Below are 189,905 nucleotides of genomic sequence, written 5' to 3' on the forward strand. Positions count from 1 at the left end.
GCAAGCTGTGTCACTTCATTCTCAAACTTGCCGATATAATTGAAATATATGCTGATGTGCTGGATTGCGTATCTCGCCCTTTTCTGGTCGCGCTCATGCACTTCAATCCGGCTGATAAACTCGTTGAGAATGGTGGGTGTAAGGTCGGTAAAGGCAGCATGGCGTTCCGTCAGCTTCAAAAACTTCTGCGCCCGTCCTCCCGCGTTCTCATAAGCGGATAGCTGCTCTTGGAGCGTGGCAAGCTCCGCTTTCAGCGCATAGTATTCTTCCGAATACTTCTGCGACATCTGCTCATAACGGTCTTGCGGGATCGTGCCGAGGGCGTTGTCCTCATAGAGCTTATTCAGCACCTTGTCAATCTGTTCAAGGCGCGTCGTGATTTGCGGAATACGCTTCTGCTGCTTCTTGGTCTGGTCGGTCTGCTGCATGGCAAGGTTCTTTTTCACTAAGGCTTCAAACTCCGCCCGGTTGCTGATAGAATAGTCCTCGATTTTCTTCAGCACTTCCGCGATGGTCTGCATGAGCAAGTCCGCGTCCATGATGTGCGGGGAATGGCATTTGGGGTTCTTGGCTTTCCCCTTGTGGTACTCGCTGCAATAGGCAACGTGCCGCTTGCCGCCGTTTCTGTAATCTATGCGGATGTGCATTTTTGCGCCGCAATCCTTACAGAAAAGCAAGCCCGACAAAGGGTGGATTTCCCCGTCCCCGTTGGGGCGTCTGACGGGCGCGTTTTCCAAAATCCGCTGTGCGGTTTCAAAGTCGGCGCGGTCAATAATCGGCTCATGCACATTTTCGGTTATCTGCCATTGGCTCCGGTCTACATAGTGGTTCCGCTTGTCCCGGAAATGCTTTGTAGTCTTGAAGTTGACTACATCGCCGCAATACTCCTGCCGCGTAAGGATATGGGTCAAGGTGGCTTTGTTCCACTTGTAGCGGTTATCCTCATTGAGCGCCTTGTTTTTACACGTTCCCCGTCCCCGGTCTTTCATGTAGAAAGTGGGGGTAGGGATTTGCTCGTTTTTCAGATATACGGCGATTTGGTTGCGGTTCTTCCCGCCGATAAACAAACGGAAAATAAGGCGCACAACCTCGGCGGCTTCCTCGTCGATTATCCAAAAATCCTTGTTGTCCGGGTCTTTGACATAGCCGTAGGGGGCTTCGGTGGCAATCGGCTTTCCGCTCATGCCTTTGGTCTTAATGCCCGTTTTCACTTTCTTGCTGATGTCCTTTGCGTACCACTCCGACATGATGTTGATAAAGGGCGCAAACTCCAATGTGTCGGGCTTCTCGCTGTCAATGCCGTTGTTGACCGCGATAAAACGCACGTTGTTCCGTCTGAATATCTCCATAGCGTTGCCGACTTGGAGATAGTCGCGCCCCCAGCGGGTAAGGTCTTTCATAATGCAAACGCCGATTTTCCCGTTTTCAACGTCCTCCATCATGCGGGAGTAGGCAGAACGGTCAAAAAATCTGCCGCTTTCATCGTCGTCGATGTAGTGCCGGATATTCGTCAGCCGCTGCCCTCTGGCGTAGTTCTCCAAAAAGATTTTCTGGTTCTGTATGCTGTTGCTCTCGCCGCCGTCCCTGTCCTCGTCCCCTACGGAAAGACGGGAGTAAAGGGCTGTGATTTTGTTGTAATCATTCATGTGCATATCCTCCTGTGCGTCCATGTAGAGTTCCTTTACACTTAAGATTATGCACTCCATCGGGCTGAGCCGTACTCCACGTTATGGCGGTATTTCTTGGCGTTCTTGCCTTTCAGGTACACCGCCAGCCGCAGGCCAGCGCCGCAGCAAAGCCCCACCAGCAAATCCAGCGGGTGCAGGCTGGGCCACCAGCTTGCCAGCGCCACCGGCAGGGTGGAGAAGAACGAGAGCATTTTGGCGGACGCATCCGCGCCGGTCGCCAGCCGCCAGGCTTCCCCCAGGTTGGTGGCAAACAGGCCCAGCAGGAAATAGGGCAGGTTCAGCAGCACCAGCTTTTTCACATTCAGCTGCTTCATCGTTCCAGCTCCTTCCGGCGGCTGCGGTCCACCACGGTATTTTTGAGCAACTCCTTGAACTGGGCCAGCTTCGCCAGCACGGAGGGGCGCTCGGTTTTCTCCGCCTTTTTGACCTTTTTGCCGGTGTACTCGGTAAAAGCAGCGGTCAGGGCGTCGGCGTCGCGGGCTTTGAAGAAGATCAGGTACTTGGGCGGCGATGCGCTGCGGTCCTTTTTCACCGCATAGTCCACGCCGTACTTGCGGGCGATGCGCTCAAAGTCCTTGATGGACGGGTCGTTGATCTCGATGTTGGAAACACCCTGGTTCTGCCCAATGAGCTGCTTCACCGTCTGTTTGCCCTTGGGGGTGACGGGGGAATCCCGGCTGCGCTGCTTTTCCAGCTTTTTCTCCCTGCGGTGGGCCATGTACTTGGATATGGCGGCCTTGAACAGCCGTCCGGTGAACTTGGTGCCGCTGACAATCAGCGTCAAAGTCCTGTTTTCCACTTCCTCCTGCATTTTTCTCGCCTCCCTTCGTCGGTTATGCAGAAAGCGGTCTTGGGTACTAAGGCGGGACCACCAGCCGCCGTAACAGGTGGCGGCCCGTCATACCGTCACCAGAATCAGCGACCGCAGTTCCGCAAAGTGCAGCTTGCCCTTGGGCGTCACCAGCGTGTAGGAGCCGGTGTGGCCGTTGCGGCAGAAGTCTTTCACGCAGAACAGCCCCTCGTTGCTGCCTTTGGCGTAGGGCAGCACACAGCCGGAGGGGGTGCGGTAGACGTACCGGCGTTCCAGCAGGAAACGGACGAACCGCCGCTCCGGCACCTCCAGCTCCTTGGCGGTGGTGCGCAGGTTGGTGCTGTGCCGCAGGTCGATGAACAGGTCGTAGTAGACGGCTTTGCCTTGCAGCTGGGCGTTGTCCGCTTGCAGCGCCGCGTTCTTTTCGCGCTCGGCCAGCAGGTCGGAACAGAGCTTCAGCAGCGCCTCCGGCGAGGTGGCGACCTCCCACAGCTTCTCCCTGGTGAGGTAGGCCCCATGCTGGCGGATGCTGGGCAGGACTTCATCGAACACCCAGCGTTCAAACCGCTCCGCCGAGGGCAGTTTGCTGTGGACGATGAGGCGGTAAACGTCGCCTTCGGGGATAAAGAGCATCTCTACCATCTGTACGGCGGGGGTTCCGTCTGCCTTTTTGCCAGTCTGGACCCCTATGGAACGTTTCGTTCCACAGCGGGTATGGTCGCGGACAGCCTTGCGGGGATTGGTATATCCCAACGCAGTTGCTACGTCCGTTCCGCAGAACAGGTACTTGCCGTCCTCCTCAATGACGCGGATGCTGCCAAACTCCGGGTTTTTGAAAATTTCCATCTGGTTCATATCGTGCCTCCTTGGGCGGTGCAGCAGAAAAGGCGGCCATTACCAGCCGCCTGCGTGCATATCGTGGTTGACCTGGGCCGTGTAGTGGTTGTTCATGGTGGTGGGCGCGTTGAACAGCACGGTCAGCAGGTACTGCTTCATGTTGCGGATTTCGGTGGTGTTGTTGTGCAGGCACTCCATGACGAACTCGATGTGGGAGCTGTCCAGCTTCAAGAACCGGGACCGCACCACCTCATGGGGGAAGTCCGCCCCGGCAATGCGGGTGGTCTTGCGTCTGGCACAGACCGTCTCCACGATCAGCTCCACGATCTCGTCCAAATCCTCCCGGTAGGTCGAAAACTCCCGGCACAGGTGGTCGTACTCGATGTTCTCCAACACCAAATCCCGATAATCCTGCATTTCCTCCACCGACATCGCATCCCGTCCTTTCCGTTCCGGCGGCCTGGCCGCCGCTTTCTCCCGGAAGGGAATGGAATCGGTACTTGGTACATCCGTTGTTTGTTTTTGGGTCTTTGATTTCTCTATATTTAATTCTGCGGGCTTTTCCGTATCCGGGTCAGCCAGATACGGGTTTTCCGTATCTGGTGAAGCCGTATCCGGCTGGGGCGTATCCGGCGCTTTGGGCTGGGGCTGCTCGTAGATAACATACTCGGTGTCGCTGATGCGGCCCTGCCGGTCCCGCAGCTGGTGGCGGACGATGTACCCGGCGCTTTCCAGCTCCCGCAGCGCCCCTCCGATGGCGTCCACGCCCTCCTTGCAAATTTTGGCGAGGCCGCGTGTGGTGTAGTTCCAGTCCTCCGGCAAGGACAGCATCATGGAAAGCAGTCCCTTGGATTTCAGCGACAGCGCCTTGTCGCGGAGGTGGTGGTTGGACATCACGGTATAATCACGGGTCCGTTCAATGCGAAAAACGGCCATTTCATCACTCCTCTCGGCATTCATGGCATGAAAAAAGCCGCTGTCAGTTATGACGCGGCTCAAACTTCATAGAAAACTCCGGGCATCCCGTCAAAGGGATGGTCGTTGATGTCCTCAAAGGCATCGGTAATCTCCTCTGGCGGATAGTCCTTCCAGTCCCGGCCCTTGACGATATGGTGGACCGTGCGGTAGCAGGTAGAAAACCGCTCGTATGCCGAACGGTATTTTGTAGTCACGCCGGACACCTCCACAAACCGTCCATCATCCAGGAGCCATAGTTCCCGGATACAGGCGGCATCCACCTGCGTGGAATGACTTTGGACCGTTTTTTGATAAATGCAGCATCCCCGCTGGGGAAACAGCTCCGGCCCGTAATAGTCCAGGGCACACGCATGGCTGCCGGAAGTCTGGTAGGCAAGGACGCTTTCCCCGCGATAGCGCACGCCCTGCGCCACAAGCTCCAGGTCCAGTCTGGAAAGCGCCCGTTTCCGTTCCTTTTTATCAGGGAACAGGTGCAGATACGCTGTGCGAATGGCATCACAGATTTCTTTTTCTCTGAACATCTCATTTCCTCCGTTTTTTCTTTACATACAGGACGTGGCCCTCAATCACATGGGCGCACTTTTTGATTTTGATCTCCCGGCGCTGATGGCTGAGTAAGGCGGCCTGATACCCGTCCTCGGTAAGAAACAGCCGGGTTTCATCGCCGGGGCTGCCGTAGGTGCAGGAGCGCAGGACGGAAAATTCGATCATCCAGCGGGTATTGTCCCGAAATCGCTCCACGGCAAGAATGTTGTGTCCTTTCAGCTCACGGGCTGAAATATCCCTCATAGGCGCTCCTTTCATCGCTCCTGGTCTCTCTGGCGCTTGCGCTGCCACGCTTCCAGCAGCTTGATAATGGTCTCCTGCATCCGGGCGGGGGTGTAGCTCCTGGGAAAATACTTGCGCAGGGTGTCGCTGGTGAAGGTGATCTTATCCAGGTCGCTTTTCTTTTCTTCCCCCATGATGACCCGCATCATGTCGAGGGTCAGGTGGCCCTCCTGGCTGTACTTTTTCAGCCGCTGGGCCTGGGAGAGCGACGGCGTAGCCTGTTCGCTGTCCATCGCGTCCAGAAGCTGCGTCTGTTCCTCTTTTTTGAGGAAAGACAGCTCATAGGCCGGGTTGAAGGCAATTTTCTTCTCATCCACCATGTCCAGCAGTTCAGGAATCAGCTCCGTCAGGCGGATAAATCTTTTGATTTGCGATTTACTATCAGGACTGTTCTCTGCGGCGGTCAACTTCGGCCCAACTTGGGCCGAAGTTAAATCCGTTCTCGCCCCCTGGTGCTTGATGGCCTCCAGCTTCATTTTGTAAGCAAAAGCCCGCTCGCTGGGGAACAGACTTTCCCGCTGCAAATTGCTGTCAACCATGATAATGGTGGCCTGATCGTCGTCCAGGTCGCGGACAATGACCGGCATGGTATCCTTGCCCGCCAGTTCGCTGGCCCGGTGACGCCGGTGCCCGGCAACCAACTCATAGCCGCCGTTCGGGTCCGGGCGGGCGATGGCGGGAACCAGCACGCCGTACTGCCGGATGCTGTCGGCGGTCTCCATCATGGCCTCATCGTCCTTGACCTTAAAGGGGTGGTCCTTGAACGGGTGCAGCTCGGACAGGGGGATTTCCAGAACTTTTTCCCGTTGGGCGTCAGCCCGGCTTTCTTCCGTAGAAAACAGGTCATCTACCGAGGCCAGCTCTACTTTTTTCGCGCTGCTTTTCAAGTTTCAACACCTCCTTCGTCAGATTGCGGTAGCCCTCGGCCACCTTGCCGCCGGGGTCGTGGGCGAAAATGCTCTTGCCCTCGGCGCTGGTCTCCTTGGCCCGGACCGAATGGGGAATCTCGGTGCCGAACACCTTGATTTTGCTGCCGTAGGTCTCCCGCAGCAGGGCGGCGATTTCTTTCGCAAAATTGGTTCGGCTGTCCACCATCGTCAGCAGGATGCCGTCGATCTGGAGCTTGGGGTTCAACTGCCGCTTGACCTTGTTGATGGTGGACAGCAACTGCTCCAGCCCCTTGGCGGGCAGGTACTCCGCCTGGACGGGGACTATAATCCTGCCAGCGGCGGCCAAAGCGTTGACCGTGAGCATCCCCAGGGAAGGCTGGCAGTCGATGAGGATATGGGAATACTGTCCCTTTACGGTGTCCAGATACTGCCGCAGAACGGTCTCGCGGCTCATGGCGTTCACCAGCGACACCTCCATGCCAGACAGCTGGATGTCGGCGGGCATGAGGTCCACGCCCTCCGGGTGGTGCAGGATGCCCTCGCCGGGGTGCAGCGGCTCGTCCATGAGGATGCGGCCCATCGCGTCGGACAGAGTAAAGGGCAGCTTGTCCGGCTGCGGGTTGCCCAGGCTGATGGTGAGGCTGGCCTGGGGATCGGCGTCCACCAGCAGCACCTTCTTCCCGGCCTGCGCCAGCCCGATCCCTAAGTTGGCACAAGTGGTCGTCTTGCCGACGCCGCCCTTCTGGTTGGCGACGGCGATGATTTGTGGGTTCATCGTATTTCACCTCGTTTCTGTTTGTCGTGTTTGGTTCTGGAAATAGAAAAAGCCGCCACTACTTTCTTGAAAAAGGAGTGACGGCTTTTTCTGATCCCGGAACATTAGTCCCCGGAAATGCAAAAAGCGCCCAGCAGGAACACTGAGCGCTTTCGCAATAAAATCATATTCATTTGTTCAGATTTGGTCAAACTATGCCAAACCGATTTTGCATAAAAATGCAGAGAGGCCAAAAGACAAAAATGACCTTCGGGGTGGGTCAAGGGGCAAAAAAGTTGTCCTATGATTTAACCCATTAGCCCTCATTTTTGGGGCGGTTGTCCTTTATTTAACCCATAAAAATTGGTTCAAAACGGGTCAGACTACTCCAAAATTCGTCAAACGAGACAGAACTTTTGAAATAGAAAAAGCCCGGAAAACCGCGGTTTTCCGAGCTTTTTTGATGCTTTTGGGGCGTTGATCAGCGCTTGCTGAACTGCGGAGCGCGACGGGCGGCTTTGAGGCCGTACTTCTTGCGCTCCTTCATACGAGGATCGCGGGTCAGGAAGCCAGCCTTCTTCAGAGCAGGACGCAGATTCTCGTCGTACTGCAGCAGGGCGCGGGAGAGGCCGTGACGGATGGCGCCGGCCTGGCCGGAAACGCCGCCGCCGTTCACGCGGACCACGATGTCGAACTTGCCTTCGACCTCGGCCACAGCCAGGGGCTGACGAACGATCAGCTTCAGGGTCTCCAGGCCAAAGTAATCGTCGATGTCACGATCGTTGATGGTGATCTTGCCGGTGCCGGTGTAGACGCGAACGCGGGCAACGGAATTCTTACGACGACCGGTGCCGTAGAAATAAGGTTTCGTCTCGTACATATTCTATTGCCTCCTATTAAAACTCGTAGACTTCGGGCTTCTGGGCCGCGTTCAGGTGCTCGGCGCCCTTGTAGCAGCGCAGGCGGGTCATGGCCTTGGCGCCCAGGGTGTTGGCGGGGATCATGCCCTTCACCGCAACGTACATGGCCTTGTCGCTGTTCTCAGCCATCAGGGTCTTGTACTGGGTCTCTTTCAGGCCGCCGATCCAGCCGGAATGGGTGCGGTAGTACTTCTTCTCCAGCTTCTTGCCGGTGAGGACCGCCTGGTCGCAGTTGATGATGATGACATGGTCGCCGCAGTCCACATTGGGGGTGAAGGTGACCTTGTTCTTGCCGCGCAGCAGCACGGCGGCTTTGGCGGCAACGCGGCCGAGGGGCTTGCCCGCGGCGTCGATCACATACCACTTGCGCTCGGTCTGGGCGGGTTTGGCGAGAGTAGTGCTCATTTGCTGTTCCTCCTGATTTTCTTTTCGTGCCAAAAGGCGCGTGAATGCGGTTTGGCGCACATCGGCGCAAGGTTGATTATAACCGAAAGCCAAAGCCGCGTCAAGCACTTTTTTCGATTATTTTGATTTAATCCCGGCTCGCTCGCTTATTCTCTCTCATACTCTCTTATTCTCTCGTTTGCTCACTTTCTATTTTTTCAAATTTTCGCGCAAAGTTTGTGCAGATTGCCCCGTATGTGGTATAATGACCGGGAAAAGCGCCTCTTTGCCCCTTGCGGCATGGAGCGCTCGTCTTTATAATACATTATATGGAAGGGGGCTGCCCCATGCAGCGTCTGGAAGGACTGATGCGCAAAGCCATTCAGGAATACGGCATGATCGCGCCCGGCGACCGGGTGTGCGTGGGCGTTTCCGGCGGCAAGGACAGCGTGGCCCTCACGGTGGGCCTTGCCCGCCTGCGGGAGTATCTGGGCATCCCCTTCGAGGTGGTGGCCGTGAGCCTGGACCCCCAGTTCGGGAACACTCCCACGGATTACTCGCCGCTGGAACAGCTGTTCGCGGAGTATAACGTGGAGTACCACATCCGCCGCAGCGAGATCGGTCATGTGGTGTTCGATCTGCGCCAGGAGAAGAACCCCTGCGCCCTCTGCGCCAAGATGCGCCGGGGCCTTTTGCACAACACCGCCAAGGAACTGGGCTGCAACCGGGTGGCCCTGGGCCATCACCTGGACGACGCGGTGGAGACCTTTTACATGAACCTCTGGGGCGAGGGGCGGCTGGGCTGCTTTTCGCCGGTGACCTGGCTGTCCCGCAAGGAGCTGTATCTCATCCGGCCCATGGTGCTGGCCACCGAGGCCGAGGTGCGCCGGGCGGTGCGGGAGCTGGACCTGCCTGTGGTGAAGAGCGCCTGTCCCGCGGACGGCGCCACCCGCCGCCAGGAGATGAAAGATTACGTGGCGGCCATGGCCAAAAAGGACCCGGCCTTCCGCCAGAAGATGCTGGGGGCCCTGCAGGATGCCGGCCTGGACGGCTGGGCTCCCCTGCCCGGCACCGAAGGCCGCAGAGCCCGCCGGTGAGCGCGGGCCATTCCGCCGCCTGATGGCGGCAAGCGAGGTGTTACCATTGGAGTTTGAAAAGCACTGCTGGGCCGAGGTGGACCTGGACGCCCTCGCCCATAACTTTAAGCTCATCGCGGCCCACGCCGCCCCCGCCAAGGTGTGCGCGGTGGTGAAGGCCGGGGCCTACGGCCACGCCGACGGCATGGTGTGCCAGACGCTGCAGGCCGCCGGGGCCGAATGGTTCGCGGTGAGCTGCCTTGCCGAGGCGCTGCACCTGCGCTCCGGCGGGGTGACGGGGCACATCCTCATCCTGGGCCACACCGACCCGGCCTATGCCGCCCAGCTCATCAGCAACGACCTGACCCAGGCGGTGTTCAGCGGGGCCTACGCCCAGGCGCTGAGCGAGAACGCCCGGGCCGCGGGCGGCCGGGTGAAGGCCCATCTGAAGGTGGACACCGGCATGGGCCGGCTGGGCTTTGACGCCCGCAGCGAAGAGCACATCGAGGCCTGCGTGTCCGCTTTGGCGGGCTGCTGCGGCCTGCCGGGCCTCCAGGTGACGGGCCTGTTCCAGCACTTCGCCGTGGCGGACAGCCACGCCCCCGAAGACATCGCCTACACCGCCGGCCAGCACGACCGGTTCGTGAAGGTGGCCGAGGCGCTGAAAGGCCGGGGCGTCGCCCTCGAGACCGTTCACTGCTGCAACTCTGCCGCCCTCACCGAGCACCCGGAATGGGGCATGGACCTGGTGCGGCCGGGCATCATCCTCTACGGCTGCGACCCCAGCGACGAGGTGCACTTTGAGGGTCTGCGCCCGGTGCTGCGCTTAAAGGCCCGGGTGAGCCAGGTCAAGACCATCGAGGCGGGCCAGTCGCTAAGTTACGGCCTGCTCTACACCGCACCCGGCCCCCGCCGGGTGGCTACCCTCTGCGTGGGCTACGCCGACGGCTACCCCCGCAGCCTGACCAATCAGGGGGTGTGCAGCATCCACGGCCAGAGCGCCCCGGTCATCGGCCGGGTGTGCATGGACCAGCTGATGGTGGACGTGACCGACCTGGACGGCGTGGACGCCGGCGACGAAGCCTGCATCTTCGGTGCGCCGGGCTGTGACACCATCGAAGATGTGGCCCGCAAGGCGGGCACCATCCCCTACGAGATCATGTGCGCGCTGGCGCTGCGGGTGCCCCGGGTCTACCTCAAGGGCGGCGAGGCCGTGGGGCTGGCGGACTATCTGAACCAGACTTCATTCTGACGCATCGGAGGGCAGGAAAATGAGCAAGCTGCTTGTGGTGGTGGACTACCAGAAAGACTTTGTGGACGGCGCGCTGGGCTACCCCGGCGCGGAGGCGCTGGAAGGCCCTCTGCACGACAAGGTGAAAGCGGCGCTGGCCGACGGCTGGAAGGTAATTTTCACCCGGGACACCCACGCCCCCGATTACCTCGACACCCGGGAGGGCCGTTTCCTGCCGGTGCCCCACTGCATCGAGGGCAGCGAGGGCTGGCACCTTTACGGCAGGCTGGCCGAATTTGAGACGGCGGGCAATGAAAGCATCGCCTTTGTGGACAAGCCCACCTTCGGCAGCATGGAGCTGCCCGAGGCGGCCCGCGCCCTCTGCGGCGGCGAGCCGGAGGAGATTGCCCTGTGCGGCGTAGTCACCAACATCTGCGTGGTGAGCAACGCGGTGGTGCTGCACTCCGCCTTTCTTTCCAGCACCATCACCGTGCTGAAAGACCTGTGCGGCACCGGCGACAACGCCATGGGCCAGAAGGCCCTGGACCTGCTGGCGGGCATGGGCTACAACGTGATTTAAAATAAGCGCCGGGGCTGCCCGGCTTCACACCTGTTTTTTGGAGGGGACCTGTTTGTCGAAAAAGAACATCCGCAATTTCTGCATCATCGCCCACATCGACCACGGCAAGAGCACCCTGGCCGACCGCATTCTGGAAAAGACCCACAGCGTGGATGAGCGCCAGATGGAGGACCAGCTGCTGGACAACATGGAGCTGGAGCGGGAGCGTGGCATCACCATCAAGGCCCGGGCGGTAACGCTGGACTACACCGCCCGCAGCGGCGAGCACTACGAGTTCAACCTCATCGACACCCCGGGCCACGTGGACTTCGGCTACGAGGTGAGCCGCAGCCTTGCCGCCTGCGAGGGCGCGGTGCTGGTGGTGGACTCCACCCAGGGCGTGGAGGCGCAGACGCTGGCCAACACCTATCTGGCGCTGGAGCACGACCTGGAACTGGTGCCCATCCTGAACAAAATTGACCTGCCCAGCTCCGAGCCGGACCGGGTGGCCAAAGAGGTGGAGGACGTGATCGGCCTGCCCTGCATGGACGCGCCCCGGGTGAGCGCCAAGATGGGCATCGGCATCGAGGACGTGCTGGAAAAGGTCATCACCGACATCCCCGCCCCCAAGGGGGACGAGACCGCGCCGCTCAAAGCCCTCATCTTCGACAGCGTCTACGACAGCTACAAGGGCGTCATCGTCTATATCCGGGTGTTCGAGGGCACGGTGAAGCCCGGCGACACGGTGCGGATGATGGCCACCGGCGCGGAGTTCACCCTGGTGGAGGTGGGCCGCATGGGCGCCACCAGCCTGATGCCCTGCGACCATCTGGAGGCGGGCGAAGTGGGCTACCTCACCGCCAGCATCAAGAACGTGCGGGAGACCCGCGTGGGCGACACCGTGACCCTGGTGTCGAACCCCACCCCCGAACCCCTGCCCGGCTACCGCAAAGTGACGCCGATGGTGTTCTGCGGCATCTACACCGTGGACGGCGCGAAGTATCCCGATTTGAAGGACGCGCTGGAAAAATTGCAGCTGAACGACGCGTCTTTGAGCTTTGAGCCGGAGACCAGCGCGGCGCTGGGCTTTGGCTTCCGCTGCGGTTTCCTGGGCCTTTTGCACCTGGACATCATCACCCAGCGGCTGGAGCGGGAGTTCGATCTGGACCTCATCACCACCGCCCCCAGCGTGGAATACCGCTTCACCCTCACCGACGGCACCGTTCTCACCATCGAGAACCCGTCGGACTACCCCGACCCGGGCCGCATCGCCAAGCAGGAAGAGCCCTATGTGGACGCTCACATCTACACCCCCACCGAGTATGTGGGCAGCCTGATGGACCTGTGCCAGGACCGGCGGGGCACCATGATCGACATGAAGTATCTGGACGCCGAGCGGGTGGACCTGCACTATGAGCTGCCCCTGGGCGAGATCGTCTACGACTTCTTCGACGCCATCAAGAGCCGCAGCCGGGGCTACGCCAGCTACGACTACGAGATGAAAGGCTTCAAGGAGAGCAAGCTGGTCAAGCTGGACATGCTGCTGAACGGCGACATGGTGGACGCACTGAGCATGGTGGTCCACGCGGACAAGGCCTACGCCAAGGGCCGCCGGCTGGCCGAGCGGCTGAAGGAAAACATTCCCCGCCAGATGTTTGAAATTCCCATCCAGGCGGCCATCGGCGGCAAGGTCATCGCCCGCGAGACGGTGAAGGCCATGCGCAAGGACGTGCTGGCCAAGTGCTACGGCGGCGACATCACCCGAAAGAAAAAGCTGCTGGAAAAGCAGAAGGAAGGCAAAAAGAAGATGCGCCAGCTGGGCAGCGTGGAACTGCCCAGCGAGGCCTTCACCGCCGTGCTCAAGCTGGACGAGAACTGACACACACAAAAAAGGGCCGCCCCTGTGGGGCGGCCCTTCTGTTTTAAAAATCAGTCGCGGCTGCGGGAGAAGATGCGCAGGATATAGAGGAACAGGTTGATGAAGTCCAGATACAGTTCCAGCGCCGAGAACACCGAGGCCTTTTTCGCCAGTTCCGGGTTGCCGGCGTAGGCAAAGTAGGCGGCCTTGATCTTCTGGGTGTCGTAGGCGGTGTAGCAGGCGAAGATGACGATGCCCACGCAGCACAGCAGGATGTTCACCCCGCCGAAGAAGATGCCGAACACGCTGACGATGAGCATGGCGATGAGGCCGAACATCAGGGGTTTGGCCCAGCCGGACAGGTCCTGCTTGGTAAGGTAGCCGTAGGCCGCCATGATGCCGAAGTAGAGGGCGGTGGCGCCGAAGGCCAGCACCAGATCGAACATCTGGTAGAGGTAGAAGTAGCAGCTGAACACCAGACCGTTGAGGGCGGCGTAGAGGAAGAACATGCCCCGGGCGGTGCCCACGCCGATCTTGTGGATGCGGGCGCTCATCACCATCACCACCGCGATCTCGGCGATGGCCAGGCCCCAGAACAGCAGGGAGTTGCGCAGCAGCAGGATGCCGATGCCGCTGGCATAGCCCGCCAGCGCCACCAGGAAGGTGACCGTCAGGCCGGCGAACATCCAGCCGAAGGTCTTGGCGGTGTATTCCGCCAGCGTCTCATAGCGGGCATTGGTGCTGAACACGCCGTCCGGCCCCTGGCTGGCGTAAAAGGTATTGTTTTCGGGCTCAAAGCCCTGTCCGTATGGTTCATTCATGGGGATTCTCCTCCTTTTGCCTTATTATACCGCAGAATATCGCCGGAATTGTAAACAAAATCAAAATAATTTATAATGGCCTGTGAAAGCTTTGTGTAAAGGAGGCGTGCGCCGTGGGTTTCGGGCTGTATCTGCACATCCCCTACTGCCTTGCCAAGTGCCGCTACTGCGATTTTTATTCCGCCGGGGCCAGCCGCGGGGTGCCCGACGAATATGTGGACGCTCTCATCGCCCGGATGGCGGCGACGTGCCCCGGGCGGCCCGAGACGCTGTACTTTGGCGGCGGCACCCCCAGCCTGCTCTCCCCCGCTCAAGTCTCCCGGCTGGTGAGGGCCGCCCACCCGCTGCCCGGCGCGGAGGTCACGCTGGAGGCAAACCCCGAAACGGTGGACGAAAAAAAGCTGGCGGGCTTTCGCGCCGCCGGGGCGAACCGGCTGAGCCTTGGGGTGCAGACGGCGGACGACGAGAGCCTCGCCCGGCTGGGCCGGCCCCACACCGCCGCCCAGAGCAAAGCGGCGCTGGCCGCGGCAAGGGCCGCGGGCTTTGAGAACATCACCGGCGACATCATGCTGGCCCTGCCCCATTATACGCGGGGGGAGTTCGACCGCACCCTGTCCCTGCTGGCGGAGGGAGGTGCCACCCACATCTCGGCCTATCTCTTGAAAATCGAGCCGGGCACGCCCTTCGGGAAAAATCCCCCGCCGGGCCTGCCAAGCGAGGACGAGGCGGCGGATTTTTACCTGTATGCCGTGGAGGAGCTGGCGAAAGCGGGCTACGCCCAGTACGAGATAAGCAACTTTGCCAAGCCCGGCTTTGAGGGGCGGCACAACCTCATCTACTGGGACTGCCGGGACTATCTGGGTCTTGGCCCCGCGGCGGCCAGCTGCATGGAGGGCAGGCGCTTCTCCTTTGGCCGCAGCACGGCGGACTTCCTGGCCGGGGCTGCCCCCGCGCCGGAGGGGGAATGCACCGGAGCGGACTACATCATACTGCGGCTGCGGCTTGCGGAAGGGCTGCGCCTCTCCCTTTTGAAGGAGCGGTACGGCCTTGCCTTTGACGAAGGCCGCCTTGCCTTCATCCGCCGGTGTGTGGCGGCGGGCTACGCCATGTTCGACGGCGACCGTCTGACCCTTACGCCCGAAGGCATGCTGGTGCAGAACAGCATCCTCACGGAACTTTTACCGTGAACATCAAAAGCGGCAGGCCCCGCTGGGGTCTGCCGCTTTGTCGTTTTATGTCGCTTTAGTCCTGCCACTTGTCGCAGAGGGCTTCCACCTGGCTGGCGAAGCGGGCCAGCTCCTTGTTGGTGTGGCCTTCCTTGGCCTTGATGATGTTCAGCAGGCGGTGGCCGGCGTCCAGCAGGCGGCGGAACACCGGGTTCTCCCGCTTCTTGCCGCCGCCCTCCTCCTTGGCGATGCGCTGGGTGTTGCCCACCACAAGGCAGCTGCCGGTGAGCAGGTCATACTCCGCGCCGTTGTAGGGCGCGGCGGCGGCCAGACCCAGCTCCGAGCGCAGGCGGCTGGCGAAGATGTCGCACACCTCGTCCTCGCCGTGGGTGACGAAGACGGTGCGGGGCTTCGACTCAAAATTCTTCACCCAGTTCATCAGGCCCTCGTTGTCCGCGTGGCCGGACACGCCCGCCAGCACCTGCACCTTGCAGCGCACCTCGATGGTCTCGCCGAAGAGTTTGACCTCCTTCGCGCCTTCCACCAGCGCACGACCCAGAGTGCCCGGCGACTGGTAGCCCACAAAGAGCACCGTGCTCTCCGGCCGCCAGAGGTTGTGTTTCAGATGGTGGCGGATGCGCCCGGCTTCGCACATGCCGCTGGCGGACAGGATGACCTTGGGCTCGGAGTCAAAGTTGATGGCCTTGGAGTCGTCGCTGCTCAAGGAGAGCTTGAGCCCCCGGAAGTTGATGGGGTTCACCCCCTGCATCACCAGGGTGCGGGCCTCCTCGTCGTAGCACTCGGCCCAGCTGGTCTTGAACACCTGGGTGGCCTCCACGGCCATGGGGCTGTCCACATACACCGTGAAGTTCTCGTGGCCCTTCACCAGATTCTGTTCTTTGATCTGCCGCAGAAAATAGAGCATCTCCTGGGTGCGGCCCACGGCGAAGCTGGGGATGACCAGATTGCCGCCCCGGTCAAAGGTGTCCTGCAGGACGGCGGCCAGGGCGGGCACATAGTCCGGCCGGGGGCCGTGGCTGCGGTCGCCGTAGGTGGACTCCATCACCACATAGTCCGCCTCTTTGATGGGCTGGGGGTCCCGCAGAAGGGGCTGGCGGGTGTTGCCGATGTCGCCGGAAAAGACGACCTTGCGGGTCTCGGCCCCTTCGGTGACCCACACTTCGATGGAGGCGGAGCCCAGAAGATGGCCCACGTCGGTGAAGCGGGCGCGGATGTTCGGCCCCACCTCCACCGTCTCGCCGTAGTCCACCTCATGGAACAGGGCCAGGGCGGTCTCGGCGTCCTGCATGGTGTAGAGGGGCTGATACTCCTCTCCGCCGGAGCGCTTGGCCTTGCGGTTGCGCCACTCGGCCTCGAACTCCTGGATGTGGGCGGAGTCGCGCAGCATGATGCCGCACAGCTCGGCGGTGGCCCCGGTGGTGAAGACCGGCCCTTTGTAGCCGTTCTTCACCATCAGGGGGATGCGCCCGGAGTGGTCGATGTGGGCGTGGGTCAGCAGCATGCAGTCCACCTGGCCGGGGGCCAGGGGCAGGGGCTGGTTCTCGTAGATGTCGCGGCCCTGCTCCATGCCGCAGTCCACCATCAGGTTGAAGCCGCCGGTCTGCAGCAGGTAACAGCTGCCGGTCACCTCGTGGGCGGCGCCCAGGAACGAAAGTTTCATACGCGTGCTCCCCCTTTCCCTTTGCGGGCGGTCATATTTGTCTTTATTATACCCCGCCCGCCCTGCGGGAGCAAGGCAGAAAAACGCACCGTCTCCCTTTTGGGGAAACGGTGCGCTTTGTTCAGTGAAAAATTACCGCTCCTTGGAATCGATCTCGGCGCGGATGGCGGCCAGGAAGGCGTCCACGGTCATGGTGCCGCCCTTCTCCTCCTTGCGGGCGCGGACGGCCACGGTGCCGTCCTCCATCTCCTTGTCGCCCACCACCAGCATGTAGGGGATCTTCTTCAGCTGGGCCTCGCGGATCTTGTAGCCCATCTTCTCGCTGCGCAAGTCGCTCTCCACACGGATGCCGGCGGCGTTCAGCTTCTTCTCCAGCTCCTTGGCGTACTCGTGCTGACGGTCGGTGATGGGGATGATCATCGCCTGCACCGGGGCCAGCCAGGTGGGGAACGCGCCGGCGAAGTGCTCGATGAGGATGCCGATGAAGCGCTCGATGCTGCCGAACACCACGCGGTGGATCATCACCGGGCGGTGCTTCTGGCCATCCTCGCCGGTGTACTCCAGCTCAAAGCGCTCGGGCAGCTGCATGTCCAGCTGGATGGTGCCGCACTGCCAGGTGCGGCCGATGGCGTCCACCAGATGGAAGTCCAGCTTGGGGCCGTAGAAGGCGCCGTCGCCCTCGTTCACGGTGTACTCGCGGCCCAGCTCCTCGATGGCGCTGCGCAGGCCGTCGGTGGCACGGGCCCAGTCCTCCTCGCTGCCCATGTGGTCTTCCGGCATGGTGGACAGCTCGATGTGATACTCAAAGCCGAACAGGCTGTAAACCTTGTCGATGAGCTGCACGACGCCCTTGATCTCGTCCTTGATCTGGTCGGGGGTCATGAAGATGTGGGCGTCGTCCTGGGTGAAGCAGCGCACACGCATCAGGCCGTGCAGCGCGCCGGACAGCTCGTGCCGGTGCACAAGGCCCAGCTCGCCCATGCGCAGGGGCAGGTCGCGGTAGCTGCGGGGCTGGGTCTGGTACACCAGCATGCCGCCGGGGCAGTTCATCGGCTTGATGGCAAAGTCGGTGTCGTCGATGACGGTGGTGTACATGTTGTTCTTGTAGTGATCCCAGTGGCCGCTGCGCTCCCACAGGCTGCGGTTGAGCATCATGGGGGTGCTGATCTCCTGGTAGCCGGCCTCACGATGGATCTGCCGCCAGAAGTCGATGAGGGTGTTCTTCAGCACCATGCCCTTGGGCAGGAAGAAGGGGAAGCCGGGGCCCTCTTCCAGCAGGGTGAACAGCTCCAGCTCTTTGCCCAGACGCCGATGGTCGCGCTTGGCGGCCTCTTCCATCAGCTTAAGGTACTCCTCCAGGCTGCTGGCCTTGGGGAAGGCGATGCCGTAGAGGCGGTCCAGGCTGTCGCGGGTGGCGTCGCCGCGCCAGTAGGCGGCGGCCACCTTGGTCAGCTTCACGGCCTTGATGGCGCCGGTGCTCATCAGGTGGGGGCCGGCGCACAGGTCGGTGAAGTCGCCCTGCTTGTAGACGGTGAGCTCCCAGCCCTTGGCGGCGTACTCTTCCAGCAGCTCCAGCTTGTAGGTCTGGCCGGCGAAGATCTCGCGGCCCTCCTCCACGGTGATGACCCGCTTTTCCAGGGGCAGGTCCTCTTTGACGATCTTCTTCATCTCGGCTTCGATGGCCTCAAAGTCGCCGGTGGTCAGGGGCCGGTCGGCCTTGATGTCGTAGTACCAGCCGTTCTCCAGCGCGGGGCCGATGCCGAAGTGGGCGCCGGGGAACAGATGCTGCACCGCCTGGGCCATCACATGGGCCGCGGTGTGCCAGAAGGCATGCTTGCCGCCCTCGTCCTCAAAGGTGAGGATCTCCAGGGTGCAGTCCTCGTTCAGAACGGTGCGCAGGTCGCACACCTCGCCGTTCACCTTGGCGGCGCAGGCGCTCTTGTAGAGGCCCATGCCGATGCTCTTGGCCACGTCGGCCGCGGACACGCCCGCCTCGAACTGGCGAACGTCCCCTTTCAGTTCCACATTGATCATGTTCTCAAAACCTCCTGTAAACGAAAAAACGCCCCACCCCGTTGCAAAACATACGGGATGAAGCATCGTGCTCCACGGTTCCACCCGAATTGCGCCAAAAGCGCCACTCGTTTGGGCTGTAACGGGCCCGGCCCGGCGGGGGTTCGCCCCCGCGCTCGGCGGTGGTAGGCATGGCAATGCGCGCAAAGCCGCTTGCAGCGCGCCCCGAAACCGGGCGGCGGCTCTCTCTGATGCGTGCCTTTGCCCGCCCGTGTCCGCTTCGACACTTTGCGGGATAAGACTGTGCCCTAATGATATACTTCTTTTGGCCTGCTGTCAATATTTCTTGACAATTTGTAAACTGTTCATTAAAATAATGTAGTAGTATATTTGATGATCTGCCGCTGGGCCCAAATCCATGCAGGGCCGGCGCTGTGCGATTTATATGACAGGGCCCCTCAAGGGTCTTTTTGGTATGCTCATTGTCAATTATAAATAAAGGCCTTGTTTTGCCCTTTTTGAAACAAACAGGCAAGCCCAGAACGGCGGTTATCTCAGATACCCATTTTATCTTGAGGAGTTGAAACAATTGCCACCTATTATCACTTTTGTGGTGGCGGTCGTTGCAGCTGTCGTTTCCGGGTTTGTCTGTTTTTTTGCGGGTTCTGCCTACCGCCGCAAGACCGCAGAGGCAAAGCTTGGCAGTGCTGAAGAGGAAGCCAAGCGCATCGTGAACGACGCCATCAAGGCCGCCGAACAGAAACGCAAGGAGACCGTGATCGAGGCCAAGGACGAAGCCCTTCGCATGAAGACCGAGGCCGACAAGGAGATCAAGGAGCGCCGCAGCGAGCTGTCCCGCCAGGAGCGCCGTCTGGACCAGAAGGAGGAAGCGCTGGACAAGCGCGTGGCCGCCCTGGAGCAGAAGGAAGAGGAACAGCGCCAGCGCTCGGAACTGGTGGAAGCCAAGCTGGACGAACTGGAACAGCTGAAACTCCGCCAGCTGGAAAAGCTGGAGACCATCGCCGGCCTGACCCAGGAGGATGCGAAGCAGCTGCTTTTGAACCGTCTGGACCAGGACCTGACCCACGAGAAGGCCATGCGCGTGGCCGCCTACGAGGCAAACCTCAAGGACCAGTGCGACGCCATGGCCCGGGAGCTCATCGGTCAGGCCATCGCCCGCTGCGCCGCCGACCATTCCAGCGAGGCCACCGTGAGCGTTGTGCCCCTGCCCAACGACGAAATGAAGGGCCGCATCATCGGCCGTGAGGGCCGCAACATCCGCGCCCTGGAGACCGCCACCGGCGTGGACCTCATCATCGACGACACCCCCGAGGCCATCACCCTGTCCAGCTTCGATCAGGCCCGCCGCGAGGTGGCCCGCATGACGCTGGAGCGCCTCATCACCGACGGCCGCATCCACCCCGCCCGCATCGAGGAGACGGTGGAGAAGTGCCGCCGCGAGCTGGAACTGAGCATGAAGCGGGAAGGCGAGCGCGCGGTGATGGAGGTGGGCCTGCACGGCATCCACCCCGACATCGTGAAGCTGCTGGGCCGGCTGAAGTTCCGCACCAGCTTTGGCCAGAACGTGCTGAACCACTCGCTGGAAGTGGCCTATCTCTCCGGCCTGCTGGCCGCCGAGATGGGCGTGAACGTGACCCAGGCCCGCCGCGCCGGCCTGCTGCACGACATCGGCAAGGCCCTGGACCACGAGATCGAGGGCAGCCACATCCAGATCGGCGTGGAGATCGCCCGCAAGTACAAAGAGAACCCGGCCATCATCCATGCCATTGAGGCCCACCACGGCGACGTGGAGCCCAAGACCCCGCTGGCCTTCATCGTGATGGCCGCCGACGCCATCAGCGCCGCCCGCCCGGGCGCCCGCCGCGAGAACCTGGAAAGCTACATCAAGCGGCTGGAAAACCTGGAAGAGCTGAGCTGCAGCTTCGAGGGCGTGGAGACCGCCTTCGCCGTGCAGGCGGGCCGCGAAGTCCGCATCATGGTGAAGCCCGACGCGGTGGACGACGACCATCTGGTGCTCCTGGCCCGGGCCATCACCAAGAAGATCGAGGAAGAACTGGACTATCCCGGTCAGATCAAGGTGAACGTCATCCGCGAGAGCCGCGCGGTGGAATACGCGAAATAAGCTTTAAAAAACAGGGTCCCTTCGGGGCCCTGTTTTTTTGCGCTTTTCACGGTGATTTTGTACAATAAATTTTTAACAGTTCGTCTTGTTTTCAGGCCGGAAATATAGTATTCTAAAAAAAAGGCGTTTTGTCCGGGCAGGGCAAGACGCCTTTGAGCATGGAGGATGCTTTATGGAACAGCGTATGCAGAAGGTCTATTCCCGCAGCGGCGCGGTGGCGCTGAAGGTGGCCCAGGGGCACTTTGCCACCAACCACAGCCACATCAACTACTACATCGACATCACCACCCTCAAGACCCGCCTGAGCGACGCGGAGGCGGTGGCCAGAGAGCTGGCCCAGAAGTACGTCACCAGCACCGTCATCGACACCATCGTCTGCCTGGACGGCACCCAGGTCATCGGCGCATGCCTTGCCCGGGAGCTGACCAAAAGCGGCCTCGCCTCCATCAACGCCCACCAGTCCATCTATGTCATCCGCCCGGAGTACAACTCCAACAGCCAGCTGCTCTTCCGCGACAACCTCCAGCCCATGCTGAACGGCAAGCACGTTCTCATCCTGATGGCCTCGGTGGCCACCGGCAAGACCATCAACAAGAGCGTGGAGTGCGTGCAGTACTACGGCGGCATCGTGCAGGGCGTGGCCGCGGTGTACAGCACCATGAAGTCCATCGACGGGCTGGACATCCAGTCCATCTTCTCCCCCGCCGACCTGCCCGGCTACGCCAGCTACGAGTTCAAGGACTGCCCCTACTGCAAGCAGGGCATCAAGCTGGACGCGCTGGTGAACAGCTTCGGCTATTCCAAACTGTGAAACCAATTTAAAAAAGCGGTGCACCCCCAAAGTGAGGGTGCACCGCTTTTTGTTTTTTCGGCTGATTTTTCTTTTGCTTCAATGCTCCAGATTCCGCAGGGCGGCCGGGGAGTTTGCAATGATCGCTCCAACCGTGGGGCAGTTTCTCCATTCAGCACAATCGCCGCAGGTGGCAACGTTTCTGCTGCGCGCGCATTTGCGTATTTCGCACAGGCTCTCGCAAAACACGGTTTTGACCCCGTCGGCACGGCATCCGGCACAGTTGATGTGCTCGGGCAGAATGGGCGCATTGTTCAACTCGCTCCACAATTTTGCCGTTTTCTCACGCAGGGCCTGGTCGTCGTTGATCGTCGCAATGTATGCGTCGCATTTTTCGCAGTCTAGCCCACAGCAGCCGATCATGCTGCTGACAGCGGTTCGCTCCACTGCCAAAGCCTCCCATCTTTCGTAAGACAGCGCGCCGGAAGCCAGAGCATCTGCGCATCCACCGCCCGTCGGGTCCTTTTTTGCTTTGTGCTCAGCCCTGGCAGCCCAGGTCGTCCCAGTCGCCGAAGTCCTCGGCACAGGCGATGCGGGTGGCGTCCAGCTTGCCGTCCTCGGTGAGGGGCTTTTCCGCCGCGCCCAGGTCCACCGGGTTGGGGTTGGGGCCCCGGTCCGGCTTTTGGGACGCGTGGTAAGGCTCTTCCTCTTCGGCGGGGGCGGCGTCGTCGCCCTCGGTCAGGGGCACTTCCACATACTCGCCCTCGATGTGGCCGTCGTTGTTGTAATCCCGCAGCAGCTTCACGGCAAAGGCCCCCGCGGCAAGCCCTAAGCCAATGGACAAAAAGCGGCGAATGAATCCCATGTTTTCCTCCCTCTGCATGCCCCCGCGCGGGGGCCGCCAAAAAGCGCTATGGTGTTAGTATACCACGGCCCGCCGTCCCTTTCAACCGAAACCGGGCGAAGAGAAGGGGCCGGCCTTTCGGGGCCGGCCCCTTCTCTTCGCGATGCGCCTTGCTCAGCGCAATTCCTCCAGCACCTGCACCAGCGCCTGCCGGTGCGCGGGGGCGGGGCAGCCGTCGCGGCACAGCACCTCCAGCATCTCCGCCTCGCTGCCGCCAAACCGCTTTTCGACCAGGTTGTTCAGCTCTACAAGCTGCATCTGGCGGCGGGTCACCAGCGGCGTCACCGTAAAGTCGGTCCCGCTGCGCTCCAGAACGCCCTTGCTGATCAGCCGCTTGAGCACCGTGTAGGTGGTGTTTTTCGCCCAGCCGAACCGCTGGCCGGCGATGCCGGCAATGCGGCTCGCCGTGGTGGGGGCTGTCTCCCACACGATCTCCATCAGGTTCCATTCTGCGTCGAACAGCTTTACTGTTTCCACTGTTGATCCGTCCTTTCCGCCCTGCCACAGGCTATTTTTTGGCAGAAGGGGGCAGTATCCCCTTGTTTACTTTACTATATCATACCCCCCGCCCTTTTTCAGCATAAAACTTCCCCGTCCGGCTTTTTTTGTAACTTTGCACTTAATGCGCCCTCTTTTTTGGAGCCTCTATGACAATAGTAGACGATTTATGTAGTACATATTTGCATATTTTTGTACATAATCCACAAAAATAAAGCGTCCCGCAGGCAAAATTGCCCGCGGGGCGAAAACACTTCATTTGCACGATCAGCGCCGAAAACTCAGCTGAAGGTGACGTAATCCTGTTCCAGGGGCTTCGCCGGCTCCACCTCCAGGGCGGTGAGCACCGGGCCCTTGCCGCCGAACAGCGGGTGGAACTGCACCCGCACCTTGGCGGTGAGTTTGATCCAGCTGCGCTGGGCCAGCTTTTTGGCCTCGTCGTATTTGCAGGGGAAGCCCACGAACTGGATGTCCTGCACGCAGCAGGTCATGGCGAAGCGCCCGGGCACGAACTGGCCCTGGCCCACCCGGGGGGTCTGGCAGACCTGGGCGGTGAAGCGCACGGTCTTGCCGTTGTACTTGTCCGGGTCCTCGGAGGCGTCCAGATACCAGATGCCGAAATCCTCGTCGCCGATGTCGATGACGTCGGCTTCGATGTCGAAGGGCAGTTCGTCGGGCAGGTCGTCGTACTCCACGCTGCCGTCGGAATACTCATAGGCGATGTCGCACCGGCGGCTGGCCTGACGCACCGCCTTGTGGATGTAGTCCCGGTCGTCGGAGGAGCTGACCGCCTCGGCCCGGTTGACCACCAGCAGCTCGCTGGCGGCGAATTTTTCCAGCATCAGCTGGCGCATGTTCTCAAAGTAGGTGCGGAAGGTGGTGCCGTCGGCGGTGCAGATGGTCTGGTAGACCAGCCAGTGAGGCGGAAGCGCCTCCATCAGCGCGGAGAGGGGCCACATGCCGTTGTACTCGATGAGCACGCGGCCGGCGCCGCTCTTCTTCGCCTTCTCTTCCAGAACGTCGGGGGTCAGGTCCGCCTGGGAGTCGATGGTGTCCACCGTGACGCCGCCGAAGGCGAACTCCTCGGGGCGGTACTCCACCTCGCCCTCCTCGCAGATCAGCAGCAGGGTCTTGTCGCCGCTGTCGAACTTGGGGTCGTTCATGGTCTCCTGGATGAAGGTGGTCTTGCCGCTTTCCAGCTGGCCCAGGAACAGATAGACCGGGATCTCAGTCGCTGCCATTTTGTTCTCTCCTTTACGCCAGATGGAAGATGAGCTCCAGCGCCGGCTCGTTGAGCTTTGCGCCGATGACGCACAGCCGGCCGGTCACGTCGGCAGCGCCGGTGCGCACGTCCGCCTCGCCGGGCACATAGTCGAAGTGGATCCACTCGCCCTCGCCGGGCAGGATGCCCTTGGCCCGCAGGATGGTGCCGTACTTGCCGGTGTCCAGGGCGGCCAGGGCGGCCTTCACCTCATCAGCGGTGAACTTGCGGGCGGTCTCCCGGCCAAAGCTGGAGAACACCTCGTCGGCGTGATGATGGTGATGGTCATGGCCGCAGGAGCAGTGCTCATCGTGGTCGTGGTGGTGCTCGTGGTCATGGTCATGGCCGCAGCCGCAATGTTCGTCGTGGTCATGGTCGTGATGATGCTCATGCTCGTGGTCGTGGCCGCACTCGCAATGCTCATCATGGTCATGGTCGTGGTCATGGCCGCACTCACAACGGTCATCATGGTCATGGTCGTGATGATGCTCGTGCTCGTGCTCATGGTCATGCTCGGCCAGGGTCTGGGCCAGCAGCTTCGCCACAAAGTCCTGCCCTTCCTCGATGGCTGCCAGGATCTGCGCGCCGGACAGCTGGGCCCAGTCGGTGGTGATGATGACCGCGTCGGGGTTGACGGTGCGCAGCAGCGCCACCGCGTCGGCCACCTTCTGCTCGCTGGCAGAGCCGGTGCGGCTGAGGATGACGGCGTTGGCGTGGGAGACCTGGTCGTTGTAGAACTCGCCGAAGTTCTTCATGTACATCTTGACCTTGTTCACGTCCGCCACGGTGGCAAAGCAGTTCAGCTTCACGTCCCGCTCGTCGGCCACAGCGGCCACGGCGCGGGTCACGTCGCTGAGCTTGCCCACGCCGGAGGGCTCGATGAGGATGCGGTCGGGGGCGAACTGGTCGATGACCTTTTTCAGCGCCTCGCGGAAGTCGCCCACCAGGCTGCAGCAGATGCAGCCGGAGTTCATCTCGGTGATCTCGATGCCGGCGTCCTTCAGAAAGCCGCCGTCGATGCCGATCTCGCCGAACTCGTTTTCAATGAGCACCAGCTTCTGGCCGGCGTAGGCCTCGCTGATGAGTTTTTTGATAAGGGTGGTCTTGCCGGCGCCCAGAAAGCCGGAAAAAATATCAATTTTGGTCATGGTGTTACCTCTCTTTTTATCCATCAGGGAAAAGGCCCGCGGCACCGTGAAAAAGGCGCTGCGGGCGCTTGCGCTCTACCTTTTATTATACCCGTTTTGTCAACACCCGCGCCGCAGGTGGGGCTTAACAAGCGGACTTCAACGTGCTACAATAGGAACAGTCATTTTGGCTCGAAGGGCGTTTGCCCATGCATTTTTTGAGAATCGAGGTTTTGCGTTTATGCTCTCCACCAATGAAAAGACCGCGCTGCTGCGCGCCGCCATGAAGGCCGCCGGCGCCAATGCCTGCCTCATCCCCTCCTCCGACCCCCACATCAGCGAGTATCTGCCCGCCCACTGGTCCGCCCGGCGCTACTTCTCCGGCTTCACCGGCAGCGTGGGCAATCTGGTGGTCACCGAGACCGCCAGTGCCCTGTGGGTGGACGGCCGCTACTTCGTGCAGGCCGCCCATCAGCTGGAGGGCAGCGAGATCGTGCTGCAGAAGATGGGCGTGGAAGGCGTGCCCACCCTGCCGGAGTACCTGACCGACGCGCTGGGCGAGGGCCAGGTGCTGGCGGTGGACGGCATGGTCACCGCCACCTCCACCATGAAGGAGCTGCAGGCGGCCCTGGCCAAGAAGGGCGCGTCCGTCAAGAGCGTGGACCTGGTGGAGGGCAACTGGCCCGACCGGCCCGCCGTGCCCGCCAGCGAGGCGTTCCTGCTGGACGAAGCATACGCCGGGCGCAGCACCGCCGACAAGCTGGCCGACCTGCGGGCGGAACTGGCAAAGCAGGAGGCGGGCGCCATGGTCGTCTGCCGGCTGGACAGCGTGGCCTGGCTTTTGAACCTGCGGGCCAACGACCTGGACAACACCCCCTTCGCCCTGGCCTACTGCTTCGTCACCCCGGATGACGCCATCCTCTTCATCAACACCGCACGCCTGCCTGCCGAGGCCGTGGAGGCGCTGGGCCGCCAGGGCGTGCGGGTCACCGACTACGACCATCTGCTGGGCGCGCTCACCGGCTACCACCACGACCAGACGGTGCTGGTGGACGAAGCGGGCACCAACTGGGCGGTGTACTCCGCCCTCAAGGGCAACCCCGTATTCACCCTGAAGGCGGGCGAGGACCCCATCCAGGCGCTGAAGGCCGTCAAGAACCCCGTGGAGATCGAGAACCTGAAGAAGGTCCACGTGAAGGACGGCGTGGCCATGGTGAAGTTCCAGATGTGGCTGGAAGAGAAGATGGCCGCGGGCGAGGCCGTGACCGAGGTGGACGTGGACGAAAAGCTGATGGCCCTGCGCGGCGAGCAGGCACTGAACATCGGCGTGAGCTTCGACACCATCGCCGCCTACGGCGCCAACGCCGCCATGATGCACTACCACGCCACCCCCGGCAACTGCGCCACTCTGGCCCCCAAGGGCTTTTTGCTGGTGGACTGCGGCGGCCAGTATCTGGACGGCACCACCGACATCACCCGCACCTACACCCTGGGCGAGCTGACCGACAACGAGCGCACCTACTACACCTACGTGCTCAAGAGCCACATCGACATGGCCAAGCTCCAGTTCCTGAACACCTGCACCGGCGGCAACCTGGATGTGATCGCCCGCGCCCCGGTGTGGGCCCACGGCATCGACTACCGCTGCGGCACCGGCCACGGCGTGGGCTTTGTGGGCGGCGTGCACGAAGGCCCCCAGAACCTGCGCATCACCAACCACACGGTGTTCAAGCCCGGCATGATCGTCACCGACGAGCCCGGCATCTACGAAGAGGGCGAGGTGGGCATCCGCATCGAGAACGAGCTGCTGTGCTGCGCGCGGGTGAAGAACCAGTACGGCCAGTTCCTGGGCTTTGAGCCCATCACCTACTGCCCCATCGACCTGACCCCCGTGCGGCCTGAGCTGCTGGACGCGGACGAGAAGGAATGGCTGAACGCCTTCCACCAGATGGTGCGGGAGAAGCTGACTCCGCACCTCTCCGCCGCCGAGGCGGCCTGGCTGGCAGAAAAGACCAAGCCGCTGGCGTAAGCAAAGAAAAAAGTGCTGTCCCTTCAAGGGGCAGCACTTTTTTTGTCTTTCTTCCGGGCCAGCCGCCAGAGGATGGCCAGCGCCGCCGCTGCCGCCAACAGCCAGCGCACCGCGCCGGAGGCGTTTGCGAAGCGGCGGGCCAGCAGCGCCCAGCCCTCCCCCGCCGCCGCGCCAAGATGCACCAGAGCGGCATTCCACACAAAACTGCCCGCCGTGGTGTAGAGCAGAAAGCGCACCAGATTCATCCGGGCCATGCCCGCCGGGATGGAGATGAGGCTGCGCAGAATGGGCACGCAGCGGCACAAGAGCACCGTTTTCGCGCCTTTTTTCTCGAACCAGGCGGCGGCACGGGCGGCGGCTTCGGCGTCAAAGCCCAGCCGTTTGCCCCAGGGCCCCGCCAGCAGCGCGCGCATCCGCTCGCCGCCCAGGGCCCGGCCCACGCCGTAGAGGGCCAGCGCCCCCGCCACCGCCCCCAGGGTGGCCCAGGCCACCACCCACCACACATCCAGCGCGGTGCGGGTGGTGAGAAAGCCGCCGAAGGTTAGGATGACCTCCGAGGGGATGGGCGGGAAGAGGTTTTCCACCGCGATGAGCAGGGCCATGCCCGGATAGCCGAAGTCCTCCATCACGTCCACAATAAACTGCTCCATGCCCGCCGCCCCCTTTGGGTACAGTCTATTCGGAGCGGACGGAAAAATATGAGCACAAAAAAGCGCCCGCCCCGGTCAAAGCCGAAGCAGGCGCTTTTTCCTTCGTTCATTCCCGGCTGGTCACTTCGGCCCGGCTCAGGACCACCAGCACCACCGCCAGCAGGCCGCAGGCCGCCAGCACCGACCACTGGCCCAAAGGCCCGGCCAGCACCGCGCTCACCGCCGCGCCGGCGATGAAGGCCACGATGACCTGATAATACCGCAGGCTGGAGCGCAAAATGCCCCGGTCGCGGGTCTGGAAGTACTGATAGAGCAGCTCGGTGCCGCTGCGCAGGTTGCCGGTGCACATGGTGGTGGCGTAGGCCTTGCCGTGCACCCGGCGGAAGCTCTCCACCTGCAAGGCGCAGACGAAGCTCACCGCCCAGTTCACCGCCATGTCCCACGCGCCGCCCAGGGGCGCGAAGGCCGCGGCGGCCAGCACGCCGATCTCCAGCGCCAGCACCCACTGCCGCCAGTGCAGCTTTGCCGCCGGGGCCGCCTTGCCCCTGCGGCGGATGGCCTCCGCCGCCAGCACGCCCAGGAAGAAGGCGAAGATGGGCGGCAGATACTTTGCCGCGGCGGCCCAGTCGCCCGCCGCCAGCTTCACGCCCAGCAGCACCATGTTGCCGGTCTCGGCGTTGGCGAACACCCCGCCCCGGCACAGGTAGGTGTAGGCGTCCAGATAGCCGCCCGCCAGCGCCAGCACAAGGCCCACCCGCAGCGCTTCGCTGGTCTGCACACGCTGTTCGTTCATTGACTTTCTCCCCTCTTTGTCCCCTTTTTTTCACCTCAAAAATGGCCCCCGGTCTCCCGGGGGCCACAGCTTGCTCAGCAGGGGGTTGGTTTACTTGGAAAGACGCTCGCGCAGGGCGGCCAGCTGGGCGCGCAGCTCAGCGGGAACGCGCTCGCCGATCTCGTCGTAGAGGGCCTCGACGCCGTCGCAGTCCTCCAGCCACAGGTCCTTGTCCACGCTCAGCAGACCCTTGACGGTGTCCAGAGTGACGTCCTCCAGGCCGGTGATGTCGATGTCCTCGGCCTTGGGCAGGTAGCCGATGGGGGTCTCCACGGCCTCCACTTCGCCCTTGCAGCGCTTCAGCATCCACATCAGCACGCGCATGTTGTCGCCGAAGCCGGGCCAGATGAAGTGGCCTTCGTCATCGGTGCGGAACCAGTTGACGTGGAAGATCTTGGGGGCCTTGTCGCCCAGCTTCTTGCCCATCTCGATCCAGTGGCCGAAGTAGTCGCCCATGTTGTAGCCGGTGAAGGGACGCATGGCCATGGGATCGCGGCGCACCACGCCCACGGCGCCGGCGGCGGCAGCGGTGGTCTCGGAGGCCATTGCGCTGCCCACATACACGCCGTGGTTCCAGTCAAAGCTCTGGAACACCAGCGGAGCGGTCTTGGCGCGGCGGCCGCCGAACACCATGGCGGTGACGGGCACGCCGTTGGGGTTGTTGAACTCCTTGCTCAGGCAGGGGCAGTTCACAGCGGGAGCGGTGAAGCGGCTGTTGGGATGGGCCAGCTTGTTGCCCTGGGCCACCCACTCCTTGCCGTTGACCTTCTTGCCGGTCCACTCCTCGGCGTTCTCGGGAGGATTCTTGTCCAGGCCTTCCCACCACACGGTGTTGTTGTCCAGGTTGTGGGCAACGTTGGTGAAGATGGTGTTCTTCATGGTGGTGTGCAGGGCGTTGGGGTTGGACTTCTCGTTGGTGCCGGGGGCCACGCCGAAGAAGCCGTTCTCGGGGTTGATGGCGTAGAGGCGGCCGTCCTCACCGATGTGCATCCAGGCGATGTCGTCGCCGACGGTCCAGACCTTGTAGCCCTGCTTGGCGTAAACTTCGGGCGGGATCAGCATGGCCAGGTTGGTCTTGCCGCAGGCGGAGGGGAAGGCGGCGGTGATGTACTCCACATGGCCGGTGGGGTCCTCGATGCCCAGGATGAGCATATGCTCGGCCATCCAGCCTTCCTTCAGGCCCTGATAGCTGGCGATGCGCAGCGCGAAGCACTTCTTGCCCAGCAGCACATTGCCGCCGTAGCCGGAGTTGATGGACCAGATGGTGTTCTCTTCGGGGAACTGCACGATGTAGCGGTTCTCCTCTTCCATCTTGGCCTTGGAGTGCAGGCCGCGGACGAAGTCGTTGGAATCGCCCAGCTGGTCCAGCGCCTGCTTGCCCATGCGGGTCATGATGTCCATGTTCATGACCACGTAGATGGAGTCGGTCAGCTCAATGCCCACCTTGCTGAAGGGGCTGCCGATGGGGCCCATGCAGTAGGGCAGGACGTACATGGTGCGGCCCTTCATGCAGCCGTCGTACATGGGGATCAGCTTGGCCTTCATCTCGCTGGTCTCCATCCAGTTGTTGATGGGGGCGGCGTCCTCACGCTTCTTGGTGCAGATGTAGGTGCGGCCCTCCACGCGGGCAACGTCGTTCACCGCGGTGTGATGCAGCACACAGCCGGGCAGCAGTTCCTCATTCAGGGACACCATTTCGCCGGTCCTGAAGCTCTCTTCACGCAGAGCGGTGAGCTGCTCCTCGCTGCCGTCGATCCACACGACCTTGTCGGGTTTCACCAGGGCGACCATTTCGTCCAGCCAGGTCAGAACGTGCTTGTTCGTTGTCATACGCTTTCACCAATCCTCTCTTGATGTTCGGGGGCAAACCCCGCGCCGGAGGCGGCGCTGAAAAAAGTTTGCCATTTGCACCCATTGTAGCCATTATACTTCCGCACCCCAAAAACGGCAATGGAATTTTTGTTAAAAATCCGAAAGTGCAAAAGTTTTCTGTTTCGCTTAAAACTTTGACTAATTTTTGACGATTCTCGTTCGTTTCACCGAATCAGCAGGGGTTTTTCGGTGTAGCAGCCGCCCATGGGGCCGGGGGCGCGGCGGCAGAGGGCGGCCAGGTCCGCAGCGGTGGCGTGGGCGGCGGCCGCCGCCCGGCAGGCCTCGTTTTCCCGGCCAAGGCGGGCAAGGGACGCCCCGGCGGGCTTTTTTGCCCCCTGCAAAAGGGCGAGGCCCCGCTCGTTCGCCGCCAGCACATGAACATAGGGCGGCAGGGCGGGCAGTTCGCCGGTGTAGCCCAGGGCCGCCGCCAGCACATAGCGGCGCAGCCGGGCGTGGGCGTAGCGCTTGGACTTCATCGAGTCGTAAAGGCCCGGCAGGTCTGCGGCGGCGCGCACGGCGTTCTCCAGCAGGTGTTCCAGCCCCTCGGCGGTGCCCCGGGTGCGGGCAATGGCGGCGGCGTCCATCCCCCGCAGGCGGGAGAGCAGGGCCACCCCCCAGGCTTTTTCGTCCAGGTCGGCCCCGGAGGCTTCGGCCTCTTTATAAAGGGCCAGGGCAGCGTCGGGCACATAGCCCTCCAGCGCCGCCGCGCCCCCTTTTCGCCAGAGGGTGCGCAGGCTGGAGGCGCTGGCAAAGCCCCCGGCGCCGGGTTCCGCCTCGCCGTGGGCCGCGCCCCTGCGGGGCAGGGCCCGCGGCGAAAGATGGCTGTTTTGGGCGGCGAGGGCCTTGCAGTACTCCACGCCCAGGTTGTTGTTGGGGCCCGCCAGCACCGCCCCCGCCCCGGGGCAGACTTCTTCGGCGGCGGCGGCCCGGGCGGCGGCGAAGGGCGCGCCCCCCGCGAGGCTGCGGGCCAGGGCGGCGGAGAACGCCTCCGAACGCAGGGCCCCGGCGGTGCGGATGAGGGGCGCCGTGTCCGGCGTCTCCGCCCCGAACACGAGAGTATCCAGCGCGGGCAGGGCGCTCAAAATCGCCACCCCGGCGGCGGCAAAGCCCTCGGCGGAGAGGCAGGCGTAGGGGTTCGGCAGGCACAGCACAAGATCGGCCCCGCAGCCGAGGGCCGCGGCGGCCCGCACCGAGGGCGGCAACAGCGCCGCGCCGCCCCGCTGGGTGACGTCGCCGCTCATGCAAACGGTCACTGTTTCGGCGCCCTGGCGGCGCGCTTCAGCGATCTGCCAGGCGTGGCCGGCGTGGAACGGGTCGTATTCTGCGATGATCCCGGCGTTTTTCACGGGTTTGGCCCCCTTTTTGCCTTGAAAAGCGATTTTCCCCATTATATAATAGTGGGTGGACAATGTAAATCCGGGCGGCAGCGGCCGCCAGAAACAGTTTTGGGAGGAAGTATCAATGAAAATCCTGGTTATCAACTGCGGTTCATCCTCGCTGAAATATCAGCTGATCGACATGACCGACGAGAGCGTGCTGTGCAAGGGCCTGTGCGAGCGCATCGGCATCGAGGGCAGCAAGATCACCCATCAGGCCCACGGCGGCAAGTGGAGCGAGGAAGTGCCCTTCCCCACCCACACCGAAGCCTTTATGAAGGTGGTTGAGATGATGACCACCGGCGAGGGCGCCGTTGTTGCCGACAAGAGCGAGATCGGGGCCATCGGCCACCGCATCGTGCAGGGCGCCGAGTTCTTCACCAAGAGCGAGATCGTCACCGACGCCATCATCGACAAGATCGAGGAGATCGCTCCCCTGGCCCCCGTGCACAACCTGGCCCACGTGCAGGGCCTGCGCAGCGCCAAGAAGGTGTTCGGCGCCGAGGTGCCCAACGTTGTGGTCTTTGACACCACCTTCCACCAGACCATGCCTCCCAAGGCTTATATGTACGGCGTGCCCTACGAGATGTACGAGAAGTACGCCATCCGCCGCTACGGCGCCCACGGCACCAGCCACCGCTATGTGAGCATGGCCGCCGCCAAGTTCCTGGGCAAGGACCCCGCCGAGCTGAAGATGGTCACCTGCCACCTGGGCAACGGCAGCAGCATCACCGCCGTGGACGGCGGCAAGTGCGTGGACACCAGCATGGGCCTGACCCCGCTGGCCGGCGTGCTGATGGGCACCCGCTGCGGCGACGTTGACCCCAGCGTGGTGACCTACATGGAGCAGAAGCTGGGCATCCACGGCCAGGAGATGGCCGACTACCTGAACAAGAAGTGCGGCCTGCTGGGCGTGTCCGGCGTGTCCAGCGACAAGCGCGACGTGGAGGCTGCCGCCGCCGCGGGCAACGAGCGGGCCAAGCTGGCCAGCGACATGCTGAACTACCAGATCAAGAAGTACGTGGGCGCCTACGCCGCCGTGATGGGCGGTCTGGACTGCGTCGTGTTCACCGGCGGCATCGGTGAGAACGACGGCTATGTGCGCGAGCAGGTGTGCAAGAACATGGAGTTTTTGGGCATCAAGCTGGACGAGGAGAAGAACAAGCTGCGCGGCCAGGACATCATCGACCTGTCCGCCGCCGACAGCCGCGTGAAGGTGTTGATGGTCTGCACCAACGAGGAGCTGATGATCGCCCGCGACACTCTGGCGCTGGTGACCGCGAAGTAAATCATCCCCTGTTTTTCAAGGGCCGCCCCGGTTTGGGGCGGCCCTTTTTTGCGTTTTTGCCCTGCCGGCGCACATTTTTCCATCCCGGCCCTTGACAAAGCGGCCCGGAGGTGCTATGGTTAGTCACACAAGCAATGAACCAACGAACAGCAGGCGGAGGTGAACTGCGTGCATGGAAGTTTGAACGACCAGTCGCTGATCTATCTGCAGATCGCGCAGATGCTGGAGGACGACATCCTCCGGGGCGTTTACCGGGAGGAGGAGCAGGTGCCCTCCACCAACGAGCTGGCCAGGGAATACAACATCAACCCGGCCACGGCGGCCAAGGGCATCAATCTGCTGGTGGCGGAGGGCGTGCTCTACAAACGGCGGGGCATCGGCATGTTCGTTGCTCCCGGCGCCACCGCCGCGGTGAAGGAAAAGCGCCGCAAGGCCCTGGGCGAGGAGTATGTGCTGCCCCTTCTGCGGGAGGCAAAGTCTCTGGGCCTTGGCAAGGAAGAACTTTTGGCGATGGTGAAAGAGGCCATCGAACATGAAGGAGGAGAGAAGGCATGACGAGCGGCATTTTGCAGGCGAAGGGCCTGTGCAAATCCTACAAGGACAAACAGGTGCTGAAAAATCTGGACATCACCATCGAGCCGGGCAAAATTTACGGGCTCATCGGGCGCAACGGCGCAGGCAAGACCACCCTTTTGGGCATCCTGACCGCCCAGAACACCCACGATTCCGGCGAAGTGACCTATAACGGCGAGCCGGTGTGGGAGAACCCCAAAGCCCTGGCGGACCTGTGCTTTTCCCGCGAACTGCAGGCCACCCTGTTCTACGGCCAGAACAATCTGAAAGTGCGTCACTACCTGCAGGCCGGGGCCACCTTCTATCCCCGTTGGGACGAGGAATACGCCCGGCGGCTGCTGAAAGAATTCGGTGTGGAGGAGAAAAAGCGGGTGAGCCAGCTCTCCAAGGGCCAGCTTTCCATGGTGACCATCCTCATCGCCCTGGCCAGCAACGCGCCCATCACCATTCTGGACGAGCCGGTGGCGGGCCTGGACGTGGTGGCCCGGGAGCGGTTTTATCAGCTGCTGCTGGAGGACTACGCCCGCACCGGCCGCACCTTCATCATCTCCACCCACATCATTGAGGAGGCCGCGTCGGTGTTCGAGCGGGTGCTCATTCTGGACGACGGGCGCATCATCGAGGACGAGGAGACGGAGGAGCTGGTGGACCAGTTCCGCTATGTGTCCGGCGCCGCCGAGGAGGTGGACCGGGTGTGCGAAGGGATGACGGTGGTGAGCGAGCGCGCCATGGGCCGCCGCAAGACCGCCGCCGTGCGGGACACCGCCGGCCGCCGGGCCGCCGATTTGGAAGGCACGGGCGACGTGGACGTTTCGCCCCTGAACCTGCAGAACGTGTTCGTGGCGCTGTGCGGCCACGAGCCGGTGGAATGAGGGAGGTGGCGGCATGACACGCTGTTTCCGGTTTCTTCTGCGCTTTTCCCTTATCAATCTGGCCGTCTTTGCCGCCGCGGCGGCGGTCATCGTGGGCGGGGCCTTCGTCACCGACGTGCCTTCGGGGAACACGAACCTCTTTTCCACCTATTTCGATGGTTTTCCCGCCCTGTCGCTGTTCATCCTGTTCATGATGGCCTTTTCCATGACGAGCACCCTCACCCTGGCCCTCAACTTCGGGGCCACCCGCAAGGCCCTGTTCGTGGCGCTGCAGGGGGTGCTGGCCATCTACGCCGTGGGCGGCTGGGCCATCTCGGCTCTCTTTTCCCTCGTGCCGGTGTGGTTCGGCTGGCCCCGGGAGGGGGCGGCCACGGTGCTGATGCTCAACACCAGCCCCGCCTTTCTGGCGGCCGCAGCCGCAGCCGCGGTGCTGGGGGTGCTCAGCGGCGTGATGATGATCCGCAGCCGCGTCATCGGGAGCATGGTCATCATTCTGGCCATGCTGCTCATGATGGCGGGCACCTTCTGGCTGGTCATCACCGGCGGCACCTTCTCCGGCGGGATGTGGGGCGACCTGCCCTGGCTGCTGCCCCTGGCGCTGGGGCTGGCCGCCGTGGCGGCGGATGTGTTTTTGTATCGCTATCTCAAGGGCTATGTGGTGAGGTGACAACGGCATGTTTAAAAACTTTTTGAAGATGAACGCCGGCGACTTCTCCTTTTACGCCGCGATCACCGGCGGGCTGTTTTTGCTGGGGGAGGTGGTCATCCTCTGCGTGATGGCCATCGCCAGGCCGGACACCAGTATCTTCCTGGCGGGCATCGTGCTGCCCATTGTGGCGGCTTTCTCCCTGTTCATCATGAGCTTCACCAACTCCACGGTGATGTTCGACACCGCCCTGCGCTTCGGGCGCACCCGGCGGCAGAGCCTGGGGCTGGTGGTCGCGCTGCTGGCCTTGGAAGGGGCCTTCGTCATGGGTCTGGCCGGCCTTTTGGCGCTGGCGGAGCGCTTTCTGCTGCCCGGCCTTTGGGCGAAGCTGGCGGGCTTTGAGGGCTGGAAGCTGGGGCTGAACATGCCGCTGCCCGAGGGCAGCGGGCCCGCCGGGCCCGCGCTGCTTCAGATCGAGGACTTCGTGCTGGCCTGGTGGTGGTACCCGCTGCTGCTGGCGGCGGCGCTGGCGCTGGGGCTTTCTTTCGGGGCGCTCATCCAGCGTTTTGGTCCCAAAGGCGCCTGGGTGATGTGGGCCATCTGGATGGGCCTGTGCTTCGGACCGCAGCTGCTGGGTCAAAACGCCTACCTCATCGGCCAATGGAGCATCGGCCTGATCGCGGGCGTGGCGGTGCTGGTGGCCGCGGGCCTTGTGTGGGCGGTGTGGTCGCTGCTCCACGCGGTGGTGCGCTGGTAAGGAGGCAAAAGCATGGTGCATGTGGTCTTTTCCACCTCGGAAAAAGGCAGCCTGCGGGTGGCGCTCTCCGGCCCGGGGGGCGCGGCGGCGGTGGCCGTCATCGGCGGCGCGGGCGGGCCGCTGGGCCGCCTTGCCGCAAAACGGGAGGCCGCCCGCCAAAGGCAGCGGGCCGCCGGGGCCCTGCCCATGGAGGGCAGGCCCGCCGACGTGGTCTGCCTGCCCCTGGCTTTGAGCGTGGGGGATATTTCCGAGGCCGAGCCGGGCGAAAAACGCAAGGCGGAGCTGGCGGGCCTTTGGGCCATGGACAGCGCCGAGAACGCGGAGGTGGCCGAAAAGATGCTGGCCGAAGCCCGCGGGGCGCTGGAAACCCTGCGCCAACGGGCCGCCTGCGGCGAAGTGGTGCGGGTGTGGCAGAGCCCCGGTGCGGACGCTGCCTGCGGCATCCGCTCTCTGGCGGCCTGGCTGCGGCCTCTGGGGTTTGACAAGCTGCGAGTGGAACGGGTGCGGCTGCCAGAGTTTGAGGCACGGCCGGATGGCACCGCGGTGCGGTACGACAGCTGGGGCGAAGTGGAGCCCTGGCACTGGGCCGCGCTGGCCGACCCCACTCCCCTGCCCGCCCCGGCGCTGAACGCCCTGGCCCAGGAGTGGGCGCTGCTGGCGGCGCAGAACGCCCCCCTGCGGGCGGTGGTGAACGGCCGCCTTGTGAGCGTTCCGGAGGATTTTTACGACTGCTTCGTGCTGGAGGTCCTGCGCGCCCAGCCGCAAGAGTTTCGGGAGGCCGAGGCCATCGGGCGGCTGCTGTGCACCCTGCGCCCCGGCGTGAGCGACGGCTTTGCCGCCAGACGCATCGAGGCGCTGGTGCAGAAAGGTCTTTTGGAAGAAATCGATGGCCCGCGCCCCGGCCGCCCGGTCTATGACCGGGTGCTGCGCAAGACCGGCCTTTGAAACACGCAAAAAAAGGAGCCCCCATGCAAAAGCATGGGGGCTCCCCTTCGTTTTCTTATTTCTTGTAAAGCACGTCGCGGATGCGCTCCAGCGCCTCCTGCAGCATGGCGCGGGGGCAGCCCGCGTTCAGGCGGATGTGGCCCTCTCCGCCGGGGCCGAACCAGCCGCCGGGCACGCAGATGACCGCCGCCTCCAGCACGATGCGCCGGAACAGCTCCTCGTCCGAAAGGCCCAGGCCCCGCAGGTCCAGCCAGCCCAGGAAGGTGCCTTCCGGCTTGGGCAGCTTTGCGCCGGGCATGTTCTTTTCCACAAATTCCGACGCAAAGGCCATGTTCTGCTCCAGATAGGCCAGCTCCTGCTCCATCCACTCCTCGCCCTCGCCGGTGTAGGCGGCGATGGTGCCCTCCAGGCCGAAGGTGTTTTTCACATCCAGCGACATGGCCACCTGCATGGCGTTGAACGCCTTGCGCAGCTCCTCGCTGGGGATGATGGAGTAGCTGGACTTGAGGCCCGCCACGTTGAAGGTCTTGCCGGGGGCGTTGAGCAGGATGCACTTCTGGCTGTACTTTTCGTCCAGCGCCAGGATGGGGATGTGCCGGTGGCCGGTGTAGACGATGTCGCTGTGGATCTCGTCGCTCACCAGCAGCACGTCGTTGGCGGCGCAGATGTCCGCCACGCGGCGCAGCTCCTCCTCCTTCCACACCCGGCCCACCGGGTTGTGGGGGCTGCACAGCACCATGATCTTGTTCTCAGGCTTCGCCGCAAGCCGGGCCAGGTCGTCGAAGTTCATCTCAAAGCCGTGCCCGGTCTCCACCAGCGCGTTGTTCACCACGACGCGGCCCGCCTGCTGCACGATGGTGGCAAAGGGGTCGTACACCGGCTGCTGGATGATGACGCCGTCGCCCGGCTGGCTGAAGGCGCGGATGGCGATGTTGATGCCCGCCACCACCGAGGGCAGCTGGGTCACCCACGCGGGGGACACATCCCAGTTGTGGCGGCGCTTCTGCCAGCCGCACACGGCGGCGTAGTAGCTCTCCATGGGGGCGCAGTAGCCAAAGATCTCCTTGGCGGCCCGCGCCTCGACCGCTTTCACGATGCAGGGCGGGCAGGCGAACTCGGTGTCCGCCAGCCACATGGGGATCATGGTCTCGGGGATCTCCCGGTGCAGATACATGCTCACCGCCTTGGCGTGCCATTTCATGTCGTTGGTGCTCTTGCGGTCCACTTTGCGGTCAAAATCGTATGTCATGGGTCTTTCCTCCTTCGTTCCCCCGCCGACGGCGGGGGCATGTCGGCACAGCCGCCGGCAGGCTTATTTCGCGGTGTAGTTTGCCTCCAGCTTGACATGGCGGTTGCGGGCGAAGGCCAGCACCACGGCCAGGGCCAGGATGCAGCAGTTGCCCAGGATCTGCACCGGCGCGGTGCTCACCAGCAGCAGCACGATGGAGATGACGGTGATGACCAGGGTCAGGCCGCAGACCACCTTCAGCACCGTGCCGCTCACATGGAACTTGGACTGGCTCCACAGCTCCGGCATGATCTTGGGCAGGCGCAGCGCCGCATAGGCGATGACGCCGCGGATCGCGGTGGTCAGGATCACGGTGCTGTTGGCCACGGTGGTCAGGTCCAGGCCCACCAGGATGGGCACCAGGCCGATGAGGTAGAAGGCCAGCAGGATCCAGTGGGGGGTGCCGAACTTCTTGTTGCAGGTGGCCAGGCCCTTGGGCAGCCAGCCGTCCTTGCAGGCGCGCAGGGCGGGATAGGTCATCATGCCGATGGAGAAGTTCAGGGTGGTCAGCAGCGCGAAGATGGCGCCGCCCACCACGAAGAAGGTGTGGACCGGGCCGGGCATGAACACAGCGGCGGACACGCTCAGGGGCTGGTTCGCCACCTCGCTCACCGGCAGCACGCCGGCGGCGATGGTGCTCATCACAGCATACAGCACCACGATGGCGCCGGTGGAAACGATGATGACGAAGGGGATGTCCTTGGTGGGGTTCTTGGCTTGGGAGCTGTAATTCACCACATAGGTCGCGCCGCCGCAGGCGAAGTTCAGATACACGGAGGCCAGCAGAAAGCCGGTGATCCCGCCGGTCATGAACTGGTCAGGAGCCATGTAGTCCGGCTGGATGTGGCCGATGCCGAACGCCACATAGGCGCCGATGGCCACCGCCAGCACCACGCACAGGATGTTCTGCAGGCGGGCCGCCTGCTTGATGCCGAACAGGTGCATGCCGAACAGGGCGGTGAGCACGATGAAGCTCAGCAGCTTCACGTTCACGCCGGGCACCAGGGCCAGGAAGTAGTCGGCGAAGGACAGGGTGTACATGGAGATGGCCAGCGACATGGCCAGGTTCACGAAGGTGTAGATGCCGGCCAGCTTCTGGCCCGCCAGCACGGCGATCTGGGAATACTGGCCGCCGGGGAAATTGGCGGTGCCGCCGATGTAGATCTGGGGAATGGCGGACACGATGGTCAGCACGCCCGCCAGCAGATAAGCCAGGTTCACCGACCGGCCGGTGAAGCCGATGGCGATGCCGGTCATGGTCATGATGCCCACGCCGATGATCTGGCCGATGGCCATGGAGAACAGGTCGGTGCGCGTGAGTTTTTTGTTCTGGGCGCCGGTTTCAGTTTGAGACATGGTTTGATTCCTCCTTGTTTCAGGTCGTTGCAGCGTTGAGATGCGATCGTTTTCCCGCCGCCCCGCCGGGCCCTGTGCCCTGCCCGGGGCGATTTTGGCCTGCACCTTCCTTTCAATTCGTTACATGCTAACGCAAATGTGTTTCAAAAAGCCGGCGCTCCCGCCGGCAGGGGCCCTTTTTGTTAGCTGCTAACCTATTTGCCCAAAAAGAAACCGCCGGGCCTTCCGGCGATGGAAAAAGGCAGGTTTGCCATGTTGGAAAACTTGTTAGCTGCTAACATAAATTATAAAGAGAAGGCCTCTGCTTTGTCAATTTGGCAAAACAGAGGTCTTTTGCAAGGCTGTTTGTGTATTTTCACAACAATCGCTCGCCGATGTCCTTGTTCAGCGACTCGAACAAATCGCGCATGCGGGCTTCGTAGCGCAGCACAAGGCTGACTTCTTCGTCGGAAAAGCCGTCCAGCCACTGGCTGATGTAGCCGTAGTTGCGCCGGTCGGCGGCCTGGTGACGGCGGCACAACTCCTTGCCCGCGTCGGTGAGCCGCACGATGGACTGGCGGCGGTCCTTGGGATTCGCGGTGCGCTGCACCAGCCCCTTTTTCTCAAGGCGGGCGGCCAGCTGCGACACCGCCCCGTGGGTCACGCCCAGGCGGGCGGCCAGCTCCGAAACGGTGGGTTCGCCGCCGGGGCCGACTGCGGTGAGAAAGTGCGCCTCCCGCATGTAGAGCATCATGCCGGGGGCATAAAGGTGCTTTTCGTTCAGATACCGCTCATAGGCCTCCATGCCGCGGCGCTTTTCCTCCATCAGGGTCCGGATCAGTTCCACGCGCTCCATTCCGTTTCCTCGCTTTTCTGGCAGTTCTGCGCTGATTTCACACCGCGCGGTTTTCTATCTTACGCTCTTTTTTCATCCTGCGCAAGTGCTTTGCGGCACGGACCTTTTCAGCAGCCTTTTAATTTGTAATACACCGCAAAGGCCGCGCGGCTCACCGGCTCGAACAGCCCTGTTTTCACCAGGGCTTTGCGCACCCGGTAGCCCAGCGCCCGGCGGTCCGCCTCGGTGTTGGCCACGTCCATGAAATAAATTTTCTCAGGCCGGAAGTTGTGGTCGGCCCAGATGCAGAGCAGATACTCCGAGATGAAGCCGCACATCCGCGGGTCCAGGATGCCCTGTTCTTCGCCCAGGCGCTCGAACTCCTCCAGCAGGGGGAACATCCAGGCGCTGTAAGCGCAGAAGACCTCCCGCTTTGCCACCAGCATGTTGCCGAAGCTGGCCCGGTGGCCGTAGACGAATTTTTCAAAGGAGGGCAGATACTCCGGGCAGCGGCGGGTGACGATGTCCTCCAAAAGCAGCAGGGGCTTGTCTTGCCCTTCCCGGGGCTTCGAATGATAGAGCGTGCCGTTGTAGGCCAGCTTGTAGACGGGTTTGGGCAAAACGATGTCGTACTTTTCCAGAAGGGCGTCCGCCTCGGCGGCGGTGAGGATCTGGCTCTTCACGTCGGGGGCGTACATGTCCTTCACGAAATAACGCCGGTAGTGCACAAGGCCCATCACCCGGGGCTCGGTCAGGTTCTTCCAGGCCCAATACTGGGCGGTGAGCTCGCAGTACTGAGGGTTTTTGACCGAGATGTTCTCCCCCTCGTCGTCCCGCTGAAAGCCCAGGTCCTTCTGGGCCAGCGCCGCGCCCACCTGCACCGGCAGATAGCCCTCCAGCGCGGGCGGGTCAAAGGGCTTGTGGGCCGCGATCAGGATCGCCGTTTCGCCCATGGTGTGTCCTCCTTTTTTGCCCGGCGTGCGGGCGGTGTGGTTTGCGCTTATTGTACCACAGCGCGCCGGGGCTTTGCAACGGCGGAGGGCCCGTCCCCCTTTGTTGCAAGGAGGCCCGTTTTTTGCTATACTCTATTCTGTATAAGTGTGGGCCGCGCGGCCAAACAAAACCAGCGGAGGAAAATGCGATGAAGGTGATGTGGGTCCTGGATTTTCTGCCCCCCGTCTTTTCCGGGCGGCTGGGCCTTGCCCCCCAGGCCAGCGGAAGCTGGGCGGTGAGCCTTCTGGCCGCTCTGCCCAAAGAGGGGCTGGGCCTGGTTCTGTGCAGCTTTTCGCCGGAGCTTTCCGCCCCCTGCCGGGAGCGCATCGACGGCGTTTCCTATCTCGGCCTGCCCGCCGGGGACCGCCCGGCGCTGGAAACGGCGCTGGCGGAGGAAGCGCCCGACCTCATCCAGCTGTTCGGCACCGAGAACGACCACGCGCCCTGGGTGCTGGAAGGCTTTGACCCCCAAAAGGTGCTGGTCTACATCCAGGGTCTGGCCGGGCCCTGCGGCGAGCACATGGCCGACGGCCTGCCGCCCCGCTTTCTGCGCCGTCAGCCGCTGAAAGAGGCGCTGGCAAGGCGCACCGGCGGGCTGACCGTTCTGGCCCAGAAGGAGCGCCTGCTGGCCCGGGGCGAACGGGAGCGGGCGGTGCTGGCAAAGGCGCGGCACATCCTGGGCCGCACCGACTGGGACAAGGCATACTGCGCCGCCGCAGCGCCCGAGGCGGAGTATCACCACCTGCCGGAGATCATGCGCCCGGTGTTCTATCCCGGCGGCTGGCAGCGGCAGAGCGCCCGGCCCCACCGGCTGTTCGTCAGCCAGGGCAACATCCCCCTCAAAGGCCTGCACCGGGCCATCGAAGCGCTGGCGGAACTCGCAAAGCAGTGGCCGGACGCCCAGCTCTATGTGGCGGGCTGGCCCCCGCCGGACAAAGGCCCCCTGCTGCGGCCGCTGGTGCACTGGCTGGCGGAATACCCCGGCTATCTGGACGAGCTTGCCCGCCGGCTGGGCGTTGCCGACCGCATCCACTACACCGGCGTTCTGAATGCCGAGGGCATGCGCCAGCAGTTTTTGCTGGCGGAGACCTATCTGCTGTGTTCCAGCATCGAGAACAGCCCCAACTCCCTGGGCGAGGCCATGCTCACCGGGGTGCCCTGCGCCGCCGCGGCGGTGGGGGGCGTGCCCAGCATGCTGAGCGAAAAAGAGGGCGAACTGTTCGACCCCGCCGCCCCCGGCGAAATGGCAAAGGCAATCGCCGCCCTCTGGGCCGACCCGGCCATGGCGGAGGAAAAGGCCGCCGCCGCCCGGGCGCGCGCCCTGGCCGTCCACGACCCGAAGGCCGTGGCCGCCGCCCTGCTGGACCTTTACCGCCGGCTTTGCCCCGGCGGCTGATTCAAAGAAAAGGAAGTGGACCCCATGGCCCCTTTGGTGACGGTCGTCATCACCACCTACAACCAGGAGCACTACATCCGCAAGGCCATCGACAGCGTTCTGGCCCAAAAGACGGATTTCGACTTTGAAGTTTACATCACCGAGGACTGCGGCACCGACGGCACCCGCGCCATCTTGCAGGAGTACGCCGCCAAGTATCCCGAACGTATCCGGCTGAACCTGCGCCAGAAAAACGTGGGCATCAGCCGCAACTGGTACGAGGGGCTTTGCGCCGCAAAAGGCGAGTTCGTCTGCACTTTGGAAGGGGACGACTGGTGGCGGGACGAGTCGAAGCTGCAAAAGCAGGCGGATTTTCTGCGCGCCCACCCCGATCATCTTGCAGTGAGCCACACCCTGCTGCTCACCGACGACGAGGGCAACACCTACGGCACCCTGCCCGACGACAAACGCATCCTCAACGCCGACGCCACCATGGCGCTTTTCCTGCGGGGGGTCACCTACTCCTGCACCGCCTGCATGGTGCGCAACATCTTCCGCACGCCCGACCCGGCCCGGGAGGCCTACGTCACTGCCAACCGCAGCATCGCGGATTTTGCGTTGTGCATGCTGTATCTGGACGGCGGGCGGGTGTTCGTGATGGACGAGGCCATGAGCGCCTACCGGGTGGGCGGGCCTGGCGCCGAGCACAAGAACTACAACACCCGGGCCAGCGCCGTGAAAAAATACGCCGACTTTCTGGACGTGGTGCTGGCGAGCCGCAGCTACTTCGGCAGCCGCTACCCCTTCACCCGGTGCCTTTTGGCGGGCACCTTCTTCCCCCTCATCGACCGCATCAAATACGGCGGCCTGGGCCCCTTCCTCAAAGAGATGGGCCGCCTGCCCGCCGGGGCAAAACTTGCCCTGCCCTTTTACTTCGTTGGCCGCTGCTTCGGCCTTGTGTGGGCCAAACTCTTTGGCAAAAAGGAGGCCCGCGCATGAGCGAACTGCTGCTGAGCGTCATCGTGCCGGTGTACAACGCCGCCGCCACGCTGGAAAAGTGCGCGGCCAGCGTCCTTGACCAGGCCCCCGAAGCCGCCGAGCTGATCTTGGTGGACGACGGCTCCGCCGACGACTCCCCCGCCCTGTGCGACCGGCTGGCGGCGCAGGATGGCCGCGTGCGGGTCATCCACCAGAAAAACGGCGGAGCGTCCGCCGCCCGCAATGCGGGCCTTGCCGCCGCCAAGGGGCGGTACGTGCAGTTCGTGGACGCGGACGACTGGGTGAACCCCGGCCTGTACGACGCGGCCCTGCCGCCTTTGGAAGAGGGCGCGGACGTCTGCTTTTTCGGGGTGGACACCCTCTTGGGCGAGGTGAACGAGACCCTGCCCGCCGGGCGGATGGAGTCGCTTTCCGACCTTGCCGGGAATTTTGCCTACTATCTGGTGGACACCGGCCTGTTCGCAGCGCTCTACAACAAAATTTTCCGCCGCACCGCTCTCGACGGCGTGCGCTTTGACGAGGCGCTGAAAGTCAACGAGGACCTGCTCTTCTGCCTTGCGGCGCTGGAACACTGCGGCCCGGCCTATTTTATCCCCGCGGCCTATTACGTCTGCGACAACCGGGCGGAGGGCAGCCTCTCCCGGCGGCTGCGCACCGACCTGCTGGACGCGGAGGAATACACCCGCCCGGCGGTGGAGGCCTTTCTGGCCCATTTCGGCGCGTCGGAGGAGGAGACCCGGCAGGTGCTTTTGAAGCGCCAGGGGGGCGTTGCCGCTGCCCAGTGCGCCATGCTGCTGGGGCGCAGGGGGGCGCTGCCCTTTGGGGAATGCCGCCGCCTGTTCGCCCGGCTGCTGGCCCCCGCCCACTGCCGCGACGCGGTGGCCGCCTGGGTGGCCGGCTGCTACACCGGCCCCGCCCGCCTTGTCTACGGGGCGTGCGTGCGGCTGCGCCTTGCCGGGGCGCTGGCCCTTGTGCGTTCTCTGCGTGCCGGCAGCTGAAACTTTTCTGAGGAGGCTTATTTTACATGCCCGCTGTCATCAGCTGCGTGATGCCCGTCTACAACGCCGAAAAATACCTTTCGGCGGCGGTGGAGAGCATCCTCAGCCAGAACTATCCTTATTTTGAACTGATTCTGGTGGACGACGGCTCCACCGATTCCTCCCCCGCCCTCTGCGGCGAATTTTCCCGCAAGGATGACCGGGTAAAGCTGCTCAGCCGCCCCAACGGCGGGGCCGCCGCCGCCCGCAATGCCGGCCTTGCCGCCGCCACCGGGCGCTACCTCACCTTTGTGGACGCGGACGACATCTTAAAACCCGGCGCTTTCGCCGCCATCGCCCGGGCCGCCGCCTCCTCCCCCGACCTCATCAGCTACGGCTTTGAGTGGCGGGAGGAGGAAAAGACCACCCCGGCGGTCTACCCCGCTTTCCAGTGCGGCCTGGATGGCTTCTGGGAGCATTTCGTGGGCTACTATCAGGCAAACCAGTTCTTCTCTTTGTGCAACAAGGCCTACAAGCTGGACACCGTGCGGCAGGCGGGCCTTTCCTTCAACACCGCCCTGCGCACCGGGGAGGACATCGCCTTCAACTTCGCTTTCTGGCCCCACATCGGCCGGATGGTGCATCTGGGGGAGAGCTTCTACGAATACTGGGTGCACCCTTCCACCCTGACCCACGCCGCCACGCTGGACAACCTGGTCACCAGCCAGCGGGTGCTGGACCAGATGGAGGCCTTCGTCACCGCCGCCGGCCACCCGGAACTGGCCGCGCCCCTCATCGAGAGCCAGCGCCCCCACGACGCGCTGAGTTTTTACACCCTGCTGTTGGACCGCACCAAGTCCTACCCCCTGGCAAAGCGGAAGGCGGCGCTGGCGGCCCTGTTCGAAAGCGACGTCTGGTACCCCGCCCTGCTGAAAGGGCTGGAAAGCATCCCCGGCCTTTACGGCAAGTATCTCCGTCTTGCCGCCCGCCGCAAAAGCCCCGCCCTCGCCTGCCTGCCCCTGCGGCTGCGGGGCGCAAAATAACCCGTTTCAGGAGGCGCATTTATGCCCACCATCAGCATCATCACCAGCGTCTACGACGCGAAGGACTATCTGCCCATCACCGTGAAGAGCATCCTGGCCCAGACCTTCACCGACTTTGAGCTCATTCTGGTGGAGGACGGCAGCCCCAACGGCTGCGGCGAACTCTGCGACGAACTGGCCAAGACCGACGGGCGCATCCGGGTGGTGCACAAGCCCAACGGCGGCCCCGCCAGCGCTGCCAACGCCGGGCTGGACGCGGCGACGGGCCGCTACATCAGCTATGTGGATTCCGACGACCTGCTGGAGCCGGACTTTCTGGAAACGCTTTACAACATGGTGCAGGAGAGCGGCTGCCCCCTGGCGGCCTGCGGCGCGGAGTGCATCGACGAAGAGGGCAACCGACTGGGCCGGGGCGTGACCGTGGCCGAGGACCTTCTGGGCGAGGGCGATGCCCTGGACCAGTTCTACGACGTTCTGCGGGACGGCGGCATGTACTGCATGGTCACCTGGAACAAACTCTACGACGCGCGGCTCTTTGAGGGCGTGCGCCACGACGAGACCATGTTCTTCGGCGACGACGCGAATATCATGGACAAGATCTACGACGGGCACCGCATCGTTGCCACCAACAAGCCGCTGTATCTCTACCGGGTGCGCACCGGCAACATGACCAGCGCCGCCTTCTCGGTGAAAAAGCTGGACGACCTGCGCCTTTACGGCTGCTGGGTGGACTTCTTCGCCAAGAAACCCGACCGGGCGGACCTCTACCGCCGTGCGGTGGCCCGCTACTGGCAGGTGTTCTATCTCTTTTACGTCCACGCCCGCAAGGCCGGGCCCCTCTCTCCCGAGTTGAAAGCGGGCTTTGCGAAGCATAAGAAAAAGCTGAACGGGCTGCTTTCCGCTATTCTGCACTGTCCCTATGTGCCCGCCGGGGAAAAACTGCGGGCGGTGCTGTTCGTGCTGAGCCCGGAGGGCTACTACCGTCTGGCGGCGGCCCGGGGCAGCCTGCACAAGGAGAAGGAGGCGGGCGCATGAGCGAAGAAAAACGTCCGGCCGTCAGCGTTATTGTGCCGGTGTACAAGGTGGAGGACTGCCTGCCCGCCTGCGCCGAGAGCCTGCTGGGCCAAACCTTCACCGATTTTGAACTGATCTTTGTGGACGACGGCAGCCCCGACGGCTGCGGTGCCCTGTGCGACAGCTACGCCGCGAGAGACAGCCGGGTGAAGGTCATCCACCAGAAAAACGGCGGCCTTTCCGCCGCCCGCAACTCCGGGCTGGACATTGCCCGGGGCGAGACCATCGCCTTTGTGGATTCCGACGACGTGGTGGCGGCGGACTATCTGGAAAAGCTGCACGCCGCCCTGGAAGAGACCGGGGCGGACATGGCCCTGTGCGCCGTGGAGGACGTGGACGAGGCGCTGGCTCCGCTGGACGAGCGGGTGCTCACCCTGCCCGCCGCCGCAGGGGCGTTCGGCGGCAAAGAGCTGCTGGCGGAGTTCTTCGGCCCCTCCTCCACCTACTACACCGTGGCCTGGAACAAGCTCTACCGCCGCGAATTGTGGCAAGACTTACGCTACCCCGCCGGGCGCATCCACGAGGACGACGCGGTGGCCCATCTGCTCTTCTGGCAGGCGGAGAAGGTGGTCTGCCTTGCCGACGTGCTCTATTTCTACCGCCTGCGCCAGGGCAGCATCTGCCGCACCGGGCTGCGCCCCTCCGCCTTCGACGGGGTGGACGCGGCGGCGGCCCGCTGCCGCTTTTTCGCCGCCCAGGGCCGCCCCGACCTGGCGGCGCTGGCCCTGCCGGGTGCCTGGCGGCGGTATCTGGCCCTCTGCGCCCAGTGCGAGAAGACGGCCCTCACTTGGCCCCTGGCCGCCCGCTGGCAGGAGGCCCAGGCCCAGATGTCCACCCTGCTGCCCCTTCTGAAAAACTGCCCCGGCCTTTCCCCTCGGGAGAAATTAAGCTGCCGCCGGTGGGCAAAACGGGCGCTGCCCCTGCCCCCCAAAGCGGACAAGCCCCGGGTGGCGCTGCTGCTGCCGCCCGGCCTGCCGGTGCCCGCCGTGAAGGGCGGCGCGGTGGAGACCCTGGCGGAGCATCTGGCCCGCCAGAACGCCCGGTTCAAAGAGATGGAGCTGGCGGTGCTCTGCCAGTGGGACGAAGAAGCCGCCGGCGAGTCCGCCCGCTTTGCGGACACCCTCTTTTACTACCAAACGCCCCCGGCGCAAGGCCTCGGCCACCGGCTGGCGGTGCGGCTTTCGGCCCTTTTGGGCAAGCCCATCCACTGGAACCGCTGGTACGCAGAGCCTCTTGACTTTTTGAAGCGGCTGGACGCCGACTGGTATCTGGGTGAGGGTGGCGACCTTACCGGCTGGCGGCAGGCCAGCCGCGCGCTGGGACGCGGGCGCTTTGCTGCCCACCTCCACGGCGAAACGCCGGGCAGCGCCGCCCTGGACGAGATTTACAGCCGCGCTCTCTGCATCAGCGAATTCGTGCGGAGGGCCTGGCTCGCGGACAGCGGCGAAGCGCCCGAAAGCGCCGCCCTTGTGCCCAACTGCGCCGACATCAGCCTTTTCTGCCCCGAGGGGAAAGAGGGCGAGGCCGCGGCCCTGCGGGAGAAGCTGGGCTTTGACAAAGAGGACTTCGTGGTGCTCTTCTGCGGGCGCACCAGCCCGGAAAAGGGCGTTCATCAGCTGCTGGCCGCCATGGCGAACATTCCCGATGAGCAGGTGAAGCTGCTTGTGGTGGGCAGCCCCTTCTTCGGGGCCAAAGACCGCTCGGACTACGCCGACGGATTGCGAAAGCAGGCCGAAACGCTGGGCGGGTGGGTGAAGTTCGCCGGCTTTGTGCCGAACCCCGAACTGCCTGCCTATTACCGCATGGCCAACGCCGCCTGCTTCCCCGCCCTCTGGCAGGAGCCGGCGGGCATCACCGCCATCGAGGCCATGGCCTGCGGCTGCCCGGTCATCGCCACCGCCTCCGGCGGCCTGCCGGAGTATCTCGAGGGCAGTGGGGCCGTCATCCTGCCCCAGAGCGAAGTGTGGGAGGACCAGCAGCTGCGCGGCGTGCCGGGCGTGCCGCCGCTGGAAAACACCATCGCCGAGGCCATCCTGGCCCTGAAAGCCGACCCCGCCCGCGCCGCCGCCATGGCAAAAGCCGGGCGCGAGGCCGCCGGGCGCTATTCGCCCGTGGCCTACTACCACACCCTGCTGGCGGCGCTGAAAAGCTGGAGCCGCTGAGAACGAACAAAGGAGCTTTTCGCCATGGAACCATTGGTCAGCATCATCGTGCCGGTGTATAACTGCGAAAAATTTCTGCCCGCCTGCATCGAAAGCATCGCAGGGCAGACCTGCGCCGACTTCGAGTGCATTTTGGTGAATGACGGTTCATCAGACGGCTCAGGAGCCGTCTGCGACGGGATAGCCCGTCGCGACCCGCGATTCCGGCCGATCCACAAGCCAAACGGCGGCGTGTGCAGTGCCCGCAACGCGGGTCTTGACGCGGCCCGGGGCAAATTCGTGCTCTTCTGCGACCAGGACGACCGCATCCACCCCGAGACGATCGCCACGGCGCTGTCGCACCACAAAAGTGCGCCGGAAGACCTCATCATGTGGCCCTACACCAGAGACCCCGCCGAATTCCGCCAGCCTCTGCCGCAGGGCGAGACCCTTTTCCGGCAGCAGGAGTTCGGCACTCTTTACTGCACCTTCATGCTTCCGCCGGTCTGGAACAAGCTGTTTGAGCGCGGGGTGCTGGAATCGCCTTCTCCCCTTCGCTTTGACACGTCCATCCGCAACGGGCACGAAGACCTGCCCTTTGTGTATGAATATCTCGCACGGCTTGCCCGCTTGCGGCCCGGATTCACTGTGCATTTCCTCCGCGCGCCCCTCTACTACTGGAGCGACGAAAACGACATGAGCGTTTCCAAAAAGGACGTGCATTACGAGCAATATTTTGAGGTGGAGCTGCCGCTGTTCATGCGTTTTGACCGCGACTGCAAAGCGCTTTATCACTGCCCGCCCCAGGACATGGCCGCATTTTATCAGCATGCCGTTCACACGCTGGCCTATGGGCTTTTGTTCGAGAAGGGCGCCAAAGGGCGCGCGCTCCTCGCCCGGCCCGAAGTGGCCCAGCTGCTGGACGGGCTGAAGGAGAGCCGGACTTTCAGTCCGTATTACCTGCCGTTCCGCTGGCGCAGCCCCGCTCTTGCCCGCTTTGTCATCCGGGCCGAACAGGAGGAGCGCCGCTCTTACTGGAGAGCCTACTGGCTCCTCTATTATCTTCTTGGCGGGAACTGGCGCAGATGATGTCTGCCGCCCGCCGGGCCAATGCAAAGGAGTGTTTTATGGTTCCTTTCGCAAGCATCATCGTGCCGGTGTACAACGCCGAAAAATACCTTCGCCGGTGTTTGGACAGCATCGCCGGCCAGACCTTTGCGGACTTTGAGTGCATCCTGGTGGACGATGGTTCCACCGACGGCTCACCTGCCATCTGCGACGAGTGGGCCGCAAAGGACAGACGGTTCCGAGTGATCCACCAAAAGAACGGCGGCGCCTCCGCCGCCCGCAACGCCGGGCTGGATGCCGCCCGCGCCCCCTGGCTCTTTTTTGTCGATTCCGATGACGCCATTGCCCTCTGCGCTTTGGAGCAGGTGCGGGACACACAGCTGAAAAATCCCCATGACCTGGTTTTTTTCGCCGCGGCGTTTGAACCCGGCGCGCTGCTGAAAGCCCCGGACCCGGAAGCCGTGCAGCGGTTTTCGGTGCAGGACATTGGGCTTTTCTGCGAGGTGGCACCCTTCCCCACGCCCTGGGGCAAGCTGCTGGACCGGGGACTCGTGGAGCGGGCGGGCCTTCGATTCGACACCTCTTTGCAGTGCTATGAGGACCGGCCTTTCATGAACGAGTACCTGCGCTGTTTTGCCGCGGAGGCGCCCGACGGCCGGCTGCTCTATATCACCCAACCGCTGTATTACTACGAGACAGGCAACGAATCCAGCCTGAGCAAGAGCACCAAAAATCAGCTGCGGCCCGCCCATTACCAGATGTTCGACCGTTTTTTGCAGGACTGCCTGCACGTCTACCACACGCCCCCCGAACAGCTGCGGCTGCCCGTGATGGAATATCTGAACACGGTCCTGTACGGTCTTTTCTGCACGCCCCGGGACCAGCGGCGTGACTGCGCGGCTCTTTTCTATCAAAGCCCGGAATATGCGCGGCTGATGGCCTTTTTTGAGGAGAACCGCCTGTTCGAGTGCCGCTATGTTCCCCTGCGGTTCCACTGGACCGGCCTCGCGGTGGCTCTGGACCAAAACCGCCTCACCCCCCGCCGGTGGTTCTACTGGAAGTTCCACTGGCTGTGCATGCACACGGCATATCTGCGCTGGAAGCCGCTTTTGAAATGAGAGCAAACGCCGCAAAGGGTTTTCTTGCTTGGCGCTTTATGGTATATTATAGAGTACACTTGTTTTTGCCTCGCTCGGTTTTGCCCATGCAAAGGAGATGATCCATCTGCCCGCGGTAAGCATCATAATCCCCGTTTATCGGGCGGAACGTTTTCTCTCCCGCTGCCTTCGCAGCGTGGCCGCGCAGAGCTTCACCGACTGGGAATGCCTTCTGATCGACGACGGAAGCCCCGATCAGAGCGCCAGCATCTGCCGGGAATTCGCGGCAAAGGACCCCCGGTTCTTGCTCTTCCAGCAGGAAAACGGGGGGCCGGGCGCCGCCCGCAACACAGGCCTGCGCCTGGCAAAGGGCGAGTTCGTCCTGTTTTTGGACAGCGACGACCTCTGGCCGCCGTATTTTCTGCAAACGGTGTTGCAGCTTCAAAAAGAGCAGCCTCACCGGCTGGTCCTGTGGGCATACACCGACGATAAGGCGGGTCTTGCGCCCTCCGCCGCCCCCGTCACACCGGAATTTTACGGGCGGGAGCAGATGGGGCGGCTCTTTCTGGACGGATTTCTCTATTATGTGTGGAACAAGCTGTTCCGGCTGGAGCTTATCCGCACGGCGAACCTTGCGTTTCAAACGGACCTTCGCTACGGCGAGGACCTCACCTTCTGCATGGAGTACATCCGGCACTGGTTCGCGGCGCCGGGCAGCGAGGGGGTCGCATTCTGCCGCGCCCCGCTGTACTACTACGAGACCGGCAATGAAGCCAGCATCACCTATCTCTACAAGCCCTGCTACTGCGAGGATGAAGTCTGGCTGACCGGCCGTCTGCTTGGCTGGTTCTCGGAGGATTTTCCCCTGCAAACTCCCGAACAAGCGCCCTTCTTCATCCACCTGCTGCGCACCATCGCAGGCGGGCTCTCGGTGGACCTGGCGCAGCCGGACGGTTACGCCCTGGCCCGCCGGCATCTGACCTGTCCCACTGTGCAAAATCTGCTGGCGCAGGCCGCCGGCATCAACGCCTACACCCCCTTTTGGCTGCCCATGCGCCGCGGCTGGGTCCGGCTCAGCGCTCTGCTGGGCCGCTGGCGGCTCAGCGGTTCCCGCTGGTATCATCGCGTTTACTGGGCAGGCTATCACCTGCACTCTCTGCGCACAGGCAAAAAGAGCCCTGTGATCTTATAAATTGCAAGCATCAGCTTCATCTTAAGGAGGTTTCCCTTTGGAGCAGAATCAACAGCAGTGGACCACCATCATCAAGCCCCGCACCGGCTGGTTCGACATCGACCTGAAAGAGCTGTGGCAGTATCGGGACCTGGTGGTCATGTTCGTCAAGCGCAGCTTTGCCACCCTTTATAAACAGACCATCCTGGGCCCCGCCTGGATCCTCATCAACCCCCTGCTCACCACCGTTATCTTCACGGTGGTGTTCGGTGGCATTGCGGGTCTGGCCGAGTCGGGCGTGCCCAGCTTCTTGTTCTACATGGCGGGCAACGCCATCTGGTCCTTCTTCGCCTCCTGCATCACCGGCACGGCCAACACCTTCGTGACCAACGCGGGGCTGTTCGGCAAGGTGTACTTCCCCCGGCTGACCATGCCCATCTCCCAGGTGGTCATCTCCCTCATCAACCTCATCATCCAGATGGTGATGTTCCTCGTCTTCTGGGTGTGGTTCTACTTCTTCGGGCAGGCCTACGGCGCCGTGCAGATGAACCTGTGGGTGCTGGCGCTGCCGGCGGTGCTGCTGATGGTGATGGTGATGGGCCTGGGCGTGGGCATCATCGTGTCCAGCCTGACCACCAAATACCGGGATCTGGCCATCGTGGTGAGCTTCGGCGTACAGCTGTGGATGTACGCCACGCCGGTGGTCTATTCCATGAGCGAGATCGCCGCGGGCAGCCCCCGGCTGCTGGTGCTGATGCGCCTGAACCCCATGACCGAGCCGGTGCAGGTGTTCCGCTACGCCCTTCTGGGCTGCGGCGAGATCAGCCCCGCCTGGCTTTTGTACAGCGCCGTGGTGGCCCTGGTGACCCTGGCCGCCGGCGTGGTGCTGTTCAGCCGGGTGGAAAAGACTTTTATGGACACGGTGTGACGCGGGAGGGAAGGAAAATGACGATGCAGACACAAAACCCCCGCGAGCCGGTGATCGAGATCACCGGGCTGAAAAAACAGTACCGCCTGGGCCAGATCGGCGGCGGCACCCTCACCGCCGACCTGCAGAGCTGGTGGGCACGGGTGCGGGGCAAAGAAGACCCCAACCTGCCCATCGGCACCGACACCCGTCTGTTCGGCCAGACCTTCATGGCGCTGAACGGCGTGGATCTGACGGTGTACAAGGGCGAGGCCCTGGGCATCATCGGCCGCAACGGTGCGGGCAAATCCACCCTTTTGAAGCTGCTCAGCCGCATCACCGCCCCCTCCGCGGGCGAGATGAAAATTAAAGGCCGGGTGGCCAGCATGCTGGAGGTGGGCACCGGCTTCAACGGCGAGATGACCGGCCGGGAGAACATCTATATGAACGGCTCCATCCTGGGCATGACCAAAGCCGAGGTGGACGCGAAGCTGGACCAGATCATCGAATTCTCCGAGTGCGGCGAGTTCATCGACACCCCGGTGAAGCGCTATTCCAGCGGCATGTTCGTGAAGCTGGCCTTCGCGGTGGCCGCCCATCTGGACTCGGAGATCATGGTGATGGACGAGGTGCTGGCGGTGGGCGACATGAAGTTCCAGCAGAAGTGCCTGGGCAAGATGAGCGACGTGGCCGGCCAGGAGGGCCGCACGGTGCTCTACGTCAGCCACAACATGAGCACCATCCGCCAGCTGTGCACCCGCTGTGTGGTGCTGGACAAGGGCCGGGTCATCTTTGACGGCAACGTGGAAGACGCCATCGCCGTCTACATGGAGACCACCGACGTGAACGTGGTCCACTATGAACTGGAGGACCTGGGCCGCATGACCTCCAGCGCGGGCAAGCGCCTGCGGGTTTTGAGCCTTGATTTTGTGGGCAAGGAGAGCAGCGTGTTCGCCGCCGGCGAGCCGCTGACCGTGCGCATCCGCTGGCGGGCGGGCCAGAAGTTCGACGCGGTGAACATGAAGCTGAACATCCACTACCGGGATTCCAGCCCCGTGGGCATCAGCCACCCCGTCACCCTGGGGGCCGCCGAACCGGGCCGGGTCTATGCCACCACCTTCACCTTCGACACCTCCATTTTGAGCGAAGGCCAGTACTTCTTCTATCTGGACGTGTTCGAGCGGGAGCTGGCGGGGGCCATCTGCCTGGACAAGCCCAACCAGGAATTCGCCTTTGAGATCACCAATACCGACCGCACCCTGCCCGAGTGGGCCGCCGGCTGGGGCCACATCCACTTCCCGCCGGTAAAGGTGCTGGAAACGGAGGAAACGGCCCAATGAAGCCAGACCTGTACATCTGCCACACGGCCTATCAGGTGCTGGTGGAAGCCTGCCGCGCCTTCGACGCCCCCTGCCCGCCCGCGCTGGTGCTGAGCGCCGCGCTGCCGGGGGCCGAAGCCCTGGCCAAACGCCTTCGCGCCACCGGCCTCTTCGCCGGGGTGCGGGTGTTCGACGAAGAGAAATGCGGCAACGCCTTTCAAAAAGGCTTTTGGCGCACCCTTTTGCTCCAGCGCGTCATCGGCCGGCGCAACGTGGAGAAATACTACGGCTTTTCCCTGGACGGCACGCAATACCGGGACATTTACATCCACAACGACTGGAGCGTGCTGGGGCGCTATCTCCAGGACAAGGGCATTCGCTACATTCTCTGCGAGGACACCTTTGCCAGCACCTGCGCGGACGGCGGTCACCAGCTCATCCAGCGGCAGCGGGCGCTGCCTCATTTTGCTCTGCGGCAAGCTTTTGGCTATGGCTACCTCTACTGGGGCGACTGGAAAAAGGTGAAGGCCATCGAGACCGAAAGCATCGAAAAGGCCACCGTGCCCTTTGCCAGAGAGCGCCTTTTGCAGCGCCGCCAAAAGGCAGCCTTTTCCGCCCTCACCAAAGAGCAGAAGGCCCTTTTGAGCTCTGTGTTCATCACCACGCCGCTGCCGGCGGACACTGCCGGGGCGGTGCTGTTTTTGACCCGGGATTTCGTCAGCGAAGGGCTGATGGACGAAGAGACCCAGCGGCGGATGTACAAAGCGGTGGCGGCAAAGCACTGTTCCGGCGGGCCGCTGTTCATCAAGGCCCACCCCCGGGACGCTTCGGACTATGCCGCCCTCTTCCCCGGCGCGGTGGTGCTGGACAGGACCATGCCCAGCGAGGTGCTCAATTTCGCCCTGCCCTTCCGCTTTGCGAAGGCGGTGACGGTGGAATCCACCGTCTTGAAGGCCTTTGAGGCCGCCGATGAAAAGGTCTCTCTCACGCTGGACGAGGCGCTGGCCGAAGCCCGCGCGTGAAGTTTTTTGCCCGCTTTATGAAAGAACGAAGGCCTTCGGTTCGTTTTGATACCGGGGCGGAAAAGAGGTTTTTCCATGAGAATTCTCGGCGTCATTCCCGCCCGCTACGCTTCCAGCCGTCTGCCGGGCAAGCCCCTGGCGGACATCCTGGGCAAGCCCATGGTGTGGTGGGTGTACCAGGCGGCGAAGCAAAGCCCCCTGCTGGACGATCTGGTGGTGGCCACCGATGACGAGCGCATCCTGGCGGTGTGCAAAGAGTACGGCATGAACGCGGTGATGACCCGCGCCGATCACGACACCCCCACCTCCCGCATCCAGGAGGTGAGCTGCCTCATCCAGGCGGACCTCTACCTCCAGATCATGGGAGACGAGCCCCTCATCGACCCGAAGGCCTTTGCGCTCATCCTGCCCAAAGAGCTGCCCGACGACCCATACTATGTGGCGGGGGTGACCAACCGCATGGAGCACCCGGCGGACGTGATCGACTTCTCCAACCAGAAGGTGGTGTGCAACGCCCGGCGGGAAATTTTGCTCATCAGCCGCAGCCCCATCCCCTACCCCAAGGGAACGGCGGATTTTGAATACGAAAAGATCACCGGCATCCAGCTGTTCAGCAAAAAGGCGCTGGATTTTTACGCCGCCACCCCGAAGAGCGCCCTGGAACAGGCCGAAGAAAACGACCTGATGCGCTTCATCGAGAACGGCCACACCGTGCACGCGGTGCTCTCGCCCTACAAGACCGTGTCGGTGGACACGCCGAAAGACGTGGGCATCGTGTGCGACGTGCTTCGCCAGCGGCAGAGCCGCTGACCCCGCCCCCGGCTTTTGCGGGCCGGGCGCAAATTTGACTTTGGCGCTTTGCGGCGCGCCCCGTCGCCCCATCCGGGGCAGAAAGGGAACTATCATTATGTCTACCATCCGTTTGCTCGACTGCACCCTGCGGGACGGGGGCTATGTGAATGACTGGAAATTCGGCTTTGAGAACATCCGCGACATCGTGTCGAGCCTTGTGAACGCCGGCACCGACATCGTGGAGGTGGGCTTTCTGCGCAATCTGGAGCCGGACATGGACCAGAGCCGCTGGAACACCGTGGCCGAACTGAAAAAGGTGCTGCCCGCCGACCGCAAGAACACCATGTTCTCCGGCATGGCGCTGCACAACTTCTACGACATCGACAAGCTGGAGCCCTGGGACGGCACCGGCATCGACATGATCCGGGTCACCTTCCACGACTATGACATCGAACAGGGCCTCGCCTTCTGCCGCAAGGCCCAGGACAAGGGCTACAAGATCAGCTGCAACCCCATCAACATCATGGGCTACTCCGACGCGGGCGTCCTGTGGCTGTGCGAACAGGTGAACAAGCTGCATCCCTTCGCCTTCTCCATCGTGGACACCTTCGGCAGCATGCAGATGCAGGACCTGGAGCGCATCGTGCGCCTGGTGGACAACAACCTGGCCAAGGATATCGCCCTGGGCCTGCACCTGCACGAGAATCTCGCCCAGAGCTTCAGCCTGGCCCAGCGTTTCCTGGACATGCATCTGGTGGGCCGGGACGTCACGGTGGACGCCAGCCTTCTGGGCATGGGCCGCACCCCCGGCAACCTGTGCATCGAGCTCATCGCCGACTACATGAACCGCAACTGCGGCAAGAACTACGACATCGACCGCATGCTGGACGCCATTCAGGAGCACATCCTGCCCATCAAGGAAAAGAGCCCCTGGGGCTACTCTCCGGCCTATTTTCTGTCGGCCAAGTACAACCTGCACCGCAACTACGCCGAGCATTTTCTGGGCAAGGGCGACCTTTCCAACCGGGACATCAACCATCTGCTCAGCCGCATCGCCCCGGAAAAAAAGACCGCCTTCGACGCGGCCTACGCCGACGAATTGTACGCCTCCTACAAGGACAACCGCATCGACGACACGGCGGACCGCGCCCGGCTGGCGGGGCTTCTGGCGGGCCGCAAGGTGCTGTGCCTTGCTCCCGGCGGCACCCTGGCCACCCACCGCGCCGAGGTGGAGGCCTTCATCGCCCGGGAGGCCCCGGTGGTCATCGCCGCGAACTTCGTGCCGGAGGACCTCAAGGCGGACTACGCCTTCTTCTCCAGCGGCAAGCGGTTCGACAAGTTCACCTCCCTGCCCTGCCCGGTGCTGTGCACCTCCAACCTGGAGGGCAAGACCGACTTCCGCCTGGACTACAACAGCCTTGCGGGCGCCTTCACCATGGGGGCCAACAGCCTCATCATGCTGCTGCGCCTTTTGGAGCAGCTGGGCGTGAAGGAAGTGGCGCTGGCGGGCGCGGACGGCTATGAGCCGGGCACCGAGAACTACTGCGACCCCCGCATGAAGAACCACACCCCCCGCGGCGCCGACTACAACCGAGCCATGACCGCGGCCATCGGCGGCTGCGGCTTGGCGGTGACCTTCGTCACCCCCAGCCACTACCAGAAAGGGTGAGCCGATGAACGACATTCGACTGCTGGTGCTGGACGTGGACGGCACCCTCACCGACGGCGGGCTGTATCTGGACTCCACCGGGAACGAGACCAAAAAGTTCTCCGTGCGGGACGGCGCAGGCCTTTCCCTGGCCCGGGCGGCGGGCATCCAGGTGATGATCCTCACCGGGCGGGAGAGCGTGCCGGTGCGCCGCCGGGCGGAGGAGCTGCACCTGGACTTCTGCGTGCAGAACTGCAAGGACAAGGCGGCGTATCTGGCCGGCTTTTTGAAGGAACAGGGCTTTGCCAAGGACCAGGTGGCCTATGTGGGCGACGACTGGAACGACCTGGCCGCCATGGACCTGGCGGGCTTTGTGGCCTGCCCCGCCGACGCGGATGAGCTTGTGCGCCGCCGGGCGGATTTTGTCAGCCCCCGCAAGGGGGGCGAAGGCGCGGTGCGGGACGCCGTGGTCTTTCTTCTGCGCCGCCAGGGCCGCTTTGAGGCGCTGGTGGAGCAGGTGTACGGCGCGCGGGTCTGACCGCGCCGCCCACAAAACTGCCGGGAGGCAACGGGATGCAGAATGTGCTGACATTTTTCAAAACACACAGGCGGGCGCTCACCGGCGCTCTGCTCTGCTTTTTCCTTTTCGCGGTGTTCGCCGCCGTCTGGCTGACCCACATCCGGGGCCAGGGCGACAAGAGCAGCAGCTGGGCCATCAACGACCAGTTCCACAGCTTCGCCACCATCGAAGAGAAGATGGAGCAGCGCTTTTCCTGCGACCGGGACCTGCTGGCGCTGAGCCTTGTGCTGGCCGCCGAGGACACGGAAACGCCTCCCGAAGGGGAGCTGGAGCTCATCCTCACCGACAGCGCCACCGGCGAGGAGCTGGCCCGCTCCACCGGCGACATGCGCTACATCTACAACGGCTGGGACGCTTACTACACCACCCTGGGGCTGGACCGCTTTGTGGAGAACCCCGGCGAGGCGGTGGAGTACACCCTGACCCTCATCCCCCACTACACCGGCGAGGGCCGGCTGTGCGTGGGCTATGAAGAGGGCGGCATGCCCGCGGGCGTTTCGCTGACGGTGGACGGCGAGGAAGTGGACGGCACCGTGGCCATGCTGGGCACCCAGGCCCGGGTGGGCGGCTTTCTGACCAAGTTCTACTGGGTCTTTGCGCTGGGCTGCATCGCCGCGGCGGGGCTGCTCTACTGGCTTTACTGCCGCCGCACGGTGCCGCTGCACCGCATGGTGTTCTGCGCGGTGCTGGTGCTGGGCTTTGCCTTCAACGTTCTGCTGCCCCCCTACGCCGCGCCGGACGAAAAATACCACATCAACCAGAGCTTCACTCTGGCCAGCACCCTCTATGACCCCCATCTCCCCGTGGCCAAAAGCCACATTCGGGACACCATCCGCCGCCCGTCGGACCAGGACGCCCTCATCCAGGTGGATGAGACCACCGTCTTCACCTGGCAGCACATCGCCAAGGTCATCGGGCGGCCCAACACCGACCCCACCTTCGCCACCCACACCTTTGACGAGTATCAGGTGGACAGCAGCTACACCCTCTACTGGATCAGCGGCTTCGGCGTGCTGATCGGCTACTGGCTGCACCTGGGCTTTGCCGCCACCCTCTATCTGGGGCGGCTGGCGAACCTGTTGTTCTTCGCGTTCCTGGCCGCCTGGGCGGTCAAGCGCACCCCGGTGGCAAAGCCCGCCTTTGCCGTGGCCGCCCTGCTGCCCATGACGCTGCATCTGGCGGCCTCTTACAGCCGGGATTCCAACCTTCTGGCCCTTTGCTTCTTCTTCTCCGCCCTGCTGCTGGACCTGGCCTTCGGCCCCCGGGAGCACATCGGCTGGAAACAGCTGGTGCTGCCGGTGGTGCTGGCGGTGCTCATCGTGCCCAGCAAGGTGGTGTATCTGCCGCTGGCCGGGCTCATCCTGCTCATCCCCGCAGTGCGGCTGGGCCGCTTTGCCCGCTGGATCAAGGGCGGCTTTCTGGCCCTGTGCGCCGTGGCGTTCCTTTTGAACAGCGGCGCGGCGGGGGCCCTCGTGGGCTTCACCCAGACCAGCGGCACCGCCGCTGCAGGCGCGGCCAGCCTGATGGCCCAGGAACAGGCGGCACAGGAGCCTGCGGCCCCTGAAAGCGACGTGCAGAACGCGGCGCAGGCCTCCTCCGGCGAAGCGGCCCAGAGCGCCCCGCAGACTTCCGGCGGGGCCGAAAGCGCTTCGCAGGCGGCTGACCCGGCGGAGGAAGGCGCGGCAGCGGAGCCCTCTGCCAGCAGTTCCGCCGCCCAACCGGCCTCGGAAACCGCCCCCGAAGCGGCGGGCGGCGCCGCCGGGCCTGCGGCCGCCAACAGCTTCTCCACCCAGGAGGACCTGACCTGCTTCACCCTGCCCTACATCCTCTCCCATCCGCTGGAGACCGCCGAGCTGTGCATCCGCTCGGTGATAGAGGAGGGCGACCATTACCTGAGCACCCTTGTGGGCGGCACCCTGGGCTACTTCGGGCTGGACAAGCCCCTGGACCTGGCCTGGGGCTGGATCATCCTGCTCTACGGCCTGCTGGCGCTGGCCTGGCTGTGCCCGGAGGAGGGCGGGGCGATGCCCCCGGCCGCCCGCTGGGGCACGCTGTTCATCGCCCTTTGCTGCTGCGGCCTGGCGGTGCTGGGCTGCATCTCCTGGACCCCCACCTACTACGAGACCATCTACGGGTTCCAGGGGCGCTATTTCCTGCCTGTGCTGCCGCTGCTTTTGCTGGTGCGGCCCAAGGCGCTGTGCCTTGCCGGCGACTGCCGGCGCGGCATCGTGCTGGCGGCGGCGCTGGTGGACATCGGCGTGCTGCTGAACGTTTTCCTGGCCGTGGTGGCCCGATAATATGGATTCGAGGACTTTTTTATGGTTGATTTCAAAGCCGTGCCGGTGATCATTCCCAGCCTGGAACCGGACGAGCGCCTTCCCCTTCTGCTGGGCCAGATGAAAGAGGCGGGCATCGAGAACATCGTGCTGGTGGACGACGGCAGCGGCCCGGAATACGCCCCCGTGTTCCGCCGGGCGGAGCAGGAATGGGGCTGCGTGGTGCTGCGCCACGCGGTGAACCTGGGCAAGGGGCGGGCCCTCAAGACCGCCTTCAACTTCTGCCTGAACACCTGGCCCCAGGCGCCCGGCGCCATCACCGCCGACTCCGACGGCCAGCACTCGCCGGCGGACATCCTGCGCTTCATGCAGGCCATGGCCGAGCACCCGGACAGCCTTCTGCTGGGCTGCCGCGACTTTGACGACGCGGGCGTGCCCTTCAAGAGCCGCTGGGGCAACAAGATCACCCGCTTCATGTTCCGGGCGCTGTGCGGCGTGTCGGTGAGCGACACCCAGACCGGCCTGCGGGGGGTGCCCACCGCCTTCATGAAGCGGCTGATGAACGTGCCGGGCGAGCGCTTTGAGTTCGAGAGCAACATGCTCATCGAGACCCGCGACCGCCTGCCCATTCTGGAACTGCCCATCAAGACCATCTACGATTCCAAGGAGAACCACACCTCCCACTTCCATCCCCTGCGGGACTCGGCGCGCATCTACGCCATCTTCGGCAAGTTTTTGTTCTCCAGCCTTTCCTCCAGCGTTCTGGACCTGGCGCTGTTCAGCCTGTTCCTTCTGCTGTCGGGCCTGTTCGTGGCCGAACCCAGCGGAACCGGCCGCATCCTGCTGGTGTTCGTCTGCACCGCCCTGGCGCGGCTGTTCTCCGCCAGCTACAACTACTACATGAACCACCGGGTGGTGTTCCACAGCCAGGCCGACCACAAGCGGGCGGCGGTGCGCTATGTGGTGCTGGCGGCGGCTCAGATGCTGGCCAGCGCGGGGCTGGTGAGCCTTGTCACCTCCCTGCTGTGCCCTCCGGGCGGCTGGGAGATCGCCATCAAGGCAGCGGTGGACATCGTGCTCTTCTTCATCAGCTTCCAGATCCAGCGGGAATTCGTCTACAAGAAAACGGCCTGACGGCCCAAAAGGAGGCGGGCGGCGGTGACCCTCTGCTTTTTCTCGGCCCAGTACCTGCCCACCGTGGGCGGGGTGGAGCGCTACACCTACAATCTGGCCCGCCGCGTGGTCAAGGCGGGGCACAAGGCCCTGGTGGTCACCAGCGCCCTGCCCGGCCTGCCGGACCACGAGACCGACGCCGAGGGCATCGAGATCATCCGGCTGCCGGTGTGGCCGCTGATGAACGGGCGCTTCCCGGTGCCGCGCCCCGGGCGGGAGTTCAAACGGCTGGCGGCGCTGCTCTGGGGCCGCAGGATCGATTTCTGCCTCATCAACACCCGGTTTTACGTCAGCAGCCTCTACGCCGCGCGGCAGGCGGCAAGGCGGCGCATCCCGGCCATCGTGGTGGACCACTCCACCGGCCATCTGCCCATGAACAGCGCCCTGCTGAACGCGGCGGGCGCGGCCTATGAGCATTTCGCCGCCGGCGTTCTCAAACATTACCGCATGCGGTTTTTCGGCGTGAGCCGGGCGGTCTGCCGCTGGCTGGAGCACTTCGGCATCAAAGCCGAGGGCCAGCTTTACAACGCGGTGGACCCCGCCGAGGTGCGCGCTTTGGCCCATGCCCCCGACGCCATCGACTGGCGGAGCGAACTGGGCCTTGCCCCTGACGCGCCGCTGGCGGCCTTTGTGGGGCGCATCATCCCGGAGAAGGGCGTGGCGGAACTCATCAAAGCCTTCACCGACGCCGCCGTGCCCGGCGCGGCGCTGGCGGTGGCGGGCGACGGACCGCTGCTGGCCGAGCTGAAGAAGGACTGCCCGCCGAACGTGCACCTGCTGGGGGCGGTGGCCTACCCCAAGGCGATGCAGCTGCTGGCCCAGAGCCGGGTCTACTGCCTGCCCACCTACTACGCCGAGGGCTTCCCCACCACCTTTTTGGAGGCGGCAGCCTGCGGCTGCCCCATCGTGACCACCCGCACCGGCGGCAGCGACGAGCTGCTGGCGGACGAAAGCTTCGGCATCCAGCTGGATTCGGCGGACCCCGGCCCCCTGGCCGAGGCGCTGACCAAGGCCCTCACCGATGAAGACTGGCGGCGCACCGCCGCCGAAAAGACCGCCGCGCGCCTGGAAGACCACTTCACCTGGAACGCGGTGTGCCAAAAACTGCTGGCGCTGGCCCAAAGCGCCCAAAACTGACAGAAAGCGAACGGGAAACTATGGCAAAATTATTGATCGTTATCCCCGCATACAACGAGGAAGCAAGCATCGTGCCGGTGGTGGAAGACCTGATCGAGCACTACCCCCAGTACGACTATGTGGTGGTGAACGACGGCAGCCGCGACCACACCGCGGCCCTTTGCCGCCAGCACGACTTCCGCATGATCGACCTGCCGGTGAACCTGGGTCTGGCCGGGGCCTTTCAGACGGGGCTTCGCTACGCCGCCGAGAACGGCTACGACTGCGCTTTGCAGTTCGACGCCGACGGCCAGCACCTGCCCCGGTACATCGGCCCCATGCTGGAACTGCTGGAAAGCGGGGCGGACATCGTCATCGGCAGCCGCTTTGTCACGGTGAAAAAGCCCAAGAGCCTGCGCATGGCGGGCAGCTACCTCATCAGCTGGGCCATCCGGCTGACCACCGGCAAGGCCATCTGCGACCCCACCAGCGGCATGCGGATGTTCAACCGCAAGATGCTGGAGGAGTTTGCCGCCAACCTGAACTACGCCCCCGAGCCGGACACCATCAGCTACCTCATCAAGAACGGCGCGGTGGTGAAGGAGCTGCAGGTGGAGATGGGCGAGCGCACCGCCGGCGCCAGCTATCTGAACTTTGCCCGCTCGGTGGAATACATGGTCAAGATGGGCCTTTCCATCCTGCTCATCCAGTGGTTCCGCAAGCGGGACACCCTCACCCCCTACACCGAAAGGAGCCTGTGACATGCTGGACTATCCCCTCTCCCTGCGGCTGCTGCTGGTGCTGGGCAGCCTGCTCACGCTGGTGTTCGTGCTGGGCCGCATCCGCCGGGCCAAAATTCAAATCGAAGACAGCATCTTCTGGTTCGTTTTTTCCGGCTTTCTGCTGCTTTTGAGCATCTTCCCGGAATTGGCCTACTGGGCCGCCAACACCCTTGGCATGCAGGCCCCCATCAACGTGGTGTATCTGGCCATCATCTTCTTGCTCATCCTCAAGGTGTTCTTCATGAGCCTGCGCATCAGCCAGATGGACTCCAAGATGAAAATTCTGGCCCAGAAGGTGGCGCTGAACGAGGAAAAGATCGAGCGCGCCCACCAGGACCGCTGAGGCCGATTTGTCAAATGTGCCGCACTGTGGTATAATAAAATGAAAACATCCTGCGGCGCTTTTGAACGCGCCGTGTTATAACAGAAACGGAGGGTACACAAAACCATGGCATATACCCCGAAACTGACCTACAAGGGCCGCCCGCTGGTGCGCTGCGGCAACGAAATTTACTACGGCAGCCTGGCCGACCCCTATGTGGTGTTCATGCAGGTGCTCACCACCAAGGAGGAGAACGGCATCACCGTGGCCGACAAGCTGCACGTGATGCTGATGAGCACCGACGCCACCAAGCCCCTGCCCGATCGGGTCGTCAGGCAGAGCTCCAAGACCGGCCTGTACACCGCGCTGGAAGTGGGCGGCATGTGGCTGGAACGGGCGCTGAAAGAGGCAGCGGCCGCCGCGAAAAAGTGAGTTTTGGCGCACAAAAGCCCCGGACTTTGGTTTTTTTCAAAGTCTGGGGCTTTTCTCTTTGTGTTTTACTGGGGCAGGCTGGGGTAGGCGCTGCGGTCGCCCGGCTGATAAGCCTGCATGTATTTGTCCAGATAGCTCAGCCGCGCCTGCATGAACAGCATCGTCTCCACCGGGGCGAGGGTGTCGTTTTCCGACCAGCCCTGATAGGCGTCGTTCACGCCCCAGAGGGCGAAATCCCGGGCCAGCGCGCCGCTTTGCACCAGCGTTTTGTACAGCCCGCTGTACACCGACTTGAGGTGGTCCAGGCTGAACACCGACTGGCGCAGTTCCTGCCAGCGCTGGGCCACCAGCGCCTGGGTGCGCTCCGGGTCGGCGGCGTAAAGGGCGTCCAGCTCCAGATCCGGCACGATGAAGGTGGTCAGGTCCAGGTCGCGGAAGGCGTCGTAGCAGTCGCCGAAGGTGTAGTTCATATCCCAGGGGATGCGGTAGATGAGCCCCTCGTCGTCCCGGTAGAGCAGATATATGTTCTGCAAAGCGTTGTCCACCGCGCAGGTGAACTGCTTGAACAGGGCGACGTCCACGGCGTTCTCCACGTCCAAAAGGGATTCCACCGTCTCCCAGGGCACCGGCTCCTCGGCCATGTACAGCGACTTGACATAGGGCTGCAGGATGTGCCACGCGCCGGGGCGCCACTCGTTGGGCCAGGAGATCTCGATGGCTCCGAAGTAGTCCATCATCTGCTCTTCTTCCATCCAGTCGAACTCGTGGGGCTTCATCATGTTGGACAGCCGCCATTTATAGAGCACGTCGTTGGCCCCAAGGTCCAGCGTTTTGCGGCCCAGCGGGCGGCACAGGCCGTACACGCCCATGTACTCGTCGTCCAAATACAGCTCCACGTACTGGATGACCGCCCCCGCCGGGTCGCTCTCGTTGTCCGCCGCCAGCTCGTTCCAGAGCAGATTGGCCGCCATGTCCCGGGTGCGGGTGCAGTCGGTGGAAAAGTTGACTAAGATCCAGCCGTCGTCCTCGCCCAGGCCCAGAAAGTCCAGCGGGTTGGACTGGCCCGCCTCGTCCAGCAGGTTCAGCCGGTAGGATTTTTTCTGGCTCAGCAGGCTGGCGTTGCCCCGCCAATGCCATTCCACCTTGCTGGAGAGCACCTGCTGGCGGAAGTTTCCCTCCGGCCAGAACACGGTCACGTCGCCGTAGTTGCGCTCGCGCATCTCGTAGTTCAGCTCCGCCGGCTCCGAATGGCTGGTGTGCACCGAGAGCACCGGCAGCCCCGAAAGGCAGACCCGCAGGCTGCACCAGCGCCTGCCGTCGCTCACATAGACCTGCCGCACCTCGCTGGAACTCATGTCGTCGGCCCAGTCCCCCTCCCACTCGTCGGCGGGCAGCCAGACCCGGCCCCAGCTGGAGGTGAGGGTGCCCCGCACCTCCCCGTTCAGGGGCTGGGGCAGGCAGTAGGCGTCCGTCTCGGCGTCGTAGGGCAGTTCGGCCCCGTTCCACAAAAGGGCGCAGTCGTCCCCCGTCTGCCGCGTCAGCGCGGTGATGGAGGCCACCCTGCCGCTGTCGGCCAACGGCGCGCCCAGCAGGCTGGAGGCCGCCTGACGCGCCCGGAAGAGAGCGATGCCCGCCAGCGCCAGCAGACAGACCGCCAGCACCAGCGCCCGCATCCTCCGTTTCAGGGGCGTGCCCGCGCCGCACCCGAGCCCTGTTTTGTTTGCGAAACCCATTCCATTCACACTCTTCGTCCCGTGATAAGGCCCCCGCCCGGGCCCATAAAACCGGGGAGGCCCGGCTTTGCGCCGGCGGCCTCCCCGCGTTTATTCTTTTCTCAATAGCGCACTTCGCCGTCGTGGGCCAGCAGGTTGACGCTCTCCACCCCGGGCAGCGCCGCGCAGGCGCTCACAAGGCGGCTGCCGTCGTCGGTGCGCAGTTCCAGGATGAGGTCCAGCCGGTCGGCGCTCACGCTGCGGCTCTTCACCCGCGCGCCCTTGGCGTAGCGGTTCAAAAGCTCGTTCAGCGCCGGGTCGATCTCGGTGTCGGTGCTGTTGACCACCAGCAGATAGGGCGGCTTTGCCGAGGGCACCAGGTCCAGCAGGAAGATGAGCGCCGTGACCGCCAGGCTCACCACCACGGCGATCTCGAACAGGCGCGCGCCGCAGATGATGCCCACGCCGATGCTCCAGAACAGATAGAGCAGGTCCATGGAGTCCTTCACCGCGTTGCGGAAACGCACGATGGACAACGCGCCCACCATGCCCAGGCTGATGACGATGCTGCTCTGCATGGCCAGCACGATGCCGGCGGTGACGATGGGCATCAGCGCCAGAGTCTTGTTGAAGTCCCGGTTATAGAAAGCGCTGCGGCTGGCCAGCCGGTAGATGGCGTAGATGTAAAGGGCGATCAGGCCGGTCACGCCCAGGGTGACCACGATGGTCACCGTGCCGATGTCGCTCTGGGCAAAGCCCTCCAGAACGCTCTTTTTGATAACGTCACTAAAACTCATATTCCCTGGTCCTTTCTGCCATGGGCCCGGGCAGGGCCAGCCGGCACAAGTAATATTTCGAGAACGCGGTCTGCCGCAGTTTTCCCAATTCCAGCGCCTGCGCCACATAGTCGGGCAGGAACTCGTCGAACTTCACTTCCAGCACATGCTGCCCCGCCGGCAGGATGGGCGTGAGGTGCACCTTCGGCTCCAGAAAGCTGCCCAGCTGCACGCAGGCGGAGATGTTGCGGTCGAAGGTGATGCGCACATTGCCCGAGCGCCCCACGAAGGCGGTGCGCTCGTATTCCACGATGACCTTGGGCGCCATGCCCGCCGTGCGCATGGCCACACTGAGCAGGTTGCGGGGCGCGGGGGTGCCCGGCCCGATGGGGGGCGCTGCGCCCGCCATGATGCGGCGGCACTCGTCGGCGCTCACAAGGCAGCTGGATTTGTGGGTCTTGCCGTGGAGCTTTTCCTTGATCTCCAGCTGGATGCGCTCGGCGCTGCCGTTGTAAAGCCGCAGGCGGAACTTGCGCCGGCCGTCCACGCCCGCCTCGTTCTCCCGCAGGCAGCTGTTTTGCAGATCGTCAAAATACAGGCTGCGGATGGCGTAGGCGCTGCCGGTCTGGTGCTTGTCCATGGGCAGCAGCACCTTCAGCCGCGCCCCCAGCACCGCAAGGTCGGCGTCGGTGACCAGGTATTTCCATTCATTTCGGTAATACATCGAACGCCTCCCGGTCGGCGGGGGTGTACTCCGCCATGTAATCGTCCAGAAATGCCAGACGCTGCTCCATGAATTCCAAAGTCTGCTCTGCGTCCAGCGTGCGGTAGTGAGACTCCCAGGGGTAGGTCTCCGCATTGCCCCACAGGGCCGTGTCCCGCCCCAGGGCCCCGCTGGCCGTCAGCTCCTCCTGCGCGGCCCCGAACAGGGCGGTCACGTTCTCCATGGTGAGCACCGTGCCGCGCAGTTCGCTCCAGCGCTGGGCGATGAGCTGCTGCGCCCGGCCGCTGTCGGCATAATAGAGGGTGTCCAGCTCCATGTCCGGCAGGAAGGTGGAGGTCATATCCAGAGAGTAGAATTCATCGTAATAATCGCCAAACGTATAATCCATATCCCAGGGGATGCGGTAGTAAAGGCCGTCGGCGCTGTTTTGCAAAAAGTACTGGTTATAAGAGAAATTGTCCGCCGCGCAGACGAACTGCCGGAACAGCGACACATCCAGCAGATTGTCCAGGTTGGTGGTGCTTTCCAGCTGCTGCCAGCTGGTCTGCGCGCCCGGCGTGTAGTAGAGGTCCACATAGTCCGCCATGGGCTGCCACACGCCCTCGGTGTAGGTCTTGGGCCAGACCACCTCCAGCCACACGCCCCAGGAGAGGCTCTCATTCTCTTCCAGGGACGCAAAGGTCTCGGCGGTGGGCATGGAGCGGTCCATGGGCATGGTGCGCCATTTATAGAGCAGGTCATTGGCCGAGAGCTGCAAACTGTCCCGGCTGATGGGGCGGGCGATGCCGTAGAGCCCCACGTATGTATCGTCCAGATACAGTTCCACGTACTCCACCTGGATGCCCGGCAGGTCGTGGTCGTTCTGCTGGGCCAGCTGCTGCCACAGCTGCCAGGCCACCTTGTCCCGGGCGCGGGTGGTGTCGGTGGCGAAGTTCAAAAGGAACCAGTCGGCGTCCTCCCCCAGGCCCAGCAGGTCCTTCGCGTCCGGCTGGCCTTTGGCGTCCAGCAGGTTCAGACGGTAAGACTTTTTGTTGGCCAGCAGGTTGGTGTTGCCCCGCCAGTGGTATTCGATGTTGCCCGTGACGGTCTGGCTGCGGGAGTTGCCCTCCGGCCAGAACAGGGTGTATTCGCCGTAGTTGAAGGCCAGGTCCAGGCTGGCCATGGTGCCGCTGACGTACTGAGGGTCCAGCTTGTAGGGCACGCTGCGCTGGGTGTGCACCACCAGGGCGGGCACGCCGGAGAGATACACCTCCAGCCGGCACCAGCGCTTGCCGTCGCTCACATACACTTCCAGCGTCCGGCCTTCGGCCATGGCGTCCTGACGGCCCTGGGCCCACTGGTCCGCGGGCAGGTAGACCCGGCCCCAGGTGGTGGAAAGGCTGCCGGTGGCGCTGCCGTCCAGCGGCTGAGGCAGGCAGTAGACGCCCCGGGCAGAATCGTAGGGCAGCACCTCGCCGTTCCAGTGGAGCACGCAGCCCTCGGCGGAAGTCTGGGGCAGGGCGGTGATGGAGGCCAGCTGTTCGGCGTCCGCCAGACGCGCGCCCAGCAGGGTGACCGCGTCCTGACGCATGCGCAGCAGGGCGATGCCCGCCAGGGCCGCCACGCAGAACACCAGAAGCAGCATCCGCAGCGTCCTTTTCAAGCCTTCCCGCCCCGCTTTCCGCCAAAAAAGGCATTTTTTCTGCAAGTCCGCCGATTATTCTAACATAAGCGGCGGCCGGTTGTAAAGCCGCGAAGCGCGCCAAATGGCGGAAAGAGCGGCACGAACTGGCAGGCGGTCAGGCCTCGGCCACCGCCACCAGATACTTGAAGATCTGGAGCTTGTTCTCTTCGTAGAGGCCCATCTCTTCGTAGAGGTTTTTATAATAGGTGAAGAGACTGGCCTTCACCGACAAGATCTTGAAGGTGTTGCGCAGGGTCACCTGGGTGGAGACGAGGCTCTGGGGGTTCTTCACATAGTAATACACCGGCTCGTCCAGGGCGTAAAAGCGGGCGGCGTAGCGGATGTATTCCAGGTTGAACAGCAGGTCCTCGCTCCAGCAAAGCTCCTCGCTGCACTGGATGCCCCGGCTCTGCACCATGTCCCGCCGGTAGAGCTTGTTCCACATCACGCCGTAGTAGAAGCTGGCGGGCTCCTTCATCAGGCCCCTGGCAAAGGCGTGCTTGTCGTAAAAGCCCTTTTCCAGAAAGCCGAACTGCTGGATGGTCTGGTAGCTCTCCCCCTCCTTGGCAAAGAGGGGCTTTGTCTCCTCCACCCGGTAGTAGGGGGCGATGACCAGATCGGTCTGGTTGGCCTCGGCGGCCTCCACCAGCAGGCGGGTGGCGTCGGGGGCGAGGTAGTCGTCGCTGTCCGCAAATTGCAGATACTTGCCCTTTGCCATCTCCATGGCCAGATTGCGGGTGGCGGACACGCCGCTGTTGGCCTTGTCGATGAGCAGGATGCGCTTGTCCACCCGGGCGTACATCTCGCAGACATGCAGGCTCACGTCCTTGGAGCCGTCGTTCACGATGATGATCTCCAGGTTCTGATAGCTCTGCCGCCGGATGCTCTCGATGCAGCGGGCGATGTGTTCGCCGGCGTTGTAGACCGGCACGATCACGCTTACCAGGGGCTGTTCCACAAAGACTCCTCCTTTTTCACGCTTTCTCCTCTGCCGCCGGCGGCATCAGGGCCGCGACCGCCAGCAGCAGCAACAACGGGGTGAAGTTGAAGGCATAGCGGGCCTTCGTCTCCCACAGGCTCAGGAACAGGATGAGGCCGGTGACGCTCACCCCCGCCAGCATCACCGGGCCGGCGGCGGGCCGGCGCACGGCGCGCACCGCGCATGCCAGCACCAGCAGCTGCATCATGTAGAGATAAGCCTGACAATAGTAGACCAGCGGCATATAGCCCGGCTGGCCCTCCAGGATGAAGGTGTGGGTCCAGTTGGCCCGCTGGGGGGTGGCCAGGAACTCCTCGGCGTTGTAAAGCCCGTCGCCCCAGGTGATGGCCGCCTTGCGGGTCATGAACTCCGCCAGTTCCAGCGGAGAGTAAGAGGCGTAGTTGGCCGCGATGCGCGCGTTCAAGAGTTCCTTGCGCTCAGCGATGGTGTCCACCGTCATGGCGGCCTCGTAGTCCGCCTGGGAATAGTTGCCGTCGTCGTGGCTGCCGTAGCAGAACCACAACTGGATGGGCAGGCCCAGGGCCTCTTCCTCGGTCCAGTCGATGAGCCATGCCCGCTGCCACAGGCGGTAGCCGCCCGCCAAAAGGCCCAGCGTCACCGTCATGGCGGCCAGGGCCGCCAGCGCACGCCGGGGCTTTGCCCGCAAAAAGAACTGGATGGCCAGCGCCACGGCGATCACCGCCACGCTGCCCTTGACGGCGTAGCCGAAGAACACCGCCGCCCCCGCCCCCGCGGCCAGCAAAAGGCGGCGGGCGCGGCGCTCTTCCCGCTGCCATGCCTCAAAGGCCAAAAGGGCCAGCAGGCCGAAGGGCATGGAGAGGGTGTCGGAATAAAAGCAGGGGCTGTACAGCCAGAAGGGGGCAAAGGCCGCGCAGAGCACAAAGACCAGCGCCACCGCGGCGTTGGTCTTGAGCACGCGCCGCGCCAGCAGGCAGAGCAGGGCCACCGAGAAAAGCAGCGCCAGCACGTTCAGCGCAATGCCCGGGGCCACCCCCATGAGGGTGGAGTCCGGCTCAAAGCCGACGAGGCCGGCCAGCCAGTACCAGCCGCCCAACACAAGGGCAAGGCCCAGGTTGTTGTTGCAGACGATGTAGTAGCCGCTCCACACCCCGAAGCGCCCGTCGTCCAACAGGTCCGAGAGGGTGCGCAGCACCACCTCCTGGTCCATGATGGGCACCTCGGCCAGCAGCCACGCCATCACCGCGAAGGCGGCGGCATAAAGGGCGAAAGCGGTGCAGAACAAAACGCGCCAGCGCTTTTGGGAGAGGCCGTTCAGCCGGGGCAGCACCCATTTGGAGAGGGCCCAGACCCCCGCCGCCAGCGCCGCGCCCACCGCCAGCGCCGCCGGGCCGTTGTGCTCCCAGCGGAAAACGCTGTTCAGGACGATCCAGCCCCAGAGAAGGGCAAACCCGCCCCAGAAGAGCTTTTCCAGCCTGTTTTGCACCTCGCGGCGCCCCCTTTCGGTTTTTGCGTATATTTGTAATATTATAGCACATCCGCCGCCAAAGAAAAAGCCGCCCGCCGGCGGCAAAAAAAGCCAGCCGCCGGAATTTCCGGCGGCTGGCCGTTCGGGATGCGGCGCATATCTGCGGCAGGGCTTTCGGCCCGGCGGCTATCACTGCACAACGCTCAGCTGCCAGGACTCCATCGTGAACGGATTCCAGTAGTCCAGCTGGATGTTCTGGTAATAGTTCACGCTGCTCAGCCCGTTTTCGTCAAATTCCAGATCGACCACCACCAGCGAGTCGGCGTTGCCGTTGTCCATCAGGTAATACTGCATGAAGGAGCCGCTGCCGTCTGCCGTGGGCTCGTTGCGGATCGCAGGGCCGTAGGCCTCTTCCACCTGTTCGGGGGTACTGCCGCAGGTAATGCCGCCGGGAAGCGCAAAGTCAATGCCCCCGGTCAGGTCCACGACAAGGCTCGTCACCACGCAGTCGCCCATGGGCAGGGGTGCGTCGGAGGCGTTCAGCGTCTCGTTGATGCAGACGCCCGCCACCGAACCGTTCTCCGCGTTCGCCTCGCTGTAGTAGGAGGGATACTCCAGCTGCCACGGCTCCACCGGAGCGGTCAACTCCTCGGCGCCGGCATTGCTGTAGGTCAGGCCCAGATCGTTGACGGTGGTCTCAAGCAGGGTATATACCCGGCCGTTGCACCGGAACTGCAGGCTGGCCAGATCGCTGCTCAGCTCCGCGGGCTGCGCCGGCGCAGAGGCGGCGCTGTCGGGGGCGGAAGCGGAGGAAGCAGGCGCGGACTGTTCCGGCTGGGAGGCGGAGGCCACGGCGGAATCGGAAGAAGGGGTCACAGAAGAAACAGGGGCGGAAGAAGCGGGCCCGGAGCAGGCGGTCAGCGCACAGCCCAGGGCGGCCGCGGTGAGAAGGGAAAGGATTCGTTTCATAAAATTGACCTCTTTTTAAATTTTGTAATGCGGTGGTTTTGTACCCCGGTCATTCTATCATCGTGGGATAGGTTTGTCAAACCTGCCCCTCCGCCGGCTTTTTGGGGGGCGGCAGGGCGGGTCCGCGGCCTTTGGCGGCAGGGGCAAGGCCTGTCTTCCTGCGCAAAAAGGGGCTGCCGCGCGGTTTTTCCGCGCGGCAGCCCTTTCGGTTGTTTGCGTTGGGTTCAGGAAACCTGCAAAAGGCTGTCGGTGCCGTCGTCGGTGAAGAGTTCCTCCCGGGGCACGAAGTAGATGAACTCGGTGCCGCTGTAAGTCAGAACGCCCCGCTGGCCGGGGAACAGCTGCCGCGCCAGGTGCTCGGGCACCGTGAGGGCGATCTCCTGCCCGCGGGCCACAAAGGTCACGGGCACCCGGTCCGCACCGGAAGCCGCCACCCGTTTCACCGTTGCCATCAGGCTCACTTCTCCTTTGGCAGGGCGGCGGAACCTGCGTCCCCACACCCCGATCAGACCAATTGCCGCAAGGGCCATCAAAAGGCCCGGAATGATCCACATCCACCGCATTGAACACCCCTCCTTGGGTCAAAAAGTTTGTATCTCGAAAACCGCTTGGTTTCGTGCGTTTGTATCTATAAGACGAACGGCCGCGCCGTTTTATTTCACAATTTTATGAAAGGCGCGAAAAAAAGATTCGGCGGGGCGCGCAAAGCCCTTGAAAAGGCCCGCGCGCCCCGCCGCTTCGTACGTTTTGGCAAAGGGTCAGTCGCTGAAAAGTTTTTGTTTATTATGCATATAAACGCTCATCACAAGCCCCACGCAGAGGTACATCATCAGCGCGCTGGTGCCGCCCGCCGAGAAGAAGGGCAGGGTGACGCCGATGACCGGCAGCAGCGACAGGTTCATGCCCAGGTTGATGATGATCTGCCACGCGATGGCCGCGAACACGCCGGTGCAGATGTAGGTGCCGATGTGGTCCTCGCTGCGCAGGCCGGTGGTGAGGGTGCGGATGGCGATGAAGAACAGCGCCCCCAGCACGATCACACAGCCCACAAAGCCGATGCACTCGGCCAGATAGCTGAACATGAAGTCGTCCTGGGCGTTGATGACCGAATAGTGGTCGTCGGAGAAAAAGCCCCGCCCGAAGATCTGCCCCGAGCCGATGGCCGTCATGCCGCCCAGCTGCTGGCGGGCGATGTCCGGGTACTGGTCGGGATAGAGCAGGGCCATGATGCGGTCCACCTGATAGCCCTTGAGCGCGTCGGGGAAAAAGCCGATGATGAGGGAAAGCCCCGTGACCCCCAGGGCAATGGCCGAGAGGATGTATTTCCAGGAGAGCCCCGCCGCGAAGAGCATCATGCAGCCGATGGTGCCGAAGACGATGGCGGTGCCGTCGTCGCCCTGGATGTGCACCACCGCCACGGTGGCCAGGATGTGGGCCAGCAGCTTTGCCAGCGTTTTTGGCTCGTTGATGTGCTCACGCACATTGTCCAGATGCATGGCGAAGGTGAGGATGAAGCTGATCTTTGCAAGCTCGGTGGGCTGCAGGCTCAGGGGGCCAAGGCGGATCCAGCTGTAGTTGTCGGTGCCTTCGGGGTGCCAGCCGAGGGTCAGCGGGCCGATGCTCAGATGGGTGAGGGTGAGCAGCACCAGCGTCCAGGTGCCCACCACGTGCACCGGCCAGATGCGGGCCAGGCTGCGGTAGTCGATGCAGGAGAGCACGATGGCGCACACAAGGCCCAACAGGCTGGCCACCCCCTGCACAAAGGCGTTGCGGTAGCTGCCCAGGCCGGTGATGGAGCCGTCGAACGCGTCCCGGGCGAAGCCCCCCGCCGCCTGCCCCAGGCTGATCAGAGTGATGACGCTGAGCACCGAGCAGAACACACAGGTGGCGATGTAGGCCCGGTCGGTGGCCTTGAAGTATTGCCGGATGACCTTGAACACCATCCGCACCCCCTTTCAAAAGTTGGTCATTGCTTTATTATATCCCACCGGGCTGCTTCTGGCAATGATTTTCCCCGCGCCGCTTTTTGCAGCGGGCGGGCAAATATGCTATAATGGCACCAGCGTGCACAGGGCGGCCTTTTCCGCCGCCCGGCCAAAGCGAAAAATGCGGGAGGATGGGCCGCCGATGCTGTTTTCGAGCCTTGTTTTTTTGTGGATCTTTCTGCCGGTGGTGCTGGTGGTCTATCGCCTTGTGCCCGGCTGGGGCAAAAACGCCCTGCTGCTGGCGGTCAGCCTTTTCTTTTACGCCTGGGGCGAGCCGGTGTACATCCTTTTGATGCTGGCCTCCATCACCCTGAACTATCTGGGCGGGCTGGCCCTCGCCCCCTTCTCCGGCCGGGGCCGTTCGCTGGTGCTGGCGGCGGTGGTGGCGGCGAACCTCGCGCTGCTGGGCTACTATAAATATTACGGCTTTGCCGCTGACACCCTGGCGGGGCTTTTGGGCCGGCAGGTGCTGCCCATGCGGGACATCGCCCTGCCCCTGGGCATCAGTTTTTACACCTTCCAGGCCATGAGCTATGTCATCGACCTCTACCGCCGGCGCATCGAGCCCCAGAAAAACTGGTTTCTGCTGGCGCTCTACATCAGCTTTTTCCCCCAGCTGGTGGCGGGGCCCATCGTGCGCTACACCGACGTCCAGGCCCAGCTGCGCAGCCGCACCGTGACGGCCCAGAGCTTTGCCTTCGGCGTCAAGCGCTTTTTATACGGCCTTGCCAAAAAGGTCATTCTGGCCAACTGCTTTGCCGCCAAGGCGGACGAGGTGTTCGCCCTGGATCCCGCCGGGGTGGGCACCGCCCTGGCATGGCTGGGGGCGCTCTATTACGGGCTGCAGATCTACTATGACTTTTCCGGCTATTCCGACATGGCCATCGGCCTCGGAGCCATGTTCGGCTTCACCTTCCCCGAAAACTTCGATTATCCCTATCTTTCGGCCAGCATCGGCGAATTCTGGCGGCGCTGGCACATGACCCTCTCCAGCTGGTTCAAGGAGTACCTCTACATCCCCCTGGGCGGCAACCGCAAGGGGCAGCTGCGCACTTTGTTCAACGTGTGCGTGGTGTTTCTGGCCACCGGCCTGTGGCACGGAGCCAGCTGGCAGTTCGTGGCCTGGGGCGCCTGGTACGCCTTTTTGCAGGTGCTGGAGCGCACGGTGCTGAAAAAGCCCCTGGCGAAAGCGCCGAAGCCGCTGGCACGGGTCTACACCCTGCTCTGTGTGCTGTTCGGCTGGGTCATCTTCCGCGCGCCGGGCCTGCGGGCGGGACTTTTGTGGCTGAAGGCCATGGTGGTACCCGCGGCGGGCTTTGCCGCCTGGCCGGTGAGCCGCTACATCGACGGGCGCACCCTGGTGCTGCTGGCGGCGGGGCTTTTGCTCTGCGGCCCGGCCCAGGCGCTGTGGCCCCGCTTCAAGGCCGCCCTCTATGACCGGCGGCCCGCCGGCTGGGCCCAGACCGCGGTGCTGCTGGCGCTGGGCTTTGCCTGCCTTGTGCTGCTGGTGAGCGGCACCTACAACCCCTTCATCTATTTCCGATTCTAAAAGGAGGCGAGGAAGATGCCCGATGCTGTGAAAGAGCGCAAAGGCGCCCGGCGGCTGCTGGTGGGCGGGTTCGCCGCCCTGCTGGCGGGGCCCTGCCTCCTGTGGCCGCTGGCCCGGACGGTGTGCGACACCACCAACTACGAAAACCGCACCCTGGCCGCCTTCCCCTCCCTGGCGGACGGGGTGGACGGCTGGCCCGCCGCCTTTGAGGAGTGGCTGGGAGACCACGCCCCCTTCCGCAACCAGTTTTTGACCCTCAAGTCCGGGGCGGACCGGCTGGTGGGCACGCTGGACTCCACCAACGTGCTGCAGGGCAAGGAGGGGTGGCTCTTTTTGAAGGACGTGTCCGACTCCAAGAGCCTCTCCGACTACCAGGGCCTCACCGCCTACACCGCCGAGGAGACGCAGGCCATGGCCGACTCCCTGACAGCGCTGAACGACGCACTTGCCGCCAAGGGCAGCCGCCTTCTGCTGCTGTTCGCCCCTGCGAAAGAGGGAGTTTACAGCCGCTACATGCCGGACAGCGTGCCGGTGGTGAGCCGGCCCACCCGGGTGGAGGCGCTGGCGAACACCTTGGCCGAAACGGGCGTGCCGGTGCTCTTCCCGCTGGAAGAGCTGGAGGACGCGTCGCTGGAGCGGCAGGTTTATTATAAGTATGATACGCATTGGAACGAGGCGGGGGCCTGGCTGGCCGCCCAGCTGACGCTGGAGGCGCTGGACAAGCCCTATGCCGCCGCCTGGCCGGAGATGGCCGCCGACCCGGAAAAGGCCCCTCTCACCGACCTTGCCAACATGTGCGGCAGCTGGGCGTGGTGCACCGACGACGTATACTGGGCGCTGGATGCCGTGCCCGCCGAGTGCACCCTGTGGGAGGCGGGGGGCGAGATCGCCCGCTACGCCGGCGAAGGCGAGGGCAGCCTGCTCCTTGCGCGGGACAGCTTCGGCGAGGCATTGGCTCCCTGGCTGGCCCAGGGCTTTGAAAGCACCACCGTGCTCCACGGCAACCAGATGCAGCCCGAGACGCTGCTGGAATGGCAGCCCGAGGTGCCGGACGTGGTGGTGCTGGAGGTGGCGGAGCGCTTTTCCGACAACCTGCCCGGACGGCTGGACGCGCTTCGGCAGTGGGCCGAGGCCGCGGACTGAGCCGCCGCGGTTGCACTTTTGCCCCCGCGGGGGTATAATAAGCCGCGGAATTTGACGAAACGACCCGAAAGGAGGAGGCGGCATGGCCGAATTCATCACCCACAGCCGCGCCGAGACGGTGGAGCTGGGCAGAAAGCTGGCCCGGCATCTGGCGCCGGGCGCCCTGGTGTGCTTCACCGGCAGCCTGGGGGCGGGCAAGACCGCCTTCACCGAGGGGCTGGCGGCGGGCCTGGGCTGCACCGACCCGGTGAGCAGCCCCACCTTTGCCATCGTGAACTACTACCGGGGGCCCCGGCCCCTGGCCCACTTTGACCTCTACCGCATCAGCAGCCGGGAGGACCTGGAGACCGCCGGCCTCTACGACTATCTGGACGAGGGCGCGGTGGTGGCCGCCGAGTGGAGCGAGAATTTTGCCGACCTGCTGGCGCTGGAGCATCCCGTGCGGGTGGACATCCGCCACGCCGGCGGCGACGAACGGATCATCACCATCGAGGGGGTGCAGCTGTGATCACCTTTGGACTGGACAGCGCCGGCCGCACCGCCGCCGTGGGCGTGATGCGGGACGAGGAGCTTTTGTACGAGGCCTTTCTCAGCGCGGGCCATACCCACAGCGAAGTGCTGATGGAGCTGGTGGACGGGGCGTTCAAAGCCACCGGCCTTTCCCCCGCCGACGTGGACCTGTGGGGCGTGTGCGCCGGGCCGGGCAGCTTCACCGGCCTGCGCATCGGCCTTGCCACGGTGAAGGGGCTGGCGCTGGTGCACAAAGCCCCCTGCGCCGCCGTTTCCACCCCCGAGGCGCTGGCTTTCAGCTGCCCCGCAGGGCAGGGCACCGTTCTGGCGGCGCTGGACGCCCGCCGGGGCGAAGTGTACTGGGCGGCCTTTGACCTGGAGAGCCATGCCCGCCTTGCGCCGGACGCGGCCTCGCCGGTGAAGGAGCTGGCACAATTTGTGGAAAATTGCAAAAAGCCGCTCTTTTTTGTTGGTGACGGGGCCGCTCTGTGCTATAATGAATACGGCCAAGCGCCGGGGGTCATTCCCTGCCCGCCCGCCCTGGGGCTTTGCCGGGGCGCGGGGGTGTGCCTTGCCGCCCGAGCGGTGGACGCCCGGGGCGGAGCCGTGCCCGCCGCCGCCCTTGCGCCCAGCTATCTGCGGCTGAGCCAGGCCGAGCGTGAACGCGCCGCGCGGGGCCAGGCCCTGCGCCCGTAAACAAAACGACCACCGACGGAGGATGTTTTCAAATGTCTAAACCCATCGCCCTCGCCGCCGACCACGGCGGCTTTGAACTGAAAGAGGCTGTGCGCGCCCATCTGGACGAGATCGGCGTGGCCTACAAGGATTTCGGCAGCTTCGATGGCGCTTCCTGCGACTATCCCGACATGGCCGAGCCCGCCTGCCGGGCCGTTGTGGCCGGTGAATGCGACAAGGCGCTGCTGTTCTGCGGCACCGGCGTGGGCATCTCCATCAGCGCCAACAAGATCCACGGCATCCGGGCCTGCTGCTGCTCCGACGCCTTCAGCGCCGAGTACACCCGCCGCCACAACGACGCCAACGCCCTGTGCATGGGCGGCCGCGTGGTGGGCCTTGGCCTTGCCATCTATCTTGTGGATCTTTTCCTGAACACCCCCTTCGAGGGCGGCCGTCATCAGCGCCGGGTGGACAAGATCACCGCCCTGGAAGAGCAGGGCTGACATCATTCCACAGGCAGAACGCGGGGGCAGCCCCGCGTTTTGACGATACACAAACATCAATCACATAAAGTAAGGAGCGGTCAGTATGAGCAAAGCACCCATGATTTTGGATCATCCCCTGGTCCAGCACAAGATCAGCCTTCTGCGGAACAAGAACACCGGTACGAAAGAATTCAAGGAGCTGGTAGGCGAGATCGCCACCCTGCTTTGCTACGAAGCCACCCGCGACCTGCCCACCAAGGAAGTGGAAGTGGAGACCCCCATGGGCGTGGCCAAGTGCAACGTGCTGGCGGGCCGCAAGCTGGCCCTGGTGCCCATCCTGCGCGCCGGCCTGGGCATGGTGGACGGCATGCTGACCCTGCTGCCCGCCGCCAAGGTGGGCCACATCGGCATGTACCGCAACGAGGAGACCCTGGAGCCCGTGGAATACTACTGCAAGCTGCCCAGCGACATCGCCGAGCGGGACGTGTTTGTGCTGGACCCCATGCTGGCCACCGGCGGCAGCGCCTGCGACGCCATCACCCAGATCAAGAAGCGGGGCGCCCGCAGCATCAAGTTCCTGGGCATCGTGGCTGTGCCCGAAGGCATCAACAAGCTGCGTGAGATGCACCCCGATGTGGACATCTATGTGGGCGCCCTGGACGAGGGCCTGAACGACATCGGCTACATCGTGCCCGGCCTGGGCGACGCGGGCGACCGCATCTTCGGCACCAAGTGATCTTTGCTCCCATCCATCCCGAAAGGAGGTGCTGACCCTTGCGGCACCTGTTCAAAAGCCTGTTCATGACTCTGGTGGTGACCGCCGGCGCCGTTCTGGCGATGCTGATCCTGCTGAACCACTCCTTTTTCGACGCCCGGGTCAACACCATCACCTTCTGGTGCATCGTGGCGCTGCTGGCCAGCATCTGGGGCGCTTTCGCCGGCGAGGTGCGGGAAACGGCGAAGGCCCAAAAGCCCGAAAAACCCTCTGGGGACGCTGTGGAAAAACTGGTGGACGCCGCCGCGCTGAACGAGGCCGGCGACGAGGCCCGGGCCCCCTTCGCGGAGGCCGCGCCCCCCGCGCCTGAGGAGGCGGCCCCCGCCGCCCCGGCAGGCGTGGCTGAAACAGCGGGACAGGCGCCTTCCCCCGCCCCGGCCCCCGAGGCCCAGGCCGAACCGGAACCCCCGGCCCCCGAAAAAGCCGCCCCGGCGAAAAAACGCGCGCCCGCGGCCCGCAAAAAGCCCGCGGCCAAAGCGCCGGAGGCCCGCAAAAAGCCCGCGGCCAAAGCACCGGAGGCCGAGGCCGATGCAAAGCCCGCCCGCCGCAAAAAGGCCGCCCCGAAAGACGGCGAGCCCGCGCCCCGCAGAAAGGCCCCCGCCAAAAAGGCGCAGGCCCCCGCGGAACAGCCCGCGGCGCAGGATGCGCCGGCAGCCGTGACCGCCCCCCAGGCGGCGCAGCCGCAGGCAGAGCCCGCGCCTCAGCCCGCGGCCCCGGCCCCTGCCCCGCAGGAATCGCCGGCAGCGCCCGCCGCCTCCCCCGCCCCGGCGCGGGGCCAGCGGCTCACCGCCGCCCAGCGGGCCGAGCAGCAGCAGAAGGCCCAGGAGGAAAAACTGCGCCAGCTGCAGCAGGCCGCCCGCCAAAAGCAGGCCGAGCGCGCCCGCCGGCTGGAAGCGGAGGACGTCCGCCAGCAGCAGAAGCTGGCCGAGCTTCAGGCAGCCGCCGCCAAAAAGCACGGCGGCTACACCCCCTCGGAACCCAAATGAAAAAACAGCGCCCGGCTGTGCGGCAATGCACAGCCGGGCGCTGTTTCGTTTTGTGCGGTCAGTGACGCACGGCGTTGTAGACGTGCTCCACCTCAGCGGGGTCGTCCCCGCAGATCTCCACAGGCTGAGAGAAGTCCAGATTCATGAGGCCCAGAATGCTCTTGGCGTCTGCCACAGCGCCCTTCAGGTCCTGCACGCTGATCTCCTGCCGGCACTGGGCCGCGGCGGTCACGATGTTGTGTACCTGCTTGAAGCAGGTGACCTTGACAGGTTTCGTCATCATTCGTCCCTCTTTCGTCCGAAATGCCGCCCGGCCCCTTGCGGCGCCCGCGGCCGCCGACGCGCCGCCTTTCCCCGCGGCGCCTTCGGCTGGGGTTATTATAGCACACAAAAAATCCATTTGTACATTTTTGGTTTTGATTTCTACCACGTGAACGAAACGCGCTTTTTATCAGGGGGGTTTTTTGTTGTATTTGCCGTGATTTTGTTTTGATGCCCCGCCGAATTGCAACAAAACTCCATTCATTTTTCACATTTCCCGCCCGGCGGCGGCTTTGGACCGTTCCCCGCGGTGTTTTTTGTTGCAAACAGGCGGGATTTCTGCTATATATATTGTGAGGCGTTTTGACCTCAAATCCAATGTTTTGAAAGGTTTGATGATTTTTGGATACCCCTGGCCCCAGTATTTACATCGCAATGGTCCTTCTGGTCGCCTGCTCGGCATTTTTCTCCGCCAGTGAGACGGCCATCTCCTCCTTCAACAAGATCCGCATGCGCAGCAAGGCGGAGGACGGCAACAAGCGGGCGAAAACAGCCCTGAAGGTGGCGGAGGATTTCGACAAGACCATCTCCACCATCCTGATCGGCAACAACATCGTGAACATGGCCAGCGCCTCGCTGGCCACCGTGGCGGCCACCGCCCTGTGGGGCCCCACCAGCGGCCCGGCCATCGCCACCTTCGGCATGACGCTGCTGGTGCTGATCTTCGGCGAGATCCTGCCCAAGAGCTTTGCCAAGGACAGCCCCGAAGCCTTTGCCTTGCAGGTGGCGGGGGTCATTGCGTTTCTTCGCACGCTGTTTTCGCCGGTGGTGTGGTTCTTCGTCAAGCTCAAGCAGCTGCTCACCGGACGGCGCTCCGCCGGGCTGGAACTGCAGCCAAGCGTGACCGAGGATGAGCTGAAGACCATCATCGACACAGTGGAGGAGGAGGGCGTGCTGGACAGCCAGGAGACCGAGATCATCCAGTCTGCCATCGAATTCGACGACATCACCGTGCAGGAGATCCTGGTGCCCCGGGTGGACATGGTGGCGGTGGACGTGAACGACCCCGTGGACGAGATCGTGAACACCGTGCTGGACAACTCCTTCACCCGCATCCCGGTGTATGAGGGGGACATCGACCACATCATCGGCATGCTGCACACCCGCGACCTGTTCGAGTGCCTGGCCCGCAGCAAGGCCATCGACGTGCGGGCCATGTGCCGCGAGCTGCCCTTCGTCTACCGCACCAAGCGCATCAACGACCTGCTGGCGGAGTTCCGCCGCCAAAAGCAGCACATGGCCATCGTCACCGACGACTACGGCGGAACGCTGGGTCTGGTGACGCTGGAGGACGTGCTGGAAGAGCTGGTGGGCGAAATTTTCGACGAGACCGACGAGGTGGAAGAGCTGCCGGTGCAGCAGCTGGAAGAGCACCTGTTCCGGGTGGCGGGCGAGGCCAACGTCTACGACGTGTTCGAGGAGCTGGGCGTTTCCACCCGCAACTTCGACAGCGATTTTTCCAGCACCGCAGGCTGGGCGCTGGAGTGCCTGGAGCACATCCCCGCCCCCGGCGAGAGCTTTGATTACGAGAACCTGCACGTCACCGTGGAGCAGGTGGAGGACAAACGCATCCTCTCGCTGCTCATCCGGCTGATGCCCAAGGAGGACGGGCAGGACTAAGCGAGGTGTTTTTGGTGAGCGAGTATCCCATCCCCCAGGGCTATGTGCCCTGCCTGGGCCTTTACGACACCCAGAAGGCCATTGGCATGATCAAGCAGGCCTTCGAGGTCAAGCTGTGCGCGGCGTTGCACCTCAAGCGGGTCACCGCCCCCCTGTTCGTGGACCCGGCCCTGGGCCTGAACGACGACCTGAACGGCGTGGAGCGCCCGGTGAGCTTTGACATCCCCGCCGCCGGCGTCAGCGCCCAGGTGGTGCACAGTCTGGCCAAGTGGAAGCGGCTGGCCCTGCATCAGTACGGCTTCCGCCCCGGCAACGGCCTGCTCACTGACATGAACGCCATCCGCCGGGACGAGGAACTGGATAACCTCCACTCGGTGTATGTGGACCAGTGGGACTGGGAGAAGGTCATCGACGCGGACCAGCGCACCCGGGAGTATCTGCACGCTACCGTGCAGAACATCGTCTACGCCATCAGCTCCACTTTGGACGAACTGAAATGGCAGTTTCCCCAGCTCACCGGCAGCCTGTGCCGGGAGGTGACCTTTGTCACCAGCCAGGAGCTGGAGGACCGCTGGCCGGACCTTACCCCCAAGGAGCGGGAAAACGCCTTTGCCAAGGAGCACCGCACCATCTTCATCGAGCAGATCGGCGGCAAACTGAAGAGCGGCAAGCCCCACGACGGCCGCGCCCCGGATTACGACGACTGGAGCCTGAACGGCGATCTTTTGTTCTGGCACGAGCCGCTGCAGTGCGCGGTGGAGATCAGCAGCATGGGCATCCGGGTGGACCCGGCGGCCCTGGACCGGCAGCTGACCCTGGCGGGCTGCGACGAGCGGCGGGGCCTTGCCTTTCACAAGATGCTGCTGGCGGGCGAATTGCCCCTGACCATCGGCGGCGGCATCGGCCAGAGCCGGCTGTGCATGCTGCTTTTGGAAAAAGTGCATGTGGGCGAGGTGCAGGTGAGCATCTGGGATGCCGCCACCCGCAAAGCCTGTGAAGATGCGGGCATCCCCCTTTTGTAAAAAACATACATAAGAAAAGCGTCCCCCGTGGGTCAAGGCCCATGGGGGACGCTTTTTGTCGTTCACAGCAGGCGGCGCAGCACACTGTTTGGCGCAAGGTCGCCCAGCCGCGCCCCCACCGCCGAAAGGAAGTGGGCGTCGGAGGAGGCGAACACCTCCAGCCCCGGCGGCAGCAGACCTCTCCGCTCATACTCGGCGGCCAGTTCCGGCCTGCGCAGTTCCACCGCCGAAAAGCCTGCTTCCGGCGGCAGCATGCCCAGCACGGCAAAAACGGAATAGCTCTCGGCGTCGGCATGGGCGGGCACCGGTTCGCCCCCAAGGGCCCGGCAGCGGGCAGCCGCTTCCTCCAGCGGCCAGCCGCAGGCGGCGGTGAGCAGCTTGTCCACCTTGTCCAGCACCCGGTCCTCCTCGTCCGTCACCCACTGCTCGCCCCAGATCACCGGGTCGCAGGGCAGCGCCGGCAGGGCGGCGTAAAGCTCACGCCCGTATTCCAGCGCCGCCTCCACCGTTTTGAAATAGCAAAGCAGATGCAGCTCCTCGGCGGTGGTGACCTCCAGCCCCGGCAGAAGGCGCAGGCCGTACTCCCGGCAGGCCTTTTCGGCGGCGGGCAGGTTGAGGGCGCTGTTGTGGTCGGTGATGGCGATGAGCTCGGCCCCCGCCAGCTTTGCCAGCCCCGCCACGGTGGCGGGGGTCATGTCCCGGTCGGCGCAGGGGGAAAGGCAGGTGTGCAGATGCAGGTCGTACCGCATGGCCTGTTCTCCCCCTTCCCGTTCAAAGTCCCATGGCTTTTGCCAGGGTCAGGCTTGCCTCGAATTCCGGCAGGCCGGTGGCCAGCACCTGCACCCCGTTCTCCTGTGCCCGCTGGCGGGCCACCTCGTCCAGCTGCGCGCCGTGGCACAGCACGATGCAGGCGCAGTCCGCCAGCGAGGCCACCGCCACCGCGTTCACGTTGCCCATCACGGTGAACCAGGCGTCCCCTTCCTTGGCCCGGCCCATGGCCCAGCTGAGCAGGTCGCCGGTGAAGATACCTTCGATCTCTCTCTCCTCGCCGGGCACCAGCGGCTCAAAACCGCACACCGCGGGCAGGTCTTTCGTGTTCATTCCCCCGCCCCTCCTTTTCTCTCTCTGGCTTTCAGCCGGGCTTCCAGCTGGCGGCAGCGCAGCAGCACGCAGTCGGTCACCTGGCCGGTGCCCCGCACCACGTCCTCCGCCAGCGCCTCGCAGCTGGGCGCGCCGCAGGCGCCGCAGTCCAACCCCGGCAGGGTCTTGAGGATGGTCTGCATCCGGTTGTAGCGCTCGAACCGCTCGCCCCGGGTGGCCCCCAGCTCCAGCACCGGGGCATAGGTGAGGTCGGTGTCCCACAGCATCTCGGTGGGGATGCCGCCCGCAAGGCGGTTCACCGTGCCCGCCACCGTGCGCTGCATCCGCTTGAGTTTGGTGCGGGCGATGTAGGGGTTTTCCAGCTGCAAAGAGCCGCCCAGGCACCCGCCGGGGCAAGCCCGCAGCTCCACAAAGTCGATCTGGTCGTATTTTTCGTCCTCCAGGTCTTCCAGCACCCGGATGATGCTCTCCATGCCGTCGGCCACCAGATGGTTCTCCACCCCGGAAAGGCCCAGCGCCTCGCCGCCGCTGGACGCCCAGGCAAGGCCCGCCGCGCCCGCTGTGGCCCGGTGGGGCGGGGTGCGGCTGCCGTCCAGCAGGGCCAGCAGCTTGGGGTAAATTTCCGTCACCGACACCGCCCCGTCCAGGGCGCTGCGGCTGCTGCCCACCGGGGCCCGGCGCATGGTGACCTTGGCCGGGCAGGGCACGATGGCGATGCAGCCTATCTTTTCTTCGGGCAGGCCGGTCTTTTCCGCCGCCTTTTTCTTGGCCATGCGGGCCGCCAGCTCCATGGGCGGCACCAGCGGCAGCATGTGGTCGATCAGTTCGGGAAAGCGCACCCGGATGAGCCGGGTCACCGCCGGGCAGGCGGAGCTGATGACCGGCCGCGCCGCGCCGCCGGTGGCCATGATGCGGCTGGTAGCGTCGCTGATGAGCTCGGAGGCCGCCGCCTCCTCGAACACGTCGTCAAATCCCGCGCGGCACAATGCGTCCAGCACCATGTCCTGGTTTTTCTGGTGGTTGTACTGCACATACAGGCTGGGCGGCACGATGGCCACCCGGTACTCGAAATGCCCCAGCAGCGCCAGCGGGTCGCTCACCGCCCGCTTGGCCCGGTGGGGGCAAAGCCGGATGCACTCGCCGCAGTCGATGCAGCGCTCCGCCTCGATCACCGCCTTGCCCTCCCGCACCCGGATGGCCTGGGTGGGGCAGCGCTTGATGCAGTTGGTGCAGCCGTTGCACAGACGCTTTTCCAGCGTGACCGAATGCACGAATTGGTCCATGGTCTCCTCCAAAAACGGCCCGCGCCGGGCCGCCCCTTCAGTCGATGTTCACCCGCATGGTGATGGTGGTGCCCACCCCCACGGTGGACTGGATTTCGAACTCGTCGGTGTAGCGCTTCATGTTGGGCAGGCCCATGCCCGCCCCGAAGCCCAGGCTGCGCACCTCGGCGCTGGCGGTGGAAAAGCCCTCCTGCATAGCCTGCTCCACGTCCGGGATGCCGGGCCCCTGGTCCGAGAGGACCATCTGCACGTCGTCGTCGCCGATGGCCACGTCGATGCGCCCGCCCCCCGCGTGGATGGCAAGGTTTATCTCCCCTTCATAGAGGGCGATGGAGATGCGCCGCACCGCCGCCGCGGGCACGCCCAGCTTTTTCAGGGTGGCCTTCAGGTCGGCGCTGGCCTCCCCCGCCCGGGCAAAGTCGTCGCCGGGCACGGTGTATTCCAGCCGGATGGGTTCGCTCATGCCATCTCTCCTCCCCGCAGGCCCTGTTCATAGAGCCTGCCGCAGGCCGCGAACATGGGCAGGTCGGTGGAGAGCACCGCCATGCCCCGCGCCGCCGCCATTTCCACGATCTGCTCCTGGGGCTGCTTGCCCCGCACGAACACGATGCACACCATGTCCATCATCTCGGCGGTGCGCACCACCTGGGGGTTGTTCAGCCCGGTGAGCAGCACCGCCTGGTCCTTCACATAGGCCAGCACGTCGCTCATCATGTCGCTGCCGCAGGCCGCGTGCACCTGAACGTCCAGATCCGCGCCGGGCGTGTGCAGCCGCGCATTCAGAATGTCTTTCACCTCTTTGATGGTCATTACAGACCCTCCCCTCTTTTCCCCTCGGGCGGCCCGGCCGGCCGCCTCCTTTTCTTTATTATAAAAGATGCCCCACCCCCTGGCAAGGGTCGGACCGTGACATTTTCAACAGTTTTTTGTCAACTCGCGCTGCAATTTTATACGACTTTCCGGTGTTTATTTGTTTAATTTATAACAGCCTTCTGGTATAATGGAAGCATATGGGCAGGGACCGCTGCCCCCGTGAAAGACCTTCAGGAGGGATACTATGAGGCACTTTTCCACCGTGCCGTTTTCCGGCACACCCGAGCAGGAAGGGCAGTTGAAAGCCTGGCTCGACGAGAACAAAGACACGCCGGGCGTGGTGATGCCCGCCTTGCAGAAGGCCCAGGAGATCTACGGCTATCTGCCCATCGAGGTGCAGCGCATGGTGGCTGAAGCGCTGGGCAAGCCCCTGGCCGAAATTTACGGCGTGGCCACCTTCTACTCCCAGTTCAGCCTGACGCCCAAGGGCAAATACCGCATCAGCGTGTGCCTGGGCACCGCCTGCTACGTGAAGGGCAGCGGCAAGCTGTACGAGAAATTGCAGGAGAAGCTGGGCATCGCCGGCGGCGAGTGCACGGCGGACGGCAAGTTCAGCCTGGACGCCTGCCGCTGCGTGGGCGCCTGCGGCCTGGCCCCCGTACTTATGGTGAACGACGACGTTTACGGCCGCCTGACGGTGGACGACCTGGACGGCATCCTGGCAAAATACCCCGACTGACGAGGCCAAAGGAGGGCGCGCGGTGCAGGAACTTTCGATGAACCTGTTGGACGTGGCCGAGAACTCGGTGGCCGCCGGCGCGAAGCTGGTGCGCATCGAACTCTCGGTGGACGAAGAAGCCCGCCGCCTGCGCCTTGCCATCATCGACGACGGCAAAGGCATGGACCCGGAGCTGGCGAAACGGGTCACCGACCCCTTCTGCACCAGCCGCACCAGCCGCAAGGTGGGGCTGGGGCTGCCTTTTCTGAAGATGGCGGCCGAGCTCACCGGCGGGCAGCTGACGCTGGAAAGCGAAGAGGGCAAGGGCACCGCGGTGACAGCGCTTTTCTGCACCGACCACATCGACATGCCGCCCCTGGGGGACGTGGCCGCCAGCGTGGCGGGCCTTGTGCAGTGCAGCCCGGACATTGATTTCGTGTTCACCCTCGCCGGCCCGGGCGGGCGCTTTTGCGCCGACACCCGCGAGATGCGGGACATCCTGGGCGGGGTGAGCCTGGCCGAGCCCGAAGTGGCCCTGTGGCTGCGGGAGTATCTGGCCGAGAACATCCGTGAGATTTTGAAAAAGGAGTAACGCTGTATGAAGAGTTTGCAGGAACTGGCGGCCATCCGGGACCGGATGCGTCAGACCGTGAATACCCGCGAGCCGGGCGAAAACCCCATCCGCGTGCAGGTGGGCATGGCCACCTGCGGCATCGCCATGGGCGCGCGCCCTGTGCTGAACGCCTTCACCGAAGAAGTGGCCCGCCGGGGGCTTTCCGGCATCATGGTCACCCAGACCGGCTGCATCGGCATCTGCAAGTATGAGCCGGTGGTGGAGGTCTTTGTGCCCGGGCAGGAGAAGGTGACCTACGTCCACATGACCCCCGAGAAGGCCGCCCGCGTGGTGGCGGAACATCTGGTGGGCGGGCATGTGGTCACCGAATACACCATCGGCCAGGCCGGCACGGAAGAATAAGGAGGCAGAGCCAATGTACAGAAGTCATGTCATGATCTGCGGCGGCACCGGCTGCACCTCGTCCGGCAGCGACAAGGTGGCCGCTGCCTTCGAGGCGGAGATCGTAACCGCCGGTCTGGAAAACGAGGTCAAGGTCATCCGCACCGGGTGCTTCGGCCTGTGCGCTTTGGGCCCCATCGTGGTCATCTACCCCGAGGGCACCTTTTACAGCATGGTCAAGCCCGAGGACGTGGCGGAGATCGTGAACGAGCACCTGCTCAAGGGCCGCCCTGTGCTCCGCCTGCTCTACAACGAGACGGTGGCGGAGGACAACTCCATCAAGAGCCTGGACGAGACCTCCTTCTACAAAAAGCAGAAGCGCATCGCCCTGCGCAACTGCGGCGTCATCAACCCCGAGAACATCGAGGAGTACATCGCCTTTGACGGCTACGCCGCCCTGGGCAAGGCCCTCACCGAGATGACCCCCGACGAGGTCATCCAGGTGGTGCTGGACTCCGGCCTGCGGGGCCGCGGCGGCGGCGGCTTCCCCACCGGGCGCAAGTGGCAGCTGGCCTGCGCCGACCGGGGCAAGGTGGAAAAATACGTCTGCTGCAACGCCGACGAGGGCGACCCGGGCGCGTTCATGGACCGCAGCGTTCTGGAGGGCGACCCCCACAGCGTCATCGAGGCTATGGCCATCGCCGGCTACGCCATCGGCGCGGACCAGGGCTATGTCTACGTGCGCGCCGAGTATCCCATCGCGGTGAACCGCCTGTCCACCGCCATCCAGCAGGCCCGGGAGTACGGCCTTCTGGGCAAAAACATCTTCGGCACCGACTTCTCCTTTGACATCGACATCAAGCTGGGCGCGGGCGCCTTCGTCTGCGGCGAGGAGACCGCCCTGATGACCAGCATCGAGGGCATGCGCGGCGAGCCGCGGCCCCGTCCCCCCTTCCCCGCCAAGAAGGGCCTGTTCGGCCGGCCCACCATTCTGAACAACGTGGAGACCTACGCCAACATCCCCCAGATCATCCTGAAGGGCGCCGACTGGTTCCGCAGCATGGGCACCGAGAAGAGCCCCGGCACCAAGGTGTTCGCCCTGGGCGGCAAAATCAAACACACCGGCCTGGTGGAAGTGCCCATGGGCACCACCCTGCGGGAGATCGTGGAAGAAATTGGCGGCGGCATCCCCGGCGGCAAGAAGTTCAAGGCCGCCCAGACCGGCGGCCCCTCCGGCGGCTGCATCCCCGCCAGCCTCATCGACACCCCCATCGACTACGACAACCTGATGGAGATCGGCAGCATGATGGGCTCCGGCGGCCTCATCGTCATGGACGAGGACACCTGCATGGTGGACATCGCCAAGTTCTTCCTGGAGTTCACGGTGGACGAGAGCTGCGGCAAGTGCACCCCCTGCCGCGTGGGCACCAAGCGCCTTTTGGAGCTGCTTGAAAAAATCACCAGCGGCAACGGCACCATGCGCGATCTGGAGCGCATCGAAGAGCTGGCCCAGTTCATCAAGGAGAACAGCCTGTGCGGCCTGGGCCAGACCGCCCCGAACCCGGTGCTCTCCACCCTGCAGTACTTCCGGGACGAGTACCTGGCCCACATCCAGGACAAGCGCTGCCCCGCCGGGGTGTGCAAAGCCCTGCTGACCTATAAGATCGACGAGACGAAGTGCCGCGGCTGCACCCTCTGCGCCCGGGCCTGCCCGGCGGGCGCCATCAACGGCAGCGTGCGCAACCCCCACAACATCGACACCCTCAAGTGTGTCAAGTGCGGGGCCTGCATGGAGACCTGCCGCTTCGGCGCCATCAGCAAGGGTTAAAGGAGGACGCGAACAATGGAAATGGTCAATCTGAAAATCAACAACGTGCCCTGCAAGGCACCGGCGGGCGCCACCATCCTGGAGGCCGCCCACGAGATCGGCATCACCATCCCCACCCTGTGCTACTTAAAGGAAATCCAGCGCGTGAACGGCGCCTGCCGCGTCTGCGTGGTGGAGGTGAAGGGGGCCAAGAACCTGCTGCCCGCCTGCGTCTACCCGGTGAGCGAGGGCATGGAGGTGTTCACGGGCACCCCCAAGGTGCAGGCCGCCCGCAAGACCAACCTGGAGCTCATCCTCTCCACCCACAACCAGGACTGCATGAGCTGCGTGCGCAGCGGCGACTGCGAGCTGCTGCGGCTGTGCAAGCAGTACGGCGTGGATAAGTCCAACTCCTTCGAGGGCGTTCTGCCCGAGCGCCAGGACGACTACAGCGCGCCTCACCTTTTGAAGGACAACTCCAAGTGCATCATCTGCCGCCGCTGCATCTCCACCTGCGCCGAGAACCAGGGCGTGGGCGTCATCAACGTGGTGGAGCGCGGCTTCAACACCCACATCGCCTGCGCCTTCGAGGGCAAGCTGGCGGACTCCACCTGCATCGGCTGCGGCCAGTGCATCAACGTCTGCCCCACCGGCGCGCTGGTGGAGCGGGACGACACCGACAAGGTGTGGGCCGCGCTGGGCGACCCCACCCGCCATGTCATCGTGCAGACCGCCCCCAGCGTGCGGGCGGCCCTGGGCGAGGAGTTCGGCCTGCCCATCGGCACCAATGTGCAGGGCAAGATGGTGGCCGCGCTGCGCCGCCTGGGCTTTGACGGCGTGTTTGACACCGACTTTGCCGCCGACATGACCATCATGGAGGAGGCCACCGAGTTCCTGCACCGGATGAAGGAGGGCGGCCCGCTGCCCCTCATCACCAGCTGCAGCCCGGGCTGGGTGCGCTACTGCGAGACCTTCCACCCGGACTTCATTCCCAACCTCTCCAGCTGCAAGAGCCCCCAGCAGATGTTCGGCGCGCTGAGCAAGACCTACTACGCCCAGAAAATGGGCATCGATCCCCGGGACATCTACTGCGTCAGCGTGATGCCCTGCACCGCCAAAAAGATGGAGATCAGCCGCCCGGACGAGTGCGCCGCCGGCGAAGGCATCCCCGACGTGGACGTGTCCATCACCACCCGCGAGCTGGCCCGGATGATCCACCGCAGCGGCCTGCGCTTCAACGACCTGCCCGACGAGGACTTCGACCCCGCCATGGGCGAAGCCTCCGGCGCGGGGCACATCTTCGGCGCCACCGGCGGCGTGATGGAGGCGGCGCTTCGCACCGCCGTGGAGACCCTCACCGGCAAGGAAGTGGAGCCGGTGGAATTCGAGGCCGTGCGCGGCACCCAGGGCATCAAGGAGGCCACCTATCAGGTGGAGGACCTGACCCTGCGGGTGTGCGTGGTCAGCGGCACCGCCAACGCCGGCAAGGTGCTGGACATGGTGCGCAAGGGCGAAAAGCAGTATGACTTCATCGAGGTCATGGCCTGCCCCGGCGGTTGCGTCAACGGCGGCGGCCAGCCCATCCAGCCCGCCCCCGTGCGCAACTTCACCGACATCAAGGCCCTGCGCGCCAAGGCTCTTTACGACCAGGACGAGCGCAGCACCGTGCGCAAGAGCCACGAGAACCTGCTGGTGAAGAAGGTGTATGTGGAGTTCCTGGGCCAGCCCGGCGGCAAGAAGGCCCACGAGCTGCTGCACACCCACTACCAGAAGCGGGAGAAGCTTTACTGATCGTAGTTTTCTGCAAGTTTATACAAAATATGGCGGCAGACCTCACGGCCTGCCGCCTGTTTTTCTTTTCGCCAGACAAGGAAAAAGCGCCGGGCGTTTGCCCGGCGCTTTGCTGTTCTGAATTTGCTCAGTTCAGGATGGTGACCTCGGTCTCGGGGTCGAACAGGTGCACCTTGTGGGGGTCGAAGGCAACGACCACTTCGTTGCCGTTCTTCGCCTTGGAGGTGGGGGCCACGCGGGCGGTGAGCTTGTTGCCCTTGTAGTCCAGATACAGGTAAATCTCGCTGCCCATCAGCTCGCTGACTTCCACGGTGGCGGTGAGCTTGCAGCCGCTGTGCTTGGCCACGAACTCCTCGTCGTCCTTGATGTCCTCGGGGCGCACACCGGCCTTCACGGCCTTGCCCACATAGGCGTCCAGCTTGCCGTCGGCGGTCTTCTCGGCGGGCAGAACGATCTTGTCGCCGCTCAGGTCGATCCAGTAGGTCTCGCCGTCCTTGTTCAGGGTGGCGTCCAGGAAGTTCATCTGGGGGCTGCCGATGAAGCCCGCAACGAACATGTTGCAGGGCAGATCGTACAGGTGCTGCGGGGTGTCGACCTGCTGGATGATGCCGTCCTTCATGACCACGATGCGGTCGCCCATGGTCATGGCCTCGGTCTGGTCATGGGTGACGTAGATGAAGGTGGTGGCCAGCTTCTGATGCAGCTTGATGATCTCGGTGCGCATGCTGGTGCGGAGCTTGGCGTCCAGGTTGGACAGAGGCTCGTCCAGCAGGAACACGGCCGGGTTGCGGACCATGGCGCGGCCCAGGGCCACACGCTGACGCTGACCACCGGACAGAGCCTTGGGCTTGCGGTCCAGCAGGTGCTCGATGTCCAGGACCTTGGCGGCCTCACGCACGCGCTTGTCGATCTCGTCCTTCGGGGTCTTGCGCAGCTCCAGACCAAAGGCCATGTTCTTGTACACGGTCATGTGGGGATACAGAGCGTAGTTCTGGAACACCATGGCGATATCGCGGTCCTTCGGGGGAACGTCGTTCACCAGGCGGTCGCCGATGTACAGCTCGCCCTTGCTGATCTCTTCCAGACCGGCGATCATGCGCAGGGTGGTGGACTTGCCGCAGCCGGAGGGGCCGACCAGGATGATGAACTCCTTGTCCGCGATCTCCAGGTTGAAGTCCTTGACGGCGGTCACGTCGCCGGGATAGATCTTGTAGATGTGCTGTAAGCTGATGCTTGCCATTGGCGCAAACTCCCTTTCTTTGATTATTCATTTGTTGATGTGGTTGACCCCACATTTTCCATCTATTATAATAATATCAGACTTTTTGGGGATTGAAATAGCATTTTATTGATGTGTGGTGTTGGAAATTGATTTTCGACTGCGAACGGGTGGCGCGGCTGGAGGAAGTGGCGGACGAGCAGTTCGGCCTGCCTTTGACCCTCGAGGGCGGGGGCCTTTGGGCGGGGGTGCTGTCCAGCGGGCGGTGCGCCCTGGACGGCGACGAGGCCCGGCTGGCCGGGGCGGGCAGCCTGCTGGTGGCGGCGGGGCCGGTGCGCCTTGTGCCTGCCGAGAGCTGCCATCTGCTGGCGGTGCGCCTGGGCGGGCTGGCCGCCGGCTTGTTCCTGGAAGGGCTGGAACAGCCCATGTTCGCCGCCGGGGCAAGCTGCCCGGGGGCGGCGGGGCTGGTGGCGGCGCTGGCCCAGGCCGGGCGGCCGCTGCAGAGCGAGCTGTGCTACCGGCTTTTGTGCGAGCTGGCCGGGGCGGACGCGGCGGGCGCGGCCCTGCCGCCGCTGGTGGCCGAAGCGGCGGCCCAGATCCGGGAGCACTACGCCGGGCTGTACGGCGTGGAGGAGCTGAGCGAGGCGCTGGGGGTGAGCAAGAGCCATCTGGTGCGCGCCTTCAAGGCGGCCATGGGGGTCACGCCCGGGCAGTACCTCACCGGGGTGCGGCTGGAGGCGGCCAAGCTGCTGCTGGCAAGGCGGGAATACCCCCTGGAGGTGGTGGCGAGCCTGTGCGGTTTTTCCGGCGCGAACTACCTGTGCCGGGTGTTCAAGAAGGCCACCGGCCAGACGCCCGCCGCCTTCCGGGCCGCCGCGGCGGCGGACGAGGCGCTGGGCCAGCCCCTGCCGCTGGAGAAGGAGCTGTATGTGTGAGAGCGAAGTGCAAAAAATAAAGCCTTTCGGGGCTTTCCTTTTGGGGCCGCAGCCGCTATGATTAGGATAGAGACGCCGCGCGGCCGCGGGCAGGGCCCCGGGCAGCGGCAGAAAAATTTGCAAAGAACGGAGTGCTTACCATGAACGTCGTCGTGACCAAGAGCTATGATGAGAGCTGCGCCTATGTGGCCGACATGATCTGCAAGCTGGTGAACGAAAAGCCCGACTGCAAGCTGGGCCTTGCCACCGGCGGCACCCCCGTGCCCATGTACAAAAAGCTCATCGAGGCCAACAAGGCCGGCAAGGTGGATTTCTCCAAGGTGCGCACGGTGAACCTGGACGAATACTGCGGCATCCCCGAGACCCATGACCAGAGCTACCGCTACTTCATGAACACCAACCTGTTCGACCACATCAACATCGACAAGGCCAACACCTACGTTGCCCAGGGCATGGGCGACCCCGAGGCCAACGCCGCCGCGCTGGAGGCCAAGGTGCGGGAGGGCGGCGTTGCCGACCTGCAGCTTCTGGGCATCGGCAACAACGGCCACATCGCCTTCAACGAGGCGGCGGACGTGCTGCACGCCACCGCCCACATCGAAAAGCTGACCGAGAGCACCATCCAGGCCAACTCCCGCTTCTTTGAGAAGAAGGAGGATGTGCCCACCACCGCCATCACCATGGGCATGGGCGACATCCTGGCCGCCAAGTGCGTGGTGCTCATCGCCACCGGCCTGGCCAAGACCGACGCCATCCGCGGCCTTGTGATGGACGACGCCATCACCACCCACAACCCCAGCACCATGCTGAAGATGCACGAAAACGTGTATGTGGTCATCGACCAGGAACTGGCCGACGCCGTGGGCTACAAGGGCTGATATCTCTTTTGACCCGTGCCGCCGCTGTGACAGAACAGCGGCGGCTTTTTTGCGCCCTGCCCTTCCCTTGACTTGCGGGCCCATCCTTCTTATAATGAAAGCACATGCGGGCCGCTTTTGCCCGCATGACAAACCGAGAGCAAAAACGAATGACACTTTCGCATAAAAGGGGCAGACATTTATTCAGAGAAGCCGGGTGAGAATCCCGCACGGTCCCGCCACCGTGATGCGCGCCGCACGGCGCGCTAAGTCGGATCGCTGAGTCTGCTCTGGTACACTTCACGATGGATGAATTGCACTGTTTTCTTTTTTGGCAAACGTCACCCTTTCGTGTGTGGAAGGGTGATTTGTTTTTTGCCGGAAAATCAGGAGGTAAATCCATGAAAAAGCTTCTCAGTCTCATCCTGGCGCTGGCCCTGGCCGCCAGCGCCGCGGGCTGCGCCGCCCAGCCGGCTTCCGGCTCCGCGTCCGTGTCCGCTTCCGCCCCGTCCTCTTCCGTTTCGGCCCCTGCCGCCGAAAAGCCCACCACTGACCCCAGCGGCGCCGATGTGACCATCCCCGACGAGATCGGCTCCGTGGTGGTGCTGGCCCCGTCCATTGCCGAGGCGCTGGTGGCCCTGGGCTGCGGCGACCTTATCGTGGGCTACGACGCCCAGAGCGTGGGCCTGGAGGGCCTGCCCGAGGGCGTGCCCACCTTCGACATGATGCAGCCGGACATGGAGCAGCTGGCGGCCCTGAAGCCGGACGTGCTGTTCGTTTCCAACATGACCCTGTATGACCAGACCAATCCCTATCAGCAGCTGATGGACATGGGCGTGTGCGTGCTGTGCGTGCCCACCGCCGACAGCATCGCCGCCATCCAGGAGGACATCGCCTTCATCGCCGCCGCCATGGGCAAGAGCGCCGAGGGCGACGCCCTGATCGTGGACATGCAGGCCGAGCTGGACCGCATCGCCGCCATCGGCGCCACCGTGACCGACAAGAAGAGCGTCTACTTTGAGATCAGCGCCGCCCCCAGCATGTACAGCTTCGGCAGCGGCGTGTTCCTGAACGAGATAATCGAGCTCATCGGCGCCGAGAACGTGCTGGCCGACCAGCAGGGCTGGCTGCCGGTGGAGGCCGAGACCATCGTGGCCGCCGACCCGGACGTCATCCTCACCAACGTGAACTACATCGAGGACCCCGTGGCCGAAATTCTGGGCCGCAGCGGCTGGGAAGGCATGAGCGCCGTGCAGAACGAGCAGGTGTTCTACATCGACAACATGGCCTCTTCCCTGTCCAACCAGAACATCGTGAAGGCGCTGGACCAGATGGCCAAGGCCGTCTATCCCGAGCTGTTCAGCGCGGAATAAGGCCATGAAAACAGCGGCAAAAATGGCCGTGCTCGCTGCTGCCGCCCTCGCCGCCCTCATTCTGGGCGTCGGGGTCGGCAGCGTCTTTATTCCCCCCGATGAAGTGTGCGCCATCCTGGCCCACTTTTTCTTCGGCACAGCCCTGCCGGAAAGCATCGACCCGGTCTACCCCAGCCTCGTGTTCAACATGCGGCTGCCCCGGGTGCTGATGGCCTTTCTCACCGGGGCGGGGCTGGCGGTGAGCGGCACGGTGATGCAGTCGGTGCTGCGCAATCCCCTGGCCTCCCCCTTCGGGCTGGGCGTTTCCGCCGGGGCGGGCCTGGGCGCGGCGCTGGTCATCGTGGCCGGGGTGTCCTCCGGCCTTCTGGGGGCCTTTCTGCTGCCCACGGTGAGCCTCTGCTTCGCGCTGGTCACCGTGGTGCTGGTGGTGGGCTTTGCCATCCGGCTGGACCGCAGCCTTTCCAACACCACCATCGTGCTCACCGGCATGGTGGTCTCGCTGTTTCTGAACGCCATCATGAACCTGCTTTCCACCCTGTCGCCCCTCTATGCCCAGCAGATCAGCCTGTGGACGCTGGGCAGCTTTTCCTCCAAGGAGTGGAGCCAGGTGGCGGTGCTGGCCCCGGTGACCCTGCTCTGCACCCTGTTCTTTCTGCGCTTTTCCCGCGAGATGGACGTGATGACCTTCGGGGAGGAGCAGGCCCAGGCCATGGGCGTTGCCCTGCGGCGGATGAAGTGGCTGCTGCTGGTGGCCATCGCGGTGCTCACCGGCACCGCCACCGCCTTTGTGGGCATCATCGGCTTTGTGGACCTCATCGCCCCCCATGTGGTGCGGCGGTTCTTCGGCGCGGCCCACCGGCGGGTCATCCCGGCGGCGGCCCTGTTCGGCGGGGCCTTCATGGTGCTGTGCGACCTGGCGGCCCGCACGCTGGTGCCCCCGCGGGAAATTCCCATCGGCTCCATCACGGCGCTCATCGGCGCACCCTTTTTCATCTATGTCTATTTTTCCGGGCGAAGGAGGCGGCAGTGACCATGCTCAAGGTGGAACATCTCACCTGCGGCTACGGCGGCGCGCCGGTGGTGAAGGACCTCTCCTTCGAAGTGCCCGCCGGGGGGCGGCTGTGCATCCTGGGGCCCAACGGCTGCGGCAAGACCACGCTGCTGCGGGCGCTGGCGGGCCTTCTGCCCCACGAGGGCAAGGTGACGGCGGAAGGCCGGGACCTTGCCGCCATGGACCGGCGGCAGCTGGCCCGGACCGTGGCCCTGCTGAGCCAGATCAGCAGCGTGTATTTTTCCTATACTGTCTATGAAACGGTGCTGATGGGGCGCTACGCCCACCAGACCGGCGGCGCTTTTTCCGGCCCGGGGCCGGAGGACAGAGCCATCGCCCTGGAGTGCATGGAGCGCACCGGCGTGGCCGACCTGCGCGACCGGCAGGTGACCGAGCTTTCGGGCGGGCAGCTGCAGCGGGTGTTCCTGGCCCGCACCTTTGCCCAGCAGCCCCGGGTCATCCTGCTGGACGAACCCACCAACCACCTGGACCTGAAATACCAGGTGGAGCTGGTGCAGGAGCTGAAGGCCTGGGCCGCCGGGGAGAGCCGGTGCGTTGTTGGAGTGCTCCACGACGTGAATCTGGCGCTGGACCTGGCGAACCTCTTCCTTTTGATGGAGGAGGGCCGGGCCCGGTATTTCGGCCCGGCGGCGGAATTTGACCCGGCAGCGCTGAACCGGGTGTATCAGATGGACGTGGGCGGCTACATGCGCCGCTCGCTGCAACGATGGGAGGAACTGGAATGAGCCTGTACCGAAGCCCTTACGAGGCTTATCCCTTTTTGTGCGACGCGGGCGAGGACCTGCGCTGCGATTTTGAACTGCTCACCGACGAGATGGCCAGCCGCACCGGCCTGCTGCGGGCCCAGGTGAAGGATGAGGCCCTGAAGGCGGAGCTTTTGTGGGTGTGCGAGCTCATCTACCACATGAACCCCACCCTGCGCACCCGCCTCACCGTCACCGAGGAGGAGTGCGCCCGCCTGCTGGAGCTGGCCTCCGGCTGGAAGGAGCGCTGCGCCGGGCGCTGCAAGCTGTTCGTGCTGACCCAGGGGTGCGAGGCCGCCTGCACGGCCCACCTTCTGCGGGTGCAGGGCAAGCAGCTGGTGCGCCTCATCTACCGCTGGGTGGAAAAGGGCCATGAGGTGCCCGACCGCCTGCTGGACCTGGCGAACCTGCTCTCGGGCTACTTCTTCTATCTGGCCCTCCACCTCAACGAGGCGGAAGGGGTGGAGGAAGCGCCCTACGTCAGCCGCAACTACCCCGCACGGTAACGCGCCATGGAACAGAGAGCCAAGACCCTGATGGTGCTGGGCACCGCCTCCGGCGTGGGCAAGAGCACGCTGGTCATCGGCCTTTGCCGGCTTTTGCGCCGGCGAGGGCTGCGGGCGGCCCCCTTCAAGGCCCAGAACATCTCCGACAACGCCCATCTTCTGCCCGACGGGCGGCGGATGGCCCGCAGTCAGGCCATCACGGCGGCGGCCTGCGGCCTTTCCCCCGAACCGGACATGAACCCGGTGCTGCTCATCCCCCGCCACGACGGCTGCGAGGCGGTGGTGGACGGCGCGGCCGCGCCCCGCTTTGACCGCAAGGCCTGCCGCGAAGCGGCCCGCCGGGCCTACGACCGGCTGGCGGCCCGCTTTGAAGTGGTGGTGGCCGAGGGCGCGGGCAGCCCGGTGGAGCTGAACCTGCGGGCCGGCGACATCGTGAACATGGACTTTGCCCTTTACGCCCGCTGCCCGGTGCTGCTGGCGGCGGACATCTGCCGGGGCGGGGCCTTCGCGGCGCTCTACGGCACGCTGGCCCTGCTGGCCCCGGAAGAGCGGGCGCTGGTGAAGGGGCTCATCGTCAACGACTTTTACGGCGACGCCGCCTCCTTCGGCGAGGGGCGGCGGATGCTGGAAGAAATTTGCGGCGTGCCGGTGCTGGGCGTTGTGCCCCATCTGGACCTGCGGCTGGAGGACGAGGACGCTCTGCCCGGCGCGGCGGCCCTCACCCGGGAAAAACTGGCCGTCCTTGTGCCCGAGGGCATGAGCGCCGAGGACTTTCAGGCCGCCCAGTTCGACCTGCTGGCCGACGCGCTGGAAAAAGCCCTGGACATGGACGCACTGATGAAAATTCTGGAAGGAGGGGCCGGATGAACAAGCTTTTGCCGGGGCTGCCCTTTGTTGCCTCCTACAGCGGCGGCAAGGACAGCGCCCTTGCCATCCACCGCGCTGTGCAAAGCGGCATGAAGCTGCAGGCCCTGCTCATCACCTACAACGTGGACCGGGGCCGCTCCTGGTTCCACGGCATCCCCGCCGAGGTGCTGGCGGAGGTGGAGCGGTCGGTGGGCGCGCCGGTGCGGCTCATCCGCACCACCGGCCCGGAGTACGCCGCAGCCTTTGAGGCAGCGCTGGCCAGAGAAAAAGCCCTGGGCGCCAGGGCCTGCGTTTTTGGCGACATCGACATCCAGGGCCACCTGGACTGGTGCAGCGAGCGCTGCCGGGCCGCGGGTCTGGAGGCCTGCTTCCCCCTCTGGCAGGAGGAGCGCCTGGGGCTGGTGAAGGAGTGCCTTGCCAGCGGTTTCAAGCCCATCGTCACGGTGGTAGACACCCGCCGCCTGCCCGCTGATTTTGCCGGGCAGCCCCTGACCGAGGAACTTCTGGACGAGATGGCGCGGCGGGGGGCGGACCCCTGCGGCGAGAACGGCGAATACCACACCTTTGTGCCCGAAGGGCCCATCTTCGCCCGGCCCGTCCCGGTGGCCGTGGGTCCCGCCCAGCTGGTGGACGGCTACGCGTTGGCCCCGCTGGCCGCCCGCTGAACAAGAGAAAAGCAGCGCCCCCTCAGCAGAGGGGGCGCTGCTTTTGTTTCAGACGTAGGCGCGGAAGTTGTATTCATAGGGCACCGGGCGGGGCTGGCCCAGGGCGGCAGTGACCTCGGTCCACAGCCGGGCCGGCAGGTCCTCGCCCTCGCGGATGTCCTCCAGCACGAAGGAGGCCGGGTCGGCGATGAGGGCGAAGGCCTCTTCGCTGCGGCCGGTGCGGTGCAGGGCGATGGCGTAGTGGATGGTCAGGTAGCTGTTGGCCCGCAGCTCTTCGGGCAGGCTCTCGTAAAGGCGCAGCATCGCGGGCCAGGCCTCGGCGGTGCTGAGCAGCTTGAAGGCGCTCTTTTGATAGGAGAGGTCCTCCCGGCGCAGGGCCGCGCCCTTTTCGATGCACGCCGCGCACCGGGCGGCGTTGTCCCGCCGGTATTCAAGGCAGGCCAGGGCGTGATAGGCCCAGGGATTTTCCGCCAGTTCCAGCGAGGCCAGCAGCTGCTTTTCCGCCGCGTCGTACTCCCCGTTCTGCACCAGGCGCACCCCCAGCTGATAATGGGCGTACCAGTTGCCCCGGTTGCAGCCCTCCACGGTGGCCTTCAGCTGACGCAGGCTCGCCTCGTCCGCCAAGAAGCAGTCCGGGCGCTGGTCAGGGGCGGGGCAGTGAAGCACGCCGCTCTCCAGAAAGGCGGCCCAGTCTTTGCCGCTCTGGTCCTCGCAGCAGAATTCCAGATGGGCGCTGGCTTCCCCCCGCCGGGCCAGCGCGCCGGCGGCGGAGCCGGGGCGCACCAGCCGGGCCTTGCGGCGGGCCATGGAGGCGGTGTCTTTCAAAAGCCGCTCCATTGCTTCGACGGCGCCCTCGGCGGCCAGCTGGTCTTCAATGGCTTCGTACCGGCGGCGGTGGGTATCCGCCAGCAGGGCGGGGTCCAGCTGCACCGGGCCGTACTGCTCCACCCACTCCCACTCACTGTGGGGCGGCATGGGCAGGCAGCCATACTGGGTCTTGGCGAGGCCCGCCTGTATCTCCACATACCGGCCCGCCTTTTGGGTCAGGAACTCCTGCCAGTGGTCGGAGGCGAGCTGGTTGCCCCAGCAGAACAGCTTTCGGCTCACCAGCCGCCCGGTGGACCGCTGCCGCAGCTACACCGGCAAGGGGGCGCAGAACCGATACCTCACCCAGGCCATCCGCTGCATGTACCGCAACCTGGGCCGGGCGATGACCCTGGACGAACTGGCGGAGGAGGTGGGGCTCTCCAAGAGCTATCTGCACCAGATCTTTGTGGCCCACACCGGGCGCGCGCCGCTGGAATTTTTCTCCCGCCTGAAGGTGGAAGAGGCCTGCAAGCTGCTGAAAGCCACCGACCACAGCATCGGCGAGATCGCTCAGCGGGTGGGCTTTGGCGACCCCTATTATTTTTCCCGCCTGTTCAAAAAGGCGGTGGGGGTGTCGCCCAAAAAGTATCGGGACCAGCCCCTGTGTTACAGCGAGCGGGCGGAGCGGCTGCTCCATCCCGCGGCTCAGGAACCAAAGCGAACATGAACAAGGAGCCGTATCGACTTACGGCTCCTTCTTTTTCTCCCGGGGCACGGCCCCGGCAAGGGCCTGCATCATTTTTTGAACGTTGTCCGCCTCCAGTTCTGCCTGTCCTCTGGCCACTTCCAGCAGCGGCATGCCGATCATCTGTTCCTTTTCCAGCCCTTCCAGCTGCTTCCCAGTGCTGGGATCCAACCCACCTTCCATTGTTTCACCTGCTTTCATGCACCTGCGCTGTTCTCTTGCGCTCGTTTTTATTCTTTCAACAGCCGATCATGTCTGCCACACTACTGTCTCTTGCGGGTCGGCTTTGATGCTGTTGCGTCGTAGCTTCCATTCAGCAGCATTTTGATTTTGTCATCCGGCACACTGCCATCCAGGGCGACCGTGATCCAACTGTCCTTATTCATGTGATATGCCGGGAAAAAGCCAGCCTCACACCGCAGCGAGCCTATCAAAAGCGCATCGCACTTAAAATTCGCCACATCCAACATACCTGGTTCTTGCAGCCCAAGCTTGCTTTTGGGTACATCCATAATAAGCGCAAACCACTTTTTGCTGTTGCTGTGACGAAACACTTCGTACTTGGGGTATTTCATCCAAGGGAAATCCGGCTCCGCATTGTAATTTTCGAGGATAAAGCGCTCCAATTCCGCACGGTTCACTGACGTCACTTCCAGTTCTCAGGTTATCCAGAGTATAACACGCATACAAAGGTGCCGCAAGCGATGATACGGTGTCATCCGAAAATGTCAAAAGCCGGCCTCACAACAAAGAAAAAGCGACCGACAATGTCGGTCGCTTTTGGTGGGAGCGGGTGGATTCGCGAGCCGCGCACTGAAAAACAGCCCACCGGGCTGTTTTTCTCCGGCCCCCGGGCCGGGACGTGCTGTTCTCATCTCACCCGCTCATGCCACAAGCAAAAACCCCCTGCCGGGGTGCGGCAAAAGAGGTCCCCGCGAAAATTTGCGCAGCAAAATTTCGTGGGGAAGTGAGGAGCAGCAGTGCAAGCGCGCGATGAATTTTTTGTAAAAAAAATTCGTCGCAAGCGATGCGACGCTTGCGACGAACTGGTGGGAGCGGGTGGATTCGAACCACCGAAGCAATTATGCAACAGATTTACAGTCTGCCCCCATTGGCCGCTCGGGAACACTCCCACATGTTTCCGCGCTCAATCGAGTGCTTATCTATTATAGCAAGAGGGCAAGAAAAATGCAAGCGTTTTTTTCATTTTTCCGCCACTTTTTTCTCGCGCGGCAAAGGCTGGGCGGTGCGTTCAAAAATTCGTCACACCTCAGGGGTCATTCTGTGGTATAATAACAAAATAAAGTATTATTTTTTGAACGCAAAAATGCGGCGGATGCCGCGGGGAAAAGGAGGCGTTTATCATGGCGGAGTTTTCGGATTACTCCCGCATCACCCCCGAACTGGAGGCGCTGGCGGCGGTGTGTCTTTCCAACAACCAGATCAACAAAGAGGACTATGTGCGCTACAATGTCAAGCGCGGCCTGCGCGACCTGGACGGCACCGGCGTGCTTGCCGGCCTGACCGAGATCAGCGAGATCATCAGCAGCAAGGTGGTGGACGGCAAAAAGGTGCCCTGCGAGGGCGAACTGTACTACCGCGGCTACCCGGTGGAAAAACTCACCGGCGGCTTCATCCAGGACAAGCGCTTCGGCTTTGAGGAGACGGCCTATCTTCTGATGTTCGGCCAGCTGCCCACCGCGGAGCAGCTGAAGTCCTTCAACGAACAGCTGGCCTTCTACCGCAGCCTGCCCACCAACTTTGTGCGGGATGTCATTCTCAAGGCCCCCAGCAGCGACATGATGAACACCCTGGCCCGCTGTGTGCTGACCATGGCCAGCTACGACGACAAGCCGGACGACATCAGCCTGCCCAACGTGGTGCGCCAGTGCATCGACCTTATTGCCATCTTCCCGCTCATCTCGGTGTACGCCTATCAGGCCTACAACCACTACAAGAACGGCAACAGCCTTTACATCCACACCCCGCGGCCGGACCTGTCCACCGCGGAGAACATCCTCACCCTGCTGCGGCCGGACGGCCAGTACACCACGCTGGAGGCCCACATTCTGGACCTGTGCCTTGTGCTGCACGCGGAGCACGGCGGCGGCAACAACTCCACCTTCACCACCCATGTGGTCACCAGCTCCGGCACCGACACTTACAGCTGCATGGCCGCCGCGCTGGCCAGCCTGAAGGGCCCCCGCCACGGCGGCGCCAACATCAAGGTGGTGCAGATGTTCGAGGACCTGAAGGCCAGCGTGAAGGACTGGACCGACGAGGACGAGATCCGCGCCTATCTGACCGGCTGCCTGGAGGGCCAGCGCTTCGACAAGAGCGGCCTCATCTACGGCATGGGCCACGCGGTCTACTCCATCAGCGACCCCCGCGCCACCCTGCTGCGGGGCTTTGTGGAGCAGCTCTCGGAAGAAAAGCACATGCACGAGGAATACGCCCTCTACTCCGCCGTGGAGCGCCTTGCGCCCCAGGTCATCAGCGAAAAGCGCAAAATCTACAAGGGCGTTTCCGCCAACGTAGACTTCTACAGCGGCTTCGTTTACCGCATGCTGGGCCTGCCCACCGAACTGTTCACCCCCATCTTCGCCATCGCCCGCGTGGCGGGCTGGAGCGCCCACCGCATGGAGGAGCTCATCAACATGGGCAAGATCATCCGCCCGGCCTACATGGCGGTGCAGCCCCATCGGGAGTATGTGCCCATGGCCGAGCGCGGCTGAGCTCTCTCCCCTGCCCTTTGACCAAAACGCAAAAAAGGACCCGCCTCGGAAGTTCCGGGGCGGGTCCTTTTATTCTGCTTTCAGCCCAGGCCTCAGGCGCGCACGATGACCTGCTTGGGGCAGACTTCCACGCACTGGCCGCAGCCGGTGCACTTGGAGTAGTCGATGCTGGCCAGGAAGTTGGTGACCTTGATGGCCTCGCTGGGGCAGGTCTTCTGGCACTTCATGCAGCCGATGCAGCCGGTCTGGCACTCCTTCATGACCACGGGGCCCTTCTCGGTGTTGTGGCACAGCACCAGGGGCTTTTCCTCCATGTCGGACGCCATCTCGATGACGCTCTTGGGGCAGGCGGCAGCGCAGGCGCCGCAGCCGGTGCACTTCTCGGGGTCCACATGGGCGATGCCGTCCACCACATGGATGGCGTCGAACTTGCAGGCCTTGACGCAGTCGCCCAGGCCAAGGCACCCGTAGGCACAGGCCTTGGGGCCGCCGTACAGAGCGGCGGCGGCGGCGCAGCTGGAAACGCCGTGGTAATCGAAGATCTGGGTGCAGACGCCGGGCTTGCCCTGGCAGCGCACGGTGGCGCGCACAGCGGCGGTGGCGCCGGCCTCCACGCCCATGACGGCGGCCACGTCGGCGGCAGCCTTGGCGCCGCCGGGCACGCACTTATTCACAGGCGCGCCGCCTTCCACAATGGCCTTGGCGTAGTCGGCGCAACCGGCGTAGCCGCAGGCGCCGCAGTTGGCGCCGGGCAGGCAGGAGGTCACTTCGCCGATGCGGGGGTCCTCCTCCACAGCCATGAACTTGGCGGCCAGCACCAGGATCACAGAGCCCAGAAGGCCGGCCACAGTAACGATGGCAATAGCAAGTGCAATGTTCATCTCAGCCGCCTCCTCACACAGTACCAAAGATGTTCTCGACGATGCCGCCGAAGCCGCCAAAGCTCAAAGCAGCCACCGAGGCGGCCACCAGGGTGATGGGCAGGCCTTCAAAGCACTTGGGGGGCTGAGCGTCCTCCAGGCGCTTGCGCACGCCGCTGAACATCACCATGGCCAGCATGAAGCCGACGCCCGCGCCCACGGCGCACACCATGCTCTCGGCAAAGTTGTAGCCGTTGTCGATGTTCAGCACGGTAACGCCCAGCACGGCGCAGTTGGTGGTGATCAGGGGCAGGTAAACGCCCAGGGCCTTGTGCAGGGGAGGCATGAATTTCTTCATGATGACCTCCACCAGCTGCACCAGCACCGCAATGACCAGGATAAAGACGATGGTCTGCAGGTAGCCCAGATCCCATTTGAGGGTGCCGTCGGCGTTCACCGGGGTCAGCAGGTAGGTCTGGATGGGCCAGGTCACCGCAGTGGCCAGCGCCATGACGAAGATAACGGCGCAGCTCATGCCGAAGGCGGAGTCCAGCTTTTTAGACACGCCCAGGAAGGGGCAGATGCCCAAAAACTGCACCAGAACGTAGTTGTTCACCAAAATCATGGTGAAGAAAATAGCAGCCAAAGCCATTATTCACAGCCCCCTTTCGCGCCACAGGCGCCCTTGGAGGGGCAGCCCTCGCAGCCCACGCTGCGCTTTCTCCGGTCGCCCAGCTTGGTCTCGATGAAGACCACCAGCGCCATCAGCAGACCGAAGGTGAAGAAGCCGCCGGCAGGGCTGGTCATGAAGGTGAAGCGGTCGATGCTCTCGGGGATGATCTGGATGCCGTACCAGGTGCCGGCGCCCAGCACCTCACGGATGGTGCTCATGAGCAGCAGAGCCAGGGTGAAGCCCAGGCCCATGCCCACGCCGTCCAGCGCGGAATCCACCACGCCGTTCTTGGAGGCGAACATCTCGGCACGGCCCAGGATGATGCAGTTCACCACGATCAGGGGCAGATACACGCCCAGGGCGGCGTCCAGGTCAGGGAAGTAAGCCTTGACCAGGTTCTGCACGATGGTCACGAAGGTGGCGATGACGGTGATGTAAGCCGGCAGGCGCACCTGGCCGGGGATCACCTTGCGCAAAGCAGAGATGGCGATGTTGGAGCAAACCAGCACAAAGGTGGCCGCAAAGCCCATGCCGAAGGCATTGGACACCGCCGTGGTCAGGGCCAGCGTGGGGCAGGTGCCCAGCACAAGGCGGAGCACCGGGTTTTCCTTCACGAGGCCGTCGGTAAGAATTTTCAGTTTACCCATGATTCAAACAGCCTCCTCTCTCAAGATGCGCTGGACGCGCTGGCAGCGGGCACGCTGGCGGCTTCGCTGGTGGTGGAAGCGCTGCTGGCGCTGCTGTCGGCGGGCACGCTGGCAGCTTCGCCGGTGGTGGCGGCGCTGCTTGCAGCGCTGTCGGCAGGCACGCTGGCGGCGTCACTGGCAGCGGTTTCGCCGGTGCCGGCGTTCGGGTTCAGCAGGGCGATGGCCTGCACGCACTTGCGCACGGCCTTCTTCACGCCCACGGTGGACTGGGTGGAACCGGCCACGGTGTCCACACCGTCCAGGCCGGCCTCATTGGCGATGCCGGTGTACTGGCTCAGGTAGTCCTCGCCGGCGGCCACGTCGCCGATGCCGGCGGTCTGGGTGGAAGCGTCCACCCACACGCCGGTGATGACGCCATTGGCGTCAAAGCCCACAGCGATGGTCATGGGGCTGGTGGCGTACTCCCAGCCCTTGTCCTCGGCGTACAGCACATAGCTGCCGTCGTCGCCCTGCCAGGCCTCGGTCAGGCCTTCGGGGGTGTCGATCTGGGTCATGGAGGTGGCGTTCGGCGCCAGCATGGCGCGCACTTCCTCGGGGCTGAGGGTCACGGGGCCCTCGTCCACCACGGCGGCCTGGCCTAGAGCCACTTCGTTGAAGCAGTTCATGGCGCTGGTCACAGCGGAGGCGGCGGCCTTGGAGGAAACGGTGGCGCCGGAGATGGCGTCGATGTTGGCGCCCACCTCGGGCGCCTCGCTCATGCCGATGAACTGCTGGGTGAAGTTGATACCGTCTTCACTGCCGTCCACCAGCTTCTGGCCGTAGCCGGAAGTCTCGGAGTTGGCCAGGAACTGGATGCCTACGATGGTGCCGTTCGCGTCGAAGCCCACGATCACGGGCACGTCGCCGCCGAAGCCCTTGCCGTAGGCCTGGATGGCCCAGCCGGCGCCGTTGGTGGCCTTCATCACGGCCTGGATGTTGCTGGTCTGGTAATCGGTGACCGCCTCAAAGCCGTCGGCCTCGGGCAGCACGGCGAAGTACGCCTCGTTGGCGGCGGCTTCTTCCTGCGCCTTGATGATGGGAGCCGTCACTTCGTTGACAGCGGCCAGAGCCGCGCTCGCCACCAGGCAGATGGCGCCCAGCACCACGATGGGTTTTACGATATTGTTCCAGGTGTTGCCTTTCATGCCTTTTCCGCCCCTTTCTTGTGTTTTTTATAGCCCAGGGGCACCTGCCGGGTCAGATCGTTGATGTAGGGCACGAACAGGTTCATGAGCAGAATGGCGTAGGACACGCCCTCGGCCATGTTGCCGAAAGCCCGGATGCCGAAGGTGATCAGGCCCAGGCCGATGCCAAACACGATCTTGCCCTTCAGGGTGAAGGGGCTGGTGACATAGTCGGTGGCCATGAAGACCGCGCCGAACAGCAGGCCGCCGGCCAGCACTTCGTGCAGCACCAGCATGCCGGCGTCGGCAGCGCCCAGCTCACCCACGTTGAGCAGGAAGCTGAACACAGCGTAGCTGCCCACATAGGCAACAGGGATGGTGGCGGTGATGGTGCGGGTGACGAGCAGCCAGGCCAGGCCGATCAGGATGGCCAGGGCGCAGGTCTCGCCCATGACGCCGCCGTGCACGCCCATGAACAAGTCCATCAGCGGGTACTTGCCCACGCCGCCTTCCACCTGCAGGGGGGTGGCGCTGGAAGCGCCGTCCACGCCCATGATCTGCAGGGTGCGGGCAGCCTTGGGCGGGTTCACAAAGGCGGTCATGCGGCTGGCAAAGCCGGTGAACAGCACGATGCGGGCCACCAGGGCGGGGTTGGCAAAGTTCATGCCGATGCCGCCAAACAGCTGCTTCATCAGCACGATGGCGATGAAGGCGCCCACGATGGCGATCCACAGGGGCATGGTGACCGGCATGTTCAGCGCCAGGATCATGCCGGTGACCACGGCGGAGAGATCTCCCACCGGGTTGGGCTTCTTCATCAGATGGCAATACAGATACTCGAACAGCACGCTGGCCGCCACGGTGACGCCCACCACCAGAAGGGTGCGGGCGCCGAAGATGATGGTGCTGGCCACCACGCAGGGAAGCAGGGCAATGATGACGTTCAGCATCAGCTTGCGGGTGCTGGAGTTATCCTGGATATGCGGGGAGGCAGTAACGTTCAGACGGTTTTCCATATTACTTGCTCGCCTCCTTCTTGGCAAAATCCTTGGCCAGGCTCATGGTCTGGGTGACAGGCCGCTTGGCGGGGCAGACATAGCTGCAGCTGCCGCACAGCATGCACAGGTCGATGCACAGCTTGTCCAGGGCGGCGGCATCCTTCTTGTTGAAGGCGCCGGCGATGAGCACAGGCTCCAGGCCCATGGGGCAGGCGTCGATGCAGCGGCCGCAGCGGATGCAGGGCTGGGGCGCGGGCAGGGTGGCCTTCGCCTCGCTGAACACCAGCAGGCCGTTGTTCTGCTTGAGCACCGGGGTGGCAAGATCGGCCACGGCAACGCCCATCATGGGGCCGCCCATGATCACCTTGCCAACGGTCACGCCCTCTTTCACGCCGCAGAAATCCAGCACCTCCTGCAGGGGGGTGCCCACGATGACTTCCACGTTCTTGGGCTCCTTGACCGCGTCGCCGTCCACAGTCATGCGGCGGGTGACCAGCGGCATGCCGGTGGCCAGATACTTGCCGATGGTGGACACGGTGGTGACGTTCAGCACGATCACGCCCGCGTCGGCGGGCAGGCCGCCCTGAGGCACCTCGCGGCCGGTGACGGACTCGATGAGCACCTTCTCAGCGCCCTGGGGATAACGGCTGGGCAGAGGCTTGACCTCCACGCCGGCCACGCCCTTGGCCAGGCTGCACATCAGGTCGATGCACTCGGGCTTGTTGCGCTCGATGCCGATGAAGCACTTCTTGATGTCCAGATACTTCATCACGGCCTCGATGCCGCTCATCACGGTCTCGCTGTTCTCCAAAAACTCCCGGGCGTCGGCGGTCAGGTACGGCTCGCACTCGGCGCCGTTGATGACCAGGGTGTCCACCGGGGTCTTGGGGCTCAGCTTCACCGCGGTGGGGAAGCCGGCGCCGCCCAGGCCCACAAGGCCGCAGGCCTGCACCGCAGCGAGCAGGCTTTCCTTGTCGGTCACGACGGGCGGTTTCACCGCCGGGTCAACGGTCTGCTCGCCGTCCGGCTGGATGGTCACCGCCGGGCAGAAGCTGCCGTTGGACAGACGAACGTTGTCCACCCCGGTCACAGTGCCGGAAACGCCGGAGTAGATGTTTGCGCTGACGAAGCCGCCGGCCTGGCCGACCAGGGTGCCCACCTGAACGGTGTCCCCCTTCTTCACCACCGGCGTGCAGGGCGCGCCGATGTGCTGCTGCATGGGAAGGACCACCTTGGTGGGAACGGGCATTTTGACCGTTTCCATCCCGGCAGTTCCCTTCTCATGCGGGACGCGGGCGCCCAGCGCCGCGCGCTTTAGCTTTTTCAACATAAGTTGAACGATCCCCCATTTCTGTTGGTCTCGGGCACCGCGCCGCCCGGCTGGCGGATGCAAAATGCCCATTATTTTTATTTTAGCATTTTTCTCTATCAAGTCAACCGTTCCTTGTATGATTTCACAGCGCGTCCCGCCCCATTTTCTGCCTTTGGGCAGGCCGCAAAAACTGTTTGCACAAACCGCCGTGAATGTGGTATACTATGTAACAAGAGAATTGCGCTCAAGCGGCGGGCGGCCATCGCCCGCTTTCGATAAAAAGGAGGTCGCGTTTCATGAAACTGCTTGGCAAACTGGTGATGCTTTTGCTGGCCGCCGGGGCCGTGATCTTCGGCCTGGCCCTGCTGCGGGAGACCCGGCCCGATTACATCCCGGTGTACGACACCGACGAGGACGAACTGTTCTGATCCCGGCATTCAGCGCAAAGGGACCTGCCGCTTTCGCGGCAGGTCCCTTTTTGTTCTGTTTCGGCGGCCGGTCGGCTCACGCTTTTTCCTCCGCCTCCAGGCGGCAGCTGCCCTTGTAGGGCTTCTTCGCCGTGACGGTCAGCGCGCCGTTCGCCTCTTCGGCGCAGGTGTACTGCTCCGGCCTCAGCACCACCTTTTCGGCCACGCCGTCCAGGTTGCCGTCGGTGTAGAGGGTGACTTTCAGCCCGCCCTCCGCCGTGCGCTCGGCCTCAAGGCCGGGGCGGTGGAGCTGCAGTTCCAGGGTGCCGGTGGTCTTGAGCAGCCGCCCGCCCTCGTCAAAGGCCCAGGCCACCACCGTGACGAACACGGGGATGTGGGGCTTTTTCATCTTCGCGCCGGTGAGGTTCAGCACCAGCGTGGCTTCGTGGGACCCGCCCACCACCGCGGGCACCACCGCTTTGAGCCCCTCGGGGCAGATGGCGGTGGGAACATAGTGCCAGCGCAGGCCCTCGCCGCCGTTCACGGTGAGGTGGATGTCCACCGCCGCGCCCTTGGTGTTCACCATATCGTCGAAGGGCCGGTAGAAGCTGACCGAAACGGAAGGGGTGTCCTCCCCTTCCAGGCCGGGGGTCTCCTCCGGGAGGTCCGGGTCCTCAAAGTCCTCCCGTCGCTTTGCGAAGGGGGTGTTCTCCAGCGCGGTGGACAGCCCGTTCAGCACCGCGCCGCCGCCAAGGCCCAGCGCCGCCGCGCCGGCGGTGGTGGCCGCCACCCGCTTGGCGGCGTCGGCGCCTTCCCGCACCGGGATGCCGGTGGAAACAGCGTCGGAGCCCACCGGCACCGCCGAGAACGCCAGCCGCAGGGGCGTGTCCTCCAGCCCTTTTACCGTGTGGGTCTCACCCGCCAGCTCCCAGACGGCGGTCATGCGGTTGCCGCTGCCCGCGCCGGGCCAGACCATCTGGCAGTCCAGCCGGGTATCGCCGGCCCAGACGTTGACCGTGTAGACCGGGATATCGCCCCGGTAGGAAGCGCGGAGCACCGCTTCCTGGGGGCTGGCAAGCTGGCTATCCGGGTCTTCCAGCGCCTGCCACACCGCGTCGATGTATTCCTGCGCCGCTTTCCGGGTCTCAAACTGCCATTCCCCGTCCGCCCGCTCCACCTGGGGCAGCGGCAGGGTGGCCACAGCCTCAATGGTGCAGTGCAGTTCCATCTCCGCGCTGCCGGTAAGATCCGGCCATATCTCCGTGGGGTCCTCCCCCGCTTCGATGCGGGCGTTCCTGTTCAGCGCCAGGTCGGTAAAGGTCACCCGCAGAGAGCCCTTGGAAGCGGGCACCGGTCGGGCCACGGTGACTTTTTTTCCGTCGGTCCCCAGGACCAAAAACTCCTCATGCACCGCGTCCTGCTGGCCTTCTCTGCCTTCGTACACCCGTTCCTGATCCAACAGGTCCGTGCGGGCCACGATCCCCCATGAGGAGTACTGCATAGTAGAGCGGGGCACCTGGAAGGTCATATCGCAGGTAAAGGAATAGGTTTCCCCTTTCGTCAGGGTCACAAAGCCGTCCTCCCCCACGTCCGGCCCGCTCAGGACCGTTTGCACATGGCCCGCGGCGCTGTTTCCCTGGGGGCCGAAGCGTATCTGCTCCAGATATTCCCACTGGGTCTCCTCCGCGAACGCCGGCGAAGCGCACAAAAGGCACAGCGAAGCCGCCCCGGCCAGAGCCAGCGCCCGCCGGATGAGTTTCTTTTTCATCAGCCCTGCGCCTCCCCGCCGTTGGTGGCAGCCTTCTTCGCTTTCGCCGCCTTCAGCCAGGGCAGCAGGAGGCAGAACACCCCCAGCGCCGCCAGCAGGATGGGCAGGCCCCAGGCCAGCAGCGGCCAGACGAACGCCGCCTCAAGGTTTTTGGTGCAGGAGACGGGCACCGCCGCCGCCATGCCCACCGCAAAGCCGGCGAAGATGCGGTCGATGAAGCCGCGGTTCACCGTGCGCAGGGCCTTTTTGGCCAGCAGCAGGTTGAGCAGGGTGATGAGCAGGCCCCGCTGGCGGGCGATCTGGCCGCCGATGCTCAAAAACAGCGCCACGCAGACCATGCTGTTCACGGCGCTGCCGTCGCCGGTGAGGAAGGGATAGGCCGCCAGCGCCGCCGCGCCGCCCAAAAGGCCCGCCGCCAGCATGCGGGGGGAGCGGTCCTTCCAGAGCAGTTTGAGGTTGGAATACTGAGGGATGCGGCCAAACAGCTGGGCCTTGGTCTGGGCCTTCAGCTCGTCCTTCACGTTGTCGCGGCGGCGGCCGTCCCACTTGCGGCGCATCAGCAGCCCGCGGAACAGGCTGTTGAAGCAGATCAGCAGGATGGCCTTGCCGATGGCGCCGCCCAGCGCGCTGCCCTCCATGCCGGCCAGCGCGCCGGTGAGAAAGTTCAGCGGCCACAGAATGGCCCACTGGATGCCCGCCGCCCGCAGCCAGCTGAGCGCCAGCCACAGCACCGCCATGACGGCCGTGGGCGCAAGGCTGGACTTGAGAGTCTCCACAAACGTTTTCCAAAACCCCGGTTTTTTCTTCGGCTGCGGCAGGGCTGCCGCATTCAAGGTCTCTTCCATGTTCCTTCCCCTTTTCCCTTTTTTCCGCAAAAAAATTCGGCTTTCGCCTGCATTTTATCCCATTATAATACAGGCTTTTCCCTTTGGAAAGCCCTCACCGGCAAAAAAAGCCGCCGTCCTTTAAGGGACGGCGGCGCATGCTCATTCTTCCTGTTGGGGCGCGGCGGGCACGGGCCGCACCAGCGCGGTCTTGACCTGATGGGAGCGGAACTCCGCCTCCCGTATCTCCAGCCCCGCCGTGTTCACCTCGGCGGCGGCGCCGTCCGGCGGGATGGAGCCCAGGGCGCTGAGCACCAGCCCGTTGAAGGTGTCGAACTCATCGCAGGGCAGCGGCATGTCCAGCGCGGCGGCCACCTCAGTGAGGGGCGCGTCGCCCCGCACCCGCCAGATGCCGGGGCTCACCTGCTGCACCGGGGCGGCCTCCTCGCCGCCGTCGCCGTCCAGCTCGCCCACCAGCTGTTCCAGCAGGTCGTTCATGGTCACGATGCCCTCAAAGCCGCCGTATTCGTCCAGCACCACGGCCATGGGCTCGCCGGTGCGCTTCATGTTGCGGAACAGCACGTCCGCCCGCACGCACTCCGGCACGAAATACGCCGGGCGCACCGCCTTTTCCATCACGGCGGCGCGGCTTTTGTCCTCCAGGCAGAGGTAGTCCCGCACGTCCAGCACGCCCATCACATTGTCGGCGCTGCCCTCGCACACGGGATAGCGGGAGTGGCGGCCGGCGCGGATGGTGCGCTCCCATTCCGCCTGCCCGTCCTCCGTCCAGAGCAGCTGCACCTCGGTGCGGTGGGTGGCGATCTCGCCGGCGGTGCGGTCGTCGAACTCGAACACGTTCTGGATGAACTCCTTTTCGGCGCGGTCGATGACGCCCTTTTCGCTGCCCTCGTCCACCATCATGCGGATCTCCTCCTCGCTGACGGTCTCCTCGTGGGCATTGGGGTCCACCCCCAGCAGGCGCAGCACGCCGTTGGTGGAGGCGGTGAGCAGCCAGACGATGGGCGCGAAGGCTTGGGCGATGGTGCACAGCAGGGCGGACATGCCCAGGGCCAGGGGCTCGGCCTTGCGCATGGCCAGCCGCTTGGGCACCAGCTCGCCAAAGACCAGCGTGAAGTAGGAGAGCACCAGCGTGATGAGCACCACGGCCACTGCGTCCAGCGTGGCGGCGGGCACCGGCACGCCCAGGCTCAAGAGCCAGGCGACCAGCCCGTCGGAGAAGTTTTCGGCCGCGAAGGCGCTGCCCAGAAAGCCGGACAGGGTGATGGCCACCTGGATGGTGGCCAAAAAACGGGCGGGCTGGCTGGTGAGGCGGGCAAGGCGGGCGGCCCGCTTGTCGCCGGAGGCGGCCAGGCGCGCCAGGCGGGTGTCATTCATGGAGATGACGGCGATCTCGGCGCAGGCGAACACGGCGTTGAGGCCGATGAGGGCCGCCTGAAGCAAGAGCATGAGAGCAAGGGAATTTTCCAAAGCAACGTTCCTCCTTGAGAACTGAAAGCACTGTTTTTAAACGCAAACGGACACAGCCCGGCGCCTACTCTCGCAGGCACAGGCTATGTCCGATAAAGCTTTGTATGTGCGGCAAAGGAGGATTTTCTCCTTCGGTACTGTCGCCGTCGTCCATGGTTTTGTGCGTCACGCTTTCCTTTCGTATGATTTGTGAATCAGCATAGCATATCCGCCCGCCTCTGTCAAGAAGCGGGCGGAACACGAAGCAGAAAGCCGCCGCAGGTGGTGCGCCGCTTGCGCTTTGCCGCCCCCCCCCCGGCGGCGGGGGCCCCCGCGGAAATTTGCGAAGCAAAGTTCCGTGGGGAAACGAGGAGCAGCAGAGTAAGCGCGCGATGAGCTTTTTGTGAAACAAAAAAGCTCGCCGCAAGCGATACGCCGCCCCACATGGCCGCCCACAGGGCGGCCGGGGCCCCCGCGAAAGTTTGCGCAAGCAAAGTTTCGTGGGGAGAAGGAGCCGCAGCGGAATGAGCGCGCGGTGACTTTTGCAAAAAAAGTCGCCGCAAGCGATATACAGCTTGCGGCGACGTGGAGCCGGCAGACGGATTCGAACCCCCGACCTGCTGATTACAAATCAGCTGCACTACCAGCTGTGCTATGCCGGCCCAAAACGGCGCTTTGAAAGCGCCGTAAGCACATTATAACAAAACTTGCCCTGTGGGGCAAGGGCTTTTTGGCCCGCCCCGCTCAGGCTTCGGCGGCGGCCAGCTGCCGCTGCAGGCGGCTGAAATCCTCCAGGGTCAGCTGCTCCGGCCGGGCCGTGGCGGGCAGGCCCGCCGCCTCCAGCGCCGACATCACCGCGGCCTTGGGGATGCCCAGCGCGCCGCTGACCGAGTTGGCCGCCGTTTTGCGCCGCTGGCTGAAAGCCGCCCGGATGAGCCGGAAAAAGCCCGCCTCGTCCGCCGTTTCCACCGCGGGGCTCTGGCGCACTTCCAGCTGGATCACCGCGCTGGTGACCTTGGGCGGCGGATAGAAGCTGCCCGCCTGCACGCTGAACAGAAGGCGCGGCTTTGCGTAGTAGGCCACCGCGTAGCTGATGGCCCCCGCCTCCCGGCTGCCCGGGGCGGCGGTGATGCGCTGGGCCGCCTCCTTCTGCACCATCACCGTGATGTGGCGGATGGGCAGCTTTTCCTCCAGCAGGCGCATCAGGATGGGGCTGGTGATGTAGTAGGGCAGGTTGGCGCACACCGCCACCGGCATGCCGGGGAATTTCTCTTGGATGAGGGCCGCAATGTCTACTTTCAGTATATCCTGAAGCACAATTTCCACATTGTCAAATTCCGCCAGCGTTTCCTCCAGCAGAGGGGGCAGGCGCTTGTCCACCTCCACCGCCACCACCTTTTTGGCCCGCAGGGCCAGCTCTTTGGTGAGCACGCCGATGCCGGGGCCGATCTCCAGCACGCCCCAGTTTTCGTCGATGCCGGCGGCCTCCACGATCTTGGGGCAGACGCCGGGATTGACGATGAAGTTCTGGCCAAAGCCCTTGGAGAGGGCAAAGTCATGCCGCGCGCACAGGTCGCGGATGGTGGAAAGGTCGGTGAGGTTGGGCATAAAAAGCCTGCCTTTCTGAAAAAATCAGGGCAGCGCCCCGCGGGCGGGTCGCTGCCCTGTAAAATGCTTACTCTTCGCCGGTGGAGGCGGAGGAAGAAGTGTCCTCAGCGGCGCTGTCCGCCGAGGAGGCAGAGGCGCTGTCCGACGCGGCGGAGGAAGAGCTCTCGCCGCTGTCGGTGGAGGAGCCGGTGAGCAGCTTGGCCGCAGCCAGCGCGCGGCTCACCTGGGGGTCGCTCTCCAGCGGCGCGCCGCTCTCGGTGTTGCTGGAGGGGGCCACCTCGATGTCCACGGCAAGGCCGGTGCCGTCAAAGCTCTCGCCGTTGGCGGTGATCATCTTGGCCACCGTGATGACCACGGCGCTGCCGTCGCTCATGCGGTGGGGCTCCGCCTGGATGGTGCCCTTGCCGTAGGTCTTCTGGCCCACCAGCTGGGCGCCGGAGAACTGGCGCAGGCTCTCGGCAAACAGCTCGGCGCTGCTGGCCGTTTCGCCGTCCACCAGCACCACCATGGGCAGGTCCACGCTGGAGTCGTCGCTCTCGCCCAGCAGGGTGCGCTCGCCGGTCTTGTATTCGGCCCAGACGATGTCGCCGCCGGGCACCAGCAGGTCGATGCAGTCCACAGCGGAACTGAGCAGGCCGCCGGCGTTGCCGCGCACGTCGAACACCAGCGCGACGGCGCCCTGGCCGGTGAGGTCGTTCACCGCCTTGCTGAACTGGGTGATGGTGGTGGAATCGAACTGGGTGATCTTGATGTAGCCGATGGAGTCCTCCATCATCTGGTACTCCACGCTGGGAATGACGTACTTGCTGCGGATGACGGTGTACTCCGAGGTCTCGGAGTCGGGCGACATGTAGCTCAGGGCCACCTGGGTGCCGCTCTCGCCCTGCAGACGGGTGAGCACATTCTCGCGGGTGAGGTTCTTCACGTCCGCGCCGTCGATGGCGGTGATGAAGCCGCCCACCTGCAGGCCCAGCTCTTCGGCGGGGCTGCCGGCGTAGACCTGGGTGATGCGGGCATAGCCGGAGGTGTCCTTCACCACGTCCACGCCCACGCCCACGATGTTGCCGCTCTGCACTTCCAGCAGTTCGGTGTACTGTTTGGCGGTGTAGTAGGTAGCGTTGCGGTCACCGGTGCCCAGGACATAGCCGTAGCTGATCATGTCGAAGAGGGTGGAATCCTGGATGTCGCCATAGTAATTGGCGCGCACGTATTTGTCCAGCTCGGCCAGCTTGGAGTACATGCTCTCCTTCTCCTGCACCGAGGGGATGGTCTGATCGAAGATCTGCCGCGCCAGGATCATGGTCACCGAGAAGGTGACGGTCATGGCGATGATGGCGATGGTAAGCGCCAGGCTGACGCTGATTTTTTTGTTCATGGGCTCTCCTTCCGGGTCAGAAGCCGTAGGCCAGCTGGAAGATCACGGTGCTGAGCACGGAAACGGTCATCAGCGCCGCGATCACCAGGCAGACGATGCGCACGAAGGGCTTGTGATTCATTGGGTCTGTTACCTCCATCCCGGTCCCGTCACGGGGGGCTGATGTAGTTGCGGGGGTTCTGGCGCACGCCGTTGACGCGCACCTCAAAGTGCAGATGGTTGCCGCTGGAGTTGCCGGTGGAACCCACATAGCCGATCACCTGGCCCTGGGTCACCGTCTGCCCCACGCTGACGATGGCGGCGGACTGCATATGGGCATAGAGGGTGGAGATGCCGTCGCCGTTGTCGATCATCACCACGTTGCCGTAGCTCCAGTGGCCGGTGGTTGCCGCCACGGTGCCGTTGTGGGCGGCATAGATGGGGGTGCCGCCGGCGATGGCGATGTCCAGCCCCTTGTGGCCGCTGCTGAACACGCCGTTGACCCACTGGTCGGCGCCGAACTCGGTGGTCACCCGGCCTGCGCCGGGCAGGGGCCAGATGAAGCCTTCGGCACACACGCCGCTGCCGGAAGAGGCGTTCTGCTGCACCCACTGCTCGTAGGCGGCCTCGGCCGCGTCTGCGATCTTCTGCTTTTCTTCCACCACCTGCTCCTGTGCCTTGGCGTCGGCGTCCAGCTTGCTGATGGTGGCGTCCTGCGCCTGGATGTTGGCGCTGAGCTGGTCGGATTTATCCTCCAGGGCGGCCTTGGCGCTCTCCAGTTCCGCCATGGCCTGCTCCAGCTCCTGCTTTTCGGCTTCCAGCTCGGCTTTCTGCTGGTTCATCTCCTCCAGCACCTCGGTGTCCTTTTCGCTCACCTGCTGCAGGGTGGTGGAGAAGGTGAGCAGGTCGTAGAGGCTCTGGGCGCTGGTGATCATGGCCACCGCGCCGGAATCGTGCATGACCTGCATGGCCTGCATGCGGTCCTTGAAATCGCCCCAGCGCTCGTCGATCTGGGCCTGCTTTTCGGCGATGACCTGCTCCTGGTTGGAGATCTCCAGTTCCTTCTGCTGGATCTGCTCGATGGACTGGCTGATCTGGTCCAGAATGATGCTCTGCTGGTTTTTCAGGCTCTGCTTCTGGGCCTGGGCCTTGTCCTTGCTGCTTTCGATCTGCTCGTACTTTTCTTTCTCTTCGGCCAGTTCCTTCTCGGCCTGCTCCCAGTCGCTCTTGTAATCCGCGGAGACGGGTGCAAGCAGAGCGGGAGCCAGCAGCGCCGCCGCCAGCATCCCGCAGGCGGTGCGGCACAGCACGGGTTTGATTCGCTTCACGGCGGTCCCTCCCTGTGTTGTCAGATGGTCAGACTTTCAGATATTTGCGGATGGAGCTGGCGGTGCCGATGCTGCCGATGAGCACGCCGAAGAGGACGAAGCCTCCCAGCACCAGATACCATACATCGGCCAGCGGCAGCAGCGTGCCGGCCAGCAGGGTGCCCCAGAAGCCGGGCAGCTTGACGGCGTAGATCAGCAGCAGCTGATAGCCGCCCAGCACCACCACGGTGGCGATGGCGCCGGCGATGAGGCCCACGGTGACGCCCTCCACAAAGAAGGGCAGGCGGATGAAGCCGTTGGTGGCGCCCACGTACTTCATGATGTTGATCTCTTTGCGGCGGGCGAACACGGTGAGGCGGATGGTGTTGCTGATGACCACCACGCTCACGAAGCCCAGCACCGCCACCAGGATGACGCACACCAGACTGACGCCCTTGTGCACGCTGGTGAACATCTGGCTCAGCTGCATGGGCGCGCCCACCGAGGAAACGCCCTCGATGGCTTCCAGCTGGGGCTGGATCTCGGGCAGGTCGCTCACGTCGTCCAGCACCACGCGGTAGTTGGCGAGGAAGGGGTTCTCGCTTCCCTCGAACACGTCGAAGAGGTAGGCGTTGTCGCCCATGCTCTCCTTCATGCGCTCCAGGGCCTCGTCCTTGGAGACGTAGGTCACTTCCCGCAGGCCGCTGATGCTGCGCAGGGCGGAATCCACCGCGGCGAGGCCCTCTTCGGTGAGGTCCTCGTCCAGATAGACCACCGTCTCGTTCTGGCTGCCCAGATAATCCATCAGGCTGCCCACGTTGAGGGTGAACAGACCGGCCACGCCGGTGATGAGCAGGCAGACGGTGAGCACGCCGATGCTGGCGACGCTCATCAGCCGGTTTTTCACCATGCTGTGCAGGCCCTGGCGGGCCAGATACTTGAAACTTGACCAGTTCACAGCAGCACCTCCCCCACCGGCGCTTCGGCGGTGTCGCCCACCACGCTGCCGTGGTCGATGCGGATGACCCGCTTGCTGAAGCGGCGGGCCAGCTCATGTTCATGGGTGACCACCACCACGGTGATGCCCACCGAGTTGATGGCGCTGAGCAGGCCCATCATCTCCACGCTCAGCTCGGGGTCGATGTTGCCGGTGGGCTCGTCGGCGATGATGAGCTGGGGGCTGTGCACCAGGGCGCGGGCCAGGGCCACGCGCTGCTGCTCGCCGCCGGAGAGTTCGTCCGGGTATTTGTCCATCTTGCCGGAAAGGCCCACCAGATTGAACACGTAGGGCACCCGGGTCACGATCTTCTTTTCGGGGATGTTGGTCACCCGCATGGCAAAGGCCACGTTCTCGTAGGCGGTCATGGAGGGGATGAGGCGGAAATCCTGGAACACCACGCCCATGTTGCGGCGCAGGTAGGGCACTTCCCGCTCTTTCAGGCGGGAGAGGTCCTTGCCGTCCACCAGGACGTGGCCGCTGGTGGCCTTTTCCTCCCGGAGGATGAGCTTCAGGAAGGTGGACTTGCCCGCGCCGGAGTGCCCCAGCACGAACACGAATTCGCCCTTGTGGATGTGCAGGCTGACATTCTTCAGGGCGGTGTTCCCGCCGGGATACACCTTGGTCACATTGTCAAAAACGATCATCAGGATACCTCTGCTGTGTGGGTTGGCGCTAAGCGCGAAACAGCCGGTCACGGTGTGCGACCGGCCGCCTGCTGGCGCTTGGGCTGTTATGTAAACGAAGAACGGGCAGGCATCATTGCACGCCGCGTGCAAAAAAGCGCGCGGCGTGCCGAACGGCCCGCTCAGTACTTGGCCGGGTTTGCGCTCAGGTACTTCTTGACCATCAGCGCCACCTTGAAGACGATGGCGTCGTCGAACTCGCGCAGGTCAAGGCCGGTGAGCTTCTTGATCTTTTCCAGACGGTAGACCAGGGTGTTGCGGTGCACGAACAGGCCGCGGCTGGTCTCGGAGACGTTGAGGTTGTTCTCGAAGAAGCGCTGGATGGTGAACAGGGTCTCGGCGTCCAGGCTTTCGATGCTGCCCTGCTTGAACACTTCCCGCAGGAACATCTCGCACAGGGTGGTGGGCAGCTGGTAGATCAGGCGGGCGATGCCCAGGTGATCGTAGCTGATGATAGACTGCTCGGTGTCGAACACCTTGCCCACTTCCATGGCCACCTGAGCCTCCTTGAAGCTGGTGGCCAGGTCCTTCACGTTGCCGATGGGGGTGCCGATGCCCACCACCGCCTTGATGTAGTGCTCGCCGGAGAGGGTGTCCACGATGGAGGCGGCCAGCTTTTCGATGTCCCGCTGGTCGATGCCGCGGCGGATCTCCTTCACCAGAACGGTGTCGGTCTCGCTGATGTTGAAGACGAAGTCCTTCTGCTTGTCCGGGAACAGGCCGCTGACCACGTCGTAGGCGGAGATGTCGGTGCCGGAGGTGACGCGGATGAGCAGCACCACGCGGGACACGTCGGTGGCGAAGTGCAGCTCGCGGGCCTTGGCGTAGATGTCGCCGGGCAGGATGTTGTCCAGCACCACGTTCTTGATGAAGTTGGCCTTGTCGAACTTCTCGTCGTGGTACTGCTTGATGCTCTGCAGGCTGATGGCCATCAGGCTGGCGAACTGGCCGGCGGTCTCGTCGGTGCCCTCCACATACACAGCGTAATCGTTGTGCTTGTTGGAGCTGAACTGATGGTAGGTGCAGCCGCCGCACTGGAAGCTGTCGCCGGTGAGGCGCTCGGCGGCAAAGCCGTCTCTCACCTCGCCGATCATGTTCAGATCCGAGCAGGAGATGACGGTGCCGGTCTCGTCCACGACGCCCACCGTACGGCCAATGGCGTCCTTCATCTGGTACACGACGCCCTGAAATACTCTGTTCGCCATAGAAATGCTCCCCTTTTTTGTATTCGATGATAAGCCTTGCGGCTGCGTTTGTGATTTTGAACAATTACAAACAACGTCTGTGTATATATTACACAATGAAATTTACTTTTGCAACATATTTCGGGCAAAAAAAATGCCATTTATTGTGTAATTTTGAGTTTTGGGTAAAAAAGGGGAAAAATAACGCCTTTTTTATCCTATTCCATAATTGTGACGGTTGTTTGAAAAAAGTTTGAAAAGCGGCCTTCCATGCGGCTTTTCAGCCCTCGCCGCCCGCCTGGATCAGGGCTTTTTCCTCCGGCGTGATGAGCCGCCAGGCCCCCGGCGCGAGGCCCTCGTCCAGCGCAAGGCCGCCGATGGCGGTGCGGTGCAGCCCGTTCACCCCGGCGTCCAGCACGCCGAACATCCGCTTGATCTGGTGGTAGACCCCCTGGCGCAGCACCACGGTGGCGGCGAAGGGGTCGGCTTCGTCCGGGATGAGCTGCGCCGGCTGCATGGTCTGGCCGTCTGCCAGGGTGACGCCGGCGGCGAAGGCCTTCACCATCGCCGGGGTGACGGGGGCGTCCAGCACCACCCGGTAGGTCTTGGGCACGTGGCGCTTCGGGGCCAGGATGTCGTGGGCGAAGGCCCCGTCGTCGGTGAGCAGCACGAAGCCGGTGCTGGTCTTGTCCAGCCGGCCGGCGGGAAAGAGCTGCCGCCGGGGGTAGGCTCCGCCCAAAAGGTCCACCACCGTTTTGTCCCGGCCGTCGGCGCTGGCGCTGACCACCCCGGCGGGCTTGTTCAGCATGATATATACATATTCCTCACACGCCAGAGGTTTGCCGTCGGCGCAGACGGAATCGCCCTCCCTGAGGGCGCAGTCGGCTTTTTTGCACACCTGCCCGTTCACCGTGACCCGGCCTTTTGCGATGAGGCCCCGGGCGGCGGAGCGGGTGAGCTGGGCGGCGTCCGCCACGAATTTATCCAGCCGCACGTTACACGCCCTCCACAAGGCGGCCCTTGTTGCCCTTGCCCTGGAAGGAGTCCACCTCCATGGCCAGCATCACCACCGCCGGCATGCCCCGCATGGCCCGCTCATGCTCGGGGCCGTCCATCCAGTCGCCGGAATACTTTTCACAGATGGCCCGCATGCCCGCCTGACGCTCGGCCTCGTCGGTGACCAGGCGCACATTGCCCTCGGCCACGCAGCTGGCGTAGACATAGGTGAACTTGCTGGGCTGGTTCTCGGCGTAGAGCACGCAGGAGAAGCAGGCCCGGGGCCGGGCGGTGAGGTTTTCCAGCTTCTGGCCCGCCCGGGCGCAGTGGAAATAAATGGTGCGGCCCACCAGCGCGGCGCACATGGGCACCGCGTAGGGGCTGCCGTCCTCGTTCACCGTGCAGAGAAAACCGTATTCGCAGTCCCGCAGAACGGTGAGAGCGTCCTCCTCGCTGAGTTTTCGGTCCATTCGGCGCAGGTCGCGCATGGAAAAAGTCCCCTTTCCGGCAAGATATTGTGTGTGACTGATTATAGCACATTTCTCCCCCGTTTTGTCTTTCCCCGCGGATTTTTGCGCCGGAACGCAAAAAAGCCGCCGGGAAATCTGCCCCGGCGGCCCGTTTTTTGTTTGGCCTCACATCTGTTTTTCCAGCTTGCAACGGTAGTAGACGGCGCTGAACTCCACAAAGAGGTAGGCCGCCACCAGCAGCAGCACCGCCGCCAGCTCCACCTCCATCAGCGCGAAGGTGAGCATCAGCGCGCCGTAGACGAAGGTCATCCGGTCAAAGGCCTTGCCCTTGGCCCGGTCGGCAATGGCCCGGTTGCGCTCGTCGGCGCGCTCCACTTCCAGCCTTCTTTGCAGCGCCGGGTCCCCCTTGACGGCCCGGGCCGCCAGCAGCTCCCCCGCGCCCTGGCCGAAGAGGCCGCAGCCCACCCCGATGCAGAGGTAGGGCAGCGCGCGCACCGCGCCCAGGTCCGCCCCGCCGCGCAGCAGCCACAGCCCCGCCGCCGCGGCCAGCAGACCCAGAAGAACGAACAGGACGTTCCAGGTGTTCTTTTTCATTTTGTCTCCTCCTCATAGATAAAAATGTCCTCGATGGTGAGGGAAAAATACCGCGCGATCTTGAAGGCCAGCTGGATGGAGGGGTTGTAGCGCCCGTTTTCCAGCGAGCCGATGGTCTGGCGGGACACCTCCAGCGCGTCCGCCAGTTCCTCCTGGCGCAGGCCCCGCGCCTTGCGCAGTTCTTCCAGTCGGTTTTTCATGGCCGTCTCCCTTCTGATGGAAAGTTCGCTTTCCATGATTTGAGTATAGCACATCCGCCGAAAATGTCAAGCATGCTTTCCATTTTCCCGCAAAAAATTGCCGCCGGAGCATTCCGGCGGCGAGACTGTGTGAGGGAGCCGAACGGCATCAAGGGCGCAGGATGCGCAGGAGGGCGGCGAAGATGCGGCGCGGGGCGGCCGCAAAAACGCCCGGCAAGCCCCTCGGGGCGCGCCGGGCAAAAATTCACTTGATGGCGGCAAAGACCGCCGCCTGTTCGACCCAATCCATCAATTCGTCGTCTATCTCCTCCTCGCGGGAGAGGACGAAGTGGTGGGTCCAGCGGTTCGGGTAGGGCTCAGTGACCACCGCCGCCCGCGGAGTATCCAGCGGCCGGTCCAGCCCCAGGGTGAGGACGATATAATGCGCGGGAAGTTCAGCCTTGCGCTTTGCCCGCAAAAAGGAGACGCAGGCGAACAGATGGCGGTTGTAAAAAGAGATCTGGCTTTTGCTCACCTTCAGCCGCACGTTCTCGATTTCCGAGAAGATGCGCGCCTCCAGCGCTTCATAGAGAGCCAGTTCCTCCGGCTTGCCGTCGAAGAAAAGCAGTGCGTCGCCGTTCATTTCCGCGGCCTCCTTTTGGGGCGTTTCTCCCCCGTTTTCTTCATTATAGCATAAAACGCCGGTGAAAGAGCGGGGCAGCGGGGCGAGACGGACACGGAAGACCGGCGCAGCGGGCCGGCTCACCGGAGCGGCCACCACCGGGCGGCCACGAAAAAACGGCGCGCCCCTTTTTTGCGGGGCACGCCGTTTTTTGTTGTTCAGTCTGCTTTGCTCACACGCTCAGCTCGGCGGTCTGGCCGGCGGCCTCGGGGTTCGCCGCCAGCACCGGGCCCAGCACGTTTTTCAAAAACTCGTCCACCTGATGGGCGCTGCGGCCGGTGAAGGCCTCGGGGCGCAGCTCGGCTTCAATTTCCTCACGGGAGAGGCCGAAGGCGGGGTCCGCCTCGATGCGCTGGATCATGTCGTTGGCAAGGCCCTCCTGCTTGACCTGGGCCGCCGCGGCGATGGCGTGCTGGCGCAGGCGCTCGTGGAGCTCCTGGCGGTCGCCGCCCTTTTTCACCGCCTTCATCATGATGTTCTCGCTGGCCATAAAAGGCAGCTCGGCCATCACCCGGGCGCGGATGACCTTGGGGTAGACCACCAGCCCGTCGCAGACGTTGAGCAGGATGTTCAGGATGGAGTCGGTGGCAAGGAAGGCCTCGGCCACGGCGATGCGCTTGTTGGCGGAGTCGTCCAGGGTGCGCTCGAACCACTGGGTGCCGGCGGTGAAGGCGGGGTTGAGCACGTCCACCATCAGGTAGCGGGCCAGGGCGCACACCCGTTCGCAGCGCATGGGGTTGCGCTTGTAGGGCATGGCGGAGGAGCCGATTTGATTCTTCTCGAAGGGCTCTTCCATCTCCTTGAAGTTGGCCAGCAGGCGGATGTCGGTGGCCAGCTTCATGGCGCTCTGGCCGATGCCCGCCAGGGCGTTCAGCACCATGGCGTCCACCTTGCGGCTGTAGGTCTGGCCGCTCACCGGCACCACCTTGTCAAAGCCCATGGCGGCGGTGATGTCCGCTTCCATGGCCTTGATCTTTTCCTCGTCGCCCTCGAACAGCTCCATGAAGCTGGCCTGGGTGCCGGTGGTGCCCTTCGCGCCACGCAGGGCCAGAGTGGCGATGCGGTGGTCAATTTCCTCCAGGTCCATGTAGAGCTCGTTGGCCCAGAGGGTGGCCCGCTTGCCCACCGTGGTGAGCTGGGCGGGCTGGCCGTGGGTGTAGGCAAGGCAGGGCATGGCCTTGTATTCGTCGGCGAATTTGGCCAGCAGGGCAAGCACGCCCAGCAGCTTTTTGCGCACCAGCTGCAGCGCCTCGCGCATGACGATGACGTCGGTGTTGTCGCCCACATAGCAGCTGGTGGCGCCCAGGTGGATGATGCCCTTGGCGTCCGGGCACTGCAGGCCGTAGGCGTAGACGTGGCTCATCACGTCGTGGCGGCACTCCTTCTCCCGGCGGATGGCGTCCTCATAGTTGATGTCGTCGGCGTGGGCCTTCAGCTGGGCAATTTGCTCGTCGGTGATGGCAAGGCCCTGCCGCTGTTCGGCTTCGGCCAGGGCGATCCAGAGTTTGCGCCAGGTGCGGAACTTGTTGTCGTCGGAGAAGATGTACTGCATCTCCTTGCTGGCGTAGCGGGTCTGGAAGGGGGAAATGTATCTGTCGTGTTCTGCCATAGTGCTCTTCGTTCCCTTTCTTTTGAAAAGGCCGCCCCATCAAAGGCCGGGGCGGCCCCTTTGCTTGGTTACAGCCGGAAGTAGTCCACGCCGCCCTCGAAGAGAGGCTGGTACTTGTCGCCCGGCACGTTCTTGTAAAGGTCGTTGCCGCTGCGCTCGGTGTGGCCCATCTTGCCCAGCACCCGGCCGTCGGGGCTGGTGATGCCCTCGATGGCCCAGACGCTGCCGTTTGGGTTGGCGGAAAGGTCCATGCTGGGCTTGCCGGCAAGGTCCACATACTGGGTGGCGATCTGGCCGTTCTTCAACAGCTGGGCCAGCACCGCGTCGCTGGCCACAAAGCGGCCCTCGCCGTGGCTGATGGCCACGGTGTGCACCTGGCCGGGCTGGCAGCGGCTGAGCCAGGGGCTGAGATCGGAGGCCACACGGGTGTTCACCAGCATGCTCTGGTGGCGGCCGATGGTGTTGAAGGTGAGGGTGGGGCAGCCTTCGTCCATGGGGCGAATTTCGCCAAAGGGCACAAGGCCCAGCTTGATGAGGGCCTGGAAGCCGTTGCAGATGCCCAGCATCAGGCCGTCCCGCTGCTTCAGCAGGCGGTGCACCGCCTCGGTGACGGCGGGGGCCCGGAAGAAGGCGGTGATGAACTTGGCGCTGCCGTCCGGCTCGTCGCCGCCGGAGAAGCCGCCGGGCAGCATGACGATCTGGCTTTCGTCAATGGCCTTCACCAGGGCCTCGCAGCTCTCGGCCACGGCGGCGGGGGTGAGGTTGTTGATGACCAGCACCTGGGGTTCGGCCCCGGCCCGGCGGAAGGCGCGGGCGGTGTCGTACTCGCAGTTGGTGCCGGGGAACACGGGGATGATGACCTTGGGCTTGGCAACGCCGATGGCCGGGGCCTTGCGGGCGGGGGCGGTGAAGGTGACAGCCTCCACCTCTTCGCCCTTGCCCCGGTAGGGGAACACCGGCTCCAGCTTGCCCTGCCAGGCCTCCTCCAGCGCGTCAAGGCCGATGACCTCGCCGCCCAGGGTGAAGGTGTAGGCTTCGGTGACGGCGCCCAGCTCAACAGAGCCGCCCACCGGCTCGTCCCCGGTCAGCTCCAGGATGAAGCTGCCGTAGGCGGGCTTGAACAGTTCGGCGGGGTCCACGCCGCCGGCCAGCTTGAAGCCCAGCCGGTTGCCCAGGCACATCTTGAACAGGCCCTCGGCGGCGCAGCCGTAGCCGGGGGTCCAGGCGGAGCGCACCTTGCCGGCGGCGATGAGGCTCTCCACCTGCTCGAACACCGCCTTCAGGCTGTGGTGCTCGGGGCGCAGGTCGTCGTATTTCGGGCGCAGCCACACCACGCGGCTGCCCGCGGCCTTGAACTCGGGGCTGATGACATTGCCGGTGGTGCCGATGGCGGTGGCAAAGCTCACCAGCGTGGGGGGCACGTCCAGCTTTTCGAAGCTGCCGGACATGCTGTCCTTGCCGCCGATGGCGGCGATGCCCAGGTCCACCTGAGCTTTCAGCGCGCCCAGCAGGGCGGTGAAGGGCTTGCCCCAGCGCTCGGGGTCGGTGCCCAGGCGCTCGAAGTACTCCTGGAAGGTCAGATAGGCTTTCTTGTGGTCAAAGCCGCTGGCCACCAGCTTGGCAACGCTCTCGATGACTGCCAGATACGCGCCGCTGTACTGCTTTTTCTCCATCAGCCAGGGGTTGTAGCCCCAGGCCATGCCGCTGCAGGTGGTGGTCTCGCCGTTCACCGGCAGTTTCGCCGCCATGGCCTGGGCCGGGGTGAGCTGGCGGCGGCCGCCGAAGGGCATCAGCACGGTGGCCGCGCCGATGGTGGAGTCAAACCGCTCGGAAAGGCCCTTCTGGCTGCAGACGTTCAGGTCGGTGACGAGGTTTTCCATCTTTTCGGCCCAGGTGTCGCCCTGCCAGTCCCGCTCGTAGGGCAGGCAGTCGTAGACCAGGACGTTGGCGTGCTTTTCGGCGCCGTTGGAGGCAAGGAACTTGCGGCTGACGTCCACGATGGTCTTGCCGCGCCAGGTCATGGTGAGGCGGGGCTCCTCGGTGACGGTGGCCACCACGGTGGCGTCCAGGTTCTCCTCGTGGGCCAGGGCCACAAAGGCCTCCACGTCCTCGGGGGCCAGCACCATGGCCATGCGCTCCTGGCTCTCGCTGATGGCCAGCTCGGTGCCGTCCAGGCCGTCGTACTTCTTGGGCACGGCGTCCAGGTCGATGGCAAGGCCGTCGGCCAGCTCGCCGATGGCAACGCTCACGCCGCCCGCGCCGAAATCGTTGCAGCGCTTGATGAGGCGGGTGGCCTCGGGCCGGCGCAGCAGGCGCTGCAGCTTGCGCTCGATGGGGGCGTTGCCCTTCTGCACCTCGGCGCCGCAGGTCTCCAGGCTCTTGACGCCGTGGGCCTTGGAGGAGCCGGTGGCGCCGCCGAAGCCGTCGCGGCCGGTGGCGCCGCCCAGCAGCACCACGATGTCGCCGGGGGCGGGCTCTTCACGCCGGACGTTGGCGGCGGGGGCCGCGCCCACCACCGCGCCGATCTCCATGCGCTTGGCCACATAGCCGGGGTGATACAGCTCGGTCACCTGGCCGGTGGCAAGGCCGATCTGGTTGCCGTAGCTGGAATAGCCCGCCGCGGCGGTGGTGACCAGCTTGCGCTGGGGCAGCTTGCCGGGCAGGGTGTCCGCCACGGGCACCAGCGGGTCGCCCGCGCCGGTGACGCGCATGGCCTGATAGACGTAGCTGCGGCCGGACAGGGGGTCGCGGATGGCGCCGCCGATGCAGGTGGCCGCGCCGCCGAAGGGCTCGATCTCGGTGGGGTGGTTGTGGGTCTCGTTCTTGAAGAGATACAGCCAGTCCTGCTCTTCGCCGTCCACGTCGCACTTGATCTTGACGGTGCAGGCGTTGATCTCATCGCTTTCGTCCAGGTCCTTCAGCTTGCCGATGGCCTTGAGGTACTTGCCGCCGATGGTGGCAAGGTCCATCAGGCACATGTCCTTCTTGCGGCCGGCATACACCGCCTTGCGCATGGCAAGGTAGGAGTCGAAGGCCTTCTTCACCTGCACGTCCTCGATGCGCACCTCCTCCAGGATGGTGCCGAAGGTGGTGTGACGGCAGTGGTCGCTCCAGTAGGTGTCGATCATCTTGATCTCGGTGATGGTGGGCTCCCGGTGCTCATAGCGGAAGTACTGCTGGCAGAAGGCGATGTCCGCCTCGTCCATGGCAAGGCCCCGCTGGGCGATGAAGTCCTTGAGGCCCTGCTCGTCCAGCTCCAGAAAGCCCTTCAGCACCTCCACGTCGGCGGGCACGGGGTAGTCCACCTGCAGGGTGTCCACCGTTTCCAGGGACGCTTCCCGGGCCTCCACCGGGTTGATGACATACTTTTTGATGCGCTCCATGTCTTCGGCGGGGATATGGCCGGTGAGCAGATAGACCCGGGCGGTGCGCACCTGGGGCCGCTCGCCCTGGCTGATGAGCTGGATGCACTCGCTGGCGGAGGAGGCGCGCTGGTCGAACTGGCCGGGCAGATACTCCACCGCGAAGGTGGCGTCCGCCGCGGGCAGCGAATCATAGACCGCGTCCACCGGGGGTTCGCTGAACACGGTGGGCACGCAGGAGTCGAACAATTCCCGGCTGATGCCCTCCACGTCGTAGCGGTTCAAAAGCCGCAGGCCGGTGACGCTCTCGATGCCCAGCAGGCTGCGCACCTCATTCAGCAGGCTTTGGGCCTCGTGGTCAAAGCCCGCTTTCTTTTCCACATAAACTCGATATACCATGGGGTACCTCCCTTGAAACTGTGGGGTTCACCGCAGGGCCTCCAGCGCCCGGTGACCGATGTCGCTGCGGCGGTGCAGCCCTTCGAAGGAAATGTTGTCGGCGGCGGCGTAGGCCTTTGCCAGCGCCGCTTTGAGGTCCGGGGCGGTGGCGGTGACGCCCAGCACCCGCCCGCCGGAGGTGACCAGTTTGCCGTCTTTGAGGGCGGTGCCGGCGTGGTAGACCACCGCTTCGCCGCCGGGCAGCTGACCGTTTTCAAGGCCGGAGATCTCCTTGCCTTTTTCATAGTGCTCGGGGTAGCCGCCGCTGGCCAGAATGACGCAGGCGGCGCTTTCGGAAGAGAATTCCACCGGGGTCTCCGCCAGCCTGCCCTCGGTGCAGGCCAGCATGACGCGCAGCAGGTCGCTCTTCAAAAGGGGCAGCACCACCTGAGTCTCGGGGTCGCCGAAGCGGCAGTTGTACTCGATGACCTTGGGGCCCGACGGGGTGAGCATCAGCCCGAAGTAGAGGCAGCCCTTGAAGGGGCAGCCCTCGGCGGCCATGGCCGCCATGGTGGGGGCAAAGATGGTCTTTTCGCACTGGGCCGCCGCCTCGGCGGTGTAGCAGGGGTTCGGGGCCACGGTGCCCATGCCGCCGGTGTTCAGGCCCTTGTCGCCGTCCAGCGCACGCTTGTGGTCCATGCTGGACACCATGGGCTTGAGGGTCTTGCCGTCGGCAAAGGCCAGCACGCTGACCTCGGGGCCGGTGAGGAATTCCTCCACCACCACCCGGCTGCCGGAAGCGCCGAACACCTTTTCCTCCATCATCTCGTGGAGGGCTTCCTTGGCGGCCTCTTCGCTCTCGCAGATGAGCACGCCCTTGCCCAGAGCCAGGCCGTCCGCCTTGATGACCACCGGGTACTTGCCCTTGGCGCGGATGTAGTCCAGGGCCTTTGCCGGCTCGTCGAACACCTCGTACTCGGCGGTGGGGATGCCGTATTTCTTCATCAGGTTCTTGCTGAACACCTTGCTGGCCTCGATGCGGGCCGCGGCGGCGCTGGGGCCGAAGGCGGGGATGCCCGCTTCGGCCAGCCTGTCCACCAGCCCCAGGGCCAGCGGGTCGTCGGGGGCGACCACAACGTAGTCCACCTTTTCCTTTTTCGCCAGCTCCACCTGGCCGTCGATGTCGGTGGCGGCCACCGGCACGCAGCGCGCGTCGGCGGCGATGCCGCCGTTGCCCGGCGCGCAGAGGATCTCAGAGCACAGGTCGCTCTCTTTCAGTTTTTTCACAATGGCGTGTTCCCGGCCGCCGCCGCCCACTACCAGAAGTTTCATGGGTAGGTCTCCCCCTTTCGTTTGTTCCCGAACGCACAGACGCCCGGCGCGGCAAAAACCGTCGCGTCGGGTGGTCGTTTGCAGGCAGCACCGCATCAATTCCAGGTGGTGGAGCGCGCCAGAAAATTTTTTGTGAGATGAACCAAAAAGCGCAGGCAATCCTTGGTGGATTGACGAGCATTTTTGGAAAATATCACGGAAAATTTTGGCGCGATACGCCGCCTGAGGCGCCTCGCCGTGAATTGTGCGGTGTTGCCTTTAGTGATGGAACAGCCGCAGGCCGCAGAAGGCCATGGCGATGCCGTATTTGTTGCAGGTGTCGATGACCTGTGCATCGCGGATGGAGCCGCCGGGCTCCACGATGGCCACAACGCCGCTGCGGCGGGCCCGCTCGATGTTGTCGCCGAAGGGGAAGAAGGCGTCGCTGCCCAGGCACACGCCGCTCACCTTGGCCAGCCATTCCTTCTTCTCGGCGGCGGTGAGGGGCTCGGGGCGGGTGGTGAAGGTCTCGGCCCACACGTCCTCGCCGATCACGTCCTCATACTCATCGGAGATGTAAACGTCGATGGCGTTGTCCCGGTTGGGGCGGGAGACGTCCTCCCGGAAGGGCAGGGCCAGCACCTTGGGGTGGTGGCGCAGCTGCCAGATGTCCGCCTTGTTGCCGGCAAGGCGGGTGCAGTGGATGCGGCTCTGCTGGCCCGCGCCCACGCCGATGACCTGCCCGCCCTGGGCGTAGCAGACGGAGTTGGACTGGGTGTACTTGAGGGTGATGAGGCAGAGCACCAGGTCCCGCTTCTGTTCGGCGGTGAGGTTCTTGTTCTCGGTGACGAGGTTTTCCAGCATGTCCTCGCCGATGCGCAGGTCGTTGCGGCCCTGCTCGAAGGTGATGCCGAACACCTGCTTGTGCTCGATGGCGGCGGGCACATAGGAAGCGTCGATCTGCACGATGTTGTAATTGCCCTTGCGCTTGGACTTCAAAATCTCCAGGGCGGCGGGGGTGTAGCCGGGGGCGATGATGCCGTCGGACACCTCGTGCTGGATGACCTTGGCGGTGGACTCGTCGCACTCGTCGGAGAGGGCGATCCAGTCGCCGAAGCTGCTCATGCGGTCAGCGCCGCGGGCCCGGGCGTAGGCGCAGGCCAGGGGGCTGAGCTCCAGCCCTTCGCAGAAGTACATCTTTTTGAGGGTGTCGTCCAGGGGCAGGCCCAGGGCCGCGCCCGCCGGGGAGACGTGCTTGAAGGAGGCGGCGGCAGGCAGGCCGGTGGCCTGCTTCAGGGCCTTGACCAGCTGCCAGGAGTTGAGGGCATCCATGAAGTTGATGTAGCCGGGCTTGCCGTTGAGCACAGTCACCGGCAGCTCGCCCTCTTCCATATAGATGCGGGCGGGTTTCTGGTTGGGGTTGCAGCCGTATTTCAGTTCCAGTTCCTTCATCTTTCGTTTTCCCCCTTATTCTTCACAAACTGCGTCGTACTTGTTGATGATAACATCCTCGGTCTCGCCGGTGGCAAGGTCGATGGCCCGCACGAACAGGCTGACCTTGTTGTCCTCGTTCAAAGACTCCCACATCTTTGCCGCCAGCTCCTCCGCCTCTTCCGGCAGGGCCACCCGCTCCGGCTCGCCCTCAAAGCTGGGGATGGGGCTGCCGTCGCACTTGTAGGTGTGCAGGAAGTGGCCTTCGCCGGCCACCGGCTGGGGATACTCGAAGAAGTACCGCCGGCAGCTCTCGCCGTTGCCGTCGGCGCTCTTGAGGATGGACAGCTTGTAGCTGCATCCGCCTTCGGCCAGCTCCACCACGCCGCTGATGCGGGGGGTCCAATTGGGGCCGTCCGGCTCGAAGGTGCGGGTGCGCAGGGCGGCCTCGAAGCTGTCGCCTTTGGCCATGAAGTCGTACACCGTGTCGGTCTGGTCGCCGTTGGTCACGATGTGGGTGTTTTCGCCCACCGTGCGCACCGGGTTATAGATGATGAGGCTGGGGTCCTCCAGCTTTGCCGGGTCCGCCGCCAGGGTGCGGATGCCGCCGATGGCCTCCACCGGGTCGAACACCCGGTTGCGGCTGTTGGCGCTGCGGCCCATGATGAAGTAGGCGATGAGCGCCTTTTTGCCGCTGGGGGCAAGGCCCAGCACGATGCCCCGGCCGGGGTAGGCGTTGGTCTTCAGCTGTTCATAAAGGTCAAGCAGTTCCATTTCCTCATTCTCCCTTTTCGTCGCGCGCCGCAGCGGGCGCGGGTTCAGCCTTTGTCGTACTCGGCGCACACCTTGGCCAGCGCCGCGGGCAGCAGCTGCCATTCGGCCTGCTCCATCACCCGCCGCTGCAAAGTCTCGGGGGTGTCGCCCTCGGCCACCTCCACCGCCTTCTGGGCGATGATGCGCCCGCCGTCGCACACTTCGTTGACGAAGTGGACGGTGGCGCCGGTGACCTTGACCCCTTTGGTCAGGGCCGCCTCGTGCACCTTGAGGCCGTACATCCCCTCGCCGCAGAAGCTGGGGATGAGGCTGGGGTGCACGTTCAAAATGCGCTCGGGGTAGGCGGCGATGACGCTCTCGCCCAGAATGGAGAGGAAGCCCGCCAGCACCACCACGTCGATGCCGTTTTCCTTCAAAACGCCCAGCAGGGCCTTATCGAATTCCTCGGCGGCGGCGTAGTCCTTGCGGCGGACCACCACGCCGGGCACGCCGGCGTTCTTGGCCCGCTCGAGAGCGTAAACGCCGGGCTTGGATGCCACCACAAGGCTGATCTTGCCGTGGGGGTTTTCGCCCCGGGCCTCGCTGTCCAGCAAAGCCTGGAGGTTGGTGCCTCCGCCGGATACCAGCACCGCTACCTTCAGCATAACTCCACCCCGTCGCCGGCGACGATCTCGCCCAGGACCCAGGCGTCCTCGCCGTTCTTTTTCAGAATTTCAACGGCGCGGTCAGCGTCCTCTTTGGCCACCACCAAAATCATGCCAACGCCCATGTTGAAGGTGTTGAACATGTCCCGCTCGGGGATGTTCCCGGCGGTCTGGATGTGTTTGAAGAGGGCGGGAGTGCGCACGTTTTCTTTGGCGATGCGGGCGGCGCACCCTTTTTTGAGGCAGCGGGGGATGTTCTCATAGAAGCCGCCGCCGGTGATGTGGCTCACGCCCTTGACGGTGACTTCCTCCATCACCGCCAGCACGGGCTTGACGTAAATCTTGGTGGGGGCCAGCAGGGCCTCGCCCAGGGTGCAGCCCAGGTCGGCGTGGTGCTCTTTCAGCACCTCGGGGTGGTGTTCCAGGTCAAAGACCCGGCGCACCAGCGAAAAGCCGTTGGAGTGGACGCCGGAGGAGGGCAGGGCGATGATGACGTCGCCCTCCTGCATGGTGCTGTTGTCCAAAAGTTTTGCCTTGTCCACAGCGCCCACGGTGAAGCCCGCCAGGTCGTACTCGTCCTCGGGATAGAAGCCGGGCATCTCGGCGGTTTCGCCGCCCACCAGAGCGCAGCCGGCCTGCACGCAGCCCTCGGCAACGCCGGCCACCAGCTGGGCGATTTTTTCCGGCACGTTCTTGCCGCAGGCGATGTAGTCCAGGAAGATGAGGGGCTTCGCGCCGGCGCAGATGACGTCGTTGACGCACATGGCCACGCAGTCGATGCCCACGGTGTCGTGCTTGTCCATCAGAAAGGCGATTTTCAGCTTGGTGCCCACGCCGTCGGTGCCGGAGACCAGCACGGGGTGGGGCATGTCGGTGCAGTCCAGTTCAAACAGGCCGCCGAAGCCGCCCAGGCCGCCGATGCAGCCGGAGGTCATGGTGCGGGCGACGTGCTGTTTCATCAGTTCCACCGCCTTGTAGCCGGCGGTGATGTCCACCCCGGCGGCGGCGTAGCTGGCAGAATAACTCTTTTCCATGGCGCGCTCCTTTGCGTTCATTCAGTGGCTTCGGGGATCTTGCTCTCGAATTTGCTCTTTTCGGTCACGGCGGGGGTCTCGGCGGGGTACTTGCCGGTGAAGCAGCCGGTGCACAGCCCCAGGCCGCAGCCCTCGGCGATGTTCTTCACGCCCTCCACGCTGAGGAAGCCCAGGCTGTCCACGCCCAGGATGTCCCGCATCTCCTCCAGGGTGTGGTTGGCGGCGATGAGGTTCTCGCGGCTGTCCACATCCACACCGAAATAGCAGGGATAGAGGAACTCCGGCGCGCTGGAGAGGAAGTGCACCTGGGTGGCGCCGGCCTCCCGCAGCAGCTGCACGATCTGGCGGCTGGTGGTGCCCCGGACGATGGAGTCGTCCACCAGCACCACCCGCTTGCCCCGCACCGTGTCGGCGATGGGGTTCAGCTTGATGCGCACGGTGTTCTCACGCAGCTTCTGGTCGGGCTGGATGAAGGTGCGGCCGATGTATTTGTTCTTCAAAAAGCCGATGCCGTAGGGGATGCCGCTCTGCTGGGAGTAGCCCAGAGCCGCGTCCAGGCCGGAGTCGGGCACGCCGATGACCACATCCGCCTGGATGGGGTGCTCCAGCGCCAGCATGGCGCCGGCGCGGCGGCGGGCACGGTGGACGGAGGCGCCGTCCACCACCGAGTCGGGCCGGGCGATGTAGACGAACTCAAAGACGCACAGGCTGGAAGGCTTTCCGCAGTGGGTGCGGATGGAGCGCATGCCGTTCTCGTCAAAGACGATGATCTCGCCGGGCTCCACGTCCCGCACGAACTCGCCGCCGGCGGCGGCGATGGCGCAGCTCTCGCTGGCGATGACGTCGCTGCCGTGCAGCTTGCCGATGCACAGGGGCCTGAAGCCGTGGGGGTCACGGGCGGCGATGAGCTTGCGGGGGCTCATGATGACAAGGCTGTAAGCGCCTTTCAGCATGGGCATGGTCTTTTCCACCGCTTCCTCGATGCTGCCGCTGGAAAGGCGCTGGCGGGTGATGGTGTAGGCGATGACCTCGGTGTCGCTGGTGGAGTGGAAGATGCCGCCCTCCAGCTCGATGGCCTGCCGCAGCTCATAGGAGTTGGTCAGGTTGCCGTTGTGGGCCAGGGCCATGGGGCCCTTCACGTGGCGGATGACGAAGGGCTGGGCGTTGGCCCGCAGGGGGGTGCCGGTGGTGGCATAGCGGCAGTGGCCGATGCACATCTGGCCCCGGGGCATGCTCTCCAGCACGTCCTTGGTGAACACCTCGTTCACAAGGCCCAGGTCACGGCGCTTGTAAATAACGCCGCCGTCGTTCACCGCCATGCCGCAGCTTTCCTGGCCGCGGTGCTGCAAGGCGTACAGGCCGTAGTAAGTGGCGGCCACCACATCCTGGCTCTCGTCCCGGCGGTAGATGCCGAACACGCCGCACTCCTCGTGCAGTTTTGCGTCAAATCGTTCCATAGTTTCCCTTTCTGTGCTTGTGGTTGCGATGGCCGGCCCCGCCGGCCGCGGACGGCTCAGCCCAGCAGGCGGGCCATGACCTCCTGGTAGGCCTCTTCCTCACCGCCCAGGTCGCGGCGGAACAGGTCCTTGTCCAGGTGAGCGCCGGTGGTGGCGTCCCAGAAGCGGCAGGTGTCGGGGCTGATCTCGTCGGCCAGCACGATGGTGCCGTCCGCAAGGCGGCCGAACTCCAGCTTGAAGTCGATGAGGCGGATGCCAAAGCCCAGCAGGTACTCGCTGAGGATGCTGTTCACCTTGAAGGCGTACTCGCTGATCTGGTCGATCTCGGCCTGGGTGGCAAGGCCCAGGGCCAGGGCATGATAGTGGTTGATGAGGGGGTCGTGCAGGTCGTCGTTCTTATAGCTGAACTCCAGGGTGGGGCACTTCAGAACGGTGCCCTCGGGCACGCCCAGGCGCTTGGTGAAGCTGCCGGCGGCCACGTTGCGCACGATGACCTCCAGAGGCACGATCTCGACCTTCTTCACCAGGGTCTCGCGGTCGCTCAGCTCCTCCACAAAGTGGGTGGGCACGCCCTTGCCCTCCAGCATCTTCATCAGGTTGTTGGACAGGCGGTTGTTCACAACGCCCTTGCCCCGGATGGTGCCCTTCTTGGCGCCGTCGCCGGCGGTGGCGTCGTCCTTGTAGTCCACAATGACCAGGTTCGCGTCGTCGGTGGCGAACACTTTCTTGGCTTTGCCCTCGTACAGCTGCTCCATCTTTTTCATCGTTATACTCTCCTTTTTATTGTAAAAGTCTGTGGTGCGTTTTTATCACAGCTCGGCAAGCTGGGCCTGCAGGGCTTCTTCCTTTTTGGCGATCTGGGCGGCCATGGCCTCGCGGTCGGCGGCCAGAAGGGAGGCCAGGCGCTCGTCGGTGACGGCCAGGATCTGGGCGGCCAGCACGGCGGCGTTCTTCGCGCCGTTCAGCGCCACGGTGGCCACGGGGATGCCGCTGGGCATCTGCACGGTGGCCAGCAGGGCGTCCAGCCCGTCCACAGCGCCGCCCTTCATGGGGATGCCCACCACCGGCAGGGTGGTGTTTGCGGCGACGGCCCCCGCCAGATGCGCGGCCATGCCCGCCGCGCAGAGGATGACGCCGAAGCCCTTGTCCCGGGCGGATTTGGAGAACTCCGCGGCCTCGGCGGGGGTGCGGTGGGCGCTGAGGATGTGGGCCTCGAAGGGGATGCCCAGCCGTTTGAGCTCGGCGCAGGCGCCTTTCACCACCGGCCAGTCACTGTCGCTGCCCATCAAAACGGCCACTTTTTTTGTCTGTGTCACCTTTGTTCGACCTCCCTGTAATCAAAAAAGAAAAGGCGTGGTGCACACTTACACCACGGCCTTTGTTTCACTTCGATAAAGGGGTGCTCTTCCCCCGCTGTTTGCGCGCGCGGCACTTCGCCCCGCCATGGGAACCGGGCCGCCCAAACACACAACGCCCCATGCCGCGCACCTCCTGCAAAAAAATCTTGCCCACCGCCGCATCGGGTGCGGCGCGCGGGCGTGCTTTCTACCCTTTCAGTTTAAAGGGTGCGGCGGCAAAATGCAACCTGTTTCGCACCGTGCAAAACATTTTCAGAACATTTGCTCCGGGCGCATTGTTTTCCCCGCGCTTTTTTGGCACGATTACCAATCAAATCGCTTGGTAGTCATACTTTCCCGGCGGTGATGGCGGCGTATTTCGCGCCGGTGACGGCCAGCAGATCGGCGGGCGCAAGCTCCACCTGGGCCCCGATGCGCCCGGCGCTGACCATGATGGTCTCCTTGTCCTCGGCGCTCTCGTCCACCGTGGTGACGAAGGCCTTTTTCATGCCCACGGGGCTGCATCCCCCCCGCACATAGCCGGTGGTCTTGAGCAGGTCCGCCACGTGGAGCATGGCCACGCTCTTCTCCCCCACCGCCCGGGCGGCGGCCTTCAGGTCCAGTTCTTCCGCCACCGGGATGACGAACACATAAAAGGCCCGGCTGGCCCCCTGGGTCACCAGCGTTTTGAACACCCGCGCCGGGTCCTGCCCCAGCTTTGCCGCCACGGCCACCCCGTCGATGGCCCCGTCGGAATGGTCGTACTCGTGGAATGTATAGTTCACCTTCGCCTTGTCCAGCATGCGCATGGCGTTGGTCTTGGGCTGCGCCATTGTTTCTTTCCCCTTTTTGCCGCCGCGGCCATCGGGCCGGGCGTTTTTTCTTTTATTGTAGCACGCCGCGCAAGGGGGAACGCTTTCCCTTGACAAAGCGTTTGCCGCGTGCTATGCTTTGCACAAATCTTTTTGAACGCGCGAGGTGCGCCATGACCACTCTGTTCACCGCCAGCATGTATTATTACGGCTTTTACTTCATGATGGGTAAAGGCTCTGTTTGCTGCGGTCAGGCGGGAGTGTAAAGGGCGCGGGAAAGCGCGTTTCGGCACACAAAACCACCGGGAAGTCTGCGGCAGCAGGCTTCCCGGTTTTTTATTCTGAAACGAGGGGGAAAACCGACATGATCATCATTCTGAAACAGCACGCCGACCAGCAGGCCGTGAAGGACCTTTGCAGAGAGCTGGAGGGCCGCGGCCTTTCCATCCACGAGAGCCAGGGCGCGGAGACCCACATCCTGGGCCTTGTGGGCGACACGAAATCCATCGCCGAGAGCTGGCTGCGGGCCAGCCCGGTGGTGGAGGACGTGCGCCGGGTGAGCGAGCCCTACAAGAAGGCCAACCGCAAGTTTCACCCGGAGGACACGGTGGTGGACGTGAGCGGCGTGAAGGTGGGCGGCGGCAGCTTCGCCGTCATCGCCGGGCCCTGCAGCGTGGAAAGCGAAAGCCAGATCGAGACGGTGGCCGCCGCGGTGCAAACCGCCGGGGCGAAGCTTCTGCGGGGCGGCGCTTTCAAGCCCCGCACCTCCCCCTACTCCTTCCAGGGCATGCGGGCGGAGGGGCTGGAGCTTCTGCGCCACGCCCGGGCAAAGACCGGCATGCCCATCGTGACCGAGATCATGAACACCGAGCACCTGCCCCTCTTCGCCGACGTGGACCTCATCCAGGTGGGGGCGCGGAACATGCAGAACTTCGAGCTGCTCAAGGCGGTGGGCCAGAGCGGGCGGCCGGTGCTTTTGAAGCGGGGCCTCTCCGCCACGCTGGAGGAGCTGGTGATGAGCGCCGAGTACATCATGGCCGAGGGCAACGACCAGGTCATTTTGTGCGAGCGGGGCATCCGCACCTTCGAGCCCAGCATGCGCAACACGCTGGACATCAGCGCCGTGCCCATGCTGAAAAAGATGACCCACCTGCCGGTGGTCATCGACCCCAGCCACGCGGCGGGCATCGCCTGGATGGTGGAGCCCCTGGCCGCGGCGGCGGTGGCCGCCGGGGCGGACGGCCTGATGGTGGAGGTGCACAACGACCCGGCCCGGGCGCTGTGCGACGGGGCCCAGAGCCTGACCCCGGCCCAGTTCTCCGCCCTGATGGACAAGCTGCGCCCGCTGGTGAGCCTGATGGGCAAGACGCTGGACTGAACCGCCTTGCAACACCGGCACGGATACGTTAAAATAATAAAGTAAAGCGTTTTTTCCGCCCGCCGGGCGGAACAGATACGGGGAGGGTTTTCAAAATGGATCTGCATCTCAACAGCATCTGCGTACAGGGCGGCTACACGCCGGGCAACGGCGAGCCCCGCCAGGTGCCCATCATTCAGAGCACCACCTTCAAATACGCCACCAGCGAGGACATGGGCAAACTGTTCGACCTGGAGGCCAGCGGCTATTTTTACAGCCGGCTGCAGAATCCCACCTGCGACACGGTGGCCGCCAAGATCTGCCAGCTGGAGGGCGGCACCGCCGCCATGCTCACCAGCTCCGGCCAGGCGGCCAGCTTCTACTCGGTGTTCAACATCGCCGGCTGCGGCGACCATGTGGTGAGCAGCAGCACCATCTACGGCGGCACCTACAACCTCTTCGCCGTGACCATGAAGCGGATGGGCATCGAGTTCACCTTCGTGGACCCGGACTGCTCCGAAGAAGAGCTGAACGCCGCTTTCCGCCCCAACACCAAGGCGGTGTTCGGCGAGACCATCGCCAACCCCGCCCTGACTGTGCTGGACATTGAAAAGTTCGCCAAGGCGGCCCACGCCCACGGCGTGCCCCTCATCATCGACAACACCTTCGCCACCCCGGTGAACTGCCGGCCCTTCGAGTGGGGCGCGGACATCGTGACCCACTCCACCACCAAGTACATGGACGGCCACGGCTCCGCCGTGGGCGGCGCCATCGTGGACAGCGGCCGCTTCGACTGGACCAAGCACCCCGACAAGTTCCCCGGCCTTTGCACCCCCGACGATAGCTATCACGGCGTGGTGTACACCGAGCGCTTCGGCCTGGAAGGCGCCTACATCACCAAGGCCACCGCGCAGCTGATGCGTGACTTCGGCAGCGTGCAGAGCCCCCAGAACGCCTACCTGCTGAACCTGGGCCTGGAGAGCCTGCACGTGCGCATGAAGCGCCACTGCGAGAACGCCCAGGCGGTGGCGGAGTTCCTCCACGACCACCCGAAGGTATCCTGGGTGAGCTACTCCGGCCTGCCCGACGACAAGCACTACGCCCTGGCCCAGAAGTATCTGCCGAACGGCGGCTGCGGCGTGGTGAGCTTTGGCGTAAAGGGCGGGCGCAAGGCCGCCGAGACCTTTATGAAGCACCTGAAGCTGGCGGCCATCGAGACCCATGTGGCCGACGCCCGCACCTGCTGCCTGCATCCCGCCAGCGCCACCCACCGCCAGATGAACGACGAGGAGCTGGCCGCCGCCGGCGTGAGCCCGGACCTCGTGCGCTTCAGCTGCGGCCTGGAGGACAGCCGCGACCTCATCGCCGACATCGCCCAGGCGCTGGAGCAGGTTTGACCATTTCCATTTGAAAGGAGAGCGGCAGAGTGCCCCTCATCATCCCCAAAGCATTGCCCGCCTACGGGGTGCTGGGCAGCGAGAACGTGTTCGTGATGCACAAGCGCCGGGCCCGCACCCAGCACATCCGCCCGCTGCGCATCGTGGCGCTGAACCTGATGCCCACCAAAATAGCCACCGAGACCCAGCTGGCGCGCCTGCTGGCCAACAGCCCGCTGCAGGTGCAGCTGACCCTGCTGCACACCGCCAGCCACGCCGCCAGCCATGTGCCCGGCGAACACATGGAGGCCTTTTACAAGACCTTCGATGAGATACGCGGCGAGCGGTTCGACGGCATGATCATCACCGGCGCGCCGGTGGAGCAGATGCCCTTTGAGGAAGTGGACTACTGGCCGGAACTGTGCCAGATCATGGACTTCACCCGCACCAACGTCTACTCCACTCTCCACGTCTGCTGGGGGGCCCAGGCGGCGCTCTACCACCACTTCGGCATCGGCAAGCGCCCCCTGCCCGAAAAGATGTTCGGTATCTTCCCCCACCGGGTCACCCGGCCCTCGAACCCCTTGGTGCGGGGCTTCGACGATGAGTTCTGGGCGCCCCACTCCCGCCACACCGGCATCGACGAGGAGCAGGTGAAGGCCTGCAAGGACCTGCGGGTGCTGGCGGAGAGCGACGAGGCGGGCATCTACCTGATGAGCACCGACAGCGGACGGCAAATTTTCGTCACCGGCCACCCGGAGTACGAGCGGCTGACGCTGGACGCGGAGTACCGCCGGGACGTGGCCAAGGGCCTGCCCATCGCCCCGCCCAGGCACTACTACCCCGGCGACGACCCCTCCAAAGAGCCGGTCTACCGCTGGCGGGCCCACGCCTTTTTGCTCTACACCAACTGGCTGAACTATTATGTGTGCCAGAACACCCCCTACGACCTGGGCGAACTGGACACCTTTTGACCTGACGCGCGCGCCGGGGGCCCTCACCGGCCTGCCCGGCGCGCTTTTTTCAAAGGAAGGAGTGGTCTCATGCGCATCCTCGTGGTGGAGGACACCAGGGACATGAACCGTCTCATCGTCAAGGCTCTGACCAAGGCGGGTTACAGCGTGGACGGCTGCTTTGACGGCGAGGAAGCCCTGGACTATCTGGCCGGGGCGGAATACGACGGCATCGTGCTGGACGTGATGATGCCCAAAATGGACGGCCACCAGCTGCTGGCAAAGCTGCGGGCCCAGGGCAGCGACATCCCGGTGCTGTTCCTCACCGCCCGTGACTCGGTGGCCGACCGGGTGGAGGGGCTGGACCTGGGGGCGGACGATTACCTCGTCAAGCCCTTCGCCTTTGAGGAACTGCTGGCCCGCATCCGGGCCATGACCCGCAAGCACGCGGGCAGCCGCACCGACACTTTGACGGTGGGCGACCTGGTGCTGGACACCCGGGGCCGCACCGCTGCCCGGGCGGGGCGGGACATTCCCCTGCTGCCCAAAGAGTACGCCATTCTGGAGCATCTTGTGCGCCACGCGGGCACGGTGCTCAGCCGGGAGCAGCTGGAGGACCGCATCTGGAACTACGAAAAGGCGGGCAGCTCCAACAACATCGACGGCTACATGAGCCGCCTGCGCAAGAAGATCGACGCGGACGTGCCCGAAAGCCAGCGCCTTCTGCACACGGTGCGGGGCTCCGGCTGGGTGCTGCGCGCGCCGAAGGAAGGAGGCACGCCGTGAAACTTCGCTCCATCAAGACCCGCATCACCCTGCTCATCACCCTGCTGGTGGTGGCGCTCTTTGCGCTGATGCTGCTCTTTGCCTTCAGCGTGAGCAGCTCGGTGGTGCAGCGCACCGCCCGCCAGCAGCTGGCGGACACGGTGCGGGCCAACGCCGCGCTGGTGACCTTCACCGACGGGCAGTTTGCCGCCGGCGAGGGCTTTTCCTTCTCCCGAAGCGGCGTTTCCTGCCTTGTGTACAGCAAGGCCGAGGCGCTGCTGGCAGGGCAGCTGCCGGTGGGCTTTTCCGAGACGGCGGCCTTTGAGAACGGCACTTTGCGCACGGTGGAGACCGCCGGCGGGGACTGGTATCTTTTGGACCTGTGGGTGGCCGACGGCTGGGACAACGGCGTGTGGTTGCGGGGACTGATGGAGGTGCCGGACGCATCCTCCGCCGCCCGCAACCTGCTGCTGGCCGCGGCGGTGGCCCTGCCCCTCTTCGTGCTGGCGGGGGCGCTGGGCAGCTACTTCATCCTGCGCCGCTCGCTGCGGGGGCTGGACACGGTGAACGCCGCGGCGGCCTCCATCGGCGAGGGCAAGGACCTCTCGCTGCGCATCGGGCATGTGCCCGGCGGCGAGGAACTGACAAAACTGGCGGAAAACTTCGACGGCCTGCTGGAGCGGCTGCAGCGCAGCTTTGAGGCGGAGCGCCGCTTCACCGCCGACGCCTCCCACGAACTGCGCACGCCGGTGGCGGTCATCAAGAGCGCCTGCGAGTACGGCAGAGCCTACGACGAGACCGAGGAAGAGCGGCTGGAAACCCTGGACACCATCCAGCGCCAGGCGGACAGGATGGCCGGGCTCATCGGCCAGCTGCTGGCCCTCACCCGGCTGGACCAGGGCACCGAGCCCCTGCGGCCCGTGCCCCTGGACCTGGGGCATCTGGCCCGGCGCGCGGTGGAAGAGCAGAACTACGACCCTTCGCGGCTGCGCCTTGCGCTGGCGGAGGGGGTCACCGTGCAGGGGGACGAGGCGCTGCTGGGGCGACTGGTGGCGAACCTTGCGGACAACGCCTTCAAGTACGGCCTGCCCGGCGGCACGGTGACGGTGGAGGTGCGCGCCGAGGGCGGCGAAGCCCTGCTCACCGTGGCCGACGAAGGCCCCGGCATCCCCGCCGCCCAGCAGGAGAAGATCTGGCAGCGGTTTTATCAGGTGGACGCCGCCCGCAGCGACGAGCAGGAGGGCGTGGGCCTGGGCCTCTCGCTGGTGCAGCGCATCGCACAGCTCCACGGCGGGCGCATGACGCTGGAAAGCGCCGAGGGCGCGCCCAGCGCTTTCACCCTGCATCTGCCCCTGGCACAATGAGTTTTCGCCTCCCCGGCGCCGGGGAGGCGTTTTTATTTTGAAGCTGCGGAAACTGCCCCTTGTAACCGCCGCGCCGGGGTGATACACTGGAAAGGCTGCGCGCGGGGCGCTTGCGGTTTTTGCCCCGTCGCAAAACGGTATGATTTGACAGTGAGGGGTAACAATGAAACAGTTTTTTGCCAGCCTGCGGTCTGAATTCGCGGGCTACAACGCCGCCCGCCTGGGCGGCGACGTGATGGCGGGGCTCACGGTGTGCGCCGTGGCGCTGCCGCTGGCGCTGGCCTTCGGCGTGTCCAGCGGGGCCTCCGCCGCCGCGGGCCTTGTGACCGCCATCGTGGCGGGCGTGGTCATCGCCCTGCTGGGGGGCGCGTCCTATCAGGTGTCCGGCCCCACCGGGGCCATGAGCGCCGTGCTGGTGGGCATCGTGGCCCGCTCTACGGCCTGCAGGGCGTGTTCCTGGCCTGCTTTGCCGCCGGTGCGCTGCTGCTGGCCGCCGGCCTGCTGCGCCTGGGCAAGCTCATCAGCTTCATCCCCATGCCGGTCATCATGGGCTTCACCTCCGGCATCGCCCTGGTCATCGCCCTGGGCCAGGTGGACAACTTCTTCGGCACCGTGTCCGAAGGGTCCACCAATCTGGAAAAGCTGGCCTCCTACGCCCGGCTGGGCTTTCATCCCCAGTGGCAGCCGGTGCGCATCGGCGCGCTGGTGGTGGCGGTGATGGTGCTGTGGCCCAAGAAGTGGGGCGCGCGGGTGCCCGGCTCGCTGGTGGGCATCGTGCTGGCCACGGTGGTGGCCTCCGCCGCCGGCTTTGACCAGCTGGCGCTGGTGGGCGACATCCCCCGCACCCTGCTGCTGGACGAGCGGCTGGACCTGACCGGGCTGGACCTCTCCATGCTGAGCGGCCTTGCCTCCCCCCATCGTGACCATCGCCGCCCTGGCCATGATCGAGAGCCTGCTGTGCGGCGCATCCGCCAGCCGGATGAAGGGCGAAGCCTTCAACGCCGACCAGGAGCTTATCGCCCAGGGCGTGGGCAACATGGTGCTGCCCCTTTTGGGCGGCGTGCCCGCCACCGCCGCCATCGCCCGCACCAGCGTGGCGGTGAAGAGCGGCCAGCAGACCCGGCTGACCAGCGTGTTCCACGCGGTGTTCCTGCTGGCCTCCATGTTCCTGCTGGGCGGGGTGATGGCCCGGCTGCCCCTGGCGGCGCTGGCCGGTGTGCTGATGGTCACCGCCTGGAGGATGAACGACTGGGAGGGCATCCGCTACCTGCTGGGCCACCGCTTCAAGTCCGGCATCAGCCAGTTCTTCATCACCATGGTCGCCACCGTGGCGGCGGACCTGACGGTGGCCATTCTGGTGGGCATCGTCTACTCGGCTCTTCTCTACATCGTCAAGGCCAGCCACATCAACGTGAGCTTTTCCGACATCGACGCCTCCCGCCTGCCCGGCGCGCCCGGCGGCGCGCTGCCCAAGGCAGGGGTGGTCTATGTGACCGGCTCGCTGTTCTTCGGCGCGGTGGACGAGTTCAGCCGCCTGATGGCGGAAATACCGGACTGCCGCGAGGTCATCTTTTCGCTGCGGGGCATGCCCAGCCTGGCCGTGTCCGGCGCGCAGGCGCTGCTGGAGCTGCGCGCCCGGCTGAAAGAGCAGGGCCGGGGCGTGGCCTTCTGCGGCGTGGCCCCGGAGGTGCGCCTCTACTTCGACCGGGCGGGCATCACCGCCCTGGCGGGAGAAAGCGCCTTTTTCTGGAGCGCGGACCAGGCCATCTTCGCCCTGCTGGAAAAGGAGCGTGCGACGGTCTGAACACATCAAAAAAGGGCGGCTTCGGGGCCGTCCTTTTTCTTTGAAAATTTTTTGAGAACGCTTCGCAAATTTCATGTTCGTTTCATGTTGGGGGCCTATACTGGCATCAGAACAAAACAGGAAGGAGAATCCCCTGATGAAAAAATTGATCGCCGCGGCTCTTGCCGCCCTGACCGTCGCCCTCTTCACTGCCTGCGCCAATGCGGGCCAGCTGGCCTACATCGGAGACGAGGCCGCCCGCGCCGCCGCCCTCACCGGGGCGGGGCTCTCCACCGAAGCGGTGACCTTCCTGGGCACCGAACTGGCCAGCCGGGACGGCGTGGAGTACTATCTGGTGTCCTTCACCTCCGGCGACAGCCGCTACGAGAGCCAGGTGGACGCGCTTTCCGGCGTGGTCATCCAGTCCGAGAGCATGCCCCTGACCCAGAGCGCCTCCGCCCCCGCCGAGGCCTCCATCACCGCCGAGGACGCCAAGGCCAAGGCCCTGGCCCACGCGGGCCTTGCCGAGACCGACGTGACCTTCATCAAGGCGGAGCTGGACCGGGATGATGGCCGCCTCGTCTACGACGTGGAGTTCTACACCGCCGATTACAAGGAATACGACTACGAGATCGACGCGGCCACCGGCGAAGTGGTGGGCTTTGACTACGATGTGGAGCACTACGCGCCGCCCGCCGCCTCCGTTCAGACCCCCTCCGCCACCAAGGCTCCCGCCGCTCAGGCCCCCGCCTCCTCCGGCACCATCAGCGCCGAGGATGCCAAGGCCAAAGCCCTGGCCCACGCGGGCCTTTCCTCCGGCAGCGTGACCTTCGTGAAGGCCGAGCTGGACCGGGACGACGGCCGTCTCGTCTACGACGTGGAGTTCTACACCGCCGACTACAAGGAATACGACTATGAGATCGACGCGGCCACCGGCGAGGTGGTGAGCTATGACTACGACGCCGAGTTCTACGCTCCCCCCGCCTCCTCCGGCACCATCAGCGCCGAGGACGCGAAGGCCCTGGCCCTGGCTCAGGTGCCCGGCGCCTCCGCCTCCGACATCCGTGAATTCGAGACCGACCGTGACGACGGCCGCGTGGAGTACGAGGGCAAGATCGTCTACGGCGGCATGGAGTACGAGTTCGAGATCGACGGCTACAGCGGCGCCATCCGCAGCTGGGAGGCCGAACCCCTCCACGACTGAAGCCCGCTGACCCGGAAGTTCCCCCCACAGCAAAGCGCGCCGCCCCTTTGAAGGACGGCGCGCTTTTTTGCGCGATGGCCCGTCAGCGCCTGTGAAACAAGCGCACCGGCAGACAGAAAGCGGCCCCCGGCAAAATGCCAGGGGCCGCTTTTATGGCTTTTGTGAAGGCTCAGCGCTTGGGATTCACGATGCTGCGCCATTCCAGGTCGCCCCGCTCCAGGCCGTGGATGAGCACCTCGGCGGTGGCGATGTTGGTGGCCAGCGGGATGTTGCGCACGTCGCACAGGCGCAGCAGGTTCATCTCGTTGGGCTCGTGGGGCTTGGCGCTGATGGGGTCCCGGAAGAAGAGCAGCAGGTCGATCTCGTTGCAGGCGATGCGCGCCGCGATCTGCTGGTCGCCGCCCTGAACGCCCGCCAAAAAACACTGGATGGGCAGGCCGGTGGCCTCGCTGACCACCTTGCCGGTGGTGCCGGTGGCCACCAGCGTGTGCTGGCTGAGGATGCCGCAGTATGCGATGCAGAACTGGACCATCAGTTCTTTTTTGGTGTCGTGCGCGATCAACGCGATGTTCATAGTATTTCCTACCCCCTGCTCTGTTTCCCAACGTTTTATATACGATGTTCGTAGTACGGATATAACTGAAAAAGCGCCTGCGGCGGCCTCAGCCCCACACGGCAAGCGGCACCCGCTGGCCCTGAAGGCGGCGGGCAAGGTTGTCCACCGCCCGGAACGCGAGGCAATCGGCAGGCAGCGCCTGCCCTTTGGCGGCGCACAGCTGCAATTGGCTGCTCTCGGGCACCACGGCGATCAGCTGGGCGGCCACCGTGTCGATGCACTCGTCCAGGTCCCGCACCGCGCCGCCGAAGCTGGCGGGCCCCACCCGGTTCAGCACCAGGCGCACCTGTTTGGCCCCCGCGGCAAAGGCTTCCTCCGCGGCGATGTGGCCGTCCCGCAAGGTAACGGGGTCCGGCGTGAGCACCAGCAGCACTGTTTCGCTCACGGCCAGCGCCGCCTTGAAGGGCGCGCCCAGGCCGGCGGCGGTGTCCACCAGCACCCAATCGAAAACGGGCGAAAGCTTGTCCAGCAGTTTTTTGAGCGCTGCCGGCTGCACGGTGCCGCTCCACTCATAGGGCGCTGAGATGACCGAAAGGCCCGGATAAACGGGGCTGGCCACCACGGCTTTGGCGCCTTCGCACCGGCCGCTGAGCACATCGGCAATGTCGTAGACGGTCTTGCCGTAAACGCCGGCGATGATGTCCACGCTGCGCAGGCCGGAATCCAGCTCGATGAGCAGCACCTTGCCCCCCGCGGCGGCCAGGCGCGCGCCCAGCATCACCGAAAGGGTGCTTTTGCCGGTGCCTCCCTTGCCGGAAGCCACCATAACGATCTTTGCGCTCAAGCTCACGCCTCCCTGCCGGATGTTTTCTGCCAGCGGCAAATCGCCCCGGCTGACGGGAACAGCACGCTCGTATTATCATAGTAGCACAAACTATACCCGAGCGCAAGGCATGTTTTGTGAAGAAGGGACAAAAATATCTGGAAAACGGCGTGTTTTCGCCATTTTCAGGGCAGCAGCTGCCCCGCCTCGGCGCTTTGCAGGTCGCCGGTCTTTTCGATGAAGTAGGCGTTGAAAATGTCCCGCACCACCGGCAGCAGGTTGGAGCCGCCGCCGCCGTACTCCATGATGGCGCCGATGGCGATCTGGGGGTCCTCCACCGGGCCGTAGGCGATGACCGCGCTGTTCAGATAGGTCAGGCCCTTTTCCTTGTCGTAGTACTCGGCGCGCTGGGGGCTGCCGGTCTTGACGGCGATGGTCATGGGGTAGTCCCGCAGGGCGCTGCTGTTCTTGGCGGCCCGGATCATGCCCTCTTCCACCGCGTCAAAGGCGCCGATGTTGTCCTCCACCTGGGCCACCACCTCCGGCTCAAAGCTCTCCACCACCTCGCCGGTGTTGGAGTCGCGGTAGCTGGAGATGAAGTGGGTGCGGTAGCGGGTGCCGCCGTTGGCCAGGGTGGCGGCGTAGGTGGCCAGCTGCACCGGGGTCACGGCGGTGTTGCCCTGGCCGATGGCCGCCATCAGCTCAAGGCCCAGGGTGAAGTTGTCGTCGTCCGGGTCGGTGGTGCGGCCGGTGTACTCCGACAGCTCCACCCCCGTCTCGGTGGCAAGGCCCAGCGTGCGGGCCATCTCGTTGAAGTTCTCGGCCCCTTCCCGGCGGCCCAGGTCGTAGAAGTAGGTGTTGCAGCTGTAGCCCAGGGCGTCGTAGAGGTTCAGGCTGGCGCCGCCCACATGGCCGATGCCCTCGCACCGGGGTCCGCCGCTGGTGACGTAGTAGTTATAGCTGGACTGAGCGCCGCCGCAGCGGATGGGCGTTTCGGTGGGGGTGATGAGGCCGGAGAGCAGGCCCTCCAGCGCCACCGCCGGCTTGAAGGTGGAACCCGGCGAATACAGGCCCCGCAGCGCCCGGTCCACCAGGGGGGTGTTGGGGTCGCTGGCATACTGCGCGGCGTTGGTGCTGCGCAGGTTGAGGTCGTAGCTGGGGTAGTTGACGCAGGCCAGGATGCCCCCGGTCTTGACGTCGATGACCACCACCGCCCCGGCGCTGGCCTCCTTGCCCTTGTACTGCTCGGCGGTGGCCTGCAGGTTGAGGATCTGGTTTTCCAGCGCCTCATAGACCTTTTTCTGCAAATCGGCGTTGATGGTGGTCACCATGGTCAGGCCCGGCTGGGGGTCCTGGATGACCTCGGTGGAGATGATGACGCCGTCCTTGTCGCGGGTGACCTGCTTGAGGCCGTCCTCGCCCCGCAGCTTGTCCTCGCCCACCTGCTCCAGGCCCGCCTGACCGATGGTGTCGTTCATGGCGTAGCCCTTCTCTTTCAGGGGGTAGCTGACGTTGCCGTCCTCGTCGGTGACCTTCCAGTCCTCGGCGTAGATGGGGCCCACATAGCCCAGCAGATGGGGGGCCAGGGTGCCGTCGGCATAGACGCGGTAGCTGGTCTCGGTGATGTCCGCGCCCTCGCTGGTGAGGCCCCGCTCCTTCACGGTGGCCACGGTGCGGCTGCTCACGTCCTCGGCGAGGGTGAAGTTGTTGTTGTCGCTGAATTCCTCCAGCTCCATCTGGTAGCGGATGCCCCCCAGGATGCGCTGCCACTCGGGGGAATAGTCCTCCAGCTCATAGCGCTCCACCACGGCGGCCATCACCTGATCGGCGGTGGCGTAGGGCTGCTTGACCAGATTCTCCTTCAGTGCATCCAGCCGGCTCTGGGCGCGGGAGTCGTCCTCGGCGGCGGTGAACTCATAGTGGCCGTTTTCCGGCGCGCTGATGGGCATGGTGTCGTTCCACTCGTCGCCGCCGGCCTGCAATATCTCCACCAGCTCCACCAGCGTCTCGTTCAGATCGCCGGTAAGCATCAGCTTGTTGATGACCAGATTGTAGCCCGAGACGTTGGAGGCCATGGCCCGGCCGTACTCGTCCACGATCTCGCCGCGGGCGGCGGGGATGCTGAACAGGTAGTTGCTCACCTGCTGGGCCTTTTCCAGCAGCTCCTCCCCCTGCACCAGCTGGAACTGCACCAGACGCAGGATGAAGATGCCCATCACCACGGCGGTGGCGATGATCAGCGCGCCGAGGCGGCGGGCAAGGCTTTTTCGGTCCATGGGCAGTTACCTCCTTTGCGGCGGGGAATAGGATGAGCGGCGGGTCAGTCGGGCAGAGCGAAGCGCCGGTTCACCCGGCGGGCGGCCCAGAGGCTGACGGGCGAAAGGGCGGCGGTGAACACCGCGATGGGCAGCACCACCTCGAAATAGCGGGCCGCGGCCCCGGCATAGCCGGGCATGGCGTAGAAGAACAGAAAGTCCACGCCGGTGACCAGCACGGCGCACACGCCGCTCACCAGCACGAAGTTCATGGAGTTGAGCCGCAGATAGAGGCTCACCAGAATGGCGGCGCCGAAGCAGACGCAGAGCATGCCCAGGCCCAGCAGGCCGCCGGGGCGGCCGGCGGTGAAGTCCCACAGAAGGCCGCCCACCGCGCCGAAGAAGGCGCCGGGATACTCGCCCTCGCACACCGCCACCGCAAGGCACAGCGGCAGGATGAACACCGGGCGTATCTCGCCCAGCACCAGGAAGCCGGGGGTGGTCTGGAGGGTGGCGGCCACCAGAAGCAGCACAAAGTAGCTGGCCCATTTGCCGGCCAGCATCAGATTGCGCTTGCTGCGTGAGGTCATGGCGCGTCCTCCTTACTCCTCGGAAGAATCAGAAGAATCATCGGTGACGATGAACACATGGGTCAGCTTGTTGATGTCCGCCCCCGGCTCCACCACCGCGATGGTGGAGGTGCCGCTCTCCTCGGGCACCAGCTCCAGGATGGTGCCCACCCGGATGTTGGCGGGGAACTCGCCCCCGAGGCCGGTGGTGATGATCTCGTCGCCCACCATGGCCAGGGTGTCGCGGGGGAGGTTTTCCAGCACGCACATGCCGTCGGCGGCGTAGTCCGCCGAGCCGTTCAGGTTGCCGCTGTCGCGGGTGCGGCTCACAAGGCAGGCCACATAGGACCCGGGCTGCAGGATGGTCATCACCTTGCTGCTGGAAAGATCCGCCTCCAGCACGCGGCCCACAAGATAGCCCTTGTCGCTGACCACCACGTCGCCCTTTTCCACCCCGTTCAGGGTGCCCTGGTCGATGGTGAAGCCGCCGAAGCGGTCCAGCGGGTCGCGGCTGATGACAAAGGCCGAGGCGTACTGGAACTCGGGGTTCTCCTCCCGGATGTTGAGCAGGTCGCGGAAAGCCTTGTTCTCCGCCGCCAGCTGGTCATAGTCCACCAGCTGGTCCCGCAGCTCCTGGTTCTCCTGCTGCAGGGCCTCGTTCTCGGCGATGATCTGGTCGATGCGCACGTATTTGTCCAGCAGGCCGTCCACCCCGCCGCCCAGCAGCTGAGCCGCCTTCTGGAAGGGGGTGAGCAGCGCGCCCATGATCTCCTGGGGGGCGTTGGTCAGCCGGCCGTTGGCGCCGGCCCAGGCCATCATGCCCGCCAGCACCACCGCCACGGCCAGCAGGATCTTGAATTTTTTGGTGTAGAAAAAGTCGCGCATGGGCAAAACTCCTCGCGTTGCGGTGTGAGGGCCGGGGCCCTCAATTCAAAAGGCGGGCGGCGAAAAAACGCCGCCCGCGCACAGGCTTTCTGCGCTGCGCCGCCTTGTTTTGCGGCGCTTAGAAATGGCTGGAGTCGTCGTCCAGCACGTCGCTGAGGATGTCCAGATGGTCCAGCACCGCGCCGGCGCCCACGGCCACGCAGTCCAGGGGGTTCTCGGCCACATGCACGTCGATGCCGGTCTCCCGGTTGATCAGCTGGTCCAGCCCGCGCAGCAGCGCGCCGCCGCCGGTGAGCATGATGCCGTGGTCGATGATGTCCGCCGACAGCTCCGGCGGGGTGCGCTCCAGGGTCTCCTTGATGGCGTCGGTGATCTTCTGCAGGCTCTCTTCCAGGGCCTCGCGCACCTCTTCGGAGTGCACGGTGATGTTCTTGGGCAGGCCGTCCACCAGGTTGCGGCCCTTGATGTCCATGCTGGTCTCCTGGTCCAGCTCGAAGGCGGAGCCGATCTCGATCTTGATCTGCTCGGCGGTGCGCTCACCGATGAGCAGGTTGTACTTGCGCTTGATGTAGGCGATGATGCTCTGGTCGAACTCGTCGCCGCCCACGCGCACGCTGCGGGCCGCCACGATGCCGCCCAGGCTGATGACGGCCACCTCGCTGGTGCCGCCGCCGATGTCCACCACCATGCTGCCGGAGGGCTCGCTGATGGGCAGGCCCGCGCCGATGGCCGCGGCCATGGGCTCCTCGATGACCCGCACCTGACGGGCGCCGGCCTTCAGGCTGGCCTCCTTCACGGCGCGGCGCTCCACCTCGGTGACGCCGGAGGGGATGCAGATGACCACGCGGGGGCGGAAGAACATGCTGTTGCCGCACACCTTCTTGATGAAGCGGCTGAGCATGTTGGCGGTGATGTCGAAGTCGGCGATGACGCCGTCCTTCAAAGGACGGACCGCCACGATGCTGCCGGGGGTGCGGCCGATGACCGCCTTGGCCTCGTGGCCAACGCTGCGCACCTCGTCGTTTTTGGTATCCACGGCCACCACGCTGGGCTCGCGCATGATGATGCCCTTGCCACGCAGGTAGACAAGGGTATTGGCGGTGCCGAGGTCGATGCCGATGTCTTTGCTGAACATGTTGAATTACTCTCCTTTACACACACTCTATGAACGTATATGATGCGATCACGCAGATTTTTACTTCTATATTATAACCGCAAGCCCTGTGTTTCTCAAGCGGCCGGGCGAAGTTTCGCATTTTGTTCAAAATTTTTGCAAAAGGCGGGCCAGACGGGAGACAGGAAGCCCCATAATGTTGTAGTAACAGCCCTCGATCTCCTCGCAGAAGAGGGCCGCGGCCCCCTGGATGCCGTAGCCGCCGGCTTTGTCGTAGGGCTCGTCGGTGGAGATGTAGGCCTCGATCTGCTCGTCGGAAAGCGGGAAAAAGCGCACCCGGGTGGTGGCGGTGAAGGTGTGGCTCTCGCCTTCGTGCCACACGCACACGCCGGTGTGGACGTAGTGGTCCGACCCGGAGAGGGCTTTGAGCATGCGGCGGGCGTCCTCTTTATCCCTGGGCTTGCCGAACACCTTGCCGCCGCAGTCCACCACGGTATCGCAGCCGATGACGGTGTCTTCGGGGTATTCCCGGGCCACCACCATGCACTTGCCGAAGGCGAGGTTCTCGGCGGTCTGGCGGGGGTCGGCGGCGGTGAGGGTGCTCTCATCAAAATCGCTGCCCACCACCTTGAAGTCGGTGGCGATGAGGCTCAAAAGCTCTTTGCGGCGGGGGCTGGTGGAAGCAAGGATCAATGACATAACGAAACGCTCCTTCGGTTTATTTCAGATGCGGGTGCGGGTGTAGGCGAAAATGGCCAGGCTGATGGTGATGATCTGAGCCACGCTGATGCCCATGGTGAAGTTGAGGTCCAGCTTGATGACGGACAGGTCCAGCACCGGGTGGAAGCCGATGCTCTGGGAGAAGGCCAGCCAGGAGAGGCCGGGCGTTCCGGCGGCGAGGCTGGCGATCATGGCCCCCAGCAGGATGCCGGAGAGGATGAAAAAGCAGAGCAGCAATGTGCGTTTCACGGGCGTATCTTCCTTTCTTTTGTCACAGGCGGCCGGTGGAGCCGAAGCCCCCCTCGCCCCGCTGGGTCTCGTCCAGTTTTTCGGCGAAGGTGAAGGCGCAGCGGGCCACGGGCATCACCATCAGCTGGGCCACCCGCTCGCCGGGCTCCAGGGTGCAGGGTTCATCCGAGAGATTCACCAGCCCCACCTGGATGGCGCCGCGATAGTCCGAGTCGATGACCCCCACCCCGTTGGAGAGGGTCAGCCCACGCTTGACGGCAAGGCCGCTGCGGGCGCACACCAGCGCCACATACTCCGGCCCCGGCAGCTGGATGGCCACCCCGGTGGGCACCAGCGCCCGGCCCATGGGGGGCACGGTGAGGGGCGCGTCCAGCACGGCGAAGAGGTCCGCCGCCGCCGCGCCCGCCGTGGCGTATTCCGGGGCCTTGGCCCCCGGCAGGGTGAGGGTGTATTTCACGTTCATCTCGTTTCATCCTTTCCGGCCCCGGGGGCGCTGGGGGTCTTGAAGTAGAGCCCGCGGGTGAATTCCTCCGGCCAGCTCTCCCCTTTTTCCAGCGCCGCCAGCACCCGGGCGGCCTCGGCGGGCGTTTCCAGGGTGAACCAGGCAAGCGCTCCGTCCGCCGGGAGTTTTTTCAGCTTGTCCCCCATGTAAAGGGGCACGGGGTTGTAGATCTGCCGCACTCCCCCGCCGCAGCGCACCGGGAATTGCCGGCGCTTGCGGTCGGTGAGCAGGCCCTGCTTGTCGCAGTGGGCGCAGTCGGTGACGTTTTGCAGCGGGCAGGCCCGGGTGATCATCAGCGGCAGGTGGCCGTACACGATGGCCCAGGTGGGCACGCCGGGTTCGATGGCCTCCATCTCGGCAAAGGGCGTCTCGGGGGAGACGGTGAGGGCGGCAAGGCCCAGGTCCTTCCAGCACAGGGCGGACAGGGGGTTTGCCACATTCAGGCCGAAGCCGCCATAGAGTTTCCAGCCCTTCGCCAGGGGCAGATGGCCGATGTTGTGGACCATCACCCCGGCAAAGCCCGCGTCCTTCGCCTCGGCCAGGGCCTTGGCGGCGGCGGCCTCCATGCCGCCGAACATCACACGGGGGGCTTCCAGCACGGTTTTGGCCCGCAAGGCTTCCGGCACCTCCCGCCAGCGCAAAAGGGGCAGGATGATGCCCGCAAGGTCCCCGGGCAGGGGCGCGGGCAGCTGCTCCGGCCCTTCAAAGCGGGCCCAGAGCTGCCTTGCGCCCAGGGCGTGCCGCCGCGCCGCGGGCAGGCGGGCGGGGGCGCAGTTCCAGGCTTTGGGCGCGCTGCGCAGGGCCAGAAGCTGCTCCAGCACGGCGCGGCGGGCATCGTTCCAGGCCGAGGCGGGCAGATAGCCCGGCTCGCCCTCAAAGTCCACGCTCTCGGAATAAAAAGGGGTGCCGCCGGTCTTGGCCAGCGCCTTTTCGATGGCGGGGCGCTGGCTGGCCCGGGCGGGCTCCATGGCCCCGGCCAGGGCCGCTTCGGCCCGGCGGCCCGCGCCGTCGGCGGCGGCCAGAGTGCAGCCATTTTCGGCCACGGTGACCGTGAAGGCCACCGGCACCCGCTGGGCCTCCCGGCGGTAGAGCTCCCGGATGGCGGGCATGGCCGCCTTGCTGGCGGCGGTGTCCTCGGGGGTGCGCACGCCGAACATGGCGCCGCTGATTTTTCCCTCGATGTAGCCGTTGGTGAAGCCGGAGCGGGAGAACACATCCTGCAGCTGCTGCTTATCAAAGGCTTCTCCCGCAAGGCTCTTGCGGCAGGCGTTGACGGCGGCGGCCACATACTCCGGCCCCCGCAGCCGGCCTTCAATTTTGACGCTGGCCACCCCGGCCTCGGCCAGGGCGGGCAGGCTGCCCACGGCGCACAGGTCTTTCAGGGACAGATGGGCCGCCCCGGAGCCGTCCGCCGCGAAGGGCAGCCGGCAGGGCCCGGCGCACTCGCCCCGGTTGCCGCTGCGCCCGCCCAGAAAGGCGCTCATGTAGCACTGGCCGGACACCGACATGCACAGCGCCCCGTGGACGAACACCTCGATCTCGATGGGGCTTTCCTTGGTGATGGCGGCAATTTCGGCAAGGCTCAGCTCCCGGGCCAGGATGGCCCGCTCGAAGCCCATTTCCGCCAGCTGCCGCACCCCGGACAGGGTGTGGACGGTGAGCTGGGTGGAGCCGTGGAGGGCAAGGCCGGGGGCCATCTGCCGCGCCAGGGCGGCGGTGGCCAGGTCCTGCACGATGAGGGCGTCCACCCCGGCCTCGGCGGCCATGCGGATGGTGTCGGCCAGAAGGCCCAGTTCGCCGGAAAAGGCGGTGGTATTCACCGCCGCGTGGACGCGCACGTCCCGCGCGTGGCAAAAGGCCACCGCCTCTTTCAGCTGCTGTGCGTCAAAATTGCCGGCGGTGCGCCGGGCGCTGAACTGCTTGAGGCCCAGATACACCGCGTTTGCCCCGGCAAAGACGGCGGCCCGCAGGGCTTCGCCGTCCCCCGCCGGGGCCAGCACCTCCACCGAACGGCGAAGGCCGTATTTCTTTGCCAGGCGCGCCGCCTGGACGGGGTCCGGCTGCCCGGTCATGCGCGGCTCTCCCGCAGGCGCTGCACTTCCTTCTGCAGGCGCTCCACCTCGCGGCGGGCCTGCTCGGCGGCCAGTTTGGCCTTGGCGGCGTCCTCCAGATAGTCCTTGATCTGGCTGCGCATGTTGTCGGCGCTGGAGGCGTTCTTCTGCAGTTCGTCCAGATAGCCCAGGGCCACCACCACCGCGCTGGCGGCAACGCTGGCCGAAGGGCTCTGGTTCATCAGTTCGTTCATATCCTTGTCCAGCCGCTCAGCCAGAGACTGCACATATTCCTCAGGATCGGTGGTGGAGATCACATAATTGGACCCGCACACCGTCAGTTTCACTTTGTTCGCAGGCATGGTCTTCCCTCGCAATCGAATCTTCTTGTATTCAAAGCCGGGGCGCGCCCGGTTCTCTTTTATACGCTATTATAATATATTTCACCGGCGCAGGAAAGCCCATTTTTTGAAATTCCGCCCTCTTTTGGCTCCGCAAGGGCGGATTTCGGTTCCCGGGAACGGATTTTTTCTTGAAACAGCCGGCAAAACTTGGTACAATAGAAAAGCATATGGACCGCTTTTCTCAAGGCCTGCGCCGCCCTTTCCCGGCGGCCGCGCCTTTTTGTCCAATACAAAACAAGGGGAGATACATTTGGCAAAGTATACGAAACGGGAATTTGACAAACTTCTCAAGGACATGCTGGCCAGCGAATACGGCACCACGCTGGACGTGGCCAGCAACCAGCAGATCTATCGTGTGCTGGCGCTCATCGCCCGGCGCATGATGAGCGACGGCCACAAGAAGTTCATCAGCCGGGCCTACGGCACCGGCGCAAAGCAGGTGTACTACCTGTGCATGGAGTTTTTGATGGGCCGCAGCCTGAAGAACAGCCTGTTCAGCCTGGGGCTGGCGGATGTGGCCGAGGCCGTTCTGGCGGACGCCGACATCAAGCTGGAGAGCATCTACGACGAAGAGCCCGACGCGGGCCTCGGCAACGGCGGCCTGGGCCGTCTGGCCGCCTGCTATCTGGACGGCATGGCCACCACCGGCATCGCCGGCACCGGCTACTCCATCCTGTACGAGTACGGCATCTTCAAGCAGAAGATCGTGGACGGCTGGCAGCAGGAAAAGGCCGACAACTGGCTGCCCGGCGGCCAGGTGTGGCTGAAGAGCCACCCCGACCAGAGCATCGAGGTCAAGTTTGACGGCGAGATCGAGGAGAGCTGGCAGGGCAGCTTCCACCACGTCATCCACAAGAACTACAACAGCGTCATCGCCGTGCCCAGCGACATGTACGTTCAGGGCTACGACGGGCCGGGCGTTGCCAAGCTGCGCCTGTGGCAGGCCAAAGCGCCGGACTTCGACATGAAGAGCTTCAACGCCGGCGAGTACGGCAACGCCATCCGCCAGAACGCCTCGGCGGAGCTCATCAGCAAGATCCTCTACCCCAACGACAACCACATGGAGGGCAAGATCCTGCGCCTGCGCCAGCAGTACTTTTTGTCCGCCGCCTCCATCGGCGACATCTGCCAGAACCATCTGGCCCAGTTCGGCAGCCTGGACACCCTGCCTGAGAAGGCGGCCATCCAGCTGAACGACACCCATCCCACCCTGGCCATCCCCGAGCTGATGCGCATTCTGCTGGACGAGTGCGGCTACGGCTGGGACAAAGCCTTCGACATCTGCCGGCGCACCTTCGCCTACACCAACCACACCGTGATGAGCGAGGCGCTGGAGAAGTGGAACATCGACATCTTCCGCACCACCCTGCCCCGCATCTACACCATCGTGCAGGAGCTGGACCGCCGCTGCCGGGCCGACTTTGAAAAGGCCTTCCCCGGCGACCAGGGCAAGATCGACTACATGGCCATCCTGGGCGACGGTCAGGTGCGCATGGCCAACATCTGCTGCTATGTGTGCCACTCCATCAACGGCGTGTCCAAGCTGCACAGCGAGATCATCAAGGACAGCGTTTTCCACGACTACTACCTCTACAAGCCCCAGGCCTTCAAGAACGTCACCAACGGCATCGCCTACCGCCGCTGGCTGCTGGCGGGCAACCCGGCGCTGACCAAGCTGCTGAGCGACGTGATCGGCCCCGGCTTCAAGCACGACGCCTCCCAGCTGAGCCGTCTGGCCGCCTTCAAGAACGACAAGAAGGTGCTGGACGCGCTGGACGCCGTGAAGAAGGCCAACAAGGCGGAATTTGCCGCCCACCTGAAAAAGACCACCGGCCAGGTCATCGACCCGAACTCCATCTTCGACTGCCAGGTCAAGCGGATGCACGAGTACAAGCGCCAGCACCTGAACGCGCTGAACATCGCCGCCCAGTACCTGTATCTGAAGGCCAACCCGGGCGCCGACGTGCCCCCCAAGACCTACATCTTCGGCGCCAAGGCGGCCCCCGGCTACTACATGGCCAAGCAGATGATCCGCCTGATCTGCAAGCTGGGCGAATACATCGACGCCGATCCCGCCGTGCGGGACATCCTGAAGGTGGTCTACCTGGAGGACTACAACGTCACCACCAGCGAGCGTCTGATGCCCGCCAGCGAGGTGAGCGAGCAGATCAGCCTTGCGGGCACCGAGGCTTCCGGCACCGGCAACATGAAGTTCATGCTGAACGGCGCCATCACTCTGGGCACCCTGGACGGCGCCAACGTGGAGATCGCCGACGCCGCCGGCATGGACAACGAGGTCATCTTCGGCATGCGCACCGAGGAAGTGAACGCCCTCAAGGCCATGGGCTACCATCCCAGCATGTTCGCCAACCGGGACGAGGTCACCCTGGAAGTGCTGAACTTCCTGGAGAAGGGCTGGAACGGCGAGGACTTCCACGAGATCGTGAACAACCTGCGCAATGTGGACCCCTACATGGTGCTGGCGGACTTTGCCGATTACCGCCGCGCTCACACGGACCTTGCGAAGCTCTACGCCGACCGCACCCGCTGGAACCAGATGAGCCTTGCCAACATCGCGGGCAGCGGCGTGTTCAGCGCCGACCGGTCGGTCACCGATTACGCCAACAACATCTGGGGCGCCAGCCCGGTGAAATGAACCCCGTGCCCCCGGCCCAAAGCGCCCGGGGGCATTTTTTGAAGCGCGGCCTGGACCTGCCGCCAATTTCTCTTGCCAGAGGAGCGATCTTGCTTGGACCATCTGTTCAACAGCCTTGACAGCGCCTACAAGACCCCCCGCGGGGCGGTGAGGACGGGCGAGCCCCTGCGCCTGGCGCTGACCATCCCCGAGCACTACGGCTTTGTGGAGCCGCGGCTGGTGCTCACCAAGGACGGCGGCGACCCCGTGGAATACCGCATGGATTTCAAGGGCTGCGTGGAAGGGGTGAACCACTTCCGCCTGAGCCTGACGCTGGACGAGGTGGGGCTTTACTTCTACTACTTCGACCTCTATTCCGACTTTCGCAAGCTCTACCGGGGCGAGCTGGGCGAGGCAGTGCTCAGCTGGACGGCGGGCGCCTGCTGGCAGCTCACCGTCTACGAGGCGGACTTTGCCACCCCGAAGGCCCTGCGGGGCGGGGTGATGTACCAGATCTTCCCCGACCGCTTTTTCGAGGGCAGGCCCCACCCGGTGATGCCCTTTGCCGACCGGGTCTACCGGGCCAACAAGCAGGGCGAGCCCTACTTCTGGCCCAACGAACAGGGCGGCCAGCTGAACCTGGACTACTTCGGCGGCGACTTTGAGGGCATCCGCAAAAAGCTCGGCTATCTGCAGGAGCTGGGGGTCACCTGGATCTACCTGAACCCCATCTTCGAGGCCCACGCCAACCACCGCTACAACACCGCCGACTATCTGAACGCCGACCCCCTGCTGGGCACCAACGAGGAGTTCACCCTGCTCTGCCGGGAGGCGAAGGAAAAGGGCATCCGCATCATTCTGGACGGCGTGTTCAGCCACACCGGGTCGGACAGCCTCTACTTCAACCGGGAGGGCCGCTACGGCCAGGGCGGGGCCTACCACGACCCGAACAGCCCCTACCGCAGCTGGTACGACTTCGACCAAAAATACCCCTGCGGCTACCGCAGCTGGTGGGGCTTCGAGACCCTGCCCGAGGTGCGGGAGGACGACCCCGCCTACCAGCAGTTCATCTGCGGCAAGGGCGGCGTCATCGACACCTGGCTCTCCCGGGGTGCCAACGGCTTTCGGCTGGACGTGGCGGATGAACTGCCCGACGATTTCATCGAGAGCATCCGCAAGGCGGTGAAGGCCCACGGGCCGGACTGCTATCTGCTGGGCGAGGTGTGGGAGGACGCCACCACCAAAGAGGCCTACGGCGTGCGCCGCACCTACCTGCTGGGCAAAGGGCTGGACGGAGTGATGAACTATCCCTTCCGCACCGCCATCCTGAATTTCCTGCGTGGCGGCAGCGCCCTGTGCGCCGCCGAGCAGCTCACCGCCATCTGCGAGCACTACCCTGCCCCGGCGCTACACGCGCTGATGAACCATGTGGGCACCCATGACACCGAGCGCATCCTCACCGCGCTGGAGGACGAACCCGCCGAGGGACGGGACCGCTACTGGCAGAGCGGGCGGCGGCTGCCCAAACCCAAGTACGACCACGGCATCCGGCTGGTGCGGCTGGCCTACGCCATGCTGTTCACCCTGCCGGGGGTGCCCTGCATCTACTACGGCGACGAGGTGGGCATGCAGGGCTATCGGGACCCCTTCAACCGGGCCTACTACGACTGGGACTCCACCGAGAACCGCATCAAGCCCCTTTTGCGCCAGCTGGCGAAGCTGCGCAAAGAGTGCGACGCCTTCTGGGAGGGCGATTTCCGGGTGACGCGGGCGGACGGCGGCCTTTTGCAGTACCGCCGCACCGGCCCCACCGAGACCGCCGAGATCGCGATCAACCGCACCCCCCGGCTGCTGGCCACCCGGGCCCTTGGCAAGGTGACCGAGGTGGACCCCTTCAGCTTCACCGTGGTGGTGGAGGACACGGCCAAACTGGCCGCTGCCGAAGCCGCCCTGTGAACCGCATCTCAAAAGAATAAAAGGCGGCCCGCCGGAAATGCATCCGGCGGGCCGCCTTGTTTGTTTTTTATTCCTGCCGCTGATACAGCAGATAGCGCACGGTGTAGTAGGTCTTTCGGTTGAGCTGAAGCTCCTGCCCTTCGCTCACCAGCACATAGCCGTGCTGTTCCAGCAGCGGCTGCCATTGAGCCAGGTTCGTCTGATAGTCATCCTCATAGTTGCCGCAGATGATGAACTCGGTGTCGAAGGCGGGGTCGCCGTAAAACTCCTGCTGGATCTCCTCCACCGGCAGGTTGAAGCTGCCGATGTAGGGGCTGGCCTGCAGCAGGTCCGCCGCCATGCCGAAGCCCCGGTCCAGCACGCCCCACATCTCATAGCTGGGGTCCGGCTCGCTGCGCATCACCTGGGCGAACTGATACTGCACCGTATCCGCCCGCTTTTGGCCGAAGGCCTGATGGTTGGGGGTGTGCCACCATGCGAAGCCCACGCCGGCGGCCAGCGCCGCCGCGGCCAGGACCGCCCACAGCCAGCTGCTGAACCGCCCGGTGCCCGCCAACTTGTCCACCACGGCCCGCACCGCCGCCAGCACCGGCACAAAGCCGAAGGGCACGAACAGCACCAGCGCCAGGGCGTAGTAGATGGGGACGTTGTGGGGCGTGCCGTAGATGGCCGCCGTCACCGCCAGAAAACTCAGCGGCACAAGCAGGCGCTGCAGCCAGAAGGCCGCGTCCCGCTTTTCGCCCCGGGCTCCGGGGCCGAAGGTGAACCAGAGCAGCCCCAGCACCACGAACACGCCGAACACCCAGTTGAGGCGCAGGTCAGAGCGGATGTTGCGCCACATGCTGGCCAGCATCTGAGGCAGGGCGGCGTCGGCCGAGTCGGAATAGAGGAAGAGATTGCAGTAAAAATAGTTGTACCACATCTCGTCCAGCGCGCCGTTCACCCAAAAGTAGAAAAGCCAGGGCAGGCTCATGGCCGCAAGACCCAGCACGCCGCCCAGCACCACCCGGCCGAGGCCTTTCCAGTCCCGGCGGGCAAGGCCCCAGGGCAGCAGCACCAGGGCCACCGCCCCGAAGGGGGCGCAGAGGTTATACTTGATCCAGAACACCGCGCCGCACAAAAGGCCCAGGGCGAGGCCCAGCCGCAGGGTGAGCGGGCGGCGCAGGCGCAGCGTTTCCAGCCCCAGCACCACCCCGCCCAGCAGCAGGGGAAGGCAGAGCTCCTCGGCGCTGTCGCCCTTTTGGAAGGCGACGGTGGAATAGCTCACCGCCAGCACCAGCGCCGGTGCCAGCGCGGCCGCCCGGCCCGCGCCGCACAGAAGGAACAGCCGCCGGGCGAAGTACAAAAACAGCGCCGCCGCGGCGATCTCGATGAGCCAGACGCCCAAAAAGCCGTCCGCCTGGACCCAGTTGGCGATGCAGTGCAGGAAAAACAGCAGCGGGCCCTTCTGGTCCACCGCGTCCACATAGAGCACCCGCCCCTGGGCCATGGCCTTGCCCATCAAAAAGAAGCACTGCGCGTCCGACCAGTTGTTCACGGCATAGAAGGGAGAACTGCGGCTGACCACGGCCAGCACGCCCGCGGCGGGCAGCAGCAGCCAGAGTGCAGAAAACCGGCGCAGCGCGCCGGTCTCCCCTTCCGCCTTGCCGGCGGGATTCATTCCTCACCTCTGCCCCGGCGTGCCAGCACCTTCACGCTGCTGGCGTACTCCGAGGGGGTCATGCCGGTGACCTTTTTGAAGTGGCGGGAGAAATAGTGGATGGAATTGTAGCCCAAAAGGGCGGCGATCTCGGTGAAGTTGTGGCTGCCCTGGCGGATCATCTCCTTGGCCTTCTGGATCTTCAGGTTGCCAAAGTACTCCATGGCGCCGCCGCCGGTCTTTTCCCGGAAGACCTTCTGCAGATAGCTGCGGCCCACCAGATTGTCGCGGCAGATGTCGCTCAGGGTCAGCCGGCGCTGGATGTTGGCCTCCAGATACTGCTGCACCCGGGCCAAAAATTCGTTCTGGCTGCGCTCGCGGATGAGGCTGGTGGGGCGGCTGGCAGGGGTCTCGTCCCCCCGGCGCACAAGGCACAGCAGCATGTACTCCAGCGAAACGCCGATGATCTGCTCGCAGCCGAAGGGCGCGGCCTCCCGCCGGATGAGGTGGGGGGTGAGGGGGTCGTCCAGCGGGGTGGAGAAGGCCGCGCCGGCCATCTCCACGATGCGGGCCAGCAGCACCCGCTCGTTGTCGCTCACGTTCACCACCCGGTGACGGAAAAAGTCCATGGCGGGGCCGTTGCACTCGAAGGAGATGATGACGATGTTGGGCGCGCCGTCGCCGGTGGCCCGCACGTTGTGGAACTCGCCCGGCTCATGGAAGATCATCTGCCCCTTTTTCAGCAGCTTCTCCTCCTCGCCGGCGGTGACGTACACCTCGCCCTTGTCGGCGTAGACCAGTTCCCAGAAATCGTGGCTCTCACCCACAAAGGCGTAGTCCGGCCCGTACTCAAAATAGTGCACCGAATAGATGCGGTCGATGGCCAGCGGACGCTCCAGTTCAAGCGGCGTGTATCCCATGCCCTGCCTCCTTTTTCCCTGCGGGGGCGAAAATTGCAGATTCTGCCATTAGTATACCGCATTCCGGCCGATTGTGCAAACTTTTTCTGAAAAAATATACCTTTCTGCGGGGACTGTTCAACCGGCTCAAGCCGTGTTATACTGGGAATCAGCAACATATTTGTGAGGAGATTTTATGCTGCAAACACTGCAAACCCGGTTCTACACCGACTGGAATTTCTACCGGCGGGTGCTGGCCATCACCCTGCCCATCGCCATCCAGAACGTCATCAACCTGGGCGTGAACATGATGGACATCATCATGCTGGGCCAGCTGGGCGACACGGCCATCGCCGCCGCCAATCTGGGGGGCCAGCTGTTCATCATCCTCAACGTTACCGGCTTCGGGCTGGCCAGCGGCGCGGCGGTGCTCATCGCCCAGTACTGGGGCAAGCGGGACATGCTGCGCATCCGACAGATCTTCGCCCTCAGCCTGCGCTTCGCCCTGGGCGCGTCGGCGCTGTTCACCGTGCTGGGGCGGCTGTTCCCGGTGCAGATCATGCACATCTTCGCCACCGACGCGGACGTCATCCGGGAGGGCGCGGCCTATCTGGAATGGCTGTCGGTGAGCTTTGTTTTTTACAGCTTCTCCAACTGCTACATCATGTGCCTGCGGGCGGTGGAGCAGGTGAAGGTGAGCATCGCCGTCTATTCCAGCAGCTTCTTCGTGAACGTGTTCTTCAACTACTGCTTCATCTTCGGCAAGCTGGGCGCGCCGGAGCTGGGGGTGCGGGGCGCGGCGCTGGGCACCATCATGGCCCGCCTGTTCGAGTGCGCGGCGGTGCTGGTGTATATGTACCGCATCGAGCGCACGGTGTGCTTCACCCCCAAATGGCTGCTGCGCTTTCGCAGCGGGCTGTTCAGCGACTATGTGCGCAACAGCGTGCCGGTGGTGAGCAACGAGCTTTTGTGGGCGCTGGGCGTGGCGGTGACCAACCTGACCATCGGCCACATGGGCCCCAGCTTCACCAGCGCGGTGAGCATCGTGAACGTGGTGAACAATCTGGTGAGCGTGTTCATCTTCGGCATGGCCAACGCCACCGCCGTGGTGGTGGGCAAGACCATCGGCGAGGGCCGCCTTGCGGACGCGCGCCGGGCCGCCAACAGCACGGTGGTGGTGAGCGTTGTGCTCAGCCTTGCGGGCACGGCCCTGCTGCTGGCGGGCCAGCGGCCCATCATGAGCCTTTACAACGTGAGCCAGCAGGCCCACGACACCGCCCTCATCCTGATGACTATTCTGGCGGCCATCCAGCCCTTCCAGGCGGTGGGCACCGTGATGGTGGTGGGCGTGCTGCGGGGCGGCGGCGACGTGCGCACCAACCTCATTCTGGACAGCGGCCTGCTCTGGGTGCTGGCCATCCCGCTGGGCCTTTTGGGCGGCTTTGTGTTCCACTGGTCCGCGCCGGTGGTGTTCTTCTGTTTGCGGTGCGACAACATCGTCAAGAGCATCCTGGGCTTCATCCGCCTTTGCAGCGGGCGCTGGGTGCGGGTGGTCACCCGCGCCGACGCGGTGCAGGAGGCTTGAGATTTCATCGGTAAAATTCCGGCATCCCCCGGATGAGATAAGGAGTGTTGAAGATGGAAAAGCAGAAAGTCGCATGGATCGGCACCGGCGTGATGGGCGCGTCCCAGGCCGGGCATCTGGTAAAGGCCGGCTGGGAAGTGAAGGCCTACGGCCACCACTATGAGAAAGTGGCCGCCAAGGCGCCCGAGTTCGGCTTCATCCCCTGCCGCACCATCGCCGAGGCGGTGGCGGACGCGGACTTCGTGTTCGTGATGGTGGGCTATCCCGCCGACGTGGAGGAGGTGTTCTGCTGCGAGGGCGGCATCCTCGACTCCGCCCGCCCCGGCACCGTGGCGGTGGACATGACCACCTCCAGCCCCACCCTGGCCCAGAAGCTCTACGCCCTGGGCAAGGAGAAGGGCATCGCCGTGCTGGACGCGCCGGTCTCCGGCGGCGACAAGGGCGCGCGGGAGGCCACCCTGTCCATCATGGTGGGCGGCGACGAGGACGCCTTTGAGAAGGCCCTGCCCTTCTTCAACGCCATGGGCAAGAGCGTGCTGCTGATGGGCCCCGCGGGCTTCGGCCAGCACACCAAGGCCGCCAACCAGATCGCCGTGGCGGGCGCCACCGCCGCCTACACCGAGGCCATCCATTACGCCGAGAAGGCCGGCCTTGACCCCCAGAAGATGCTGGCGGCCATCGGCGGCGGCGCGGCGGGCAGCTGGCAGATCGCCAACATGGCTCCCCGCGCTTTGGCGGGCGACTTCGCCCCCGGCTTCTTTGTGAAGCACTTCATCAAGGACATGAAGATCATCTGCGAAGAGGCCGCCGCCCGGGGCGAGAGCCTGCCCATGGTGGAGAGCGTGCTCAAGGTGTATGAGGAGTTCGCCGCCGCCGGCGGTGCGGACGAGGGCACCCAGGCGCTCATCGATTTTTACAGAAAGAACAAATAAGCAAATCAATTACTCTTTGTATTCTTTGCATGATAAAAAGGACCGGCGGGGTCTTCCCCGCCGGTCCTTTTGTTTTGTCCGCGCTCAAGCGCCCGCGTGTTCCGCGCGGCGGTAGAGATAATAGCGCATGTTGAGCAGCTTGCCGTTGTCCAGATAGGGGCCCTCCCCGTCGGCCACCTGCACATAGCCGTTCTCCAGAAGGAAGGGCTCGTCCTGGGCCTTGTATTCCTTCCAGTTTTCCGCCTCGCAGCGGGTCACCACGAACTCCACCTCCCGGTCGGTCACGTAGCGGTCCAGCTCCGAGCGCATCTCCTCCAGCGGAACGTTGAATTTCCCGATGTACTTTTGAGTCGGGGTCACATCGCAGACGGTGTAGAACCCGCCGTCCAGCATGTGGCGCACGGTCATGGAGCGGTCGTCGCTGGCCTGCACGATGCGGCTGAACTGATACTGCACCGTGTCCTCCCGGCGGGTGCCCAGCATCGGGCGGCTGGGAGTGCGCCACCAGCCGGCGGCCACCCCCGCGGCCAGGGCGAGGCACAGGCCCGCCGCCAAAACCCCTTTCGGCAGGCGGAAGGTCACTTTTCCGCACAGCCACACCGGCAGCACAAAGGCCAGCGGCAGAAAGACCATGAAGATCTGGAAGTAATACAGCCAGCCCCCCGCGCCGTAAGTGGTGAGGGCCAGACCGAAGAACAGCCCGGCCAGCGCCGCGGCCGCCCGCAGGGCCCGCTCCCGGACCAGGGGCAGAAGGCAGCCCAGGCCCGCCAGCAGCAGCGCCCCCTGGAGCCGGTTGTGCTCCATGGCGTACCAGAGCGACTGGGCCACCTTTTTCAGGACGGCGGCGGGGCCGCCCGCCCCCGAGGCATAGAGGAACAGATTGTTGTAAAAATAGGCGGTGAACCAGTCGTCCAGCGCGCCGTTCACGCCGAAATAGACCACCCACGGCAGGGTGGCCGCCGCCGCGCCCAACAGCACGGCGCCGCACTCGGCCAGCGCCTCCCGCCAGCCCTTCCAGCGCAGGGCCATGACCAGCATGGCCGCGCCCCAGGCGAGGAAAAAGCCCAGCATGGAATATTTGATCCAGAGCACGCATCCGCCCAGCACGCCGGCGGCAAAGGCCCAGCGAAGGCCCAGCGGACGGCGCTCCATGCACGCCTTCACCAGCCCGTAGAGGCAGACCGCCAGCAGCGGCATGCACCACTCCTCGGCGCTGTCGCCCGCCACATAGCTCACCGAGGTGTAGGCCGCCGCGCCCAGAAAGGGCAGCGCCCCCAGGCAGGCCCAGCGGGGGCCGAACAGGCGCAGCAGTTTGTAACTCGCCGCCAGGAACACCGCGGCCGCGCCCACCTGCATCAGCCACACGCCCAGAAAGCCGTCCCGCTGCACAAGGCTGGCCGCGGCGTGCAGCCCCAGAAGCAGCGGGCCCTTCTGCTCATACACATCCCGGTAGAGCACCTGACCCGCGGCCATGCTTTTGCCCACGGTGAAAAAGCACTGGGAGTCCACCCAGCCGTTCAGCGGATAGAGCGGCGAGCTTTGGGTGACCACACACATCAGTAGCACCGCGGTGAGCAGGATGAAGAGCGCCGGCAGCAGCCGGGTCCTGTTTTTTTGAAGGGTGTCTGTGTTCACGATCCCCGCCTCCTCGCCAAACAGTATACCATATTTCGCCACTTTGGGGCACAAAAAAATCCCCCGCCCGCAGGCGGGGGAAAAGTTCGCTTTTGTTGCAGCCGGGGCTTATTTCACTTCCGGCAGGCTGGCGGCCGCGGAGCTCTGGCCCACGCGGCGGGTCATCTCGTCGGGAGCCTCGGGGCGGAAGGCCACGTCGGGGTACTCCTCGTCCATCACCCGGGCCGCCTCGGCCAGGATGATGTCGCCGCCCTTGCCGCTCATCACGCGGCCCATCATCTGCACATGATGGATGTCGTAGAACTGGGCGTAGAGGCCCATGGTGTGGCCCAGATACACGCCGATGCTGCGGTAGACCGCGGCGGCGCGCTCGTCGTCGGCGGCCATCAGCTCCTGCACCACCTTCAGGCGCTTTGCGGGAGGCTCGGTCTCGTCCAGCTCGATGCCGGCGCGGGGGGCCAGCTTGTTCACGCCGTCCTGGCTGAAGTACTTCACGCCGCAGCCGATGTCGCCGCTCCACTCGTCCTCCATGGCGCCGGGCTGGCCGTCCACGGGGGCGAAGGCCAGCTCGTTCAGCCAGCCGCAGATGTTGCCCTCGCCGTCCACATAGCCCACGGCCTCGCTGGTGCCCATGGCGATGCCCATGATGCCGTTCTCGCCCAGGCCCATGGCGCCCGCCAGCGCGGACACGTCGCCGTCGTTGGCCACCACCACGGGGATCTCGTAGCCCAGCATGCGGGAGAGGTCCTCGGCCACGCGGGTGTAGATGTTCTTGACCTTCTTTTCAAAGTCGGACTTGTTCACCTTCAGGAACAGGCTGGCCACCATGCACTTGTTGTCGATGTAGACGCCGGCGGAGGAAACGCCGATGCCGTCCACCTTGCGGCCCTTTTCCATGATCTTGGCGGCGGCGGTGGCGCAGGCGGCCAGGATGCCCAGGTAGTGGTAGTCGGGGTTGGGGTTGACCTTGGGGTACCAGACCACCTCTTCGCTGTAGATGGTCTCGCCGTCGATGACGGCGCTCACCTTGCGGTCGGAGCCGCCGGCGTCAAAGCCGATGCGGGCGCCGTTGGTGTGCCGGCCCACGCTCTCCGACTTCTGGAAGGCGGTGGGGCGGCTCTCGTAGGGCAGGCTGATGACCTGGAATTCCCGCTCGTAGACGTTCTCCATGAAGTCCTTGTCGAAGGCGCGGGTGCCGGTGGCAGTGTAGGCCTTCTGGATCTGGCGGGCCAGGGCGTCGTCGCCGCAGATGTACACCTTGAAGCCGCCCCAGCTCCACAAAAGGAACTTGACCATGCGGTCCACATAGTAGGCGTCGGCCTCGGCCATCTCGGGGGTGCCGCAGACCTTGCACTCCCAGGTGCCGATCTGCCCGCCGCTGCGCTCCACCGCGATGCACAGGGGCTTGGTGGCGGCCAGCTGGTGATACTTGAAAAAGAGGCCCAGAGGAACAAAGCCCTGATCCAGCTCGGGCAGGTTCTTCACCGGGATCTCAACGTTCAGAAACTTCATTTGCGCGTCCTTCCTTTCAGCGTTTGGGCCCCTTTGGGGCGGGGCGGTGCTCTTTGGCTTCATTGTAGCACGCGCTTTGCGCCTTTGTCTTGTGTGGGTCGGTCTTTGAGTTTGCACTATCAGCCCCATTTTCACACCCTGTTGTCGTTTTGACCAAACCATTTGTACAAAACGCACAAAGGCGCGGGGCGGTAGAACGCCGCCCCGCGCCGGGGTCTTTGGGATGAAATTTTCACAGCACCTTGGAAAGGAATTCCTGCAGGCGGGGGTTCTTGGGGTTCGAGAAGAACTCGGCGGGGGGTTCGTCCTCCTGCACCTTGCCCTCGTTGATGAACACCACCCGGTTGGCCACCTCGCGGGCAAAGCCCATCTCGTGGGTGACCACCACCATGGTCATGCCGCTGGCCGCCAGCTCCTTCATCAGCTGCAGCACCTCGCCCACCATCTCGGGGTCAAGGGCGCTGGTGGGCTCGTCGAACAGCAGCACCTCCGGGTTCATGGCCAGCGCCCGCACGATGGCGATGCGCTGCTTCTGGCCGCCGGAAAGGGTGTTGGGATAGGCGTTCGCCTTGTCGGCCAGACCGATGCGCTCCAGCAGCTGCATGGCCTGCTCGTCGGCCTCGGCCTGGGTCTTGAGCTTTTGCAGCACCGGGGCCAGGGTGATGTTCTGCTTCACCGTCAGGTGAGGGAACAGGTTGAAATGCTGGAACACCATGCCCATGCGCCGGCGCAGGGCGTTGATGTCGGTCCCCCGGCCGTTCACCAGCTGGCCGTCGAACCAGATCTCGCCCCCGTCGGGCACTTCCAGCTGGTTGAGGCAGCGCAGGAAGGTGGACTTGCCACAGCCGGAGGGCCCCACCAGCACCATTTTATCGCCTTTGTTGATGGTGATGTTCAGCTCGTCCAGCACGGTGACCTTGCCGAATTTTTTGCAAAGACCTTTAACTTCTATCACTCTGCGCCAGCCTCCTTTCCACAGTTCTGCCCAGCTTCTCCAGCAGCATGACAACGACCAGATAGATGGCCGCCACCGCCAGCAGCGGCGGGAACGCGTCCCAGGTCTGGCTTCGGATCTGGTCGCCGCCGCGGGTCAGGTCGCCCAGGGCGATGTAGCCCGCCACGGCGGTCTCCTTGACCAGGGCGATGAACTCGTTGATGAGGGTGGGCAGGATGTTCTTCACCGCCTGAGGCATGATGACGCGCAGCATCACCTGGCCGTAGGAAAGGCCCAGGCTGCGGCCGGCCTCCATCTGCCCCGGGTCGACGCTCATGATGCCGCTGCGGAAAATTTCCGCCACGTAAGCGCCGGAGTTGATGCCGAAGGCGATGATGGCCACCATCAGCTTCTGGTCCGATTTCGCCGAGGCGAACACCACGAACCACATGATGAGCAGCTGCACCACCACAGGGGTGCCGCGGATGACCGTGAGGTAGACCTTGCAGACAAGGTTCACCAGCCCCAGACCGATGCCGGGCTTGCCGGCCTTGTCGTGGGTGACCCGCACCACCGCAACCATCGCGCCCAGGGCGATGCCGATGACCAGCGCGCCGATGGTGATGAGGATGGTGTTCTGCAGGCCGTCGGTGAGATACTTCCAGCGGTCCTCTGCAATGAAATTCAGATAAATGTGTTTCTGCCAGAACTCGCTGGCCGTGATGGACTGCAACAGGCCCATAGGCCACCTTCCTCTCTGCACAGGAACAGGGGCCAGGAAAGCCGGCCCCTGTTCTGCCGCACACTTGTGCGATTAATTATACACTAAAACCTCTCTGATTGCCAGCCCTTATTTCAGCACCAGAACGGACTGGATGCCGGTGCAGTAGCTGTCGGTGAAGTCCACGTTCAGCAGGCGCTCCTCGGTGACGGTCATGCCGGCGGCGCCGAAGTCAGCCTTGCCGCTGTTGATGGCGGGGATGATGGAGGCAAACTCCATGTCCTCAATCTTCAGCTCGTAGCCCAGGTAGTCGCAGATGGCCTTGGCGAACTCGGCGTCGATGCCCACGATCTCATCGCCCTCGTAGTACTCGTAGGGGGGGAAGTAGGCGTTGGTGGCCATGGTCAGGGTGCCGTTGGGATACTCGGTGCCTTCGGGGGTCACATAGCCCTCGGCGCCCTCCACGCCGTTGATGTACTTGTCCAGGATGGCGTCCAGGGTGCCGTTCTCCTTGATGGCGGCAATGGCCTCGTTGAACTTCTCGGTCATCTCGCTGCCCTTGTTCAGCGCGATGGCGTAGTCCTCCACGGCGAAGTCCTCGTCCAGCATGGTGATGTCGGGGTTCTGCTCCACGAACACCTTGCCGGGCTCGTTGTCGATGATGACCGCGTCCACCTTGCCCTGCTTCAGAGCCAGGACCGCGTCGTTGAACTTGTTGAACTGCTCAACGGTGGCGCCCTCGATGTCCTGGGCGTAGGTGTCGCCGGTGGTGCCCAGCTGCACGCCGATGGTCTTGCCGGTCAGGTCATCCACGCTGAAGATGTACTGCTTGCTCTCGGTGGAAGCCGAGGCGGAAGCGGCGGAAGAGCCGGAGGCGGCGGAAGCGGCGGTGCTGCCGGAAGCGGGCTCGCTGGCGGGGGTGGAGCCGCAGGCGGCGAGGCCCAGGGCCATCACGCCGGCCAGAGCCACGGAGATCAGTTTTTTCATATGGATACACTCCTCTTTGTTCCCCCGCAGCGGGGGCGTTGTTTTTTGGGTAGTCCCCGTCCTGTGCTGGGGGAAACCTTGGGTTTAGTATACCGCATATTTATGCTTTGTCAATGAATTTTTATGAATTCCTCGGCTTTTTGTCGCTTTGAACAAAATCATACTTTTCGAGGCAAGTTCTCTCGTTCGCATTGCCCTATATCCTGTTTATCAGGGCTGCGCCGGGGCGCAAAATCTTGCCGGCGGCGCTGCGGGCCGCGCATATCGGTGAATATCTATGCATAAAAATGCATATTCAAACATTCCCGGACCGGGCGTCGGGGCCGCGCCTTGACTTTTGCGTTTTCGGATGCTATAGTTGTGCGCGTTAGAGGATACTAATTCTTATATATAAAAGAGGAGGTGCCGCAGCAATGACGCTGGACAAGCTGCCGCTGGGCAAAGCCGCCACCATCGAGGCGGTGGGAGGCGAAGGTGCGCTGCGCCGTCATTTTTTGAACATGGGCCTGACGCCGGGCACCCGGGTGACCCTGCGCAAGACCGCCCCCATGGGGGACCCCATCGAACTGGAACTGCGGGGCTATGAACTGACCCTGCGGCTGGAGGACGCAAAGAACATCGAGATCGGCGAGCCGGGCGAGCCGGGCCAGGCGCCCGCCGCCCCCAGGGCGGCCATCCCGCCCATCCCCCACCCGGGCCACGGCGAGAAAAAGCGCACGGCCCTGGCGGAGGACACGCCCCTGGTGTTCGCGCTGGCGGGCAACCAGAACTGCGGCAAGACCACCCTGTTCAACCAGCTCACCGGCTCCAACCAGCATGTGGGCAACTTCCCCGGCGTGACGGTGGACCGCAAGGACGGCCAGATCCGCAAGCATCCCCAGGCCACGGTGGTGGACCTGCCGGGCATCTATTCCCTCTCGCCCTACACCAGCGAGGAGATCGTGACCCGGGATTTTCTGGTGAACAACAAGCCGGACGGCATCATCAACATTGTGGACGCCACCAACATCGAGCGCAACCTCTACCTGACCCTGCAGCTCATCGAGCTGGGCATCCCCATGGTGCTGGCGCTGAACATGATGGACGAGATGCGGGCCAACGGCAACACGGTGCATGTGAACCACCTGGAGCAGGCCCTGGGCATCCCGGTCATCCCCATCTCGGCGGCCAAGAACGAGGGCATCGACGAGCTCATCGAGCACGCCATGCAGGTGGCGCTGAACCGGGAAAAGCCCCAGCGGCTGGACTTCTGCTCCGGCGCGGTGCATCGGTGCATCCACGCCATCTGCCACCTCATCGAGGACCATGCCCAGCGGGCGGGGGTGCCGGTGCGGTTTGCCGCCACCAAGCTGGTGGAGGGCGACGCGCCCATGCTGGAGAAGATGGACCTCTCGGACAACGAGAAGGACATGATGGAGCACGCCATCACCGAGATGGAGGGCGAAGTGGGCACCGACCGTGAGGCGGCGCTGGCGGACATGCGCTACGGCTTCATCGGGCAGGTGTGCGCCGAGTCGGTGGTGCGCCGGGGCGAGAGCCGTGAGCACGCCCGCAGCGTGAAGATCGACAGCATCCTCACCCACCGGGTGCTGGCCATCCCCATCTTCCTGGCCATCATGGGGGTGGTGTTCTGGCTCACCTTCGGCCTCATCGGCCAGGGCCTGAGCGACCTTTTGAGCCTGGGGCTGGACCAGCTCACCGCCCTGGCGGACAAGGGCCTCACCGCCTACGGCATCAACCCGGTGGTGCACAGCCTCGTCATCGACGGCATCTTTGCCGGCGTGGGCAGCGTGCTCACCTTCCTGCCCATCATCGTGACCCTGTTCTTCTTCCTGTCCATCCTGGAGGACTCGGGCTACATGGCCCGGGTGGCCTTTGTGATGGATAAGCTTTTGCGCAAGATCGGTCTTTCCGGCCGCAGCTTTGTGCCCATGCTCATCGGCTTCGGGTGCAGCGTGCCCGCCATCATGGCCACCCGCACCCTCTCCAGCGAGCGGGACCGGCGGATGACCATTCTGCTGACCCCCTTCATGAGCTGCTCGGCCAAGCTGCCCATCTACGCCATGTTCACCGCCGCCTTCTTCACCGACCACAAGGCGCTGGTGATGATCGGCCTGTATGTGATGGGCATGGTCATCGGCGTGCTCTACGGCCTCATCCTGAAGGCAGTGGCCTTCAAAGGCGAGCCGGTGCCCTTTGTGATGGAGCTGCCCAACTACCGCCTGCCCAGCGCGGGCAGCGTTCTGCGCCTGATGTGGGAAAAGGCCAAGGACTTCTTGGTGCGGGCCTTCACCGTCATCTTTGTGGCCAGCCTGCTCATCTGGTTCTTGCAGACCTTCGACAGCCGGCTCAACGTGGTCACCGATTCCGCGGGCAGCCTGCTGGCGGCCCTGGGCGGCCTGCTGGCTCCCCTCTTCGCCCCCCTGGGCTTCGGGGACTGGCGGGTGTCCACCGCGCTCATCACCGGCTTTTCCGCCAAGGAGGCGGTGGTCAGCACCCTGGCGGTGCTCACCGGCTCCAGCCTGACCACCCTGCCCCAGGCGCTGGGGGGCATGTTCACCCCCCTCACCGCCTTCGTATTCCTCACCTTCACCCTGCTCTACACCCCCTGCGTGGCAGCCATCGCCGCCGTCAAGCGGGAGATGGGCAGCGCAAAGGCCGCGGCGGGCGTGGCGCTGACCCAGTGCGCCATCGCCTGGGGCGTGGCCTTCGTGGTGCGGTGCATCGGCCTGGCTTTGGGCCTGGGCTGAATTCTTTCAAAGGAGACTTGCTTTATGGGTCTTGGAGACATCCTCATCCTTGCCGCGGTGGCGGCCGCCCTCATCGGGGCGCTGGCCTTCATCCTCAAAAACGGCGGCTTCGCGGGAGGCTGCGGCGGCGACTGCGCCCACTGCGCCTCCCGGTGCAGCCACGCCGACGACGAGAAAAAATAAACCGGCGTTTGCCCGCCGGGGACGGAAATGCCCGTCCCCGGCTTTTTTTCGCCGCGTTTTTGTCCACAATTCAAGGACATTTGTGTTTTTCGTGCGTCCACCATGGAAAACCGTCCGCTTTTTTGTGAATCTTTGCGCTGGCGCGTCCTTTGGTTTTGTACTATACTAAAGTTACCGCAGCCTCCCCCTTCCGGGAGGCGCGGCAAGTTTTTATTGGAGGGAAACGAAATGGCAAGAGTGTACAATTTCAGCGCAGGCCCGTCCATGATGTTTGAGCAGGTGCTCAAGACCGCCCAGTCAGAGCTGATGGAATACGGCTCCAGCGGGCAGTCCGTGATGGAGATGAGTCATCGCAGCAGTACCTTCGACGCCATTATCAAGGACACTGAGGCCCGGCTGCGCCGGGTGCTGTCCATCCCGGACAATTACAAAGTGGGCTTCATCCAGGGCGGCGCCTCCACCCAGTTCGACATGGTGCCCCTGAACCTGATGACCACCGGCCAGGCGGACTATCTGGTCACCGGCAACTTTTCGAACCGCGCGGCCAAGGAGGCGGCCAAGTTCGGCAAGGTGAACATCGTCGCCAACACCAAGGACATCAACTACACCGCCATCCCCGATGTGGACGCCATCGAATACACCCCCGGGGCCAGCTACGTGCACATCTGCGAGAACAACACCATCTTCGGCACCCGGTTCACAAAGCTGCCCCAGGTGGAGGGCGTGCCCCTGGTGGCGGACATGAGCAGCTGCATCCTCAGCCGCCCCACCGACGTGTCGAAATACGGCCTCATCTACTTCGGCGTGCAGAAGAACGTGGCCCCCGCGGGCATGGCCATCGCCATCGTGCGGGAGGACCTTTTGGGCAAGGCGGCGGAGAACGTGCCCAGCATGCTGAACTACCAGACCCTCATCGAGGCGGACAGCATGTACAACACGCCTCCCTGCTGGTGCATCTACATGACCGGCCTCACCCTCAAGTACATCGAGGAGGAGATCGGCGGGCTTGAGGAGATGGAAAAGCGCAACAACGCCAAGGCGAAGGTGCTCTACGACTATCTCGACAGCCAGGAATTCTTCAAGAACCCGGTGAACAAGCCGGACCGCAGCATCATGAACGTCACCTTCACCAGCCCCGACGCGGACACCGACAAGCTCTTCTGCGCCAAGGCCGCCGAGGCGGGCTTTGTGAACCTGAAGGGCCACCGGCTGGTGGGCGGCATGCGCGCCTCCATCTACAACGCCATGCCCGCCGAGGGCGTGGCCAAACTGGTGCAGTTCATGGAGGACTTTGTGAAACAGTACGGCTGAAAAAGGAGAATGGCTTTTATGTATACCATCAAAACACTGAACAACATCGCCCCCGCGGGGCTGGCGAAGCTGGGCCCGGCCCAGTTCAAGGTGGATAACGAGGCCGACGCGCCCCAGGGCATTCTGGTGCGCAGCGCCAAGATGCACGAGATGGAGCTGCCCGAGAGCCTGCTGGCCATTGGCCGCGCGGGCGCGGGGGTGAACAACATCCCGGTGGAAAAATGCAGCGAGGCGGGCGTGGTGGTGTTCAACACCCCCGGCGCAAACGCCGGCGGCGTTGCCGAGCTGACCATCGGCGGCCTGGTGCTGGCCAGCCGCAACCTGCTGCCCGCCATGGAGTGGGCCCAGGGCCTTGCCGGCGAGGGCGACGCGGTGCCCGCCCTGGTGGAGAAGGGCAAGAGCCAGTTCGTGGGCCCGGAGCTTGCGGGCAAAAAGCTGGGCGTGGTGGGCCTTGGCGCCATCGGCGTGAAGGTGGCCAACGCGGCGGTGCATCTGGGCATGGAGGTCTTTGGCTACGACCCCTACATCTCGGTGCAGGCGGCCTGGAACCTGAGCCGCGGCGTGCGCCACAGCGTGAGCCTGACCGAGCTGGTGGCCCAGTGCGACTACATCACCCTGCATCTGCCCGCCAACGCCCAGACCAAGGGCTTCATGAACGCCGGGGTGTTCCGCGCCTGCAAGCCGGGGCTGCGCCTGCTGAACTTTGCCCGGGGCGAGCTGGTGAACAACGCCGACCTGCTGGCGGCGCTGGCCGAGGGCCAGCTGGCCGCCTACGTCACCGACTTCCCCGCCGCCGAGCTGCTGGGGGTGCCGGGCGTGACCTGCATCCCCCATCTGGGCGCCTCCACCCCCGAGAGCGAGGAGAACTGCGCCGTGATGGCTGCAAGCCAGCTGGCGGACTACCTGCTGAACGGCAACATCGTGAACAGCGTGAACATGCCGGAAGTGGTGCAGGCAAGGGCCGCGGGCAAGCGGGTGTGCGTCATCCACAAGAACGAGCCCGGCCTCATCAGCGCCATCACCGCCGTCATCACCCAGAGCAAGCTGAACATCGAGAACATGGTGAACAAGAGCAAAAAAGAAATGGCCTACACCATGCTGGACGTGACCGGCGGCATGGACGCCGCCCTGGCCGACCAGCTGGCCGCCATCCCCTCGGTCATCCGGGTGCGGGTGCTGTGAGATAGCTTCTTCTTTTCTCCCCATAGCGCAAGCAAAAGCGCCCCCGGACCGTTGGGCCCGGGGGCGCTGCATTTTGTTTATTCCAGGCCCAGGAACGCCATCATGGCGGGCAGGGCCGCCTCGGCGGCGGCGCGGCCCCGGTGATAGAGGGCGTCCAGTTTTTCCACGCTGCGCTCGGCGCGGCTCACCGTCACCGGGCCGTCCGGCCGGATGACAAAGATCTCCCCCGCCTCTTCCAGCCGGTCGATCTCGTCCATCCGCTGGTTGTAGCGCTCGGGGCCGGTGAGGCAGGCCTCCAGAAGCTCCGGGTGCGCGCCGTAGCGCCGGCGGTAGAGCCGCCGCACCACCCGGTGCTGGCCGCCCTTGCGAAAGCCCGCCTGCCGCGTGAGCACCAGCACCGTTTTGCCGCAGGGCACCGGCAGCTCGGCGGGCAGGGGTACCGGGTCGGCCACGCCGCCGTCCAGGCAGACATCCCGTCCCACCTTGACCATCCGGCCCATCAGGGGCAGGCTGGCGGAGGCGCGCACCGCGTCCATGAAGTCGATGCCGGGCTGGTTCTTCTCAAAAAACACCGGGCCGCCGGTGCGGCAGTCGGTGGCCATCGCCCACAGCTTCTGGGGCGAGGAATAGAGGGTGTCGAAGTCCAGGGGATTGAGGGTCTCGCTCACCTCGCCCAGCAGGAAATCGAAGTTGAAATAGCTGAAATCCTTGATGAGGTGGCTCGCGCCCATGTACCGCGGGTCGTTCACATAGTCCAGGTTCACCGCCCGGCTGCGCCCCGGCTGGTGAGACACATAGTTCACGCCGTTGAGCGCCCCGGCGGAAACGCCCGCCACCTGGGGAAAATACAGGTCGTTCTCCATGAACACGTCCAGCACGCCCGAGGTGAACAGGCCCCGCATGGCGCCCCCTTCCAGAATGAGGGTGGTGTTTTCTTCCATCTTCCGCACGCTCCTTTTGCCGTTTTCTGTCACTGCTCCTATTATACTCCCCCATCGCCGCCCCGTCACAAAACAATTTGTAAAGTTTTTTGGACGAAAAAAGGGCCGCGCTGAAAAGCGCGGCCCGGAAGGGGCGGGTCAGGCCGGGATGTCGGTGCCGAAGCGGAAGAACACGGTGGTGTCCGCCGCGACGCTTTCGTCGTTCAGCAGGTCCATGGCGTAATACTCGCTCTCGTCGATCTCCTCGCTGTAGGTGGAGCGGTCATAGCTCACCTTGTCGGTGGCGCAGTAGACCAGGCCGTCGTAAGCCTTGGGCACCTCGAAGGTGATGGTCTGATCGCAGAAGCGGAACACCTCCACACCGTCCGGAGACTCCCAGTGCCAGCGCACGTCCTTGCTGTAATACAGATCGTAGGAGACGCCGTCCACCTCCACGGTGGTGGTGTAATCGTAGGTCGTGTCGTCGGTGGTGCTGCGGGTGGGCAGCGCGCGGCCGGTGTACAGGTCATAGAACCCGCTGTGGTAGCTCAGGTTTTCGTCCAGGCCGCCCTGCTCGTTGTATTCAAAGCCGGAGCAGGTGACCGATACATACAGAATGACCTTTTTGTAGCCCTCCTTTTCGCTGTCGGCCACCACCGCATGGGCCGTGCCCTTGGCGGAAACCGGGCGCTGGATGGTGCTGTCCTCCATGTCGTAGGCGATCGCGTGCACCTCGAAGTTCGAGGGCTCGTCCAGCACAGGGATGCCGTTGGCGTCAAAATAGCTCTCCCCCGTCGGGGCGGGCACGCTTACGGGCGCGCTTTCCGGCTGGGAAGCGGACGCCGGCTGAGACGCGCTTTCCGGCTGGGACACGCTGGCCGGCTGAGACACGGACTGGGACGCGGACGCGGGCTCGCCGCAGCCCGCGAGGGAAAGGGCCATCGCCGCGGCGAGGGCCAGTGCCATAGCTTGTTTCATCTTTAAAAATCCTCCTCACTTTGCGCCGGGGCGAGGCGTCCCGGTGGATTCTACCATCATCGTTATACCATCGGACGTCGAAAAATGCAAGGTGCAAAAGAAAAAGGCCGCGCGTTCTGCGCGGCCCGGCGAAAGCGGCTGCCCGTTCAGCGGTAATAGCGGCCGATGGCCTTGTCCAGGTCCAGCACCGCCTGCTGGGCGCCCCGGCCCACCTTCTTCGCCATCTTCTTCACCTTGCGGCTGTTCTTGGCGGCGGCCATGCCCGCCGCGGTCATGGCGGCGGTGGCGGCCAGCCCGCCGGCCACCATCATGGTGGTGCGGGTGGTGTGCTTGTTCATCCCTTGTGCCCCTCCTTTTTTGTCTGCGCGGCCCGGCGTTTTTTCCGGGTCCCGGTGATAGTATTCCCAGCAAAATGTTCCCCCATACGTCTTTTTTTGACCCCCCGTTTGTGCTAAAATAAGGTTCAATGATTCTAATAGAACGGCGCGTCAGAACCGCGCCGGGAGGAGTGACCTTTTTGCATCTTCAAGCGCCGAAAACTGTTTTGTGCATCCACGATCTGTCCGGCCTGGGCCGCTGCAGCCTGTCGGTGATCGTTCCCGTGCTGGCCGCCATGGGCTGCCAGCCGGTGGCGCTGCCCACGGCGATCTTTTCCACCCACACCGGCGGGCTGGGCCAGCCGGCGGTGCAGCTGTGCCAGGGGTACGGCGAGGCCGCCCTGGAGCACTACCGCTCGCTGGGCGTGTCCTTCGACTGCATCTACACCGGGTACTTAGCCAGCGAAGAGGACCAGCATCTGGCCGCCAAAGCCTTCTATCTGTGGCCCCAGGCCCTGAAGGTGGTGGACCCGGTGATGGCCGACCACGGCCGCTTTTACGCCGGCATGGAGGACAAGCTCGCCGGCATGCAGGCGCTGTGCCGCTCGGCGGACCTGATCCTGCCCAACCTCACCGAGGCCAGCCTGCTGCTGGGCTGGCCCATGCCCGAGGGCGAACTGAGCGACGAGGCCGCCCTGGAACTGGCGGGCAGCCTCTCGGCCCTGTGCCCCCAGGCGGTGGTGACCGGCATCCCCATGGGGCGGCACCTCTCCTGCGCGGGGGCCGGGCGCTCCAGCTTTGTGGTGCGCCGGCTGAAACTGGACCGCAGCTACCCCGGCACCGGCGATTTGTTCGCCGCGGTGCTCACCGGGGCGCTGCTGCGGGGCAACGCCCTCTCCGCCGCCACCGACGCCGCCGCCGGCTTTGTGGCCGATTCCATCGCCGCCACCGACCCAGAGGCCCCCACCGCCCTGGGCGTGTGGTTCGAGCCGCTGCTGGGCCGGCTGGCCCCCCGGGAGGTCTGAGCCATGCCCACCGTGAACATCGTGCTGGTGGAGCCCCAGATCCCCGAGAACACCGGAAACATCGCCCGCACCTGCGCGGTGACGGGCGCGCGGCTGCATCTGGTGAAACCGCTGGGTTTTTCGGTGGACGACCGGCATTTGAAGCGCGCCGGGCTTGACTACTGGCACCTGCTTGATATAACATATTATGAGGGGCTTCAGGACTTTTTTGCCCGCAACGACGGCCCCTTTTACTATTTCACCAGCAAGGGTCCCCAGCGGCACACCGACGTGGCCTACCCCGACGGCGCCTATCTGGTCTTCGGCCGGGAGGACGCCGGGCTTCCGGAAGAACTGCTGCACCAAAACCAGCCTTTCTGTGTGCGCCTGCCCATGCGGCGGGGCGTGCGCTGCCTGAATCTGTCCAATTCGGTGGCGGTGGGCGTCTACGAGGTGCTTCGCCAGTGGGATTTCGACGACCTCGAATCCCGGGGCCAGCTGCGTGACTATCAATGGGAGTGAGAGAGTACCTATGCGAAAGATCGCCATTCTGACCGATTCCGCCTGCGACATCCCCCCCGAACTGGAAAAGCAGTACGACATCGACATCCTGCCCTTTGTCATCACACTGGACGGCGTGAGCTATGTGGAGCGCCGGGACTTCGGCTTTGACGAATTTTATCAGATGCTGCGCGCCGCCCAGGGCGTACCCAGCACCGCGCAGGTCACCGCCATCCAGTTCTGCGAGCAGTACTGCAAATACGTGGACGAGGGCTACACCGACGTGGTGCATGTGACCATCAACTCCACCGGCAGCGGCACCTATGACGCGGCGGTGCTGGCGCAGAACATGCTGCGGGAAGAGCGCCCCGACCACAAACTGAACATCCACCTGATCGACAGCCACACCTATTCCTACGTGTACGGCGCGCCGGTGGTGCAGGCGGCCCGCCGCCTGCGCAACGGGGCCGAGGTGGGCTATGTGTGCGCCGAACTGGAGGCCGCCTTTGCCCGGCAGGAGATCGTGCTCTCCGCCTTCAGCCTCAAGCAGATGAAGAAGAGCGGCCGCATCAGCGCGGCGGCGGCCTTTGCCGGCGAGCTGCTGGGCCTGCGGCCCATCATCAGCCTCATCGACGGGGTGACCAAGGTGGAGGACAAGGTGCGCGGCGACGCGGCCGTGCCCGCCGCCATGATCAAGCAGGTGCGCAAGCGGATGGACTATCCCGACGGGGACGTTCACTACATGCTGGGCTGCACCGACATCCCCAACGTGAAGGAGCTGGAGAAGCTCTGCCGCAAGGAGTTCGGCCGCGGGCCGGACGCGGTGTTCAAGCTGGGCGCCGCCGTGGCCAGCAATACCGGCCCGGATGCCATGGCCATCGTTTACCAGGGCGTGCCCCGGCGCTGAGCCGCTCTGTTTTGACTGTTCCTTTCCGCCCGCGTGGGCCGTCTGTCACCATCCTCTGACGTGCGGTCCCCCGCGGGCGGTTTTTTTATCGTTGACCGATGGAGGTCTTTTTATGAATCTTGAACATATCCTTTGGCTCTTCCTCTGCTTCTCGGTGCTGGGCTGGGTGCTGGAGACCACCCTGGCCGCCATCCGCACCCGCCGCTATGTGGACCGCAGTGTGCTGTTCGGCCCCTGGTGCATCATCTACGGCGTGGCCGGCGTGCTCATCGCCGTGGGCCTGCGGGAACTGCGCTCCGACCTGCTGTTTTTGTTCCTGGGCAGCGCCGTGCTGGCCACCGTGGTGGAATGGCTGGCGGGCCACCTGCTGGAAAACGTGAGCCACACCCGCTGGTGGGACTACTCGAACCGCCGCTGGAACCTGGACGGCTACATCTGCCTGAGCGCCTCGGCTCTGTGGGGCCTCTTGGGCGTGGTGATGGTGAAGTGGGGCAACCCGCTGCTCACCTGGCTCTATGACCTCATCCCCGCCCCCGCGCGGCAGATCGTGCTGTGGGTCCTGGTAGGCGTTGTGGCGGTGGACGGCCTTGCCAGCGTGCTGACGCTGGCGGGCGTGGTGCACAAGCTGCCCGCGCTGGAAAACACCAGCCGCACCCTGAACGCCGTGAGCGCCCGGATGGGCGGCTGGATCCTCAGCCGCACCGAGCGGCGCATCCAAAAAGCCTACCCCCAGGCAAGCTTCGTGCACAAAAAGCGGGAAAAGGCCACCGTGTTCGCCGCCGGGTGCAGTTTTTCCAAGCTGTTTTTGCTGTTCTTCATCGGCGCCTTTCTGGGCGACATCGTGGAGACCATCTTCTGCCGCGTCACCGCCGGCGTGTGGATGAGCCGCAGCAGCGTGGTGTGGGGGCCCTTTAGCCTGGTCTGGGGCCTGGCGCTGGCCCTGGCCACCCTGCTGCTCTACCGCTACAAGGACAAGCCCGCCAGCTTCCTCTTCGTGGCGGGCACCGTGCTGGGCGGCGCTTACGAATACCTGTGCAGCGTGTTCACCGAGCTTGTCTTCGGCACCGTGTTCTGGGATTACAGCAAGATCCCCTTCAACCTGGGCGGGCGCATCAACCTGCTCTACTGCTTCTTCTGGGGCTTTGCCGCCGTGGCCTGGTTCCGGCTGGTCTACCCCCACTTCTCCCGCTGGATCGAGGCCATCCCCATCACCCCCGGCCGCATCATCACCGCGGTGCTGGTGGTGTTCATGGCCGCCAACATCGGCGTGAGCGCCCTGGCCATGGGCCGTTACAGCCAGCGGGCTCAAGGGCTGCCCGCCACCGCCTCCTGGCAGGTGTGGATGGACGAGCACTACCCCGACGAGACCATGAAGCGCATCTACCCCAACGCAAAGCGCACCGACTGAGCGCAAGACGCAAAAAGAGCCCCGCGGCGGTTGCCGCGGGGCTCTTTTCTTTGTGCTTATTCGGCCGCGCTGTCCGACGCAGGCTCGGAGGCGGCGTCCCCCTCCGCAGCGGCGCTGTCGGAAGAGGAGGTGCTGTCGGTGGGCAGGCTGCCCGCGCCCTCGGCGATGGCGCTGGTGGGATCGAAGTAATCCTCATAGTCCATGTCGGTCTCGGGGGCGGTGGCGGCGGCGCTGGAGCTGGGCTCCATCTCGCTGACCTCAAGGGCGGTCAGGTAATAGGTGCGGTCCACCTTTTCAAACACATAGTCCATATACTTGGTGGGCTCGGTGGGGGCGGAGAGGCTGAAGTCGCCGTTCAGGCCGGGGGCGGGCACATAGCCCACCGTGACGTACAGCTTGCCGCTCTTCTTTTTCAGCTTTTCCACCTTGGGGGTGTACATGCCCACCTGGCCGGTGACGGGTATGAGGTAGCACTGCTTCTCCTCGTCGTACTCGAAGGTCATGTCGCCGCCCACGTTGTTGAAGGTCTCGTGGGTGAGCTCATAGTCCGGCCCGAAGAGGGCGGCCGCCGCGGCGTCCACCTCCACGGCGGGCAGCAGCAGGCTGTCGGTGTTGGGGTCGCGCTCGTAGGCGTCCAGCCCGGTGGCGCTGTTCTGCGCGGCGGACACGGCGGCCCAGATGGAGGCCTCCTTGAACAGGGCCGGGTCGGCCTGGTCCAGGCTCTCAAAGGGCAGCGGGTCCAGCATGACCAGCGCCTGCAGCCGATCCTCGTATTCCAGTTTTTCGTCGGTGTTGTCAAACAGCACCGCCACGCCGTTCACCGCCGTGGCGATGACAGTGAAGCCGCCGATGAGCACCAGCACGCAGATGGCGAGGCCCAGCCACTGGCGGGCGCGCCGGCGCTTGTGACGCTCGTGTTCCTGTTGGGAAATGGTGTTTGCCATGGGTTTTCTGTCCCCTCCTTGCATGGGATGCGGTCAGCGGATCTGGCCGCTGCCCAGAATGATGTATTTGTAGCTGGTGAGCTGCTCAAGGCCCATGGGGCCCCGGGCGTGCAGCTTCTGGGTGGAGATGCCCATCTCGCACCCCAGGCCGAACTCGCCGCCGTCGGTGAAGCGGGTGGAGGCGTTCACATAGACCGCCGCGCTGTCCACCCGTTGGGTGAAGGCCGCGGCCGCCGCCTCGTCGGCGGTGACGATGGCCTCGCTATGGCCGGTGGAGTGGCGGGCGATGTGGGCCGTGGCGGCCTCCAGGCTGTCCACCACCGCCACCGCCAGGATGTAATCGAGGAATTCGGTGTCGAAGTCCTCCGGGCCCGCCGGGGTGCCGGGGATGAGGGCTGCTGCGGCTTCGTCCAGCCGCAGCTGCACCGGCGCAAGGCCTTTTTCCTCTCTCTGCGTCAGCAGTCGGTCATACAGGCGGGGCAGAAAGGCCGGGGCCGCGTCCCTGTGCACCAGGCAAACCTCGGCGGCGTTGCACACCGAGGGGCGGCTGGTCTTGGCGTTTTCCACGATGTCCAGCGCCATGTCCAAATCGGCGGCCTTGTCCACATAGATGTGGCAGATGCCGGTGCCGGTCTGGATGACGGGCACGGCGGCGTTCTCCACGCAGGCGCGGATGAGCCCCGCGCCGCCTCGGGGGATAAGCAGGTCCACAAGGCCGGTGGCCCGCATCAGCTCGGTGGCGGAAGCGCGGCTGGTGTCCTGCACCAGGGCCACCAAGTCGGCGGGCAAGTGCGCGTCCGTGAGGCCCAGTTTCAGGGCGTTCACGATGGCGTTGTTGGAGCGGAAGGCCTCCTTGCCGCCCCGCAGCACGCAGGCGCTGCCGCTGGCAAGGGCCAGGGCCGCCGCGTCGCTGGTGACGTTGGGGCGGCTCTCGTAGATGATGGCGATGAGGCCCATGGGCACGCTCACCTGCCGGATGACCAGCCCGTTGGGGCGGGTCACCTCGCTCAAAACGCGGCCCAGCGGGTCGGGCAGGGCGGCCACGGCTTCCACGCCGGCGGCCATGGCCTCCACTCTGGCCTCGTCCAGCCGCAGGCGGTCCAGCATCACCGGGGCCACGGTGGCCTTGGCGGCCTCCAGGTCCTCGGCGTTGGCCGCAAGGATGGCGGCGCACTCGCTGCGCAGGCGGGCGGCCATGGCCCGCAGGGCGGCGCGGCGCTCCTCGCCGCCGGTCAGGGCCAGCGCGCCCATGCTGGCGCGGGCCGCCAGAAGAAGTTCACGGGTGGTCATCGGGCGGCCTCCTTTCGGGCCAGAAAGCGGGTGCCCGCTTCGCCCCCCTCAAAGACGGTGTAGAGCACCGCGGGGTCGCGGCCGTTGGCGATGACCATGTCCGCCCCCGCTTCGGTGACGATCTTGCCCGCCCGCAGTTTCGTGGCCATGCCGCCGGTGCCAAGGCTGCTGCCCGCGCCCCCCGCCAACGCCTCCACCTCCGGGGTGATGGCCTGCACGCGGCGCAGCAGCTGCGCCTCGGGGTGGGCGTGGGGGTCGGCGGTGTAGAGGCCGTCGATGTCGCTCAAAATCACCAGCAGCTCCGCCTCCAGGCTGCGGCACAGCCGGGCGGCCAGGGTGTCGTTGTCGCCCACGGCGATCTCGGCGGTGCTGACGGTGTCGTTCTCGTTCACGATGGGCAGCGCCCCCAGCTCCAGCAGGCGGGCCAGGGTGTTGTGCAGGTTTTCGCTGCGCTCCGGGTCCGCCAGGTCCTCGCTGGTGATGAGGATCTGGGCCACGGTGTGGCTGTATTCGGAAAACAGCTTGTCGTAGGTGTACATCAGTTCGCACTGGCCCACGGCGGCGGCAGCCTGTTTGGTGGGCATGTCCGCCGGGCGGCCGGGCAGGCCCAGCTTGCCCACGCCCATGCCGATGGCGCCGGAGGACACCAGAATGATCTGATGCCCGGCGTTCTTCAAATCGCTCAGCACCTTGCACAGCCCCTCGATGCGGCGGATGTTCAGCTGCCCGGTGGCATGAGCCAGCGTGGAGGTGCCCACTTTGACCACAGCTTTCAAGCCCGGTCCCCCCTCTTTACAGTCGGATACAGATTAAAGTATAGCATAAACCGGCCCGCAACACAAACGCCGAACGATGGACTTTTTGTGAAATAATGGTATAATTTTGCCAGACAATACTCCGGGCCGGCCCGTTTGGCCCGCAGAAAAACGAGGTTATAACGATGTACCGATTCACCAACGATTACAGCGAAGGGGCTCACCCTTCCATTCTTGAAGCGATGACCGCCACCAATCTGGAGGGCAACTTCGGCTACGGCTGCGACCCCCACTGCGAGCACGCCGCCGCCCTCATCCGCCAGAAGATCGGCCGCCCGGACGCGGACGTGCACTTCTTTGTGGGCGGCACCCAGACCAACGCCACCTGCATCTGCGCCTTCCTGCGGCCCCACGAGGCGGCCATCGCGGCCCATTCCGGCCACATCTGCGTCCACGAGACCGGCGCGGTGGAGGCCACCGGCCACAAGTGCATCGCCATGCCCGCCGCCCCCGGCGGCAAGCTGACCCCGGAGCTGGTGCGGCAGGCGGTGGCGGCCCACCCGGACGAGCACATGGTGAAGCCCCGTCTTGTGTATGTGAGCAACACCACCGAGGTGGGCGGCGTGTACACCACCGCCGAGCTGGAAGCCCTGCGGGCGGTGTGCGACGAGCTGGGCCTGCTGCTCTATCTGGACGGTGCGCGCCTTGCCAGCGCCCTGGCCTGCGGCGGGGCCTCCTTTGAGGACCTGGGCCGGCTGTGCGACGCCTTCTACATCGGCGGCACCAAGAACGGCGCCATCTTCGGCGAGGCGGTGTGCATCATGAACCCGGCCCTGAAGCCCGACTTCCGCTACATCCTCAAGCAGCACGGCGGCATGCTGGCCAAGGGCTGGCTGCTGGGCGTGCAGTTCGAGCAGCTGATGCGCAGCGGCCTTTATGAGGAGCTGGGCGAGCACTCCACCCGGATGGCCCAGCAGCTGGCCGAAGGCCTGAAGGGCCTGGGCGTGGAGTTCCTGTTCGAGAGCCCCTCCAACCAGATCTTCCCCATCCTGCCCGACGAAGTGCTGGCAAAGCTGGAGGGGGCCTTCCACTGGGAAGTGAACGCCACGCTGGAGGGCGGCCGCAGCTGCATCCGCCTTGTGTGCAGCTGGGCCACCCAGCAGGCGGCGGTCACCGCCTTCCTGCTGGCGGTGGAGCAGGCGCTGAAAGACTGCCCGGCCTGCCTGTAAGATCACAAGCCCTTTGGGGATAAGGAGGAAGTTTTCCATGACGCAAGCACAACAGCGCTCGGCCGCAAAACGTTTTGCAGCTGACTGGGCTGACAAAGGCTACGAAAAAGGCCACAGTCAACCTTTTTGGCTTTCTCTGCTTCGTGATGTTTACGGTGTGGAGCACCCTGAACAATTCATCTTTTTTGAGGATCAGATCGTACTGGACCACACCAGTTTTATCGATGGATTTATCCCCACCACCCATGTGCTTATCGACCATTGTTTCATTTTCCAAGGGCAATTCTGTCACTTCTGTTCCATTCACCGGGACAGGGAAGTTGAAGATAATCTTCCTAATCCAGTTGCCATCCGGCTGCTTTTCCGGGAATAACTCAATC

The 189,905-nt window shown here is 64.3% G+C and carries 181 protein-coding genes, 2 tRNA genes, 3 pseudogenes and 1 riboswitch; of the genes and pseudogenes, 83 read left to right on the top strand and 103 right to left on the bottom strand.

Features of this window, described 5'->3' with window-relative positions; all coding sequences use genetic code 11:
- The 11 genes and pseudogenes from ACMI1Q_RS05310 to rplM all read right to left on the bottom strand — a co-directional run.
- Positions 1 to 1,670: recombinase family protein (locus ACMI1Q_RS05310; protein WP_419503041.1), on the bottom strand; the 1,670-nt coding region annotated here is incomplete at its 3' end.
- 32 nt (positions 1,671 to 1,702) lie between these two features.
- Positions 1,703 to 2,002 (bottom strand): annotated as a pseudogene (locus tag ACMI1Q_RS05315) (type IV secretory system conjugative DNA transfer family protein); the annotation flags it as partial.
- Positions 1,999 to 2,499, bottom strand: a complete 501-nt coding sequence (locus ACMI1Q_RS05320; protein ID WP_419503042.1) for a PcfB family protein — start codon at positions 2,497 to 2,499, stop codon at positions 1,999 to 2,001. The pseudogene ACMI1Q_RS05315 and the gene ACMI1Q_RS05320, both read right to left, overlap by 4 nt.
- A gap of 87 nt (positions 2,500 to 2,586) precedes the next feature.
- Entirely contained in the window at positions 2,587 to 3,354 is a 768-nt protein-coding gene (locus ACMI1Q_RS05325) for a BRO family protein (RefSeq protein WP_419503043.1), read from the bottom strand.
- 39 nt (positions 3,355 to 3,393) lie between these two features.
- Complete coding sequence (locus ACMI1Q_RS05330; protein WP_419503044.1) at positions 3,394 to 4,272, bottom strand: DUF6017 domain-containing protein; 879 nt, start codon at positions 4,270 to 4,272, stop codon at positions 3,394 to 3,396.
- Positions 4,273 to 4,331: 59 nt separating this feature from the next.
- Positions 4,332 to 4,835 carry a hypothetical protein gene (locus ACMI1Q_RS05335; RefSeq protein ID WP_419503045.1) on the bottom strand — a complete coding sequence of 168 codons (504 nt, stop codon included), beginning with the start codon at positions 4,833 to 4,835 and terminating at the stop codon, positions 4,332 to 4,334.
- Position 4,836: 1 nt separating this feature from the next.
- Positions 4,837 to 5,103 carry a DUF5720 family protein gene (locus tag ACMI1Q_RS05340; RefSeq protein ID WP_419503154.1) on the bottom strand — a complete coding sequence of 89 codons (267 nt, stop codon included), beginning with the start codon at positions 5,101 to 5,103 and terminating at the stop codon, positions 4,837 to 4,839.
- 11 nt (positions 5,104 to 5,114) lie between these two features.
- Positions 5,115 to 6,029, bottom strand: coding sequence for a ParB/RepB/Spo0J family partition protein (locus ACMI1Q_RS05345; RefSeq protein ID WP_419503046.1), 915 nt, complete (start codon positions 6,027 to 6,029; stop codon positions 5,115 to 5,117).
- Positions 5,986 to 6,807: a ParA family protein gene (locus tag ACMI1Q_RS05350; RefSeq protein WP_419503047.1), complete on the bottom strand. Its 822-nt coding sequence runs from the start codon at positions 6,805 to 6,807 to the stop codon at positions 5,986 to 5,988. The genes ACMI1Q_RS05345 and ACMI1Q_RS05350 overlap by 44 nt, the downstream gene beginning before the upstream one ends.
- 460 nt (positions 6,808 to 7,267) lie before the next feature.
- Entirely contained in the window at positions 7,268 to 7,666 is a 399-nt protein-coding gene (gene rpsI / locus ACMI1Q_RS05355) for a 30S ribosomal protein S9 (protein ID WP_177521982.1), read from the bottom strand.
- A 16-nt stretch (positions 7,667 to 7,682) separates the two neighbouring features.
- Positions 7,683 to 8,111: a 50S ribosomal protein L13 gene (gene rplM, locus ACMI1Q_RS05360; RefSeq protein WP_177521983.1), complete on the bottom strand. Its 429-nt coding sequence runs from the start codon at positions 8,109 to 8,111 to the stop codon at positions 7,683 to 7,685.
- A gap of 326 nt (positions 8,112 to 8,437) precedes the next feature.
- Between rplM and ACMI1Q_RS05365 the strand changes: the two genes are divergently transcribed.
- Genes ACMI1Q_RS05365 through lepA form a run of 4 tightly spaced genes read left to right on the top strand, consistent with a single transcriptional unit; the run spans position 8,438 to position 12,835 of the window.
- Positions 8,438 to 9,187 (top strand): tRNA 2-thiocytidine biosynthesis TtcA family protein, encoded by a 750-nt coding sequence (locus tag ACMI1Q_RS05365; RefSeq protein WP_330059024.1) that lies wholly within the window; start codon positions 8,438 to 8,440, stop codon positions 9,185 to 9,187.
- A gap of 46 nt (positions 9,188 to 9,233) precedes the next feature.
- Positions 9,234 to 10,418 (top strand): alanine racemase, encoded by a 1,185-nt coding sequence (gene alr, locus ACMI1Q_RS05370; RefSeq protein ID WP_419503048.1) that lies wholly within the window; start codon positions 9,234 to 9,236, stop codon positions 10,416 to 10,418.
- Between the two features lie 19 nt (positions 10,419 to 10,437).
- On the top strand, positions 10,438 to 10,977 hold the full coding sequence (locus ACMI1Q_RS05375; protein WP_417026047.1) for a cysteine hydrolase family protein: 540 nt from the start codon (positions 10,438 to 10,440) through the stop codon (positions 10,975 to 10,977).
- 52 nt (positions 10,978 to 11,029) lie between these two features.
- Entirely contained in the window at positions 11,030 to 12,835 is a 1,806-nt protein-coding gene (gene lepA / locus ACMI1Q_RS05380; protein WP_394981351.1) for a translation elongation factor 4, read from the top strand.
- Between the two features lie 50 nt (positions 12,836 to 12,885).
- On the opposite strand, the gene ACMI1Q_RS05385 is transcribed toward lepA, so the two are convergent.
- Positions 12,886 to 13,635: a Bax inhibitor-1/YccA family protein gene (locus tag ACMI1Q_RS05385; RefSeq protein ID WP_330059028.1), complete on the bottom strand. Its 750-nt coding sequence runs from the start codon at positions 13,633 to 13,635 to the stop codon at positions 12,886 to 12,888.
- 113 nt (positions 13,636 to 13,748) lie between these two features.
- Between ACMI1Q_RS05385 and hemW the strand changes: the two genes are divergently transcribed.
- The gene (gene hemW, locus ACMI1Q_RS05390; protein ID WP_419503049.1) at positions 13,749 to 14,822 is read left to right on the top strand and encodes a radical SAM family heme chaperone HemW; all 1,074 of its coding nucleotides are present in this window, start codon (positions 13,749 to 13,751) and stop codon (positions 14,820 to 14,822) included.
- Between the two features lie 55 nt (positions 14,823 to 14,877).
- On the opposite strand, the gene ACMI1Q_RS05395 is transcribed toward hemW, so the two are convergent.
- Positions 14,878 to 16,482, bottom strand: a complete 1,605-nt coding sequence (locus tag ACMI1Q_RS05395; protein ID WP_419503050.1) for an MBL fold metallo-hydrolase RNA specificity domain-containing protein — start codon at positions 16,480 to 16,482, stop codon at positions 14,878 to 14,880.
- 132 nt (positions 16,483 to 16,614) lie between these two features.
- Positions 16,615 to 18,516, bottom strand: a complete 1,902-nt coding sequence (gene thrS / locus ACMI1Q_RS05400; protein ID WP_419503051.1) for a threonine--tRNA ligase — start codon at positions 18,514 to 18,516, stop codon at positions 16,615 to 16,617.
- 568 nt (positions 18,517 to 19,084) lie between these two features.
- Between thrS and rny the strand changes: the two genes are divergently transcribed.
- Together rny and ACMI1Q_RS05410 are read left to right on the top strand one after the other, a co-directional pair.
- Entirely contained in the window at positions 19,085 to 20,638 is a 1,554-nt protein-coding gene (rny, locus tag ACMI1Q_RS05405) for a ribonuclease Y (RefSeq protein WP_177522207.1), read from the top strand.
- 172 nt (positions 20,639 to 20,810) lie between these two features.
- On the top strand, positions 20,811 to 21,449 hold the full coding sequence (locus ACMI1Q_RS05410; protein WP_177522208.1) for an orotate phosphoribosyltransferase: 639 nt from the start codon (positions 20,811 to 20,813) through the stop codon (positions 21,447 to 21,449).
- A gap of 78 nt (positions 21,450 to 21,527) precedes the next feature.
- Here ACMI1Q_RS05410 and ACMI1Q_RS05415 read toward each other — a convergent pair whose 3' ends face one another.
- The 5 genes from ACMI1Q_RS05415 to ACMI1Q_RS05435 form a co-directional block, all read right to left on the bottom strand.
- Positions 21,528 to 21,875, bottom strand: coding sequence for a DUF3795 domain-containing protein (locus ACMI1Q_RS05415; protein ID WP_419503052.1), 348 nt, complete (start codon positions 21,873 to 21,875; stop codon positions 21,528 to 21,530).
- A gap of 91 nt (positions 21,876 to 21,966) precedes the next feature.
- Positions 21,967 to 22,293 carry a hypothetical protein gene (locus tag ACMI1Q_RS05420; RefSeq protein ID WP_419503053.1) on the bottom strand — a complete coding sequence of 109 codons (327 nt, stop codon included), beginning with the start codon at positions 22,291 to 22,293 and terminating at the stop codon, positions 21,967 to 21,969.
- Between the two features lie 153 nt (positions 22,294 to 22,446).
- Positions 22,447 to 22,809: a BlaI/MecI/CopY family transcriptional regulator gene (locus ACMI1Q_RS05425; protein ID WP_177522210.1), complete on the bottom strand. Its 363-nt coding sequence runs from the start codon at positions 22,807 to 22,809 to the stop codon at positions 22,447 to 22,449.
- Between the two features lie 302 nt (positions 22,810 to 23,111).
- Complete coding sequence (locus tag ACMI1Q_RS05430; protein ID WP_177522211.1) at positions 23,112 to 24,071, bottom strand: outer membrane insertion C- signal; 960 nt, start codon at positions 24,069 to 24,071, stop codon at positions 23,112 to 23,114.
- 13 nt (positions 24,072 to 24,084) lie between these two features.
- On the bottom strand, positions 24,085 to 25,239 hold the full coding sequence (locus ACMI1Q_RS05435) for a CobW family GTP-binding protein (protein WP_419503054.1): 1,155 nt from the start codon (positions 25,237 to 25,239) through the stop codon (positions 24,085 to 24,087).
- A 220-nt stretch (positions 25,240 to 25,459) separates the two neighbouring features.
- Here ACMI1Q_RS05435 and ACMI1Q_RS05440 point away from each other — a divergent pair, with 220 nt between their 5' ends.
- Positions 25,460 to 27,247: an aminopeptidase P family N-terminal domain-containing protein gene (locus ACMI1Q_RS05440; RefSeq protein WP_419503055.1), complete on the top strand. Its 1,788-nt coding sequence runs from the start codon at positions 25,460 to 25,462 to the stop codon at positions 27,245 to 27,247.
- 23 nt (positions 27,248 to 27,270) lie between these two features.
- On the opposite strand, the gene ACMI1Q_RS05445 is transcribed toward ACMI1Q_RS05440, so the two are convergent.
- The 4 genes from ACMI1Q_RS05445 to ACMI1Q_RS05460 all read right to left on the bottom strand — a co-directional run bounded on the left by ACMI1Q_RS05445 (position 27,271) and on the right by ACMI1Q_RS05460 (position 31,947).
- Positions 27,271 to 27,897 (bottom strand): DedA family protein, encoded by a 627-nt coding sequence (locus tag ACMI1Q_RS05445; protein WP_419503056.1) that lies wholly within the window; start codon positions 27,895 to 27,897, stop codon positions 27,271 to 27,273.
- A 106-nt stretch (positions 27,898 to 28,003) separates the two neighbouring features.
- Positions 28,004 to 28,690, bottom strand: coding sequence for a YoaK family protein (locus ACMI1Q_RS05450; RefSeq protein WP_177522215.1), 687 nt, complete (start codon positions 28,688 to 28,690; stop codon positions 28,004 to 28,006).
- 90 nt (positions 28,691 to 28,780) lie between these two features.
- Positions 28,781 to 30,559, bottom strand: a complete 1,779-nt coding sequence (locus ACMI1Q_RS05455) for a phosphoenolpyruvate carboxykinase (GTP) (protein ID WP_419503057.1) — start codon at positions 30,557 to 30,559, stop codon at positions 28,781 to 28,783.
- A 206-nt stretch (positions 30,560 to 30,765) separates the two neighbouring features.
- A complete protein-coding gene (locus ACMI1Q_RS05460) occupies positions 30,766 to 31,947 on the bottom strand; it encodes a nucleotidyltransferase family protein (protein WP_419503058.1) in 1,182 nt (393 codons plus the stop codon).
- A gap of 115 nt (positions 31,948 to 32,062) precedes the next feature.
- Here ACMI1Q_RS05460 and ACMI1Q_RS05465 point away from each other — a divergent pair, with 115 nt between their 5' ends.
- The 6 genes from ACMI1Q_RS05465 (at position 32,063) to ACMI1Q_RS05490 (ending at position 37,058) form a co-directional block, all read left to right on the top strand.
- Positions 32,063 to 33,265: an acetate/propionate family kinase gene (locus tag ACMI1Q_RS05465; RefSeq protein ID WP_419503059.1), complete on the top strand. Its 1,203-nt coding sequence runs from the start codon at positions 32,063 to 32,065 to the stop codon at positions 33,263 to 33,265.
- A gap of 168 nt (positions 33,266 to 33,433) precedes the next feature.
- Positions 33,434 to 33,820, top strand: coding sequence for a GntR family transcriptional regulator (locus ACMI1Q_RS05470; RefSeq protein ID WP_177522219.1), 387 nt, complete (start codon positions 33,434 to 33,436; stop codon positions 33,818 to 33,820).
- Positions 33,817 to 34,710 carry an ABC transporter ATP-binding protein gene (locus tag ACMI1Q_RS05475; protein WP_419067756.1) on the top strand — a complete coding sequence of 298 codons (894 nt, stop codon included), beginning with the start codon at positions 33,817 to 33,819 and terminating at the stop codon, positions 34,708 to 34,710. Before ACMI1Q_RS05470 ends, ACMI1Q_RS05475 begins: the two co-directional genes overlap by 4 nt.
- Before the next feature lie 13 nt (positions 34,711 to 34,723).
- Positions 34,724 to 35,377 (top strand): hypothetical protein, encoded by a 654-nt coding sequence (locus ACMI1Q_RS05480; protein WP_394981360.1) that lies wholly within the window; start codon positions 34,724 to 34,726, stop codon positions 35,375 to 35,377.
- Positions 35,378 to 35,384: 7 nt separating this feature from the next.
- Entirely contained in the window at positions 35,385 to 36,113 is a 729-nt protein-coding gene (locus ACMI1Q_RS05485; RefSeq protein WP_419503060.1) for a hypothetical protein, read from the top strand.
- Positions 36,114 to 36,125: 12 nt separating this feature from the next.
- The gene (locus tag ACMI1Q_RS05490; protein ID WP_419503061.1) at positions 36,126 to 37,058 is read left to right on the top strand and encodes a DUF3658 domain-containing protein; all 933 of its coding nucleotides are present in this window, start codon (positions 36,126 to 36,128) and stop codon (positions 37,056 to 37,058) included.
- Between the two features lie 55 nt (positions 37,059 to 37,113).
- On the opposite strand, the gene ACMI1Q_RS05495 is transcribed toward ACMI1Q_RS05490, so the two are convergent.
- The 4 genes from ACMI1Q_RS05495 to ACMI1Q_RS05510 all read right to left on the bottom strand — a co-directional run bounded on the left by ACMI1Q_RS05495 (position 37,114) and on the right by ACMI1Q_RS05510 (position 41,469).
- Entirely contained in the window at positions 37,114 to 38,307 is a 1,194-nt protein-coding gene (locus ACMI1Q_RS05495; protein ID WP_419503062.1) for a MalY/PatB family protein, read from the bottom strand.
- Between the two features lie 63 nt (positions 38,308 to 38,370).
- On the bottom strand, positions 38,371 to 39,702 hold the full coding sequence (locus ACMI1Q_RS05500) for an APC family permease (RefSeq protein WP_419503063.1): 1,332 nt from the start codon (positions 39,700 to 39,702) through the stop codon (positions 38,371 to 38,373).
- 355 nt (positions 39,703 to 40,057) lie between these two features.
- A complete protein-coding gene (locus ACMI1Q_RS05505) occupies positions 40,058 to 40,537 on the bottom strand; it encodes a MarR family winged helix-turn-helix transcriptional regulator (protein ID WP_419503064.1) in 480 nt (159 codons plus the stop codon).
- A 107-nt stretch (positions 40,538 to 40,644) separates the two neighbouring features.
- Positions 40,645 to 41,469, bottom strand: coding sequence for a DUF4422 domain-containing protein (locus ACMI1Q_RS05510; RefSeq protein WP_419503065.1), 825 nt, complete (start codon positions 41,467 to 41,469; stop codon positions 40,645 to 40,647).
- A 188-nt stretch (positions 41,470 to 41,657) separates the two neighbouring features.
- Here ACMI1Q_RS05510 and ACMI1Q_RS05515 point away from each other — a divergent pair, with 188 nt between their 5' ends.
- The 21 genes from ACMI1Q_RS05515 (at position 41,658) to ACMI1Q_RS05615 (ending at position 64,823) form a co-directional block, all read left to right on the top strand.
- On the top strand, positions 41,658 to 42,905 hold the full coding sequence (locus tag ACMI1Q_RS05515) for a glycosyltransferase family 4 protein (protein WP_419503066.1): 1,248 nt from the start codon (positions 41,658 to 41,660) through the stop codon (positions 42,903 to 42,905).
- 24 nt (positions 42,906 to 42,929) lie between these two features.
- Complete coding sequence (locus ACMI1Q_RS05520; RefSeq protein WP_419503067.1) at positions 42,930 to 43,883, top strand: glycosyltransferase family 2 protein; 954 nt, start codon at positions 42,930 to 42,932, stop codon at positions 43,881 to 43,883.
- Positions 43,880 to 44,881 carry a glycosyltransferase family 2 protein gene (locus ACMI1Q_RS05525; protein WP_419503068.1) on the top strand — a complete coding sequence of 334 codons (1,002 nt, stop codon included), beginning with the start codon at positions 43,880 to 43,882 and terminating at the stop codon, positions 44,879 to 44,881. Before ACMI1Q_RS05520 ends, ACMI1Q_RS05525 begins: the two co-directional genes overlap by 4 nt.
- Positions 44,882 to 44,907: 26 nt before the next feature.
- On the top strand, positions 44,908 to 45,903 hold the full coding sequence (locus ACMI1Q_RS05530; protein ID WP_419503069.1) for a glycosyltransferase family 2 protein: 996 nt from the start codon (positions 44,908 to 44,910) through the stop codon (positions 45,901 to 45,903).
- Between the two features lie 21 nt (positions 45,904 to 45,924).
- On the top strand, positions 45,925 to 46,938 hold the full coding sequence (locus ACMI1Q_RS05535; protein ID WP_419503070.1) for a glycosyltransferase family 2 protein: 1,014 nt from the start codon (positions 45,925 to 45,927) through the stop codon (positions 46,936 to 46,938).
- On the top strand, positions 46,935 to 49,139 hold the full coding sequence (locus ACMI1Q_RS05540) for a glycosyltransferase (RefSeq protein ID WP_419503071.1): 2,205 nt from the start codon (positions 46,935 to 46,937) through the stop codon (positions 49,137 to 49,139). Before ACMI1Q_RS05535 ends, ACMI1Q_RS05540 begins: the two co-directional genes overlap by 4 nt.
- Positions 49,140 to 49,163: 24 nt before the next feature.
- Positions 49,164 to 50,207, top strand: coding sequence for a glycosyltransferase family 2 protein (locus tag ACMI1Q_RS05545; RefSeq protein WP_394979996.1), 1,044 nt, complete (start codon positions 49,164 to 49,166; stop codon positions 50,205 to 50,207).
- Positions 50,208 to 50,245: 38 nt separating this feature from the next.
- The gene (locus tag ACMI1Q_RS05550) at positions 50,246 to 51,304 is read left to right on the top strand and encodes a glycosyltransferase family 2 protein (protein ID WP_419503072.1); all 1,059 of its coding nucleotides are present in this window, start codon (positions 50,246 to 50,248) and stop codon (positions 51,302 to 51,304) included.
- A gap of 97 nt (positions 51,305 to 51,401) precedes the next feature.
- Positions 51,402 to 52,475, top strand: a complete 1,074-nt coding sequence (locus ACMI1Q_RS05555; protein WP_419503073.1) for a glycosyltransferase family 2 protein — start codon at positions 51,402 to 51,404, stop codon at positions 52,473 to 52,475.
- Between the two features lie 37 nt (positions 52,476 to 52,512).
- Positions 52,513 to 53,382 (top strand): ABC transporter permease, encoded by an 870-nt coding sequence (locus tag ACMI1Q_RS05560; protein WP_419503074.1) that lies wholly within the window; start codon positions 52,513 to 52,515, stop codon positions 53,380 to 53,382.
- A 17-nt stretch (positions 53,383 to 53,399) separates the two neighbouring features.
- Positions 53,400 to 54,701: a polysaccharide ABC transporter ATP-binding protein gene (locus tag ACMI1Q_RS05565; protein ID WP_419503075.1), complete on the top strand. Its 1,302-nt coding sequence runs from the start codon at positions 53,400 to 53,402 to the stop codon at positions 54,699 to 54,701.
- Positions 54,698 to 55,702 carry a glycosyltransferase family 52 gene (locus ACMI1Q_RS05570; protein ID WP_419503076.1) on the top strand — a complete coding sequence of 335 codons (1,005 nt, stop codon included), beginning with the start codon at positions 54,698 to 54,700 and terminating at the stop codon, positions 55,700 to 55,702. Before ACMI1Q_RS05565 ends, ACMI1Q_RS05570 begins: the two co-directional genes overlap by 4 nt.
- A gap of 75 nt (positions 55,703 to 55,777) precedes the next feature.
- Positions 55,778 to 56,512, top strand: a complete 735-nt coding sequence (locus tag ACMI1Q_RS05575; RefSeq protein ID WP_419503077.1) for a 3-deoxy-manno-octulosonate cytidylyltransferase — start codon at positions 55,778 to 55,780, stop codon at positions 56,510 to 56,512.
- Positions 56,513 to 56,609: 97 nt separating this feature from the next.
- Positions 56,610 to 58,163, top strand: coding sequence for an aldolase catalytic domain-containing protein (locus ACMI1Q_RS05580; protein WP_419503078.1), 1,554 nt, complete (start codon positions 56,610 to 56,612; stop codon positions 58,161 to 58,163).
- Between the two features lie 4 nt (positions 58,164 to 58,167).
- Positions 58,168 to 58,680: a KdsC family phosphatase gene (locus ACMI1Q_RS05585; RefSeq protein WP_177522325.1), complete on the top strand. Its 513-nt coding sequence runs from the start codon at positions 58,168 to 58,170 to the stop codon at positions 58,678 to 58,680.
- Positions 58,681 to 58,715: 35 nt separating this feature from the next.
- Positions 58,716 to 61,019, top strand: a complete 2,304-nt coding sequence (locus tag ACMI1Q_RS05590) for a DUF2142 domain-containing protein (protein WP_419503079.1) — start codon at positions 58,716 to 58,718, stop codon at positions 61,017 to 61,019.
- 21 nt (positions 61,020 to 61,040) lie between these two features.
- A complete protein-coding gene (locus tag ACMI1Q_RS05595; RefSeq protein WP_419503080.1) occupies positions 61,041 to 62,132 on the top strand; it encodes a glycosyltransferase in 1,092 nt (363 codons plus the stop codon).
- Between the two features lie 24 nt (positions 62,133 to 62,156).
- A complete protein-coding gene (locus ACMI1Q_RS05600; RefSeq protein WP_419503081.1) occupies positions 62,157 to 63,308 on the top strand; it encodes a glycosyltransferase family 4 protein in 1,152 nt (383 codons plus the stop codon).
- A 20-nt stretch (positions 63,309 to 63,328) separates the two neighbouring features.
- Positions 63,329 to 64,048: a glycosyltransferase family 2 protein gene (locus tag ACMI1Q_RS05605; RefSeq protein ID WP_419503082.1), complete on the top strand. Its 720-nt coding sequence runs from the start codon at positions 63,329 to 63,331 to the stop codon at positions 64,046 to 64,048.
- A 1-nt stretch (position 64,049) separates the two neighbouring features.
- Positions 64,050 to 64,412 (top strand): DUF2304 domain-containing protein, encoded by a 363-nt coding sequence (locus ACMI1Q_RS05610; RefSeq protein ID WP_177522614.1) that lies wholly within the window; start codon positions 64,050 to 64,052, stop codon positions 64,410 to 64,412.
- A 105-nt stretch (positions 64,413 to 64,517) separates the two neighbouring features.
- A complete protein-coding gene (locus ACMI1Q_RS05615; RefSeq protein ID WP_330058859.1) occupies positions 64,518 to 64,823 on the top strand; it encodes a hypothetical protein in 306 nt (101 codons plus the stop codon).
- Positions 64,824 to 64,888: 65 nt separating this feature from the next.
- Here the strand turns inward: ACMI1Q_RS05615 and ACMI1Q_RS05620 are convergent, their stop codons facing one another.
- From ACMI1Q_RS05620 to ACMI1Q_RS05660, 9 genes are all read right to left on the bottom strand, one after another.
- Positions 64,889 to 66,556: a CotH kinase family protein gene (locus ACMI1Q_RS05620; protein WP_419503083.1), complete on the bottom strand. Its 1,668-nt coding sequence runs from the start codon at positions 66,554 to 66,556 to the stop codon at positions 64,889 to 64,891.
- 101 nt (positions 66,557 to 66,657) lie between these two features.
- The gene (locus tag ACMI1Q_RS05625) at positions 66,658 to 67,332 is read right to left on the bottom strand and encodes a DUF4956 domain-containing protein (protein ID WP_177522573.1); all 675 of its coding nucleotides are present in this window, start codon (positions 67,330 to 67,332) and stop codon (positions 66,658 to 66,660) included.
- Complete coding sequence (locus tag ACMI1Q_RS05630) at positions 67,322 to 68,035, bottom strand: polyphosphate polymerase domain-containing protein (protein WP_419503084.1); 714 nt, start codon at positions 68,033 to 68,035, stop codon at positions 67,322 to 67,324. Before ACMI1Q_RS05630 ends, ACMI1Q_RS05625 begins: the two co-directional genes overlap by 11 nt.
- On the bottom strand, positions 68,019 to 69,677 hold the full coding sequence (locus ACMI1Q_RS05635) for a CotH kinase family protein (protein ID WP_419503085.1): 1,659 nt from the start codon (positions 69,675 to 69,677) through the stop codon (positions 68,019 to 68,021). Before ACMI1Q_RS05635 ends, ACMI1Q_RS05630 begins: the two co-directional genes overlap by 17 nt.
- Before the next feature lie 136 nt (positions 69,678 to 69,813).
- A complete protein-coding gene (locus tag ACMI1Q_RS05640) occupies positions 69,814 to 70,656 on the bottom strand; it encodes a glycosyltransferase (RefSeq protein ID WP_177522576.1) in 843 nt (280 codons plus the stop codon).
- A gap of 16 nt (positions 70,657 to 70,672) precedes the next feature.
- Entirely contained in the window at positions 70,673 to 72,142 is a 1,470-nt protein-coding gene (locus ACMI1Q_RS05645) for a hypothetical protein (RefSeq protein ID WP_419503086.1), read from the bottom strand.
- A gap of 171 nt (positions 72,143 to 72,313) precedes the next feature.
- On the bottom strand, positions 72,314 to 73,093 hold the full coding sequence (locus ACMI1Q_RS05650) for a hypothetical protein (protein WP_419503087.1): 780 nt from the start codon (positions 73,091 to 73,093) through the stop codon (positions 72,314 to 72,316).
- Between the two features lie 224 nt (positions 73,094 to 73,317).
- Positions 73,318 to 73,545 carry a hypothetical protein gene (locus ACMI1Q_RS05655; protein ID WP_419503088.1) on the bottom strand — a complete coding sequence of 76 codons (228 nt, stop codon included), beginning with the start codon at positions 73,543 to 73,545 and terminating at the stop codon, positions 73,318 to 73,320.
- A 306-nt stretch (positions 73,546 to 73,851) separates the two neighbouring features.
- Positions 73,852 to 75,036 carry an FtsW/RodA/SpoVE family cell cycle protein gene (locus ACMI1Q_RS05660; protein WP_330058865.1) on the bottom strand — a complete coding sequence of 395 codons (1,185 nt, stop codon included), beginning with the start codon at positions 75,034 to 75,036 and terminating at the stop codon, positions 73,852 to 73,854.
- 184 nt (positions 75,037 to 75,220) lie between these two features.
- Between ACMI1Q_RS05660 and ACMI1Q_RS05665 the strand changes: the two genes are divergently transcribed.
- From ACMI1Q_RS05665 to ACMI1Q_RS05695, 7 genes are all read left to right on the top strand, one after another.
- The gene (locus ACMI1Q_RS05665; protein ID WP_419503089.1) at positions 75,221 to 76,627 is read left to right on the top strand and encodes an MBOAT family O-acyltransferase; all 1,407 of its coding nucleotides are present in this window, start codon (positions 75,221 to 75,223) and stop codon (positions 76,625 to 76,627) included.
- 15 nt (positions 76,628 to 76,642) lie between these two features.
- Positions 76,643 to 77,770 (top strand): alginate O-acetyltransferase AlgX-related protein, encoded by a 1,128-nt coding sequence (locus tag ACMI1Q_RS05670; protein ID WP_419503090.1) that lies wholly within the window; start codon positions 76,643 to 76,645, stop codon positions 77,768 to 77,770.
- An 82-nt stretch (positions 77,771 to 77,852) separates the two neighbouring features.
- Positions 77,853 to 78,278 (top strand): tRNA (adenosine(37)-N6)-threonylcarbamoyltransferase complex ATPase subunit type 1 TsaE, encoded by a 426-nt coding sequence (gene tsaE, locus ACMI1Q_RS05675; protein ID WP_419503091.1) that lies wholly within the window; start codon positions 77,853 to 77,855, stop codon positions 78,276 to 78,278.
- Complete coding sequence (tsaB, locus tag ACMI1Q_RS05680) at positions 78,275 to 78,976, top strand: tRNA (adenosine(37)-N6)-threonylcarbamoyltransferase complex dimerization subunit type 1 TsaB (protein ID WP_419503092.1); 702 nt, start codon at positions 78,275 to 78,277, stop codon at positions 78,974 to 78,976. Before tsaE ends, tsaB begins: the two co-directional genes overlap by 4 nt.
- Before the next feature lie 32 nt (positions 78,977 to 79,008).
- A complete protein-coding gene (rpiB, locus tag ACMI1Q_RS05685; protein WP_419503093.1) occupies positions 79,009 to 79,458 on the top strand; it encodes a ribose 5-phosphate isomerase B in 450 nt (149 codons plus the stop codon).
- A gap of 85 nt (positions 79,459 to 79,543) precedes the next feature.
- Positions 79,544 to 80,176 carry a uracil phosphoribosyltransferase gene (gene upp / locus ACMI1Q_RS05690; protein WP_177521560.1) on the top strand — a complete coding sequence of 211 codons (633 nt, stop codon included), beginning with the start codon at positions 79,544 to 79,546 and terminating at the stop codon, positions 80,174 to 80,176.
- Between the two features lie 38 nt (positions 80,177 to 80,214).
- The gene (locus ACMI1Q_RS05695; RefSeq protein ID WP_419503094.1) at positions 80,215 to 81,201 is read left to right on the top strand and encodes a hypothetical protein; all 987 of its coding nucleotides are present in this window, start codon (positions 80,215 to 80,217) and stop codon (positions 81,199 to 81,201) included.
- 58 nt (positions 81,202 to 81,259) lie between these two features.
- On the opposite strand, the gene ACMI1Q_RS05700 is transcribed toward ACMI1Q_RS05695, so the two are convergent.
- The gene (locus ACMI1Q_RS05700) at positions 81,260 to 81,484 is read right to left on the bottom strand and encodes an HPr family phosphocarrier protein (RefSeq protein ID WP_330058275.1); all 225 of its coding nucleotides are present in this window, start codon (positions 81,482 to 81,484) and stop codon (positions 81,260 to 81,262) included.
- Positions 81,485 to 81,897: 413 nt separating this feature from the next.
- Between ACMI1Q_RS05700 and ACMI1Q_RS05705 the strand changes: the two genes are divergently transcribed.
- Both ACMI1Q_RS05705 and asnA read left to right on the top strand, forming a co-directional pair.
- The gene (locus ACMI1Q_RS05705; protein ID WP_330058274.1) at positions 81,898 to 83,142 is read left to right on the top strand and encodes a hemolysin family protein; all 1,245 of its coding nucleotides are present in this window, start codon (positions 81,898 to 81,900) and stop codon (positions 83,140 to 83,142) included.
- A gap of 14 nt (positions 83,143 to 83,156) precedes the next feature.
- A complete protein-coding gene (gene asnA, locus ACMI1Q_RS05710) occupies positions 83,157 to 84,164 on the top strand; it encodes an aspartate--ammonia ligase (protein WP_419503095.1) in 1,008 nt (335 codons plus the stop codon).
- A gap of 62 nt (positions 84,165 to 84,226) precedes the next feature.
- On the opposite strand, the gene ACMI1Q_RS05715 is transcribed toward asnA, so the two are convergent.
- Genes ACMI1Q_RS05715 through ACMI1Q_RS05735 form a run of 5 tightly spaced genes read right to left on the bottom strand, consistent with a single transcriptional unit; the run spans position 84,227 to position 87,358 of the window.
- Entirely contained in the window at positions 84,227 to 84,913 is a 687-nt protein-coding gene (locus tag ACMI1Q_RS05715; protein ID WP_419503096.1) for a PHP domain-containing protein, read from the bottom strand.
- Between the two features lie 22 nt (positions 84,914 to 84,935).
- Positions 84,936 to 85,265: a hypothetical protein gene (locus tag ACMI1Q_RS05720; protein ID WP_419503097.1), complete on the bottom strand. Its 330-nt coding sequence runs from the start codon at positions 85,263 to 85,265 to the stop codon at positions 84,936 to 84,938.
- Positions 85,262 to 86,548: a [Fe-Fe] hydrogenase large subunit C-terminal domain-containing protein gene (locus tag ACMI1Q_RS05725; protein WP_419068520.1), complete on the bottom strand. Its 1,287-nt coding sequence runs from the start codon at positions 86,546 to 86,548 to the stop codon at positions 85,262 to 85,264. The genes ACMI1Q_RS05720 and ACMI1Q_RS05725 overlap by 4 nt, the downstream gene beginning before the upstream one ends.
- Positions 86,549 to 86,585: 37 nt before the next feature.
- Positions 86,586 to 87,011, bottom strand: a complete 426-nt coding sequence (locus tag ACMI1Q_RS05730) for an ATP-binding protein (protein WP_177521112.1) — start codon at positions 87,009 to 87,011, stop codon at positions 86,586 to 86,588.
- Positions 87,008 to 87,358, bottom strand: a complete 351-nt coding sequence (locus ACMI1Q_RS05735; RefSeq protein WP_419503098.1) for a DRTGG domain-containing protein — start codon at positions 87,356 to 87,358, stop codon at positions 87,008 to 87,010. Before ACMI1Q_RS05735 ends, ACMI1Q_RS05730 begins: the two co-directional genes overlap by 4 nt.
- A 247-nt stretch (positions 87,359 to 87,605) precedes the next feature.
- On the opposite strand from ACMI1Q_RS05735, the gene ACMI1Q_RS05740 reads away from it, so the two are divergent.
- The 5 genes from ACMI1Q_RS05740 to ACMI1Q_RS05760 are packed head-to-tail and all read left to right on the top strand — an operon-like array spanning position 87,606 to position 92,632.
- Positions 87,606 to 88,100, top strand: coding sequence for an NAD(P)H-dependent oxidoreductase subunit E (locus tag ACMI1Q_RS05740; protein ID WP_177521110.1), 495 nt, complete (start codon positions 87,606 to 87,608; stop codon positions 88,098 to 88,100).
- A gap of 22 nt (positions 88,101 to 88,122) precedes the next feature.
- Entirely contained in the window at positions 88,123 to 88,671 is a 549-nt protein-coding gene (locus ACMI1Q_RS05745; RefSeq protein WP_419503099.1) for an ATP-binding protein, read from the top strand.
- A 6-nt stretch (positions 88,672 to 88,677) separates the two neighbouring features.
- The gene (locus ACMI1Q_RS05750) at positions 88,678 to 89,055 is read left to right on the top strand and encodes a (2Fe-2S) ferredoxin domain-containing protein (protein ID WP_177521108.1); all 378 of its coding nucleotides are present in this window, start codon (positions 88,678 to 88,680) and stop codon (positions 89,053 to 89,055) included.
- A gap of 13 nt (positions 89,056 to 89,068) precedes the next feature.
- The gene (locus ACMI1Q_RS05755; protein ID WP_394979967.1) at positions 89,069 to 90,862 is read left to right on the top strand and encodes an NADH-ubiquinone oxidoreductase-F iron-sulfur binding region domain-containing protein; all 1,794 of its coding nucleotides are present in this window, start codon (positions 89,069 to 89,071) and stop codon (positions 90,860 to 90,862) included.
- Between the two features lie 15 nt (positions 90,863 to 90,877).
- Positions 90,878 to 92,632, top strand: coding sequence for an NADH-dependent [FeFe] hydrogenase, group A6 (locus ACMI1Q_RS05760; RefSeq protein WP_394979966.1), 1,755 nt, complete (start codon positions 90,878 to 90,880; stop codon positions 92,630 to 92,632).
- Between the two features lie 127 nt (positions 92,633 to 92,759).
- Here ACMI1Q_RS05760 and ACMI1Q_RS05765 read toward each other — a convergent pair whose 3' ends face one another.
- On the bottom strand, positions 92,760 to 93,872 hold the full coding sequence (locus ACMI1Q_RS05765; protein WP_419503100.1) for an ABC transporter ATP-binding protein: 1,113 nt from the start codon (positions 93,870 to 93,872) through the stop codon (positions 92,760 to 92,762).
- A gap of 113 nt (positions 93,873 to 93,985) precedes the next feature.
- Here ACMI1Q_RS05765 and ACMI1Q_RS05770 point away from each other — a divergent pair, with 113 nt between their 5' ends.
- The 8 genes from ACMI1Q_RS05770 (at position 93,986) to ACMI1Q_RS05805 (ending at position 100,869) form a co-directional block, all read left to right on the top strand.
- Positions 93,986 to 94,786: a helix-turn-helix transcriptional regulator gene (locus ACMI1Q_RS05770; RefSeq protein ID WP_419503101.1), complete on the top strand. Its 801-nt coding sequence runs from the start codon at positions 93,986 to 93,988 to the stop codon at positions 94,784 to 94,786.
- Positions 94,787 to 94,926: 140 nt separating this feature from the next.
- Complete coding sequence (gene nagB / locus ACMI1Q_RS05775) at positions 94,927 to 95,664, top strand: glucosamine-6-phosphate deaminase (RefSeq protein WP_177521704.1); 738 nt, start codon at positions 94,927 to 94,929, stop codon at positions 95,662 to 95,664.
- A 169-nt stretch (positions 95,665 to 95,833) separates the two neighbouring features.
- A riboswitch (adenosylcobalamin (AdoCbl) riboswitch) is annotated at positions 95,834 to 95,968 on the top strand.
- Positions 95,969 to 96,044: 76 nt separating this feature from the next.
- A complete protein-coding gene (locus ACMI1Q_RS05780) occupies positions 96,045 to 97,016 on the top strand; it encodes an ABC transporter substrate-binding protein (protein WP_419503102.1) in 972 nt (323 codons plus the stop codon).
- A 22-nt stretch (positions 97,017 to 97,038) separates the two neighbouring features.
- Complete coding sequence (locus ACMI1Q_RS05785; RefSeq protein ID WP_419503103.1) at positions 97,039 to 98,046, top strand: FecCD family ABC transporter permease; 1,008 nt, start codon at positions 97,039 to 97,041, stop codon at positions 98,044 to 98,046.
- 2 nt (positions 98,047 to 98,048) lie between these two features.
- Positions 98,049 to 98,813 (top strand): ABC transporter ATP-binding protein, encoded by a 765-nt coding sequence (locus tag ACMI1Q_RS05790; RefSeq protein WP_419503155.1) that lies wholly within the window; start codon positions 98,049 to 98,051, stop codon positions 98,811 to 98,813.
- The gene (locus ACMI1Q_RS05795) at positions 98,810 to 99,337 is read left to right on the top strand and encodes an ATP--cob(I)alamin adenosyltransferase (RefSeq protein WP_330056498.1); all 528 of its coding nucleotides are present in this window, start codon (positions 98,810 to 98,812) and stop codon (positions 99,335 to 99,337) included. The genes ACMI1Q_RS05790 and ACMI1Q_RS05795 overlap by 4 nt, the downstream gene beginning before the upstream one ends.
- Before the next feature lie 6 nt (positions 99,338 to 99,343).
- Positions 99,344 to 100,204, top strand: a complete 861-nt coding sequence (locus tag ACMI1Q_RS05800; RefSeq protein WP_330056500.1) for a cobyric acid synthase — start codon at positions 99,344 to 99,346, stop codon at positions 100,202 to 100,204.
- Positions 100,201 to 100,869 (top strand): ATP-binding protein, encoded by a 669-nt coding sequence (locus ACMI1Q_RS05805; protein WP_419503104.1) that lies wholly within the window; start codon positions 100,201 to 100,203, stop codon positions 100,867 to 100,869. Before ACMI1Q_RS05800 ends, ACMI1Q_RS05805 begins: the two co-directional genes overlap by 4 nt.
- 48 nt (positions 100,870 to 100,917) lie before the next feature.
- On the opposite strand, the gene ACMI1Q_RS05810 is transcribed toward ACMI1Q_RS05805, so the two are convergent.
- Positions 100,918 to 101,976 carry a hypothetical protein gene (locus ACMI1Q_RS05810; RefSeq protein WP_419503105.1) on the bottom strand — a complete coding sequence of 353 codons (1,059 nt, stop codon included), beginning with the start codon at positions 101,974 to 101,976 and terminating at the stop codon, positions 100,918 to 100,920.
- On the opposite strand from ACMI1Q_RS05810, the gene ACMI1Q_RS05815 reads away from it, so the two are divergent.
- Positions 101,948 to 102,403 (top strand): helix-turn-helix transcriptional regulator, encoded by a 456-nt coding sequence (locus ACMI1Q_RS05815; protein ID WP_419503106.1) that lies wholly within the window; start codon positions 101,948 to 101,950, stop codon positions 102,401 to 102,403. The two genes, ACMI1Q_RS05810 and ACMI1Q_RS05815, sit on opposite strands and share 29 nt — an antisense overlap.
- A gap of 18 nt (positions 102,404 to 102,421) precedes the next feature.
- Here the strand turns inward: ACMI1Q_RS05815 and ACMI1Q_RS05820 are convergent, their stop codons facing one another.
- From ACMI1Q_RS05820 to ACMI1Q_RS05830, 3 genes are all read right to left on the bottom strand, one after another.
- Positions 102,422 to 102,604 carry a hypothetical protein gene (locus ACMI1Q_RS05820; protein WP_394980964.1) on the bottom strand — a complete coding sequence of 61 codons (183 nt, stop codon included), beginning with the start codon at positions 102,602 to 102,604 and terminating at the stop codon, positions 102,422 to 102,424.
- Between the two features lie 80 nt (positions 102,605 to 102,684).
- Entirely contained in the window at positions 102,685 to 103,062 is a 378-nt protein-coding gene (locus ACMI1Q_RS05825; protein ID WP_177521871.1) for an MmcQ/YjbR family DNA-binding protein, read from the bottom strand.
- 406 nt (positions 103,063 to 103,468) lie between these two features.
- A tRNA-Tyr gene (locus ACMI1Q_RS05830) sits at positions 103,469 to 103,554 on the bottom strand.
- A gap of 231 nt (positions 103,555 to 103,785) precedes the next feature.
- Here ACMI1Q_RS05830 and ACMI1Q_RS05835 point away from each other — a divergent pair.
- On the top strand, positions 103,786 to 105,156 hold the full coding sequence (locus ACMI1Q_RS05835) for a citrate/2-methylcitrate synthase (RefSeq protein ID WP_419503107.1): 1,371 nt from the start codon (positions 103,786 to 103,788) through the stop codon (positions 105,154 to 105,156).
- A 92-nt stretch (positions 105,157 to 105,248) separates the two neighbouring features.
- On the opposite strand, the gene ACMI1Q_RS05840 is transcribed toward ACMI1Q_RS05835, so the two are convergent.
- From ACMI1Q_RS05840 to rsxC, 6 genes are read right to left on the bottom strand one after another with little or no spacing between them, the layout of a single operon-like run.
- Positions 105,249 to 106,037 carry an RnfABCDGE type electron transport complex subunit B gene (locus ACMI1Q_RS05840; protein ID WP_419503108.1) on the bottom strand — a complete coding sequence of 263 codons (789 nt, stop codon included), beginning with the start codon at positions 106,035 to 106,037 and terminating at the stop codon, positions 105,249 to 105,251.
- Between the two features lie 13 nt (positions 106,038 to 106,050).
- Positions 106,051 to 106,668: an electron transport complex protein RnfA gene (locus ACMI1Q_RS05845; protein WP_330056570.1), complete on the bottom strand. Its 618-nt coding sequence runs from the start codon at positions 106,666 to 106,668 to the stop codon at positions 106,051 to 106,053.
- Positions 106,668 to 107,336, bottom strand: a complete 669-nt coding sequence (locus ACMI1Q_RS05850) for an electron transport complex subunit E (RefSeq protein ID WP_330056572.1) — start codon at positions 107,334 to 107,336, stop codon at positions 106,668 to 106,670. The genes ACMI1Q_RS05845 and ACMI1Q_RS05850 overlap by 1 nt, the downstream gene beginning before the upstream one ends.
- Positions 107,337 to 107,356: 20 nt before the next feature.
- Positions 107,357 to 108,520, bottom strand: a complete 1,164-nt coding sequence (locus tag ACMI1Q_RS05855; protein ID WP_419503109.1) for an FMN-binding protein — start codon at positions 108,518 to 108,520, stop codon at positions 107,357 to 107,359.
- Positions 108,517 to 109,515, bottom strand: a complete 999-nt coding sequence (locus tag ACMI1Q_RS05860) for an RnfABCDGE type electron transport complex subunit D (protein ID WP_417025621.1) — start codon at positions 109,513 to 109,515, stop codon at positions 108,517 to 108,519. Before ACMI1Q_RS05860 ends, ACMI1Q_RS05855 begins: the two co-directional genes overlap by 4 nt.
- A gap of 1 nt (position 109,516) precedes the next feature.
- On the bottom strand, positions 109,517 to 110,827 hold the full coding sequence (rsxC, locus tag ACMI1Q_RS05865) for an electron transport complex subunit RsxC (protein WP_419503110.1): 1,311 nt from the start codon (positions 110,825 to 110,827) through the stop codon (positions 109,517 to 109,519).
- A 3-nt stretch (positions 110,828 to 110,830) separates the two neighbouring features.
- Between rsxC and ACMI1Q_RS05870 the strand changes: the two genes are divergently transcribed.
- A complete protein-coding gene (locus tag ACMI1Q_RS05870) occupies positions 110,831 to 111,088 on the top strand; it encodes a hypothetical protein (RefSeq protein ID WP_419503111.1) in 258 nt (85 codons plus the stop codon).
- Positions 111,089 to 111,105: 17 nt separating this feature from the next.
- Positions 111,106 to 111,237, top strand: coding sequence for a hypothetical protein (locus tag ACMI1Q_RS05875; protein WP_330056579.1), 132 nt, complete (start codon positions 111,106 to 111,108; stop codon positions 111,235 to 111,237).
- A gap of 76 nt (positions 111,238 to 111,313) precedes the next feature.
- Here the strand turns inward: ACMI1Q_RS05875 and ACMI1Q_RS05880 are convergent, their stop codons facing one another.
- The 26 genes from ACMI1Q_RS05880 to ybaK all read right to left on the bottom strand — a co-directional run bounded on the left by ACMI1Q_RS05880 (position 111,314) and on the right by ybaK (position 139,502).
- Entirely contained in the window at positions 111,314 to 112,984 is a 1,671-nt protein-coding gene (locus ACMI1Q_RS05880; RefSeq protein ID WP_419503112.1) for a hypothetical protein, read from the bottom strand.
- Positions 112,984 to 113,760, bottom strand: a complete 777-nt coding sequence (locus ACMI1Q_RS05885) for a hypothetical protein (RefSeq protein WP_419503113.1) — start codon at positions 113,758 to 113,760, stop codon at positions 112,984 to 112,986. The genes ACMI1Q_RS05880 and ACMI1Q_RS05885 overlap by 1 nt, the downstream gene beginning before the upstream one ends.
- 210 nt (positions 113,761 to 113,970) lie before the next feature.
- Entirely contained in the window at positions 113,971 to 115,296 is a 1,326-nt protein-coding gene (locus ACMI1Q_RS05890; protein ID WP_419503114.1) for a hemolysin family protein, read from the bottom strand.
- Between the two features lie 565 nt (positions 115,297 to 115,861).
- A tRNA-Thr gene (locus ACMI1Q_RS05895) sits at positions 115,862 to 115,937 on the bottom strand.
- An 82-nt stretch (positions 115,938 to 116,019) separates the two neighbouring features.
- Complete coding sequence (gene rsmA / locus ACMI1Q_RS05900) at positions 116,020 to 116,883, bottom strand: 16S rRNA (adenine(1518)-N(6)/adenine(1519)-N(6))-dimethyltransferase RsmA (protein WP_419503115.1); 864 nt, start codon at positions 116,881 to 116,883, stop codon at positions 116,020 to 116,022.
- Between the two features lie 67 nt (positions 116,884 to 116,950).
- Positions 116,951 to 118,258: a S41 family peptidase gene (locus ACMI1Q_RS05905; protein WP_177522149.1), complete on the bottom strand. Its 1,308-nt coding sequence runs from the start codon at positions 118,256 to 118,258 to the stop codon at positions 116,951 to 116,953.
- A gap of 149 nt (positions 118,259 to 118,407) precedes the next feature.
- Entirely contained in the window at positions 118,408 to 119,565 is a 1,158-nt protein-coding gene (locus ACMI1Q_RS05910; RefSeq protein WP_419503116.1) for a murein hydrolase activator EnvC family protein, read from the bottom strand.
- Between the two features lie 28 nt (positions 119,566 to 119,593).
- Positions 119,594 to 120,502 carry a permease-like cell division protein FtsX gene (gene ftsX, locus ACMI1Q_RS05915; RefSeq protein ID WP_417026454.1) on the bottom strand — a complete coding sequence of 303 codons (909 nt, stop codon included), beginning with the start codon at positions 120,500 to 120,502 and terminating at the stop codon, positions 119,594 to 119,596.
- Positions 120,499 to 121,188, bottom strand: coding sequence for a cell division ATP-binding protein FtsE (ftsE, locus tag ACMI1Q_RS05920; RefSeq protein ID WP_177522146.1), 690 nt, complete (start codon positions 121,186 to 121,188; stop codon positions 120,499 to 120,501). Before ftsE ends, ftsX begins: the two co-directional genes overlap by 4 nt.
- Before the next feature lie 161 nt (positions 121,189 to 121,349).
- On the bottom strand, positions 121,350 to 122,432 hold the full coding sequence (locus ACMI1Q_RS05925; protein WP_177522145.1) for a PucR family transcriptional regulator: 1,083 nt from the start codon (positions 122,430 to 122,432) through the stop codon (positions 121,350 to 121,352).
- Between the two features lie 259 nt (positions 122,433 to 122,691).
- Entirely contained in the window at positions 122,692 to 123,405 is a 714-nt protein-coding gene (locus ACMI1Q_RS05930; protein WP_419503117.1) for a pseudouridine synthase, read from the bottom strand.
- A 1-nt stretch (position 123,406) separates the two neighbouring features.
- On the bottom strand, positions 123,407 to 123,877 hold the full coding sequence (locus ACMI1Q_RS05935) for a pyridoxamine 5'-phosphate oxidase family protein (RefSeq protein WP_419503118.1): 471 nt from the start codon (positions 123,875 to 123,877) through the stop codon (positions 123,407 to 123,409).
- Between the two features lie 165 nt (positions 123,878 to 124,042).
- Positions 124,043 to 124,471: a hypothetical protein gene (locus ACMI1Q_RS05940; protein ID WP_394980575.1), complete on the bottom strand. Its 429-nt coding sequence runs from the start codon at positions 124,469 to 124,471 to the stop codon at positions 124,043 to 124,045.
- Positions 124,468 to 124,671 (bottom strand): helix-turn-helix transcriptional regulator, encoded by a 204-nt coding sequence (locus ACMI1Q_RS05945; protein ID WP_177522141.1) that lies wholly within the window; start codon positions 124,669 to 124,671, stop codon positions 124,468 to 124,470. The genes ACMI1Q_RS05940 and ACMI1Q_RS05945 overlap by 4 nt, the downstream gene beginning before the upstream one ends.
- A gap of 244 nt (positions 124,672 to 124,915) precedes the next feature.
- Positions 124,916 to 125,293 (bottom strand): DUF5655 domain-containing protein, encoded by a 378-nt coding sequence (locus ACMI1Q_RS05950; protein ID WP_419503119.1) that lies wholly within the window; start codon positions 125,291 to 125,293, stop codon positions 124,916 to 124,918.
- Positions 125,294 to 125,504: 211 nt separating this feature from the next.
- The gene (purB, locus tag ACMI1Q_RS05955) at positions 125,505 to 126,941 is read right to left on the bottom strand and encodes an adenylosuccinate lyase (RefSeq protein WP_177522877.1); all 1,437 of its coding nucleotides are present in this window, start codon (positions 126,939 to 126,941) and stop codon (positions 125,505 to 125,507) included.
- A gap of 68 nt (positions 126,942 to 127,009) precedes the next feature.
- On the bottom strand, positions 127,010 to 130,702 hold the full coding sequence (locus ACMI1Q_RS05960; RefSeq protein WP_419503120.1) for a phosphoribosylformylglycinamidine synthase: 3,693 nt from the start codon (positions 130,700 to 130,702) through the stop codon (positions 127,010 to 127,012).
- A gap of 27 nt (positions 130,703 to 130,729) precedes the next feature.
- A complete protein-coding gene (gene purD / locus ACMI1Q_RS05965) occupies positions 130,730 to 132,013 on the bottom strand; it encodes a phosphoribosylamine--glycine ligase (RefSeq protein WP_419503121.1) in 1,284 nt (427 codons plus the stop codon).
- Positions 132,014 to 132,271: 258 nt separating this feature from the next.
- A complete protein-coding gene (locus tag ACMI1Q_RS05970) occupies positions 132,272 to 133,444 on the bottom strand; it encodes a phosphoribosylaminoimidazolecarboxamide formyltransferase (protein WP_419503122.1) in 1,173 nt (390 codons plus the stop codon).
- Between the two features lie 15 nt (positions 133,445 to 133,459).
- On the bottom strand, positions 133,460 to 134,197 hold the full coding sequence (locus ACMI1Q_RS05975) for an IMP cyclohydrolase (protein ID WP_419503123.1): 738 nt from the start codon (positions 134,195 to 134,197) through the stop codon (positions 133,460 to 133,462).
- A 44-nt stretch (positions 134,198 to 134,241) separates the two neighbouring features.
- Positions 134,242 to 134,841 (bottom strand): phosphoribosylglycinamide formyltransferase, encoded by a 600-nt coding sequence (gene purN, locus ACMI1Q_RS05980; RefSeq protein WP_419503124.1) that lies wholly within the window; start codon positions 134,839 to 134,841, stop codon positions 134,242 to 134,244.
- Positions 134,835 to 135,875: a phosphoribosylformylglycinamidine cyclo-ligase gene (purM, locus tag ACMI1Q_RS05985; protein ID WP_419503125.1), complete on the bottom strand. Its 1,041-nt coding sequence runs from the start codon at positions 135,873 to 135,875 to the stop codon at positions 134,835 to 134,837. Before purM ends, purN begins: the two co-directional genes overlap by 7 nt.
- Positions 135,876 to 135,892: 17 nt before the next feature.
- Positions 135,893 to 137,332 carry an amidophosphoribosyltransferase gene (gene purF, locus ACMI1Q_RS05990; protein ID WP_419503126.1) on the bottom strand — a complete coding sequence of 480 codons (1,440 nt, stop codon included), beginning with the start codon at positions 137,330 to 137,332 and terminating at the stop codon, positions 135,893 to 135,895.
- Positions 137,333 to 137,388: 56 nt separating this feature from the next.
- Positions 137,389 to 138,096: a phosphoribosylaminoimidazolesuccinocarboxamide synthase gene (gene purC / locus ACMI1Q_RS05995; RefSeq protein ID WP_419503127.1), complete on the bottom strand. Its 708-nt coding sequence runs from the start codon at positions 138,094 to 138,096 to the stop codon at positions 137,389 to 137,391.
- Positions 138,097 to 138,141: 45 nt separating this feature from the next.
- Complete coding sequence (gene purE, locus ACMI1Q_RS06000; RefSeq protein WP_419503128.1) at positions 138,142 to 138,648, bottom strand: 5-(carboxyamino)imidazole ribonucleotide mutase; 507 nt, start codon at positions 138,646 to 138,648, stop codon at positions 138,142 to 138,144.
- Between the two features lie 368 nt (positions 138,649 to 139,016).
- Complete coding sequence (ybaK, locus tag ACMI1Q_RS06005; RefSeq protein WP_417025137.1) at positions 139,017 to 139,502, bottom strand: Cys-tRNA(Pro) deacylase; 486 nt, start codon at positions 139,500 to 139,502, stop codon at positions 139,017 to 139,019.
- 343 nt (positions 139,503 to 139,845) lie between these two features.
- On the opposite strand from ybaK, the gene aroF reads away from it, so the two are divergent.
- The 8 genes and pseudogenes from aroF to ACMI1Q_RS06045 all read left to right on the top strand — a co-directional run bounded on the left by aroF (position 139,846) and on the right by ACMI1Q_RS06045 (position 148,283).
- Entirely contained in the window at positions 139,846 to 140,859 is a 1,014-nt protein-coding gene (gene aroF, locus ACMI1Q_RS06010) for a 3-deoxy-7-phosphoheptulonate synthase (protein ID WP_177522887.1), read from the top strand.
- A 95-nt stretch (positions 140,860 to 140,954) separates the two neighbouring features.
- On the top strand, positions 140,955 to 142,235 hold the full coding sequence (locus ACMI1Q_RS06015; protein ID WP_419503129.1) for an O-acetylhomoserine aminocarboxypropyltransferase/cysteine synthase family protein: 1,281 nt from the start codon (positions 140,955 to 140,957) through the stop codon (positions 142,233 to 142,235).
- 29 nt (positions 142,236 to 142,264) lie between these two features.
- On the top strand, positions 142,265 to 143,188 hold the full coding sequence (gene metA / locus ACMI1Q_RS06020; RefSeq protein WP_419503130.1) for a homoserine O-acetyltransferase MetA: 924 nt from the start codon (positions 142,265 to 142,267) through the stop codon (positions 143,186 to 143,188).
- A 69-nt stretch (positions 143,189 to 143,257) separates the two neighbouring features.
- On the top strand, positions 143,258 to 143,953 hold the full coding sequence (locus ACMI1Q_RS06025; RefSeq protein ID WP_419503131.1) for a response regulator transcription factor: 696 nt from the start codon (positions 143,258 to 143,260) through the stop codon (positions 143,951 to 143,953).
- Positions 143,950 to 145,296: a sensor histidine kinase gene (locus tag ACMI1Q_RS06030; RefSeq protein ID WP_419503132.1), complete on the top strand. Its 1,347-nt coding sequence runs from the start codon at positions 143,950 to 143,952 to the stop codon at positions 145,294 to 145,296. The genes ACMI1Q_RS06025 and ACMI1Q_RS06030 overlap by 4 nt, the downstream gene beginning before the upstream one ends.
- Before the next feature lie 235 nt (positions 145,297 to 145,531).
- Positions 145,532 to 146,082 (top strand): annotated as a pseudogene (locus ACMI1Q_RS06035) (SulP family inorganic anion transporter); the annotation flags it as partial.
- Between the two features lie 118 nt (positions 146,083 to 146,200).
- The gene (locus tag ACMI1Q_RS06040) at positions 146,201 to 147,100 is read left to right on the top strand and encodes a SulP family inorganic anion transporter (protein WP_419503133.1); all 900 of its coding nucleotides are present in this window, start codon (positions 146,201 to 146,203) and stop codon (positions 147,098 to 147,100) included.
- 136 nt (positions 147,101 to 147,236) lie between these two features.
- Positions 147,237 to 148,283: a PepSY domain-containing protein gene (locus tag ACMI1Q_RS06045; RefSeq protein WP_419503134.1), complete on the top strand. Its 1,047-nt coding sequence runs from the start codon at positions 147,237 to 147,239 to the stop codon at positions 148,281 to 148,283.
- A 169-nt stretch (positions 148,284 to 148,452) separates the two neighbouring features.
- On the opposite strand, the gene mgsA is transcribed toward ACMI1Q_RS06045, so the two are convergent.
- The 11 genes from mgsA to ACMI1Q_RS06100 all read right to left on the bottom strand — a co-directional run bounded on the left by mgsA (position 148,453) and on the right by ACMI1Q_RS06100 (position 158,369).
- Positions 148,453 to 148,857 carry a methylglyoxal synthase gene (mgsA, locus tag ACMI1Q_RS06050; RefSeq protein ID WP_177521873.1) on the bottom strand — a complete coding sequence of 135 codons (405 nt, stop codon included), beginning with the start codon at positions 148,855 to 148,857 and terminating at the stop codon, positions 148,453 to 148,455.
- An 88-nt stretch (positions 148,858 to 148,945) separates the two neighbouring features.
- On the bottom strand, positions 148,946 to 149,683 hold the full coding sequence (locus ACMI1Q_RS06055) for an AAA family ATPase (protein WP_330058885.1): 738 nt from the start codon (positions 149,681 to 149,683) through the stop codon (positions 148,946 to 148,948).
- Positions 149,684 to 149,847: 164 nt separating this feature from the next.
- The gene (locus ACMI1Q_RS06060) at positions 149,848 to 151,938 is read right to left on the bottom strand and encodes a penicillin-binding transpeptidase domain-containing protein (protein ID WP_419503135.1); all 2,091 of its coding nucleotides are present in this window, start codon (positions 151,936 to 151,938) and stop codon (positions 149,848 to 149,850) included.
- Positions 151,939 to 151,982: 44 nt separating this feature from the next.
- The gene (gene mreD, locus ACMI1Q_RS06065) at positions 151,983 to 152,507 is read right to left on the bottom strand and encodes a rod shape-determining protein MreD (RefSeq protein WP_177521875.1); all 525 of its coding nucleotides are present in this window, start codon (positions 152,505 to 152,507) and stop codon (positions 151,983 to 151,985) included.
- A gap of 12 nt (positions 152,508 to 152,519) precedes the next feature.
- Positions 152,520 to 153,371 carry a rod shape-determining protein MreC gene (gene mreC, locus ACMI1Q_RS06070; protein ID WP_177521876.1) on the bottom strand — a complete coding sequence of 284 codons (852 nt, stop codon included), beginning with the start codon at positions 153,369 to 153,371 and terminating at the stop codon, positions 152,520 to 152,522.
- Between the two features lie 118 nt (positions 153,372 to 153,489).
- Positions 153,490 to 154,506 carry a rod shape-determining protein MreB gene (locus ACMI1Q_RS06075; protein ID WP_177521877.1) on the bottom strand — a complete coding sequence of 339 codons (1,017 nt, stop codon included), beginning with the start codon at positions 154,504 to 154,506 and terminating at the stop codon, positions 153,490 to 153,492.
- 126 nt (positions 154,507 to 154,632) lie between these two features.
- Positions 154,633 to 155,184, bottom strand: a complete 552-nt coding sequence (locus ACMI1Q_RS06080) for a Maf family protein (RefSeq protein WP_419503136.1) — start codon at positions 155,182 to 155,184, stop codon at positions 154,633 to 154,635.
- 24 nt (positions 155,185 to 155,208) lie between these two features.
- Positions 155,209 to 155,454, bottom strand: coding sequence for a DUF4321 domain-containing protein (locus ACMI1Q_RS06085; RefSeq protein ID WP_394981072.1), 246 nt, complete (start codon positions 155,452 to 155,454; stop codon positions 155,209 to 155,211).
- A 22-nt stretch (positions 155,455 to 155,476) separates the two neighbouring features.
- Positions 155,477 to 155,917, bottom strand: coding sequence for a dUTP diphosphatase (gene dut, locus ACMI1Q_RS06090; protein WP_177521879.1), 441 nt, complete (start codon positions 155,915 to 155,917; stop codon positions 155,477 to 155,479).
- Positions 155,914 to 158,028 (bottom strand): DUF3656 domain-containing U32 family peptidase, encoded by a 2,115-nt coding sequence (locus tag ACMI1Q_RS06095; RefSeq protein ID WP_419503137.1) that lies wholly within the window; start codon positions 158,026 to 158,028, stop codon positions 155,914 to 155,916. The genes dut and ACMI1Q_RS06095 overlap by 4 nt, the downstream gene beginning before the upstream one ends.
- Complete coding sequence (locus ACMI1Q_RS06100; RefSeq protein ID WP_419503138.1) at positions 158,025 to 158,369, bottom strand: cell division protein ZapA; 345 nt, start codon at positions 158,367 to 158,369, stop codon at positions 158,025 to 158,027. The genes ACMI1Q_RS06095 and ACMI1Q_RS06100 overlap by 4 nt, the downstream gene beginning before the upstream one ends.
- 292 nt (positions 158,370 to 158,661) lie before the next feature.
- Between ACMI1Q_RS06100 and ACMI1Q_RS06105 the strand changes: the two genes are divergently transcribed.
- Both ACMI1Q_RS06105 and ACMI1Q_RS06110 read left to right on the top strand, forming a co-directional pair.
- On the top strand, positions 158,662 to 161,067 hold the full coding sequence (locus tag ACMI1Q_RS06105; RefSeq protein WP_419503139.1) for a glycogen/starch/alpha-glucan phosphorylase: 2,406 nt from the start codon (positions 158,662 to 158,664) through the stop codon (positions 161,065 to 161,067).
- A 93-nt stretch (positions 161,068 to 161,160) separates the two neighbouring features.
- Positions 161,161 to 163,002, top strand: a complete 1,842-nt coding sequence (locus tag ACMI1Q_RS06110; protein WP_419503140.1) for a glycoside hydrolase family 13 protein — start codon at positions 161,161 to 161,163, stop codon at positions 163,000 to 163,002.
- Between the two features lie 67 nt (positions 163,003 to 163,069).
- On the opposite strand, the gene ACMI1Q_RS06115 is transcribed toward ACMI1Q_RS06110, so the two are convergent.
- Both ACMI1Q_RS06115 and ACMI1Q_RS06120 read right to left on the bottom strand, forming a co-directional pair.
- Positions 163,070 to 164,662: a hypothetical protein gene (locus tag ACMI1Q_RS06115; protein WP_419503141.1), complete on the bottom strand. Its 1,593-nt coding sequence runs from the start codon at positions 164,660 to 164,662 to the stop codon at positions 163,070 to 163,072.
- Entirely contained in the window at positions 164,659 to 165,561 is a 903-nt protein-coding gene (locus ACMI1Q_RS06120; RefSeq protein WP_177521424.1) for a helix-turn-helix domain-containing protein, read from the bottom strand. Before ACMI1Q_RS06120 ends, ACMI1Q_RS06115 begins: the two co-directional genes overlap by 4 nt.
- 175 nt (positions 165,562 to 165,736) lie before the next feature.
- Between ACMI1Q_RS06120 and ACMI1Q_RS06125 the strand changes: the two genes are divergently transcribed.
- Together ACMI1Q_RS06125 and ACMI1Q_RS06130 are read left to right on the top strand one after the other, a co-directional pair.
- Entirely contained in the window at positions 165,737 to 167,125 is a 1,389-nt protein-coding gene (locus ACMI1Q_RS06125) for an MATE family efflux transporter (RefSeq protein ID WP_419503142.1), read from the top strand.
- A 53-nt stretch (positions 167,126 to 167,178) separates the two neighbouring features.
- Positions 167,179 to 168,057: an NAD(P)-dependent oxidoreductase gene (locus ACMI1Q_RS06130; protein ID WP_419503143.1), complete on the top strand. Its 879-nt coding sequence runs from the start codon at positions 167,179 to 167,181 to the stop codon at positions 168,055 to 168,057.
- 84 nt (positions 168,058 to 168,141) lie between these two features.
- On the opposite strand, the gene ACMI1Q_RS06135 is transcribed toward ACMI1Q_RS06130, so the two are convergent.
- The 5 genes from ACMI1Q_RS06135 to ACMI1Q_RS06155 all read right to left on the bottom strand — a co-directional run bounded on the left by ACMI1Q_RS06135 (position 168,142) and on the right by ACMI1Q_RS06155 (position 173,846).
- On the bottom strand, positions 168,142 to 169,692 hold the full coding sequence (locus ACMI1Q_RS06135; RefSeq protein WP_419503144.1) for a hypothetical protein: 1,551 nt from the start codon (positions 169,690 to 169,692) through the stop codon (positions 168,142 to 168,144).
- Positions 169,693 to 169,800: 108 nt separating this feature from the next.
- Positions 169,801 to 171,204: an ROK family protein gene (locus tag ACMI1Q_RS06140; protein WP_394981056.1), complete on the bottom strand. Its 1,404-nt coding sequence runs from the start codon at positions 171,202 to 171,204 to the stop codon at positions 169,801 to 169,803.
- A 232-nt stretch (positions 171,205 to 171,436) separates the two neighbouring features.
- Positions 171,437 to 172,159, bottom strand: coding sequence for an amino acid ABC transporter ATP-binding protein (locus ACMI1Q_RS06145; RefSeq protein WP_419503145.1), 723 nt, complete (start codon positions 172,157 to 172,159; stop codon positions 171,437 to 171,439).
- Positions 172,146 to 172,880 carry an amino acid ABC transporter permease gene (locus ACMI1Q_RS06150; RefSeq protein ID WP_419503146.1) on the bottom strand — a complete coding sequence of 245 codons (735 nt, stop codon included), beginning with the start codon at positions 172,878 to 172,880 and terminating at the stop codon, positions 172,146 to 172,148. Before ACMI1Q_RS06150 ends, ACMI1Q_RS06145 begins: the two co-directional genes overlap by 14 nt.
- A 108-nt stretch (positions 172,881 to 172,988) precedes the next feature.
- Positions 172,989 to 173,846, bottom strand: coding sequence for a transporter substrate-binding domain-containing protein (locus ACMI1Q_RS06155; protein WP_419503147.1), 858 nt, complete (start codon positions 173,844 to 173,846; stop codon positions 172,989 to 172,991).
- A 413-nt stretch (positions 173,847 to 174,259) separates the two neighbouring features.
- Between ACMI1Q_RS06155 and feoB the strand changes: the two genes are divergently transcribed.
- The 4 genes from feoB (at position 174,260) to ACMI1Q_RS06175 (ending at position 179,272) form a co-directional block, all read left to right on the top strand.
- Positions 174,260 to 176,596 carry a ferrous iron transport protein B gene (gene feoB / locus ACMI1Q_RS06160; protein WP_419503148.1) on the top strand — a complete coding sequence of 779 codons (2,337 nt, stop codon included), beginning with the start codon at positions 174,260 to 174,262 and terminating at the stop codon, positions 176,594 to 176,596.
- Positions 176,597 to 176,620: 24 nt separating this feature from the next.
- Positions 176,621 to 176,779, top strand: a complete 159-nt coding sequence (locus ACMI1Q_RS06165) for a FeoB-associated Cys-rich membrane protein (RefSeq protein ID WP_177522478.1) — start codon at positions 176,621 to 176,623, stop codon at positions 176,777 to 176,779.
- A 228-nt stretch (positions 176,780 to 177,007) separates the two neighbouring features.
- Positions 177,008 to 178,090, top strand: coding sequence for a 3-phosphoserine/phosphohydroxythreonine transaminase (gene serC, locus ACMI1Q_RS06170; protein WP_394980989.1), 1,083 nt, complete (start codon positions 177,008 to 177,010; stop codon positions 178,088 to 178,090).
- 18 nt (positions 178,091 to 178,108) lie between these two features.
- Positions 178,109 to 179,272 carry a 3-phosphoglycerate dehydrogenase family protein gene (locus tag ACMI1Q_RS06175; protein ID WP_177522480.1) on the top strand — a complete coding sequence of 388 codons (1,164 nt, stop codon included), beginning with the start codon at positions 178,109 to 178,111 and terminating at the stop codon, positions 179,270 to 179,272.
- Between the two features lie 77 nt (positions 179,273 to 179,349).
- Here the strand turns inward: ACMI1Q_RS06175 and ACMI1Q_RS06180 are convergent, their stop codons facing one another.
- From ACMI1Q_RS06180 to ACMI1Q_RS06190, 3 genes are all read right to left on the bottom strand, one after another.
- Positions 179,350 to 180,213 carry a patatin-like phospholipase family protein gene (locus tag ACMI1Q_RS06180; RefSeq protein WP_419503149.1) on the bottom strand — a complete coding sequence of 288 codons (864 nt, stop codon included), beginning with the start codon at positions 180,211 to 180,213 and terminating at the stop codon, positions 179,350 to 179,352.
- A gap of 138 nt (positions 180,214 to 180,351) precedes the next feature.
- Entirely contained in the window at positions 180,352 to 181,170 is an 819-nt protein-coding gene (locus ACMI1Q_RS06185) for a hypothetical protein (protein ID WP_419503150.1), read from the bottom strand.
- Positions 181,171 to 181,316: 146 nt separating this feature from the next.
- Entirely contained in the window at positions 181,317 to 181,508 is a 192-nt protein-coding gene (locus ACMI1Q_RS06190) for a hypothetical protein (RefSeq protein WP_394980984.1), read from the bottom strand.
- Positions 181,509 to 181,687: 179 nt separating this feature from the next.
- Between ACMI1Q_RS06190 and ACMI1Q_RS06195 the strand changes: the two genes are divergently transcribed.
- The 4 genes from ACMI1Q_RS06195 (at position 181,688) to ACMI1Q_RS06210 (ending at position 185,307) form a co-directional block, all read left to right on the top strand.
- Positions 181,688 to 182,512, top strand: coding sequence for a bifunctional hydroxymethylpyrimidine kinase/phosphomethylpyrimidine kinase (locus ACMI1Q_RS06195; RefSeq protein WP_419067276.1), 825 nt, complete (start codon positions 181,688 to 181,690; stop codon positions 182,510 to 182,512).
- 3 nt (positions 182,513 to 182,515) lie between these two features.
- Complete coding sequence (locus tag ACMI1Q_RS06200) at positions 182,516 to 183,013, top strand: tRNA (cytidine(34)-2'-O)-methyltransferase (protein WP_330058216.1); 498 nt, start codon at positions 182,516 to 182,518, stop codon at positions 183,011 to 183,013.
- A gap of 10 nt (positions 183,014 to 183,023) precedes the next feature.
- The gene (locus ACMI1Q_RS06205; protein WP_177521955.1) at positions 183,024 to 183,899 is read left to right on the top strand and encodes a DegV family protein; all 876 of its coding nucleotides are present in this window, start codon (positions 183,024 to 183,026) and stop codon (positions 183,897 to 183,899) included.
- Between the two features lie 112 nt (positions 183,900 to 184,011).
- The gene (locus ACMI1Q_RS06210) at positions 184,012 to 185,307 is read left to right on the top strand and encodes a putative ABC transporter permease (RefSeq protein WP_419503151.1); all 1,296 of its coding nucleotides are present in this window, start codon (positions 184,012 to 184,014) and stop codon (positions 185,305 to 185,307) included.
- Between the two features lie 56 nt (positions 185,308 to 185,363).
- Here the strand turns inward: ACMI1Q_RS06210 and ACMI1Q_RS06215 are convergent, their stop codons facing one another.
- From ACMI1Q_RS06215 to proB, 3 genes are read right to left on the bottom strand one after another with little or no spacing between them, the layout of a single operon-like run.
- Positions 185,364 to 186,251 (bottom strand): Ice-structuring protein, encoded by an 888-nt coding sequence (locus ACMI1Q_RS06215; RefSeq protein ID WP_330058220.1) that lies wholly within the window; start codon positions 186,249 to 186,251, stop codon positions 185,364 to 185,366.
- 33 nt (positions 186,252 to 186,284) lie between these two features.
- Entirely contained in the window at positions 186,285 to 187,541 is a 1,257-nt protein-coding gene (locus ACMI1Q_RS06220) for a glutamate-5-semialdehyde dehydrogenase (RefSeq protein WP_419503152.1), read from the bottom strand.
- Positions 187,538 to 188,317, bottom strand: a complete 780-nt coding sequence (gene proB / locus ACMI1Q_RS06225) for a glutamate 5-kinase (RefSeq protein ID WP_394980976.1) — start codon at positions 188,315 to 188,317, stop codon at positions 187,538 to 187,540. Before proB ends, ACMI1Q_RS06220 begins: the two co-directional genes overlap by 4 nt.
- Before the next feature lie 164 nt (positions 188,318 to 188,481).
- Here proB and ACMI1Q_RS06230 point away from each other — a divergent pair, with 164 nt between their 5' ends.
- Positions 188,482 to 189,525, top strand: a complete 1,044-nt coding sequence (locus tag ACMI1Q_RS06230; RefSeq protein WP_419503153.1) for a threonine aldolase family protein — start codon at positions 188,482 to 188,484, stop codon at positions 189,523 to 189,525.
- Between the two features lie 37 nt (positions 189,526 to 189,562).
- A pseudogene (locus ACMI1Q_RS06235) lies at positions 189,563 to 189,784 on the top strand (type IIL restriction-modification enzyme MmeI); the annotation flags it as partial.
- Positions 189,785 to 189,905: the final 121 nt, after the last annotated feature.

Source organism: Candidatus Allofournierella excrementavium (assembly GCF_048526665.1).
Taxonomy (GTDB): Bacteria; Bacillota; Clostridia; order Oscillospirales; family Ruminococcaceae; genus Allofournierella_A; species Allofournierella_A excrementavium.

What these genes read in the sequence shown, in the direction of transcription:
- ACMI1Q_RS05945 (WP_177522141.1), bottom strand. Translation starts at nt 124,671, where the DNA reads ATGAAAAACCGACTGGAAGAACTGCGCAAGGCGCGGGGCCTGCGCCAG.
- ACMI1Q_RS05505 (WP_419503064.1), bottom strand. Translation starts at nt 40,537, where the DNA reads ATGGAGCGCGTGGAACTGATCCGGACCCTGATGGAGGAAAAGCGCCGC.
- ACMI1Q_RS05755 (WP_394979967.1), top strand. Translation starts at nt 89,069, where the DNA reads ATGTACAGAAGTCATGTCATGATCTGCGGCGGCACCGGCTGCACCTCG.
- ACMI1Q_RS05625 (WP_177522573.1), bottom strand. Translation starts at nt 67,332, where the DNA reads ATGAGTTTTAGTGACGTTATCAAAAAGAGCGTTCTGGAGGGCTTTGCC.
- ACMI1Q_RS05720 (WP_419503097.1), bottom strand. Translation starts at nt 85,265, where the DNA reads ATGAACACGAAAGACCTGCCCGCGGTGTGCGGTTTTGAGCCGCTGGTG.
- ACMI1Q_RS05735 (WP_419503098.1), bottom strand. Translation starts at nt 87,358, where the DNA reads ATGACCATCAAAGAGGTGAAAGACATTCTGAATGCGCGGCTGCACACG.
- ACMI1Q_RS05805 (WP_419503104.1), top strand. Translation starts at nt 100,201, where the DNA reads ATGAACAAGCTTTTGCCGGGGCTGCCCTTTGTTGCCTCCTACAGCGGC.
- ACMI1Q_RS06210 (WP_419503151.1), top strand. Translation starts at nt 184,012, where the DNA reads ATGAATCTTGAACATATCCTTTGGCTCTTCCTCTGCTTCTCGGTGCTG.
- dut (WP_177521879.1), bottom strand. Translation starts at nt 155,917, where the DNA reads ATGAACGTGAAATACACCCTCACCCTGCCGGGGGCCAAGGCCCCGGAA.
- purD (WP_419503121.1), bottom strand. Translation starts at nt 132,013, where the DNA reads ATGAAACTTCTGGTAGTGGGCGGCGGCGGCCGGGAACACGCCATTGTG.
- ACMI1Q_RS05875 (WP_330056579.1), top strand. Translation starts at nt 111,106, where the DNA reads ATGAAACTGCTTGGCAAACTGGTGATGCTTTTGCTGGCCGCCGGGGCC.
- ACMI1Q_RS06185 (WP_419503150.1), bottom strand. Translation starts at nt 181,170, where the DNA reads ATGAAACAAGCTATGGCACTGGCCCTCGCCGCGGCGATGGCCCTTTCC.
- ACMI1Q_RS06180 (WP_419503149.1), bottom strand. Translation starts at nt 180,213, where the DNA reads ATGGAAGAAAACACCACCCTCATTCTGGAAGGGGGCGCCATGCGGGGC.
- ACMI1Q_RS05610 (WP_177522614.1), top strand. Translation starts at nt 64,050, where the DNA reads ATGCTGGACTATCCCCTCTCCCTGCGGCTGCTGCTGGTGCTGGGCAGC.
- ACMI1Q_RS05575 (WP_419503077.1), top strand. Translation starts at nt 55,778, where the DNA reads ATGAGAATTCTCGGCGTCATTCCCGCCCGCTACGCTTCCAGCCGTCTG.
- ACMI1Q_RS06060 (WP_419503135.1), bottom strand. Translation starts at nt 151,938, where the DNA reads ATGGACCGAAAAAGCCTTGCCCGCCGCCTCGGCGCGCTGATCATCGCC.
- ACMI1Q_RS05395 (WP_419503050.1), bottom strand. Translation starts at nt 16,482, where the DNA reads ATGAAACTTTCGTTCCTGGGCGCCGCCCACGAGGTGACCGGCAGCTGT.
- ACMI1Q_RS06015 (WP_419503129.1), top strand. Translation starts at nt 140,955, where the DNA reads ATGGATCTGCATCTCAACAGCATCTGCGTACAGGGCGGCTACACGCCG.
- ACMI1Q_RS05420 (WP_419503053.1), bottom strand. Translation starts at nt 22,293, where the DNA reads ATGGGATTCATTCGCCGCTTTTTGTCCATTGGCTTAGGGCTTGCCGCG.
- ACMI1Q_RS05790 (WP_419503155.1), top strand. Translation starts at nt 98,049, where the DNA reads ATGCTCAAGGTGGAACATCTCACCTGCGGCTACGGCGGCGCGCCGGTG.
- ACMI1Q_RS05715 (WP_419503096.1), bottom strand. Translation starts at nt 84,913, where the DNA reads ATGCGGTACGACCTGCATCTGCACACCTGCCTTTCCCCCTGCGCCGAC.
- ACMI1Q_RS05855 (WP_419503109.1), bottom strand. Translation starts at nt 108,520, where the DNA reads ATGAAAGGCAACACCTGGAACAATATCGTAAAACCCATCGTGGTGCTG.
- ACMI1Q_RS05435 (WP_419503054.1), bottom strand. Translation starts at nt 25,239, where the DNA reads ATGACCAAAATTGATATTTTTTCCGGCTTTCTGGGCGCCGGCAAGACC.
- ACMI1Q_RS05550 (WP_419503072.1), top strand. Translation starts at nt 50,246, where the DNA reads ATGGTTCCTTTCGCAAGCATCATCGTGCCGGTGTACAACGCCGAAAAA.
- ACMI1Q_RS06100 (WP_419503138.1), bottom strand. Translation starts at nt 158,369, where the DNA reads ATGCCTGCGAACAAAGTGAAACTGACGGTGTGCGGGTCCAATTATGTG.
- ACMI1Q_RS06220 (WP_419503152.1), bottom strand. Translation starts at nt 187,541, where the DNA reads ATGACCACCCGTGAACTTCTTCTGGCGGCCCGCGCCAGCATGGGCGCG.
- ACMI1Q_RS05665 (WP_419503089.1), top strand. Translation starts at nt 75,221, where the DNA reads ATGCTGTTTTCGAGCCTTGTTTTTTTGTGGATCTTTCTGCCGGTGGTG.
- ACMI1Q_RS05535 (WP_419503070.1), top strand. Translation starts at nt 45,925, where the DNA reads ATGCCCACCATCAGCATCATCACCAGCGTCTACGACGCGAAGGACTAT.
- ACMI1Q_RS05590 (WP_419503079.1), top strand. Translation starts at nt 58,716, where the DNA reads ATGCAGAATGTGCTGACATTTTTCAAAACACACAGGCGGGCGCTCACC.
- ACMI1Q_RS06130 (WP_419503143.1), top strand. Translation starts at nt 167,179, where the DNA reads ATGGAAAAGCAGAAAGTCGCATGGATCGGCACCGGCGTGATGGGCGCG.
- ACMI1Q_RS05925 (WP_177522145.1), bottom strand. Translation starts at nt 122,432, where the DNA reads ATGGCGAACAGAGTATTTCAGGGCGTCGTGTACCAGATGAAGGACGCC.
- feoB (WP_419503148.1), top strand. Translation starts at nt 174,260, where the DNA reads ATGACGCTGGACAAGCTGCCGCTGGGCAAAGCCGCCACCATCGAGGCG.
- ACMI1Q_RS05500 (WP_419503063.1), bottom strand. Translation starts at nt 39,702, where the DNA reads ATGTCTCAAACTGAAACCGGCGCCCAGAACAAAAAACTCACGCGCACC.
- ACMI1Q_RS05375 (WP_417026047.1), top strand. Translation starts at nt 10,438, where the DNA reads ATGAGCAAGCTGCTTGTGGTGGTGGACTACCAGAAAGACTTTGTGGAC.
- purM (WP_419503125.1), bottom strand. Translation starts at nt 135,875, where the DNA reads ATGGAAAAGAGTTATTCTGCCAGCTACGCCGCCGCCGGGGTGGACATC.
- ACMI1Q_RS06075 (WP_177521877.1), bottom strand. Translation starts at nt 154,506, where the DNA reads ATGTTCAGCAAAGACATCGGCATCGACCTCGGCACCGCCAATACCCTT.
- ACMI1Q_RS05585 (WP_177522325.1), top strand. Translation starts at nt 58,168, where the DNA reads ATGAACGACATTCGACTGCTGGTGCTGGACGTGGACGGCACCCTCACC.
- ACMI1Q_RS05785 (WP_419503103.1), top strand. Translation starts at nt 97,039, where the DNA reads ATGGCCGTGCTCGCTGCTGCCGCCCTCGCCGCCCTCATTCTGGGCGTC.
- ACMI1Q_RS05700 (WP_330058275.1), bottom strand. Translation starts at nt 81,484, where the DNA reads ATGATGACGAAACCTGTCAAGGTCACCTGCTTCAAGCAGGTACACAAC.
- ACMI1Q_RS05845 (WP_330056570.1), bottom strand. Translation starts at nt 106,668, where the DNA reads ATGGCTTTGGCTGCTATTTTCTTCACCATGATTTTGGTGAACAACTAC.
- ACMI1Q_RS05760 (WP_394979966.1), top strand. Translation starts at nt 90,878, where the DNA reads ATGGAAATGGTCAATCTGAAAATCAACAACGTGCCCTGCAAGGCACCG.
- ACMI1Q_RS05780 (WP_419503102.1), top strand. Translation starts at nt 96,045, where the DNA reads ATGAAAAAGCTTCTCAGTCTCATCCTGGCGCTGGCCCTGGCCGCCAGC.
- ACMI1Q_RS05765 (WP_419503100.1), bottom strand. Translation starts at nt 93,872, where the DNA reads ATGGCAAGCATCAGCTTACAGCACATCTACAAGATCTATCCCGGCGAC.
- purC (WP_419503127.1), bottom strand. Translation starts at nt 138,096, where the DNA reads ATGAAAAAGATGGAGCAGCTGTACGAGGGCAAAGCCAAGAAAGTGTTC.
- ACMI1Q_RS05630 (WP_419503084.1), bottom strand. Translation starts at nt 68,035, where the DNA reads ATGTATTACCGAAATGAATGGAAATACCTGGTCACCGACGCCGACCTT.
- ACMI1Q_RS05445 (WP_419503056.1), bottom strand. Translation starts at nt 27,897, where the DNA reads ATGGAGCAGTTTATTGTGGACGTGATGGAGGACTTCGGCTATCCGGGC.
- ACMI1Q_RS05725 (WP_419068520.1), bottom strand. Translation starts at nt 86,548, where the DNA reads ATGGACCAATTCGTGCATTCGGTCACGCTGGAAAAGCGTCTGTGCAAC.
- ACMI1Q_RS06125 (WP_419503142.1), top strand. Translation starts at nt 165,737, where the DNA reads ATGCTGCAAACACTGCAAACCCGGTTCTACACCGACTGGAATTTCTAC.
- ACMI1Q_RS06200 (WP_330058216.1), top strand. Translation starts at nt 182,516, where the DNA reads ATGCCCACCGTGAACATCGTGCTGGTGGAGCCCCAGATCCCCGAGAAC.
- rpiB (WP_419503093.1), top strand. Translation starts at nt 79,009, where the DNA reads ATGTCTAAACCCATCGCCCTCGCCGCCGACCACGGCGGCTTTGAACTG.
- rplM (WP_177521983.1), bottom strand. Translation starts at nt 8,111, where the DNA reads ATGAGCACTACTCTCGCCAAACCCGCCCAGACCGAGCGCAAGTGGTAT.
- ACMI1Q_RS05620 (WP_419503083.1), bottom strand. Translation starts at nt 66,556, where the DNA reads ATGGGTTTCGCAAACAAAACAGGGCTCGGGTGCGGCGCGGGCACGCCC.
- ACMI1Q_RS05840 (WP_419503108.1), bottom strand. Translation starts at nt 106,037, where the DNA reads ATGAACATTGCACTTGCTATTGCCATCGTTACTGTGGCCGGCCTTCTG.
- ACMI1Q_RS05660 (WP_330058865.1), bottom strand. Translation starts at nt 75,036, where the DNA reads ATGGTGTTCAAGGTCATCCGGCAATACTTCAAGGCCACCGACCGGGCC.
- ACMI1Q_RS05510 (WP_419503065.1), bottom strand. Translation starts at nt 41,469, where the DNA reads ATGGGCGAAACGGCGATCCTGATCGCGGCCCACAAGCCCTTTGACCCG.
- ACMI1Q_RS06190 (WP_394980984.1), bottom strand. Translation starts at nt 181,508, where the DNA reads ATGAACAAGCACACCACCCGCACCACCATGATGGTGGCCGGCGGGCTG.
- ACMI1Q_RS05410 (WP_177522208.1), top strand. Translation starts at nt 20,811, where the DNA reads ATGGAACAGCGTATGCAGAAGGTCTATTCCCGCAGCGGCGCGGTGGCG.
- ACMI1Q_RS05860 (WP_417025621.1), bottom strand. Translation starts at nt 109,515, where the DNA reads ATGGAAAACCGTCTGAACGTTACTGCCTCCCCGCATATCCAGGATAAC.
- ACMI1Q_RS05320 (WP_419503042.1), bottom strand. Translation starts at nt 2,499, where the DNA reads ATGCAGGAGGAAGTGGAAAACAGGACTTTGACGCTGATTGTCAGCGGC.
- ACMI1Q_RS06095 (WP_419503137.1), bottom strand. Translation starts at nt 158,028, where the DNA reads ATGACCGGGCAGCCGGACCCCGTCCAGGCGGCGCGCCTGGCAAAGAAA.
- ACMI1Q_RS05455 (WP_419503057.1), bottom strand. Translation starts at nt 30,559, where the DNA reads ATGACAACGAACAAGCACGTTCTGACCTGGCTGGACGAAATGGTCGCC.
- ACMI1Q_RS05520 (WP_419503067.1), top strand. Translation starts at nt 42,930, where the DNA reads ATGGCCCCTTTGGTGACGGTCGTCATCACCACCTACAACCAGGAGCAC.
- ACMI1Q_RS05555 (WP_419503073.1), top strand. Translation starts at nt 51,402, where the DNA reads ATGATCCATCTGCCCGCGGTAAGCATCATAATCCCCGTTTATCGGGCG.
- ACMI1Q_RS06230 (WP_419503153.1), top strand. Translation starts at nt 188,482, where the DNA reads ATGTACCGATTCACCAACGATTACAGCGAAGGGGCTCACCCTTCCATT.
- aroF (WP_177522887.1), top strand. Translation starts at nt 139,846, where the DNA reads ATGATCATCATTCTGAAACAGCACGCCGACCAGCAGGCCGTGAAGGAC.
- serC (WP_394980989.1), top strand. Translation starts at nt 177,008, where the DNA reads ATGGCAAGAGTGTACAATTTCAGCGCAGGCCCGTCCATGATGTTTGAG.
- ACMI1Q_RS06140 (WP_394981056.1), bottom strand. Translation starts at nt 171,204, where the DNA reads ATGAAGTTTCTGAACGTTGAGATCCCGGTGAAGAACCTGCCCGAGCTG.
- ACMI1Q_RS05595 (WP_419503080.1), top strand. Translation starts at nt 61,041, where the DNA reads ATGGTTGATTTCAAAGCCGTGCCGGTGATCATTCCCAGCCTGGAACCG.
- purB (WP_177522877.1), bottom strand. Translation starts at nt 126,941, where the DNA reads ATGGCAGAACACGACAGATACATTTCCCCCTTCCAGACCCGCTACGCC.
- ACMI1Q_RS05430 (WP_177522211.1), bottom strand. Translation starts at nt 24,071, where the DNA reads ATGGCAGCGACTGAGATCCCGGTCTATCTGTTCCTGGGCCAGCTGGAA.
- ACMI1Q_RS05740 (WP_177521110.1), top strand. Translation starts at nt 87,606, where the DNA reads ATGAGGCACTTTTCCACCGTGCCGTTTTCCGGCACACCCGAGCAGGAA.
- tsaE (WP_419503091.1), top strand. Translation starts at nt 77,853, where the DNA reads ATGGCCGAATTCATCACCCACAGCCGCGCCGAGACGGTGGAGCTGGGC.
- ACMI1Q_RS06175 (WP_177522480.1), top strand. Translation starts at nt 178,109, where the DNA reads ATGTATACCATCAAAACACTGAACAACATCGCCCCCGCGGGGCTGGCG.
- ACMI1Q_RS05485 (WP_419503060.1), top strand. Translation starts at nt 35,385, where the DNA reads ATGTTTAAAAACTTTTTGAAGATGAACGCCGGCGACTTCTCCTTTTAC.
- ACMI1Q_RS05850 (WP_330056572.1), bottom strand. Translation starts at nt 107,336, where the DNA reads ATGGGTAAACTGAAAATTCTTACCGACGGCCTCGTGAAGGAAAACCCG.
- ACMI1Q_RS05385 (WP_330059028.1), bottom strand. Translation starts at nt 13,635, where the DNA reads ATGAATGAACCATACGGACAGGGCTTTGAGCCCGAAAACAATACCTTT.
- purF (WP_419503126.1), bottom strand. Translation starts at nt 137,332, where the DNA reads ATGGAACGATTTGACGCAAAACTGCACGAGGAGTGCGGCGTGTTCGGC.
- ACMI1Q_RS05495 (WP_419503062.1), bottom strand. Translation starts at nt 38,307, where the DNA reads ATGACATACGATTTTGACCGCAAAGTGGACCGCAAGAGCACCAACGAC.
- ACMI1Q_RS05795 (WP_330056498.1), top strand. Translation starts at nt 98,810, where the DNA reads ATGAGCCTGTACCGAAGCCCTTACGAGGCTTATCCCTTTTTGTGCGAC.
- ACMI1Q_RS06215 (WP_330058220.1), bottom strand. Translation starts at nt 186,251, where the DNA reads ATGGCAAACACCATTTCCCAACAGGAACACGAGCGTCACAAGCGCCGG.
- ACMI1Q_RS05330 (WP_419503044.1), bottom strand. Translation starts at nt 4,272, where the DNA reads ATGGCCGTTTTTCGCATTGAACGGACCCGTGATTATACCGTGATGTCC.
- ACMI1Q_RS05905 (WP_177522149.1), bottom strand. Translation starts at nt 118,258, where the DNA reads ATGAACAAAAAAATCAGCGTCAGCCTGGCGCTTACCATCGCCATCATC.
- ACMI1Q_RS05365 (WP_330059024.1), top strand. Translation starts at nt 8,438, where the DNA reads ATGCAGCGTCTGGAAGGACTGATGCGCAAAGCCATTCAGGAATACGGC.
- ACMI1Q_RS06115 (WP_419503141.1), bottom strand. Translation starts at nt 164,662, where the DNA reads ATGAATCCCGCCGGCAAGGCGGAAGGGGAGACCGGCGCGCTGCGCCGG.
- ACMI1Q_RS05475 (WP_419067756.1), top strand. Translation starts at nt 33,817, where the DNA reads ATGACGAGCGGCATTTTGCAGGCGAAGGGCCTGTGCAAATCCTACAAG.
- nagB (WP_177521704.1), top strand. Translation starts at nt 94,927, where the DNA reads ATGAACGTCGTCGTGACCAAGAGCTATGATGAGAGCTGCGCCTATGTG.
- upp (WP_177521560.1), top strand. Translation starts at nt 79,544, where the DNA reads ATGAGCAAAGCACCCATGATTTTGGATCATCCCCTGGTCCAGCACAAG.
- ACMI1Q_RS05325 (WP_419503043.1), bottom strand. Translation starts at nt 3,354, where the DNA reads ATGAACCAGATGGAAATTTTCAAAAACCCGGAGTTTGGCAGCATCCGC.
- ACMI1Q_RS05960 (WP_419503120.1), bottom strand. Translation starts at nt 130,702, where the DNA reads ATGGTATATCGAGTTTATGTGGAAAAGAAAGCGGGCTTTGACCACGAG.
- ACMI1Q_RS06080 (WP_419503136.1), bottom strand. Translation starts at nt 155,184, where the DNA reads ATGTCATTGATCCTTGCTTCCACCAGCCCCCGCCGCAAAGAGCTTTTG.
- ACMI1Q_RS06025 (WP_419503131.1), top strand. Translation starts at nt 143,258, where the DNA reads ATGCGCATCCTCGTGGTGGAGGACACCAGGGACATGAACCGTCTCATC.
- rpsI (WP_177521982.1), bottom strand. Translation starts at nt 7,666, where the DNA reads ATGTACGAGACGAAACCTTATTTCTACGGCACCGGTCGTCGTAAGAAT.
- ACMI1Q_RS05975 (WP_419503123.1), bottom strand. Translation starts at nt 134,197, where the DNA reads ATGGAACTGCTTGACCTTTATGAACAGCTGAAGACCAACGCCTACCCC.
- ACMI1Q_RS06155 (WP_419503147.1), bottom strand. Translation starts at nt 173,846, where the DNA reads ATGAAAAAACTGATCTCCGTGGCTCTGGCCGGCGTGATGGCCCTGGGC.
- ACMI1Q_RS06045 (WP_419503134.1), top strand. Translation starts at nt 147,237, where the DNA reads ATGAAAAAATTGATCGCCGCGGCTCTTGCCGCCCTGACCGTCGCCCTC.
- ACMI1Q_RS05335 (WP_419503045.1), bottom strand. Translation starts at nt 4,835, where the DNA reads ATGTTCAGAGAAAAAGAAATCTGTGATGCCATTCGCACAGCGTATCTG.
- ACMI1Q_RS05940 (WP_394980575.1), bottom strand. Translation starts at nt 124,471, where the DNA reads ATGAAAAAGAACACCTGGAACGTCCTGTTCGTTCTTCTGGGTCTGCTG.
- thrS (WP_419503051.1), bottom strand. Translation starts at nt 18,516, where the DNA reads ATGATCAATGTGGAACTGAAAGGGGACGTTCGCCAGTTCGAGGCGGGC.
- mreD (WP_177521875.1), bottom strand. Translation starts at nt 152,507, where the DNA reads ATGACCTCACGCAGCAAGCGCAATCTGATGCTGGCCGGCAAATGGGCC.
- ACMI1Q_RS05450 (WP_177522215.1), bottom strand. Translation starts at nt 28,690, where the DNA reads ATGAACGAACAGCGTGTGCAGACCAGCGAAGCGCTGCGGGTGGGCCTT.
- ACMI1Q_RS05530 (WP_419503069.1), top strand. Translation starts at nt 44,908, where the DNA reads ATGCCCGCTGTCATCAGCTGCGTGATGCCCGTCTACAACGCCGAAAAA.
- ACMI1Q_RS05650 (WP_419503087.1), bottom strand. Translation starts at nt 73,093, where the DNA reads ATGAAACGAATCCTTTCCCTTCTCACCGCGGCCGCCCTGGGCTGTGCG.
- ACMI1Q_RS05935 (WP_419503118.1), bottom strand. Translation starts at nt 123,877, where the DNA reads ATGGACCGAAAACTCAGCGAGGAGGACGCTCTCACCGTTCTGCGGGAC.
- ACMI1Q_RS06165 (WP_177522478.1), top strand. Translation starts at nt 176,621, where the DNA reads ATGGGTCTTGGAGACATCCTCATCCTTGCCGCGGTGGCGGCCGCCCTC.
- ACMI1Q_RS05580 (WP_419503078.1), top strand. Translation starts at nt 56,610, where the DNA reads ATGTCTACCATCCGTTTGCTCGACTGCACCCTGCGGGACGGGGGCTAT.
- ACMI1Q_RS05515 (WP_419503066.1), top strand. Translation starts at nt 41,658, where the DNA reads ATGAAGGTGATGTGGGTCCTGGATTTTCTGCCCCCCGTCTTTTCCGGG.
- ACMI1Q_RS05750 (WP_177521108.1), top strand. Translation starts at nt 88,678, where the DNA reads ATGAAGAGTTTGCAGGAACTGGCGGCCATCCGGGACCGGATGCGTCAG.
- ACMI1Q_RS05350 (WP_419503047.1), bottom strand. Translation starts at nt 6,807, where the DNA reads ATGAACCCACAAATCATCGCCGTCGCCAACCAGAAGGGCGGCGTCGGC.
- ACMI1Q_RS05465 (WP_419503059.1), top strand. Translation starts at nt 32,063, where the DNA reads ATGAAAATCCTGGTTATCAACTGCGGTTCATCCTCGCTGAAATATCAG.
- ACMI1Q_RS05340 (WP_419503154.1), bottom strand. Translation starts at nt 5,103, where the DNA reads ATGAGGGATATTTCAGCCCGTGAGCTGAAAGGACACAACATTCTTGCC.
- ACMI1Q_RS05440 (WP_419503055.1), top strand. Translation starts at nt 25,460, where the DNA reads ATGCTCTCCACCAATGAAAAGACCGCGCTGCTGCGCGCCGCCATGAAG.
- ACMI1Q_RS05565 (WP_419503075.1), top strand. Translation starts at nt 53,400, where the DNA reads ATGACGATGCAGACACAAAACCCCCGCGAGCCGGTGATCGAGATCACC.
- ACMI1Q_RS05800 (WP_330056500.1), top strand. Translation starts at nt 99,344, where the DNA reads ATGGAACAGAGAGCCAAGACCCTGATGGTGCTGGGCACCGCCTCCGGC.
- ACMI1Q_RS05950 (WP_419503119.1), bottom strand. Translation starts at nt 125,293, where the DNA reads ATGAACGGCGACGCACTGCTTTTCTTCGACGGCAAGCCGGAGGAACTG.
- ACMI1Q_RS06120 (WP_177521424.1), bottom strand. Translation starts at nt 165,561, where the DNA reads ATGGGATACACGCCGCTTGAACTGGAGCGTCCGCTGGCCATCGACCGC.
- purN (WP_419503124.1), bottom strand. Translation starts at nt 134,841, where the DNA reads ATGCTGAAGGTAGCGGTGCTGGTATCCGGCGGAGGCACCAACCTCCAG.
- ACMI1Q_RS05540 (WP_419503071.1), top strand. Translation starts at nt 46,935, where the DNA reads ATGAGCGAAGAAAAACGTCCGGCCGTCAGCGTTATTGTGCCGGTGTAC.
- mgsA (WP_177521873.1), bottom strand. Translation starts at nt 148,857, where the DNA reads ATGAACATCGCGTTGATCGCGCACGACACCAAAAAAGAACTGATGGTC.
- ACMI1Q_RS05490 (WP_419503061.1), top strand. Translation starts at nt 36,126, where the DNA reads ATGGTGCATGTGGTCTTTTCCACCTCGGAAAAAGGCAGCCTGCGGGTG.
- ACMI1Q_RS05705 (WP_330058274.1), top strand. Translation starts at nt 81,898, where the DNA reads ATGGTCCTTCTGGTCGCCTGCTCGGCATTTTTCTCCGCCAGTGAGACG.
- ACMI1Q_RS05880 (WP_419503112.1), bottom strand. Translation starts at nt 112,984, where the DNA reads ATGAAAAAGAAACTCATCCGGCGGGCGCTGGCTCTGGCCGGGGCGGCT.
- ybaK (WP_417025137.1), bottom strand. Translation starts at nt 139,502, where the DNA reads ATGGCGCAGCCCAAGACCAACGCCATGCGCATGCTGGACAAGGCGAAG.
- ACMI1Q_RS05545 (WP_394979996.1), top strand. Translation starts at nt 49,164, where the DNA reads ATGGAACCATTGGTCAGCATCATCGTGCCGGTGTATAACTGCGAAAAA.
- ACMI1Q_RS05605 (WP_419503082.1), top strand. Translation starts at nt 63,329, where the DNA reads ATGGCAAAATTATTGATCGTTATCCCCGCATACAACGAGGAAGCAAGC.
- ACMI1Q_RS05655 (WP_419503088.1), bottom strand. Translation starts at nt 73,545, where the DNA reads ATGGCAACGGTGAAACGGGTGGCGGCTTCCGGTGCGGACCGGGTGCCC.
- ACMI1Q_RS05570 (WP_419503076.1), top strand. Translation starts at nt 54,698, where the DNA reads ATGAAGCCAGACCTGTACATCTGCCACACGGCCTATCAGGTGCTGGTG.
- ACMI1Q_RS05615 (WP_330058859.1), top strand. Translation starts at nt 64,518, where the DNA reads ATGGCATATACCCCGAAACTGACCTACAAGGGCCGCCCGCTGGTGCGC.
- ACMI1Q_RS06205 (WP_177521955.1), top strand. Translation starts at nt 183,024, where the DNA reads ATGCGAAAGATCGCCATTCTGACCGATTCCGCCTGCGACATCCCCCCC.
- ftsE (WP_177522146.1), bottom strand. Translation starts at nt 121,188, where the DNA reads ATGATCGTTTTTGACAATGTGACCAAGGTGTATCCCGGCGGGAACACC.
- ACMI1Q_RS05730 (WP_177521112.1), bottom strand. Translation starts at nt 87,011, where the DNA reads ATGAGCGAACCCATCCGGCTGGAATACACCGTGCCCGGCGACGACTTT.
- ACMI1Q_RS05525 (WP_419503068.1), top strand. Translation starts at nt 43,880, where the DNA reads ATGAGCGAACTGCTGCTGAGCGTCATCGTGCCGGTGTACAACGCCGCC.
- ACMI1Q_RS05970 (WP_419503122.1), bottom strand. Translation starts at nt 133,444, where the DNA reads ATGAAGGAACTGGAACTGAAATACGGCTGCAACCCCAACCAGAAACCC.
- rsmA (WP_419503115.1), bottom strand. Translation starts at nt 116,883, where the DNA reads ATGCCCAACCTCACCGACCTTTCCACCATCCGCGACCTGTGCGCGCGG.
- ACMI1Q_RS05835 (WP_419503107.1), top strand. Translation starts at nt 103,786, where the DNA reads ATGGCGGAGTTTTCGGATTACTCCCGCATCACCCCCGAACTGGAGGCG.
- ACMI1Q_RS05480 (WP_394981360.1), top strand. Translation starts at nt 34,724, where the DNA reads ATGACACGCTGTTTCCGGTTTCTTCTGCGCTTTTCCCTTATCAATCTG.
- ACMI1Q_RS06150 (WP_419503146.1), bottom strand. Translation starts at nt 172,880, where the DNA reads ATGGGCCTGTTGCAGTCCATCACGGCCAGCGAGTTCTGGCAGAAACAC.
- ACMI1Q_RS05820 (WP_394980964.1), bottom strand. Translation starts at nt 102,604, where the DNA reads ATGGAAGGTGGGTTGGATCCCAGCACTGGGAAGCAGCTGGAAGGGCTG.
- mreC (WP_177521876.1), bottom strand. Translation starts at nt 153,371, where the DNA reads ATGCGCGACTTTTTCTACACCAAAAAATTCAAGATCCTGCTGGCCGTG.
- ACMI1Q_RS05670 (WP_419503090.1), top strand. Translation starts at nt 76,643, where the DNA reads ATGCCCGATGCTGTGAAAGAGCGCAAAGGCGCCCGGCGGCTGCTGGTG.
- rsxC (WP_419503110.1), bottom strand. Translation starts at nt 110,827, where the DNA reads ATGTTGAAAAAGCTAAAGCGCGCGGCGCTGGGCGCCCGCGTCCCGCAT.